The sequence below is a fragment of the Acinetobacter indicus CIP 110367 genome (assembly GCF_000488255.1).
GTDB classification, from domain to species: domain Bacteria; phylum Pseudomonadota; class Gammaproteobacteria; order Pseudomonadales; family Moraxellaceae; genus Acinetobacter; species Acinetobacter indicus.
Genome location: NZ_KI530745.1, coordinates 288,358 through 519,043, shown reverse-complemented (window position 1 = coordinate 519,043; position 230,686 = coordinate 288,358). Strand labels below are relative to the sequence as shown.

Annotated in this window: 209 protein-coding genes, 5 tRNA genes and 3 pseudogenes (2 of these 217 running past the window's edge); 97 read left to right on the top strand and 120 right to left on the bottom strand. The window is 46.2% G+C overall.

The genetic code is table 11. The features are described from left to right. The 4 genes from rpoH to P253_RS02470 all read left to right on the top strand — a co-directional run. A protein-coding gene (rpoH, locus tag P253_RS02485; protein ID WP_016658364.1) for an RNA polymerase sigma factor RpoH crosses the window boundary here: on the top strand, positions 1-631 show its 3' portion. It extends 239 nt beyond the left edge of the window; 631 of the gene's 870 nt are visible here — the last part of the coding sequence; its start codon lies off the left edge, out of view; it ends in the stop codon at positions 629-631. Positions 632-852: 221 nt separating this feature from the next. Continuing rightward, complete coding sequence (locus P253_RS02480; RefSeq protein ID WP_016658365.1) at positions 853-1,218, top strand: DUF423 domain-containing protein; 366 nt, start codon at positions 853-855, stop codon at positions 1,216-1,218. A 32-nt stretch (positions 1,219-1,250) separates the two neighbouring features. Next, a complete protein-coding gene (gene thiS, locus P253_RS02475) occupies positions 1,251-1,448 on the top strand; it encodes a sulfur carrier protein ThiS (RefSeq protein ID WP_005177095.1) in 198 nt (65 codons plus the stop codon). 12 nt (positions 1,449-1,460) lie between these two features. Further along, complete coding sequence (locus P253_RS02470) at positions 1,461-2,246, top strand: thiazole synthase (RefSeq protein ID WP_016658366.1); 786 nt, start codon at positions 1,461-1,463, stop codon at positions 2,244-2,246. Between the two features lie 118 nt (positions 2,247-2,364). Here the strand turns inward: P253_RS02470 and P253_RS02465 are convergent, their stop codons facing one another. Continuing rightward, a complete protein-coding gene (locus tag P253_RS02465) occupies positions 2,365-2,976 on the bottom strand; it encodes a glutathione binding-like protein (RefSeq protein WP_005177091.1) in 612 nt (203 codons plus the stop codon). Positions 2,977-3,194: 218 nt separating this feature from the next. Here P253_RS02465 and P253_RS02460 point away from each other — a divergent pair, with 218 nt between their 5' ends. Further along, complete coding sequence (locus P253_RS02460) at positions 3,195-4,640, top strand: SulP family inorganic anion transporter (protein WP_005177090.1); 1,446 nt, start codon at positions 3,195-3,197, stop codon at positions 4,638-4,640. Positions 4,641-4,709: 69 nt separating this feature from the next. Here P253_RS02460 and P253_RS02455 read toward each other — a convergent pair whose 3' ends face one another. Then, the gene (locus P253_RS02455) at positions 4,710-7,118 is read right to left on the bottom strand and encodes an ExeM/NucH family extracellular endonuclease (RefSeq protein WP_016658367.1); all 2,409 of its coding nucleotides are present in this window, start codon (positions 7,116-7,118) and stop codon (positions 4,710-4,712) included. Between the two features lie 220 nt (positions 7,119-7,338). Here P253_RS02455 and trmB point away from each other — a divergent pair, with 220 nt between their 5' ends. After that, entirely contained in the window at positions 7,339-8,055 is a 717-nt protein-coding gene (trmB, locus tag P253_RS02450; RefSeq protein ID WP_005177088.1) for a tRNA (guanosine(46)-N7)-methyltransferase TrmB, read from the top strand. 157 nt (positions 8,056-8,212) lie between these two features. Here trmB and P253_RS02445 read toward each other — a convergent pair whose 3' ends face one another. From P253_RS02445 to P253_RS02425, 5 genes are all read right to left on the bottom strand, one after another. Continuing rightward, positions 8,213-8,989 (bottom strand): Rossmann-like and DUF2520 domain-containing protein, encoded by a 777-nt coding sequence (locus tag P253_RS02445; protein ID WP_016658368.1) that lies wholly within the window; start codon positions 8,987-8,989, stop codon positions 8,213-8,215. Positions 8,990-9,073: 84 nt separating this feature from the next. Next, complete coding sequence (locus P253_RS02440; RefSeq protein ID WP_016658369.1) at positions 9,074-9,871, bottom strand: thioesterase family protein; 798 nt, start codon at positions 9,869-9,871, stop codon at positions 9,074-9,076. 56 nt (positions 9,872-9,927) lie between these two features. After that, positions 9,928-10,599 (bottom strand): class I SAM-dependent methyltransferase, encoded by a 672-nt coding sequence (locus P253_RS02435; protein ID WP_016658370.1) that lies wholly within the window; start codon positions 10,597-10,599, stop codon positions 9,928-9,930. 291 nt (positions 10,600-10,890) lie between these two features. Next, positions 10,891-12,579 (bottom strand): AMP-binding protein, encoded by a 1,689-nt coding sequence (locus P253_RS02430; protein ID WP_016658371.1) that lies wholly within the window; start codon positions 12,577-12,579, stop codon positions 10,891-10,893. 102 nt (positions 12,580-12,681) lie between these two features. Next, positions 12,682-13,311 carry a TetR/AcrR family transcriptional regulator gene (locus tag P253_RS02425; RefSeq protein WP_005177074.1) on the bottom strand — a complete coding sequence of 210 codons (630 nt, stop codon included), beginning with the start codon at positions 13,309-13,311 and terminating at the stop codon, positions 12,682-12,684. Positions 13,312-13,458: 147 nt separating this feature from the next. On the opposite strand from P253_RS02425, the gene P253_RS02420 reads away from it, so the two are divergent. The 7 genes from P253_RS02420 (at position 13,459) to P253_RS02390 (ending at position 21,431) form a co-directional block, all read left to right on the top strand. Beyond that, the gene (locus P253_RS02420; protein ID WP_005177068.1) at positions 13,459-14,631 is read left to right on the top strand and encodes an isovaleryl-CoA dehydrogenase; all 1,173 of its coding nucleotides are present in this window, start codon (positions 13,459-13,461) and stop codon (positions 14,629-14,631) included. Between the two features lie 34 nt (positions 14,632-14,665). Continuing rightward, a complete protein-coding gene (locus P253_RS02415) occupies positions 14,666-16,267 on the top strand; it encodes a carboxyl transferase domain-containing protein (protein WP_016658372.1) in 1,602 nt (533 codons plus the stop codon). Positions 16,268-16,279: 12 nt separating this feature from the next. Beyond that, a complete protein-coding gene (locus P253_RS02410) occupies positions 16,280-17,074 on the top strand; it encodes an enoyl-CoA hydratase/isomerase family protein (protein WP_005177064.1) in 795 nt (264 codons plus the stop codon). A gap of 20 nt (positions 17,075-17,094) precedes the next feature. After that, positions 17,095-19,089, top strand: a complete 1,995-nt coding sequence (locus P253_RS02405; RefSeq protein ID WP_016658373.1) for an acetyl/propionyl/methylcrotonyl-CoA carboxylase subunit alpha — start codon at positions 17,095-17,097, stop codon at positions 19,087-19,089. Continuing rightward, positions 19,086-19,988 (top strand): hydroxymethylglutaryl-CoA lyase, encoded by a 903-nt coding sequence (locus P253_RS02400; protein WP_016658374.1) that lies wholly within the window; start codon positions 19,086-19,088, stop codon positions 19,986-19,988. Before P253_RS02405 ends, P253_RS02400 begins: the two co-directional genes overlap by 4 nt. A 96-nt stretch (positions 19,989-20,084) precedes the next feature. Further along, a complete protein-coding gene (locus P253_RS02395; RefSeq protein ID WP_016658375.1) occupies positions 20,085-20,789 on the top strand; it encodes a CoA transferase subunit A in 705 nt (234 codons plus the stop codon). Positions 20,790-20,792: 3 nt separating this feature from the next. Continuing rightward, positions 20,793-21,431, top strand: coding sequence for a CoA transferase subunit B (locus P253_RS02390; RefSeq protein WP_016658376.1), 639 nt, complete (start codon positions 20,793-20,795; stop codon positions 21,429-21,431). Between the two features lie 120 nt (positions 21,432-21,551). Here the strand turns inward: P253_RS02390 and P253_RS02385 are convergent, their stop codons facing one another. From P253_RS02385 to P253_RS02370, 4 genes are all read right to left on the bottom strand, one after another. Next, positions 21,552-23,006: an OmpA family protein gene (locus P253_RS02385; protein WP_016658377.1), complete on the bottom strand. Its 1,455-nt coding sequence runs from the start codon at positions 23,004-23,006 to the stop codon at positions 21,552-21,554. A gap of 148 nt (positions 23,007-23,154) precedes the next feature. Beyond that, on the bottom strand, positions 23,155-24,390 hold the full coding sequence (locus P253_RS02380) for a dihydroorotase (RefSeq protein ID WP_016658378.1): 1,236 nt from the start codon (positions 24,388-24,390) through the stop codon (positions 23,155-23,157). Between the two features lie 10 nt (positions 24,391-24,400). After that, on the bottom strand, positions 24,401-25,417 hold the full coding sequence (locus tag P253_RS02375) for an aspartate carbamoyltransferase catalytic subunit (RefSeq protein WP_005177046.1): 1,017 nt from the start codon (positions 25,415-25,417) through the stop codon (positions 24,401-24,403). Between the two features lie 236 nt (positions 25,418-25,653). After that, positions 25,654-25,995 carry a hypothetical protein gene (locus P253_RS02370; protein WP_016658379.1) on the bottom strand — a complete coding sequence of 114 codons (342 nt, stop codon included), beginning with the start codon at positions 25,993-25,995 and terminating at the stop codon, positions 25,654-25,656. A gap of 215 nt (positions 25,996-26,210) precedes the next feature. On the opposite strand from P253_RS02370, the gene rlmKL reads away from it, so the two are divergent. Beyond that, on the top strand, positions 26,211-28,415 hold the full coding sequence (rlmKL, locus tag P253_RS02365; protein WP_016658380.1) for a bifunctional 23S rRNA (guanine(2069)-N(7))-methyltransferase RlmK/23S rRNA (guanine(2445)-N(2))-methyltransferase RlmL: 2,205 nt from the start codon (positions 26,211-26,213) through the stop codon (positions 28,413-28,415). Positions 28,416-28,666: 251 nt separating this feature from the next. Here the strand turns inward: rlmKL and clpB are convergent, their stop codons facing one another. Beyond that, positions 28,667-31,246, bottom strand: coding sequence for an ATP-dependent chaperone ClpB (gene clpB / locus P253_RS02360; RefSeq protein ID WP_016658381.1), 2,580 nt, complete (start codon positions 31,244-31,246; stop codon positions 28,667-28,669). Positions 31,247-31,570: 324 nt separating this feature from the next. Further along, positions 31,571-31,993 carry an OsmC family protein gene (locus P253_RS02355; protein ID WP_005177032.1) on the bottom strand — a complete coding sequence of 141 codons (423 nt, stop codon included), beginning with the start codon at positions 31,991-31,993 and terminating at the stop codon, positions 31,571-31,573. 147 nt (positions 31,994-32,140) lie between these two features. On the opposite strand from P253_RS02355, the gene crp reads away from it, so the two are divergent. Together crp and P253_RS02345 are read left to right on the top strand one after the other, a co-directional pair. Then, positions 32,141-32,845, top strand: coding sequence for a cAMP-activated global transcriptional regulator CRP (crp, locus tag P253_RS02350; protein ID WP_016658382.1), 705 nt, complete (start codon positions 32,141-32,143; stop codon positions 32,843-32,845). Between the two features lie 170 nt (positions 32,846-33,015). Further along, positions 33,016-34,065 carry an NADP(H)-dependent aldo-keto reductase gene (locus P253_RS02345; RefSeq protein WP_016658383.1) on the top strand — a complete coding sequence of 350 codons (1,050 nt, stop codon included), beginning with the start codon at positions 33,016-33,018 and terminating at the stop codon, positions 34,063-34,065. Between the two features lie 82 nt (positions 34,066-34,147). Here P253_RS02345 and P253_RS02340 read toward each other — a convergent pair whose 3' ends face one another. From P253_RS02340 to P253_RS02310, 7 genes are all read right to left on the bottom strand, one after another. Then, positions 34,148-34,930: a M48 family metallopeptidase gene (locus P253_RS02340; RefSeq protein ID WP_016658384.1), complete on the bottom strand. Its 783-nt coding sequence runs from the start codon at positions 34,928-34,930 to the stop codon at positions 34,148-34,150. A gap of 162 nt (positions 34,931-35,092) precedes the next feature. Next, positions 35,093-35,401: a hypothetical protein gene (locus P253_RS02335; protein ID WP_005177024.1), complete on the bottom strand. Its 309-nt coding sequence runs from the start codon at positions 35,399-35,401 to the stop codon at positions 35,093-35,095. Positions 35,402-35,489: 88 nt separating this feature from the next. After that, positions 35,490-36,275, bottom strand: a complete 786-nt coding sequence (locus P253_RS02330; protein WP_016658385.1) for a M48 family metallopeptidase — start codon at positions 36,273-36,275, stop codon at positions 35,490-35,492. 136 nt (positions 36,276-36,411) lie between these two features. Next, on the bottom strand, positions 36,412-37,731 hold the full coding sequence (locus tag P253_RS02325; protein WP_005177019.1) for an adenylosuccinate synthase: 1,320 nt from the start codon (positions 37,729-37,731) through the stop codon (positions 36,412-36,414). A gap of 71 nt (positions 37,732-37,802) precedes the next feature. Next, positions 37,803-38,969 carry an ATP phosphoribosyltransferase regulatory subunit gene (locus P253_RS02320; RefSeq protein ID WP_005177016.1) on the bottom strand — a complete coding sequence of 389 codons (1,167 nt, stop codon included), beginning with the start codon at positions 38,967-38,969 and terminating at the stop codon, positions 37,803-37,805. 295 nt (positions 38,970-39,264) lie between these two features. Next, a complete protein-coding gene (locus P253_RS02315; protein WP_005177014.1) occupies positions 39,265-39,579 on the bottom strand; it encodes a hypothetical protein in 315 nt (104 codons plus the stop codon). Positions 39,580-39,741: 162 nt separating this feature from the next. After that, entirely contained in the window at positions 39,742-40,776 is a 1,035-nt protein-coding gene (locus tag P253_RS02310) for a type I glyceraldehyde-3-phosphate dehydrogenase (protein WP_016658386.1), read from the bottom strand. A gap of 405 nt (positions 40,777-41,181) precedes the next feature. On the opposite strand from P253_RS02310, the gene alaS reads away from it, so the two are divergent. The 3 genes from alaS (at position 41,182) to csrA (ending at position 45,715) form a co-directional block, all read left to right on the top strand. Then, positions 41,182-43,875 carry an alanine--tRNA ligase gene (gene alaS, locus P253_RS02305; protein WP_171066691.1) on the top strand — a complete coding sequence of 898 codons (2,694 nt, stop codon included), beginning with the start codon at positions 41,182-41,184 and terminating at the stop codon, positions 43,873-43,875. A gap of 60 nt (positions 43,876-43,935) precedes the next feature. After that, positions 43,936-45,216, top strand: a complete 1,281-nt coding sequence (locus tag P253_RS02300) for an aspartate kinase (protein ID WP_005177009.1) — start codon at positions 43,936-43,938, stop codon at positions 45,214-45,216. A gap of 244 nt (positions 45,217-45,460) precedes the next feature. Beyond that, positions 45,461-45,715 carry a carbon storage regulator CsrA gene (gene csrA / locus P253_RS02295; RefSeq protein WP_016658388.1) on the top strand — a complete coding sequence of 85 codons (255 nt, stop codon included), beginning with the start codon at positions 45,461-45,463 and terminating at the stop codon, positions 45,713-45,715. 66 nt (positions 45,716-45,781) lie between these two features. Here csrA and rnhB read toward each other — a convergent pair whose 3' ends face one another. The 15 genes from rnhB to efp all read right to left on the bottom strand — a co-directional run bounded on the left by rnhB (position 45,782) and on the right by efp (position 60,080). Next, positions 45,782-46,360 carry a ribonuclease HII gene (gene rnhB, locus P253_RS02290; RefSeq protein ID WP_035363061.1) on the bottom strand — a complete coding sequence of 193 codons (579 nt, stop codon included), beginning with the start codon at positions 46,358-46,360 and terminating at the stop codon, positions 45,782-45,784. Between the two features lie 61 nt (positions 46,361-46,421). Further along, complete coding sequence (locus P253_RS02285; protein ID WP_005177001.1) at positions 46,422-46,799, bottom strand: hypothetical protein; 378 nt, start codon at positions 46,797-46,799, stop codon at positions 46,422-46,424. Between the two features lie 102 nt (positions 46,800-46,901). Next, complete coding sequence (locus P253_RS02280) at positions 46,902-48,113, bottom strand: glycosyltransferase family protein (protein ID WP_016658390.1); 1,212 nt, start codon at positions 48,111-48,113, stop codon at positions 46,902-46,904. 13 nt (positions 48,114-48,126) lie between these two features. Continuing rightward, on the bottom strand, positions 48,127-48,885 hold the full coding sequence (locus tag P253_RS02275; RefSeq protein WP_016658391.1) for an HAD-IIB family hydrolase: 759 nt from the start codon (positions 48,883-48,885) through the stop codon (positions 48,127-48,129). Between the two features lie 145 nt (positions 48,886-49,030). Beyond that, complete coding sequence (locus P253_RS02270; RefSeq protein WP_016658392.1) at positions 49,031-50,029, bottom strand: adenosine deaminase; 999 nt, start codon at positions 50,027-50,029, stop codon at positions 49,031-49,033. Positions 50,030-50,096: 67 nt separating this feature from the next. Then, positions 50,097-51,419 carry an NCS2 family permease gene (locus P253_RS02265; RefSeq protein ID WP_005176982.1) on the bottom strand — a complete coding sequence of 441 codons (1,323 nt, stop codon included), beginning with the start codon at positions 51,417-51,419 and terminating at the stop codon, positions 50,097-50,099. A 344-nt stretch (positions 51,420-51,763) separates the two neighbouring features. Further along, a complete protein-coding gene (locus tag P253_RS02260; protein WP_016658393.1) occupies positions 51,764-51,982 on the bottom strand; it encodes a hypothetical protein in 219 nt (72 codons plus the stop codon). 226 nt (positions 51,983-52,208) lie between these two features. After that, positions 52,209-52,637 (bottom strand): I78 family peptidase inhibitor, encoded by a 429-nt coding sequence (locus tag P253_RS02255; RefSeq protein ID WP_005176977.1) that lies wholly within the window; start codon positions 52,635-52,637, stop codon positions 52,209-52,211. Between the two features lie 208 nt (positions 52,638-52,845). Then, positions 52,846-52,922 (bottom strand) — tRNA-Val (locus tag P253_RS02250). 31 nt (positions 52,923-52,953) lie between these two features. Then, entirely contained in the window at positions 52,954-54,963 is a 2,010-nt protein-coding gene (locus P253_RS02245) for a transglutaminase TgpA family protein (protein ID WP_016658394.1), read from the bottom strand. 2 nt (positions 54,964-54,965) lie between these two features. After that, positions 54,966-55,877, bottom strand: coding sequence for a DUF58 domain-containing protein (locus tag P253_RS02240; protein ID WP_005176842.1), 912 nt, complete (start codon positions 55,875-55,877; stop codon positions 54,966-54,968). Between the two features lie 2 nt (positions 55,878-55,879). Then, positions 55,880-56,830, bottom strand: a complete 951-nt coding sequence (locus P253_RS02235; RefSeq protein WP_016658395.1) for an AAA family ATPase — start codon at positions 56,828-56,830, stop codon at positions 55,880-55,882. 97 nt (positions 56,831-56,927) lie between these two features. Then, positions 56,928-57,227: a YbdD/YjiX family protein gene (locus tag P253_RS02230; protein ID WP_005176838.1), complete on the bottom strand. Its 300-nt coding sequence runs from the start codon at positions 57,225-57,227 to the stop codon at positions 56,928-56,930. An 11-nt stretch (positions 57,228-57,238) separates the two neighbouring features. After that, positions 57,239-59,338 (bottom strand): carbon starvation CstA family protein, encoded by a 2,100-nt coding sequence (locus P253_RS02225; RefSeq protein ID WP_005176837.1) that lies wholly within the window; start codon positions 59,336-59,338, stop codon positions 57,239-57,241. A 172-nt stretch (positions 59,339-59,510) separates the two neighbouring features. Next, entirely contained in the window at positions 59,511-60,080 is a 570-nt protein-coding gene (gene efp, locus P253_RS02220) for an elongation factor P (protein WP_005176835.1), read from the bottom strand. Positions 60,081-60,457: 377 nt separating this feature from the next. On the opposite strand from efp, the gene epmB reads away from it, so the two are divergent. The 3 genes from epmB to P253_RS02205 are packed head-to-tail and all read left to right on the top strand — an operon-like array spanning position 60,458 to position 65,345. Beyond that, positions 60,458-61,474 carry an EF-P beta-lysylation protein EpmB gene (epmB, locus tag P253_RS02215; RefSeq protein WP_016658396.1) on the top strand — a complete coding sequence of 339 codons (1,017 nt, stop codon included), beginning with the start codon at positions 60,458-60,460 and terminating at the stop codon, positions 61,472-61,474. Positions 61,475-61,494: 20 nt separating this feature from the next. Then, positions 61,495-63,240, top strand: a complete 1,746-nt coding sequence (locus P253_RS02210) for a hypothetical protein (RefSeq protein ID WP_035362972.1) — start codon at positions 61,495-61,497, stop codon at positions 63,238-63,240. After that, complete coding sequence (locus P253_RS02205; protein WP_016658398.1) at positions 63,222-65,345, top strand: EAL domain-containing protein; 2,124 nt, start codon at positions 63,222-63,224, stop codon at positions 65,343-65,345. Before P253_RS02210 ends, P253_RS02205 begins: the two co-directional genes overlap by 19 nt. Before the next feature lie 71 nt (positions 65,346-65,416). On the opposite strand, the gene rpmE is transcribed toward P253_RS02205, so the two are convergent. The 4 genes from rpmE to P253_RS02190 all read right to left on the bottom strand — a co-directional run bounded on the left by rpmE (position 65,417) and on the right by P253_RS02190 (position 69,547). Then, on the bottom strand, positions 65,417-65,644 hold the full coding sequence (gene rpmE, locus P253_RS15355; RefSeq protein ID WP_005176824.1) for a 50S ribosomal protein L31: 228 nt from the start codon (positions 65,642-65,644) through the stop codon (positions 65,417-65,419). A 206-nt stretch (positions 65,645-65,850) separates the two neighbouring features. Next, on the bottom strand, positions 65,851-66,831 hold the full coding sequence (locus tag P253_RS02200) for a bile acid:sodium symporter family protein (RefSeq protein ID WP_016658399.1): 981 nt from the start codon (positions 66,829-66,831) through the stop codon (positions 65,851-65,853). Between the two features lie 156 nt (positions 66,832-66,987). Next, positions 66,988-67,389, bottom strand: a complete 402-nt coding sequence (gene gloA / locus P253_RS02195) for a lactoylglutathione lyase (RefSeq protein ID WP_016658400.1) — start codon at positions 67,387-67,389, stop codon at positions 66,988-66,990. Position 67,390: 1 nt separating this feature from the next. After that, positions 67,391-69,547, bottom strand: a complete 2,157-nt coding sequence (locus tag P253_RS02190; protein WP_016658401.1) for an AmpG family muropeptide MFS transporter — start codon at positions 69,545-69,547, stop codon at positions 67,391-67,393. Positions 69,548-69,749: 202 nt separating this feature from the next. On the opposite strand from P253_RS02190, the gene P253_RS02185 reads away from it, so the two are divergent. Continuing rightward, complete coding sequence (locus P253_RS02185; protein WP_016658402.1) at positions 69,750-72,362, top strand: Lon protease family protein; 2,613 nt, start codon at positions 69,750-69,752, stop codon at positions 72,360-72,362. Positions 72,363-72,417: 55 nt separating this feature from the next. On the opposite strand, the gene grxD is transcribed toward P253_RS02185, so the two are convergent. Then, positions 72,418-72,759, bottom strand: coding sequence for a Grx4 family monothiol glutaredoxin (grxD, locus tag P253_RS02180; protein WP_005176812.1), 342 nt, complete (start codon positions 72,757-72,759; stop codon positions 72,418-72,420). 160 nt (positions 72,760-72,919) lie between these two features. On the opposite strand from grxD, the gene P253_RS02175 reads away from it, so the two are divergent. After that, entirely contained in the window at positions 72,920-74,131 is a 1,212-nt protein-coding gene (locus P253_RS02175) for an aspartate aminotransferase family protein (protein WP_016658403.1), read from the top strand. A gap of 82 nt (positions 74,132-74,213) precedes the next feature. Here P253_RS02175 and P253_RS02170 read toward each other — a convergent pair whose 3' ends face one another. The 3 genes from P253_RS02170 to surE all read right to left on the bottom strand — a co-directional run bounded on the left by P253_RS02170 (position 74,214) and on the right by surE (position 76,960). After that, a complete protein-coding gene (locus P253_RS02170) occupies positions 74,214-75,143 on the bottom strand; it encodes a LysR family transcriptional regulator (protein ID WP_005176807.1) in 930 nt (309 codons plus the stop codon). Positions 75,144-75,236: 93 nt separating this feature from the next. Further along, positions 75,237-76,073, bottom strand: coding sequence for a peptidoglycan DD-metalloendopeptidase family protein (locus P253_RS02165; RefSeq protein WP_016658404.1), 837 nt, complete (start codon positions 76,071-76,073; stop codon positions 75,237-75,239). A 110-nt stretch (positions 76,074-76,183) separates the two neighbouring features. Beyond that, positions 76,184-76,960: a 5'/3'-nucleotidase SurE gene (surE, locus tag P253_RS02160; protein WP_016658405.1), complete on the bottom strand. Its 777-nt coding sequence runs from the start codon at positions 76,958-76,960 to the stop codon at positions 76,184-76,186. 110 nt (positions 76,961-77,070) lie between these two features. Here surE and P253_RS02155 point away from each other — a divergent pair, with 110 nt between their 5' ends. From P253_RS02155 to P253_RS02140, 4 genes are all read left to right on the top strand, one after another. Further along, positions 77,071-77,442 carry an MCR_0457 family protein gene (locus P253_RS02155; protein ID WP_016658406.1) on the top strand — a complete coding sequence of 124 codons (372 nt, stop codon included), beginning with the start codon at positions 77,071-77,073 and terminating at the stop codon, positions 77,440-77,442. Between the two features lie 197 nt (positions 77,443-77,639). Next, entirely contained in the window at positions 77,640-78,035 is a 396-nt protein-coding gene (locus P253_RS02150; RefSeq protein ID WP_016658407.1) for an MCR_0457 family protein, read from the top strand. A 117-nt stretch (positions 78,036-78,152) separates the two neighbouring features. Then, positions 78,153-79,301: a D-alanyl-D-alanine carboxypeptidase PBP5/6 gene (dacC, locus tag P253_RS02145; RefSeq protein ID WP_016658408.1), complete on the top strand. Its 1,149-nt coding sequence runs from the start codon at positions 78,153-78,155 to the stop codon at positions 79,299-79,301. A 106-nt stretch (positions 79,302-79,407) separates the two neighbouring features. Continuing rightward, on the top strand, positions 79,408-79,938 hold the full coding sequence (locus P253_RS02140; protein WP_016658409.1) for a gamma carbonic anhydrase family protein: 531 nt from the start codon (positions 79,408-79,410) through the stop codon (positions 79,936-79,938). Between the two features lie 60 nt (positions 79,939-79,998). On the opposite strand, the gene P253_RS02135 is transcribed toward P253_RS02140, so the two are convergent. The 3 genes from P253_RS02135 to P253_RS02125 form a co-directional block, all read right to left on the bottom strand. Further along, positions 79,999-81,333, bottom strand: coding sequence for an ISNCY family transposase (locus tag P253_RS02135; protein ID WP_023274400.1), 1,335 nt, complete (start codon positions 81,331-81,333; stop codon positions 79,999-80,001). A gap of 146 nt (positions 81,334-81,479) precedes the next feature. Further along, the gene (locus tag P253_RS02130; RefSeq protein ID WP_001280601.1) at positions 81,480-82,805 is read right to left on the bottom strand and encodes an ISNCY family transposase; all 1,326 of its coding nucleotides are present in this window, start codon (positions 82,803-82,805) and stop codon (positions 81,480-81,482) included. A gap of 146 nt (positions 82,806-82,951) precedes the next feature. Continuing rightward, positions 82,952-83,506, bottom strand: coding sequence for a helix-turn-helix domain-containing protein (locus tag P253_RS02125; RefSeq protein ID WP_444546156.1), 555 nt, complete (start codon positions 83,504-83,506; stop codon positions 82,952-82,954). Between the two features lie 83 nt (positions 83,507-83,589). On the opposite strand from P253_RS02125, the gene P253_RS02120 reads away from it, so the two are divergent. From P253_RS02120 to P253_RS15345, 7 genes are all read left to right on the top strand, one after another. Next, positions 83,590-84,468 (top strand): DMT family transporter, encoded by an 879-nt coding sequence (locus P253_RS02120; protein WP_174428839.1) that lies wholly within the window; start codon positions 83,590-83,592, stop codon positions 84,466-84,468. 282 nt (positions 84,469-84,750) lie between these two features. Then, complete coding sequence (locus P253_RS02115) at positions 84,751-85,236, top strand: NUDIX hydrolase (RefSeq protein ID WP_016660060.1); 486 nt, start codon at positions 84,751-84,753, stop codon at positions 85,234-85,236. Between the two features lie 4 nt (positions 85,237-85,240). Further along, entirely contained in the window at positions 85,241-86,374 is a 1,134-nt protein-coding gene (mnmA, locus tag P253_RS02110) for a tRNA 2-thiouridine(34) synthase MnmA (RefSeq protein WP_016660059.1), read from the top strand. 14 nt (positions 86,375-86,388) lie between these two features. After that, on the top strand, positions 86,389-87,120 hold the full coding sequence (gene hflD, locus P253_RS02105) for a high frequency lysogenization protein HflD (RefSeq protein WP_016660058.1): 732 nt from the start codon (positions 86,389-86,391) through the stop codon (positions 87,118-87,120). 50 nt (positions 87,121-87,170) lie between these two features. Continuing rightward, complete coding sequence (gene purB, locus P253_RS02100; protein WP_005176761.1) at positions 87,171-88,559, top strand: adenylosuccinate lyase; 1,389 nt, start codon at positions 87,171-87,173, stop codon at positions 88,557-88,559. A 150-nt stretch (positions 88,560-88,709) separates the two neighbouring features. After that, entirely contained in the window at positions 88,710-89,327 is a 618-nt protein-coding gene (locus P253_RS02095; RefSeq protein WP_016660057.1) for a DUF2238 domain-containing protein, read from the top strand. Between the two features lie 49 nt (positions 89,328-89,376). Next, positions 89,377-90,509, top strand: a protein-coding gene (locus tag P253_RS15345; RefSeq protein ID WP_228128881.1) for an IS3 family transposase whose coding sequence is annotated in 2 segments (ribosomal slippage) — positions 89,377-89,629 and positions 89,629-90,509 — 1,134 coding nt in all. Because the reading frame shifts where the segments join, the coding sequence is not laid out codon by codon here. A 156-nt stretch (positions 90,510-90,665) separates the two neighbouring features. On the opposite strand, the gene sohB is transcribed toward P253_RS15345, so the two are convergent. From sohB to P253_RS02050, 7 genes are all read right to left on the bottom strand, one after another. Beyond that, complete coding sequence (gene sohB / locus P253_RS02080) at positions 90,666-91,628, bottom strand: protease SohB (RefSeq protein WP_016660055.1); 963 nt, start codon at positions 91,626-91,628, stop codon at positions 90,666-90,668. Between the two features lie 397 nt (positions 91,629-92,025). Next, positions 92,026-92,955 (bottom strand): phosphate ABC transporter ATP-binding protein PstB, encoded by a 930-nt coding sequence (gene pstB / locus P253_RS02075; RefSeq protein ID WP_005176754.1) that lies wholly within the window; start codon positions 92,953-92,955, stop codon positions 92,026-92,028. 13 nt (positions 92,956-92,968) lie between these two features. Continuing rightward, positions 92,969-94,363 carry a phosphate ABC transporter permease PstA gene (gene pstA, locus P253_RS02070; RefSeq protein ID WP_016660054.1) on the bottom strand — a complete coding sequence of 465 codons (1,395 nt, stop codon included), beginning with the start codon at positions 94,361-94,363 and terminating at the stop codon, positions 92,969-92,971. Further along, entirely contained in the window at positions 94,363-95,742 is a 1,380-nt protein-coding gene (gene pstC, locus P253_RS02065) for a phosphate ABC transporter permease subunit PstC (RefSeq protein ID WP_005176748.1), read from the bottom strand. Before pstC ends, pstA begins: the two co-directional genes overlap by 1 nt. Before the next feature lie 101 nt (positions 95,743-95,843). Next, entirely contained in the window at positions 95,844-96,869 is a 1,026-nt protein-coding gene (locus tag P253_RS02060) for a substrate-binding domain-containing protein (RefSeq protein ID WP_005176746.1), read from the bottom strand. A 597-nt stretch (positions 96,870-97,466) separates the two neighbouring features. After that, positions 97,467-98,999 carry a pyridoxal phosphate-dependent decarboxylase family protein gene (locus P253_RS02055; RefSeq protein ID WP_016660053.1) on the bottom strand — a complete coding sequence of 511 codons (1,533 nt, stop codon included), beginning with the start codon at positions 98,997-98,999 and terminating at the stop codon, positions 97,467-97,469. Positions 99,000-99,002: 3 nt separating this feature from the next. Next, positions 99,003-100,376 carry a diaminobutyrate--2-oxoglutarate transaminase gene (locus P253_RS02050; RefSeq protein WP_005176742.1) on the bottom strand — a complete coding sequence of 458 codons (1,374 nt, stop codon included), beginning with the start codon at positions 100,374-100,376 and terminating at the stop codon, positions 99,003-99,005. A 468-nt stretch (positions 100,377-100,844) separates the two neighbouring features. On the opposite strand from P253_RS02050, the gene P253_RS02045 reads away from it, so the two are divergent. Continuing rightward, a complete protein-coding gene (locus P253_RS02045) occupies positions 100,845-101,549 on the top strand; it encodes an SIMPL domain-containing protein (RefSeq protein WP_016660052.1) in 705 nt (234 codons plus the stop codon). A gap of 83 nt (positions 101,550-101,632) precedes the next feature. Here the strand turns inward: P253_RS02045 and proB are convergent, their stop codons facing one another. Beyond that, positions 101,633-102,766, bottom strand: coding sequence for a glutamate 5-kinase (gene proB / locus P253_RS02040; RefSeq protein WP_005176735.1), 1,134 nt, complete (start codon positions 102,764-102,766; stop codon positions 101,633-101,635). Between the two features lie 29 nt (positions 102,767-102,795). After that, a complete protein-coding gene (cgtA, locus tag P253_RS02035; protein WP_016660051.1) occupies positions 102,796-104,007 on the bottom strand; it encodes an Obg family GTPase CgtA in 1,212 nt (403 codons plus the stop codon). Between the two features lie 266 nt (positions 104,008-104,273). Here cgtA and P253_RS02030 point away from each other — a divergent pair, with 266 nt between their 5' ends. Beyond that, positions 104,274-105,461 (top strand): MFS transporter, encoded by a 1,188-nt coding sequence (locus P253_RS02030; protein WP_016660050.1) that lies wholly within the window; start codon positions 104,274-104,276, stop codon positions 105,459-105,461. Positions 105,462-105,955: 494 nt separating this feature from the next. Here P253_RS02030 and P253_RS02025 read toward each other — a convergent pair whose 3' ends face one another. After that, entirely contained in the window at positions 105,956-106,330 is a 375-nt protein-coding gene (locus P253_RS02025; protein ID WP_016660049.1) for a winged helix-turn-helix transcriptional regulator, read from the bottom strand. Positions 106,331-106,446: 116 nt separating this feature from the next. Between P253_RS02025 and P253_RS02020 the strand changes: the two genes are divergently transcribed. After that, entirely contained in the window at positions 106,447-107,298 is an 852-nt protein-coding gene (locus P253_RS02020) for an SDR family oxidoreductase (RefSeq protein WP_016660048.1), read from the top strand. Positions 107,299-107,311: 13 nt separating this feature from the next. On the opposite strand, the gene P253_RS02015 is transcribed toward P253_RS02020, so the two are convergent. From P253_RS02015 to uvrB, 6 genes are all read right to left on the bottom strand, one after another. Then, positions 107,312-107,986: a hypothetical protein gene (locus P253_RS02015; protein ID WP_016660047.1), complete on the bottom strand. Its 675-nt coding sequence runs from the start codon at positions 107,984-107,986 to the stop codon at positions 107,312-107,314. A 12-nt stretch (positions 107,987-107,998) separates the two neighbouring features. Next, positions 107,999-108,709, bottom strand: a complete 711-nt coding sequence (locus tag P253_RS02010; RefSeq protein WP_035362956.1) for a hypothetical protein — start codon at positions 108,707-108,709, stop codon at positions 107,999-108,001. 172 nt (positions 108,710-108,881) lie between these two features. After that, positions 108,882-110,339: a glyceraldehyde-3-phosphate dehydrogenase gene (locus tag P253_RS02005; protein ID WP_016660045.1), complete on the bottom strand. Its 1,458-nt coding sequence runs from the start codon at positions 110,337-110,339 to the stop codon at positions 108,882-108,884. 269 nt (positions 110,340-110,608) lie between these two features. Further along, positions 110,609-111,538, bottom strand: coding sequence for an EamA family transporter RarD (rarD, locus tag P253_RS02000; protein WP_016660044.1), 930 nt, complete (start codon positions 111,536-111,538; stop codon positions 110,609-110,611). Positions 111,539-111,672: 134 nt separating this feature from the next. Then, positions 111,673-112,260, bottom strand: coding sequence for a lipocalin family protein (locus P253_RS01995; RefSeq protein ID WP_016660043.1), 588 nt, complete (start codon positions 112,258-112,260; stop codon positions 111,673-111,675). A gap of 124 nt (positions 112,261-112,384) precedes the next feature. Further along, positions 112,385-114,406: an excinuclease ABC subunit UvrB gene (gene uvrB, locus P253_RS01990; RefSeq protein WP_035362953.1), complete on the bottom strand. Its 2,022-nt coding sequence runs from the start codon at positions 114,404-114,406 to the stop codon at positions 112,385-112,387. A 309-nt stretch (positions 114,407-114,715) separates the two neighbouring features. On the opposite strand from uvrB, the gene P253_RS01985 reads away from it, so the two are divergent. Continuing rightward, positions 114,716-115,495, top strand: a complete 780-nt coding sequence (locus P253_RS01985) for an A1S_2505 family phage non-structural protein (RefSeq protein WP_016660041.1) — start codon at positions 114,716-114,718, stop codon at positions 115,493-115,495. A gap of 159 nt (positions 115,496-115,654) precedes the next feature. Next, positions 115,655-117,104: pseudogene (locus tag P253_RS01980) on the top strand (diguanylate cyclase domain-containing protein). Positions 117,105-117,150: 46 nt separating this feature from the next. On the opposite strand, the gene P253_RS01975 reads toward P253_RS01980, so the two are convergent. Beyond that, positions 117,151-117,333, bottom strand: coding sequence for a hypothetical protein (locus tag P253_RS01975; protein WP_005176699.1), 183 nt, complete (start codon positions 117,331-117,333; stop codon positions 117,151-117,153). Positions 117,334-117,552: 219 nt separating this feature from the next. Between P253_RS01975 and P253_RS01970 the strand changes: the two genes are divergently transcribed. Then, on the top strand, positions 117,553-118,788 hold the full coding sequence (locus P253_RS01970; RefSeq protein WP_016660038.1) for a pyridoxal phosphate-dependent aminotransferase: 1,236 nt from the start codon (positions 117,553-117,555) through the stop codon (positions 118,786-118,788). Positions 118,789-118,884: 96 nt separating this feature from the next. Here P253_RS01970 and P253_RS01965 read toward each other — a convergent pair whose 3' ends face one another. Further along, positions 118,885-119,343, bottom strand: a complete 459-nt coding sequence (locus tag P253_RS01965) for a hypothetical protein (protein WP_016660037.1) — start codon at positions 119,341-119,343, stop codon at positions 118,885-118,887. Between the two features lie 236 nt (positions 119,344-119,579). On the opposite strand from P253_RS01965, the gene P253_RS01955 reads away from it, so the two are divergent. Next, a tRNA-Asn gene (locus P253_RS01955) sits at positions 119,580-119,655 on the top strand. A gap of 260 nt (positions 119,656-119,915) precedes the next feature. Here P253_RS01955 and miaE read toward each other — a convergent pair. The 11 genes from miaE to P253_RS01900 form a co-directional block, all read right to left on the bottom strand. Continuing rightward, positions 119,916-120,569 (bottom strand): MiaE family protein, encoded by a 654-nt coding sequence (gene miaE, locus P253_RS01950; RefSeq protein ID WP_005176696.1) that lies wholly within the window; start codon positions 120,567-120,569, stop codon positions 119,916-119,918. Between the two features lie 15 nt (positions 120,570-120,584). Beyond that, positions 120,585-121,310 carry a pyridoxine 5'-phosphate synthase gene (pdxJ, locus tag P253_RS01945; protein ID WP_016660036.1) on the bottom strand — a complete coding sequence of 242 codons (726 nt, stop codon included), beginning with the start codon at positions 121,308-121,310 and terminating at the stop codon, positions 120,585-120,587. 13 nt (positions 121,311-121,323) lie between these two features. Then, the gene (gene recO / locus P253_RS01940; protein WP_016660035.1) at positions 121,324-122,034 is read right to left on the bottom strand and encodes a DNA repair protein RecO; all 711 of its coding nucleotides are present in this window, start codon (positions 122,032-122,034) and stop codon (positions 121,324-121,326) included. Positions 122,035-122,051: 17 nt separating this feature from the next. Further along, positions 122,052-122,240, bottom strand: coding sequence for an NF038104 family lipoprotein (locus P253_RS01935; RefSeq protein WP_016660034.1), 189 nt, complete (start codon positions 122,238-122,240; stop codon positions 122,052-122,054). A gap of 21 nt (positions 122,241-122,261) precedes the next feature. After that, on the bottom strand, positions 122,262-123,290 hold the full coding sequence (era, locus tag P253_RS01930; protein ID WP_016660033.1) for a GTPase Era: 1,029 nt from the start codon (positions 123,288-123,290) through the stop codon (positions 122,262-122,264). Beyond that, on the bottom strand, positions 123,287-123,988 hold the full coding sequence (gene rnc / locus P253_RS01925) for a ribonuclease III (RefSeq protein WP_005176685.1): 702 nt from the start codon (positions 123,986-123,988) through the stop codon (positions 123,287-123,289). The genes era and rnc overlap by 4 nt, the downstream gene beginning before the upstream one ends. Beyond that, positions 123,960-124,331, bottom strand: coding sequence for a DUF4845 domain-containing protein (locus tag P253_RS01920; protein WP_016660032.1), 372 nt, complete (start codon positions 124,329-124,331; stop codon positions 123,960-123,962). The genes rnc and P253_RS01920 overlap by 29 nt, the downstream gene beginning before the upstream one ends. Before the next feature lie 25 nt (positions 124,332-124,356). Then, positions 124,357-125,184: a signal peptidase I gene (lepB, locus tag P253_RS01915; RefSeq protein WP_016660031.1), complete on the bottom strand. Its 828-nt coding sequence runs from the start codon at positions 125,182-125,184 to the stop codon at positions 124,357-124,359. 23 nt (positions 125,185-125,207) lie between these two features. Then, the gene (gene lepA, locus P253_RS01910; RefSeq protein ID WP_005176673.1) at positions 125,208-127,025 is read right to left on the bottom strand and encodes a translation elongation factor 4; all 1,818 of its coding nucleotides are present in this window, start codon (positions 127,023-127,025) and stop codon (positions 125,208-125,210) included. Positions 127,026-127,199: 174 nt separating this feature from the next. Further along, complete coding sequence (locus P253_RS01905; RefSeq protein ID WP_016660030.1) at positions 127,200-127,661, bottom strand: acyl-CoA thioesterase; 462 nt, start codon at positions 127,659-127,661, stop codon at positions 127,200-127,202. Positions 127,662-127,778: 117 nt separating this feature from the next. After that, entirely contained in the window at positions 127,779-129,164 is a 1,386-nt protein-coding gene (locus P253_RS01900) for a Do family serine endopeptidase (protein ID WP_016660029.1), read from the bottom strand. Positions 129,165-129,392: 228 nt separating this feature from the next. Between P253_RS01900 and nadB the strand changes: the two genes are divergently transcribed. Further along, positions 129,393-131,039, top strand: a complete 1,647-nt coding sequence (nadB, locus tag P253_RS01895) for an L-aspartate oxidase (RefSeq protein ID WP_005176669.1) — start codon at positions 129,393-129,395, stop codon at positions 131,037-131,039. A gap of 108 nt (positions 131,040-131,147) precedes the next feature. Here the strand turns inward: nadB and mtlD are convergent, their stop codons facing one another. From mtlD to pabC, 5 genes and pseudogenes are all read right to left on the bottom strand, one after another. Continuing rightward, positions 131,148-133,286, bottom strand: coding sequence for a bifunctional mannitol-1-phosphate dehydrogenase/phosphatase (mtlD, locus tag P253_RS01890; RefSeq protein ID WP_016660028.1), 2,139 nt, complete (start codon positions 133,284-133,286; stop codon positions 131,148-131,150). A 368-nt stretch (positions 133,287-133,654) separates the two neighbouring features. Then, positions 133,655-134,074: pseudogene (locus tag P253_RS01885) on the bottom strand (PaaI family thioesterase). A gap of 61 nt (positions 134,075-134,135) precedes the next feature. Then, positions 134,136-134,747, bottom strand: coding sequence for a dTMP kinase (gene tmk / locus P253_RS01880; protein WP_016660025.1), 612 nt, complete (start codon positions 134,745-134,747; stop codon positions 134,136-134,138). A 2-nt stretch (positions 134,748-134,749) separates the two neighbouring features. Continuing rightward, on the bottom strand, positions 134,750-135,808 hold the full coding sequence (gene mltG / locus P253_RS01875; RefSeq protein ID WP_016660024.1) for an endolytic transglycosylase MltG: 1,059 nt from the start codon (positions 135,806-135,808) through the stop codon (positions 134,750-134,752). A 1-nt stretch (position 135,809) separates the two neighbouring features. Further along, positions 135,810-136,622 (bottom strand): aminodeoxychorismate lyase, encoded by an 813-nt coding sequence (gene pabC / locus P253_RS01870; RefSeq protein WP_016660023.1) that lies wholly within the window; start codon positions 136,620-136,622, stop codon positions 135,810-135,812. Positions 136,623-136,783: 161 nt separating this feature from the next. On the opposite strand from pabC, the gene P253_RS01865 reads away from it, so the two are divergent. The 7 genes from P253_RS01865 to P253_RS01835 all read left to right on the top strand — a co-directional run bounded on the left by P253_RS01865 (position 136,784) and on the right by P253_RS01835 (position 143,793). Then, the gene (locus tag P253_RS01865; protein ID WP_016660022.1) at positions 136,784-137,794 is read left to right on the top strand and encodes a sulfate ABC transporter substrate-binding protein; all 1,011 of its coding nucleotides are present in this window, start codon (positions 136,784-136,786) and stop codon (positions 137,792-137,794) included. A 47-nt stretch (positions 137,795-137,841) separates the two neighbouring features. After that, positions 137,842-138,447, top strand: coding sequence for an alpha/beta hydrolase (locus P253_RS01860; RefSeq protein ID WP_016660021.1), 606 nt, complete (start codon positions 137,842-137,844; stop codon positions 138,445-138,447). An 83-nt stretch (positions 138,448-138,530) separates the two neighbouring features. After that, positions 138,531-139,364: a sulfate ABC transporter permease subunit CysT gene (cysT, locus tag P253_RS01855; protein WP_005176654.1), complete on the top strand. Its 834-nt coding sequence runs from the start codon at positions 138,531-138,533 to the stop codon at positions 139,362-139,364. Next, entirely contained in the window at positions 139,361-140,254 is an 894-nt protein-coding gene (cysW, locus tag P253_RS01850; RefSeq protein ID WP_016660020.1) for a sulfate ABC transporter permease subunit CysW, read from the top strand. Before cysT ends, cysW begins: the two co-directional genes overlap by 4 nt. 11 nt (positions 140,255-140,265) lie before the next feature. Further along, the gene (locus P253_RS01845; protein WP_005176652.1) at positions 140,266-141,327 is read left to right on the top strand and encodes a sulfate/molybdate ABC transporter ATP-binding protein; all 1,062 of its coding nucleotides are present in this window, start codon (positions 140,266-140,268) and stop codon (positions 141,325-141,327) included. 54 nt (positions 141,328-141,381) lie between these two features. After that, entirely contained in the window at positions 141,382-142,305 is a 924-nt protein-coding gene (locus P253_RS01840) for a CysB family HTH-type transcriptional regulator (protein ID WP_005176651.1), read from the top strand. Between the two features lie 273 nt (positions 142,306-142,578). Further along, positions 142,579-143,793, top strand: coding sequence for an OmpP1/FadL family transporter (locus P253_RS01835; protein ID WP_016660019.1), 1,215 nt, complete (start codon positions 142,579-142,581; stop codon positions 143,791-143,793). 44 nt (positions 143,794-143,837) lie between these two features. Here P253_RS01835 and carO read toward each other — a convergent pair whose 3' ends face one another. After that, positions 143,838-144,560 (bottom strand): ornithine uptake porin CarO, encoded by a 723-nt coding sequence (gene carO / locus P253_RS01830; RefSeq protein ID WP_016660018.1) that lies wholly within the window; start codon positions 144,558-144,560, stop codon positions 143,838-143,840. A 303-nt stretch (positions 144,561-144,863) separates the two neighbouring features. Between carO and dapD the strand changes: the two genes are divergently transcribed. From dapD to P253_RS01805, 5 genes are all read left to right on the top strand, one after another. Beyond that, positions 144,864-145,685: a 2,3,4,5-tetrahydropyridine-2,6-dicarboxylate N-succinyltransferase gene (dapD, locus tag P253_RS01825; RefSeq protein ID WP_005176646.1), complete on the top strand. Its 822-nt coding sequence runs from the start codon at positions 144,864-144,866 to the stop codon at positions 145,683-145,685. A gap of 95 nt (positions 145,686-145,780) precedes the next feature. Beyond that, positions 145,781-146,491 (top strand): 7-carboxy-7-deazaguanine synthase QueE, encoded by a 711-nt coding sequence (queE, locus tag P253_RS01820; protein WP_005176644.1) that lies wholly within the window; start codon positions 145,781-145,783, stop codon positions 146,489-146,491. A 98-nt stretch (positions 146,492-146,589) separates the two neighbouring features. Beyond that, positions 146,590-147,258, top strand: coding sequence for a 7-cyano-7-deazaguanine synthase QueC (gene queC, locus P253_RS01815; RefSeq protein WP_005176642.1), 669 nt, complete (start codon positions 146,590-146,592; stop codon positions 147,256-147,258). A gap of 16 nt (positions 147,259-147,274) precedes the next feature. Continuing rightward, positions 147,275-147,688 (top strand): hypothetical protein, encoded by a 414-nt coding sequence (locus tag P253_RS01810; protein WP_005176638.1) that lies wholly within the window; start codon positions 147,275-147,277, stop codon positions 147,686-147,688. Positions 147,689-147,844: 156 nt separating this feature from the next. Next, positions 147,845-148,306, top strand: a complete 462-nt coding sequence (locus P253_RS01805) for a peroxiredoxin (protein ID WP_016660017.1) — start codon at positions 147,845-147,847, stop codon at positions 148,304-148,306. A gap of 75 nt (positions 148,307-148,381) precedes the next feature. Here P253_RS01805 and P253_RS01800 read toward each other — a convergent pair whose 3' ends face one another. Then, entirely contained in the window at positions 148,382-148,966 is a 585-nt protein-coding gene (locus tag P253_RS01800; protein ID WP_005176631.1) for a YceI family protein, read from the bottom strand. 63 nt (positions 148,967-149,029) lie between these two features. Beyond that, complete coding sequence (locus P253_RS01795) at positions 149,030-149,599, bottom strand: nicotinate-nicotinamide nucleotide adenylyltransferase (protein ID WP_005176628.1); 570 nt, start codon at positions 149,597-149,599, stop codon at positions 149,030-149,032. A 100-nt stretch (positions 149,600-149,699) separates the two neighbouring features. Between P253_RS01795 and P253_RS01790 the strand changes: the two genes are divergently transcribed. Together P253_RS01790 and P253_RS01785 are read left to right on the top strand one after the other, a co-directional pair. Continuing rightward, positions 149,700-150,500, top strand: coding sequence for an enoyl-CoA hydratase (locus tag P253_RS01790; RefSeq protein WP_016660016.1), 801 nt, complete (start codon positions 149,700-149,702; stop codon positions 150,498-150,500). A 94-nt stretch (positions 150,501-150,594) separates the two neighbouring features. After that, positions 150,595-151,386, top strand: coding sequence for a nitroreductase family protein (locus P253_RS01785; protein WP_005176623.1), 792 nt, complete (start codon positions 150,595-150,597; stop codon positions 151,384-151,386). Between the two features lie 110 nt (positions 151,387-151,496). Here P253_RS01785 and P253_RS01780 read toward each other — a convergent pair whose 3' ends face one another. The 3 genes from P253_RS01780 to purL form a co-directional block, all read right to left on the bottom strand. After that, positions 151,497-151,814: a YqfO family protein gene (locus P253_RS01780; protein ID WP_005176621.1), complete on the bottom strand. Its 318-nt coding sequence runs from the start codon at positions 151,812-151,814 to the stop codon at positions 151,497-151,499. Between the two features lie 275 nt (positions 151,815-152,089). Continuing rightward, the gene (locus P253_RS01775; RefSeq protein WP_016660015.1) at positions 152,090-152,956 is read right to left on the bottom strand and encodes a carboxypeptidase-like regulatory domain-containing protein; all 867 of its coding nucleotides are present in this window, start codon (positions 152,954-152,956) and stop codon (positions 152,090-152,092) included. A gap of 126 nt (positions 152,957-153,082) precedes the next feature. Further along, positions 153,083-156,916: a phosphoribosylformylglycinamidine synthase gene (gene purL, locus P253_RS01770; RefSeq protein WP_016660014.1), complete on the bottom strand. Its 3,834-nt coding sequence runs from the start codon at positions 156,914-156,916 to the stop codon at positions 153,083-153,085. A gap of 1,289 nt (positions 156,917-158,205) precedes the next feature. On the opposite strand from purL, the gene P253_RS01765 reads away from it, so the two are divergent. The 12 genes from P253_RS01765 (at position 158,206) to pal (ending at position 169,508) form a co-directional block, all read left to right on the top strand. Continuing rightward, positions 158,206-159,843: a sodium:solute symporter family protein gene (locus tag P253_RS01765; RefSeq protein ID WP_016660013.1), complete on the top strand. Its 1,638-nt coding sequence runs from the start codon at positions 158,206-158,208 to the stop codon at positions 159,841-159,843. Between the two features lie 11 nt (positions 159,844-159,854). Beyond that, on the top strand, positions 159,855-159,986 hold the full coding sequence (locus tag P253_RS15945; RefSeq protein WP_005176614.1) for a putative transporter small subunit: 132 nt from the start codon (positions 159,855-159,857) through the stop codon (positions 159,984-159,986). Between the two features lie 198 nt (positions 159,987-160,184). After that, complete coding sequence (locus tag P253_RS01760) at positions 160,185-161,525, top strand: deoxyguanosinetriphosphate triphosphohydrolase (protein WP_005176613.1); 1,341 nt, start codon at positions 160,185-160,187, stop codon at positions 161,523-161,525. A gap of 188 nt (positions 161,526-161,713) precedes the next feature. After that, on the top strand, positions 161,714-162,316 hold the full coding sequence (gene ruvA, locus P253_RS01755; RefSeq protein WP_016660012.1) for a Holliday junction branch migration protein RuvA: 603 nt from the start codon (positions 161,714-161,716) through the stop codon (positions 162,314-162,316). Positions 162,317-162,613: 297 nt separating this feature from the next. Further along, positions 162,614-163,615, top strand: coding sequence for a Holliday junction branch migration DNA helicase RuvB (gene ruvB, locus P253_RS01750; protein ID WP_005176611.1), 1,002 nt, complete (start codon positions 162,614-162,616; stop codon positions 163,613-163,615). Between the two features lie 83 nt (positions 163,616-163,698). Then, positions 163,699-164,217 (top strand): hypothetical protein, encoded by a 519-nt coding sequence (locus tag P253_RS01745; protein WP_016660011.1) that lies wholly within the window; start codon positions 163,699-163,701, stop codon positions 164,215-164,217. A 428-nt stretch (positions 164,218-164,645) separates the two neighbouring features. Then, a complete protein-coding gene (gene ybgC / locus P253_RS01740) occupies positions 164,646-165,059 on the top strand; it encodes a tol-pal system-associated acyl-CoA thioesterase (protein ID WP_005176609.1) in 414 nt (137 codons plus the stop codon). A 22-nt stretch (positions 165,060-165,081) separates the two neighbouring features. Beyond that, entirely contained in the window at positions 165,082-165,780 is a 699-nt protein-coding gene (gene tolQ, locus P253_RS01735; protein ID WP_005176608.1) for a protein TolQ, read from the top strand. Continuing rightward, positions 165,780-166,232, top strand: a complete 453-nt coding sequence (gene tolR, locus P253_RS01730) for a protein TolR (RefSeq protein ID WP_005176606.1) — start codon at positions 165,780-165,782, stop codon at positions 166,230-166,232. The genes tolQ and tolR overlap by 1 nt, the downstream gene beginning before the upstream one ends. 3 nt (positions 166,233-166,235) lie before the next feature. Then, positions 166,236-167,420 (top strand): cell envelope integrity protein TolA, encoded by a 1,185-nt coding sequence (gene tolA / locus P253_RS01725; RefSeq protein WP_035363059.1) that lies wholly within the window; start codon positions 166,236-166,238, stop codon positions 167,418-167,420. 199 nt (positions 167,421-167,619) lie between these two features. Then, on the top strand, positions 167,620-168,903 hold the full coding sequence (tolB, locus tag P253_RS01720) for a Tol-Pal system beta propeller repeat protein TolB (protein WP_370670869.1): 1,284 nt from the start codon (positions 167,620-167,622) through the stop codon (positions 168,901-168,903). A gap of 35 nt (positions 168,904-168,938) precedes the next feature. Further along, positions 168,939-169,508 (top strand): peptidoglycan-associated lipoprotein Pal, encoded by a 570-nt coding sequence (gene pal, locus P253_RS01715; RefSeq protein ID WP_005176597.1) that lies wholly within the window; start codon positions 168,939-168,941, stop codon positions 169,506-169,508. Between the two features lie 93 nt (positions 169,509-169,601). On the opposite strand, the gene P253_RS01710 is transcribed toward pal, so the two are convergent. Next, the gene (locus tag P253_RS01710) at positions 169,602-169,799 is read right to left on the bottom strand and encodes an NF038105 family protein (RefSeq protein ID WP_005176594.1); all 198 of its coding nucleotides are present in this window, start codon (positions 169,797-169,799) and stop codon (positions 169,602-169,604) included. A gap of 188 nt (positions 169,800-169,987) precedes the next feature. Between P253_RS01710 and P253_RS01705 the strand changes: the two genes are divergently transcribed. The 5 genes from P253_RS01705 to P253_RS01685 all read left to right on the top strand — a co-directional run bounded on the left by P253_RS01705 (position 169,988) and on the right by P253_RS01685 (position 173,270). Then, a complete protein-coding gene (locus P253_RS01705) occupies positions 169,988-170,962 on the top strand; it encodes a class 1 fructose-bisphosphatase (protein ID WP_005176592.1) in 975 nt (324 codons plus the stop codon). Between the two features lie 52 nt (positions 170,963-171,014). After that, positions 171,015-171,791: a TrmH family RNA methyltransferase gene (locus P253_RS01700; RefSeq protein ID WP_035362944.1), complete on the top strand. Its 777-nt coding sequence runs from the start codon at positions 171,015-171,017 to the stop codon at positions 171,789-171,791. A 159-nt stretch (positions 171,792-171,950) separates the two neighbouring features. Next, on the top strand, positions 171,951-172,565 hold the full coding sequence (locus P253_RS01695; RefSeq protein ID WP_005176588.1) for an RNA polymerase sigma factor: 615 nt from the start codon (positions 171,951-171,953) through the stop codon (positions 172,563-172,565). Continuing rightward, positions 172,562-172,882, top strand: coding sequence for a hypothetical protein (locus tag P253_RS01690; protein ID WP_016660007.1), 321 nt, complete (start codon positions 172,562-172,564; stop codon positions 172,880-172,882). The genes P253_RS01695 and P253_RS01690 overlap by 4 nt, the downstream gene beginning before the upstream one ends. After that, on the top strand, positions 172,872-173,270 hold the full coding sequence (locus tag P253_RS01685) for a DUF3106 domain-containing protein (protein ID WP_005176585.1): 399 nt from the start codon (positions 172,872-172,874) through the stop codon (positions 173,268-173,270). The genes P253_RS01690 and P253_RS01685 overlap by 11 nt, the downstream gene beginning before the upstream one ends. Before the next feature lie 91 nt (positions 173,271-173,361). Here the strand turns inward: P253_RS01685 and P253_RS01680 are convergent, their stop codons facing one another. From P253_RS01680 to cxpE, 4 genes are all read right to left on the bottom strand, one after another. Next, positions 173,362-175,794 carry a CSLREA domain-containing protein gene (locus P253_RS01680; RefSeq protein WP_016660006.1) on the bottom strand — a complete coding sequence of 811 codons (2,433 nt, stop codon included), beginning with the start codon at positions 175,792-175,794 and terminating at the stop codon, positions 173,362-173,364. A 15-nt stretch (positions 175,795-175,809) separates the two neighbouring features. Beyond that, positions 175,810-177,618 carry a rhombotarget A gene (gene rbtA, locus P253_RS01675; protein ID WP_016660005.1) on the bottom strand — a complete coding sequence of 603 codons (1,809 nt, stop codon included), beginning with the start codon at positions 177,616-177,618 and terminating at the stop codon, positions 175,810-175,812. A 120-nt stretch (positions 177,619-177,738) separates the two neighbouring features. After that, entirely contained in the window at positions 177,739-178,443 is a 705-nt protein-coding gene (hda, locus tag P253_RS01670; RefSeq protein WP_016660004.1) for a DnaA regulatory inactivator Hda, read from the bottom strand. Between the two features lie 18 nt (positions 178,444-178,461). Next, positions 178,462-179,685, bottom strand: coding sequence for a chloramphenicol efflux transporter CxpE (gene cxpE / locus P253_RS01665; RefSeq protein WP_005176578.1), 1,224 nt, complete (start codon positions 179,683-179,685; stop codon positions 178,462-178,464). A 136-nt stretch (positions 179,686-179,821) separates the two neighbouring features. Here cxpE and purM point away from each other — a divergent pair, with 136 nt between their 5' ends. Next, the gene (purM, locus tag P253_RS01660) at positions 179,822-180,892 is read left to right on the top strand and encodes a phosphoribosylformylglycinamidine cyclo-ligase (protein ID WP_005176576.1); all 1,071 of its coding nucleotides are present in this window, start codon (positions 179,822-179,824) and stop codon (positions 180,890-180,892) included. 6 nt (positions 180,893-180,898) lie between these two features. Next, positions 180,899-181,528: a phosphoribosylglycinamide formyltransferase gene (purN, locus tag P253_RS01655; protein WP_016660003.1), complete on the top strand. Its 630-nt coding sequence runs from the start codon at positions 180,899-180,901 to the stop codon at positions 181,526-181,528. A 76-nt stretch (positions 181,529-181,604) separates the two neighbouring features. Here the strand turns inward: purN and P253_RS01650 are convergent, their stop codons facing one another. Beyond that, positions 181,605-182,408, bottom strand: a complete 804-nt coding sequence (locus P253_RS01650; RefSeq protein WP_005176572.1) for an alpha/beta fold hydrolase — start codon at positions 182,406-182,408, stop codon at positions 181,605-181,607. Then, on the bottom strand, positions 182,405-183,430 hold the full coding sequence (gene sppA, locus P253_RS01645) for a signal peptide peptidase SppA (RefSeq protein WP_016660002.1): 1,026 nt from the start codon (positions 183,428-183,430) through the stop codon (positions 182,405-182,407). The genes P253_RS01650 and sppA overlap by 4 nt, the downstream gene beginning before the upstream one ends. Before the next feature lie 130 nt (positions 183,431-183,560). On the opposite strand from sppA, the gene P253_RS01640 reads away from it, so the two are divergent. Continuing rightward, the gene (locus P253_RS01640) at positions 183,561-184,505 is read left to right on the top strand and encodes a lysophospholipid acyltransferase family protein (RefSeq protein WP_016660001.1); all 945 of its coding nucleotides are present in this window, start codon (positions 183,561-183,563) and stop codon (positions 184,503-184,505) included. Here P253_RS01640 and P253_RS01635 read toward each other — a convergent pair. From P253_RS01635 to P253_RS01625, 3 genes are all read right to left on the bottom strand, one after another. Beyond that, positions 184,502-186,904, bottom strand: a complete 2,403-nt coding sequence (locus P253_RS01635) for a DNA internalization-related competence protein ComEC/Rec2 (protein ID WP_035362941.1) — start codon at positions 186,902-186,904, stop codon at positions 184,502-184,504. The two genes, P253_RS01640 and P253_RS01635, sit on opposite strands and share 4 nt — an antisense overlap. Before the next feature lie 85 nt (positions 186,905-186,989). Then, positions 186,990-187,673, bottom strand: a complete 684-nt coding sequence (gene lolD / locus P253_RS01630; RefSeq protein ID WP_005176563.1) for a lipoprotein-releasing ABC transporter ATP-binding protein LolD — start codon at positions 187,671-187,673, stop codon at positions 186,990-186,992. Then, positions 187,666-188,901 (bottom strand): lipoprotein-releasing ABC transporter permease subunit, encoded by a 1,236-nt coding sequence (locus P253_RS01625; RefSeq protein WP_016659999.1) that lies wholly within the window; start codon positions 188,899-188,901, stop codon positions 187,666-187,668. Before P253_RS01625 ends, lolD begins: the two co-directional genes overlap by 8 nt. Positions 188,902-188,926: 25 nt before the next feature. Between P253_RS01625 and P253_RS01620 the strand changes: the two genes are divergently transcribed. Next, positions 188,927-189,493 (top strand): PilZ domain-containing protein, encoded by a 567-nt coding sequence (locus P253_RS01620; RefSeq protein WP_016659998.1) that lies wholly within the window; start codon positions 188,927-188,929, stop codon positions 189,491-189,493. Here P253_RS01620 and P253_RS01615 read toward each other — a convergent pair. Next, positions 189,481-190,404 carry a DMT family transporter gene (locus P253_RS01615; RefSeq protein ID WP_016659997.1) on the bottom strand — a complete coding sequence of 308 codons (924 nt, stop codon included), beginning with the start codon at positions 190,402-190,404 and terminating at the stop codon, positions 189,481-189,483. The two genes, P253_RS01620 and P253_RS01615, sit on opposite strands and share 13 nt — an antisense overlap. Before the next feature lie 5 nt (positions 190,405-190,409). Beyond that, positions 190,410-190,877, bottom strand: coding sequence for a YaiI/YqxD family protein (locus tag P253_RS01610; RefSeq protein ID WP_005176559.1), 468 nt, complete (start codon positions 190,875-190,877; stop codon positions 190,410-190,412). 264 nt (positions 190,878-191,141) lie between these two features. On the opposite strand from P253_RS01610, the gene P253_RS01605 reads away from it, so the two are divergent. Both P253_RS01605 and P253_RS15835 read left to right on the top strand, forming a co-directional pair. Next, on the top strand, positions 191,142-192,074 hold the full coding sequence (locus P253_RS01605; RefSeq protein WP_005176558.1) for a hypothetical protein: 933 nt from the start codon (positions 191,142-191,144) through the stop codon (positions 192,072-192,074). A gap of 398 nt (positions 192,075-192,472) precedes the next feature. Next, positions 192,473-192,613 carry a hypothetical protein gene (locus tag P253_RS15835; protein WP_005176552.1) on the top strand — a complete coding sequence of 47 codons (141 nt, stop codon included), beginning with the start codon at positions 192,473-192,475 and terminating at the stop codon, positions 192,611-192,613. A 56-nt stretch (positions 192,614-192,669) separates the two neighbouring features. On the opposite strand, the gene serC is transcribed toward P253_RS15835, so the two are convergent. The 7 genes from serC to P253_RS01570 form a co-directional block, all read right to left on the bottom strand. Next, entirely contained in the window at positions 192,670-193,749 is a 1,080-nt protein-coding gene (serC, locus tag P253_RS01600; protein ID WP_005176549.1) for a 3-phosphoserine/phosphohydroxythreonine transaminase, read from the bottom strand. A gap of 295 nt (positions 193,750-194,044) precedes the next feature. Then, entirely contained in the window at positions 194,045-194,476 is a 432-nt protein-coding gene (locus tag P253_RS01595) for a hypothetical protein (protein ID WP_005176544.1), read from the bottom strand. A gap of 68 nt (positions 194,477-194,544) precedes the next feature. After that, positions 194,545-197,508, bottom strand: coding sequence for a DNA gyrase subunit A (gyrA, locus tag P253_RS01590; RefSeq protein WP_016659996.1), 2,964 nt, complete (start codon positions 197,506-197,508; stop codon positions 194,545-194,547). A gap of 438 nt (positions 197,509-197,946) precedes the next feature. Next, complete coding sequence (locus P253_RS01585; RefSeq protein ID WP_016659995.1) at positions 197,947-198,648, bottom strand: hypothetical protein; 702 nt, start codon at positions 198,646-198,648, stop codon at positions 197,947-197,949. A gap of 175 nt (positions 198,649-198,823) precedes the next feature. Further along, positions 198,824-199,756, bottom strand: a complete 933-nt coding sequence (locus tag P253_RS01580) for an FAD-binding protein (protein ID WP_005176532.1) — start codon at positions 199,754-199,756, stop codon at positions 198,824-198,826. An 18-nt stretch (positions 199,757-199,774) separates the two neighbouring features. Beyond that, positions 199,775-200,524 (bottom strand): electron transfer flavoprotein subunit beta/FixA family protein, encoded by a 750-nt coding sequence (locus P253_RS01575; RefSeq protein ID WP_005176529.1) that lies wholly within the window; start codon positions 200,522-200,524, stop codon positions 199,775-199,777. A 500-nt stretch (positions 200,525-201,024) separates the two neighbouring features. Continuing rightward, positions 201,025-201,630, bottom strand: a complete 606-nt coding sequence (locus tag P253_RS01570) for a LysE family translocator (protein WP_016659994.1) — start codon at positions 201,628-201,630, stop codon at positions 201,025-201,027. A gap of 113 nt (positions 201,631-201,743) precedes the next feature. Between P253_RS01570 and P253_RS01565 the strand changes: the two genes are divergently transcribed. Further along, positions 201,744-202,238 (top strand): Lrp/AsnC family transcriptional regulator, encoded by a 495-nt coding sequence (locus P253_RS01565; protein WP_016659993.1) that lies wholly within the window; start codon positions 201,744-201,746, stop codon positions 202,236-202,238. Between the two features lie 82 nt (positions 202,239-202,320). On the opposite strand, the gene P253_RS01560 is transcribed toward P253_RS01565, so the two are convergent. From P253_RS01560 to P253_RS01530, 7 genes are all read right to left on the bottom strand, one after another. Further along, positions 202,321-202,692, bottom strand: coding sequence for a hypothetical protein (locus P253_RS01560; protein ID WP_034597425.1), 372 nt, complete (start codon positions 202,690-202,692; stop codon positions 202,321-202,323). Between the two features lie 214 nt (positions 202,693-202,906). Further along, positions 202,907-203,833 (bottom strand): tyrosine recombinase XerC, encoded by a 927-nt coding sequence (locus P253_RS01555; protein ID WP_016659992.1) that lies wholly within the window; start codon positions 203,831-203,833, stop codon positions 202,907-202,909. Positions 203,834-203,948: 115 nt separating this feature from the next. Continuing rightward, a complete protein-coding gene (locus P253_RS01550) occupies positions 203,949-204,491 on the bottom strand; it encodes an alpha/beta fold hydrolase (protein WP_042119390.1) in 543 nt (180 codons plus the stop codon). An 89-nt stretch (positions 204,492-204,580) separates the two neighbouring features. Next, entirely contained in the window at positions 204,581-205,426 is an 846-nt protein-coding gene (gene dapF, locus P253_RS01545; protein ID WP_016659990.1) for a diaminopimelate epimerase, read from the bottom strand. A gap of 13 nt (positions 205,427-205,439) precedes the next feature. After that, positions 205,440-206,684: a diaminopimelate decarboxylase gene (lysA, locus tag P253_RS01540; protein ID WP_016659989.1), complete on the bottom strand. Its 1,245-nt coding sequence runs from the start codon at positions 206,682-206,684 to the stop codon at positions 205,440-205,442. 22 nt (positions 206,685-206,706) lie between these two features. After that, positions 206,707-206,937: an LPS translocon maturation chaperone LptM gene (gene lptM, locus P253_RS01535; protein ID WP_016659988.1), complete on the bottom strand. Its 231-nt coding sequence runs from the start codon at positions 206,935-206,937 to the stop codon at positions 206,707-206,709. 133 nt (positions 206,938-207,070) lie between these two features. After that, the gene (locus P253_RS01530) at positions 207,071-208,474 is read right to left on the bottom strand and encodes an amino acid permease (protein ID WP_016659987.1); all 1,404 of its coding nucleotides are present in this window, start codon (positions 208,472-208,474) and stop codon (positions 207,071-207,073) included. A gap of 314 nt (positions 208,475-208,788) precedes the next feature. Here P253_RS01530 and P253_RS01525 point away from each other — a divergent pair, with 314 nt between their 5' ends. From P253_RS01525 to P253_RS01515, 3 genes are all read left to right on the top strand, one after another. Next, complete coding sequence (locus tag P253_RS01525) at positions 208,789-210,138, top strand: alanine/glycine:cation symporter family protein (RefSeq protein WP_034597619.1); 1,350 nt, start codon at positions 208,789-208,791, stop codon at positions 210,136-210,138. 135 nt (positions 210,139-210,273) lie between these two features. Beyond that, the gene (gene radA, locus P253_RS01520) at positions 210,274-211,665 is read left to right on the top strand and encodes a DNA repair protein RadA (RefSeq protein WP_016659986.1); all 1,392 of its coding nucleotides are present in this window, start codon (positions 210,274-210,276) and stop codon (positions 211,663-211,665) included. Between the two features lie 121 nt (positions 211,666-211,786). Further along, on the top strand, positions 211,787-212,785 hold the full coding sequence (locus P253_RS01515; RefSeq protein WP_005176505.1) for a Tim44 domain-containing protein: 999 nt from the start codon (positions 211,787-211,789) through the stop codon (positions 212,783-212,785). 317 nt (positions 212,786-213,102) lie between these two features. Here P253_RS01515 and P253_RS01510 read toward each other — a convergent pair whose 3' ends face one another. After that, entirely contained in the window at positions 213,103-214,281 is a 1,179-nt protein-coding gene (locus P253_RS01510) for a trypsin-like peptidase domain-containing protein (RefSeq protein WP_005176504.1), read from the bottom strand. Between the two features lie 170 nt (positions 214,282-214,451). On the opposite strand from P253_RS01510, the gene P253_RS01505 reads away from it, so the two are divergent. The 6 genes from P253_RS01505 to P253_RS01480 all read left to right on the top strand — a co-directional run bounded on the left by P253_RS01505 (position 214,452) and on the right by P253_RS01480 (position 217,130). Beyond that, positions 214,452-215,210, top strand: coding sequence for a Nif3-like dinuclear metal center hexameric protein (locus P253_RS01505; RefSeq protein WP_016659985.1), 759 nt, complete (start codon positions 214,452-214,454; stop codon positions 215,208-215,210). Positions 215,211-215,361: 151 nt separating this feature from the next. Continuing rightward, positions 215,362-215,988, top strand: a complete 627-nt coding sequence (locus P253_RS01500; protein WP_005176500.1) for a superoxide dismutase — start codon at positions 215,362-215,364, stop codon at positions 215,986-215,988. A 146-nt stretch (positions 215,989-216,134) separates the two neighbouring features. After that, positions 216,135-216,210, top strand: a tRNA-Asn gene (locus P253_RS01495). Positions 216,211-216,215: 5 nt separating this feature from the next. Continuing rightward, a tRNA-Asn gene (locus tag P253_RS01490) sits at positions 216,216-216,291 on the top strand. Between the two features lie 263 nt (positions 216,292-216,554). After that, positions 216,555-216,630, top strand: a tRNA-Asn gene (locus P253_RS01485). Positions 216,631-216,686: 56 nt separating this feature from the next. Beyond that, on the top strand, positions 216,687-217,130 hold the full coding sequence (locus P253_RS01480; RefSeq protein WP_005176498.1) for a DUF2726 domain-containing protein: 444 nt from the start codon (positions 216,687-216,689) through the stop codon (positions 217,128-217,130). Here the strand turns inward: P253_RS01480 and P253_RS01475 are convergent, their stop codons facing one another. Both P253_RS01475 and P253_RS01470 read right to left on the bottom strand, forming a co-directional pair. Further along, positions 217,131-217,409 carry a hypothetical protein gene (locus P253_RS01475; protein WP_016659984.1) on the bottom strand — a complete coding sequence of 93 codons (279 nt, stop codon included), beginning with the start codon at positions 217,407-217,409 and terminating at the stop codon, positions 217,131-217,133. It abuts the gene before it with no gap. 167 nt (positions 217,410-217,576) lie between these two features. Continuing rightward, positions 217,577-219,319 carry an FAD-dependent monooxygenase gene (locus tag P253_RS01470; protein WP_016659983.1) on the bottom strand — a complete coding sequence of 581 codons (1,743 nt, stop codon included), beginning with the start codon at positions 219,317-219,319 and terminating at the stop codon, positions 217,577-217,579. A 213-nt stretch (positions 219,320-219,532) separates the two neighbouring features. Here P253_RS01470 and P253_RS01465 point away from each other — a divergent pair, with 213 nt between their 5' ends. Further along, the gene (locus P253_RS01465; protein WP_016659982.1) at positions 219,533-220,426 is read left to right on the top strand and encodes a LysR family transcriptional regulator; all 894 of its coding nucleotides are present in this window, start codon (positions 219,533-219,535) and stop codon (positions 220,424-220,426) included. Positions 220,427-220,472: 46 nt separating this feature from the next. Here the strand turns inward: P253_RS01465 and P253_RS01460 are convergent. The 4 genes and pseudogenes from P253_RS01460 to glnA all read right to left on the bottom strand — a co-directional run bounded on the left by P253_RS01460 (position 220,473) and on the right by glnA (position 224,825). Next, positions 220,473-221,705, bottom strand: a pseudogene (locus P253_RS01460) (alpha/beta hydrolase family protein). Positions 221,706-221,830: 125 nt separating this feature from the next. Next, positions 221,831-222,709, bottom strand: a complete 879-nt coding sequence (ubiA, locus tag P253_RS01455; RefSeq protein ID WP_016659979.1) for a 4-hydroxybenzoate octaprenyltransferase — start codon at positions 222,707-222,709, stop codon at positions 221,831-221,833. Positions 222,710-222,717: 8 nt separating this feature from the next. Further along, entirely contained in the window at positions 222,718-223,227 is a 510-nt protein-coding gene (locus tag P253_RS01450; RefSeq protein ID WP_016659978.1) for a chorismate--pyruvate lyase family protein, read from the bottom strand. Positions 223,228-223,409: 182 nt separating this feature from the next. Beyond that, positions 223,410-224,825 (bottom strand): type I glutamate--ammonia ligase, encoded by a 1,416-nt coding sequence (gene glnA / locus P253_RS01445; RefSeq protein WP_171065055.1) that lies wholly within the window; start codon positions 224,823-224,825, stop codon positions 223,410-223,412. A gap of 809 nt (positions 224,826-225,634) precedes the next feature. Here glnA and P253_RS01440 point away from each other — a divergent pair. From P253_RS01440 to P253_RS01415, 6 genes are all read left to right on the top strand, one after another. Next, positions 225,635-226,219 (top strand): anthranilate synthase component II, encoded by a 585-nt coding sequence (locus tag P253_RS01440; protein ID WP_005176479.1) that lies wholly within the window; start codon positions 225,635-225,637, stop codon positions 226,217-226,219. A gap of 19 nt (positions 226,220-226,238) precedes the next feature. Continuing rightward, on the top strand, positions 226,239-227,285 hold the full coding sequence (gene trpD, locus P253_RS01435) for an anthranilate phosphoribosyltransferase (protein WP_016659977.1): 1,047 nt from the start codon (positions 226,239-226,241) through the stop codon (positions 227,283-227,285). Between the two features lie 17 nt (positions 227,286-227,302). Next, positions 227,303-228,109, top strand: a complete 807-nt coding sequence (gene trpC / locus P253_RS01430) for an indole-3-glycerol phosphate synthase TrpC (RefSeq protein ID WP_016659976.1) — start codon at positions 227,303-227,305, stop codon at positions 228,107-228,109. 206 nt (positions 228,110-228,315) lie between these two features. Next, positions 228,316-228,999: a Smr/MutS family protein gene (locus tag P253_RS01425; protein ID WP_016659975.1), complete on the top strand. Its 684-nt coding sequence runs from the start codon at positions 228,316-228,318 to the stop codon at positions 228,997-228,999. Between the two features lie 93 nt (positions 229,000-229,092). After that, a complete protein-coding gene (folE, locus tag P253_RS01420) occupies positions 229,093-229,641 on the top strand; it encodes a GTP cyclohydrolase I FolE (protein ID WP_005176473.1) in 549 nt (182 codons plus the stop codon). Positions 229,642-229,737: 96 nt separating this feature from the next. Further along, positions 229,738-230,094: a cupin domain-containing protein gene (locus P253_RS01415; protein WP_016659973.1), complete on the top strand. Its 357-nt coding sequence runs from the start codon at positions 229,738-229,740 to the stop codon at positions 230,092-230,094. Positions 230,095-230,205: 111 nt separating this feature from the next. On the opposite strand, the gene P253_RS01410 is transcribed toward P253_RS01415, so the two are convergent. Beyond that, positions 230,206-230,686, bottom strand: the final stretch of a protein-coding gene (locus P253_RS01410) for a diguanylate cyclase (RefSeq protein ID WP_005176471.1). Its footprint extends 881 nt past the window's final position; 481 of the gene's 1,362 nt are visible here — the last part of the coding sequence; the start codon falls outside the window, past its right edge; its stop codon occupies positions 230,206-230,208.

The following is a 230,686-nucleotide window of genomic DNA, read 5'->3' as shown; positions in this document are numbered from 1 at the left end:
CGACCTGATTCAGGAAGGCAACCTCGGTCTAATGAAGGCCGTGAAACGCTTCGACCCGAATATGGGCGTGCGTCTGGTGTCATTTGCCGTGCACTGGATTAAAGCCGAGATTCACGAATACGTGATCCGTAACTGGCGTATTGTTAAAATTGCCACCACCAAGGCACAGCGTAAACTGTTCTTTAATTTACGCAGCCTGAAAAAATCCAGCAAAAAACTGACGCTGGAAGAAGCCAAATCGATTGCCAACGACCTGAATGTCACTCCGGAACAGGTCCTGGAAATGGAAGGCCGTCTGACCGCTTATGACGCGGCTTTCGAAGCGCAAAATGATGATGAAAGTGAAAACACTACCCATATTGCGCCGGCGCTTTATTTAGAAGATAACCGTTACGATCCGGCCCGTCTGGTCGAAGATGAAGATTATGAGGCACAAAGTACCTCTGCCCTGCATAAAGCCATGGAGCAGCTGGATGACCGTTCACGTAATATCTTGCAGCGTCGCTGGTTAGATGATGATAAATCGACCCTGCATGAACTAGCTGCTGAATATAATGTGTCTGCGGAGCGTATTCGCCAGCTTGAAAAAAATGCCATGGAAAAAATTAAAGTGGCAATGTCATCTAACTAAGTGATGATTCCAGAGTGCTAAAGTTAAAAAAGGGCGATCTGCCCTTTTTTGCTGTCTGTGCTTGCTGAAACCGGGCGATGATCTTAAAGAAATCCATTTTCTTCCCCCCTAAAATCAAAAAGCTGGATTCAATACCACATTTCAGGGTGAAAGTTTTTCACTTTCTCGTTGCCCGGAAAAATGTTAAGGTTGAGCGCAAATTTACTCAGGTCATTCTTGCTATGTGGATTGCAATTTCTGCCCTTAATTTAGCACTTGCGGTGATGTTAGGTGCATTTGGGGCACATGGCTTAAAAGCACGCGCAACAGAAGCTCAACTGGCGTGGTGGCAAACAGCGACTGATTATTTTTTCTATCATGCCCTCGGATTATTGGCACTGGCGATTCTGGCCAAAGTCATGACTCAATTTCCCATTAAAGCCAGCTTCCTGCTGATTCAGGTCGGGATTGTGTTTTTCTGTGGCTCATTGTATGTGATGGCGCTAGGTTTGCCGCGCGGTCTGGGGGTCATTACCCCAATTGGCGGTGCGCTAATGATTGCCGGCTGGCTGGTACTGGCCTGGAATGCCATGAAATATGCCCGATAATTCGGGAACGGAACAGCTAGGAAACTGCAGGTATGCACATTTATTTAAACGGCGAATTACAACAGACACAGTGCCATAATTTACTAGAACTGGTGCAACAACTGGCGTTGGAAGGCAAACGTTTTGCGGTAGAACAAAACGAGATGATTGTGCCGAAAAGCCGACTGGAAAGCACCCCTATTCATGATCAAGACCGCATTGAAATTATTCATGCCGTTGGCGGCGGCTAAGACGGAGCACGTATGGAAGACACTCAACTTAAAATCGGTTCACGCACTTTTAACTCGCGCTTGCTGGTGGGCACGGGAAAATATAAAGATCTACAGGAAACAGATCTGGCCATTCAGGCCAGTGGTGCGGAAATTGTAACCGTTGCTATTCGTCGCGTGAATATTGGTCAGCATCCCGATCAGCCAAATTTGCTATCTGTGATTCCACCAGAAAAATATACCATTTTGCCAAATACAGCCGGCTGTTTTGATGCCAACAGTGCAGTGCGTACCTGTATGCTGGCACGTGAACTGCTCGATGGTCATAATCTGGTAAAACTGGAAGTACTGGGCGATGAAAAAACCCTGTATCCAAACATCACCGAAACCTTAAAGGCAGCGCGTACGCTTATTGATGATGGTTTCGAGATTATGGTCTACACCTCGGATGATCCGATTGTGGCACAAGAACTGGAAAGCATGGGCTGTGTGGCAATTATGCCTTTAGGCAGCTTAATTGGTTCAGGGCTGGGGATTTTAAACCCGCATACCATTTCTATTATTAAAGAAAATGCCAAAGTACCGGTACTGGTCGATGCGGGTGTCGGCACTGCCAGCGATGCAGCAATTGCCATGGAACTGGGCTGTGATGGTGTGTTAATGAATACTGCAATTGCAGCAGCGCAAAATCCGGTCCTGATGGCTTCGGCAATGCGCAAAGCAGTGGAAGCGGGCCGTGAAGCTTATCTGGCAGGCCGGATGCCGCGTAAACGTATGGCCAATGCCAGCTCGCCAGAAACCGGTTATTTCTTTAAATAATCCGGACATTATCTGCGCTGAGAGATAAGTTACTCCTTCAGGTTTTACTTGATTAAAAGCTAAACATGAAAAAAGGACTCTGCTTGAGTCCTTTTTTATTGCGGTTTTTAGACCTGAATCAAGGAATCAAGCCTTCATCACGCATGGCAATCTGCACCGATTGACGCTCGGCCACTTTATTGCGTAGCGCAATAATATGGGTATATGGGGTTAAATCATGATGAATATGGTTCGACCAGTTGGTCAGTACGAATAAATAGGCATCGGCCGGGCCAAAGTTATCATCGACCAGATACTCATTGTCTGATTCACCAATAGTTTTATCAATATAACTTAACAGACGGTCAATTTCAGCATAGGCTTTATTTTTTTCATCATCGGTTAACTGGCCACCAAAGAATACCGCGTAGGCATCATGCAGTTCCGAGTTGAGATAACCTAACCATTCCAGCACTTTGGCACGGCCCATGCCTGATGGCGGAATTAAATCTTGTTTTGGATCGTGCTGGGCCAGAAACGGTAAAATTGCCACGTTTTCGGTCAGAATCAGACCTGGATTAATCTCAAGCGCCGGAACATAGCCTTTTGGATTAATTTCGTAATAATCATGACCTTTTTCGGTTTTATGGGTTTTCAGGTCGACACGTTCTAAATCAAAATCTACATTAATTTCATTTAAAATAATATGGGCCGCTAAAGAACATGCACCCGGTGAATAATAAAGCTTCATATCTGATCCTTGTTATATAACTACTAACTGTTTTAAATGGCTTCTAACAAACTTTCAAGTGATCGAACCTGTAAATTGCAAAAAAGCGTAAATGCGTAAAAAACATTTACCTTTTCAATATTGAGCAAGCGCGGCGCTTTTTCAAGTGGATTGCGGCTGCTTTTTTCACTTCATTTGTTTTACCATAGTCGCCTTTAAAGTTTCATGAAAAGCCGATTGTGATTAGTCTGAAAAAAGAAGAGTGGTTTTCCAATATCCGGACCGATGTGCTGGCCGGTCTGGTGGTGGGGCTGGCCCTGATTCCTGAATCCATTGCCTTTTCTGCAATTGCCGGTGTCGATCCACAAGTTGGCCTATATGCCTCCTTCTGTATTGCCGTGACCATTGCCTTTTTTGGTGGCCGCACGGCAATGATTTCGGCCGCGACAGGTGCCATGGCGCTACTGATGATTACCCTGGTCAAAGAGCACGGGCTGCAATATTTGCTGGCGGCAACGGTACTGACCGGAATCATTCAAGTGGTGGCCGGCTATTTTAAAGTGGCCAAGCTGATGCGTTTTGTGTCGCAATCGGTGGTCTATGGTTTTGTGAATGCGCTGGCGATTTTAATTTTTGTCGCGCAACTTCCAGAGCTGATGCAAATGGATCTGTGGGGCTATGTCTTTGTCGGCCTGGGGCTGGCGGTGGTTTATCTGTTTCCCTATCTGCCTAAAATTGGCAAGGCGGTGCCCTCACCCTTAATCTGCATTATTGTGCTGAGTCTGCTGGCGCTGTTTTTGGGTGCCGATATGCGTACGGTGAGTGATCTGGGACAATTTCCAGACACCTTACCGGTATTTTTAATTCCTGAAATTCCGCTGAATTTTGAAACACTGGCGATTATTTTCCCCTATTCCATCACCCTTGCGACAGTGGGTTTACTGGAAACCATGATGACCACCACCATTGTGAATGAAGTGACGGAAACTGAAGGTGACCGTCATCAGGAATGTCGTGGTCAGGGCTATGCCAATATTGTCAGCGGTTTTATGGGCGGGATGGCCGGCTGTGCCATGATTGGCCAGTCGATTATTAACGTCAGCTCTGGTGCGCGTACCCGTCTTTCTACTTTGGTCGCCGGCGTTTTCCTGCTGTGTCTGGTGGTGTTCTTTAAAGACTGGCTGGCTTATATTCCAATGGCGGCGCTGGTGGCGATTATGATTATGGTGGCCTTTACCACCTTTAACTGGGATTCGGTGCGTAACTTTAGCAAGCATCCAAAGCAAAGTAATATTGTGATGCTGACCGTGGTGGCGATTGTACTGGCCACACACAACCTGGCCTTGGGTGTTTTCGTTGGGGTATTGCTGTCGGCCTTATTCCTGGTGAATAAGCTGGAAAGTGAAGTCAAAGTTCAGTCTGAACGCGTACAGGATACACGCCGTTATCAGATTACCGGACAGATTTTCTTTAGCAGCTCGGACAAGTTTTTCCAGTTCTTTGACTTTAAGGAAAATCTGCAACAGGTAAAGATTGATCTGACTCACGCGCATATTTGGGATTTAACCTCAGTGAATATGCTGAATACCGTGGTGCAAAAATTTGAAGCTCGCGGGATTCAGGTCGAGCTGATTGGCTTGAATGAAGCCAGTGACACCCTGATTGATAAATTAAGTCCGAATTAAGCTTGAGTAAAACCACATAAAAAAACGCCTGATAATCAGGCGTTTTTTTATGGCAGATCAATACCCGCCTTATTTACGGCGACGTAACCAAGCCGCAGCACTCAGACCGAATAATCCCAATAATGACCATAGACCGGTACTCCCCCCATGGGTATCCGCTTTGGAGTCTTCCGATGGCTTTGGCTCTACCGGTGCATCTGCCAAATCCAGATCAATAATAATCGGGTCGTGGTCAGATGAACGGAAAGCATCCGGGCTATAAAAGGCCTGAATCTGCTCGGCAGTTTTATAGTCTTCGTTATAGGCTAGCGCCGTCGGTTCATCGGCATTAATGGCCCATGCAAAAGCACGTTTAACCCGTGGATACAATTGCGCATCGGCAATGGCATGGTCTAAATTACCGGCACCGCCATAGCCCTGGGTATTACTGGCTACACCAAACACATAACTATAAGCCTGTTTGCCCTGTCCGATTTTTTCATCATTAAACAGATTTTTATAGTTGGCCTTTTCCAGCGCCAAAATCGGATCTTCTTTGGCATAACTGTTTAAGTCGCCCAGAATCAGGACATTGGGCTGCGTTACTTTGGTTGGATTGGTCGCCAGCCATTGCATTAATTTCTGTACTGCGGTCACACGGGTGCTATTCCAGCAGCCCTGGCCATCGCTCTGATCTGCATCTAGGCCGGTATCAGGACAGCTACCTTTGGATTTTAGATGCTGAGGCACCACGGTAAAGCTTTCACCACCCGCCACAGGCTTAAAACTTTGCGCTATGGTGACACGGTTCAATTGTGTACCATCATCAAACACGGCAGCAGCATTCACCGGCGTCAGGCGTTTGCTGTTATAAATTATTGCTACGGCAATGGCATCGGTGCCCAAGCGATCTGCATTTGGCGGTGTCACATACTTCCAGTCTGGCCCCAAGCTTTGGGTTAAATAGGCAATGGCGCTGTCTGGGCCATAACCATTGTTGGCAATTTCATTCAGGCCATAGACATCGGCATCAATGGCTTTTAAGGCACTGACAATTTTCTGATGCTGCTTGTCGAACTCTGCTTTGGTTTTTGCACCGCGCTCGGTCGGGAAGCCTTGTGCCGCGCCATTGTCATAGTTCAGGACGTTAAAGGCCGCAGCACGAATCTGGGCAGTATTTTTAGCGCTGACGCTACTGCGCTCATTTTTGTCTGCCACGATATTCGGCAAGGTTCTGCCCTGAACAGGCTGAATACGCCACTGGTTAAAACGATATTCCAAAATCCCTTCTACATTTTGCAGCTCATAGCCGGCTCTTAAGGTATTTTGCGCATTAAAGTTCAGCGGCAACCACGGCGTCCGGTTCTGGTTGTTATAGCCATCATCCAGAATAATTTTCGACAGCAGGTTTTGTTTGGCCAGGCTGAGTGCTTCGTCGGATTTGGCAGGATACAGATTGGTCGGCATATATAAACGCCCAAGGCTTAGGGCCAGCTCGCCATAACGGCCATAATTATAGTTTTCACTGACGGTCAGAGTTTGCGGCAGTTTAACCAGCGCACCCTGATAACGCTGCGGTGCATGCTGCTGCATATCCGTCAGGCTTTCAAACGGTAAATTTACCGTTTTTGGTGCTACCCAGCTTGCCGCTTGCGGATTACAGGTTTGAATATCCTGAGTCAGCTGGTCCAGCTGCAGCTGGTTTTGATAGCTAGTGAGCCGGCCACGTAAAATCACCTCTTCTCCAACCTGCCCGCCTTTAATCTGGCTGCTGGCCGGAATATAAACAAAAATCGCATTATTCAGGTTTGGTTTGGCTTTACTATCTGGCGTTTGCAGATAAAAACCGGAAAAACCATTGCTATAACGATAATCTGCGGTCATCACCCCACGCACGGTATAGATCTGGTTCTTGCTGGCACTGTGCAAATCGGCAATGGCAGTATCAGAACTGCTACAGCTAATCGTTTCCGTCACAGGCGGTGGCTGCTCTCCTTCTGGCAGCAAATACTGACTAAAAGCATTCCGGTCAGACCAGGCCGTCCATTCACTGTTCACATCAAAAGGTGCTGTTGGGTCAACTGAGCTAACACTATGCGTGGTTTTATTGCGGCTTAAACTGGTGCCCTCTGCCCAACTCGTAGTCTGTCCAAGCACACCAAAACGATCGACCGGTGTATTATGCTTATACAGCACAACCGCATCATTACCATTAAAATTCAGACTTGCGATTTTTTTGACCAGATCGCCCAGCACCAGCTCCAATTCACTTCGCCCGACCAGATATTCAGCTTTGGCCGGCAACACTCCCTCTAAAGATACCGTCAGTCCGGCTGTGGTTGAGCCATTGGAAAAAATCTTGATTTGATACTGAGATAAATCGGCCGCTGTCGCATCAGGGTTATAAATCTCCAGTCCCTTACGGTTCGATGTACCATCGACATATTGACTGAACATCAGCTCTGCATGTGCAGAAAAGCCACAACCCATGAGTGCCATGGCCCAGCATAAAGTATGTAATTTCATTGTTTTTTATCAGTTGTTAAAGCTTATTCAGGCTATTTTTTAGACATGACAGATGTATGAACATTTGATGAAACTATTTCTGCATTTTCATGACAGCTGCCGTGAAAAAAATAGCGCAATGCATGAAAAAATTTGACTTCAACTGCTCAGGACTTAAAATACCGCATTTGAATTTTTTACGATTGCCAAAGTTATGTCGAATGATCAATTAGACCAGCAAGTCGTCGAGCTGGACAACTTAAACGAGCACCGTGAAATTGTGACGTTTATGCGTCGTTCCTCACCACTCAACACCTCTCAACGTACTGCGCTTGAACAATATGGTCACCTAATTTTGGAATATCCGGTTGGCGATTTACGTCAGCATTTTGAACATCCAGAACGTCCTTTAACGGTAGAAATCGGTTTTGGAATGGGCCGTTCACTGGTCTTAATGGCGCAGGCCAATCCGGAGCGTAACTTTGTGGGTATTGAAGTGCATGTGCCGGGTATTGCCCAGTGCGTATATGAAGCAGGCACAGCCGGTTTAAGCAACCTGCGCGTACTGGATGCCGATGCAATTCAGGTGCTGCGTGAAATGCCAGACAACAGCATTAACACCGTGCAACTGTACTTCCCGGACCCATGGCAAAAGAAACGCCACTTCAAACGCCGCTTTGTGGTGGATGAGCGTATGGAACTGATTGAACAAAAACTGGAAATGGGCGGTACTTTCCATGCAGCAACTGACTGGGAACCGTATGCAGAATGGATGCTGGACGTGCTGGACAACCGTTCCCGTTTAGAAAACCTGGCAGGCAAAGGCAACAGCTATCCACGTCCGGAATGGCGCCCGCAAACCAAATTTGAACGCCGCGGTATTGAAGCCGGTCACAAGATTAACGACTTTATCTTTAAGAAAATTTCTTAATCGCAAAGTTGAAAAAGCGCTGAAATCTCAGCGCTTTTTTTTATACGTCCCTATCTTGAGATTAGACAAAATAGATGATCTACCAGTCAAAAGTGATTTAAAAGATCAGATCAACGACTCGATTAACCAGTATAAAACCGAAGATAACAACAATGGTTTATGACTGATGACGTTCTAAAATCTGCTGGCTGAATAGTTGATAGACCGCCTGTAAATCAAGTCGCTGCGCATCAGCCAATAACTGCTGATGCATCTGTAAAATATTCTGATCACCACGCATGGCCGGGCCGGTCTGCATGGTTTTAGGATCGGCCTGGGTGGCCTTCTGCGCCGTTTCCAGCATTAACGGATACAGCAGACTAAAATCGACCTGCTGGACATCAACAATTTGCCGGGCTATGTCATAACAATAATTACTGAAATTACAAGCAAACACCGCGGCCAGATGCAGGCTCAGACGCTGCTCGGAGCTATAGGCATAGACCCGCTGACTGAGTTCATTGGCCAGCTGCAATAATACAGCCTGATCGTCTTCATCTGCCGCTTCAATAAATACAGGGGTCTGACTCCAGTCAATCTCACGTTCCAGACTAAAGGTTTGCAGCGGATAAAATACTCCGGCACGTGCATGTACCTGCTGTAACAGCTGCATTGCAGTACTGCCGGAGGTATGGACCATCAGCACTTCAGGCAGATGAGGATGCACCTGCTCAATCACTGCGGCAATGGATTGATCACTCACCGCAATGATCACCAAGTCCAGTGTCGCATCAAACTGTGCCGGGCTGTGAATTGCACTGGCCTGTACCTGCTGTGCCAGCTGCGCTGCCTTATCCAAACTGCGGCTATAAATCTGTACTATCTGGTGCCGTGCACTCAATGCCCGTGCCAGATGATGTGCTACCCGTCCCGCGCCAATAATCCCGATTCGCATCTGTTTCATCTATATTTTGAACTGCCCACAGCATGCCAATAAAAAAAGGACGAATCAATTCGTCCTGATAGATTTGAGCCAGTTTTAGAACTTTCTTAAGGTCAGAATCTGTTCGCTGCGTCCAAATGGCCCGTGAACATCATGCAGAATGCCGCTGGTCAGACCAATACCATCTTCACCATATTGTTGTACCACTTCCAGGCCCAGCCACTGGCCTTGCGGTAAGCGGTGCAGATGAATTTGCAGATCCAGGTTTGGAAAGCCCCAACCGGCATTCGGGTTCTGACGTGGCACCACGCCATTGGCCGTATCTACCATGCCCATCAGGCGGGTAAAATCCGATGTCGGCTGGCCGTCAATCATTTCAAGCTGATTACTGAGCCAGACAATGCCTTTACCCGGACGATGGTCCAGATGGGCACGAGTCTGAATGCTTTGAATATAGCCGCCTGGCCAGCAGCGCATTCCATCCCATTCCGGTAAATAGTCCGGACTTTCTACCGGTAAATCTTCCAGACCGGCAATAGCGCGGGTGTCGGAGGTCAGCATTTTCCAGGCACGTGCCACAATACAGGTTTTACCATTGGCACACATTTCCGCTTCAATCAGTTCAATGGTTTTGCCTGGGCGAATCATGCGGGTAGTAATCGAAAACTCACCAAAGGCAATCAAACCAAAAATATCCAGCCCGACCCGGCCAATGCGCATTTCTGCACGTGGCTGGAACTGTTCCAGCTCTGCACAAAGAATACCGGTGGCAGGTGCCATATGCTGCTCATGCGGATTCCACGCGCCCTGAGCATGAATATTCGATTCATAATAAGCTGTGCTGCTGCCATCTGCATGCTGTTCACGTCTGATAAAACTGTAATATGCTGACATTATTTTCCCTACTTCCTTGCTTTGTGTGCTACCTACCTGTGTAGCCTCTGTTTCGTTTATTTTCGTGCAAAAAAACCATAATAATTCATGATTTGACAATAAACCTTGTAACTTTTAAATCCGACTTTTGTTAATAAGTCTTTGGTCTGTTCAGCAGAAACCAGTTCAAAATCATCATCCAGACGTGCAATCATCTTCTCGCTCTGACTGGCCGTTAAGCCCTGTTGCACCGCCACATGCTGCAGCACTTGGTGTTCAGCAAATGTTTCAGGCTGCATCAGGTCATAACTGAGGAATACACCACCCGGTTTTAAGCGCTGGCAGATGTCCTGAAAAAAATCAGCTTTGGCTGGCTTAGGAATAAAATGCGCCACCAGAATAGCCAGCGCCGCATCAAAAAGCTGGGGGGACTCTAAACTCTGGGTATCGGCCTGAATAAACTGCACCCGCTCGGCACCTGCAATTGAGCGGATCATATTTTGTGCCTGTTCCAGCATGGCACGGGAGGGATCAATGGCGGTAATCTGCCACTGTGGATGATGCACCAATAAATAGGTCAGCTCATATCCTGTCCCGCAACCGACCACCAGAATATGCGCAGTTTCGGGTAGTTCTGCCGTTAAAATGGCATCAATTTGTTGATGTACCAGTTCATAGCCGGGAATCAGTTTACGGATGTGATCATCATAGCCGGCGACAATGACTTCACTGTGAAAGTTTTTGGCCATTGAGTTTCTCTTATACGCTTCATGCGATATTTAAATAAATTCAATATGAATCTTGTTTGATATCTAAACTTTAGATTGATTTAAAAACTGATCGGAATATCTAAAATGAAAGTTAAAAGATGACATCACCTCATATCACGGGATGAATTAGACTTTCATTGCGTAGGTATAACGTTACTTTGACGGGGCAAAGTAACCAAACCCCTTTGTTTCACTGATATGGCATCCCTGCCATACAGTGAAACGGCGACATCCCTGTCGCCCTGTCATGTGATTAGATGCCTGCATGAATCAAGCAATTTCTTTTAGGTTCAACTCTTCACGCATAAATTCACGCAGCTTAAACTTCTGCGCCTTACCCGATGCAGTCATTGGAAACTCGCTAAAGAAACGCACATAACGTGGCACTTTATTGTGTGAAATATGCTCGGCGCAGTACTGGCGAATGGTTTCTTCTGTACATGGATCGTTTTCATGCAGAATAATGCAGGCGCAAAGTTCTTCGCCATATTTATGGTCAGGTACGCCAATTACCTGTACATCGCAAACTGCCGGATGGGTATAGAGGAAATCTTCAATTTCTTTCGGGAACAGGTTTTCACCGCCACGAATCACCACATCTTTAATCCGGCCTTTAATTTTGACAAAGCCTTCATCGTCCATTTCAGCGATATCACCGGTATGCATCCAGCGTGCAGCATCAATCACTTCTGCGGTTTTTTCCTGATCTTCCCAATAGCCGAGCATTACCGAATAACCGCGAACACAGAGTTCACCGAGCTGTCCACGTGGTACCACCTTGCCCTCTTCATCGACAATTTTGACTTCCAGATGTGGATGGACTCGGCCTACGGTACTGACGCGACGTTCCACCGAATCTTCCGTTGAACTTTGCGCACTTACCGGTGCTGTTTCAGTCATGCCATAGCAGATGGTAATTTCCGACATATGCATGCGGTCAATCACGCGCTGCATGATTTCCTGCGGACATGGACTGCCGGCCATAATACCGGTGCGCAAGCTTGACAGGTCAAACTCATCAAACTGTTCATGCTCTAAAATGGCAATGAACATGGTCGGTACGCCATAAGCGGCGGTACATTTTTCCTGCTGAATGGCTTTTAAAGTATCCAGCGGGTTAAATACGGCTGATGGATAGACCATGGTTGAACCATGAGTGATACAGGCCAAGTTCCCCATCACCATCCCGAAACAGTGGAATAATGGCACTGAAATACAGACCCGATCTGCCGGGCTGAGATGAATTGCTTCACCAACAAAATAGCCATTATTTAAAATGTTGTTATGGGTCAGCATGGTGCCTTTCGGATTCCCGGTGGTGCCCGATGTGAACTGGATATTAATGGTTTCATCAAACTGCAATTCACTGGAAATCTGCTGCAGTTTTTGCAGCATTTTTTTGCTTGGCGGGGTCAGTAAATCCTGGAAACGGTGTAATCCGGCATGTTCCTGATCATCAATTTTAATAATATGTTTCAGATGCGGCAGGTGCTCGGCTTTCAGCACTTTGCTTGCTGCCTGGTTCAGCTCCGGGGCAATTTTGGTCAGAATTTCCTGATAATTGGTGGTCTTGAACTGCGAGGCAATCACCAGTCCCTTACACGACACTTTATTCAGTACATATTCCAGCTCATTGCTTTTATAGGCCGGGTTCAGGTTCACCAGAATAATGCCGGCTTTAAAAGCTGCAAACTGGGTAATAGTCCATTCCACGCAGTTCGGCGACCAGATTGCAAGACGGTCACCTTTTTGAAAGCCCAGTTTCAGCAAACTGCAGGCAAAGGCATTCACCTGCTCTTGCAACTGCCGGTAGCTCAAACGCACATTCTGATGCAGGCTGACCACCGCATCCTGTTCGGCGTATTGCGCGCAAGCCTGATCAAATTTTTCACCAATCGTTGTGCCCAGTAAAGGCTGGCTGCTCGTTCCGTAGGCGTAGCTTAACCGTACTTGTGTCATTGAATCGTTCTCCTTGATTCTTTGTAATTCTGATTTTCAACTCTACTAATTGTTTTTGAACCACGACTACCTGTCTGTCTTCCCTGCCGTTTTTATCGTTTTTTACTCACTTCCCTCCTGTCGTCGTACTGCGTTCACACAAAAATCGGCAATCTGTTTGACAAAGTAATCCTTATAGTTTTGATCAAACATCACATTGCGAGATGGGTTTAAAGGTTCAATCACCACAAAAGTCATAGAGCCAACCACGCCCAGTGCGGCGGTGTTCAAATCTTCAAACTCAAACTCACCATTGACTTTTCCTTCAGCCAAAATTTCCTTAATGCTCTGCTTGATCAGCTGTTTACTGCGAAAACGTTCATGTTCCATTTCCGGATCAACCGGTTCAAACATGAGCGCATACGCCAGTTGGGGACTGTTCATGGCACGCTTCACAAAAGTTGTAACAGATTTTTGCAATTTCTGTTTTGGCGATAAATCCGAGCCGGCAATGTGGTTCAAAATTTCAACCTCATGCTGAATCGCATTCGACAACACTTCAATTAAAATCTGGCTTTTGTTTTCGAAATATCGATAGACCAGACCGGTAGATACACCGGCACGTTCCGCAATGGCCTGAATCGACGCCTCTTTAAAGCCCCCTTGAGCAATTAGTTCACGAGCGGACTGCAAAATCGACAGGCGATTCTGTTCCATTCGTTCCTGCATCAATGATGATCTTTTATAACTCATATCTTATTCTCAACCAGATAAAATGAATTGTAAATCATTTTGTGAATTTTAGTTCACTTTTTTAAATTTTCGATGTATGTTAAAAACCAAGCACAACAAAAATGCTTTTTTGGAAACAACAAATATAACCGCAGGATGGATGAAGAAATGAATTTACAAAGCTTGGATTTCGGTTTGGATGAAACACTGATCGCCCTTCGTGATTCAGTTGCTGCATTTTGTGCAAAAGAGATCGCACCAATTGCTCAACAGGTCGACCGTGACAACGAATTCCCTGCTCATCTTTGGAAAAAGTTTGGGGACATGGGTTTACTCGGTCTAACCGTAAGTGAGGAATATGGTGGCACCAACCTCGGTTATCTGGCACATATTATTGCCATGCAGGAAATTTCACGTGCCTCAGCATCCATTGGCCTTTCCTACGGGGCACATTCTAACCTATGTGTGAACCAAATTAAGCGTAATGGTAACGAAGAACAGAAACAGCGCTATTTACCGAAACTGATTTCAGGTGAATATGTCGGCGCATTGGCCATGTCAGAACCGAATGCCGGCTCCGATGTGGTGAGCATGAAACTCAAAGCTGAAGATCAGGGCGATCATTATCTGCTAAACGGTTCAAAAATGTGGATCACCAACGGTGGCGATGCAGATGTGCTGGTAGTGTATGCCAAAACTGATACCCAAGCCGGCGCCAAAGGCATGACCGCTTTCCTGATTGAAAAAACCATGCCGGGCTTTAGCCACGGTACGCACCTGGACAAACTGGGCATGCGCGGCTCGAATACCTATCCACTGTTCTTTGACAACGTGCGCGTACCGAAAGAAAACGTCCTCGGCGGTGTCGGCAATGGTGTAAAAGTGCTGATGAGTGGTCTGGACTATGAACGTGCTGTATTAAGCGCAGGCCCACTGGGCATTATGGATGCCTGCCTAGACACCGTGATTCCGTATATCCACGAGCGTAAACAGTTTGGTCAGGCACTGGGCGAATTCCAGCTGATGCAAGGCAAAATTGCTGATATGTATTCGACCTGGCTGGCCTGTAAAGCACTGGTCTATGCCGTAGGTGCAGAATGTGACAAAGCCGAGCATAGCCGCAGCCTGCGTAAAGATGCTGCCAGCGCAATTTTATATGCAGCCGAAAAAGCCACCTGGATGGCCGGTGAAACCATTCAGACGCTAGGTGGGAACGGTTATATCAATGAATTTTCTGCTGGACGTTTATGGCGTGATGCCAAACTCTATGAAATTGGTGCAGGCACCTCGGAAATTCGCCGTATGCTGATTGGCCGCGAACTGTTTAACGAAACTGCCTAAAAAATAAATCACAAGAATAGACAAGGATGTTGGCATGAATCAATTACAGAGCAAAATCAATATTCGCAGCGAAGAGTTCAAAAACAACCACGCAGCGATGCAAACCCTGGTCGATGACCTGAAACAGAAAGTCCAGAAAATTGCCCTCGGCGGCGGTGAAACTGCACGTCAGAAACATCTGGATCGCGGTAAATTATTACCACGTGAACGGATTGACCACCTGATTGATCCGGGTACGGCTTTTATTGAAATTGGTCAGCTGGCTGCCTATCAGGTGTATCAGGATGATGTGCCTGCTGCCGGTGTGGTGGCCGGTGTCGGTCAGGTCAATGGCGTGACCTGTATGATCATTGCCAATGATGCGACAGTCAAAGGCGGAACGTATTATCCGCTGACTGTGAAAAAGCATTTACGCGCTCAGGAAATTGCCGAGCAGAACCATCTGACCTGTATCTATCTGGTCGATTCTGGCGGTGCCTATTTACCGCTGCAAGATGAAGTATTCCCGGACCGTGATCACTTCGGCCGTATTTTCTACAATCAGGCGCGTATGTCGAGCATGGGCATTGCCCAGATCGCCGTGGTGATGGGCAGCTGTACAGCCGGCGGTGCTTATGTCCCTGCCATGTCCGATGAAACCATTATTGTGCGGAATCAGGGTACGATTTTCCTGGGTGGCCCGCCACTGGTGAAAGCTGCCACCGGTGAAGTGGTCAGCAGTGAAGACCTGGGCGGTGGAGATGTGCACACCCGTTTATCAGGTGTGGCCGATCATCTGGCAGAAAATGACGAACATGCTTTGGCCATTGCCCGCAACATCGTCGCCAATTTAAATAAAAAACCAAATCCACAACCGGAAAATGTCGAAGCACCATTATTCGATGCGTCCGAGCTGTACGGCATTGTCCCGACTGATGCACGTAAACCGTTTGATGTGCGTGAAGTGATTGCCCGTATTGTCGATGGTTCACGTTTTGACGAGTTCAAGGCACGTTTTGGGACCACGCTGGTCACCGGCTTTGCCAAACTGTACGGTATGTCGGTTGGTATTATTGCCAACAACGGGATTCTGTTTTCCGAGTCGGCACAAAAAGGCGCACACTTTATTGAACTGTGCACCCAGCGCAACATTCCCCTACTGTTTATTCAGAACATCACCGGCTTTATGGTTGGCCGTCAGTATGAAAATGAAGGCATTGCCAAAAATGGTGCCAAACTGGTAATGGCAGTCGCGACAGCCAATGTGCCGAAACTGACCCTGGTGATTGGCGGTTCTTTTGGTGCCGGCAACTACGGCATGTGTGGCCGTGCCTATTCGCCACGCTTTATGTGGACCTGGCCAAACTCGCGTATTTCGGTGATGGGCGGTGAGCAGGCTTCGAGTGTACTCTCGACCCTGAAACGCGACCAGATTGAAAGCAAAGGCGGCAGCTGGTCAGCGGAAGAAGAAGATCAGTTTAAACAGCCTATTCGTGACCAGTACGAACGTCAGGGTCATCCATATTATGCTTCTGCGCGTTTATGGGATGATGGTGTTATTGATCCAGCACAATCACGTGAAGTATTGGCGCTCAGTCTGGCGGCAGCATTAAATGCCCCAATCCAGCCAACCAAATTCGGCGTGTTCCGCATGTAAGAGGTGACAAAAATGGATTATCAATTTTTACAACTCGAACAGCAAGATCAGGTGGCTACGGTGTGGATTAACCGTGCCGAACTGCACAATGCCTTTAATACCCAGGTCATTGAGGAATTACACGCCTGCTTTCAGCATCTGAATACTCGTGATGATATACGCGTGGTGATTTTGGCAGGACGCGGCAAAAGCTTCTCTGCCGGCGCCGACCTGAATTGGATGAAACAGGCCGGTCAGGCCTCACAAGCCGACAATGAAGCCGATGCACTCAAGCTAGCCAAAATGCTGCAAAGTCTGGCCACCTTAAAACAGCCAACCATCGCCCGCGTACATGGCATTGCCTTTGGCGGTGGTATGGGTCTGGCCTCGGCCTGTGATATTTGTGTGGCCAGCACCGATGCCAAATTTGCCACCTCTGAGGTACGTTTAGGCCTGGCGCCATCCACCATCAGCCCTTATGTCATTCGTGCCATTGGCGCACGTCAGGCATCACGTTACTTTTTAACTGCTGAACGGATTTCTGCAGCACAGGCACACGCTATTGGTCTGGCACATGAAGTGACCGCACCGGAACAGCTGGACAGCAAAATTGATGAAATTGTGCAGGCCTTATTACTCGGTGGCCCTGAAGCACAGCACGCATCGAAACAGCTCATTCAGATGGTGAACCAGCAAGTCCTGACCGAGGACCTCTTGCTGCAAACCGCACAGCATATTGCCCACGTTCGCCAGGGAGATGAGGCGAAAAACGGCTTAAATGCTTTCCTTAACAAACAAAGCCCGGCCTGGATCAAGACCACGGCATAACAACTAGAAGGATCCTAACGATGTTTGAAAAGATTTTAATTGCCAACCGTGGTGAAATTGCCTGCCGTGTCATTCGTACTGCCAAAAAACTGGGAATTGCAACTGTTGCAGTCTATTCAGATGCAGATGCTCAGGCCCAGCATGTCAAACTGGCCGATGAAGCAGTCTATATTGGTGAATCACCAGCAGCACAAAGCTATTTACAGATTGAACGGATTATCGAAGCCGCAAAAAGCACCGGCGCACAAGCCATTCACCCGGGTTATGGCTTCCTGTCTGAAAATGACCAGTTTGCTTTTGCCTGTCAGGACAACAACATTGTCTTTATTGGCCCGCCAGTTGACGCCATTCTGGCGATGGGTTTAAAAGCCACCTCTAAAGCCTTGATGGAAAAAGCCGGCGTACCACTGACACCGGGTTATCATGGCACCAATCAGGATGCTGCGTTCTTAAAACAGCAAGCCGATGACATTGGCTATCCGGTGCTGATTAAAGCCAGCGCCGGCGGTGGCGGTAAAGGGATGCGTCTGGTTGAGCGCAGTGAAGATTTCCTTAGCGCCCTGGCCTCATGTAAGAGTGAAGCCCGTTCCAGCTTTGGCAATGAAGATGTACTGATTGAACGCTATGTAGTGCAGCCGCGTCATATTGAAGTGCAAGTGTTTGGCGATACCCATGGCAACTATGTGCATCTGTTTGAGCGTGATTGCTCGGTACAGCGCCGCCATCAGAAAGTACTGGAAGAAGCACCAGCACCGAAAATGCCGGAAGATAAACTGGAAGCCATGCGCCAGGCCGCAATTGATGCCGCGCGTGCCGTAAATTATGTCGGTGCCGGCACCGTCGAGTTTATTGTCGAGCAAGACGGGACCGCCTACTTCATGGAAATGAACACCCGTCTGCAGGTTGAGCACCCGGTGACTGAAATGATTACCGGTCAGGATCTGGTCGAGTGGCAATTACGCGTCGCCTTTGGTGAGCCTTTACCAAAACAGCAGCACGAATTGCAGATTCACGGCCATGCTTTAGAAGCACGTGTTTATGCCGAAGAACCTGAAAAAGGCTTTATTCCGGCGATTGGTCAAATCAGCTATCTGCATTATCCAGCACAAAATGAAGCGGTACGTGTCGACAGTGGTATTGTTGAAGGCGATGAAATTAGCACCTACTACGACCCAATGATTGCCAAACTGATTGTCTGGGGCAAAAACCGTGAAGCGGCATTAACGCAAATGCACCATGCTTTAGGTCAGTTCCATGTTGATGGTCTGGGCAACAACATTGCCTTCCTGGATCGTCTGGTGCTGTGCGATTCTTTCAAGAATGCCAATTTGGATACTGGCCTGATTCAGCGCGAAGAAGAATTCCTGCTAAAACCGGCCACAGAGCTGAACAGTACGCTAGTGGTCAGCGCGGCCTTCATCGAATTACTGTCACGTTTGGCACAAAACCCGAGTGCCAGCAATCCGGTGTGGCAGACCAATGCTTTCTGGCGTTTAAATCTGCAATCGGGTCAGACAATCAAATTTCAATGTAATGACAAAACGTTAAATATCCAGTTTGCAGCACAAGAACATGGCTTTGTCGCACAGTATGAGGGTCAGAATTTTGAGCTTGAGGGTCAGTTACTGGATGCGCATACCCTGCAATTCAAGCTGGCCGGCAAACAGCAAAAACTGGCCTTTAGCCAGACTGAACATGGCATTACCCTGTTCCAGAATGGCCAGAGCTATAAATTTACCTATCTGAAACCGGTATTTAACCAGGATGATGAACAAGGTGCTGAAAACAACCTGACTGCGCCAATGCCGGGTGTCATCACTCAGGTACTGGTCGCGGCCAATGACAAAGTCAAAAAAGACGATGTCCTGATGACCCTCGAAGCCATGAAAATCGAATACTCGATTCGTGCACCGCATGATGGCATCGTGGCCAGCTCTTACTTCCAGGCCGGTGATCAGGTCAAAGCTGGCGATGAGCTGGTGGAATTCCAGCCGCTGGCGGAGGAAGTCGCATGAGCGAATTTGTCAAAATTGTTGAAGTCGGGCCACGCGATGGCCTGCAAAATGAAAAAACACCCTTAACCCTGGATGACCGCAGACAGCTGATTCTGGATTTAATGCAAACCGGTTTACAGGCCATTGAAGTTGGTTCCTGTGTATCGGCCAAATGGGTACCGCAAATGGCAGACAGCGATGTGCTGTTTGCCGGCTTGCCCAAAGATCCAAATATTCAGTTCAGCCTGCTCACGCCAAACCTGAAAGGTTTTGAATCTGCGCTGGCAGTGGGTTGCAAAGAAGTGGCGGTCTTTACCGCCGCGTCTGAAAGTTTTACCCGCAAAAACATCAATTGTTCGATTGATGAAAGCTTTGAAAAATTCAGCGATGTAATGCGTGAAGCCAAAGCGCACAACATTCGTGTGCGTGGTTATGTGTCCTGTATGGTCGATTGTCCGTATGAAGGCGCAATTGATCCGCAGCAGGTGGCAAAAGTTTCGCAGCGCCTGCTGGATATGGGCTGCTATGAAGTGTCTTTAGGTGAAACCATTGGCACCGCCACACCCGACCGGGTGAAAAAAGTCTGGGATGCCTGTCTAGCTGAACTGGATACGACGGTGCTGGCCGGTCATTTCCATAATACCTATGGCATGGCCATCGCCAATATTTACCAGTCACTGCTGCAAGGTATTCGCGTTTTTGACTCGTCAATTGCCGGTTTAGGCGGCTGTCCTTATGCCAAAGGCGCATCCGGCAATGTCTCAACCGAAGATCTGTATTACCTGCTGTCCAACATGGGCTATGAAACCGGCATTCAGCTGGATGCCTTGATGCAGGCCAGCCGTAACATCAGCAATGTTTTACAGCGCAATAATCCATCCAATTATGCCAATGCCTACTGGCAAAAAGCCTGCGCTTAATAACCGAATAAAACCCGGCTTGAGCAATGCCCTCAAGCCACTCAAGGATGTAACAGCAGCAATCTGCTGAAAAAAGGATAAAAATAGAGGTGACACATGGCAAATAAAGTCTATGACAGCGCACAAGCCGCCTTAAATGGCGTGGTTCAGGATGGTCAAACCCTGGCCGTGGGTGGTTTTGGCCTGTGCGGGATTCCTGAAGCATTAATTGCCGCGCTAAAAGACACCGGTGCCAAACAGCTGACCTGTATTTCCAACAATGCCGGTGTCGATGGTTTTGGTCTGGGGCTGCTGCTTGAAACCAAACAGATTAAAAAAATGATTTCATCCTATGTCGGTGAAAACAAGGAATTTGAACGCCAGTTCCTGAGTGGTGAACTGGAAGTTGAACTGACCCCGCAAGGTACGCTGGCAGAAAAATTACGTGCCGGCGGTGCAGGTATTCCAGCCTTCTTTACCGCCACCGGTGTCGGTACCGTCATCGCGGAAGGCAAAGAAGTGCGCCAGTTTAAAGGTCAGAATTATATCTTAGAAGAATCTTTAACTGCCGATGTTGCCCTGGTCAAAGCCTATAAAGCCGACAAGGCCGGCAACCTGATTTTCCGTAAAACTGCACAAAACTTTAATCCGGTCTGTGCCATGGCGGGCAAAATCACCATTGCCGAAGTCGAAGAAATTGTAGAGATTGGCGCGCTCGATCCAGATGAAATCCATCTGCCGGGGATTTATGTCAACCGCATTGTGTTAAATGCACATCCTGAAAAACGTATTGAACAAATGACTTTAAAGGCGGAGGCTTAAACCATGGCTTGGACGCGTAATCAAATGGCGCAGCGCGCCGCACAAGAACTGGAAGATGGTTTCTATGTCAATTTAGGGATTGGTTTACCAACTTTAGTCGCTAACTATATTCCAGAAAATATCAACGTCTGGCTACAGTCAGAAAACGGCCTGCTCGGGATTGGGGGATTCCCAACTGAAGCCACGGTCGATGCTGACCTGATTAATGCCGGCAAACAGACGGTCACAGCTCGTCAAGGTGCTTCGTTTTTCTCTAGCGCAGACTCTTTTGCCATGATCCGTGGCGGCCATGTCAATATTGCCATTCTGGGGGCCATGGAAGTCTCTGAACAGGGCGATCTGGCCAACTGGATGATTCCGGGCAAAAAAGTCAAAGGTATGGGCGGTGCCATGGACCTGGTCGCAGGTGTGCAAAAAGTGGTGGTGTTGATGGAACACTGCGCCAAAGATGGGACACCTAAAATCGTTTCACAGTGTAGCCTGCCGCTGACCGGTAAAGCCGTGGTTCATCGCGTAATTACCGATTTGGGCGTTCTGGATATTACCCCAACCGGCGTGCAGCTGGTGGAACTGGCACCGGAGGTCAGTTTTGATGAAATCCAGAAAGTCACCGGGGTGCCTTTAATACGTAATGCAGCTTAATGGCTGGTTTTAAAAACGGGCATCGGATGGTCGTGAATACATCCCCACTTCTACCTCTGCTATTCAACTAAACCCAAAAGGACGACTTCAAGTCGTCCTTTTCTATTCCCTTAACCGAACTTACTCTGCTTTCTTCTCGACAATGCCCTGATCATCAACCGCACGTACCACCCCGGTTTCTGTATTTAATACTTCAAACTCAATACGACGGTTCTGGAACTGCCCTTCTGGGGTTGCATTTGGTTCCATCGGCTGTTGCTGGCCATACCCCACGGCCTGTAACTGTGAAGGATCAACCCCACGCTGCACCAGATAATCACGTACCGCTTCAGCACGGCGTAAGGACAACAGATTATTGGCTTCATTGCTGCCTACTGCATCGGTATGGCCTTTAATGGTCAAATGTACATGCGGCGCACGCTGGATTAAGGCCGCAGCCTGATCCAGAATTGGCTGATTGGCTTCCGGTACAGTCGAAGATGCCGACTCAAAATGAATCGCCTCCAGATTTAAGGCTGTGGCGACATCCAGCGCCTGAATATTATCCGGGTTAATCACGGCCAAGGCTTGTGCTGCGGTCGTGGTCGCTGGTGTGACGGTCTGTACATCGAGATCCTGCTGCACCGTAATGGTCATATTCTTGGCCAAAGGACGCAGCTGATTGGCCACACGCTGCGCATCTGCCGGATTGGTGGACTGAATCGCAATCTGCTCACCCATCCAGGTCATATTGGTATTCGACACATCTTTCAGGATTTTCAATGCCGTTGGAATCACATCCTGATCAATAAATTCACTATGATAATTACTGGCGCTATTCACCCCACAACCTGTCGGATGGTTAAAAATCCGTTTAACTTCTGTTTGCAGAATGTCGGTATAAGCCGGATTGTTCAGATACAACTGACAGGTGACCAGATCGCCATTGGAACCGGTATTGACCTGCAAATAGGCCGGTTCCGTCGCTGCTGCCTGGGTAACAGGCACCTCTTCTTCATTACGGTCAGAACAGGCTTTAAATAAAAAGGCCAGTAACAATGCCAGAATAATAAAAATCAGAATCGGTACCCACGGCGAGCGCTTCTGCTCTGGCACCTCTTCATATAACTCAGGCGCCTGATGAATAGTCTGCCCGGCAGTGGCATTGACGCCCAAACCGGCCAGCAGCGCAGCGGCCCATTCCGGCAAAGCAGCCTGAATGTCCGGCATATGCTGATCAAGCAAATGCACAATCGCCTCAGGATCGGTCGAGCCGGCCTCGCTTTCTAAAAAACCTAAGGTTGGTACGATGGCCCGGTTCAGGATAGATTCAATTTCATCTGCCGGCGCCTGACCGCGGCTAAATTCCAGAAACTGCTGTTTCAGGTTCAGGTTAGTACCAAAAATTTCAGCCAGCCGCGGATTAAGCTGATTTCTCAGGCTGTCAATGAGGGATGGCCGGTGTCTTAACACCGATAAAAATACCGGATAAAAATCATTTAAGGCACGGTTTTTCTCAATGAGGTAATCCGTTTCCCCGTCTAGCACAATGGATGACACGCTATTTTTCAATAATTCTATCAATCTGGTTTGCATGATATGGCCTCATTTTTGTCATTGTTCTACTCGCATTTTTTAGTGTATCTGGTCATTTTTTAGACGTTGTAAATAATTGTATTTTTCTTTATGTACTTAAATTAAAACATAAAAAAGCCAGCAAATGCTGGCTCTTGAACAGGTGAATTTAGGCCAGGAAAGTCTGAATTACCTTGCCTTTCACGGTTTGCTGAATCAGCGGTGTATTCTTGCCTTGGGACAGAATGCTGTCTTTGTCCAGCGTCCACTCCAGTTCAGGATCGACCAGAATCCAGCCAGCTTCCTGCATCCAGCGATCTGCCATTTGCGCAACCGTCGCCGGTGCCAGTGTCACGGTATGCACCCATTCCAATGGACTGAACAGACCTTCCTCAACCAGTTGCACACCCAAGGGCACAAAGGTATCAAAAGCGGTAAAGCCCGGTAAGGTTTCAGCAAACGGTGCCATTTTGGCCGAACTGCTTAAGGGTTCATGATGGGTACAGATCGCATCAATTACGCCATCTTTTAAGCCCTGACGCAGCAATTCTTTGTCTTTTTCAGCACGTAGCGGTGGACGCACATGCGCCAGCGAGTTAAAGCCATCAATCACCTGATCGGTTAAATGCAGCTGATGCATCGCCACATCACAGGTTACTGGCAGGCCTTTTTCTTTGGCAATTTTAATCAGCTCGACCGAAGCGCCACAGGACAGTAAACCGAAATGCGCACGGACTTTGGTCGCTTCAATCATCAACAGGTATTTGGCAATGGCTACGGTTTCGGCCAGCGCCGGAATCATAGGCAAGCCCTGACGTGAAGCAATAAAGCCTTCATGCACACAGCCATCTTTGGCAATTTGCGGTTCTTCAGCATAGAACACCACGGTCAGGTCCAGACCGGCTGCATATTCCAGCGTGCGAATCACGACATCATCATCAGCAAAGGATGCATTGGCATTGGAAACTGCAGTACAGCCGCCCTTTTTCAGACCGGCCATATTGGCAGGCTGTTTGCCTTGCAAGCCTTGGGTTTGTGCGCCAATCACCTGTAAATAAATACCACCATCCAGCATGGCTTTTTCGACCAGACCGTGAATCAAAGCACCATTGTCCTGCACAATCGGCTTGGAATCTGGTGGGGTAAACACGTGCAGAATACCGTTTTCACGTGCCGCCTTGCCTTCAGATTTTAAAGTACCATGCTGCTGCTGACCCGGTTCACGCATCCGCGCGCACAGATCAACCATGGTTGGCATCAGCCATTTGCCTTGTCCATCAATGGTTTCAGTCACATCTGCTGTTTCTGCAACCAGCTTGCCATTTTCCAGATATACCGTTTGCACGCGATCAGTCTTTTGCATTGGATTAAGAACGCGGACATTTTCAATTTTTACAATACGCATGACTGATTCCTTATACCGCAATCGCTTCAATTAAACCTTGTTCCTGCAGTTGACCCTGCATCGCCAGTGCCAGCACAGCCATACGCACCGCAATACCATTGGTCACCTGATTTAAAATCACCGATTGCGGACCATCGGCAATGCTGGAATCAATTTCCACACCCCGGTTCATCGGTCCCGGGTGCATCACGATACAATCCGGTTTGGCCAGCGCCAGACGCTCTTTGTTCAGGCCATACATTTTGTAGAATTCTGCCGGTGAGGACAGCGCCGGTGAATCAATCCGTTCATTCTGGATACGCAAGGTAATAATCACATCACAGTCACGGATGCCATCTTCCATTTTATTAAACAGGCGTACATCGGCCCCGTATTCTTCAAAACCAAATGGCAGCAAGGTATTCGGTGCAATCACGCGAATATCTTTACAGCCTAAAGTTTGTAACGCCGCCACATCAGAACGTGCCACGCGTGAATGTTTAATATCGCCAATAATGGCAATGCTCATGTCGGCAAAGTCTTTTTTGGTTTCACGGCGAATGGTCAGCATATCCAGCATCGCTTGAGTCGGATGCGCATGACGGCCATCTCCGGCATTAATAATCGCGATATTTGGACAGACATCCTTGGCAATAAAATGCGCTGCACCTGAAGAGGAATGACGCACCACAAAAATATCGGCGGCCATGGCTTCTAAATTCCACAGCGTATCGCGCAGGGTTTCGCCTTTAGAGGTACTGGAACGGGCAATGTCAATGTTAAGCACGTTGGCCGAAAGACGTTTGGCTGCAGCTTCAAAGGTGGTACGGGTACGGGTTGAATTCTCAAAAAACAGGTTCATAACCGTACGACCTTCCAGCAGGTTGTTGGTGATCAGCTGATTTTGGTCATTAAAAAAGGACTGCGCGGTGTCCAAAATTTTGGTGAGGGTTTGTTTGGAAAGCCCTTCGATGGTGATGAAATGTTTTAGATTTCCATCTTTATTGAGTTGAATCTGGCTCGGAGTATGCAATGCCGCCAAGTGCATGAGAGATTCCTTATACGTTAAGTCAACGTATTATACAGAGATTCCCCCAAGATGGCGCTGAAGATTTCAACATTTAAAGCCCTTTTCCTGCCAAGGAATCAAGTTTTCTTCAATCATTACCATAAATTCAACAGGATAATTCAACCGGTTTTAGTCAATATTGCTTAGGCTATTTTTGGATGATAGATAAAAAAGCCCCCAGAATCGAGAGCTTGTTGATCTGGATGATGGTGGTTTTAACGCAAGGCACCAATATAATGATGCGACACCTGTGCCCGGTAAATCTCTTCCTCGGTAATTTCGGGTTCAACCTGTTCGTCGATGACCTCATCTAGCGGGTTCAGCAACGGTGCATTTAAATCCAGTAGCCTGGTCAGCCGTTCGGCATAACGGCTTAATTCAGCATCTCCGGTGGCTAAAGCCAGCTCAATCACATCTTTGGCATAGCCCGGATGATCGACCAGATACAAGGCATCAATTACCCTGCCGCTGACCCGGCGTAAACGTGTATACAATAAGGTGGCCACTGAAAAGGCTTCATTATGGGCAATTAACTGATCACTGCTTTCGACTCGCATATTTTCCCCGTTCTCCAATTTTAAAATTAAGGTCATTTTTCGTTATCATTATTTATTGTGCAAAATGTATACCAACCGCTAGGAAGCACAGAAAATGAATCAATTTGAAGGGGTTTTAGTACAAATAAATCTTGTATATCTTCAGCACAACATCCGCCCAAAGCCGTGAAAATACGTTAAAATATCAGATTGCTTTGTTGCTTTTGGAAATTTACATGCATTCGAAACCGCGTCTTTCTACATACTGGGTCACCTGTGCAGATGGACTTGAAACCTTGCTTCAAGAGGAATTAGAAGGTTTAGGGGTTCAAAATATTGAACGTTTACCGGGTCGTTTAATTTTCAAAGGCAGCTTGGAACAGGCGTATCGCATTTGTATGTGGTCACGTTTGGCTTCCCGTGTCTTAATGCCAATTCATACTTATGAGCTGGAACGCCATCACGACGCACGTGATGTGGCTGAAGAGCTTTATGAAGGTGCAATCAGCTTCGACTGGTCACTGATTTTTGCACCACAAAGCACCTTTGCCATTCGCCTGCATGTGGAACGTGAAATCAAGGTCAATACCCAGTTTGCCACCTTACGCGCCAAAGATGGTGTGGTCGATTCCTTTATGGAAGCGGTAGGCCGCCGTCCAAGTATTGACACCAAGCAACCGGAAATTACCCTCTATATTCTGGCCGGCAAAACCGAGCATACCTATTGTCTCGACTTGTCCGGGGATTCGCTACATAAACGTGGCTACCGCCGTTTTATGACCGATGCGCCAATTAAAGAAAACCTGGCCGCGGCAATTTTGCAAAAAGCCAAACTCAAAGAAAAAAATCCGGACATTATTCTGGACCCGATGTGTGGTTCAGGCACCTTTATTATTGAATCCCTGCTGATTTTAACCGACCGTGCGCCGGGGCTGGTGCGTCGTTTCGGCTTTAATGGCTGGAATGGCCATGACCATGAACTGTGGATGTCATTAAAGGCAGAGGCGGCTGAGCGTCATCAACAGGCACTGGAACAACCACTGCCAAAATTTTATGCTTTTGATGCCGACTGGGAAGCAGTCAAAGCCACCAAACAGAATATTATTGCCGCCGGTTTTGAACGTCTGCTCGATCATATCCAGATTGAAGAACGCACCTTGTCAGACTGGCCAGATTTTCAGGCCGAAGGCAAAACTGCCTTTGTGGTGACCAACCCGCCGTATGGTGAGCGTCTGGGTGATAAAGCCTCGAACCGTGCCTTGTATTTAGGTCTGTCTGCCCTGCTACAAAAACATTTCCCGAACCAGTCTGCTGCTGTCATTGCAGCCCAGGTGGAACAGGCCGATGTGCTGGCATTTAATGAGCCGCAAACCTTGCGTTTAATGAATGGTAAGCTGCCAATTTACATTCGTTTTGGTACGGTCAAACCATCGGCAGTAGTAAAACCATTCCTGGCCGACTGGCAGCCACAGCAGTTTGAACCGATTGAAGGTGCCGAAGACTTTACCAACCGTCTGCAAAAAAACATGCAGGCCTTAAAGAAATGGACGGTTAAAGAAAACGTCTATTGTCTGCGTTTATACGATGCAGATTTACCGGACTTTAATGTCGCGGTCGATTTATATGGTGATCGTCTGCATGTGCAGGAATATGCACCACCGAAGAAAATTGATCCTGAAAAAGCAAAAAAACGCTTTAACCTGGCGCTGCAAGCGATTCGTGCCGTGACCGGTTTAGGCCGTGATGCCGTGTTTATTAAAACCCGTGCCCGTCAGGAAGGTAAAAACCAGTACACCAAACAAAGTACCGCATCGAAACGCTTTATTGTGCAGGAGGGTCAGGCCAAGATTCTGGTTAACCTCACCGACTATCTGGATACCGGCCTATTCCTGGACCATCGTCAGATTCGTTTACGCATTGCCAAAGAAGCTAAAGGCAAGCATTTCCTCAATCTGTACAGCTATACATCAACGGCGAGTTTGCATGCCGCTTTAGGCGGCGCGGCCAGTACCACCAGTGTGGACTTGTCCAACACCTATTTAAACTGGTCCAAAGAAAACTTTGTCTTAAACGGCTTAACCGTCGACCATACCGATGAACAACACCAGTTCTTTGCCAGCGACTGTTTTGAGTGGCTAAAAGAAGGTCATGAGCAATATGACCTGATCTTTATTGATCCGCCAACCTTCTCCAATTCGAAAAAATTCTACGGCACCTTTGATGTACAACGTGACCATGTCTCGCTAATTAAACGCGCCATGAACCGTTTAACCACAGAAGGCACCCTGTACTTCTCGAATAACTATCGCGGTTTTGAAATGGATGAAACCTTGCCAGCGCTGTTTGATATCCAGGAGATCAGCCATGAAACCATTGGTCCAGATTTCAAGCGTAACCAGAAGATTCACCGCGCCTGGAAAATCCAGCATCCACAAATCTAAAATGTGAATGGTAAAGGATGATTTAATCCTTTTCTATTCACAGTTCATTCGATTAGCAATAAAAAGCCTGCTACCCCATAGCAGGCTTTTTTTACATCGGAAACTTTACGCTGTCACTCATCATCCAGCGTGGACTTACTTTGCAGAGTGAATCGCTACATCTGCCCGGCTTTTTGCTGCAGATACCTCCATAAAAAAACCCGGCCGAAGCCAGGTCTTTGATTAAACAGTTTAGATGAACCGTGTGCGGATTAGTTCAGTTTCAGCTTCTGGAAATCCAGTTGGCCTGCATCTGCCGTAATCACAATGGTATCTCCCGGCTGGAAGTCACCGGCCAGAATTTTCTGCGCCAGATTATTTTCTACCTGTTGCTGAATCGCACGTTTCAATGGACGCGCACCGTAGACTGGGTCAAAACCGGTTTCAATCAGCTGGTCAAAGGCAGAATCATCTACCGTTAACTTGATATCGCGGTCGGCCAGACGGGCACGTAAACGGTCCAGCTGGATATCGGCAATACCACGAATCTGCGCTTTTTCCAGGGCATGGAACACCACCAGTTCATCAATACGGTTGATAAACTCCGGACGGAAATGCTCAGACACCGCCGCCATCACCACATTGCGTACATCATCACGGCTTGGGTTATCACCCAGTTCACGCACATCGCTTGAACCCAGGTTCGAGGTCATTACAATCACGGTGTTTTTAAAGTCCACCACACGGCCCTGCGAGTCGGTCAAGCGACCATCATCCAGTACCTGCAGCAAGATGTTAAATACATCCGGATGGGCTTTTTCCACCTCATCAAACAGCACCACGCTATATGGTTTACGGCGTACGGCTTCGGTTAATACCCCGCCTTCTTCATAGCCGACATAGCCCGGAGGCGCACCGACCAGACGGCTGACCGAGTGTTTTTCCATAAATTCGGACATATCAATCCGGATCATGGCGTCATCACTGTCAAACAGGAAGTTGGCCAAGGCTTTGGTTAACTCGGTCTTACCAACACCGGTTGGACCCAGGAACAGGAAAGAACCACTTGGACGGTTCGGATCCGACAACCCGGCACGCGAACGTCGCACTGCGTTCGATACCGCAATCACCGCTTCATCCTGCCCTACCACACGCTGATGCAGGAAGCTTTCCATTTGCAGCAGTTTTTCACGCTCGCCTTGCAGCATTTTCGCAACCGGAATACCGGTGGCTGCGCTGACCACTTCCGCAATTTCGTTATCGGTGACTTTATTGCGCAATAACTTCGGTTCTTCTTTCTCTTCCACCAGCTCATCTTGGGCCAGCTGTTTTTCGAGTTCCGGAATCACGCCATATTGCAGACGCGACATCTCGCCCAGATCATTTTCACGCTGTGCTTTTTGCAAGGCAATACGCGCCTGATCCAGCTGTGCCTGAATCTGCTTAGTGCCTTCGACCAGAGTTTTTTCAGACTTCCACACTTCTTCCAGATCATTATAGTCTTTTTGGACGTCTTCAATCTGTTTTTCCAGATGGCTGACTTCTGCTCGGCTGCCGGCATCTTCATCTTTTTTCACGGCTTCAAGTTGCAGCTTTAACTGAATCAGACGGCGTTCCAGCTTATCCAGCGCTTCCGGTTTAGAGTCCAGCTCCATCTTGATGCGCGATGCCGCTTCATCAATCAGGTCAATGGCTTTGTCGGGCAACTGACGGTCAGTGATATAACGATGCGACATTTTCGCTGCAGCAATAATCGCCGAGTCGAGAATTTTCACCCCGTGGTGGACTTCATAACGCTCTTTCAGACCACGTAAAATGGCAATAGTGTCTTCGACACTTGGCTCATCGACTAGCACTTTCTGGAAACGGCGCTCAAGGGCGGCATCTTTTTCAATGTACTGACGATATTCATCGAGCGTGGTTGCCCCCACGCAGCGTAATTCACCACGTGCCAGCGCCGGTTTCAGCATGTTACCGGCATCCATTGCGCCATCGCCTTTACCGGCGCCGACCAGGGTATGCAACTCATCAATAAACAGGATGATTTCGCCTTCGTGTTTGGCCAGATCTTTCAGGACCGCTTTTAAGCGCTCTTCAAACTCGCCGCGATATTTGGCACCGGCTAGCAATGAACCCAAGTCCAGCGATAACACACGTTTGCCTTTTAAGCTCTCTGGCACTTCGCCATTGACAATACGCTGTGCCAGACCTTCCACAATTGCGGTTTTACCGACCCCAGGCTCACCAATCAGCACCGGGTTATTTTTGGTGCGACGTGACAAGACCTGTACGGTACGGCGGATTTCATCATCACGGCCAATCACCGGATCGAGCTTGCCGGCCAGCGCACGTTCGGTTAAATCTACAGTGTATTTATTGAGTGAATCACGTTGATCTTCATGATTATTACTCATCACTTTTTCATCACCTCGAATTTTTAAAATTACCTGACGCAGACTGTCTGCACTGACACCGATACTGTTCAATAAGCTTTTGGTGGCCCCAACTTCGCTCAGGCCCAGTAATACCCAGTCGGTAGACAGGAATTCATCGCCCGCTTTCTGGGCATAGCTATCGGCCAGGTTTAAGGCTTTAACCGCTTCCGGACTTAAATTAATGTCGCCAGTCGGATTGGCTAGCGTTGGCGCATCATTCAGTGCCTGTTGCAATTTGCTCTGCAAATCACGCAACTGAGCGCCGGCCTGCTGTAACAAGCTGACATTGGATGCTTCTTCTAACAGGGTGGCCAAGACATGAATGCCGTCAATAGCGGTATGGTCTTTGCCCATCGCCAGCGATTGCGCATCGGAGAGAGCTTGCTGTAAGCGATTTGTAAATTTTTCAAAACGCATTCTTGTTATTCCTCACAACAATTTTTTCACTTGAAACATATATGGGAGTACTTTTGGCAATTTCAAATGATTTTTCATATATTTTTCAAAGTGTTATTTTAATGCAACAGATATAACTCAATTATAATATTGGTCTGTGACCGGTCAATTTCAAGTTAGCATCAGGATTATTTTTATACAGCAATGATGTTGCGACCTATGTAACAGGAAATGCGCATTTTGAGAGATCTGCCCATTGCGGCCAATTTTTTGCGGGGTCTAAAATCATGGAAAATAAAAAAAGCCGGCAATCAACCGACTTTCTACATGGCTTTACAGTCACGATTATTCTGCTTCGATAATCTCGAAATCGTGGCTAATTTCAACACCACCATCTGACAGCATTTTGCTGGCTGAACAGTATTTTTCTGCGGATAATTCAACTGCCTTGGCGACCTGCTTTTCCTTGACTGCCTTGCCTGTCACCACAAAATGCAGATGAATTTTGGTGAACACCGCCGGAATCGAATCGGCACGTTCTGCTTTCAGCTGACAAACCACACCAGTCACATCCTGACGTGATTTCTTTAAAATGGTCACAATATCAAACGATGCACAACCACCAAGTCCCATTAAAATGAGCTCCATGGGACGTGGTCCACGGTTTTCTCCACCATACTCGGCAGAACCATCCATCACCACGCTATGGCCACTTTCCGATTTTGCTTCAAAAGCAACATTCTCTAGCCAATGAACACTCGTTTGCATTGCAAGTCCTTCAAAAAAACTATAAATTTACAAGGTGCCTGTACACTAACATAATTTGAGTTGATAAGGAATTTCATCTCTACTGTGTGACAAGTTCATACTAGGTCTTGTGCGATCTATTATTTATCCATTTTCGGAACCTTTAGCATGACTTCAAACTTTTCACAATTAAGCACCGATGCCCTGTCTCCTGGTCAATTACCAGATTCAGTCAAGGCATTATTAAAACGTGCATATATCAACCGTTATCCGAAACGGACCACAATTGTTGAGGCGGGGTCTGAATCAAAATCACTTTATTTGATTCTGAAAGGATCTGTTTCCATCATTCTGCGTGAAGATGATGATCGCGAAATTGTTGTGGCTTATTTGAATCCGGGTGACTTCTTTGGGGAAATGGGTCTATTTGAAGCAAATCCACAACGTACTGCAGAAGTACGCACACGTGACGTTTGTGAAATTGCCGAAGTGACTTATGAAAACTTCCACGAGCTCAGCAAGCAATATCCAGATTTAAGCTATGCGGTATTTGCCCAACTGGTGCGCCGTTTAAAAAATACCACGCGTAAAGTGACCGATCTGGCCTTCATTGATGTTTCAGGCCGTATTGCGCGTTGTCTGATTGACCTGTCTGCGCAGCCTGAAGCCATGATTTTGCCAAATGGCCGTCAAATCCGCATTACCCGTCAGGAAATTGGCCGCATTGTTGGCTGTTCACGTGAAATGGTCGGCCGTGTTCTGAAAACCCTGGAAGAACAAGGCATGATCGAAACTGATGGTAAAGCCATTCTGATTTTTGATGCCTCTTTAGAGCAAAATGATGCAGCAGATGAACAGTTTGATGATGAATAAGTCTTAAACTGCTATATGCTTAAGGCAAATCTTCGGATTTGCCTTTTTTATGCCTGTTCGCTATGTGAAAAATATTTACAAACTAACCTAAAATATTGATTTAACAGTCTGCCTGCGATGGTTTAGCCTAGTCCCTATTCGCTTGATGATATTTTGAATAAGGACATCTTATGCAGTTCAATCCCCTTGCTGATACCGGTATTTTATTGCCTGAAATCTGTCTGGGCACCATGACCTTTGGTGAACAAAACACCCAGGATGAAGCCTTCGCCCAGCTGGATTATGCACTGGAACGTGGCCTGTATTTCTGGGATACCGCCGAAATGTATCCGGTGCCCCCTAAACCAGAAACTCAAGGTGCCACCGAAGTCATGATTGGCAACTGGCTCAAGGCGCGCGGTGGACGGGACAAGCTTTTTTTGGCCTCAAAAATTGCCGGACCGGCTCAGGGTGGCAGTCATATTCGTGATGGTCAAACCCGTTACAACGCTACCGATATTCGCACTGCCCTGGATGGCAACCTGAAACGCCTGCAAACCGACTATATTGACTTATACCAACTGCACTGGCCACAGCGCCCGACCAACTTCTTTGGCAAACTGGGTTATGGCAATACCGAAGCCCATGCACAGCAGCATGTCACCGACCTTGAAGAAACCCTGACCGCATTGCAGCAGGAAATCCAGAACGGCCGGATTCGCTATATTGGCCTCTCCAATGAAACCCCATGGGGCACCATGAAGTTTTTGCATCTGGCGGAAAAACTCGGTTTAAGCAAATTTGTCAGCGTACAAAACCCCTATAACCTGCTGAATCGCACCTATGAAATTGGCATGTCGGAAATTGCCAAATATGAAGGCGTCGGCTTACTGGCTTACTCTCCTCTGGCCTTTGGTTATTTAACCGGGAAATTCCGGCATGGTGCCCGTCCGACCAATGCGCGTGTTACCCTGTATTCACGCTTTAGCCGCTACAGCAATCCAGAAAGTGAATGGGCCACTGAACAATATGCGCAACTGGCCGAGCAACATGGCCTCAGCTTAACCCAACTGGCTTTGGCTTTTATTAAGCAGCAGTTCTTTGTCACCAGTACCATTATTGGTGCGACTTCGCTGGAACAGCTAAAAGAAAATATTGATGCCTTTGAAGTCAATCTGTCCGATGACATTTTACAAGGCATTGAAGCGATTCACCGTCAGCAGCCCAACCCGGCACCTTGATGACAGGTATTAACAAAACCTCATGCATAAAAAAATGCCTCATCATATGAGGCATTTTTAAATCTATTTTAAACCCAGAAGCTTAACGACGGTTCTGGTTATAAATGGCCTGAGCAGCCGGCAAGTTCTCACGCATCGCTGCAATACGCTGGCTGTTCGATGGGTGAGTCGACAGGAACGATGCCCCGCCACCACCTTCTAAGCGGTTCATTTTTTCCCATAAGGTAATTGCCGCTTGCGGGTTATAGCCACCACGCGCCATCAGCATTAAACCGCCTTCATCGGCACGACTTTCCAGATTACGTGAATATGGCAAGCCCACACCTACCTGTGCGCCCAATTGTGCCGCTGCAGCACCTAACTGGCCAACGTTACTGCCTGCTGCGCTTAAACCGATATTTAAAGCCAAATTGGTCAGTGCCTGCGCGCCAATCTTACTCTTGGCATGTTCTTCTAGAGCATGCACCATTTCATGGCCCATAATCGCAGCAATTTCGGCATCGGTCAGGTTCAGTTTGTTGACGATACCAGTATAGAACACCACTTTACCGCCGGGCGCGACAAAGGCATTAATCTGGTCAGATTTTAATACTGCCAGCTGCCAGCTAAATGGCTGACCAGTCTGGTTCATCTGGTTGGCAACCGGTGTTAAACGCTGGAACACCGTGTTAATACGTTTATAGGTACTTGAACTGGTGTCCAGCTGCCCCTTGTTACGCGCATCTTGCACCATCTGGTTATAACTTTGCGCCGCGGTTGCATTTAGGGTTGCGGTATCTGCACCGGCCATATCGGCCACGGTGGTACAGCCTGAAAAAGTGATTGCACTTGCGGCACAAAAACTCAATACCAATTTTTTGTTCATTATAATAATCTCCGCCATTCGGCTATACACATACTCATGAATTATATGAAATCATTTCAATGCTTTAAATCTGAAATGGCTTCATAATCATATCATTTATGTAAACAATGGCAGTGCTGTGTAAACTGTAGCTACATCAGCAGCAACGAGCGGAATACGGCCTTAATAGGCAAACTGATAGAAAATCCAGAATACCAGACAGAAAATATTCAGGCCCAGATACATCTGCGAAACCACTTCCATTTTCTCTTCCAGTGCCGGATTTTTACGTTTATAGAATAAATAGGCGTTTTGGATCAGCACTAGCGGCACCAGAATACAGGCAAAAATCACACTCAGGCCAATAAAGGCCTGATACATAATATTCGGATCATGCTTTTGTAACAGAATCAGCAACATCGCAATGGTCGGTGCACCGCCCATGGCAAATAATAACGAATAGAAAATGGTGCTTGAAATATTTTTATGCATCCTGCCTGACCCAATGTTTTTGCTGTGTTTTATTCTAGCAAGCACCATCTGAATAGACAGTGCTGATGTGTGCAACTTTAGTCTTGAATTACTTCGCAACGCGGTAATACTGCATTGCTTCCGGCATCATCTGCTGTAATGCGGCAATACGGTCATTATTACTTGGATGGGTCGACATAAACTTGGCCATGGCGCTATTTCCACGCGCATCGTTGGCATTCATTTTCTGCCAGAGCGTAATGGCTGCATTCGGATCATAACCGGCTTTGGCCATTAACAGTAAACCACCTTTGTCGGCGCGGCTTTCCAGATTACGCGAATAAGGCAACCCTACCCCAAACTGACTGCCTAAATCCAGAAGTAAACCACCATAACCACCCACCGACTGGCCCACATATTGCGAGCCAATACTAACCGCCAGATTGGTCAGGGTCTGGGCACCAATTTTACTTTTGGCATGTTCTTCCAGTGCATGTACCATTTCATGGCCCATGATCGCCGCGACTTCATTGTCGGTCAGTTTCAGGTTTTCAACAATGCCGGTATAGAACACCACTTTGCCACCTGGGGCCACATAGGCATTAATTTCAGGTGACTTAATCACCGCCACTTGCCACTCAAAAGTCTGCCCGGTCTGGTTCATCTGGTCAGCATAGGGCTTCATCTTTAAAAACACGCGATTGACTTTCTTATAGGTAGCAGAACGGGTATCTAGCACCTTTTTCTGCTCGGCTTCCTGCAACATTTGCTGATAGCTCTGACTGGCGTTTAAGTTTAAAGTCGCTGAATCGGCCCCGGCCAGTTCTGCCACAGTGGCGCAGCCCGTCAAATGCGTTGCCAATACAATTCCAATGGCTAAGTCCTTATATTTCATAACATTCTCTAATTGTTCGAAAGTGCCTAGCACTATAAACAAAATCAGGGAATTCTCAAGATGGTGCGCTATTTTTCTCGACCAAAAATAAAAAACCCTGTGCAGGCACAGGGTTTTTTCATTTCAGTTTAAACGATTAAGCTTCAAACGGATGACGCAGAATAATGGTTTCTGCACGGTCTGGACCCGTTGAAATGATATCGATTGGACATTCAATTAACTGCTCAAGACGCTTGATGTAGTTGATTGCATTTTCAGGCAATTGTTCAACACTGGTCGCACCCACAGTTGACTCAGACCAGCCTGGCATGGTTTCGTAAATTGGCTTCAAGTTTTCATAAGCCAGCGCGTCAGAAGAACCGACACAACCTGAATCGGTGTTTTCATAGCCAACACAGATTTTAATTTCTTCTAAACCATCCAATACGTCTAACTTGGTCAGGCAGATTCCAGACAGTGAGTTGACATCCACTGAACGGCGCAGGATTTCTGCATCGAACCACCCACAACGACGTTGACGGCCAGTAGATGCACCAAACTCGTGACCCACTGTACCCAGGTGTTTACCAATTGCATCACCCACATCATTTGCCGCGTCGTAAACCAGTTCAGTTGGGAATGGACCAGCACCCACACGCGTGGTGTAGGCTTTGGTAATACCCAGCACATAGTCAAGATGCAATGGACCCAAACCTGAACCTGAGCTTACGCCGCCCGCGGTGGTGTTTGAAGAAGTCACGTACGGATAAGTACCGTGGTCAACGTCCAGCAATGAACCTTGCGCACCTTCAAACATAATGTTGTCACCGTTTTTACGGTAATTATGAATTTCAGTAGTTACATCCACCACTAATGGTGCAATCACTTCACGCCATTGGTCACATAGCGCAATTACGTCGTCCAGTTTAACTTCTTCAACACCGTAGTATTGAGTTAACTGGAAGTTGTGGTAATCCAGCAATTCAGCCAGTTGCGCACGTAATGCGTCACCGCCACGCACCAGGTCAGCCACACGTACTGCACGGCGCGCCACTTTATCTTCATAGGCAGGACCAATACCACGACCGGTAGTACCAATTTTGGCATTACCACGTTTTTTCTCACGTGCCTGATCCAGCGCAATGTGGTTCGGAAGAATTAATGGACAGTTTGGAGAAATACGTAAACGTTCTTTAACTGGCACGCCTTCCTGTTCAAGAATGGTCATTTCCTTGATCAGCGCTTCAGGTGAAAGCACCACACCGTTACCAATTAAGCACAGTACATTTTCACGTAAAATACCAGATGGAATGAGGTGTAATACAGTTTTCTTACCACCAACCACGAGAGTATGACCTGCGTTGTGTCCGCCTTGATAACGTACTACCGCAGCCGCTTGATCTGTGAGCAGGTCGACGATTTTACCTTTACCTTCGTCGCCCCATTGGGTACCAAGTACCACAACATTCTTGCCCATAATAGCCTCATTACATCATGCTGTTAAAATTGAAAACCAGGCGCATGTGACATGAACACATGCGCTGGCGATTAAATTTTTTCGACCGTCCACTCACCGTTACGATTCACCAGCTGGTGAGTTGCATACGGTACAGAGCTTAAATCATCCTGACCCAATAACTGAATTACACTTAAGCCTTGGGTACGGGTGGCCTGAATTGCAGCCAATAAATCTGCCTGATTGCCCTTTGGTGCAACCACCACCGATTTGGCTTCGAAACGACCGGCGCTGAGCGCATATAAGTCGCAAGAGAAACCGGTTGCCGGACGGGCACGACCAAAATGCTGGCCAATACCATCATAACGGCCGCCTTGAGCCAGTGGTGCTGCACGGTTTGGTGCATAAACGGCATACATTAAACCGGTATGGTAGTGATACGAACGCAGTTCTACCACATCAATCCCGATATGCAGATTTGGCCAGCGTGCCTGAATTTCTGCCTGGGTGGTTTTTACCGCATCAAAGGCATGTTTAAATTCCACATTGGCCAGCACATCGGCGCTTAAATGGGCTTCCAGTGCATCCAGATCACTGGCAAAACGGCCCAGCGCATAGAAATCTGAACCAAAGGCTAAGTCCTGGGTAAAGTCCGCCAGTTCTGGCAAGGCTTTACGCTGATATAAATCAGATAACTGACGCTCAGTGGCTTTGTTCAGACCAGCTTTTTGTACCAGACTGCGGAATAGACCCACATGGCCTAAATCCAGGTGGATACCATCGGCCAGACCGGCTTCCTGAATCAGGCTGATCATCAGGTCAACCATTTCCACATCAGCATCAATGCTGTCGGAACCGAACAGTTCGGCACCCAGCTGCAAAGGCGCACGGGTGGTATTAAAGCCCTGTGGCTTGGTATGCAAAACCGTACCAGCGTAGCAATAACGCGCCACACCATCTACCGGATGCACATGCGCATCAATACGCGCCACCTGTGGTGTCATATCGGCACGCACGCCAAGCAGACGGCCAGACAGCTGGTCAATCACCTTGAACGTGGCCAGGTCTAAATCTTGATTCGATTCTGAAAGAGAAGAGAGAGATTCGATATATTCAATAAATGGCGTGTACACCAACTGATAACCTCGAGATGCGAGGAAATCCAGTGAATTACGGCGCAATGTTTCGATGACTTGCGCTTGTTCTGGTAATACATCAGCTACACCATCAGGTAATAACCATGTCTCTGAAATGGGCATGTTGTAAACCTAAATTCTTGTCTGCGCGGAACAAATCCGCATAAAAAAATCGGGAGCACACCCGATTTCTCCTAGTTTAGCACGATCAAATGGGCTGTGCATCGCAAATTTGATAATTTTCTCTGTCTGATCAATTCCATTGCAATCCTGCCCGGCTGGAGCTGTCATTTCGAGAGTAAAAGCTGTTTTTGCTGAGGAAGATAAAGGAGCTGGACACATCCCAAACTTATCATCTTTTTTCAGCGCAGATGGAAATCATTTTCCCTCTGCCCTGCGTCCATCTGCTTAAAAAGTCTTATTTGACTTTATTCGGATCCAGCACCTGAGTAATTAAATTGACCAGCTCGACGTTCTGGGTTTCCAGCTGGTGAATACGCTGCGCCGATTTATCTAGCGCTTCCTGCTGCACGTGCATTTTCTTGGCCAGATCCTGCATGATCTCTAAAGTCTTTTTCAGATTTTCTTCCAGACTGATGACTTTGTTTTCAAGCTGATGATTATCGCTTTGGCGATTCAAATGATCATGCTGGTTTTTAAACTGCAGCCAGATCAGAAAAATCACCGCCACGGCCAACAGTAAAATAAATCCCCAAAGTAGAATAAACATCATGTGTAGTGCTCGACTTATTTGTTTTGTTTTATCTTAACGAAAAATATAGCAAAAAGGCGAAAAATCGCCTCCGACCTGTCAATGCCCGGCTGTGAGCGTGTTTCACCCGGTTAGACCACCGCCCTGCAGCCCAAGCTTAGGCAAAGATTTGATAGATAGAAATTAATGCGCCTGATGGGCAAAAGATTCACATAAATCCAGTAAACGGTTGGCATAGCCCCATTCATTGTCATACCAGGCAAAGACTTTGGCCTGATGCCCGACCACCATGGTCTGGGTAAGATCGACAATTAAAGAATACGGCGAATGGTTAAAGTCACTCGATACCAGCGGCTCATCGGTGACCTGCATAATTTCGGCATAATCCTGCTGCGCGGCTTTCACCAGCACTTCATTCAGCTTATGTACGGTAATGGGTGACTGGGAAATAAAGCTGACATCAATGGCAGCGACATTAATAGTGGGCACCCGAATTGAATAGCCATCAATACGGTTTTCCATTTTGGGCATCACCTGTTTTAAGGCGCCTAAAGCACTTGAGGTGGTTGGAATAATATTCTGACCCGATGCACGTGCACGGCGTAAATCACGGTGCGCATGATCCAGCACCGACTGGTCGGCCGTCACGGCATGAATTTCGGTCATCAGCGCGGTTTCAATGCCAAAGGCATCATCCACAATTTTGACCAACGGCACCAAGGCCTGAGTGGTACAGGAAACACTGGAAATAATCTGATCTGAGGCTTTAACCTCATGATGATTGACCCCGTAGACAATGGCGGCATCAACCGTGTCAAATGGTGCTGCGCCAATAATCACCCGTTTGGCACCGGCATGAATATGCTGGGTTGCAGCTTCACGCGAACGGAACAGGCCGGTACATTCCAGCACCACATCAATATTTAACTGCTGCCATGGCAACTGTGCCGGTTGTGGCTGGCTCAGCACCTGAACTTTCAGCTTGGCCTGCCCCGAGTGTATGCACAGATAAATTTGTTCCTGTTCCAGCTGGATTTCTACCTGCCCCGGAAAACGGCCATGGGTTGAATCGTATTTAAACAGATGTAGTAGCGTGGCAACATCGGCAACGTCATTAATCGCGACAATATCAAAATGAAATTCTTTAGGATTTTCAAACCAGGCACGCAGTACATTTCGCCCAATTCGCCCAAAGCCATTAATCGCCACTCGTTGCATCCGTATTCCTTCAAACTGCACATCAATCTTGTCTGTGCTTATGTTAAAGGATTTCCGCCAGACACGGCGAATAATTCCTGCCAAACTCAGCAATTAATTTAAACCTGTCCAATATTTAAGCAGTTAGCAGCACTATTTTCTGCTTGATAAAAAGAAGCAGGATGCACGGTAACTGGCTAAACCGCAGCAATGACAACAGCTTGTGATTTCACAGCAGTTTAGATGACTTTAAGGTTTGAGTTTTCGTCGCAGATTTGTCATCAAAACACTTTAAAATCATTGGTGAGTGTGGCTTTTTCCGTTATAATTTGGCGTTTTTAAATTTTAAGCCCGTATAACAGCAGAGAAAACCTTGTCAGACTGTTATGCTTTTAGCCAAATCGAGAATTATGGAGTGACTTGGTTGTGAGTACTCGTTTTATGACATCAGCTGAAATTCGTGAAGCATTTTTGCGTTACTTTGAATCGCAAGGGCATACACGTGTCGCGTCGAGTTCTCTGGTTCCCGCCAACGACCCAACGTTGCTGTTCACCAATGCTGGTATGAACCAGTTTAAAGATTGTTTCTTAGGTCTGGAAAAGCGCGATTATGTCCGTGCCGTATCTTCACAAAAATGTGTACGTGCCGGTGGTAAACATAACGACCTAGACAACGTCGGCTATACCGCGCGTCACCACACCTTCTTTGAAATGTTGGGTAACTTCTCTTTTGGTGATTACTTCAAGCGTGATGCGATCAAGTTTGCCTGGGAATTCCTGACCGGTGATGAATGGTTAGCCCTGCCAAAAGACAAACTGTATGCCACGGTTTACCACACCGATGACGAAGCATTCGACATCTGGAACAAGGAAATCGGTTTAGCACCAGAACGTATTATCCGTATTGGCGACAACAAAGGCGAGAAATACGCATCTGATAACTTCTGGGCTATGGGTGATACCGGTCCATGCGGTCCATGTTCTGAAATTTTCTTTGACCATGGCGATCATATCTGGGGTGGCCTACCTGGCACACCTGAAGAAGATGGCGACCGTTTCATTGAAATCTGGAACAACGTCTTTATGCAGTTCAACCGTACTGCTGATGGCGTATTGCACCCGCTTCCTGCTCCTTCGGTCGATACCGGTATGGGCTTGGAACGTATTTCTGCCGTATTACAGCACGTCAACTCCAACTACGAAATTGACCTGTTCCAGCATCTTTTAAAAGCAGCAGCTGAAATTATTGGTCTAGATACCTCTGCACTTGAAGCGGAAGCCAAAGAAAAAGGCACACCGGTACAATATCCAGCTTCACTTAAAGTGGTGGCTGACCATGCCCGTTCTTGCTGCTTCCTGATTGCAGATGGCGTCAATCCGTCTAACGAAGGACGTGGTTATGTACTGCGCCGTATTATCCGCCGTGCCGTGCGTCATGGTAACAAACTCGGTGCAACCGGTTCATTCTTCCACAAAATGCTGCAACCGCTGATTGAAGTAATGGGTGCGGCGTATCCTGAACTGGAAGCTCAAAAAGCACGTATTGAAGCGCAATTACTGAAAGAAGAAGAACAATTCGCCAAAACACTTGAGCAAGGTTTGAAATTGCTTGAAGGCGAACTGGCGAACTTAAAAGGTTCTGTGATTCCAGGCGAAGTGGTATTTAAACTGTATGACACTTACGGTTTCCCGACCGACCTAACCGCAGATATTGCCCGTGAACGCGACCTAACCATTGATGAAGCTGGCTTTGAAGTTGAAATGGCAGCACAGCGTCAACGTGCACGTGATGCCGGCAAATTTGCCATCGACTATAACAGCGTAGTCAAAGTGGATGGTGAAACCCAGTTTGATGGTTACGATGCCACTGCAGGTCAAGGTCAAATCATTGCCATCTATAAAGATGGCGAACAGGTTGACGAAGTCGCTGAAGGTGATGAAGCACTGATCGTCCTGAACCAGACGCCATTCTATGCAGAAAGCGGTGGTCAGATCGGTGATACCGGTATTTTCAAAAACGACACCGGTATTTTTGAAGTGCAAGACACCAAAAAATCGGGCGGCGCTTTTGTACACCAGGGGATTGTGACCATGGGTAGCCTGAAAGCAGCACAAAACGTGGAAGCAATTGTCAAAGCGGACATTCGTGCTGCAACTGCACGCAACCACTCGGCGACTCACCTGCTGCACGCTGCGCTGCGTCAAATTCTGGGCTCACACGTACAGCAAAAAGGCTCACTGGTTGCATCAGACGTATTACGTTTTGACTTTGCCAACGACCAGCCGGTTTCATTTGAACAGCTGCAAGAAATTGAGCGTCTGGTGAATGCTGAAGTGATTGCCAATACCGAAGTGACCACTGAGCTGTTAGATATCGAATCTGCGAAAGCCAAAGGCGCGATGATGCTGTTCGGTGAAAAATACGGTGATGAAGTTCGCGTACTGTCTATGGGTTCAGTAATTGAAGAGAAAAACTTCTCGATTGAACTGTGTGGCGGTATTCACGTGAAACGCACTGGTGACATCGGTCTGTTCAAAATAACCTCTGAAGGTGGTGTGGCTGCAGGCGTGCGTCGTATTGAAGCGGTGACAGGCACCAAAGCGATTGAAGCTGCGCAAAAAGCTGATCGTGACATCAACACCATTAATGCGCTGTTAAAAGCACAGAAAGAGCAAACCATTGAGAAAGTTGAAGCAATTGTTGAAACAGCCTCTAGCCTGCAAAAACAGATTGAACAGCTGAATCAGAAACTGGCCAGCCTGCAAGCGGGTGAACTTTTAAGCCAAGTTCAGACCATTGCTGGCCGTGCAACACTTATTACCACTGTTCAGGGTATGGATGCCAAAGCACTGCGCAACCTGCATGACGGTGTGAAATCAAAATTAGACAACGCGGTGATTGTACTTGCCGGTGTAGAGGGTGACAAAGTGAGCCTGATTGCATCCGTTGCAAAAGACTTTACTGCGTCTATTAAAGCAGGTGACATCATCAAACACTTAGCCTCTGAGCTTGGTGGTAAAGGTGGTGGTAAACCTGACTTAGCACAAGGTGGCGCGCCACTAAACGAGAAGTTTGCAACCGTGATGGCAGAGTTAACTGCCTGGCTGGAAGCAAAATAACTTCACTTTTGTGTAACTGACCCTGGCGGCAATCAGGGTCATGGCTTATATGGAACAACTATGGCATTAATCGTTCAAAAATATGGCGGTACTTCTATGGGTACGCCCGAGCGCATTTTAAATGTTGCTCGTCGCGTAAAGCGCTGGCATGACCATGGCCACAAGGTGGTCGTTGTTGTATCAGCAATGAGTGGCGAAACCAATCGCCTGCTCGCTCTCGCAAAAGCCATTACCGACACCCCTGACCCACGTGAACTTGACCAGATGGTTTCTACGGGTGAGCAGGTAACGATTTCCATGTTAGCTATGGCGCTCAATTCTATTGGCGTAGAAGCTAAATCTCTAACCGGTCGCCAAGTCGGAATTAAAACTGACAGCGCGTTCACCAAAGCCCGTATTGAAGCGATTGACACCGATGTCATGACCGGTCATTTAGATGCCGGCCGTGTGATTGTGGTTGCAGGCTTCCAGGGTGTAGACGAGCAAGGCAATACCACAACTTTAGGCCGCGGTGGTTCAGATACAACCGGTGTTGCGTTAGCCGCAGCATTAAAAGCAGATGAATGCCAGATCTACACCGATGTTGATGGTGTATACACCACTGACCCGCGTGTTGCGCCAAAAGCAAAAAAAGTGGATCGTATTTCCTTTGAAGAAATGCTGGAAATGGCATCTTTAGGCTCAAAAGTCCTGCAAATCCGTTCTGTAGAATTTGCTGGCAAATATCAGGTGCCTTTACGCGTACTATCTAGCTTCGATAACGACAACGATGGTGCATTTGACGAAGAGTTTAAAAACAACGTCGGAACTCTTATTACTACTGAATTGGAAGACAACATGGAACAGCCAATTATCTCAGGTATCGCGTTTAACCGTGACGAAGCTAAACTGACTATTCTCGGTGTGCCAGATGAGCCAGGTATTGCCTCTAAAATCTTGGCCCCAATTGGCGCTGCCAACATTGAAGTGGATATGATTATCCAGAACGTTGAAGAAGATGGCACCACTGATTTCACCTTTACCGTAAACCGTGGTGAACTGGCCAAAGCCAAAGCGATTCTTGAAGCGACTGCACAGGAAATTGGTGCACGTGAAGTTGCAACCCGTGATGACATCGTAAAAGTGTCAATTGTTGGCGTGGGTATGCGTTCACATGCTGGCGTAGCGAGCAAAATGTTCACCGCACTTGCAGATGAAGGCATCAACATTCTGATGATCTCGACCTCTGAAATCAAAATTTCAGTGATTATTGAAGAAAACTATTTAGAGCTTGCAGTTCGTTCACTGCACACGGCGTTCGGTTTAGACCGCGAGTCAGGTGAATCAAGCGCGCGTGCTTAATCTGTAGTCAGCAATTATTGGAATTGTCAGACAATATTGCGAAAAACTACAAAAAATCAGAGCCACTATAGTATTTTTTATAGTGGCTCTGTTATATTGAAATAATGAGAATTAGAAATCTTAACAGAATTGTATCCGACAAGGTTTTGTCAGGGAGAGTTCTGATAAAATTTCGCTTGAAATATTTTGTGCTTTTCAAAACTTTCAAATCAATGCAGGTTTAGCATTTTGCAAGGAGATAAACATGCTGATTCTGACCCGACGTGTCGGAGAAACATTAATGATTGGGGATCAAGTCAGTGTTACTGTACTTGGTGTCAAAGGCAACCAGGTGCGTATTGGTGTGAATGCGCCAAAAGAAGTGTCTGTTCATCGTGAAGAAATTTATCAACGTATTCAACATGAACGTGCCATGCATGAGCATTTGCAACATCTCGATCAGGATTATCAGCCTTCTTATGAAGATGATAATTACCCACAAAATAACTTTAACCGTTAAGACTTAAAGTTATCTTGTTATAAAGCGGCTCTACGGCCGCTTTAAGTTTTTTTCAGCGCTTCAAAATTATTGTTGCTCCAGCAAAGCCAGCACTTTACGTACAGGTCCAAAACTACGGCGATGCTCTGCGGTTACGCCATGCAAAGCTATTGCTTCAAAATGCGCTTTGGTCGGATAGCCCTTATGCTTGGCAAAACCAAACTGTGGAAACTTCTGGTCCAGTTCCAGCATCTGCCGGTCACGGGTCACTTTAGCCAGAATACTGGCTGCGGAAATTTCGGCGTGCAAGGCATCTCCACCGACCACCGCTTCACATGGCATGCTTAGTCCTTGTGGGATTTTATTGCCATCGACCAGGACCTGATCGGGCTGGAGCTGTAAGGCTTCAACCGCACGGCGCATAGCCAGCAGCGAGGCCTGTAAAATATTCAGCTCATCAATTTCAGCCGGACTGGCTTCAGCAATGGCCCAAGCAAGGGCTTTTTCCTGAATCTCAATGAATAACTTTTCACGTTTCTTTTCACTCAGTTTCTTGGAATCATTCAAGCCCGCAATCGGATTATTCGGATCCAGAATGACCGCCGCAGCCACCACAGTTCCCACCAGAGGCCCGCGCCCTGCTTCATCTACACCAGCAATTTTCATCAACATTATTACCTTCAATAAAATAGGCTGAACCTGTCAGCCTATTTCTTTCATCTTGCGCTTATTGTACTGCTTCTTGCACACAAGCATGAATGGTTTTTGATACGACATTGCTCACAATGGTGGCACGCGCTGCCGGGTCAATCGCTGCTGTCGCTAAATCTACCGCAGTCACATTTTGTGGTGCTTTTTCGCTGACACAACCACAGATTTCAGTCTGGATATTTTGCTTTTGGGTGCTGGTCATGACTTTGGTGGCCGTTTGCCATGCCGGAATGTTGTTCAGCTCGGTCACACATTTGGCATTAATCGCAATTTTCAGTGCTGCGCCGCCCAATTGCTGGGTCGTTGTTGCCGCTGTAGGCTGAGTGGTGCCTGTAGATGCACATGCGCTTAACAGTAATGCCAGCGGTGCTAAAACATAAGCCAACTTTTTCATGTATTTTCCTTCAGTTTTGCGTCATTTTATCGGCCTATTTTAAGGGCTTTAGCGCGGATTCGGTTTATCTTTTTGACCGCAATGCACAAATAAATGGCAAATTTAAGCATTATCCAGGGCAACTGCCTGCTTCATATCCGCAAATACCGTTGGACAGGCCGATTGCACCCGGTTCCAGCTTGGAATAAAAGACTGCTGGTTCGGATAATTCATAAACTGCTCCCCTGCCTCGACAATACTCTGAGCAAATAATTCCACCACATTTTCTTCGCTGTGCCGGTCATAGTTCAGGCCATTGGTGGTGGCATCATAATAATAGTGATCAATCAGATCCAGCGCATTACGATAATAGGCCGCGCGGATAATCCGAATATTGTCCAGACTGACCTGCACCCCCAGCGCCGCCAGCTTACGGAAAAATGCGAGTGCGATATCCCGGCTCATCCGTTTTAGGCCACCATCCCCATTGGCGGTGGTGACTTCCTGATGTTTATGTTCATAATCATCGGCAATATCGACCTGACAGATGCGCTTGGTGGAATAGTTGCGGTAAATTTCTGAGAGCACGCCAATTTCCAGCCCCCAATCGCCTGACACCTTCAGGTCACGCAGTGCTTCGACATGAATTGCCATTTCCCCCGACAAGGGATAACGAAAGGCTGAAAGATAAAGCAAATAATCCAGCGGCCCAAAAACTTTTTTCAGGGCCTGCAATAAAGGTGACACCAGCAGACGTGACACCCGACCATTCATTTTCCGGTCGGCCACCCGCGCATAATAACCTTTGGAAAACTGGAAGCTGAATTGTGGATGTACCATCGGATAAATCAGCCGGGCCAGCATGTCACGCTTATAGGTACGAATATCGCAATCGTGCATGGCCACCACCTGACTCTTGCCTTCGGCCATGGCATAACCGGCACAATACCAGACATTACGACCTTTGCCACGCTGCAAAGGCGCGACATTTAACTGATTTAACTGCTGATGCAGCTGCTGCAAACGTGGCCCATCATTCCATAAAATCATATGGTTCTGCGGCAATACCGAGAAAAATTCCCGCGCATGAGCAAACTGCTCCTCATTGGCCTGATCCAGACCGATAATAATCTGCTGGATATAATCAGCGCCTTTCAACTCTTCGACAATCTGGGTTAAGGCCGGATGTTCAAGCTCGGAATATAAGGAAGGTAAAATTAAGGTGACAGGTTTGGACTTGGTAAATTCGCGAAGTTCCTGTTCATATTCATGTAGATGGCGCTGTTTTAAATCATGTATTGTTGTAATCATGCCTTCTTGTGCAAAATCGACCATCATCCTCTCCAGTTTATTGTTGTAAAAAGTACTGTAATCCTTCTGCCCAACCCGCTGGTGCCTGCTGCCGGGTGAAGTACACAGAATCGTGTTCTAATGCCAATGCTGCTTTATACGGCCGTTTGACCACCACAGCATGCTGACAGGCTTTCAGCATATCGAGATCATTTTCACTATCCCCCAGCCCAATACACACCATTTGCGTCGGATAAAACTGTTTCAGCCAGTTCACCGCCAGCGATTTATCACAGTCACGGCTTAAAATATGGCTAAAGCGTCCACCATGAACCATATGCAAATTGCTGGCCAGATGTTGCGACAATGTCGCTTCATCTTCGGCCCGGCTGTCCGGATTCCAGATAATGACTTCGCTATACGGACGTTCTAAAGCCCGTGCTGCATCGTCCAGCGCCAAACCGGTCAGCGCTGCAATCTGAACGGCATCACAATCACTAAAGCATTGAAAATTTAAGCCATAGTCTGCTTTTAATTGCTGGAGCTGTGCAGCAATGTCAGTACTGGATAAGGGACTTTGATAGTCATGCTGTGCATTAAAATAAATATATGCCCCATTTTCAGCCACAAAAGGCATGCCGCTTAAACCGAGTTGTTGCTGCAAATGGCGGATTTCCGCTGCGGTTTTACTGCTACATAAAATAACCGGAGAATCCGGAATTAAACGCTGGATCAGCTCTATGTTCTGCCCATAGCTGTAATTATCATGATTTAATAAAGTCCCATCTAAATCTGTAAAAATTATAAATTTTGGCATCTGTACTTATATTGGCTTTATCTGTTTAGAATCCTATAAGATTCTCAGCTTAATATTGGTTTAACTTACTTTTTTATAACAATAAAGTAACAGGCCTACATGAAGTAGGCCTATTTTTTTCATCATTTTATGAAGCTAGATGCGCTTATAACGCCTGGATTTTTTCAATCCAGGCCTGTTTCTGCGCTGCTGGCAGGAACGAGGCTTCAAAAGAGTTAATCGCCAGTTGCTTTAACTCATCTGCATTTAAATCTAACGCTTCGGTAATGGCAATAAAGTTGTCATTCATATAGCCGCCGAAATAAGACGGATCATCCGAGTTAACCGTCACCTTCACGCCCTGCTGTAACAAACGGCGGATATTGTGCTGCCGCATATCCTGCACCACGCACAGTTTTAAATTACTGAGCGGGCACACCGTAAGCGGCATTTCATCCTGAATCAGACGCTGCATCAGTGCCTGATCTTCTTCAGAACGCACGCCGTGGTCAATACGATTCACTTTCAGCAAGTCCAGTGCTTCCCAGATATATTCTGGTGGACCTTCTTCACCGGCATGCGCCACCACCAAGAAACCGTATTCACGGGCTTTGGCAAAAACGCGGGCAAATTTAGCAGGCGGATGCCCCACTTCGCTGGAATCCAGACCGACTGCAATAATCTGTTCTTTATACGGCAGTGCCTGTTCCAGCGTTACAAATGCTGCTTCTTCGCTAAGATGACGCAAGAAACACATGATTAAACGGGAACTGATGCCCAGTTTGCTTTGTGCATCATCACAGGCACGTTGCAAACCGTTAATTACTGTCGCAAAGGCAATCCCGCGGTCAGTATGAGTTTGCGGATCGAAGAACATTTCGGTATGTACCACCTGATCTTCTGCACACTTTTCAAAATAGGCCCAGGCCAGATCATAAAAGTCCTGCTCATGTACCAGTACATTGGCACCGGCATAATAGATGTCTAAAAACGACTGCAGGTTATGAAAGTTATAGGCCTCTTTGACTTCCTCGACTGACTGATATGGAATGGCAATGTTGTTACGCTGCGCGATGGCAAACATCAGTTCTGGCTCAAACGTCCCTTCAATATGGACATGCAACTCTGCCTTGGGTAAGGCGCGAATCAGCTCAAGTTGATTCATCTCTCATCCTCATGAAAATAAAAAAGGGTGCAAACCGAGTTTACACCCTCAAAATGGTTGCTGGGGATTAACCGCCAAATAACGCGAATTTTAATGCCCACAATACTGCAATAATCCACACCATATACGGCACAGATGAAGCTTTACCGGTCAACAGCTTGATCAACGCATAGCTGATAAAGCCCATGGCAATACCGTCCGCAATTGAGTAGGTAAATGGCATAAATACGATGGTCAGAAAGGCTGGAACCGCTTCGGTAATATCTTCCCAATCAATATGTACAATGCCCTGAATCATCAGCACACCTACAAATAACAAGGCAGGTGCAGTAGCAAAGCCCGGTACCGATTGGGCCAGTGGCGCGAGGAATAAACACAGTACAAACAGCACCGCCACCACTACCGCAGTCAGACCGGTACGCCCGCCCGCAGCAACACCGGCAGACGATTCAATATACGGTGTGGTTGAAGAGGTACCCAGTGCTGCACCCGCTACAATGGCAGATGAGTCGGCAAATAAGGCTTTTTTCAAACGTGGTAATTTACCATCTTTGAGCAGGCCCGCACGATGTGAAACGCCGACCAGGGTACCGGTGGAGTCAAACAGATCGACCAGGAAGAAGACGAAAATCACCCCGATCAGGCTGGCAGTAAACAGACCTTCAAAGTCCATTTGCATGAACGTTGGCGCGATAGACGGGATTTCACCGACCACACCTTTAAATTCGCTTAAGCCCAAAGCCGTAGAAATAGCCGTTAATACCAGAATACTGATGATAATTGCACCACGCACCTTGAATTGGTGCATCACCACAATCATCAGGAAGCCAAATAAGGCCAACAGCACTGAAGGCTGTTTCAAGTCACCCAGACCCACCAAAGTCGCCGGGTTATCGACAATAATGCCTGCGTTTTTTAGTGCAATTAAGGCCAGGAATAAACCAATCCCGCCGCCAATGGCCAGTTTCAGGGACATTGGAATGGCATTGACAATGGCTTCACGAATTTTGAACATGCTGATGGCAATAAACACCAGACCGGATACAAACACCGCAGCCAGCGCAGTTTGCCAAGGCACACCCATGCCCAGACAAACCGAATAGGTGAAATAGGCATTCAGGCCCATACCCGGTGCCAGCGCAATCGGATAGTTGGCAATCAGTCCCATCACCAGACAGCCAATTGCGGCTGCCAGACAGGTTGCAACAAAGACAGCCCCGTGATCCATCCCGGTTTCGGATAAAATCATTGGATTGACAATAATGATGTAACACATAGTTAAGAATGTGGTTACACCGGCAAGAACCTCAGTACGAAAACTGGTCTTGTTTTCGCTTAACTTAAATAAGCGCTCAAGCACATTTTCTGAAGATGGATTAGGAGTCGTCATGACCTCGCCCTTGTAAATAAACTTAAATACCCAACAGTGATGCGAAAGTACGGAGAAAATTCATCCCTACCCCTAGCATTGCCAAGCAACGGATATGCCAAAAGTTACACGCACAGGATAAGTCTATTTAGCCATTATGCTTTGAGCCCTTAACAGCTCAAATCAGATAAATTCTAAACAAAAAAGCCGCATAACTTTATGCAGCTTTACTTACCATAATTAAATCAACTATTTAAAAAATAAATACGCTAATTTAATTGTCTAATGGGTAAATTATATCACACTGATTTTTCATTGTTTCTAAAATTTATCTTTAATTTTCATTCAGAGCATTTCATGCTGAATTAGAATTTTTGGCCTAAACTTCCAGCCCGCTCAATAGAGGGTTCGATCTTTCGCATGTGATCATCCAGCGATGAACGATGTGAAGCCCGATCTTGTTCAATCAGATGCAGAGAGTCGCGTGCCTCCTGCACAATATTCTGCATTTCTTGTTGTCTGCGGTGTTGTTCCTGCTGAAACACCCAGACCATTAACAGGATAACCATGACAATAAAGGTCACTATCAGGATTTGCCTCATGTTCTTTACTATTATTAAACAAATTTAATTTATACTAACAGAAAAATAAACAATATGTGAACCATGTCACAACTTTCATTTTGTGTATTAATCAAATTTTAACAATTCAAGCATTCAATTGGCCTTTAACTCACTCCTACCCTCACCTATTGAAATTTCAATTTCCTGACACCCATAAAAAAGTCCGCACTGGGCGGACTGTTTAGCCTTAACCGCAGGATGCTTGCACAATTTTATTACTGTTCGGATCAATGGTTACTGTGACTCGGTCAGCGCGATAATCCATGGTGACCGGCTGGCCAGGATGGACGCTGCGAACAATTTTGGCCTGGGTCCGCTGCTTGATTTCGCTCTGTGGCAAACTACCTGATTGACCGATCAGCTTTTTGGCTTCTTCTGCCACACACTGGCCTGGCTGCTGACGGAACAGCGCCCATTCTTCAACGATGCTGCCATCTGGCAAATGGCAATAGCCCACCTGCCCACTGTGTTCATCTTTAATTTCCAGTCGGCCGCCCTGTTCAATACAATACTGACTGGCCGGATTGGCAAGTCCTACCTGTGCAGGAGGCTGTTGTACGGTGCTACAGGCCATAAGCGAGGCTGCAAGCGCAGCAAAAAGAACAATATTTTTCATGGGCAGTATTCTTTTATAAAAAATATTAGCCTAGCAAATTTTACTGCACCTGCTGTGTCTTTTTGCAAAAGAGGGAGAAAGTTTCTTGTGAGTCTTAATAAGGGGCAGCTTTAACTTATATAGAAGAGTCACTGATAAAATGATGGATGGAGAAATTACAGATATGAAAAAAGGCTTATCAGTATTTCACTCATAAGCCTTTAAAATTTGGTAGGCATATCCAGACTCGAACTGGAGACCTCTACGATGTCAACGTAGCGCTCTAACCAACTGAGCTATACGCCTATATGTGACGCATCATATTCACTTTTAAATTTTATGACAAGCCTTTTCTATGATTTTTCAATGCAGATGCACAAGAATTCAGCAATGCTTTGAATTTTTTCAAATCTGCCTCAGAAACCTGCTCAGATGCATACTGCATCTGCTCATATAACTGCACGGTCTGCTTAAACACATGATGCTGCTGTGACTCAGCCTGAGCCGCCAAACGAGACATCCACATGTTAAACGTTTCAGCAGGCTTTTTCTGTAATTCAGGCGGTAACGGCTTCGAAAACGTCTGCAACAGCTGGGCAAGTTTTGGCTGCCGGCGAAGATGCTGATAATACAACCAGGCCATATATAGCCCCAGCAGACCTAAAATGGTCAGTATCAGCATCAGGATATTGGCATAGCTGGAATGTAGCCCCAGTTTGGCCAGCCAGCCCCGCTGCGACTCGGCATTATAGCCCACCACCTTGCTTTGCCATTGATAGCTGGCATAGTCGCTCCAGATACGCAGTTTATTCATTAAATGATAATGCCGATAAGTCCAGCCACTGCCGCGCTCGCCCAATACCGCCTGATCTTCCGCAATCAGGTTTTGCATGCCCTGCTCAACCCGCTGCGGACTAATCATTGCTGTGGGGTCAAAACGCTGCCATTTGCCGTTTAACAGCACTTCGGTCCAGGCATGCGCATCTAACTGGCGTACTTCCCAACTTTTACCATCTGGGGCCAGCTCTCCACCCTGATAACCGGTGACCACCCGCGCCGGAATTCCGACATAACGCATCAGCATCACAAAACTGGAAGCATAATGTTCACAAAAGCCCTGACGTGACTGAAACAGGAACTCATCAACACGATGTTGCCCTAATCGCCCCGGGGTTAAGGTATATACAAAGCCATTTTCCCGATACCAGCGCAGCACCTGCTGTACATAACGCTCAGGATCTTGTCCGCTGTGCAAAAATAAACGCTGGGCCAATTGTTGTGCTTGCAGATCCTGCTGTACCGGAAATTGAGTATTGATGCGTAAATTCAGATGAGCATTACTCACGGTCTGAGCCTGGATATCGCCGATCCAGCGCAACGGAATCGGCTCGACCCGCTGGGTTAAACGCCGCGGTACAATGCCCCAATCCTGCTGGCTATAATAACGGCGCTCCAGCGGTACCGATTTCTCCAGCCCCATCACCCAACGCACGCCCGGGTCAGCCGCCAGATATTGATAATCAAAACTACGCGCCTGCGCCGGCTGCAATACATCGCTACGCATTAACGGCTGCTGGTTAACAAAGCTGCTACGCCAGCGCTGGCCATCATATTCATCCAGCACCATCGCCCGCCAATACAGCTCATGCCGTGGTGGCAGTTGCTGCACATCGCCAATAATCCGAAAGGCCAGCGCGCTAGATTGTGACAGCTCGGCAATATCGCCCGGCGACATGCTGTCACTAATTCCGGTAATACCTTTATTTTCCGGAATCGGAATATGCCACAGTGGCGGTAGCCGCGGGAAAAACATAAACAGCAAGACAAAAAATGGCAGTGCATACAGCACAAAACGCCCCACATGGCGGGCATCGCGTTTTAAGGCCTGTACAGCCGAAGCCTGATATTCAAATTCGCTGGTTTGCAGGCGATACAGCCCGATCAGACAACTGAGCAGGCTTAAAATGACCATAAAGGCCATCCAGATTGACTGGCTAAACAGGAAGGAACTGGCACTGACAAATAGCGCGAAATTGAACAGGATAATCACATCGCGCCGGGTTCGGGTTTCGAGGGCCTTGGCAAATAAAAAGGTTGATAACACCGCCACGCCGGCCTCTACCCCAATAAAGGCGCGGTACTGTAAATAAATACTCAGCAGCGCCAGCGCAATCAGGCTAAAGGTCCAGTATTTGGCAATCGGCTGACGCCCGGGCTGCAGACTGAAATACAGACTAATCAGGATGATGATAAAAATTATACTGAGCAGCACAGGCAGATAGATCAGCTGTGCCAGTAACAGCAGGCCCAGGCTTGAGAGAATCGAAATACGGATACTGGAATTCATCTTTATGCCTGCGCCAACAGTTGTTTGGCGAGCAGCAATTGCTGCTCGCCACAGGCGGCCGGTAATTCTACCTGCGGCAAATACAGGGCATAGGCACATTGCTGCTGTTCACACTGCTCGACTAGGCCCATCATTAGGCTGAGTTTTTCTTCATGCGATGTGCTGGGCATCTGCGCATAGTCAATTTCAAGCTGCTGCTGATTCTGATATTGCTCAAAGACCTTGACGTATAAGCCCTGGCCACGCGCCACCTGTTTCCAGGACACTGCCTGCAAGGAATCTCCGAGCTGATAACTGCGCAGCTCCCGGAATTCATCTAAATCAGGTTCTTCATTGTGCCGGTTGTGTTTATTTTCAGTGGTGTGCTGCGCCGCTTTCGGTGCAATCCAGGCAAAGTCATTGAAATACAGATAGGTCCAGGCACGTACCAGACCAAAGGGATAAACTGAATACAGCTGGATGGCCGGATAATGAAACTTGCCGCGCTGGGCAGTATAAAAAGCTAAGCTATACTGCTGTTTGGCTTCACTCAGCGCCAGTTTATGTAATTGCTGATCAACCTGAATCCACAGATAACGCAGCTGTGGCGTATCCTGCTGAAAAAACAGGTGCAGCTGGACATTTTCCCCGGCCTGCCCGACCTGCTGTGCCACCACCTCAAGCTGCAAGCCATGCAGCTGCTTAAAGGTCAAATAAAAACTGATACATAAAATCGCGCTAATTAAAAAGCAGAAGCCCAGAATCAGGTTATTGGCATAGTTAATACCGGCCACAAAGGTAATCAGGATAAGCACCAGATATAAGTAACCCTGCTGATAAATAAATACCAGTACATCTTTTTGCGTGAGGCGTTTTTTCTGCTGGAATTGAAAGCGTTTCTCCAGCCAGTGCTGCCAAAAATTCTGCCCGAGCATACTTAGCTGACCTGCACCTGTTGCAGCAGCTGCTGGGTTTCACCCTCACTTAAACCAATACGATGTGCCACCACCGCCACAAAAACCGCTTGTACATCATCCGGAGTGACAAAACTGCGCTGTTCAATTAACGCATGTGCCTGGGCGGCTTTTTTCAGGGCCAGTACTCCGCGCGTCGATAGTCCATGCCGGTTTTTACGGCTGGCTTCGGCCAGATCCAGAATATAATCCTGCACGGCGTCACTGACATATAGCCGATGCACTTGCTGTTGTAATTCCAGGATTTCATCTTCACTAAACACATGCTGCAAACTGGCAATCAGGCTCTGCCGGGAAGATTGCTGCAGCAATAGTTTTTCTGCATAACGCGATGGATAGCCCAGTGATAAACGCATTAAAAAGCGATCCAGTTGTGATTCAGGCAATGCATAGGTTCCGCTCTGAAATAGCGGATTCTGGGTAGCAATGACCCAAAATGGTTGCGGCAATTCATAACGTACGCCATCGACCGTGACGTTGCCCTCTTCCATCGCCTCTAACAAGGCACTCTGGGTTTTCGGGCTACAGCGGTTAATTTCATCGGCCAATAAAATCTGGGTAAAAATCGGGCCCTGCTTAAACTCAAACTGATGTTCTTTCTGATTAAACATGTTCACCCCAATTACATCACTGGCCAACATGTCATTGGTAAACTGAATCCGCTGAAATTTTAGTCCGGCCAAATGCGCCAGACTGCTGGATAAGGTGGTTTTGCCCAGGCCGGGTAAATCTTCAAACAGCACATGGCCGCCAGCCAGTAAACAGACCAGTGCCAGTTTGGTTTGCTGCTGTTTATCGAGAACAATCTGGTTGACCTGTTCAAGGAACTGCTGGATTCTGGGTGCATAGCGCTGCAGCTCGCTCTGGAGCTGCGCCTGATCGTGTACTGGTTCCGATTTCTTATCCTGTTTCATGCCCCAAATCACCTTCATTCCCCAAATAAAAACGGTGTATGCCCTAACATACACCGTTTTGTTTTTTTTCTAAAGAAATCAGACGATTTCTAGACTTTTAACACGGACACTTCTTCAGGTTTCCAGAAGATGGATAACGTGAATCGACACAGTGCCGGTAAAAGGTTTTGGCATCCATCGCTTCCAGATCCGGATGATGCTGCCGCATATGCTCCAGATAAGTCTGATAGTCAGGCACCCCGACCATCAGCCGGAAACTTTGCTGCAGACGCTGCCACAGTGTGGCAATCCGCGACCAGTTTTTAGGATTCAGGATTAAATCCTTCTGCGACATCACGGTCATTTTGATGATTTTATAAATCACTGTTTTGCCCGCTCGAGCAAATTTCAGATTCATCTTCTCGCTCCTTAATGGCCTTTGGCCGGCTGAATATCTTCAGGATCGCGGTAAATTGCTTCTGCTTCATGCACGGTTGGTTCCGGATTGGCCAAGGCACGGCGAATCACCCCAATCGCGGCAAACAGCATCACAAACGCCACAATCATAAAGAAGCCACACAATGCCGCATTAATCTGGTTCGACATTGCCACGGTCTGCATTTCTGCAATACTTTTGGCCGGTGCCAGAATTTCATTATTGGCAATCGCGGTATTGAAACGCTCTGCCTGTGCCAGGAAGCCGATCTTCGGATTTTCGTGGAAAATCTTCTGCCAGCCCGCGGTCATCGAGGTGATAAACAGGAACACGGTCGGGATGATGGTCACCCAGACATATTTCTGTTTCTTCATCTTGAACAGGATGACAGTACCAAGAATGAGCGCCATCGCAGCCAGAATCTGGTTACCAATACCAAACAGCGGCCATAAACTGTTAATCCCGCCGAGTGGATCGACCACACCCTGATAGACGAAGAAGCCCCAGCCAGCCACTGCAACTGCCGTGCCCAGCAAGTTACCAAAGAAGTTGTGAGATTTTTTCACCGCAGGAATCACAATACCTACGGTATCCTGAACCATAAAACGGCAGGCACGGGTACCGGCATCCACCGCTGTCAGAATGAATAGCGCTTCAAACAGAATGGCGAAGTGATACCAGAACGCCATCATTTCACGGCTATTGAAAATCTCGGTGATGATATGGGCCATACCAATTGCGAAGGTTGGCGCACCACCGGTACGGGACAGAATCGAGTTTTCACCGACTTCCTGAGCCAGCAAGGTCAAGGCTTCAGGCGTGACCACAAAACCAAGGTTACGCACCGCTTCTGCTGCCGTATCTACCGAGGTACCCAGTAAAGCCGCTGGCGAGTTAATCGCGAAATACACGCCCGGATCAAGCACCGCGGCACAGATCAGCGCCATAATCGCCACGAAAGATTCCATCAACATGCCGCCATAACCAATCATGCGGATATCGCGTTCGTTGTTGACCAGTTTTGGCGTGGTTCCTGAAGACACCAGGGCGTGGAAACCGGAAATCGCACCACAGGCAATGGTAATGAACAGGAACGGGAACAGCGAACCGGCAAATACCGGACCGGTACCGTCCACAAACTTGGTGACTGCTGGCAGTTTCATTTCCGGCATGGCAAATAAAATACCAATCGCCAGACCTGCAATGACACCAATTTTCAAGAAAGTTGACAGATAATCACGCGGTGCCAATAACAGCCACACCGGTAAAACCGACGCAATAAAACCGTAAATGATCAATGCCCAGGTCAGCTCAGTCCCTGACAAGGTAAAGAACGGTCCCCAGTACGGATGCTGCGCAATGTTTTCACCGTAGATGATGCCAAGCATCATCAGCACAAAACCGATAATCGACACTTCTGCAATTTTACCCGGACGGATAAAACGCATGTAAATGCCCATAAAAATGGCAATCGGAATGGTGGCGGCAATACTGAATACACCCCACGGACTGTTGGTCAAGGCTTTCACCACCACCAGCGCCAGTACCGCCAGGATGATAATCATCACCCCAAGTGCACCCAGCATCACGATAATACCGGCAAAGCTGCCCAGTTCCTGCTTGGCCATTTCACCCAGTGAGCGGCCGTCACGACGGGTCGAAATAAACAGCACCAGGAAATCCTGTACCGCACCGGCCAGCACTACCCCGACCAATAGCCAGATGGTGCCCGGTAAATAACCCATTTGCGCTGCCAGAATAGGACCAACCAGCGGTCCGGCACCGGCAATCGCGGCAAAGTGATGGCCGAACAGGACACTTTTATTGGTCGGAACATAATCTAAACCGTCGGCCAGGCGATGCGCGGGAGTTAAACGCCTAGCATTGAGTTCAAAGACTTTATTGGCAATAAATAAACTGTAGAAGCGGTAAGCAATGCTATAGACACAGGCGGCGGCGAGGACCAGCCAGACTGCGTTTACATGCTCACCACGGCTGAGTGCCAGAATCCCGAAAGACACTGCACCCACAATAGCGACGAGCAGCCAGATAATTTTCGAAGTTAGGCTCGACTTCGTTGGTAATGTTTCCATTCAATCCCTCATATTTTCGATGCATTTAAATCAGCTTGATTGTTGTTGTTCGAGGTACTGCTGTTTTCCTTTGCGACTTTACGCCTGTTATTTTTCTATGCCTCTAAGACTTTGGCATAAAAAAAGGGATGATTGATCATCATCCCTTCGATAATAGTATATTTTTACACCATTATGCACGTTCTAAATATTCACCAGTACGGGTATCTACACGAACGCTTTCTTCTTGCTGAACGAATAATGGAACACGTACCACAGCACCTGTTTCAAGTTTCGCTGGCTTACCGCCACCGCCAGAAGTATCACCACGAACACCTGGATCAGTTTCAACAATTTTTAATACCACGAAGTTCGGAGCGCTGACGTTTAAAGGCACGCCGTTGAACAACATAATGGTACATTTTTCATTAGAATCGTCTTTTAACCATTTTGCAGCATCGCCCATAGCTGTTTTATCAGCTGCGATCTGTTCAAATGTTACAGGATCCATGAAGTTCCACAGTTCGCCGTCGTTGTACAAGTAGTCCATTTCTACTTCTACAATGTCAGCAGCTTCTAGTGAATCACCAGATTTGAAAGTTTTTTCTAATACTTTACCTGTTTTAAGGTTACGTAATTTCACACGGTTGAAGGCCTGACCTTTACCTGGTTTTACGTATTCGTTTTCCATGATTGAACATGGGTTACCATCAAGCATAACCTTAAGGCCTGACTTGAATTCATTCGTAGAATAATTGGCCATGACTGGCACACTCCAAACTTACTAACTTTAAGCTATCGATGCTACGGGCTGTTGCGATGTCATTTAGCAAGTCTGACACGAACATTAGTTGCCACATGCACATTCATTTTATGTGACGTATTCTAAATGACCAATATACCTTGCCGCAATGAAAAATTCTTGTTTAACCGGCCGCTGCTGCCTAAGTTACAAGCAGATATCCATCTACCGGCTTTATTCCCAACTGGCAGATGCTTAAAATCAGCGCAGCTCGTTCTGGACTCCGCCTGGCCCGGATGTCCTGATTTTTCGCACACAAAGCACATTCCCAGCGCCTGCAAACTGTTAAACTAGCACGATTAGGCCTTGCCCTCCCACTTCCATGATTCTTTTCCGGCATGACAAACTATTTGTATCAACAGCAAAACTGGCAATCACAGCTCAGTGATTTAATTACCGATCCTCAAGAGTTACTGAGTCTTCTGCAACTGTCGCCTGAACAGTTACTCTCCGGCGCAATTCTGGCATCTGAACAGTTTAAATTACGTGTGCCGCGTGCATTCGTCGGAAAAATGAAAGTCGCCGATCCCTTTGATCCGCTGCTGTTACAGGTCTTGCCACATCATCTGGAACTGGAAGATCATCCTGAATTTGTCACCGATCCCTTAGGTGAAGAACAGGCCAATCAGCAACCGGGTGTCCTGCACAAATATAAGTCGCGTTTTTTACTGACCCTGACCGGGGCTTGTGCGGTACATTGCCGCTACTGTTTCCGCCGCCATTTTCCCTATCAGGACAACCTGCCTAAAAATGAAGATTGGCTAAACATCAAACAATATATTGAATCTCAGCCCGACATTAATGAAGTGATTTTAAGTGGCGGTGATCCATTAACGTTAACCAATCGACGTTTACAGAGCTGGATTGAACGTCTGGAATCGCTGCCGCAGATTAAATTTTTGAGAATTCATTCACGCGTTCCGATTGTAATCCCCAACCGTGTCGATGAAGCGCTGATTTCCATATTAAAAAACAGTAGGCTACGGATTATTCTGGTGGTACACTCAAATCATGCATCAGAATTGGATGACTTCACTTGCCGTACATTAAATACACTGGTGAAACATCAAATTACCGTCCTGAATCAGGCAGTTTTACTTCGTGGGGTGAATGATTCTGCTCAGGTTCTGGTCGATTTAAGTTATCGCCTGTTCGATGCTGGGGTGATGCCGTATTACTTGCATGTATTAGATAAAGTGAAAGGTGCACATCATTTCGATCTGATGCCACAGGACATCGATCTTATTTATAAAGAGGTTTTAGCGAACTTGCCGGGTTATCTGGTTCCTAAACTCGTTAGGGAAATTGCGGGCGAAAAGAATAAAACACCGCTTTTTGGGGTTTCAACTGCTTGAATTTGAGTTAAATAACAACGATGACTATGAATCATTCAGATATTTTTCAGGTTGCCACTGAGCTGAAATTGGAACAGCTCAGTTTTTGCCAGAATTCTGTCAAAAGTATTCAGGAGTGGGCAGCTGACTTATCCATTTTACAGCTTGGGGACTCGTCAAAAGCCTTGTTCAAAGCCTTACTGGAAATTTCTGAACTCAAATGTCAGGAAACCTTGCGCTTTGACCTGATTCAGGCCATTCACCCGACGCTGGAAAATGTCCTGACCAGCCTGGAAAAACACTTTTTTAACCAGGGGCTGATTAGCAGCGACCGCAATGAGCACATTATCGAGCTGGCGCTGTTGTTACGTAGTCATTTTGCCAAAGTCTATATTGAAATCGCGCGCCGCAGTCACCGCCAGCTGGCCCAGCAGAAGTTTTCCATTTTTGCCTTTAACCTGAAAAAGAACCTGCAGACTGCGCGTACCGTCGCCACCTATTATGCGCTGCAACAACTGACCTTATTGCTGTATCAGCAACAGATGCTATATAGCTCGCCATTTTCCGGGCAATGGCTCACTGCGCATCAACTGTTTAACTGCGCGCTGCAGCACAATTTTCATCAGAACAATATTAACCATCTGCAAGGCACCCAGCATCAGCTGCAAAATATCAGTCAGGCCTATGTGCAATTAATCCTGCTGGATATTTTCAATACCCATCAGATTCGTCCGGCCGAAATTCAGGGGCTGTATCTCTGCAGTTTTGACTGGGTCAAGCTGATTCAGATTTTGCCCAAAGAAACCACCCTGTCACGCTATATTGTCGATACCAACAAAGACTATCCGCCAATTTATAACTCGCATCAATCGGGTGATTTTGAGCCGGATATTTTTATTTCGACACAAGCGCTGCTGGATCATATTAGTGAAAATCAGGGCCGCAAGGCAGAACATTTCTCCCGCAATGAAAAGCTGTTTTTAACTCCAGCCCTGCATTTTCATATTCATACCCTGCTCACCCATAATCCTGAGCGTCGCCATGAACGTTATGAATATTCGGCCCGGGTCAAAATCTGCTTTGGCTTAAGCGTGGCACACTTCTATCTGTCTAAAGGCAAGAATTTTCAGGAAACCCTGCAACTGGGTGAAAATTACCAGTTCCAGAGTGAAAGCCAGTTCATCAACCAGATGCACAGTCATGCCACTGCCGACATCAGCAAAATCCAGAGTCTGGACCGTGAAGCCAAACAGATTTACGGCGCGGAAGTGCTGGATATCAGTGTGAATGGTTACCGGATTAAATGGGAAGGTGAAACGCCGAAACATCTTAAAACCGGTGAATTTATTCTGGTGCAGGAAAATCCGCAAAGTCCGTGGCGTGGCGGCGTGATTCGCTGGATTAAACAGTCGACTGACAAAACCCTGGAACTGGGCCTTGAAGTCTTGGCGCAGGACATTATTCCATGTGCCGTCTATGTGAAATCTGACCGGCATAGCGGGCATTATCATCCTGCCCTGCTCATGCAAAGTTCTCAGCTGAATGAAGTCAGCACTCATCTTATTTTACCGGGGATTCAATTATTAAGAGACAAGCAGACCGTACAGCTGCGTTTAGGGGATGAAGACATTAAAGTCTTTTTAATTAAACCGTTACTCATTACTCAAAGCTTTATGCGTTTTGACTTTGAACTGTTAAATGACAAGCAGCAAGCCACAGTCGATACCTTTATTCACAAGCAGATGAATGACGTTAAGAATCAAGATTTATGGGAAGCGTTGAAGTGAGAAATCCTTTACTATCTAAAAAATTTAAACGTACCGAAACACGTTTACTCATTATCGATGATAACCAAATCCGTTTTAATCAGATTTGCGAACAGCTGAATGCACAGGAACATACCGTGCAGGCCACCCTGCTCGATGACCTGCAAAACTTTGAAAAACAGCTGAATTTAACTTGGGATGTGGTGATTTTTGGCCGCGCCTACGACCTGAAAATTGATCAGGCCCTGACCCTGATTCGTGCCTCAAAACAGCCGAATTTACCGCTGGTGTTATTGCAGCCTGAAGACTATGATGCCACACAATATACCAGTTATGTGCGCAAAGGCATCTATGACATTATCAATTTAGATTATCCTGAACGCTTCTATTTTGGCTTAATTCGCGCATTGTCTTTTAGTCGCTTACAACAGTCACAAGAACAACTTATGACTGAACTTGATAATGCGCAATCACAAGCACAGGCGCTAGTTGAAGATAGTAGCAAAGCTGTGGCAATTATTCAGGAAGGAATTCATGCACAAGCCAATGCTGAATATTTACAGCTATTTGGTTTAAAAAGTGAAGATGACATTATTGGCTTGCCATTATTAGATTTATTGCAACCCCAAGATATTACAGATTTTAAATTCCGCTTTAAGAAAGTCAGTCAAGGACAGTTTGAACACGGCCATTTTGATATTCATAGCCAAAACCCGCTTCTGGCACAACAAAACCCACTCAAAATTGAATTTATTGCAGCAGCTGACGACGCCATACAAATCACCATAGATATTGCAAATACTGCGCATAATAAAGCCCCTACTCAAACCACCTCAGACAAAGCGACAGCAAAGCCTAGCGCCTACCAATTGGTGAATCGTACTTTAGCCAAACAGCCTTCTAGTGATAATGCTTTAGTGGTGTTTTCGTTGGCGAACTGCCCAGATTCAATTTTCCAATCCGACTGGCAAACCACAAAAAATTACTTTGCCAACATTAAAAACTTTTTAAAAGAACAGACCAATGTACCTTTATTTAATGTGAGTAATGGTTTAGTCGTTGGTTTGTTCCAAGCAGAATCGCCTACAATTTTAGAATCAAAACTGATTGGCTTAAACTCACTCACGAAACCCCAATTACTCACGGTAGATCAACACAGCTATCCGCTTAATTTGCGTATTGGTTATGTGCCGCTCACTCAAGATATTCAAAATGAAAGCAATTTTGAACAACTGATTAGCCAAGGTTTTGCCAACGCATTACCAAAACCACAAGAACAACATAACTCAGGTTTAGCCTTAGACTTATCATTCGGTGAATCTAATTTAAATGTAATTGAACCTGCCGTTGCTGTACCACAATCCTACAGTGAATCAGCAATTATTGCTGCTATACGTCAAAGCCTAGATCGAGGTGAAATTCATCTGAAATATCAACAACTTTACGACAAGCATGATACTAACTTATATACCTACGAAGTAACCAGCGGCTTTATTTTCAATAACGAATGGCAACCACTGACTGGCTTAATTGACTTGGCAGAAGACCCAGAATTAGCCATTAAACTGGATCGCTGGATTCTGGTCGAAGCCTGCAAACAGCTACATAACTTCATTACCCAATATCCGGAAGCCAAGCTGATTGTTAACCTGAACAAGCATGTGCTGTTACAAGACCGCGCTTTCCCGGAATTTGTGTCCAAACTGATTACCATTGTGGGCAGTCAGCAGGCTTATCCGTTAATTCTGCAATTCTCTGAAGAAGATGTGAGCCAGAACCTGATGGATGCCCAAAAGCAGATGCATTTGCTGCATCAGCATGGTGCGGAGATTTCTATCCGTGAATTCGGCCAGTCGATGTATAGCGAATCCATTCTAAAACAGCTGGATGTGCAATATGTGACCCTGCATCCATCGCTGACCAGCAAACTGATGCAAGATAGTGCCACTCAGGAGCTACAGGAACAGATTCAGCAGTTTAGCGAAATCAAGCCGGTGGAAGTGGTGCTACATGAACTAAATGATATGAACCTGTTTGCCAACGCCTGGAATGTAGATGCCCGTTATATTCAGGGTGATTACTTCCAGAAGAAACTCGATCATCTCATTGATGTACAAGACCAATAAGGTCTTGTACTTTTCGCCTGAAGTGCAGGCACAAAAAAACGGGCAAATGCCCGTTTTTTTCATTCTGGGTATTAACCACGTTTGATAGAACGTGACATACCAGCAAATCGTTGTTTGAACTTGTCGATACGACCGCCAGTGTCAACGTTCTTTTGCTTACCAGTGTAGAATGGGTGGCAAGCTGAACATACGTCTAGGTAAAGAGTGTCTTTACCAACAGCTGAACGAGTTTCGATCACGTTACCACATGAACAAGTAGCAACTAATTTTTCATATTTTGGGTGAATATCGGCGCGCATCGTCGATTACTCCATAAGATTAAAGAAGGTTTTGCTGTCGTCGCAATTGATCACTCTCAAGACTGAGGAAAAAAGCTGTTTATTCAAGATAAACCGCAGACCAACACCACAACAGACCATTCTTTTGGCCCACCGAGACGGATACCGTCAGAGCTAAGCACAACAAGTTGGGGCATATTATACGTGAATCTATGCCAATATGCGAATTATTCTTTGCTCTCAATTTCAGGCTGCTTCGACCAGTAATTGGCAATAATGCCGCAGACCATCAGCTGGATTTGATGGAAAATCATGATTGGCAGCACAATCATGCCCAAAGGCTGGCCAATAAACAGAATCTGCGCCATCGGTACACCACTGGCTAGGGTTTTTTTAGAGCCGCAGAAGAAAATCGCGATCTGGTCTTCACGTTTAAAGCCCAACCATTTCGGGATGTACAGCGCCAGCAGCATGATGATAGTCAGTAGTACCGAACAGGCCACAGTTAAAATCAGTAACGTTGTGCCACTGACTTCATTCCACAGTCCGGCCACCACGGCGCCACTAAAGGCGCCATAGACCACCATTAAAATGGTGCCCTGATCAAAGCCTTTAACCAGACTTGGGAACTTGACCAGAAATGGATAGACCCACGGCCGCAGCAATTGCCCCAGAATAAAAGGCACCAATAACAATAAGGTAATCTGAATAATGGATGAGGTCGGATCATAATCGTGCTGCGACTGGCCAAAAATAAACAGGCTGACCAGAACCGGAGTAATGAACATGCCGGCAATATTGGAAAAAGACGCACTGCAGACTGCACTGGCGACATTGCCGCATGCAACCGAGGTAAAGGCAATAGAAGACTGCACCGTAGAAGGCAGGAAGCACATAAATAAAAAGCCCCAGTACAGCTCCTGCCCCAGCAATGGCAATAATACGGGTTTGGCCATGAGACCCAACACTGGAAATAACAAGAAGGTAAATGTAAACACCAGCGTATGCAGTTGCCAGTGCATGATGCCTTGTACCACCGCCTCTCTGGACAGCTTTGCGCCATGTAAAAAAAACAGCACCGCAATGGCCGCCGTGGTAATAACGCCAAAGACTTCAGCGACCTGTCCAGACACCGGCACGATACTGGCCAGTATCACCATCACAATTAACAATATGGTAAAGCGATCCAATGCAAGTAGTTTTAGCATGTCTACATCCTGTGATTTTATTTTTGCATCGACATAAAAAAGCCCAGTCAGCGGGTTTTACCTCACGGTAAAGTTCCATCTTACTGGGCTGGAACAATAAAGCTAGTCTGCTGGCTTAATGTTCACTATTTTGTGGCGCTATACTACTGCGCCAACTTAGTTATTGCGGGCATTGCCATCCTGCTGGATCAGTTCGATTTTATAACCGTCCGGATCTTCCACAAAGGCAATTACGGTCACGCCGCCTTTCATTGGACCCGCTTCACGCACCACATTGCCGCCGCGCGCCTTGATTTCTTCACAGGCTTTGTAAGCATCTTCCACTGCAATGGCAATATGACCATAGCCATTGCCCAGCTCATAGCTGTCTGTATCCCAGTTATGGGTCAGTTCCAGCACGGTATGGTTGTCTTCATCACCATAGCCGACAAATGCCAGGGTAAAGCGGCCTTCTTCGTAGTCACGTTTACGGAGTAAAGTCATGCCAAGTACTTCAGTATAGAACTGCAATGACCGTTCTAAATTGCCTACACGTAACATGGTATGCAGCATGCGCATATTATTCGTCCTTTTGTTGAATTTGAGCGTGTTCATGAGCACGCAATAATTTTGCCACCCACACCACCAGAATCAGAATCGGAATTCCAAGCAGCGTGGTCATGAGGAAGAAACTCGGATAACCGATATTATTGACTATGGTACCTGAATATCCACCTAAAATTTTAGGGGTGAGGGTCATTAGCGAACTAAAGATCGCATATTGTACAGCGGTAAACGACACACTGGTTAAGCTGGACAGGAAGGCAATAAATGCCGCACCGGCCAGACCGGAGGCCAGGTTATCAATAATAATTGCCAGATAGAGCCATAAACTGCTATACGGTTTAATCACCTTACCGCGAACTTCTACCGCTGCATCAGCGTTGATATCCACCGGTGTCAGGGCCTGAATATCAATATCCAGCACCGGATGCTGCGGTGCCAGCTGATAGCTACGGTTAGCACTGAGTGTACTGCCATCCAGCAATCGGGCCTGGACCTGAATCGTGCTATTTTGTGCTGTCTGTAACTGCTGGCCTTCAATCACTCCACTAAACAGGCCACCCTCTTCCAGCTTGGCCGGATATTCCTTGCCATCCAGAACCAAACTCAGCGGCTGTTCAGGTTGTAGCTGTGCAGCATCAAGACCACTCAACTGACCACGAATCACCAGACTTTGCTCGGCTTCCTGTACAGAAATCCGGTCATCCGAAGTAATCGGTAATAACTGGATTTGGGCTGTGCCGGTCTGCTGCAAATACGGCATGCTTAATTGTGCCTGATCGGACTGATTGGCGTATTGTGCCTGTACCTGAATCTGATTGGCCTGAGCCAGCACGTTGCTCGGTACCTGTACACTCCAGTAACCGGCTTCATCGGCCTGTACCTTATATTGCTGCGCCCCGACATTCACCTGCACATCACTCAGGCTTTGCCCGGATTTGACCAGTCCAATAAAAATCAGGTTGGTCGAGCTGGCCAGCACTGCGCCCAGAAACATCAGTTTCATGATATTCATTTTTTGGGCCAGCAAACCACCCAGGAAGCCACCCACCAACGAGAAAATCACCCCGTAGACTTTGACTGCTTCAGCAATCTGTTCTTTGCTGAAGTTCAGGTCCTGATAAAACACATTGGAAATGACCCCTGCAATAATATCCGAAACCCGATAAAACCCGATCAGCAGCAGTAACACCAAAGCCAGCTTTAAACCATAGCGCTTAAAGAAATCCGCGACCGGATGCACCCAGGTTTCAAAAGCCATCTGCTTATTGACCGCACCTAGTTTCACTAGCACGGTTCCAACCAGTAAAGCCACCGCACCCGAGCCAATAAAACGGATTGCCTCCAGCGTAAACAGCAGGAAGGAATCCTGAATACTGAGCTGGTTTTTCAGTGCATCCAGCGCCTGACCGGAATAGATATAACTCAGCACAAAACTGATCACGGCGACAAAAAACACCGCCACCAGACGATAATAATCGCTGCGTTTATATTCTTTACGGACACGCTCCACCACCGGCTCACGAATCACCAGCGTGGTACACATCCCGATCAGCATCACCGCGGCCATCACCAGATAGGTGTATTTCCAGGCCTCATAAATATAGTTGCCTTTGGCCGTGCCCAGATACGCCGCCAGAAATAAAGCGCCCGCACCAGCTACAATCATCCCGATACGATAACCGGCGTTATAGGTCGAAGCCAGTACAGTTTGCATCTGGGTTTCAGCCAGCTCAATACGATAGGCATCAATCACAATATCTTGCGTGGCCGCAGCAAAACCGAGCAGCACCGCACCCACCGCCATCTGGTAGAGATGCGTCTGCCCTAAGGCCGGATCTGAAAAGGCCATAATACAGATGGCGCATATAATCAGGACCTGGGCAATTAAAAGCCAGGCCCGGCGCCGGCCCAGTTTCTGGGTTAAATACGGTACCGGTAACTCATCAATTAATGGTGCCCAGACAAACTTAAATGAATAACCCAGCGCCGCCCAGCTAAAGAAAGTTACGGCATTACGGCTAATGCCGGCTTCACCTAACCATAACGATAAACTGGAAAAAATAAGAAGAATGGGAATACCGGCCGAGAAGCCAAGAAACAGCATGATCAGCGCACGCCGATCTAAAAATGCGGTAAAGGCAGATTTCCATCCTGTAGATTGTGTTGTCATTACATTATTTTTGTCAAAAAACTGAATGTTGCTATTCAATCGTTTAATGGATTTGGTTTCAACCTGATTTATGCAAACGCCCTGTGATTTTCTGGAGAAATGCAGCGGCCTGGCTTGAAATTTTCTATTAAACCTGTATACCTTAAATCTCTATTGCAATAATTTCGTTTTGGATTTCACAGTGACGCAAAGACACGAGCACATGACCTCTTCTTTATCTGCTTCAATTACCGAACAACAAACATTAGTTTTACAACCAGAACAAACTCTTACCTCAGCCTTCGAACAAGCCGAAATTCAAACGACACTTAATAACACCCGCTTAAGCCCGGAACAGCTGACCCATATTCCGGATCTGGACAAAATTCCGGCCTCCACCAAACGGATTAAACCTTTAAATAATTTTCTGGGTCAGGATCGCGCCCGTGCTTCGGTAGAAGCCGGCATTGCCTTGCCGTATTCCGGCTATAACATTTTTGCGGTCGGTACGGCAGGACTGGGCAAACGCACCATGATCCGGCGTTTACTGCAGCAACATGCCAAAACCATGGCCACGCCAAATGACTGGGTGTATGTCAATAATTTTAAAAACCCGCGCCAGCCCATTGCCCTGCGACTGCCGGCCGGTCAGGCACCGAAATTCCAGACCCAGCTACATCAGAGCTGGCAGACCATTTTAAAGCAGCTGGAACGCCGTTTTAGCGCCGAAACCTATCACAACCGCATTGAACAGATTCGCCAGCAAACCGGTGATGAACAGCAACAGGCCCTCATTGAACTGACCAAAGAAGGTGAAACCCTGGATTTAAAACTGGTCTCGCGCAATGACGAGCACTGCTTTATTCCGGTGCAGTTTAAAGATGACCAGCTGCAGGAAATGACCCAGGAAGATGTCAATGCCTTAAGTAGCAAAGAGCGCGCCGAAATTGCCGCCAATATGCGCTATATGGATAAAAAACTGGAACGTCTGGGTCTGCATCTGGGCGATCTGGAAGATGATGCCCGCGATCGGGTTCAGGTCCTGAATCGTGACATTGCCAAACAGGTGGTGATGCCGCGGATTGATTTATTGCTGAATAAATTTTCAGAGGTTCAAGGGCTTGAAGACTATCTGAAATACTATGCCGAAGACATTATCAACAATGTTGAAATGGTGCTGGAACAGGAAGAAGATGACTTCACTCCGGCAGTGTTTAGCCGGGTGCCAGCGCGTTATCAGGCCAATATTGTTGTCACGCATAAACCGAATTCGGGTGCGCCGGTGATCTTTGAAGATTTCCCGACCCACTACAACCTGCTCGGTCATGTGGAACAGATGACCCAGAACGGCACCATCACCACTGACTTCACCTTAATCCGTTCCGGTGCCTTACATCGTGCCAATGGCGGTTTTTTAATTCTGGAAGCCGAACAGTTACTGGAACAGCCTTATGCCTGGCAAGGGCTGAAACGTGCCTTGAAATCGGGCCAGCTAAAACTGTCCTCACTGGAACATATGCTGACTTTAACCGGCAGTATTTCGATTGAACCGGAATCAATTCCCCTGACCTTAAAGGTCATTCTACTGGCCGAGCCGGAAATCTATTATGAAATTCTGGAAGTCGAACCGGAGCTGGGCAGCGTCTTTAAAATCCGTGCCGACTTCACCGATACATTACAACGTAATGACACCAATGAGCAGGCTTATATGCAGCTGATAGCTGATTATGTTCAGGCCGATAAACTGCTGCCCTTTGACCGCTCTGCCCTGGCCGCGCTGTTAACCGACTCGAGTCGTCTGGCCGAGGACCAAAGCTCGCTGTCCTTACATGCCCTGACGCTGGGTGATCTGATTCGGGAATCACATCATCATGCGGTACAAGCCGACAAAAAGATGGTGTCAGAAGAACATATCAACATGGCGCTGGATCATCGTAAATATCGCTTAGGCTATTTGCGTGAACTGTACTGGCAGGACCTGTCGCGCGGCACCCAGCTGATTGAAACCAAGGGTCATCGTCTGGGTCAGATCAATGCCCTGTCCGTGATTCATTATGCCGATGTCGAGTTTGGCCTGCCTTCGCGCCTGACGGCATCGGTCTATCAGGGCGGCGGCGATATTCTGGATATTGAACGCAGTGTTGAATTGGGCGGCTCGCTGCATGCCAAAGGCGTGCTGTTAATGTCCAGCTTCCTGAAAGCCCATTTTGGCCGCGAACAGATTCTGCACTTCTCTGCCGCACTGGCCTTTGAACAGAGCTATGGTCAGGTCGATGGTGATAGCGCCACCGTTGCGGAACTGTCTGCCCTGATTTCAGCAATCAGCCAGTTACCAATTGATCAGTCCTGGGCCATTACCGGTTCCATGAACCAGCTGGGTCAGGTGCAACCTGTTGGCGGCGTCAATGCCAAAATTGAAGGCTTCTATGATGCCTGTAAATTACAAGGTTTAACCGGCAAGCAAGGCGTGATTATTCCGCGTCAAAACATGCAGCATCTCATGCTGCGTAAAGATGTGATTGAAGCGGTGCAAAAAGGCGAATTCCATATTCATGCCATTGATGTGATTGATCAGGCACTGGAAATTCTGATGGCGCGTCCGGTCGGAAAACTGGACAAAAAAGGCCGTTATAGCAAAGGCTCGATTTATGACATGGTGATGGCGCAGCTGGAATACTGGCAAGCCATTGAAGATGGCGCAGAAATTGAAGAGGAAGAGCCGAAGAAAAAGAAAAAAGCCAAGAAAGAAAAAAAGGCCAAGAAAAAAGATCAGCCTGCTGAAGCAGCAATTGAGGCTATTCCGATAGAAGATGCCCGTAACCAGACTGGCTCATAATGGCCGGTCTAAAAAAGCAAAAAAGCGCCGAAAGGCGCTTTTTTATACGACTGAATTAAGCTTCAGGCGCTGGGCTGTACTGTTCAACCAAAGGCTGTAACTCACCTTTTTGGAACATATCCAGCATAATATCGCTACCGCCAATTAACTCGCCATTGATCCACAATTGCGGGAAAGTTGGCCAGTTGGCAATTTTCGGCAAAGTTGCACGAATATCCTGGTTTTCAAGAATATTCACATAGGCAAATGGACGACCAATTTGACTGAGCGCTTCTACTGCACGAGCTGAGAAACCACATTGTGGGAATTGCGGTGTGCCTTTCATGTAAAGAAGAACTGCATGTTTAGCAATTTGGTCACGAATTAACGCTTCGGTATCGCGTGCTTGTTCAGTCATTGATAAATCCTCAACTAATCTGTTTTGCATTATACCCAAAACAGAGAAAAACAGTACGTCTAAAGTAATAAATCCATTTTTATTTACAATTACCCTTTAAATCTGACCAAGTTTTTGCTTATATAAGTTTTTCTTTCCACCTAACAGTAAAGAGTTAGTCATGAACAATATTACCCTCGCTCCGGTACAAACTGATCAACCGTCTCATTTGATGCCAGTCTTTGGTCGTCAACCGATCAGCTTTGTCCGAGGACGAGGTGCATATCTTTATACCGAAGATGGTACAGAGTATTTAGATGCCTTAACTGGGATCGCCGTTTGCGGTTTGGGTCATGCTCATCCAGTGATTGCTGAAGCAATTGCGGAACAAGCTGCAACCCTGATTCATACCAGCAACCTGTTTGAAGTGCCTTGGCAAACTGCCGCTGCACAAAAACTGGCAGAAGTCGCTGGTATGGAAGAAGTCTTCTTCTCTAACAGTGGTGCAGAATCGAATGAAGGTGCCATTAAAATTGCACGTAAATTTGGTTATTTACAAGGCATTGCCAATCCGAAAATTATTGTCGCCGATCAGTCGTTCCACGGCCGTACCCTGGCAACCCTATCTGCCACCGGCAATAAAAAAGTCCAGGAAGGTTTTGCACCGCTGGTAGAAGGTTTTATCCGTGTACCGTTTGGTGATGTTGAAGCCATTGAAGAAGCCGCCATTCAGTATCCGGACATCGTCGCGATTCTGGTTGAGCCAATTCAGGGCGAAGGCGGTGTTAATACCGCGCCTCAAGGCTTTAGCTACCTAGAAGATATCCGCCGCATCTGTAACCAGCACAACTGGCTGATGATGCTGGATGAAGTGCAAACTGGTAACGGCCGTACCGGTAAATATTTTGCCTATCAGCACACCAATATTGTGCCAGATGTCTTAACCACTGCCAAAGGCCTGGGCAATGGCTTCCCGATTGGTGCAGTGATGACCCAAGGTCGCGGTGTGGGTGTACTCACTGCCGGTAACCATGGTTCAACCTACAGTGGTACTGCCCTGGGGTCACGTGTGGTCTACACCGTGATTGATATTATCCAGAAAGAAAATCTGGTCGAGAATGCCGCAAAAATGGGTAGCTATATTGTTGAGCAGCTACGCAACCAGCTGGCTGACCAAAATGTCAGCGTGCGTGGTTTTGGCCTGATGATCGGGATTGAATTACCTAAAGCCTGCGCAGAACTGGTGGATATTGCCCGTGATGAATACAAACTGATTGTCAATGTGACCGCCGGCTCCGTGGTGCGTTTACTGCCAACCTTGAACATTAGCCAGGAACAGGCCGATCAGCTGGTTGAACGTCTGGTGAAAATGATCAAAACGTTCCTGGCTTAAGCCGCGTGTTGATCTCAACAGATCTCAATCTGCATAAAAAAGCCGCATGATGCGGCTTTTTTAATTTCTGAATTGTTATATTTTATGAGGCTTCCTGGTAAATTCTGCCGCCAGGTAACTGACAAAAATACTGTTTTAAAGCATCCAGACAACGATGCACTTTCATTGGCTGCTGCTCACGTTTTGGCGTAATCGCATACAATGTAAAGGTCGGCAATTTCCATTCAGGTAATACTTCGACCAAAGACCCGTTAATTAAATCTTTTTGTACATCTAGATATAAAAGTCTCGCGATTCCGTGCCCTTGTAAACATAATGATTTGGCAATCAGAACATTATTTGTGGTGAGGCGAGAGCTCATGTCCAGTCCGACCACTTCACCCGTACTGGCGTGATGAAATGAAAAACTGGCATAATTTTTCATCAAATTTACTGGAATCAGGTCATGATTTTTTAAATCTTCAGGACGTGACACCGGTGTGGTCTGGTTCAGATAACTTGGTGATGCCACCAGAACCTGCTCAACGCGCGCCAGTGGCACTACATTCAGCTGACTATCTTCAATTTTTGAACTCATGCGCAAAGCAATATCAATCCGACCTTCAATCAGGTCAATAAACTGATTGTCCGCTTCGACATGTATGGCCAAGCCACGATGGGCTGACATCCAGTGCGACAATGCCGGAATGACATGATTCGCACCCAGTTCCGGGGTGGTTGCGATACGCAAATCACCTACCAGGTCATCGCGTAATTCATTAATGCGTATTTTACCACGCTCCGCAGCGGCGAGCATTTCCTGACAGCTGTGGAAAAAAGCTTGTCCAGCTTCAGTCAAACTCAGTTTTCGGGTGGAACGGTGTAACAGCGTTACTTCCATTTCATTTTCCAAAGAACGAATTTGCTGACTTACAGCACTTGTGGTGATACCGAGTTCACGCGCAGCGCCACTAAACGAGCTTTTTTCAACAACACAAGCAAATACACCCATTGCTCGAAGTTGATCTAACATAAATTTCCCTCTGAACTTATGAGATGCTCCTACCTTTGATAAAAGCAACTCATTGTATTATACGGTGAAATTTACGTTTTGCACTTAAAAAAATTAATTTATTGGTAAAACATTAGTCGGGTTGATCGGCTTGCCATCAAGGCGGACCTGGAATTCCAGCATGGTGCGGGTGGTGCCCGATGAGCCCATTTCGGCAATTTTCTGCCCTGCTGCTACATTTTGTCCACTATTCACGTTAAGTTTACTGTTATGTGCATAAGCCGTAATGTAGCCATTAATATGCTTAATTAACACCAGGTTACCGTATTCTTTCAGGCCATCTGCGGCATACACCACCTGCCCGTCTGCAGCTGCAAAGACCGGATCACCGACATTGCCGCCATAACGAATCCCTTTCACATTCGACGCTAAATTGAAGTTCTCAATTACTGCACCATTAGATGGTTTCACCCAGCGTAAAGAACCTACGGTAGAACTCACTGTCGGCGCCGGAGTAGTGGTTCGTGGTGTGGTTGTGGTCGTCGTGGTTACCGGTGCGGTCGGTGCTGGCGTAGTTTTTGGAATAGCAATGGTCTGACGCTGGATTGGTGCTGGCTGCGTTACCGGACGCGTCGTGGTGGTACGCGGTGCACTGCCACTTTTCAGACGAATCGACTGGCCCACATAAATCCGGTATGGCGCGGCAATATCGTTCATTTCCGCAATACTGAGATAACTTAAACCATAACGTGCTGCAATGCCGCTTAAAGTATCACCTGAGCGTACGGTATAGAAATTTGGCGCAGCCGCATAACGTGCAGAATTATGTACTTGAGGTTTAGACGCACAGCCACTGATGATGAGCGTAGAAATAACGGCTGTAGATACAAATAAAGTTTTCAACAATGTTGTCGGTGCTGCAAATAAACGACCGTGTGACACCAAAGGCATTAATCTTCCTCTCTACATCTTAAATGTAATTATTGAACTGCGCTAAGATTAACAAAAAAGCACCGAAAAAGAGTTTCAGACGGTACTTTTTCACAAAGTTATAACATTCTTTACAGGGCTGGACTCAAGCTGTCATGCAGATGCCCCAGAATATCGTAATTGGTCGCATCCATCTGAATTGGGGTGATGCTGACATAGCCATTGGCCACAGCAAAGAAATCCGACTGGATTTCACCCACATCTTTACGCGGGTCTGCAACGGCTTCTCCGGCCAGTCCAATCCAGTACACCTGGCGACCGCGCGGATCGACATGGCTGGTAATCGGTTTAGATTGACTGCGACGGCCCTGATAGGTAATTTTTGCGCCTTTTAATTCCGCCACATCTGGAATATTAATATTCAAAATGTGGCGTGGCGGCAAGGTTGGCAAGCCGTTGGCAATAAAATCATGCACCCACTGCGCGGCAACTGCATAATCGGCCGGATGCTGATAAGCTCGGACATTAGGGCCAGCCAGTGATACAGCTATGGCCGGCTGCGTCATTAAACGCCCTTCAAAAGCAGCACCAACGGTACCTGAATACAGTACATCATCACCCAGATTGGCGCCGCTGTTAATCCCGCTCACCACCAGATCAAATTCAAAATCAAACAGGCCATTCATAGATAAATAGACACAGTCTGCCGGAGTGCCATTCACCGCCCAGATATCTTGAGCAATCGGAATTGGACGTAAAGGACGATCTAAGGTCAAGGCACTGGAAAACCCGCTACGCTCACTTTCTGGCGCGACAATTACCACACGGCCCAAAGGTTTTAATGCGTGTGCAAGCGCCTGGATCCCTGGCGCAAAAACGCCATCATCATTGGCAATTAAGATATTCACAAATTTACTCTTCAAATTAAATAAATGACCGGTCAGCACATTTCATTGAAATATAATGAGAAGTATATATATTTAGTGTCGAACTTCCATCAATAAAAAGTGTGTATAACATGATTCGTCGCTTATCTGTACGTCGTTTACTGGGGCTTGGTTTTGCGGTAATTCTCTCTCAAGCGGTCAATGCTGAAGGCTTGACGGTAGAAGAAGCCAATACCATTGTGAAAGAAGACATTGCTGCCGCTCAGGTGATGGCTGAGGTTTGTCCGGCCATTATTGGCAAAAACGCCAAACTGGATAGCAATATTCAGGCTTTAATTGAAACTTACCTGGCAGACTTAAAAGGTCAGACTTTAAGCTACAGCGCACTGCAGGCTGATGCTGAATATAAGAATATTCTGATTGAAGCACGTGATGCTGCTAAAGAAACCACGGCAGATGAACAGAAAATTGTTTGTCAGGATGCTGCTGCAATCGAACTTTAGGTTTGTACTGACGCACCATCTTCACATCAAGAGTAATCAGCATAGGTTGATTGCTCTTTTTTATTGCATTTCTGATTTGGCTTTTTAATTTTGGTTGTGTGTCAGCCTGCTCAGATACACTTCTTTTCTTTTCATTCTGTCAAAAATCATTAAGCTTATGGGCATGTGGTATTTTTAAGTTTTAGGTCTATTTTTTTATGTACACTTCCCAATTAAAAACGAAATCTTTGCAACTTCTGGCTGGTATCGCCATTACTTTGGGTTTGGGGCAAACCGCACTGGCACAGAATGAAAATATTGAAGTCACACCACTTCAAAAAGTCACCCAGCAGGAACTGGCAGCCATTTATGTATTATCTGAAGTGTGCCCAGCGTTAATTCAGGACAAAGACCAGACTAAATTTAATCAGGGCTATGCCAAACTGGCCAAAGAATATATGCCGGCAGAAAAAGATCCGGTTGCAGCTTTACAAGCCCTAAGCAAGCAAAAAAGTTTTAAGCCGATGCTGGTTGAAGCACAGGCCGATGCCAAAAAAGCGGGAAGCCAGAAAAATAAGGCCATTTGCCAGGAATTGACCGCGTACAGCAAATAAAACTATTTGGTTACAATACTTTTTCCGATAAGCCGATTTCTCCCATAGAAGTCGGCTTTGCTTTATCCTAAAATGCTAGCCTCTTTTGTGCATATATCAAGTATTGGAACACCTAGAATGACTCGAAAAAACGCCCTTGCTGCCTTACTCCTCCTACCAAGCTTTTCTTATGCAGCAACTGTTTTATCCAATCCACCAGAACTCAATAATAAATCTTATGTTTTAATGGATTATGAAACAGGGCAAATTCTTGCATCGAAAAATGAAAATGAAAAACTTGCCCCGGCGTCAATGACCAAAATGATGACCAGTTTCATCATTGAACAAAAACTATTGAAGGGCGAACTCACGGAAGATGAAAAAGTTCGTATGAACGAATCTGCATGGTGTCGTGGTAGTAGCACAGAATCATGTATGTATGTTCCGCTGAATGGCACTGCAACTGTACTTGAAATGCTGCGTGGAATTATTGTTCAGTCGGGTAATGATGCCTCTAAAGCCATGGCGGAACACATTGCCGGCAATGAAGGCACCTTCGTACACATGATGAACGAAGAAGCCAAAAAAATTGGCATGACCAATACCCAGTTTATTAACTCGACTGGTATGCCAGCAGACGGCCATTATTCAACAGCCAAAGATATGGCAACCTTGGCCCAGCACATCATTAAAGACAGTTCTAAATATTATCCGATTTATTCAGAAAAAGAATTTACCTTTAATGGCATCCGTCAAGGCAACCGTAATGCCCTGCTCTATACAGACCCAAGTGTTGATGGTTTAAAAACCGGTCATACCAATGAAGCCGGCTACTGTTTAACGACTTCTGCAAAACGTGGCCCAACGCGTCTGATTTCTGTGATTTTTGGCGCGCCAACCATGCAGGAACGTGCGACACAAACACGTGAATTGCTGGCTTGGGGTTATGCCAACTTTGAAACCAAAAATGTACAGCCTGCAAATCAGGTCCTGGCCAAATCTAAAGTCTGGTTTGGTCAGTCTGACGAAGTACAAATTGGTCTGGCTGAAAACTTTAATGTGACCATGCCTAAAGGCAAAGCCAATGAAATTAAAACCCAATTGGTGGTTCAGCCGAAATTGACTGCGCCGCTACAAAAAGGCCAGGTCATTGGTAAATATGTCGCAAGCTTAGATGGTAAAGTAATTGCTGAAAAACCACTGGTGGCTTTAAACGCAGTTGAAGAAGCTGGCTTCTTCTCGCGCCTCATTGACCATATCAAGCAGTTCTTTAGCAACCTGTTCTAAGTTTAAAGCACGACTTTAGACTTAAGTGAAGGCACTCATTCAGCGAATGGGTGCTTTTTCTTTTATACTATTGTCTTGATCATTCCACTTTTACGAGCAGATCACCATGAGCCAGAACATTCGTCCTTATTTAGATACCCATCCACAGATTGATGATTCCTGTTATATCGACCCGATGGGTGTGGTCATTGGTGATGTGGTATTAGGCGAAAATGTCTCAGTTTGGCCGTTTGCCGTAATTCGCGGGGATGTTAATTCTATTCGTATTGGCAACAACTCGAATGTACAGGATCATGCCATGCTGCATGTCAGCCATAAAAATGCCGATAAACCGGATGGCTCACCGCTAATTATTGGTGAAGATGTTACCATTGGCCATCATGTGACCTTGCATGGCTGCACAATTGGTAACCGTGTTCTGGTCGGAATTAACACCATTATTCTGGATGATGTGATTGTTGAAGATGATGTGATGATTGGCGCGGGTTCTCTGGTACCACCACGCAAGCGTTTAGAAAGTGGTTATTTATATGTTGGCAGTCCGGTACAAAAAGTACGCCCGCTGACTGATAAAGAAAAAGCCTTTTTGCCCTATTCAGCGCAGAATTATGTGAAGGTTTCGGGGAATTATAAGTAAAATTGATGTTATTCACCAATTAAAATGTCTATGCGAAAAACCATTTAAAATGTCCTGTTTTTAACCACAAGAGTCAAGCACAGGATTTAAATTTCTTTGTTCAATAACAGCTTTCTGAGCTTTACGGCTCGGCATACTTTTCTTGGCACGGGAACGTTTATTCTGTTTCTCCAATTCTTCATGTTGTTGCTGGATATGCGCCAGGACTGAACCTAACCGTTTATTCTCAACAATCTCATTTTGCTGCAGCCCAGCCAATTTATTGAAGATGCTGTAGTTGAGCTTTCGTCCTTCATGCATGAGGGCCACAGTGCCATCCGGATACTCCAGAAATGAAATGTATTGCCCAGCAAGCTTATGATTCAGCTCTGTCGGTTCAAGCAGATAAATACATTTGTCATAGGTAATCGTCAGGTTCTTGGTGACCTTACGCGGTTCCTGCCAGGTAAAAATATCATCCAGTTCAAGATCAGATTCGGTTAATGGTCGATGCAGGTTCTTTGAGTTTCGCGCACATTTGGCGAACTTCTGATTGAACTGCTCAATAAAGCAGGGCAACCAGGCATTAGCTTGCTCAATCGAGCTGATACCTTCCAGACGCATCTCCTTGATCAAACGGTCCTGAAGGGTTCTATTCGCTCGCTCTACGCGACCTTTGGCCTGGGGTGAATTGGCGAAGATGATATCAATGTTTAACTCATTCAGAATCCGCCCAAATTGCGTGATCTGGCTGTCTTGCCTGGATTTCTGGTTGACTCTAAATACCGAGTGTTTATCGCTATAAAATGCCAACGGCTTACCATGCTGCTCAATGTAGGCTCGGGTTGAAATCATATAATCAAAGGTCGTTTCTGCCTCACAGAAGCGTAAATGCAACAGTTTGCCTGTAGCATCATCGATATACACCAATAAACAGCATTTAGCAGCGCGTCCTTCAAACCAGTCATGATATGAGCCATCAATCTGAATCAGTTCACCGAAGCAATCACGGTTATAACGTGGCTGATATGGACGTTTTAGGCGCTTGGATCGAGGAATCCACAGGTCATTGGCCGTCATCCAGCGCCGAAGCGTTTCTACCGGGATATTCAGGTCAAACATGCTGCTGAGCTTCTCATGCGCCAAGGTGGGTCCAAAACCCAGCAAATGTTCAGCAATAATGGAAAGGCACTTTGATTTTAACAAGTCATCATGGCGACGATGGCCAGGTTGACCACGACTGGCATGTGCCATACCTGAGACACCATCTTGATTGAGCTTCTGCAATAACCGGGTAATTTGACGGGTTGAAAGATTGAGGATTTCAGCAGCACGGACTTGGGTAATACGTTGATCTCGAACGTCTTGCAGAACTGCAAGCCGTTGAATTTCTTTGTCAGACATAGTGATCAGCATCTATATTTATATCCAGTCCATGGTGATAAAAACCATCATAAACTAGACATTTTTATTGGTGAGAATATAGACATTTTGAATGGGTTCTAACAAGCGTTGTTATTCCTAAGTAGAAATGTCCTACCTAATAACCAAATAGAAATGTCCTATATGGACAATTCCAAGTCAAGCACAGGATTTAGATTTCGTTCTTTGATTGCTATTTTCTGTGCACGTCTGCTTGGCATCTTTTGAGAACGATTGCGTTTGTTTTGTTGTTCCAGTTCTTCATGCTGTTGTTGGATATGATTCAGAACAGCACCCAACCGTTTATTCTCAACAATCTCTCGCTGATTCAGCTGACTTAATTTATCGAAGAGGCTGTAATTGATCTTTCGGCCATCATGCATGAGGGCTACAGTACCATCCGGGTATTCCAGGAACTCAAGATACTTACCGATCAACCTTTGATTTTCTTCGGTGTTTTCCAGGAGATATACGCATTTATCATAAGTAATCGTCAGGCTATTCGTGACTCTGCGGGGTTCACGCCAAGTAAAAATATCATCTAATTCTTCGGCTGTTTCAGTGATAGGCCGATGTAGATCCTTAGGATTAAAAGCCATCTTGGCGAACTTCTGATTGAACTGCTCAATGAAGCAGGGTAGCCAGGCATTAGCTTGCTCAATCGAGCTGATACCTTCCAGACGCATCTCCTTGATCAGACGGTCCTGAAGGGTTCTGTTGGCACGTTCCACACGGCCTTTGGCCTGTGGTGAATTGGCGAAGATGATATCGATATTCAGGGTACTGAGTACGCGTCCAAACTGGGTAATCTTGGTGTCTTTCTTGCTGCTTTGATTCACCCTGAAGACTGAATGTTTGTCGCTGTAAAATGCCAACGGCTTACCATGCTGCTCAACATACAAGCGTGTTGAAATCATATAATCAAAGGCTGATTCTGATTCACAGAAGCGTAAATGCTGCAATTTGCCTGTAGCATCATCGATAAACACCAGCAGACAGCATTTAGCAGCGCGTCCTTCAAACCAGTCATGATATGAGCCATCAATTTGGATCAGTTCACCAAAGCAATCCCGGTTGTAACGAGGCTGATACGGGCGTTTTAGGCGCTTGGATCGAGGAATCCATAAGTCAGCTGCAATCATCCAGGAACGCAGGGTTTCTACTGAAAGATCGAATCCATGTACGGTGGTGAGCTTTTCATGCGCTAAAGTGGGTCCGAAACCATGGAGTTGATCAGAAACAATATTGAGGCACTTGAGTCTGAGTTCTTCAGGAAGTTTGGAATTGCTGATTTGGCCACGACCGGCATGGGCTAATGCAGCGGGACCTTGAGCTTTGTATTTCTGCAGTAAGCGTCTGATCTGACGTTCTGAAATATGAAGTAGCTGAGCAGCCTGGGATTGAGTTATGCGTTGATCGCAGATTTCCTGCAAGACCGACAATCGTTTAAGTTCTTTATCCGACATAGACACCAACATATCAAACCGTCCGCTAACGAAATTGCAAAAGTGCATATTCTAAAAGCGGACATTTTTACTTTGGAGAAACCGGACATTTCTATTTTGGAGTTACAAGCGTATTGCGTATAACCACCATTATGTTAAATGAGCTGCTAATGAATAACATTTCTCACAAATTTTACCTGTTCATCACTTTTATTATGATATGAGTACAAAGTAGAGCTGGAAAAAATAAATGAATCTTCAGGGCCTAGAATCTTAAATTGACCTTCAATTTCAAGTGTTAACTCTCCATGGATGATATAGAGCATTTCTTTCCAGCCTTCTGGATCAGGTTCAGCTATATAAGAATCGCCAGCTGCTAGTGACCATATCCACATTTCTGTCTGTGTACCGTTATCCACTGTACCCAGTAAATTTGCATAGCTTTCTGTATGATTGCCTTTCCAAGCTAAGATATTTGTACAAGAGTGTTGAATTTTTGAATCTAGCGGACTAACTAAAGTACTAAAACTAATATTTAGGGCATTTGCTATAGCATCTAATTTAGCCAAACTAATATTTATTTGATCTGCTTCTAAAGCAATTATTGTACGTCTGCTTACCCCTGAACGATCAGCAAGCTCTTGTTGAGTCAGTTCTATTTTTTCTCGAAAAAAACGAATATTTTTTCCTAAAAATTCAAGGACAGTGTTCATTCTGATTATTCACAAGTTTAATGTGCAATATATTGCACTATAAACAAGATGGATGCAATAATAGTGCAGTATATTTCACTTTAGATTTTGTAATGTCCTTAATTCATGTCTTAAAAGAAAGATTACCTCCTGAGATCGTACTTGTATTTATAACTATGATTTGGGGAGGAACCTTTTTAGCTGTTCACTATGTCCTTAATTACACGACTCCTATTTTCTTTGTTGGTTGCCGATTTCTGGTTGCTGCTATGATTTTGCTTATTTTTACGTTTAAGTATCTAAAAAAGATAAGTAAAGATGATGTTATTGCGGGTATTTCGATAGGTGCCGTACTAGCACTTTCATACGGACTTCAAACTATAGGTTTAAAGACGATAACAAGTAGTGAGTCTGCATTTTTAACAGCACTATATATTCCTCTTGTACCAATATTAATCTGGATTTTTTATCGGAAGCTTCCAAATATCTTTATTTGGATTGGAATATTTTTTTCCTTTATTGGTTTGATACTTCTAACAGGGAATGATTTTAGGGGCGTTAACTTTAATTTAGGACAAATTTTTACTCTTTTGAGTGCGCTGGGAATAGCCCTTGAAATCATTTTGATCAGTAAGTTTGCAGGTAGAGTCGATTTAAAGAATGTCACTATCATCCAATTAGTAGTAGCGTCTATTTTCTGTTTTTTTATCATGCCTTTCGCAGGAGAAACGGAAATTCCTAATATTTCATGGCAACTCGTAGTAATTACATTAAGTCTGGGATTTGCCAGCACACTCATTCAATTTGCTATGAATTGGGCACAACGTACTGTAGATCCTGCTAGGGCCGCTATTATCTATTCAGGTGAGCCTGTGTGGGCAGCAATATTCGGAAGGCTGGCAGGAGAGCGTTTACCCTTTTTAGCTCTTATTGGTGGGCTTTGTGTCATTTTAGGAATATTAATTAGTGAGATAAAAACTAAAAAGAAATAGTTTTATTATTGAGTTTCTCTAAAATTAACATAATACACCTTATACGAAATTATTTTTACTTCTCTTTTTAAATCAGCATATTATCTTATACTAAGAAGTCAAAATCACCTGATTTGAACTTCTTTATGGATTTCTCATGTTCCACGCTCATTATTAAGTCCTTGTTTCACACAATTTTTTACTCAAACACAAAAAACATCTTCTCCAAAGAAATCCCCTTCCCTCATAGCCACATCCCCCTAAATTTTGTAGAATATGCGTTTTACCCCATGGTGCTTTTTTATGACCGCTTGGACTGCGCATGTGACTGTTGCCACCGTTGTTGAAAAAGACGGTAAATTTCTGTTCGTAGAAGAACAGACTGAAGGCGTTACACATACCGTCTTTAACCAGCCTGCAGGTCATGTAGAAGCCGGTGAAACCATTATTGAAGCAGCGGTCCGCGAAACTCTGGAAGAAACCGGATACGATGTACGTATTCAGGCTTTACTGGGCATTTATACCTATACCCCACCCATGTTTCCAGATCGTACCTATTACCGTTTCTGCTTTCTGGCCGAAGCCATTCACCATCATGCAGATGCACAGCTAGACAGCGGTATTGTCCGTGCTGTCTGGATGAGTCCGGATGAACTGCTTGAATCGGCCCGCGCCCGCAGTCCTTTGGTGATTAAAGCCGTACAGGATGCTCAGGCCGGACAAAAATATTCTTTATCGCTCATTTACGAGCACCAAAATTCTCCCTTAATTCATAGTGTGGATGCCTAATCCTATGCAACAACGTGTCATCGTCGGTATGTCAGGTGGTGTAGATTCTTCTGTTTCTGCAGCACTCCTCCTTCAACAAGGTTATCAGGTTGAAGGACTATTCATGAAAAACTGGGAAGAAGATGACGGCACGGAATACTGCACAGCCATGGAAGATCTGGCCGATGCCCAGGCCGTATGCGATAAAATTGGCATCAAACTGCACACCGCCAACTTTGCCATGGAATACTGGGATCGGGTTTTCGAGCACTTCCTGGCAGAATACGCCGCCGGCCGTACCCCTAACCCGGACATTCTGTGTAATAAAGAAATCAAATTCCGTGCGTTTTTAGATCATGCCATTAACCTTGGCGCTGACTTTATTGCAACAGGTCACTACTGCCGTCGTGGTGAAACCATGACCAACTCTAAAGGTGATCAATATGCACCTTTATTGCGTGGCGTCGACAAAAACAAAGATCAGACTTACTTCCTGCATGCCGTACATGGCCGTGAAATTAACAAGACCCTGTTCCCTGTCGGTGAAATTGAAAAGCCGCAAGTACGTAAAATTGCAGAAGAATTGGGCTTGGTGACTGCAAAGAAAAAAGACTCCACCGGTATCTGTTTTATTGGTGAACGCCGTTTTAATGACTTCTTAAAACAATATTTACCCGCACAACCCGGAAAAATCGTGCTGGAAGATGGCAAAGAGGTTGGTGAACATCACGGCTTAATGTACTATACGCTCGGTCAACGCGGTGGTATTGGTATTGGCGGCATGAAAGGTGCAGCTGAAGGTGCCTGGTTTGTACTGCATAAAGATGTAGCGGGTAATCGTCTGGTGGTTGGTCAAGGGCATGAGCATTCACTGATGCAAAGCACGATTCTTTGGAGCGAATCCATTGATTGGGTCGCAGGTGAACAGGATATTCCTGACACCGGTTTCCGCTGCACGGCAAAAACCCGCTATCGCCAACCTGACCAAGACTGCGTATTATTTAAAGATCCAGAAACACCAAATGGTGTACGTGTTGAATTTGATCAGCCACAACGTGCAGTAACACCAGGTCAAAGCGTGGTGTTCTACGCAGGTGAAGTGTGCTTAGGGGGTGGTGTGATCCATCATACCAATGCCCCTCACCCGGATTTTGCTTAAAGGATTGTTTAGGCATGACAGAGTTACCGTTTCAACAGCCTCGAACTCTGAATGTTCGCCAGAATCGTGCTTTGGCCCTCGCTGCTGTGTTTCAAGCCACGCAGCTGACCCATATGACCGCACTGACTGGCCGACAAAGTATTGGCGATAGCGGTAACTTTTATCTGGAGCGCCTGATTCGGGCCAGCCTGAATATCCGTCCAAGTAATAATCAGAGTGGCCAGACCTTAGACTTTTTTAGTCAGCTGGCCGATATCTCCCTTGGTTTAAAAACCCTCGAAAATAGCATTACCCATCCGTTTACTACATCACCCAAATCCAGATTACCAAAAATGTCCAATGCCAAGTTGCCGATGTCCTATGCCATGGCGCTGCTGCAACTGGAAAAGAAAGTCTATAGTAATCCGCAATTTGTTGAAATTATTGAGCAATCCCAGCAAAAAATCTTAAAACAGCTGTCCTTTTTTGATAATAACTATTTACATCCAAGTATTCTCGCCAATCTTGCCCAAACCTATGTTGATACTGCTGGACAGATTAATCCGCGGATTATGGTGCGTGGCAATGCCGAGGCCTTTAAAGATTCTGCCCATACCAACCGTATTCGTGCCTCGCTATTTACCGGCCTGCAAATGGCGCATTTGTGGCGTCAGCTCGGTGGCAGCTCATGGGCGATGATTTTTAGCAAACGCAAACTGCTTCAAGATATTCAGGATCTTGCCCGTTTACAGTATCAGGTGGTCTGATCTGTACGGACATTTGTTTTAGGTTTAGTTCCAAAGTTTAAGGAATCGTTATGAACGCTTTAACTGCACTTTCTCCATTAGATGGACGTTATGCGAGCAAATGTGATGCTCTTCGTCCTTTCCTTTCTGAGTTTGGTTTAATCCATGCTCGTGTGACTGTTGAAGTGCGTTGGTTACAAGCGCTTGCGAACCGTCCGGAAATTACTGAAGTCCCAGCTTTTTCTGCAGAAACCAATGCTGCCTTAGATGCGATTGTGGCAAATTTCTCTGAAGAAGATGCGAACCGCATTAAAGAGATCGAACGTACCACCAACCACGATGTTAAAGCGGTTGAATATTTCCTGAAAGAAAAAATCGCCAACATCGACGAGCTGAAAAATGCCGGTGAATTCATTCACTTTGCCTGTACTTCTGAAGACATCAACAACCTGTCACACGCGTTAATGCTGAAAAACGGCCGTGATGTACTGGTTGCATCTATGCAGCAAATCATTGACTCAATTGTCGCGTTGGCTGAAAAACATGCTGATCAACCGATGTTATCTCGTACTCATGGTCAAACAGCAAGCCCAACCACTTTGGGTAAAGAAATGGCTAACGTAGCGTACCGTTTAGCGCGTCAAATCAAACAATTCAACAATGTTGAACTGCTGGGTAAAATCAACGGTGCAGTGGGTAACTACAATGCTCACCTGTCTGCCTATCCAGACATCAACTGGCCTGCACATTCACAAGCATTTGTTGAATCTTTAGGTTTAACTTTCAACCCGTACACCACGCAAATTGAACCGCATGACTATATGGCGGAACTGTTTGATGCGCTGCGTCGTTTCAACACCATCTTAATCGACTTTAACCGTGACGTTTGGGGTTATATCTCGCTGGGCTTCTTCAAACAAAAACTGAAAGAAGGCGAAGTCGGTTCTTCAACCATGCCGCACAAAGTCAACCCGATTGACTTCGAAAACTCTGAAGGTAACCTGGGTATTGCCAATGCTGTTCTTGCGCACCTGGGCGAAAAACTTCCAATTTCTCGCTGGCAGCGTGACTTAACCGACTCAACTGTACTTCGTAACATGGGTGTTGGTTTTGCACAGAGCTTGATCGCATTTGAAGCCTGCTTAAAAGGTATTGGTAAACTAGAACTGAATGCTGACCGTATTCTGGAAGACCTGGACAATGCTCAAGAAGTATTGGCTGAACCAATTCAAACGGTTATGCGTCGTTACAACGTTGAAAAACCATACGAAAAATTAAAAGCGCTGACTCGTGGTCAAGCGATGACTCGCGACATGATGGTGAGCTTCGTCAACGGTAACGAACTCGAAGCTGTTCCGGCTGCGGATCGTGCACGTTTAGCTGAAATGACCCCTGCGTCTTACACCGGTAATGCCGCTGAACAGGCAAAACAAATTAAAGATTTGATTGCTAAAATCTAATGAAATGATTTGAGTTTTTCACAACATCTTCTTTCTTCCTCTGGAAGCAACATAAAGAGGGTGTAATTTTGAAAAACTCAGCATCAAAAAGCGAAGCTCCGGTTTCGCTTTTTTATTATGATATTTACAAATCCCAATCCTATAACCAGAATGATCGACTACCAATTACAAGCCAAACATTGGCTGATGCTGGTCCTGTTAGGCCTGACCATGCTGCTTGCCAGTATCAACCCGATGGAATTTTCAGCCTATGTGCTACATCAGGTTGGAACGATCCTCATGCTAATTGTGCTGCTATTGCTCTTCAAAAAAGTCGGTTTAAGCTTTTCGAGTTTTGTTTTCTATCTTATCTTTCTGTTGATTCATATTTTAGGCGCGCATTATCTCTATTCTTATGTGCCCTATAACGACTGGCTGCTGCAATACTTCGGCTTTGATTTAAATCAGTGGCTGGGCTGGGAACGCAATATGTATGATCGCTTTGTGCATTTTGCCTATGGCGTGCTGCTCTACCCGCTGTTTTTCCGCTTACATCGGCTCTGCTATCCAAAAGCCAAAGACTTGGTGATTTTTCTGCTGGTCGTGCAATGGGTCATGAGCAGCAGTTTGATTTACGAATGGCTGGAATGGTTACTCGCGGTAACTCTCTCCCCGGAAGCGGCTGAAAATTATAATGGTCAGCAAGGCGATGTCTGGGATGCACATAAAGATATGCTCCTGGCTACGCTCAGAGATGGCTCCGTAAATTTGAACAACTCCTATAAGTGATATTTTGCTCCCCAAATGATGTTATAAACATCGATATATGGAGTATTTTATGGCACGTAGACCAAGAAGAAATCATTCAAATGACTTTAAAGCTAAGGTAGCGCTTGCTGCGATTAAAGCAGAAAAAACACTTGCTGAATTGAGTGCTGAATTTGATGTTCATCAAAACCAAATTATCGACTGGAAAAATCAATTGCTTTCAGCTTCCTCGCAAGCCTTCGATCAATCAAAAGCTCCAGCAGAACCGCCCATTGATCTAAAAAAACTACATGCAAAAATCGGTGAGCAGGCATTAGAAATTGATTTTTTAGAAGGTGTGTTGAAGAAACTGGGCCGCTTCAACCACAAAAGTTAATCGACGACTCACTTCAGATTTCAGTATCTAAGCAAGCTAAGCTACTGAAAGTCTCCCGTGGTTGTTATTACTATCGCCCAAAACCTGTGAGTGCATCAGATCTGAAGCTGATGCGCTGTATTGATGAATTACATATGCAATACCCTTTTTCAGGTAGCCGTATGATGCGTGATTTATTGAACCGTCAAGGACATCATATAGGACGACGTCATACACGTACTTTAATGAAGAAAATGGGCATTAATGCGTTATATCGTAAACCAAATCTAAGTCAGGCCAATCAAGCTCACCGTAAATATCCATATCTGCTCAAAGGATTGAATATTCAACGGAGTAATCAAGTGTGGGCAACGGATATAACGTATATCCCTATGGCAAAAGGCTTTGTCTACTTATGTGCTGTGATTGATTGGCACAGCCGTAAGGTGCTTGCCCATAGCGTATCGATTAGTATGGAGGTTGCATTTTGTATAGAAACATTAAATGAAGCTATTGAAAAATATGGCCGACCTGAAATCTTTAATACAGACCAAGGCAGTCAATTTACCAGTGATGCATTTATTGAAGTGTTAAAATCATATGACATCCAAATCAGCATGGATGGTAAAGGTCGTTGGGTTGATAATGTGATGATTGAACGATTATGGCGGAGCGTTAAATACGAGGAGGTTTATCTCAAAGCCTACAGCAATGTTTTTGATGCGAAAAAGCAATTAAATGCCTATTTTGAATTTTATAATTTGAAACGACCTCATTCGAGTCTGGACAAAATGACTCCAGATGAGTTTTACTATGACCAGCTACCACAACAAAATAAGGTAGCTTAACTAGAGCAGAATATCACTTATAAATAAGCTTTTAGTTGTTCAAACAAGTGGGACCATCTCTCTCGGCGCGATTCTGGCAGGAAGCTGGAACTTATACAAAGACAGAAAAAAAGCACTCGATTGAGTGCTTTTTCATGTTTCATGAGCAAAATTGGATTAGAGCTTAGGATCGCGCATTTGCACCAGGTTGGCACTGGCTTTGCTTAAAGTATCCACGACTTTATTCATGACCGCAGGTACCAGAGAATCTGCCACCTGTGCGGCTTGTAGGCCGAGTTTTTCACCCAAGGTTGGCTTGCGACGGGTTTCAATGACATAAACATCATGCTGTGGCAATAACCCTAACAGGTATTCATCTGAGGTTTGCAGTTTATCGACCAGGTTCAGATCGGAAGCATCCTGACCATACCAGTGTTCACCTGTGGCGACTTTTTCAACATTGAGCTGCGGACGGTACTTTTCAACAAAGTGCTTGAACAGGCTGTGAGTTTGTTGCAACTCTTCTTCAAACTTGGCCTTGCCTTCTTCGGTATTTTCACCAAACATGGTCACGGTACGTTTGTATTGACCGGCGGTATACAGTTCAAAATCTATATTGTGCTGTTTTAGCAGACGGTTAAAATTTGGCACCTGTGCCACCACGCCAATTGAACCGACAATGGCAAACGGTGCAGAGATAATTTCATTGGCGATACAAGCCATCATATAGCCACCGCTGGCTGCGACTTTATCAACACAGATGGTCAGATGAAAACCGGCATCACGCAGACGTACCAGTTGTGCAGCGGCTAAACCATAACCATGTACCATCCCGCCCGGACTTTCCAAACGTACCACCACGCGGTCACGTCCAGCTTTGGCTGTGGCCAGAATTAAGGTAATTTCTTCACGCAGATTTTCTACCGCAGAGGCGGCCATATCCCCTTTAAAATCGAGTACATAAATTTTCTGGTTATTCTTTTTACGCAGGCGTGCCTCTTTGGACAATTGCTGGCTAAATTGCAACAGCTCCAGTTTGGAGGCCGTAGTCTGCGCTATTTTTTTTCGTTGTTCGTTAATACGCGCATTTAAATGACGGATACGAATTTCGGCAGGTAGTTTTGGGGAATGAAATAACATATAAAAATCTGTTCTCAATTTTATTTTGGCTCAACTTTAGATGAGGGCGGATATTGAGAATTCAATATTAGCGCATTTATTTGCTTAATTTAATCCACTTCCGTGTTAACCGTAGTGTCATTTTTGCAACAACTAAAAAATACAGCCCTGTTGAACAGGACGGGATTTTTAAAAGCTGGGAAAGCTCAACATTAAAACCACCAACTGGATAGCAGATGGAATGATCTGCTCCGGATTCAGCCCTTCAAACTGAAATCTATTTTGAGCTTTGTTTTAAGCGTGTTGATAGATGGATAATCCACCAGATCCGCTATGACCCTCCCCCTACCCCTCAACCAGAGCCATAAAAAAACCGCAAATATTGATTTGCGGTTTTTTGATATACAGCGGTTGGCAATTAACCAAAACGACCTGTAATGTACGCTTCCGTTAATTGATGGTCTGGTTGAGTAAAGACCTTTTCAGTCGAGTTCACTTCAATCAGATCACCCAGGTGGAAGTATGCGGTACGATCCGATACACGCGCTGCCTGTTGCATCGAGTGCGTAACAATCGCAATAGTGTACTGGGTAGACAGCTCAGAAATCAGTTCTTCAACTTTTGCAGTTGCAATCGGGTCCAGTGCGGAACATGGTTCATCCATCAGAATGACTTCTGGTGAAACCGCAATCGTACGCGCGATACATAAACGTTGCTGCTGACCACCTGATAGACCGGTACCTGGCTGGCTTAAACGGTCTTTAACTTCATCCCACAGACCAGCTTTACGCAGGCTGTTTTCAACAATTTCTTCAAGATCGTATTTGTCACGCGCCAAACCGTGCAGTTTCGGGCCGTAAGCCACGTTTTCAAAAATTGATTTCGGGAACGGGTTTGGCTTCTGGAACACCATACCCACCTGAGCACGTAGCAACACCACGTCCAGGTTCGGATCATAAATATCCTGATTATCCAGCATGACTTTACCGGTAACGCGGCATGAATCAATGGTGTCATTCATACGGTTTAAGGTACGAAGGAAAGTCGATTTACCACAACCTGATGGACCAATGAAGGCAATGACTTCATTTTCATAAATGTTCAGGTCAATGCCTTTAATTGCTTCAGATTCACCATAGTACACATGAACATCGGAGGTGCTGAGTTTGACATTGTTCGATTTGGCTTCTTTTTTGCTCGCCGCCTGGGTATCAAACTGAGACACAAACGAAGTTGCAGGCTGTTTGTGTTCTTCGCCTTCAGTTGACGTAAATTGTGTTTGCTCTGGATTCACTGCTTTATCCTGTTCTAAGGAATTCGGTTTGTCTGTGCTTAATACAGTAGTCATATTTTGCCCTCAATTACCAACGTACTTCAAATTTCTTACGTAACCAGATCGCCAGACTGTTCAGGCCGATCATGAGTGCAAGAAGTACGATAATGGCGGCAGCGGTACGTCCTTCAAAGAAGTTACGCAATTCATTGCCCTGCCATAGGAAAATTTGTACCGGTAATGCGGTAGATTGATCAAATGGAGATGCCGGTACGCTCGCAACGAAGGCACTCATACCAATTAATAGAAGTGGTGCGGTTTCACCCAATGCTTGTGCAACACCAATAATCGCACCGGTTAAAATCCCTGGTAATGCCAGTGGCAATACATGATGGAATACGGTTTGTAGACGTGATGCACCCAAGCCCAATGCAGCCTGACGAATAGATGGCGGCACTGCTTTCAGTGAAGCACGTGTGGTAATAATTACGGTCGGTAAAGTCATTAAACTTAGAACCAGACCACCCACCAATGGCGCAGATAACGGTAAATGCATCCAGCCAATGAAGATGGCAGCACCCAACAGACCAAATACAATCGATGGAACTGCGGCCAGGTTGTTAATGTTCACTTCAATAATATCAGTAATGACATTTTTTGGTGCAAATTCTTCCAGATAAATTGCAGATGCCACACCAATTGGAATCGAGATAAAGATCACGATCAGCATCATGAACAATGAACCCATGAAGGCACCAGCCAAACCAGAAGTTGCAGGCGAACTACGCGAGTCCGGGCTGACAAAGATGTTGGTATTGAAAGTATTTTCTATAATACCTTGGGCTTTCAGATCATCTGCCAGCTGACGGATTTCCGGGCTTAGCTGCTGCTGTTCTGCCGGCAGGTCACGGTCAATATTGCCCGCAAGCCATACATCTACATTGGCATCGGCCAGAATTTTCACTTCTTTGGTTTGACCAATCAGCGATGGATCTGCCAGTACCATATCACGTAAGCGATAGGCTTCAGAACTGGTGTACATGTAGCCTAAATCATCACGCTTGGCTTCAAGCGCAGCATCTTTGGCCACAATACCATTAACGATAAGCGCATCCCAATCAACCATACCCATTTCAGTCTGCCAGGCAATCATACGGTCATTAAACTGCGCCGGAGATTCACCTGCCTGCTGTTTTGGCTGTGCACCCACATTAATAATGCTTGGGTCAAAGTAGACTGGCACTGCCATACTGCTTTGCCAGAATGCCGGTAAACCTTTGGCCAGAATACTGCCGAACAGCAACACGACAAAGAATAAACCTGCCAGTACCGAGGCCAGACCAAACATGCGGAAAGTGCTTTCTTTACGATGGCGTTTTGCTAACGAGCTTTCAATTTTCTGTTTACGTTGTGCGCGTAATTCAGCGGCCGCCCGTGGATCAAGCGGTTGTTGATCTATTGAAGTAGTATTTGAAGTACTCATTAGTCGTATTGCTCACGATATTTACGCACGATGTAAAGTGCCACAATGTTCAAACACAAGGTAATAACAAACAGGGTTAAACCTAATGCGAACGCCACCAATGCCTGCGGACTTGCGAAGTCGGTATCACCGGTTAACTGGTTAACAATTGTCATGGTTACGGTTGCAACCGCTTCTAGCGGGTTGGCATGTAACAACGGACTGTTACCTGCGGCCAGAACCACAATCATGGTTTCACCAATTGCACGAGATGCAGCCAGCAAGAAGGCGCCGATAATCCCTGGCAAGGCAGCCGGCATCACGACTTTACGGATGGTTTCCGACTTAGTCGCACCCAGACCCAACGAACCATCACGTAGAGCACGTGGTACCTGGGTAATGATGTCATCAGATAAAGACGATACAAATGGAATGATCATGATGCCCATTACCAGACCGGCAGTTAAAGCACTGGTAGCATTGATATCAATACCCAGCAATGCACCGGCACTTTTCAGGAATGGACCAATAATCATTAAGGCAAATACACCATATACAATGGTCGGAATACCGGCCAACACTTCAATGGTCGGTTTTGCCCATGAACGGAATTTCGGAGATGCATACTCTGCCAGGTAAATGGCAATCATCAGACCAATAGGTACTGCAACCAGCAATGCAATCGCACTGACCAGCAAGGTTCCCCATAACAGCGGTAACAGGCCATATTCACCATCAGCACTACCGGTGGTACTAAAACCTGGGTTCCACTGGGTACCAAAGAAGAAGTCCATTGGGCTGACGAAGCTAAAGAAGCGCATGGCTTCCCCGAACATCGACATCACAATACCAACGGTGGTCAGAATGGCCACACCAGAACAGAGGGCTAAAGAAATGTTAATGATCTTTTCAACCTGGTTACGGGCACGGTACTGTTGAGAGACACGTTTTTTCGCCCATAGCAAACCAATTAACGCTGCACAAATCACAACGGCCAGTTTGATATAAGAACCAATGGTTTCAAATTTTGCTAATTGTTCAGCAGCTGCCAGTTCATAGGCGGCTGGTGTATCAGTGACACCAAAGCCAGAAGCCAGTGCTTGCACACGGTCTACCAGAACGCTGGTGCTGGCTGCATTCAGGTTGGCAGCAACATCTGCCGGTACATGACTCAGTACTACCTGTTCCAAAATGGTTGGCTCAACCAGATTCCAAACAATCAAAATTAAAAAAGCAGGGATCGCACACCACAACGCCACCAACGCACCATAATAACCAGGGCGTGAGTGCAACATTGCAGAATTATTTCCCTTACCTGCTAGGTTACGGCTTTTGCTTAACCCGATTTGATAGGCTATGGCAATAATTGCCAGTAACACACCTATGAGTAGCAGATTCATGTATTCTCCACCGTTTTTTCAATTTTCATTATTTGAAAAAACATTTCTCTTCGCAAAAAGCTGATGGCAGGAAACCCTGCCATCAGCTGTTTTAACCACAATTATTTAACAGCTTTACCTGCTTTGAAGTTCGCCAGGATTTGCGCACGTTCTTTGTCAGATAAAGAGATCAGACCTGCTTTGTCTAACTTAGAACCTTTACCAGATACTTTCTTGCTTAAGAAGAATTCTGTGTACTGTTGTAGGCCTTTGATTGATTTCAGGTGCTCACCTTTCACGTAGAAGAACAATGGACGTGAAACAGGGTAAGAACCGTTCAGAATTGTTTGCTCAGATGGCGCAACGTTGTTTACAGTTGCAACACGTAGCTTGTCACGGTTTTGGTCATAGAAACCTAGACCGAATACACCCACTGCACTTGGAGAAGTTCTTAAACGTGCCAGTGTTTCAGTGTAGTCACCAGCGATTTCAATCACACGGCCATCTTTACGGAAAGTTGTACATGCTTTTTTCTTCGCATCTTTGTCTAATGCTTTGATTGCTGCATAAGCTTCACAACCTGCATCAACCATTTTCTCTTGGAACACTTCACGTGTACCGTGGTTAGATGCTGGAATTACCAGAGTAATTGGTTCGTTTGGAAGTGATTTGTCAATCTGGTTCCAACGTGTATATGGGTTAGCAACCATTTTACCTTTCGATGGAAGCTCAGCAGCCAAAGCAGCAAATACATGGTAAGGTTTTAATTTATAAGCAGCTTTGTTTGAGTTTGACGCGAATACGATACCGTCATAACCAATTTTAACTTCTAAGATCTGGTTCACGCCTGCTTTTTTACATGCAGCGATTTCTGAATCTTTAATTTGACGAGATGAGTTTGCGATATCAATTGTGTTATCGCCCACACCGTTACAGAATTGTTTCAAACCACCTGAAGAACCGCCAGAACCAACAACAGGCGCTTTGAATTGTGGGAATGTGTTACCGAACTCTTCTGCTACAATACTTGCGTATGGCAATACTGTAGAAGAACCAGCGATTTGGATGGTGTCACGAGCTGCGTTCGCAGTTGTTGCTACAGCTGCCCCAGATAGTGCTAATGCAAGTGCGATATTGGTAAAGCGCATTCTGTTCTCTCTCAATTTATGCAAATTCGGAGTACGCCACTTTTTATTAAGTTTTGTACTTATTTCGTTATGTGCATTGTGAGTTTAAAATATGACAATAAAGTTACACCTTTATGACACTTTAATGATGTTTTATTTTGCAGCTTGTTTTTATAGTTTCTAGAAGCCTGATTTATACTAAAATATTAACTTAAGATAATGATTTTAATATAATTTCACTACCTTATTAAAATTTCAAAAGATGTCTAAAAAAATATGAAAGCGCTGTAAAAATATGACAAAATGCCAATCTAACACCGATTCACTTTCTTACAATTGTCATAATTCTCTCTGGTTGATGACCACCACCCAATATTCTATAAAAAGCGAAATTGATTGTTTTTCTTAAACTTAATATATTCATCTGTTGCCTGAAACACACGTTATCAGCCAATTGATCACTTCACTGTACTCAGCCACTTTATTCACTTCTATCCCCTTCTTTTGGCCCGTTTGGCTTGTTAACAGATGCATGAGCACTCATCTTCACTTTTTCAATTCAATGACCCGAGATAAAAAAAGAGGCCCTATAGGCCTCTCTTTCTTTGCAGCATGCGATTAAGCGATTGGTGGTGTGTAAGTACCATCTGCAATTGAAGCTTTAATACGCTCTGCTTCTGCCAGTACAAGTGCCAGCAGGTTTTTCACGTTGTCTAGTGTTGCAACCGGGCTTAACGTGGTCATTTTCAATGATTGCACCTGACCCACTTTGGTTACACCAATATTGGCTTCACCACGCGCAAACAGTTCATCTGCGACGTTCTGGTTTAAGGCATCAACAAATTCAGCCGGATAGTCTTCAGGCACCACACGGAACAATACCGATGCAAATTGCGGCTCTACCAGCAGCTCAAGACCATCTGTTGCTTTAATATAAGCAGCAACATCACGGGTTAAATCCACACCATGATCGATCATTGAACCATAAAGCTCTTCGCCCAAGGCTTCAACTGTCATCCACAATTTCAAGGCATCAAAACGACGCGTGGTTTGCAGTGACTTCGATACCAGGTTTGGTACGCCATGTTCTTCATCATAAGCAGAGTTCAAGTACTCAGCTTCATAATGCATGAAACGGTAGTTGGCTTCGTCTTTTAACAAGAACGCACCACATGAAATGGTCTGGAAATAATGCTTGTGGAAATCAAGCGTCACAGAATCCGACAATTCGATGCCATCGAGCATAGAACGATAGTCATTCGACAAAATCAGTGCACCACCCCACGCCGCGTCAATGTGCATCCACGCGCCATATTTGTTGGTGATTTCACGAATTTCTTTTAATGGATCAATCGCGCCAGCATCGGTTGTACCCGCAGTTGCCACCACACATGCCACGATTTTGCCTTCAGACTGAAGGTGTGCCATGGTTTTATCAAGTGCAACCACATCCATCTGTGCATTGTCATTCACAGGAACGGTCACCACAGACTGGAAGCCCATGCCCATCATCGCCATGTTCTTTTGCACAGAGAAGTGTGCGTTTTCAGAACAGATGACTTTGACATTACGCATTGCCTCTGCCGGTACACCATCACGCTGCACTGACCACGGCTTGCCGTTTTCGTCTTTCCAGTTTTTCGCGATGCAGGCATCACGCGCCAGCAGCACACCCATCAGGTTAGACTGCGTACCACCTGAAGTGAATACACCGGCCTGACCTGAACCGTAACCGACTTTTTGACGTAACCAGTCGATTAACTGCACTTCCATTAATGAACCGGCCGGGCTTTGATCCCATGAGTCCATGGACTGGTTAGTGGCGTTAATTAACACTTCTGCAATCTGGCTGGCCACCATGGTTGGACAGTGCAAATGCGCCAGTGAATGCGGATGGTGAACTTTCAAGCTCTTGTTCAGGAACAGCTCGACCATACGCTCTAAAGATTTCTGTACACCCAGACCTTCTTTCGATGGATTGAATGAAATGGCACTGCGTAGCTCTTTAATGCTACCACCGGTGTACATTTTATCGTTTTGCAACCATGCTGCGACGGCTTTTGTCGCCTGGTCCATTGCTGACTCATAGTCAGCAATAGATTGAGCATCATTGCAGAGTAAGGCTTTACGATGTTCTGCAAAATCTACCATGTATTATGCGCCTCGTACTGCTTTCAGTGCTTCAGCCACAGCTTTCTTGAAGCGGGCAATCACTTCTACACATTCTTCCTGATTAATGATCAGCGGGCAAAGTAAACGGATTACCGTACCACCACGACCGCCTTTTTCTAACAACAGTTTGTTGTCAAAACATGCAGCCTGAATTGCAGCAGCCAGTTGTGAATCTGCAGGATAAGCACCTAAACGGTCTTTTTCCTGACGTTCATCTACAATTTCAACACCAATCATTAAACCGCGGCCACGTACGTTACCGATACATGGGAATTCAACTGCCAGTTTTTTCAGTTCAGCTTGCAGGAAGTCGCCACGCTCTTGCGCATTTTGCGCCAGGTTTTGTTCTTTAATGGTGTTGATTGTCGCCAGACCAGTACCCATTGCCAGCTGGTTACCACGGAAAGTACCGGTATGACCTGCTGGTTGCCAAGCATCAAACTTACGTTTAATCCCTAACACTGCCAGTGGCAAGCTACCACCAACCGCTTTCGACATAACCACTACGTCTGGTTCAATACCTGCATGTTCATAAGCAAACATTTTGCCTGAACGCGCAAAGCCTGCTTGAACTTCGTCAAGAATCAACACGATGTTGTGTTTTTCAGTCACTTCACGGATTTTTTTCAGCCATTTGGTAGGCGCAGTAACCACACCACCTTCACCCTGAATTGCTTCAAGAATTACAGCAGCCGGTTTGGTAACACCGCTTTCCACATCTTCAATGAAGTTTTCGAAATAGTAAGTCAGTGCATCCACACCTGCTTCACCGCCAAGACCCAACGGGCAACGGTATTCATGTGGATATGGCATAAATTGTACGCCCGGCATTAAACCGTTTACGGCATTCTTGGCAGACAGGTTACCTGTCATTGCCAGCGAACCGTGAGTCATACCGTGGTAGCCACCTGAGAAGCTGATTACAGAGCTACGGCCGGTAAATGTTTTTGCAAGCTTGATTGCTGCTTCTGTTGCATCTGCACCAGATGGACCACAGAACTGCAAGCAATACTCTTCTTTGCCACCTGGCAGGTAAGCAAGAAGCGCTTCAGTAAATGCATCTTTTAAAGGTGTAGTTAAATCTAAAGTATGTAAAGGAAGACCACTCGCGATGGTGTCTTGAATACTTTGAATCACCGCAGGATGATTATGGCCCAAAGCCAATGTACCTGCCCCAGCTAAACAATCCAGGTACGTCGTACCCTCAACATCGGTAACCCAGCAACCTTGTGCCTTCGCTATCGCTAACGGTAATTTACGAGGATAACTACGCACATTCGATTCCATCTGACTTTGGCGAGTCAAGTAGTATTCGTTTGTGGAATTGGTGGCAGGGTTTACAGAAGTAACGCTCATATCGAATTACCATCTCTGATATGGGTTGAAGAAATAAGTCGGGTGACTTGTGGTCCTTTGACTCGGTGCTTTATAAAAATCTAGTTAGATGATCTAGATAATATTCAATAACTAGGAGCGCGATGATACCTAATTTTTCGGGAAAATAAACCGCTTTTGGCATTTTATCGAGCTAATTTTATCGAAAAGTTCTATCGGTCTAACCATTAGATTGAATTATCATCTTACAATGTGACAGCAGAAAGAAAACCGCATTCTTGATATTTTTTTTAACCCTATGTAAGTTACACGCAGAATTAAACCCACTATTAAATATAACATACTGTTTTTAAATAAATAATCAAGCCATTCCTAGTCAGCAGATTTTATTATTTTTTTACAATCCCACCACAAACTCTGCAAAAATTAGCCATATTGCTTGGCTAAAATGCTTTGATAGATAAACACCTATAAAAACAGGACAAAATCATGCGTTTTATTACTCTCTCCAGTTGCCTATTGGCTGCTGCAGTTTCAGGTAGTGCCTTGGCGCAGACCACCGAAAAACTGAACTACAATCTGATCAATGTTCAGGCAGAAGCCAGCCGTCAGGTATCCAATGACCAGATGAACGCAGTGCTGTATATCGAGCGCAGTCATAAACAGCCTTCTGAACTGGCCAATCAGATCACCCAAATTATGAATCAGGCGATGGCCACAGCGCGAAAATATCCAACGGTTAAAGTAGAAAGTGGTTCACAGTCGACTTATCCGGTTTATGACAATGACAGTCAGAAACTGAAAGAATGGCGCGGTCGTGCCGAAATTCATCTGGAAAGTACCGATTTTAAAGCCGCCAGCCAGCTCATTGGTGAGCTGCAGCAGAGCCTGCAAACTCAATCGGTACATTTTAGTGTGTCAGATAGTCAGCGTAAGAAAGTCGAAAATGAGCTACTAGTTGAAGCTTCGAAAAACTTCCAGCAACGCGCACAGTTATTGACCCAGGCCTGGAATAAATCAGGCTATCAGCTGGTCAATCTGAACATGAATACCAATAACTATACCCCGCGCCCGATTGCAATGCGCGCCAATACCGCCAAGTTTGCGGTGGCTGAAGCCGCACCTGCACCGGATATGGCTGCCGGTGAATCGAAGATGACGGTGAATGCCAACGGGACGATTCAGTTTAAGTAAATTGCTCGTTACCTCTATTTCCAAAATAAAAAATCCCGCTCGGAAGCGGGATTTTTGTATTTCTTAAGTTGAATCTGTATGGCTTAGTAAATCGCCATATGATTGCGATGGATCATTTCCAGCGAACGTGCTTCACCTAACACCTGATGCACTTTGTCCGAGGCCAGACCTTTAATAATGTCTGCTGAACGCGAGCTAAAGTTCACCCGCCCGACAGCCACCCGATGGCCTTGACGATCTACACATTCCACCACATCACCACGCTCGAAATGCCCTTCCACGGCGCGTACACCCACCGGTAACAGGCTACGATGATTTTCCTTGATGGCTTTTACCGCACCTTCATCCAATACCAGACGGCCTGCGGTTTGCAGATGCGCCGCTAGCCATTGCTGATGTGCGGTGATACGATCATTGTCGGTAATAAACAGCGTACCGAGCATTTCGCCATCCATCAGACGGGCCAGTACATTATCACTTTCACCGCTGGCAATTAAGGTTGGACAACCCGATTTGGCTGCTAAACGCGCTGCACGGACTTTGGTCAGCATACCGCCACGGCCAAACTTGCCACCACCACCGGCCATATCGAACAGGCTTTCATCTAAAGCACGTACGGTATGGAACAGTTTGGCATCCGGATTAGAGCGCGGATCAGAATCAAACATGCCTTGCTGATCGGTCAGGATAATCAACAGATCCGCATGTACCTGTCCGGCCACCATAGCTGCCAGGGTATCGTTATCACCAAAACGGATTTCGTCAGTGGAAACCGTGTCATTTTCATTAATCACCGGAATCACGCGCCAGTCAATCAGGTGCTGCAAGGCATCACATGAATTGAGATAACGGCGACGATCTGCCAGGTCATCATGAGTTAATAACACTTGCGCAGTTTTAATGTCGTGTTTTTCCAGCACGCTGGACCAGGTTTGTACCAGACCCATTTGACCAATGGCCGCACAAGCCTGAAGACTGGGTAGATCAGTGGGTCGATTCTCTAGTTTCATTCGAACCATGCCTTCAGCCACAGCACCGGAGGACACCAGAATAATCTCGTGTCCTGCATTATGCAGATCTGCAATCTGATTCGCCCAATGCGAAATTGCATCCAGATCTAAGCCTTTCCCGTTTGCTGTGAGTAAAGATGATCCGATTTTAACAACGATTCGTTTACAACCCTGGAGCTGACGTTGCCCATCTACCACTTCTATCATCTTGTCCTCAGTTACTCTTCATCAAGAGCTTAACGTACGTAATATACTTCCATTTCGCCATCATCTTCATCGTCATCATCGAAGTCATCGCCCTGACCCGCCAGACGTTGCTGACGACGCATTTCACGATAAGCTTCTTTAGCTGCGATGGTTTGCTCGCGTGTTTCAGCTTCAAGCTGATCACGGAAGGCTTTCATTTCTGCTGCATAGTCTGGATCTTCAACTTCGCGTTCGCGTTGCTGTTCAATCTGATCCATCAGGTAGTACACCACTTCTTTGGTACCTTCAGACATTAGGCCCGAGGTCTGGAATACCGGACCCTCCCATTGCAGTTCTTCCAGAATATGTTTACACCATTCTTCGCGTGAATCTTCCGGTAATTGGTCGAGCTTGTTCAGCACCAAGACTACTGGCAGTTTGGCCAGCGTTGGCGAGAATTTTTCCAGCTCGTTCAAAATGGCACGGGCATTGTGTGCCGGATCTGAACCATCAATTGGCTGTACATCGACAATGTGCAGCAGAATACGGGTACGCGCTAGGTGTTTCAGGAAGCGAATCCCTAAACCAGCCCCTTCTGCCGCACCTTCAATCAGACCTGGAATATCGGCCATCACAAAAGAACGATGACGATCGGCATCGACCACACCCAGGTTTGGCACCATGGTGGTAAACGGATAGTCTGCAACTTTTGGTTTTGCTGCCGATACTGCACGAATAAAGGTTGATTTACCGGCGTTTGGCATACCCAGTAAGCCAACATCTGCCAGCACTTTCAGCTCTAAACGGATTTCGCGGAATTCACCTTTCACACCTGTGGTAAATTTACGCGGGGTACGGTTAGTCGATGATTTGAAGTGAGTATTCCCCAAACCACCATCACCGCCCTGGGCAACCAGTACTTTCTGACCGTCTTCGACCAAGTCAGCAATAATGTCACCAGAATCTGTATCTACAATCGTGGTGCCTACCGGTACTTTCAGCACCACAGATTCACCACCACGGCCAGCACAGTTTGCGCCTGCACCATTTTTACCGCGCTCAGCACGGAATTTACGGGTATAACGATAATCTACGAGTGTACTGGTGTCGTCATCGGCCTGAATATAAATGCTACCGCCACGACCACCATCACCACCATCTGGACCACCAAATGGTACGAATTTTTCACGGCGAAAACTGGCTACGCCATTGCCACCGTCGCCAGCCTCTACGGTAATGACTGCTTCATCAACAAAGCGCATCTTGCCAATCCTCTAAAAACTTTAAAACCGCCTATTCTGCCATATTTTAAAGGATTTCTCGAATAATTTATGCAGCAAATCTATTGTGCTCACAATTCTTTTTACAATTTGTGTGTCGCCATCTAAAAAGCGCAATCTAGCTAAAACCGGACAGCGCTTATTTTTTTCCAAGCATGATATTCAGCAATCAAATGATTGTTTTTTCTTATTTCTATTTTCAGTCCACAACACCTATAGTGTGCTACTCGCTGACTTGAGAAATTGTTATGTCCTCCCCAACCGCCACGCCAGTGCTGTCCCCTCAATTTGTATTACTGATGGCGCTGGCCTGTGGCCTCTGTGCCGGTTCTGCCTATTTTAACCAGCCACTCATTTATTCAATTGAAAAAAGTCTGGGCATTAGCACCAGTCAATCCGGCTTTGCTGTAGTAGTCGCGCAAATTGGTTATGGTTTAGGACTTATGCTATTGGTGCCACTGGGTGATTTACTCAATAAACGCAAGCTAATTGTTAGTCTGATGGTCTTCGCGGCAATTTCACAAATCCTGCTGTCTTTGAGCACCAGCCTGTCTGGACTGTATTTCTTTACCTTATGTGCCACATTTGGTGCGATTTCTGCGCAGGTGTTAATTCCGTTTGCCTCGACCATTAGTCCGCCGGAATCGAGTGCTGCCATTGTGGGTAAACTGATGAGTGGTCTGGTAATGGGGATTATTCTGTCGCGCACCTTTGCCGGTTTTGTATCGACTTACTGGTCATGGGAAGGTGTGTATTTATCTAGCGGAATACTGACCTTGGGCTTTGCCCTGCTGATGTGGCACAAACTGCCGAATACCGAGCCACAATCCGGTTTAACGGTGATGGGAATTTACCGTTCCTTATTTAAACTGGCGCAGCATCATCCGCATTTAATTCGCCGTGCCTGTGCCGGTGCCTTGGGCTTTGGCATTTTGTCGATGGTCTTTACCTCAATGACCTTTGTCTTGGGCAGCGCGCCTTATCATTTTAGTGATTTTGAAATTGGCCTGTTTGGCTTACTTGGCGTGATCGGGATTTATTCGGCCAGCTGGTCGGGGAAAACCGTGGGACAAGGCAAGGAAAATCTGGTTGCAACGCTATGTATTTCCCTGATGCTGTTGTCCTGTATTCCGCTGTTTTTTGCCCAGCAGAATATTGTGGTCTACGCGATTGGGGTACTGATGAGCTATTTTGGCCTGACCGCATTTCACGTATTAAACCAGAACCTGGTCTATCGGATTGATATTAAAGCGCGTTCAAGAATTAATGCGGTATATATGACCATTTACTTTTCAGGGGCAGCCATTGGTTCACTCGGTGCGGTGTATGCCTGGGAACATTTTGAATGGATTGGCTGTGTGGCACTTGGACTAGTCTTTGCGCTTGGTATTTTAGTGATTGACCGTTTTGATTTTAAAAAGATGAAACAGGCTTAAAATATTTTGATTCATCACTGCTCATGACTCATTCATAAGATAAATCCTGCAAGTTCCTTCTCCCTTTGGGAGAAGGCTAGGATGAGGGGCTGTTATGCTGAATGAGAAGTTTAAACTAGCTTATAAAAATATTTATTTTTATTATTGTTGATCAATTGCATAGCGCATTAACTTCTGACCTAACGCGATAAAAGTATGACCCATTTCTTTTCCAAGCCTAGATACTCGATAATCAATAAACTCGATATTTTTCGACGTTAACCTCCGCGAATAGCTTGAATATAATCCTAAGCTTTTATGATTAAATTGCTTAATCCTCTCCTTGAATCTTTGATCTCCAGTCGCCTCTTCCAGAAATAGAAAATGAACCCAATATATTTGCGCTTAAGTTATAAAATTCATCTATGAAATAAAAGTCAAAATAATGACATAGACCACTAAAAGCGACGCGACCAGATGGTTTCATTATTGCTTCCCCACAAGCAACTTAATATCTATTTTGAAACACGCGCTTTATTCTCTAAAATCTCAGGCAAACTACGCTCTACCCATCCAATCAAGTAATTTAACTTTTCAGACGCTTGCGAACCCAAAATCGTCAGCTGATATTCCACCTTAGGCGGCACAACGGGATAAACCGTTCTTAATATAAAACCATCTTGTTCCAGCATTTTTAAAGTCTGCGCTAACATTTTCTCGCTCACCCCTTCAATACGCTGCTTTAACTCACTAAAGCGATGTACACCATCACTTAAACAGCGCAGAACCAATACCGACCATTTATTGGTTAAGTGTTCCAAAATTTCACGCGATGGACAATCTGTGGATAAAACTTGACCAAGCAATTTACTGGTTTCATAAGCTGACATAAAAATCTTTCCTGTGGGTAATAAGCTTACTTTTTGGTATGTACTTACATTTAGTAAGTTAACAGATTAGTATTTAACCATCAAGATTATTTTTTCAAACAATATTGGAGTTAGATATGAATATTGCGATTACAGGTGCAACTGGTCAGTTGGGTCAATTGGTGATCCACCATCTTCTAAATTTAAGTTCAGAACATCACCTTATTGCGTTGGTCCGTAATATTGAAAAAGCCCAGGCACAATTACCGCAAGGCATCGAAATCCGCCACTTCGACTACGACAAAGCTGACAGTTTAAGTACCGCATTATTGGGCGTAGATAAGTTACTTTTAATTTCAGCCAATGAAATTGGTCGTCGTACTGCACAACACCAAGCTGTAATTGAAGCCGCCCAGGCGAGTCAAGTTCCCTATATTGCCTATACCAGTTTGTTAAATGCAGGTCACTCCAGTTTAGGCTTGGCACAGGAACATCGTGAAACTGAAAAATTGATTCAAGAAAGTGGATTGAGCTATACCCTGCTTCGCAACAACTGGTATATCGAGAACTATTTGGGTGCGTTAACCCAAGAGATCCAACATGGCGCAATATATGGTGCAAGTGGGGATGGTCAAATTAGTGCCGCGTCTCGTGACGAATATGCTGAAGCAATTGCACGTGTATTACTCACGGATACCCATCTGAATAAAACCTATGAGTTGGCATCAAGCCAAAGCTTTACCAAGGTTGATCTTGCTCAAGCCATCTCCGAAGTGAGCCAACAACCAGTGCAGTACAATAACTTAAGCCCTGAAGCCTTTGAGCAACTGTTGCTACAGGTGGGCTTAGATGAGGATTTTGCCAGTTTCTTGGCAGATGTCGATGCTCAAACCCAAAATGGCGTCATGTATAGCCAAAGTCAGGATTTGCAAACGTTACTGGGACGTCCAACCGCAAGCATCACAAGTATTTTGCAGAAACTGATCTAAAGTCAGCTTCAGTTTATGGATGGATCTGGCTCAGTTTCAGATCCATTTTCATATCCAGATTGGCATGTGTGCGTCGCTCAACATTACGCATCGTGGCATTAAATCCAGAAACTTTCTGCAAGGTCATTGGATCATTCAGATTTAATTGCGGCGCAAATTGATGCAGCAAGCGAACCTTTAACAGCTCATGAAATTCCAGACCGACCGGGCCATTAAATAAAATCTTGACCGGCAGCCGATAGGTGCGCTGCAAATGAAACGGCACACTCATTTTAATTGGAATATCCAGCTGTAACGGCAGTTTGGGCAATAACGGATTCTGATAGATTAAATCGGTGCTGGTCTGTAATGGCATCAGCTGATCAATTTGAATATGGGTTTTATAGTCCACTTTTACATCAATCGGTGTGGTGACCACAAATTGCAGATTGGCCGGATATTTGCCTTCTAACGGCAATTGCACCTGCTGATCCAGCTGAATTTCAGTATCTAAATGGCCTTGGGTATGGGCCTGCAAGTAATTGCCGACCTCAATATGAGTGGGTAAATCTTCCGGTAACAACAGCCGTGCTTTTTGGGCATTGACATACATCGAGGCCTGAATATTTAAGTACAGCCAGAATAGAAATGCGACCAGCGCAGCCACAATCAAGCCCAACACAAGCTGATGGCGAAGTGAAGAAAACATCTACACGCTCCTCTACTCGACCATTTGTACAGTAGTCTGTGGCTGCGCCGTTTCGGCCGTCGCCAGACGGATACTGTTTAAAGGAATATTCAGCTCACCCTGCTCAATCTTAATTGGTAAGGTATTTTTTACATCCACCGAGGCCTTCAGCGCGGTTTGAATTGGCACATTTAAATGACCTTGTACCGGAATCTGGGTATTCAGTGTGGTTTTTAAAGGAATATTCAGGTTTTCTTTTAATACCGTTTTTACCGGCGCATTAAATTTCAAATGGACTTTTTGTGCCAGCGGCACATCCATATAAATGGGGACATCCAGCACAATGGGAATGGTGCCTTTGAGCGGCAAACTGATGTCTTTACCCATTAACCTGACTTTGACCTGGGTATCAACCGCCAAGGGCTGGTTAATTTTTAGGGTTTCCCGCACCGGAATGGTGGTACGAATTGGGACATGCGTATCAAAATACACCCGTGGATTTAAGGTTTGGGTCAGCGGAATATCCAGATTTTCCTGAATGGGAATAACCGCATTGACCCGGCCACTGACATCGACATCCAGTGCATCATGAATTTTAACTTCGGCTTGGAGTGCTTCCTGCAAATCAATATTGACCTGCTGGTTTTCGAGCGGAATATAAATCTGAAAATGCCGAAAAATCCATAAGGCAATTGCTACACCTACCATGGCTGCCAGCACCATCAAGATTATGCCGCGGAGCATCAATCTGTTTGGCAACGGTTTATCCTATCTGTCATTTTTGTTTTTCTCGACAGAAATTGTGTCCAAAAACCGTGATACGGTTTGCAATTTTTTGTATAGCGTCTTTGCTTATTATTTTAATGAAAGATAAAAAAGAGCCTCAAATGAGGCTCTTTCTGGTCTGCATTACAAATTAAGCATTTGTTTCAGCAGGAACTTTTGGATAGCTTACGCCGCCCATCTGTTCAGCGATACGCAGTACCTGGCAGCTATAGCCCACTTCGTTGTCGTACCATACATAAGCCGTTAAACGGTTACCTGAAGTGATGGTTGCTTGCGCGTCAAATACACCTGCAGTACGTGAACCGATGAAGTCAGAAGATACCACTTCAGTCGAGTTGGTATAACCGATCTGACCTTGCAGGTTCGAGCTGATTGAGATTTGACGGATGTATTCGTTCACTTCGTCACGCTCAACTTCTTTCTCAAGCGTCAGGTTCAGAATCGCCAGTGATACGTTTGGTGTTGGAACACGTACAGAGTTACCGGTTAACTTGCCTTTCAGCGCTGGAAGTGCTTTCGCAACTGCTTTCGCTGCGCCAGTTTCAGTAATTACCATGTTCAATGTAGCAGCACGGCCACGACGGTCAGCTTTGTGATAGTTGTCGATCAGGTTCTGGTCGTTAGTGAACGAGTGAACTGTTTCAACGTGACCGTTAAGCACCTTGTATTTGTCGTCTAACACTTTCAAGGTTGGCGTGATTGCGTTTGTAGTACAGCTTGCTGCAGAGATGATGGCATCTTCATCAAGAATGTCGCCCTGGTTTACACCATAAACAACGTTCTTCATGTCACCTTTACCAGGTGCAGTCAGAATGACACGTGCTGCGCCTGGGCATTGCAGGTGCTGAGCCAGACCGTCAGCATCACGCCATTTACCGGTGTTGTCGATTACCAGTGCATTGTTAATACCGTATGCAGTGTAATCTACTTCAGACGGATTAGAGGCATAGATCACTTTAATGAACTGACCATTCGCAATGATTGCTTCGTTTTCTTCATCAACAGAAATGGTGCCAGAGAATGGACCATGGATCGAGTCACGACGTAATAAAGACGCACGTTTTTCCAGATCACCATCTGCAGATTTACGCACTACGATGGCTTTTAAGTTCAAGCCACGGCCAAGACCAGACTGACCAATCATTAAACGTGCCAGGATACGACCGATACGACCGAAACCGTAAAGTACAACATCACGGCCTTCTACAGAAGTTGGACGACCTTCAACCGCTTTGACTGCAGCTGCTACAAATGCATCTGCATCGCCGCCTTGCTCTTTAAAGGCAATCGCAAGTTTACCTAGGTCAATTTCAGCAGTACCAATGTTTTCAACTTTTGCTAATGCTTCAAGAATCGGGAAAGTGTGTACAACTGAAAGCTCAACGTCCATCATACGCGTGAAACGGTGTGCTTTTAAAATCTGAATCACTGAACGGTTAACTAAAGAACGTCCAAATACTGAAACAACAATATTTTTCTCACGGTACAGCTTACCGATCAAAGCGATCATTTGTTCCGCGATTTCTTCACGGTTTTTCCAGCGACCTTGGTGCTCTGCGTGTAGGGCGATGATAGTCTCTTTGCTCACAGATACGTCCTCTAATTAATTGTATATCTAGGCATAAAATTCAAAACCCGACAATTGTAATGGAATTGGCGGCAAGATTGAATCAAAAGCTGTCTAAGACCGCTCTATTTTGCTATATATTCAGTATAAATTTGCAAAATAGTTGTAATTATTTTTATGATTTCGCTCCTAAATCTTTAAAAACCGCTATTTTTCATATAAAAAAGAGCAAGTTATCTGTTTGTTGCTTTATCAGACAAATTTTACCGACTGATAACAATATTTTTTTGCTATTCCAGCCGGTCCTGATAGTTCTGGACATTTTTTTGCAAGGCCCGTTCCTGCCGTTTCTGTTTCAGTACATGCAGTACACCTTCAATCACCAGCAGCAATACCGCCAGCCAGATTGGAATATAGGTCAGCCATTCATCGGCTTCAACACGCTCGCCCAGCATCATCGAGGCGAAAGCCAGCAACACCGGTTCCAGATAGCTAAGCAAACCAAAAATCACAAAAGGCAAATAACGGCTGGCCAGAATATAACTGCCCAAACCTAAGGCACTTAAAAAGCCCAGTCCCAGCACAGCCCAGATCAGATGCGAGTAATTCAACAGCAATGCCATGCTGTCGCTATAAACAAAGCCCAGATAAAACGCGACTGGTAAAATCAGGAACAGATCCCACCAGAAACCGCCCAGGTTATCGGTTTTAAACTGACGGCGTAAAAAGAAATACAAAGGATAAGCCAGCGCCACATACACAGTTTCCCAGGCCACACTGCCAATGCGCCAGATTTCATGTCCGACGCCCAGTACGGCTAGCGCCACCGCCAGCATTTGCCAGCTGGACAGTTTTTCCTTATACAGCACACAGCCAACCAGCACCATCACCAGCGGCAACAGGAAATAACCGAGCGACACTTCCAGACCACGGCCGTTAATTGGCCCCCATAAAAACAGCCACAGTTGTGTAGTACACAAGAACGAACTGATCAGCAGCCACAGCAATAAAAGCGGCTGTTGTAGCACCCGCCTGAAAATCTCGGCCACATGCTTTAAATCACCACTCCACCACATAAACAGGGTGATAAAAGGCAAGGTGGACAGCATACGCCAGGCAAAAATTTCTTCACTGTCTAAAGGTTGCAGAAACTGGGTATAGAAATACAGCACACCAAAAGTGACGGATGCCAATACAGACAAAGCAACGCCTTTATACATCTTTCACTCCTGATCTTTGCCGAGCGCTGATTATACTCAGTTCATCTCCGGAAAACTCTGTTCGTGCATGAATTATTGACCGAAAAATAAAAAAACCATGCCGGAGCATGGTGTATTTTTAGTAGGAGATTGCTTTAACGGGCTGTCTGTTTGGTGTGAATAATATCATCCAGGTTATAGCCTAAAGATTTGGCATATTCGAGATATTCATTGATCACTTCGGGATTGGCCTGCGGGGTACGCGACAACACCCACATATATTTGCGATGTGGCTCACCGACCAGCACGGTCTGATAATCTTCATCCAGTTTTAGCACCCAGTAATCACCGCGACCAATTGGCATCCAGCGGATAAATTCTGGCAGGAAGCTGACTTTCAGTTTGGTATTAAACGGCACATTTTGTACAAAGGCTTCACCAATAGAGACGGTTTGTTCGCCATTTTTGGTGATACAGCGGTTATCGACCTTGATATTGCCATTTTCATTTAAGGTATAGGTCGCCGTGACATCCCTATCACATTTATTCTGGAAGGACATCGGTTTACGTGCCACCTCATACCAGACCCCTAGGTAACGATCCAATTCCACTTTTTCAACGGTGGGTAGTGGCTCTTTCTGGGCATAAGCCATGGTGGCCAGCCCTAAACCGACCAGCACTGCCCCGCCTACGGCAATTTTTGCCAATTTATAACTCGCTTTAGGGAGATTATTCGTTTTCATCAGGTCACCTTATAGCTTCAATATTGTTCTGGAGTTCTCAGCATACTTGGCTAAATTAACGGTAAATTCAGGTATTTACTGTTGTGTTATGTAAGGAGTTTTTTAACAGTTCCCACACTTTTCTTTACTGCAGCATTTGTGCCTTTAAACGAATAATTTCATCACGCAGACGTGCGGCCTGCTCAAACTGCAATTCTTTTGAGGCTTTGAGCATCTCTTTTTCCAGCTTGGCCACATGCTTGGCAAACAGTTTCGGGTCCGACACGATATGCCGCTCATCCGCGGTTAAGGCCAAGGTTTGGGCTGCCATCTGCTCATCAATTACATCTTCTTCCAGCACCTCGCCGGTATCAATTTCTTTAATGACCTGACGCACAGCACTGCGCGGAGTAATCCCATGCAACTGGTTAAATTCAATTTGCTTGGCTCGGCGACGTTCAGTTTCATCAATGGCTTTTTGCATGGAATCGGTTATCCGGTCAGCATATAAAATCGCCTTACCGGCAATATTCCGCGCAGCACGACCAATGGTCTGAATCAGCGAACGTTCGGAACGCAGGAAGCCTTCCTTGTCAGCATCCAGAATCGCCACCAGCGAGACTTCTGGCATATCCAGACCTTCACGCAGCAGGTTAATCCCCACCAGCACATCATAAATTCCGGTACGCAGCTCATGAATAATCTTGACCCGCTCGACCGTATCAATATCGGAGTGCAGATAGGCCACTTTAATGCCGTATTCTTTTAAATAGGAACTTAAATCTTCGGCCATGCGCTTGGTTAAGGTCGTGACCAGAACCCGTTCGTTTTTATCTTTACGCAGGTTAATTTCCGACAGGACATCATCGACCTGGGTCAGCACTGGGCGGATTTCAATTTCCGGGTCAATCAGACCGGTTGGACGCACCACCTGCTCGACAATCTGTTCAGCTTTTTCCAGTTCATACTGCGCCGGTGTGGCACTGACATAAATAGTGCTTGGAATAATCCGTTCCCATTCTTCAAATTTCATTGGCCGGTTATCCAGCGCACTTGGCAAACGGAAACCATAATTGACCAGGTTTTCCTTACGCGAACGGTCACCTTTATACATGGCGCCAATTTGTGGCACGGTAACATGCGACTCATCAATAATCAGCAAGGCATCATCCGGCACATAGTCAAACAGGGTCGGTGGCGCTTCACCGGCCGGACGACCGGATAAATGACGGGAATAGTTTTCAATGCCATTGGTATAGCCGAGCTGCTGCATCATTTCCAGATCATAACGGGTACGCTGCTCAATACGCTGTGCTTCCAGCAGCTTGTCATGTGCACGGAAAAAGCCTAAACGCTCTTTCAGTTCTTCACGAATGGTTTCAATGGCGCGCTGCAGATGGTCTTTAGGCGTGACATAGTGGCTTTTCGGGTAGATGGTGACGCGTGGCACTTTGCGGATCATTTTGCCGGTCAGCGGATCAAACCAGCGGATCGAATCAACCTCATCATCAAACAGTTCAATCCGGATGGCATTCTGCTCTGATTCTGCCGGGAAAATATCAATAATTTCACCGCGAATCCGGTAGGTCCCGCGCAAAAACTCTAGTTCATTGCGGCTATATTGCATTTCTACCAGCCGGCGGATGATGTCTTCACGTTGAATCCGGTCGCCCTGCACCACATGCAGCAACATGCTCATATAGGCATTCGGATCACCCAGACCGTAAATAGCCGATACCGATGCCACAATAATCGAGTCACGACGTTCCAGTAATGCCCGCGTCGCCGACAGTCGCATCTGGTCAATGTGATCATTAATGGCAGCATCTTTTTCAATAAAGGTATCGGAAGATGGCACATAGGCTTCCGGCTGATAGTAGTCATAATAACTGACAAAATATTCAACCGAGTTATGCGGGAAAAAGGCTTTAAATTCGCCGTAGAGCTGGGCCGCCAGAGTCTTGTTATGCGCCATCACAATAGTTGGCCGCTGTAACTGGGCAATCACGTTGGCCATGGTATAGGTCTTGCCGGAACCGGTTACCCCCAGCAGCAACTGATCATGCATGCCCTTTTGAATTCCCTGCACCAGCTTTTCAATGGCCTGCGGCTGATCTCCAGCAGGTTGATAATGGGTAACCAATTCAAAAGGTTGATGATCACTCACGGATAGCGTACTCATACAGATCGAAAAAAATAGTCTAACAGATTCAGCCTATTATCTGGCTTCAGATTGTAATTTTTGTACACTTTCTTGTCACCGGCAGCATCGGCAAGGTTCTGTTTTTAGTCCGCAGTGCAACTGAAATAAAGACCTTCACCCGCTGCTGTTTGGCACACTCTCACCAGACATACCCAGATCAAAGCAAAATCTTCATGTGAAACAGAAAAACACCCTCGTCTTGTGCTTTTTCACTTGATTCTGCCCCGCTTCACGGGCAACATGAACACAAGGGATCACATAGATTTAATCACAATGACTTACCGATATCATGATGAAAGTATTATTAAAAGCTTGCCTGAAGATACGATTTTTGTCTTTGGCAGTAATCTGGCGGGTGATCATGCCGGCGGTGCAGCGCGCACTGCCCTGCAACACTTTGGCGCCGTGCGCGGCGTAGGGCGTGGCTGGGCCGGACAAAGCTTTGCCATTCCAACCATGAACGAGCATTTGCAGCAAATGCCGCTGTCGCAAATTCAGCACTATATAGATGACTTTAAAACCTATACCAAAAATCATCCGAAAATGAAGTATTTTCTGACTTCAATTGGCTGTGGTATTGCCGGTTATAAAGTCGAGGAAATCGCCCCGATGTTTAAAGGCATTTCCCACAATGTGATTTTCCCGGCCTCCTTCCGGCCTTTTGTCGAGAAATCTTTACCGAAACTGAACCAGCATTTTCTGCATACCATTTTTCGTGATCCGGTGATTTTTGCCAGCAATCCGGATGAACTGATTGAAGTACTGGCTTTAAATGACAATGAAAAAAGTCTGGCTAAAATTTTGCTGAATACCCAGATGTACCCGACCGACAGCAATGGCCGTGACCGGATTTTTGAAATTGAAGATATTTTATATGGCCTGAAAGGCAAGGTCTTCGAATGGCAAAGCAACTCTGAAGGTTCCATGCTGTTTGGCGGGGTGATTCTAGCCTTACTGGAACTGTATAGTATTAATGAACAGGATTTTGCCGAAGTCTGGCATGGTCAACGTGAAATTACCCCACCGCGTCCGGCGCATCGGGCCAAAAAATAATCCCTCTTTTTAATACCAGAGCAGCCGGCCACTGAGCCGGCTGCTTTTTAATTCAGTGATGAAAATCACATTTATAAAAATAAACACAATTCTTATCACATAATAAAAACTTGATTATAATTCTATTTTTCATTCACTAGAATAATCGAGCTTCAGACTATGACAATACTGGACACGCCTGTTTTTACCCTTGCGCCGATTGCCCTGTGGCTGGAAGACTTTAGTGAAATTAAAAAACAGTTTGAGCTGTGGCGCGCACAAGGCATTCAGGATTTACGTGGCTATTTACTGGAAGATCCAAGCCGTGTCATTGAATGTGCCCGTAAAATTAAAATTCTGAGCGTAAACCAGAAAACCCTGGAACTGTATGAAGCCCAAGATCTGCAGCATTTAATTAGCAACCTGGAGCAGATTTTTAAAGGTGATATGACCAGTACCCATATTGATGAACTGATCAGCTTGTGGGAAGGTCAAACCGAATTTTCCAGTCAGGCGGTCAATTACAGCCTGAACGGTAAACGGCTGGATATCCAGTTACGCGGCACCGTAGTCCCTTCACATGAGCAAGACCTGTCTTTGGTGCTGGTCAGTACCGAAAACATTACCCCTTATACCGCAGCGCGCCGGCAGGCAGATCAGCAGCGTTTACTGGCTGAATCGCGCTTTGTCTATTCTCCCACCTCCTTGTGGGTGGAAGATTTTAGCCGGATTAAAAGCCGGCTCGATCAGCTGCGCCATTTGGGCATAGATGATTTCAATACCTTTTTAGATGTGCATCCGGATTTTATCCAGCAATGTATCCGCGATGTACTGATTATTGATGTCAATCAGGCCACGCTGGATTTATTTGGCGCCCCGGACAAAAACACCCTGCTGCAAAATATTCATAAAATTTTTGCCGGTGAAATGCAGCATACGTTCAGGGAACAGCTGATCGAGCTCTGGAACGGCAATATTCACCATCAGCGTGAAGCCATCAATTATGCGCTGGATGGCAGCATCCGCCATGTATTGCTGCAATTTACCGTATTTCCCGGCTATGAAGAGGACTGGAGCACGGTTCAGGTGGCCTTGACCGATATTACCGCGCGTAAAAAAAGCCGAAAATTATCTGGAATATCTGGGAAAGCATGATGTGCTGACCAAGCTGCTGAATCGCTCGCATTATAGCGAAGAAGTGAATCGCTTAGAGCGCAGCAGTCTACGGCCTGTATCCAGTATCTATATTGATATGAATGGCTTAAAAGTTGTGAATGATGCCTTTGGCCATGATAGCGGTGATGATCTGCTCAGACGCACCGGTGAACTGCTGAATCAGCTTGTCCAGAATACCCAGTACAGTGCCTGCCGCATTGGTGGTGATGAATTTGTGATTTTGCTGCCGGGTGCTGATGAGATTGCCATGCACAACTGTTTGGCAGGCTTGCAGGAACTGCTGTTAATTGACAGTCAGTTTCATGGTAATCAGATGCTGAATCTGTCGATTGGGTCTGCGACCACACTACCACAGGAAAGTATTGAAGAGATGCTAAAACGCGCCGATCAGGCCATGTACACCCAAAAACGCGCCTATTATGTCCAGTTTGACCGGCGTGAAACCCAGGATTAAACCCATCAAGCGCCCATAAAAAATGCCACAGAACGTGGCATTTTTCTTAGCGTTTACCCATAGATTTACGGGTCCCACGTGGTGGTGGAAACAGCTTGTCGGCATAACCTTCATCTTTAGGACGAACCTGATTATGCAAGGCATCCATCTGGGCTTTTTCTTCCGCAGATGGCATTGGGAATGGGAGTTTTACCACAGGTTTTTTTGAAGTAGGCTGCTGCTTACTCATGACGATAACTCAAATCAAATTAGCGCTATTTTAAGGTTTTTTGCAGTCAGAAGCGAGCCTCCGGCTTTTTATTCTCAAAAATGCCTTATTTTGAGGCGCAGAAGCACAAATTTCGTGATTTTTTATTAATTTGTTGAGATTTTAAACGACGAAGTGACTATTTTTGAGCTAAGATAGTGTGCTTTTTATTTTTTAATCCCTATAAGAAGGAATACTGCCGTGGACGTACGTCTCTCTGATCGTGTAAATGCCATCAAACCGTCCCCAACGCTTGCTGTGACAAACAAAGCTGCTGAATTGAAAGCTGCTGGTCATAACGTAATTGGCTTGGGTGCAGGCGAACCGGATTTCGATACACCACAACACATCAAAGATGCAGCAATTGCAGCGATTAACAACGGTTTTACCAAATATACCGCTGTTGACGGTACGCCAGGCCTGAAAAAAGCCATTATTGCGAAACTAAAACGTGACAATAACCTTGACTACCAAGCCAACCAGATTCTGGTGTCTTGCGGTGGTAAACAATCATTCTTTAACTTGGCACTTGCACTGTTAAACAAAGGTGATGAAGTGATCATCCCTGCACCATTCTGGGTAAGCTATCCAGATATGGTGATCATCGCTGAAGGCGTGCCAGTGATTGTAAAATGTGGCGAAGAACAACGCTTCAAAATCACTCCTACTCAGTTAGAAGCAGCCATCACAGACAAAACCCGTTTAGTGGTACTGAACAGCCCGTCTAACCCGACAGGCATGATCTACACCAAAGCTGAACTGGAAGCTCTGGCTGAAGTACTGCGTAAATACCCAGAAGTGTATATCGCATCTGACGACATGTACGAACCAATCCGCTGGGATGACGAGTTCTACAACATCGCTACTGTTGCACCAGACCTGTATGACCGCACTATCGTGTTAAACGGTGTGTCTAAAGCCTATGCCATGACTGGCTGGCGTATCGGCTATGCAGCGGGCCCTGCTAAATTGATCGGCGCGATGAAAAAAATCCAGTCTCAGTCAACCTCTAACCCGACGTCTATTTCACAAGTAGCTGCAGAAGCTGCATTAAACGGTCCTCAAGACGTTCTACAACCAATGATTGAAGCGTTTAAACGCCGTCATGACCTGGTGGTAAACGGCCTGAACGACATCAAAGGTATTTCTTGCTTACCTGCAGATGGTGCGTTCTATGCTTACGCCAACATCAAACCACTGATTCGTGCTAAAGGCTTAAAATCTTGCACAGAATTCTCTGCATGGTTACTGGAAGAAACGGGCGTGGCCGTGGTTCCAGGTGATGCATTCGGTTTAGGCGGTTTCATGCGTATCTCTTATGCAACGGCTGATGAAGTGCTGGTAGATGCGTTAGCGCGTATCAAGAAAGCGGCGGATTCAATCGAAGGCATTGATGAAGCGATTGCGTCGATCGAAGCTGAAAAAGCTGCTCAATAATCTCTTCTGAGCAATAAAAAAACCGCGACCTGTTCGCGGTTTTTTTATGGCCTGATTTAACTCTAAACGCTCAATTCAGCGGACCATAGATAACGGTTAGATGGCCTTTTTCAGCGCCTGAATGAGCTGACTGCGTGAGATGTCAGGACGGTCTGTACCCTTATAAATACAGTAATATTTAAAGGCACTATCCAGACTCACCCGCAGTTCTTTTTGTTCAGAAGCCGACCAGACCCGGCAGCGGTTACTACCCGACAAGGCACTGCCGGCAAGCTGATACAGGTATAAATCCTGGCTGCGCTGTAATGGTGTGCGGGTTGCATGATCCGGATGCTCTGAAAGCTGGAAACATGGCTCATTGATCAGCCATTTTTCACTAAACCACAGCTGCAGCAAATCGCCCAGATACAGATCGACATGCCCGACTGGCCATATGTTGATATAGGCCGAAGCAACAGGCGTATAATAATCTGCTGGATTGCTGATAAGAGAAAGGTAGTTGTCTTTGTAAAAATTGAGATTTGCAAAAATTTCAGGGATGCTGAGCGTATTCATTCGCTGTCTCCGATTTAGCCATTTTTGTGCTGGCAAGTTGGTTTAAATCCACACTGTTTAACCATTTGGTCAAACGACTTTCTGGATTTAATCTAACAACAGATTTTTTGCTTTGCAAGATTTTTTCGTGTTTTATTTTATTTTGCACAAATAAAAAGCATATAAACTTTAAATGTAAAAAAGATGACAGTTTTCGCTTGACCCCTGCTGAAATCCCTCTATAATCGCATTCAGATTCTCCCATAGCTCAGTCGGTAGAGCGACGGACTGTTAATCCGCAGGTCCCTGGTTCGAGCCCAGGTGGGAGAGCCAAATTCAAGAAAGCCCAAGCATTTAAGACTTGGGCTTTTTATTGCCAAAATTTATAGCTTCCAATCTTTTTAATTCCCACAGCGATTCACATCTGAAGGCTGCCAAAAGAGGATGACATCTTCCCGAGCGATCTAATAGCAAGACGTCCATCAGCAGATCAGTTCTATCTTCAAACAGGCAGATCAATCCTGATTCCCCTTCTCGCAGCCATAAAAAAACGGAACCGAAGTCCCGTTTTCTCTCAAAAAATATTGACTGTTTCAAGCTGCCTGCGCCGGCACACCGCTATGGAAACGGAAAGTATCATCCGGGCTTAAAATCAGATTTTTTTCCACTTCACGAATATGCTGAATCCGGCCCTGAATATCTTCTTCCGGATTTTTTAGCTTGGCAGTTTTGGCAACGTCCAATGCCAGTGCCAGATAATCTTCATAATGACGCGATTCAGATTTCAGCAAATAGCGGTAGTAACGCCCCAGCTCTTCATCAACATGCGGTGCCAAGGCATAAAAACGCTCACAGGAACGCGCTTCTACAAAGGCGCCAATCACCAGTACATCAATTAACGCTTCTGGTTCATAGGTACGGATTTCTTTGCGTAAGCCGCCAGCATAACGACCTGCGCTTAAGCCTTTCCACTCCTGTCCGCGTTTGTTCATGAATTCCAGCACCTGTTCATAGTGCAGCATTTCTTCACGAACCAGTTGCGCCAGCTTGACCTGCAAATCGGTAAAGAAGCTGTAGCGGAACATCAGGTTCATGGCTGTACCGGCGGCTTTTTTTTCGCAGTTGGCATGATCCTGCATCAGGATTTCCAGATTATTCAGTGCTTCGTCCAGCCAGGCTTGCGGGGTTTCACAGCCCAGGAAGCCGATCACCGGCTTCATGAGCTCATCATAATTGATTGTCGACATACAAAAACTTCAAGATTATCGTGCAGCTTTAATCGCTGCTTTCATTTGCTGTACAGCTTGGGCCAGACCCACAAACACCGCATCGGCAATGAGCGAGTGACCAATATTCAGTTCATGAATTTGCGGGATTGCGGCAATCGGCGTCACGTTATCTAAATTCAGGCCATGGCCGGCATTCACCACCAGACCTTTGGCCGCGGCATATTCGGCACCTTTCACAATACGTTCCAGCTCAGCCTGCTGCGCCTCTGCGGTTTCAGCATCGGCGTAAGCACCGGTATGAATTTCAATGGTTGGTGCACCACAAGCAACTGCGGCATCAATCTGGGCAAAGTCAGCATCAATAAACAGGGATACATCACAACCCAGAACAGAGAGAGCCTGCGTTGCCGCTTTTACCGCCGCAAAATTACCGACCACATCCAGTCCACCTTCAGTGGTGACTTCCTGGCGTTTTTCCGGGACAAAGCAAACATGATGCGGTTTGATTTCTTTGGCGAACTCGACCATTTCATCAGTCACCGCCATTTCCAGATTCATGCGGGTTTTCAGCAATGGACGCATACGACGCACATCATCATCCTGAATATGACGACGATCTTCACGCAGATGCAAGGTAATACCCTCTGCACCAGCCTGTTCACAAATCAGTGCGGCATTGACCGGATCTGGGTAAGTGGTGCCACGTGCTTGTCGCAATGTTGCAACATGGTCAATATTTACACCAAGTAATGCAGCCATACTCTTTTCCTAATTACGATTGTGTTTGGGAGTTCTGTATCCACAATTGACGACTTTTTAACGGCCGATCTCCCAGCAGGGAGCTGATCATCTGCCGATATAATTTAGACAGTAATTGTAACTGTTCTGGATTAAAATCCCTACCCTTTTCATGGTCACGCATACTCAAAATCTGCGCGCCACTTAAACCAGAACGGGAAGCCTGCGCCGTTGGCATAAAGCCTTCATTTAATAAAAACTGGTACTGCTGCGTTGCACCAATCGGCTGCTGGTTGGCATCCACTTCAAAGTCGATGGCATAACCCAGTTCTTGCAGCAACACATGCTCAAACTGGCGCAGAATCTGTCTTAAAAAGCTGTTCGGCTGCGGATGGCTCGACAGCTGCTGCAATTGCTGCAAAGTCGTGGCATATTGCAGAAAAGTCTCGGGCATCTCGACTTCGAGCGGACACAGACGCAGCAAAATTTCATTCAGATAAAAACCGGAGAAAAAGGCATCGCCAAAGAAAAATACGGGCTGGTTGATAATTTCCAGTTTGGTAAAATTTTTCAGTTCAGATTTACCCGAGGCCTGCAGGCTAATCGGTTGATATTGTGGTGGCGGGGTTTGTCTTAAAATACCATCAATCCGCCCATATTCCTGGGTAAACAGATGCACAATATGACTACGCTCACGGTATTTACGATGATGGATCAGGTAGCCATGCAAGACTTCATTTCGCATGCGGGCAGGACATCAGCCTAATCATCTTGCTTTTTGTTTTCATCTTCTTCATCCCCATCGGGAATGACTGCACCGACCACAGCGGCAGTGCCTTTGACCACGCCTTTGGTAGTTTTATAGGCCACTTTAACCGGAACTGTAACCACCTTATGAATACAGCCCTGCAGCATGAACATGCAGGCTAAAATCACAGCAATTTTGGTCATTACAGTTCCTCGTTTCATGGCTTAGATATCGCTGTATCCCAAGCTTTTTAATGCACGTTCATCATCTGACCAGCCACCTTTGACTTTCACCCAAAGCGTGAGCATGATTTTCTGTTCGAACATTTTTTCCATATCGACACGGGCATCCATCCCGATTTTTTTCAGCTTAGCACCTTTTTCACCAATCACAATGGCTTTTTGCCCCGGACGGTCTACGAAAATGGTGGCATCAATATAGGTACAGGCCGGTTTCATACGACCGGTTTTTTCATTTAAAGCCGGCTCTTCGGTTTTAAATGATTCAATCTGTACGGTTAAATCGTATGGCAACTCTTCACCAAGCTGACGCATGATTTTTTCACGAATAATTTCAGAGGCCAGGAAGCGCTCGGAACGGTCGGTAACCTGATCAAATGAATACAGCGGTGGCTGGAATGGCAGATATTGCTCAATGGTGTCACGCAGATGTTCCAGATTGGCACCACGCAGCGCAGATACCGGCACAATTTCTGCAAAGTTCATCAGCTTGGCGCGCTCCTGAATCAGCGGCAGCGCCTGATTTTTATTCTCGAAGGTATCCAGTTTATTGATCACCAGAATGACTGGCATGTCTGCATTTTTCAATTTCTCCAGTACGAGTTCATCGTTCTGGGTCCATTTTTGTGCATCGACAACGAATAATACCAGGTTCACATCACGCAGCGCCGAGTGCGCGGCACGGTTCATCATTTTGTTGATGGCACGCACTTCTTTTTTGTGCATCCCCGGGGTATCGACATAGACCGCCTGAGATTTTTCACGCGAATCAATCCCGACAATTTTATGGCGGGTGGTTTGCGGCTTACGCGAGGTAATAGACAGTTTTTGACCCAACAGGTGGTTCATCAAGGTAGATTTACCCACGTTTGGCCGGCCCACAATGGCCACAAATCCGCTACGGTAATCCGATGGAATTTCCTGACCTTGTGAACTGAAGAATTGATTGATTAAATCGTGGCTGTCGCTTTGCGACTCGTGATCAGCATCGTTGTGATCGGAATGGATTGTCATTGAGACGTTTGCTCCAAGAGTTTTAAAATTTCCGCGGCAACTGCCTGCTCGGCAAAGCGGCGACTAGAACCTTCACCTTTCATTACCGGTAAAGCATCGACCCGGCATTCCACCTTGAAATGCTGGTTCGGGGCATCACCCTGAATATCTACAACCTCGTAAACTGGGAGAGGTTTTTTACGTGCTTGTAAATACTCTTGTAGGCGTGATTTCGGATCTTTGAGCTGATCGGTTGGCTCAATATGATCCAGATAAGGCACGTACCATTTTAACACAATCGTCTGTAGCAGGTTTAAATCCCCACAGTCGATATAAATCGCACCAATAATCGCCTCGACTGCATCTGCAAGTATAGACTCGCGATGATGACCGCCTGATTTCAATTCACCGGTACTGAGAATTAAATTTTGACTGAGTTTTAAATCATTGGCGATTTTACCCAGCGCTTCCTGACGCACCAGCGTTGCGCGCATACGGGTCAGCCGCCCTTCGTTTTCCTGCGGATAGGCGGTGTAGAGATAATTGGCAATAATCATCCCTAAAAGTGAATCGCCTAGAAATTCTAGGCGTTCATAGTTGTGTTTGTGACTGACCGAACGATGCGTCAGCGCCAGCTTGAGCAGATCCGGCTGTTTAAACTGGTATCCGATGCGGCTGGCCAAACGCGTTTCATTGAGCTTGGACTGAGCTTTGATCAAAACTTTTCTCGAATTTCATGACAATATCAATATTCAATAAGAACGGTTTTCTTATCTCATAGTCTTTCTTCACCTGTAGACCATCTACATTGGTGACCTGGGCAACATCCGCAAATTTAATATCACGAATGTTGTTCATACTTAAACGCTTATCCATTTCCCCAATGAATTTTTGCGGACTCAGGTTTTTGGGTCCATGAATCAACTGCTCTTTAATCTGGTTATCCAGCATTCGATCATCGAAATACGGTCCCCAAACCGCAACTGCAATTTTTACCATAAAAGCAAAACCAATAATTGCAACCAGAATTGCAATATACGATGCCCCTTGTTGATGACGCATTTTGTTATTTTCCTAATGGATGATTTTAATCTATGCTGCCGTTTCGGCTAAAAGACGGCAATTTAAAACCAGGCTCTTTGTGCATCCAGATATAGACGGCACGGCCGGTCAGGTTTTCTTCAGGTACAAAACCCCAGAAACGGCTGTCAGCACTCTGATCGCGGTTATCCCCTAACGCGAAGTAATGACCTTCTGGAACTTTGACTTCCCAATATAAACCATTTGTAGAAGCATATTTACCATTTTCGACATAATTAATAAAAGGTGCCTGACGCGCCACGTTTACGCCTTCCAGTTCACGCATGGTAAAAGTATGCTTGCCTAAAGTTTCCTGATGGTAAATCGAGTTGGGTGTATCGAGGCTGTCTTTTTCACGGCTAAAGTCCAGCGCAACTTTCTGCACCTTTTCACCGTTAATGGTGAATTGACCATGATCATAAACAATATGATCGCCCGGCAAACCCACAATACGCTTAATGTAGCTAATGCTTGGTTGTGGCGGATAACGGAACACCGCCACATCACCGCGTTCTGGCGAACCGGTATCAATAATTTTGCTGTTGACGATTGGCAAACGCACGCCATAGTCAAATTTATTTACCAGAATAAAATCCCCGGTCTCCAGGGTTGGAACCATTGAATCTGACGGGATATTAAACGGCTCATATAAAAACGAACGCAGCACCAGCACAACGGCCAGTACCGGCCAGAAGTCATACGCCCATGTGATAATGAAATTTTCATTGCCCCGTCCTTTGGTCTGTCTTTGCTTGAAGACAAATTTATCCAGCAACCACACAGCAATAAAAAACAGCGTGGCAGGAACGAGGATCAAATTAAAATCAAAATCCATGGGCGTTTATCCTTCTAATCTTATTAGCGTTCGACTTTTAATACAGCTAAGAACGCTTCTTGTGGGATTTCAACGCTACCCACTTGCTTCATACGTTTCTTACCTTCTTTCTGCTTGGCCAGCAGTTTCTTCTTACGCGACACGTCACCGCCATAACATTTGGCCAATACGTTCTTACGCATGGCTTTTACCGTTGAACGGGCAATGATTTGCGCACCAATGGCCGCCTGAATTGCGACATCAAACATCTGACGTGGAATCAGGTCTTTCATTTTTTCAACCAGTGCAATACCACGATGACGGGCATCCTGACGGTGACAGATCATTGCCAGCGCATCGACTTTTTCACCGTTAATCAAGACATCGACTTTCACCAGCGATGAACTTTCAAAACGCACGAAGTTGTAATCTAGTGATGCAAAACCACGTGAGCAGGATTTCAATTTATCAAAGAAATCCATCACCACTTCGGCCATTGGAATTTCAAAGGTAATGGATACCTGATTACTCATGAATTTCATGTCTTTTTGCACACCACGACGCTCGATACACAAGGTCATGACGTTACCCAAGTATTCTTGCGGCACCAGAATATGACATTCGGCAATCGGTTCACGTAAGTCTTCAACGGTGGAACCGTCTGGCATTTTCGATGGACTGTCGATGTACACGGTCTGGCCATTTTTCATTACGGCTTCATAAATAACCGTAGGCGCAGAAGAAATCAGGTCCAGATCGTATTCACGTTCTAAACGTTCCTGAACGATTTCCATGTGCAGCATACCAAGGAAGCCACAGCGGAAACCAAAACCGAGCGCATCCGAACTTTCTGGTTCAAAGAACAGCGCCGAGTCATTGATTTGCAGCTTTTGCAGTGCTTCACGGAACGGTTCAAAATCGCTGGCATCAATCGGGAACAAACCGGCATAGACCTGCGGTTTTACTTTCTTGAAGCCCGGTAACACTTCCACTTCTGGCGTGGTTGCCAAAGTGATGGTATCGCCGACTGGTGCACCAAAAATGTCTTTAATGCCGGCAATCACGAAGCCGACTTCGCCCGCTTCCAGAATATCGGTTTCAGTATGTTTCGGATTGAAAATACCCACCGAGGTAATGATGTGCGTTTGACCGGTTGATTTCATCAACATCTTGTCGCCTTTACGCACACGTCCCTGCTTCACACGCACCAGAGACACAACGCCCAGATAGTTATCAAACCATGAGTCGACGATTAAAGCTTGCAATGGCGCATCACGATCACCGGTTGGTGCTGGAATGACATCGACCAGACGCTCTAACACACCCGCAATCCCCAGACCGGTTTTGGCTGAACAGGTCGGCGCATCGGTTGCTTCAATACCAATAATATCTTCAATTTCCTGAATCACACGTTCAGGCTCTGCTTGCGGCAGGTCAATCTTGTTCAGAATTGGTAAAACTTCCAGCCCTTGCTCAATCGCGGTATAGCAGTTGGCAACCGATTGTGCTTCTACGCCCTGGGCAGCATCAACCACCAGTAGTGCGCCTTCACACGCTGCCAGTGAACGTGAAACTTCATAAGAAAAGTCAACGTGTCCCGGGGTGTCAATGAAATTTAACTGGTATTCCTGACCATTCGGATGGGTATAGTACAAGGTCACCGAAGTCGCTTTAATGGTAATCCCACGTTCACGCTCAAGTTCCATTGAGTCCAGTACTTGCGCCTGCATTTCGCGATCCTGCAAACCGCCACAGGTCTGAATGAAACGATCCGCAAGGGTCGACTTGCCATGATCGATATGTGCAATGATCGAGAAGTTACGAATGTTTTTAATATCAACAGATTTTTTAGCTTGCGCCATGGGCTACCTTAAAAAATAACGCGCTATGCAAACCAGATTCAGTGCACAGCAAAAGCCGAATAGAAATTGCGAAGGATTATAGCAGATGGATTTTTTAAAGTATCCAAAATAATGCAAAGCTTTTCGGCCCGGCCGGTTTTAGATCATCCGATACAAACCGGCCAGTGACGATGCTTATGCCGGCTGTGGCGGATACTGGTTAAAATCCATCGGATTCAGATCGGCTGGAATAGGCTGATACGCCTGGGAAAAACTTGGCGACATGCGTTTTGGACGGCCGCTGTCTATTTCCACACAGGCCCATTTGGTCTGCGCGACAAACAGCACGCTCTGGTCCTGCGGACGATAAAACACATACTGGCGAAACAGGTACAGCGCATTAATTTCACTGAGCCAGGTTCTTAAAGTCAGCTCTTCACCGGCAAATGCAGCCTTGCGATACTGCACATGATGCTCTACCGCCACCATGGCATGTTTCATTTCCAGAAACTGCGCCATGCCCAGGCCTAAGGTTTCAATATGGGCGCTGGCCACATCCTGCATCCACTGCACATAAACCACGTTGTTGACATGGCCCAGACTGTCAATATGCTCGGGTTGAACCTGAAGTTTTAAATCAAAAAATGTACTGCTCATGCTCTGTTACTGTACTGTGGTATCGGGTATCGAGGCCCCTAGTCTACTGAAAATTGGCCCCAGATAAATTGAAAAATAAAAAAACCACAGCAGGCTGTGGTTTTTAACTGGCTCAGATCAGGAAATTCGCATACCGACAATGGCACGTTGTCCCTGACGGATTAAGGTCACACGCGCCACGCTGCCCTTTTTCAGCTGCGAAACCGCCTGAACAAAACTGTTGTTGTCGGTGACTGGGCTATTGTTCAGCTGTACGATGACATCACCCGGTAAAATTCGCGACTGCGCTGCAATACTGCCCGGACGGACTTCCTGAATCAGCACACCGCCTTTAATTTCCAGCTGACGCATTTCTGCTGCTGACAGGTTCCGGATTGCGACCCCAAGTACCGGGCCTTTATTCTGGCTTGGCGTAACATTGCTCTTGGCCGGGGTGTCATCCGGTGCGGTGCTTAAAGTGGCCGAGATATTCCGGCGACGGTCATCGCGTAAAACTTCCAGCTGGATGGTCTGTTTAGGTGCAGTACGGTTCAGATAATTGAGTAATTCGCTGGTACGTGAAATTGGCGTGCCATTGTATTTTAAGATCACATCACCGGCACGCAAGCCGGCTTTGGCAGCTGGAGAATCCGGTGCCACCTGGGTAATTAATGACCCTTCCGGTTTATCCAGTCGATACGATTCTGCCAGCGTCCGGTCAATATCCTGCAGGCTCACACCTAAATAGGAACGAGTGACTTTACCATGCTGTTTTAACTGGTCTGCCACTTCCATGGCGACATCAATTGGAATCGAGAAAGACAGACCCATATAACCGCCCGTTCCACTAAAGATGCGCGAGTTGACTCCGACCACTTCACCGCGCTGGTTAAATAGCGGTCCACCCGAGTTCCCCGGGTTTAAGGCAACGTCAGTCTGAATAAACGGTACCGAGGTTTCCCCCATCATGTTACGCATTTTGGCACTGACAATACCAGCAGAGGCGGAATAGTCAAAACCAAATGGTGAACCAATTGCCAGCACCGGCTCACCGACTTTCAGGCGATCAACATTACCGGTACGCAGTTCAGGGAAGTTGCTGCCAGATACTTTCAGCAGGGCCACATCAGTCCGTTCATCACTGCCGACCACGGTGGCATCAATTTCACGGCGATCATTCAGAACAATGGTGACTTTGGAGGCATTTTCAATCACATGGTGGTTAGTGAGCAGGTAGCCATCTTTGCTAATAAAGAAGGCACTGCCATAACCGGTTTTTTCCTGTGGCGCCTGACGCTGCGGAATCACCACCCCATCGCCAAAGAAACGGCGTAACAGTTCCGGAACCTGTTGTTGTAACAGCTCTTCCTGGCTTAAACGTTTGACCACATTGACACTGACAACACCGGGGCTGACCTGTTCAACCAGGTTGGAAAAATCTACTGAAGTAGAGGCCTGTGCTTGAACAGATGCCATAGTGAACACAGCTGCATAGAGACCCTTCTGTAAGTAGCGATTATTCATATATAGCATTCACTCAATTTGTTTATAAAAATGTGATGTTCTGTTTTTAACATAACGCTTTTTAAGATTTCGTAATAATATGTTCAATTCCTCAACAGGATACAAGTGCTTGCGCCATTTTTTATAAAATGGAGTTTTATTGCTTTTTCTCATCATTAATAAGCATCTTGACCCTTGCCTTTTGTTTTAAAAAGCGTTGTCATTACCAGACTTTTTTCAAATTAGCTGATGGACATGTCTAATTTACATGCAACTCATCATTTTGATGTGATCATTGTGGGTAGTGGCGGCGCAGGTTTAAGTCTGGCACTGTCATTACCAGCTCATTTTAAAATTGCCGTGCTGGCCAAGTCGGCCCTGACTGATGCCAGCACCTTTTATGCCCAAGGTGGGGTCGCAGCCGTACTGGATGAAACCGACTCTATTCAACAGCATATAGATGACACAATGATTGCAGGCGCGCATTTATGTGAACTGAATGCCGTGCAGCAAACTGTAGAGGGCGGTAAACCTTCGGTCGATTTCCTGCTTGAACATGGCGTTCAATTTACCCTCGATGAACAGGAACAACTACATTTAACCCGTGAAGGCGGCCACTCCCAGCGCCGGATCATTCACGCGGCAGATGCCACGGGACGTGCCATTTCAACGACACTGGTCCAGCGGGCCAGAGAAAAACAGAATATCCAGATTTTTGAAAACTTTGTTGCCATTGACCTGATTACCACACAGAAACTCGGTCAAACCGGTGACAATCGTGCATTGGGCCTGTATGCCCTGGATGAAAACACCGACCAGATTGATACCTTCCTGGCGCCCTTTACCGCCCTAGCCTGCGGCGGTGCCATGAAAGCCTATCTGTACACCTCTAACCCGGATATTGCCACCGGTGACGGGATTGCCATGGCCTACCGCGCCGGTTGCCGCGTCGCCAATATGGAATTTAACCAGTTCCATCCGACCTGCTTATACCATCCGCAAGCCCGTTCCTTCTTGATTACCGAAGCCATGCGTGGCGAAGGCGCCTATTTACGCCTGCCAGATGGGGAACGCTTTATGCTACGTTTCGATGAGCGTGCCGAACTGGCACCACGTGATATTGTGGCACGTGCGATTGACTTTGAAATCAAGCGTCTGGGGATTCGTCATGTCTGGCTAGACATCACCCATAAACCGGCCGAGTTTGTTAAAGAACACTTCCCGACCCTGTATGCGCGTTTACTGGAATTGGGCATCGACATCACCAAAGATATGATTCCGGTGGTCCCGGCAGCGCATTATACCTGTGGCGGTGTAGTGGTTGATGAACACAGCCAGACCGATATTGCCGGCCTGTATGCCATTGGTGAAACGTCTTATACCGGCCTGCATGGTGCTAACCGTATGGCCAGTAACTCACTTTTAGAATGTTTTGTATATGGCATGAGTGCTGCTGAACATATTCAGGCTGAATTCAAGCCCGATTATCAATCACCAAATGTGCCAGCCTGGGATGATTCTCAAGTGACCCATCCCGATGAAGATGTGGTAATTCTACAAAACTGGGATGAACTGCGCGCCACCATGTGGAACTATGTCGGGATTGTCCGCACCACCAAGCGTTTACAACGTGCCCTGCACCGTATTGAAATGCTGAAACGTGAAATTACCGAGTATTATCAGGACTACAAAGTCAGTAAAAACCTGATTGAACTGCGTAATCTGGTGCTGGTTTCAGAAATGATTGTGCGCTGTGCCATGCAGCGTAAAGAATCGCGTGGCCTGCATTACACCCTGGATTATCCAGAACTGGCAGATGAGCTGCGTAAAACCGTTCTTACGCCGCCAAACTTCCAGGTAGAAACGCCATTGGTCAATGAGGATGTGCCGGCTTAAAATGCTTTTACATCTTCAGTTCTGAAAGATAAAAAACCGAATCGTATCATGTGATTCGGTTTTTGTTGGTCGTAACCAAAATGGTTTCAGCCGGATGGTTCCTCAAGTTTAAGCATATTGCGCTGCACTCGAGGTTGGCTTTAACAAGGGCAACTGCTCAGGTTCTAGCGCTCCGGACAGCAATTGCGGCAGATAGGTCTGCACATAATTACGTAAAGTCAGTGCTACCTGTGCCGAGAAATGTGGCTGCTGCAATTGTGTCTGCAGATGTGCCAAAGCCTGCGTCTCGGTCAGCTGATGAGTTTGCACCGCATAGACATAGCCCAATAAAGCACCTTGTGCCAAAAACTGATATGGCAACCCGCCCTGAGCATTGCTGGCAATTGAACCTAACACCCGTTCGGACGCACTGAGCTTGCGCAGCGGATCACGCGCCACCCGTGCACATGGGTCTTTATAGGCATGGACACAGGAGTTTGCAAAACTTTGTGCCAGTGCATGTAAATCTTTCTGTCGGTGTGGTAACACCACCGCCAGTCCCTGCTGAACCTGCTGTAACAACTGCTGCATGAACTGTTCAATCTGCGGGTCGGCCAGAGCCACACCAATGGTTTGATGACCACGCAGGCTGGCATACCAGGCAAGCATGGCATGCACCCCGTTCCAGAGCCGGTTTTTAATCAGCTGGATTTCACTGATGTCTTCGACCAGAATCATCTGCCGCATTTTTTGTAGTAACGGGCTGGCATTTTCTACATAAATTGGCATGTCGATTTCTGCATTAAACAGGATTAAATCCATCGTTTGCAGAATATGGCTTGGCTGGAAATTACGGCGCAAATCTTCCACATACAGACTGGCCTGACGTTCCTGCTCCGGCTGCAAACGGGTGTTATCCTCAATTTCAACCGGCTCGGCTTCATCTTCTGTCTGCGACTGCTTGAAGATGTTGTATTTAATCCGTAGCTGGCGGTACAGGTTCTGGTCAGTCAGTTTGGATACCATACGGTTGACCACGGTATCGCAGAAATAATGCTGCGCTAAAATGGCTTGTGCGGTCTGCACATCACTTAAGGCCACCAGGGCTTTACGGATATGCTCCAGCAATAACTGCTTGGCACCGACTTTATTTAAAATAATCAGCACGGTTAAAGGCGCAGCCGGCTGGTCCTGATGGGCCAGATAACGTGCATACAGGCCTTGCGCAATCACCTCAGCTTCGCTGCTCAGCGCTTTTTCTGGCAGACATAAGGCAATCAAGCTGGATTCGATATACATCTCCTGCATGTGCTGCAGGTTATCTGCATCAATAATGCTCATGTTTTCAATACGTTCATCATAGGACATTTGCCCATAACGAATGCAATAGGTGCCAAAAGCATTCACCGCAGAGCGATACAGCTGGTTACGGGTAGAAGCGTAAATCCGTTTCGGACGGGTATAACCATCCCAATGCGATAATACCTGCGCCAGATAACCGCCACCAATCGCACCAAAACCATGGATTCCGACAGTTAGCTGGTTCAAGGTTTGTGGAAAGGCTTCCTGCAGGCTGGGCATGCCCAAGGCCGGAATATACAGGTTTAAATCTTCCAGATAATCTTCCATGCTTTCATAGTAGTAATGCGCCTTAGACAGCATCTGTTCATTTGGTGCTTTAATGTCCCGCAGCAGCACGGTAATGCCCTGCGCTGCATAGGCCGAGGTCACACCATTGTCTGAATCTTCAAACATGAAACAGTCACTGGCGGAGAGATTCAGCTTTTGCGCAGCGGTCAGGAAAATTTCCGGATGCGGTTTGCCACGTTGGACTTCATCTCCGCACACCAGTACATCAAAAAATTTATAGACATTGGCATTAATTAAATATTCTTCGGCAATGGCACGGCGACTGGACGTCGCCACTGCCAAGCGCAGCCCGGATTTACGCAAGCGCTCCAGCACCTGTAGCAAACCGGTTTTAATCGGCACACCAAACTGACGCACACTTTCCAGTTCCAGCTCATCGGCACGCTGGCGAATTTCGGTATAGGGAATATCTTCACCATATTCAGCCTGTGCCAGCTGTTTGGCACTCCGCGCACTCAAGCCCAGACAACCCATTAAATAGTCATCGCTGAACTCGACTCCAATCAATTCCCGAGATGCCTGTTTCAAGGTTTGAAACCGTAAACGCTCCGTATCAAACATTGTGCCATCCATATCGAAAATTGCGCCCTGGATCATTTTATTTTTAAATTTAAGCATTTCCCCCCTCATTTGATCATTTTTCAACAGGCCTAGAGCCTAGAGCAATTTTTGAGGGAACAACACCTTAGACAAAGAATGAAATATTTAAAGTTAAAAATTAACCACTTGATTGGAGTAAGATTTAAGATATGTAACTTTGAGTAATTAATCAGTAACATCATGTAAATCAATAAAGCGATTTTGCTGAAATATAAGGATAAGTTTTAAATAATTCGGAGGGTGCTTTTCGGCGAATTAAATAGGCTTCAAAAAATAAAAAGCTGGAAGCATCAGATTGGCGAAGAAACTGAAGCAAGCAAAATTAAGACGAGTAAGAAAAGGATAAAATCAAGCGAGCCAGATCAAAAGAACAAGTGACCTGAGAATCAAGCCACTTGGGGTGGAATTGAATAGGTTCCGGTCACATGCGCCACCGGTTCCTCCTGCCCGACTGAATAAATCCAGACTTCACCCACGGCCAGACTTTTACCCAGTTTCATGAGCCGGCATTCCGCCCGCAGGTTTTTTCCACCAGCGGGTTTGCGTAAAAAATTGATATTCAGGTTGGTGGTGACCGCCAACCCGACAATCCCAATCTAGCCCAGAATGGCTACATATAAAGCCAGATCTGCAGCCGTCATCATGGTCGGACCAGAGATCGTGCCGCCCGGACGTAATTCACTTTCCCCAACCCGATAGGTCAAGCAGGCACCCATGGGCGTGACCGCATCAATCTCGCATTTTTCCAGGCTCTGTGGAAATTCTTGTTGTAAAAATTCAATAATTTCAGCACGGTTACTTTTCATTGTGATCAAAAAATCCTCTATCATCACGCTACTATAGAAGATTTTTAGTCTTGACCCAAATTTAAGCAGCGACTGTCTGTAAATATTTGAGCGCCTCGGCAAAGACCAGATCCGGACTTTGGGTGGCATCTAAACGTTTAATCCGTTCTGGTTCTGCCTGCCACAACTCCTGATAACCAGCACGCACCTTTTCAAAAAAGGTGACTTTTTCCTGTTCAAAACGGTCCAGCGCACCACGTTCACGCGCACGGGACATGCCCAGTTCAATCGGTGCATCCAGCCAGAAAGTCAGAGCCGGCATGTGCGAAACAAAATTCTGGTTCAGCAATTGCAACTTTTCCCGGCTTAGGCCACGCCCAGCACACTGATAGGCAAAGCTGGCATCAGTAAAGCGGTCACAGAGTACCGTTTTGCCAGCTGCCAGTGCAGGCAGAATCACCTGCGCCAGATGCTGGGCGCGCGCTGCGTACATCAGCAGTAATTCAGTATCATTACACATCTGCTCGTCATGATTGACTGAAAGCAGCAGACTGCGAATCTGCTCGGCCATCGGGGTGCCACCCGGTTCACGGGTTAGCACTACTTCACTGCCTTGGGCCTGAAAATGTTCATAAATACGACGGATGAGCGTGGTTTTACCTACCCCTTCGGTGCCTTCAAAGCTAATAAACATGCTCACTCCTTGTTCTTCGCACGAATGACCGCCAGATATTCCTGAACTGCGCGGTTATGATCTTGCAGATTGGTACTGAATTTATGTCCGCCATCACCGGTGGCGACAAAATAGAGATTGTCGGAATCATCCGGATGCATTGCTGCTTCAATCGCGCGTTTGCTTGGCAGTGCAATTGGTGTTGGCGGCAAACCATAGATGGTATAGGTATTGTACGGCGTTGGGGTACGTAAATCCTTACGGGTAATATTGCCCTGATATTTGTCGCCCATCCCGTAAATGACGGTCGGGTCAGTTTGTAAACGCATGCCTATCTTTAAACGGCGCACAAATACGCCAGAGACCTGACGCAGTTCGCTATCGACATGGGTTTCTTTTTCAATAATCGACGCCATCACCAGCGCTTCATATTTATTCTTGTACGGTAAATCTGGTGCACGGTTGGCCCAGGCTTCATCCAGTGCTTTCATCTGACGCTGATATAAATCGGTCAGAATTTTACGATCCGATTCGCCCTTGGCAAAGAAATAGGTATCTGGCGCAAACAGGCCTTCCGGATGCTCAAACGGAATATTCAGTGCTTTTAATAATTGATCGGTCGGAAGATGGCTGACTTCTTTAGTCACCAGCTCATCCTTTTGCAGATGCTGCACCAATTGTTTAAAGGTGGTGCCTTCAATGACCAGAATCCGGTTCATCTGCGCATTTTCTGCATTGGAGATCATTTCCATGACTTCACGGATGCTCATGCCCTGCTGGATTTCATAAACCCCGGCTTTCATCGAATCATGAATCATGATTTTCTGATACAGCTTCAGAATAATCGGAAAACTGACCTGATCATTTTTTTCCAGACGATCAATAAAACCGGAATAGGTATCGCCATCGCCAATGGCCAGTAATTCTTTCTGGCCTTTTACCGGATAGTCTTTAAACAGGCTGGACCAGAGGATGACTACGACAATGAGGAGTACGCCCAGTAACAGGGTTAAAATACCTTTAATCGGCAATGGGGAACGAGGCTTGTTTTTCTTTTTCGTTTTAGAGCGGGATGAAGACATATTAATGCATCTGATTCAATTGAAGACGATTAAACAGTTCAATACAGGCTTGAACATCTAAAAGGCGTGCATCGAGCTGGATCACGATTTTCATCGGACTGAGCGCATTACAGAAAAACAGACTCTGGAACTGCGCAATTTCTTCCATATCGACATAACGCTGGCGACAGGAAATGCCGTGCTGCTGCATACGGGCCAGAATTTCAGCCCGCATCACGCCGTGGACGCCATTATAGCGAAGTTCCGGCGTAATCCATTCATTGTTTATAAGAATGAAACAATTACTGCTCACCCCTTCAACAACCGAGCCTTGCACATCAGTCACCAAGGCTTCCGGCCAGCCCTGCGCATCGGCTTCTTTTTTCAGTATCACCTGTTCTAAACGGTTCAGGCTTTTGATGCCGACCAGATGTGGCATACTCAGCCCCATCGCTTGTTTCAACACACCACTGGCGATTTTTTCATAGTGAAAATCATCCACTGCTTTAGGATAAAAAAAGACCCAGACATCAGCATCTTGTGCGGGCAGGCTATAACCGCGCTGTCCATCTCCCCGACTGATGATGATTTTTAAGGTGCCATTAACCTGCGGATAATGCTGCTGCAGCTGTTGAATCGACTGCTGGATAAACGCCAGATTGGCATTTAAATACAAACGCTCACAGCCGCGTTGTAACCGGAGCAGATGTAAGGCCTCCAGTTCAATCTGGCCATTGCGGATGCGCGCGGTACTAAAGCAGCCATCGCCATAATGAAAGGCACGGTCCAGCACTGAAACGGCCGATATTTCCTCAGCATTCTTAAAACATTGCATACAACAAGTATCCATTTGAGCTGGCTTTAGTGTAAGAATGGAAGATCTATTTATATTTCTTTTTTATTCATATAAAATTCATTTTTTATTATTTTTTTAGGAATAAGACTAGCGCTATTCTTGCCTCATGTTACAAAACAGCGAAAAATTTGAGGTTAGTCATGAGTTTTACAAAATTAAAAATTGGGGTACTGGCCGCATTAATTTCGGCATCCTCCTTTGGTGTTGCTGCAAAAGATTTTCTGAACGTGTCGTATGACCCGACCCGTGAATTATATGATGATGTGAATAAACAGTTCGGCAAATACTGGGAAAGCCGGACCGGACAAAAAATTAATTTTAAACAGTCGCATGGCGGTTCAGGCAAGCAGGCCCGTGCCGTAATTGATGGCCTGAGTGCCGATGTGGTGACACTGGCTTTGGCCGCCGATATTGATGTAATTGCGGAAAAAGCCAAACTGTTTCCGGCAGACTGGCAAAAGAAATTACCACATAACTCGACACCTTATACCTCGACCATTGTATTTTTAGTGCGTAAAGGCAACCCGAAAGGCATTCAGGACTGGGGCGATCTGGTCAAGCCGGGTGTGGGCATTATTACCCCGAACCCGAAAACCTCAGGCGGTGCACGCTGGAACTATCTGGCCGCCTGGGCTTGGGCTAAACATCAGCCGGGTGGCAATGATCAAAGCGCACAGGAATTTGTACGTAAAATTTATAAAAACACCAAAGTTCTGGATTCGGGCGCCCGTGGTTCAACCACCACGTTTGCCGAGCGTGGCATTGGTGATGTGCTGCTGGCCTGGGAAAATGAAGCGCATCTCGCCATTCGTGAGCAGCCGGGTAAATTTGAAATTATTACCCCAAGCCTGTCGGTACTGGCAGAACCGCCGGTGGCCATTGTTGAGAAAAATGCGGAAAAACACGGCAACAAATATTTGGCCCAAGGCTATTTAAACTTCCTGTATTCCCCACTCGGACAGGATTTAGCCGGCAAACATTATTATCGTCCTCGTAGCGAAGCAGCATTAAAGAAATACAGCCAGGTCTTTAAGCCGTTAAAGCTGGTCACGGTAGATCAGGAATTTGGGGGTTGGGCCAAAGTCCAGTCTGCACATTTTGAAAATGGCGGCATTTTCGACCAGATCGTAAAAGCCAATAGCGCTAAATAATTCAGCTGTAGCATCAGCAACTGTAAGGTAAGCAAAGGAGCATCGACATGATTCATACCGTAATTGTTCCGGGCGTAGGTGGCAGTGAATATAGCCACTGGCAATCCTGGTTACAACGACAGCTCATGTCCTGCTCCCGCGTCGAGCAGCAGGACTGGAATGCCCCGGTACTCGAAACCTGGGTAGAACAGTTCCGAAGCACCGTGGCGGCTATTGATGCACCGCTGCAAATTGTGGCGCATAGCTTTGGCTGCCTGACTACCGTAGCCGCTCTGGCGCAATACCCGGCGCTGCAACGCAAGGTCAAGAATCTGGTACTGGTGGCACCGGCCAACCCGGGCCATTTTGGTGAAGCCGGTTTTGCCCGTGACAGCCAGCATGACTATCAGGACTATTTTCATCAGCTGCAAGTGCAGGTTCCCGCCAGCATGCTGATCAGTGAAAATGATCCCTGGTTAAATGCCGAACATGCACTGGAACTGGCGCAGTCCTGGCAATTAGAACCGGTAAGCTTGGGCCATGTCGGGCATATTAATGTCGCCTCTGGTTTTGGTCCTTTTCCTGAACTCTGGAATTACCTGATTTCAGAAAAGGCTATGCAGCATATCAGTATTACTGATGACAGCAAGTATTTATTTAAATTTGCAATTTAACCCTCGCAAATTATGCTTGTGCCGAAATTTATTTATTTTTCGCTGGCTGATTTCAGCCCGCATTCTCTCTTTGAGGAGTAATCATGTCGCAGCGGTCCCGAGTGCTGCCAGGATTTGGTCTTTCTCTAGGCTTTACCCTAGCGTATTTATCATTAATCGTTCTGATTCCTTTGTCTGCCGTATTTTTAAAATCGCTGGACATTGGCTGGGAAGGTTTATGGGAAATTTTAAGTTCTGAACGTATCTTAAAATCTTTGCAGTTAAGTTTTAGTGCTGCGCTGATTGCAGCGCTGGTGAACGTCGTTTTTGGTTTATTGCTAGCCTGGTGTCTGGTGCGTTACCGCTTCCCGGGCAAACGCCTGATTGATGCGCTGGTCGATTTACCTTTTGCCTTACCGACCGCCGTGGCCGGTATTGCCCTGACCTCTTTATATGCACCGACCGGCTGGATTGGTCAGTATCTGGAACCTTTAGGCATTCAGGTGGCCTATACCCCAATCGGGATTACCTTGGCCCTGATCTTCATTGGTATTCCATTTGTGGTGCGTACCGTACAACCGGTACTCAGCGATTTGGAAACCGAGCTGGAAGAAGCGGCATCTGCTCTGGGCGCAAACCGTCTGCAGATTGTTACCAAAGTGATTTTCCCGATTTTACTGCCGGCATTAATTACTGGTTTTGCCCTGGCCTTTGCCCGTGGCGTGGGTGAATATGGTTCGGTAATCTTCATTGCCGGGAACCAGCCTTTTGAAACTGAAATTGCCCCGCTGATGATTATCTCCCGTTTAGAAGAATATGATTATGCCGGTGCAACCACTATTGCGGTGGTGATGCTGCTGATTTCATTCGTGATGCTGTTCCTCATTAACTTGTTACAAGCATGGGCCAGCCGTCGTACAGGGAGAACAGCCCGATGAGTTTAAATACCAATAGCAATGCTTTGGCCGACAAGCTGCAATCGCGTGATGCCACCCGTGAACCGACCTGGGTACGCTACACCTTACTGGCCATTGCCCTGATTTTCTTCCTGAGCTGCCTGATTCTGCCATTAATTCTGGTATTCGTTGAAGCCTTTAAACAAGGTATGGGCGTGTATACCCAGGCACTGGTACATCCAGATACCTTATCTGCGGTCAAACTGACCTTACTCACTGCAGCCATTGCCGTTCCACTCAACGTGGTGTTTGGTGTAGCCGCAGCCTGGTCGGTGGCCAAGTTTAACTTCCCGGGTAAATCGATTCTGACCACCATCATTGATTTGCCGTTCTCGGTCTCTCCGGTCATTGCCGGGATGATGCTGGTACTGATTTTTGGTACCCAGGGCTGGATGGGCAACTGGTTAATGGACAACGACATCAAGATTTTGTATGCCGTGCCAGCGATTGTCATTGCCACCATCTTTATTACTGTACCGTTTGTGGCGCGTGAACTGATTCCGCTCATGGAAGCGCAAGGCACCGAAGAAGAAGAAGCGGCCATTGTACTGGGTGCCTCTGGCTGGCAAACTTTCTGGAAAGTTACCTTACCAAATATTAAATGGGGCCTGATTTACGGTGTCATTCTGTGTAATGCCCGGGCGATGGGTGAGTTTGGTGCGGTATCAGTCGTGTCTGGACACATTCGCGGTGAAACCAATACCTTGCCCTTACACGTTGAGATTCTCTATAACGAATATACCTTCAGTGCTGCGTTTGCGGTGTCATCCCTGCTGGCCCTGCTGGCGATTGTGACCTTGATCCTGAAAACCTGGGTCGAAATCCGTCAGGAAAAGCAGGACAAACGTAATGAAGATTCAACAGTTTCTTAAGGAATGACCTCATGAGTATTCAAGTTAAAAATATTGAAAAACACTTTGGTGCATTCCATGCACTGAACAACATCTCCCTCGATTTTCCAGACGGCCAGCTGGTGGCCCTGTTAGGTCCATCGGGCTGTGGTAAAACCACCCTGCTGCGGATTATTGCCGGTTTGGAATCTGCCGATGGTGGTCAGGTGATTCTGGAAGGTCAGGATGCCACCGATGTTCACGTGCGTGAGCGTCAGGTCGGTTTCGTCTTCCAGCATTATGCGCTGTTCCGTCACATGACTGTTTTTGACAACATTGCCTTTGGTTTACGTGTACGTCCGCGTGCCACCCGTCCATCGGAAGCTGAAATAAAAAAACGCGTGACCCGTTTGCTTGATCTGGTACAACTCGGCTTTCTGGCCGACCGTTATCCGGCGCAATTGTCTGGCGGTCAGCGTCAGCGTATTGCCCTGGCGCGTGCCTTAGCCGTTGAACCACGTGTTTTGCTGCTAGATGAACCGTTTGGTGCGCTAGATGCTAAAGTGCGTAAAGAACTGCGCCGCTGGTTACGTACCCTGCATGATGAATTGCATATCACTTCAATTTTTGTGACACACGATCAGGAAGAAGCTTTAGAAGTGGCGGACCAGATCGTAGTGATGAACAAAGGTAACATCGAGCAGATTGGCTCACCGCGTGAAGTCTATGAAAAACCGGCAACGCCGTTTGTGTTTGACTTCCTGGGTCAGGCCAACCGCTTTGAAGGCCAGAACAGCAATGGCCTGATTCAGCTGGGTGAAGACCGTATTCAGCTGGCCAGCGCACAACAAGGTCCTCAGGGCGAGATTATTGCCTTTGCCCGTCCGGATGAGCTGACCATTCATGCCCAGCCACAGGACAATGCCATTCAAGCCACCTTCTTACGTGAAGTCTGGATTGCCGGAAAAGTACTGGCAGAACTGAACGACCGTCAAGGGAACTTAATTGAAATTTCCCTCACCCCAGAAGAAGCACGCTTGCATCAGTTCCGTCCAAACCAGACCGTCTGGCTTACAGCAAGTCAATTACATTTATTTGAAAATCAAGTCGCTTAACCGCGCACCGATGGGGCATTTCAGGCCCCATCCTTTTTTGAGGGAAAAAAGGACATGAACTTCCAACAGCTCAGAATTATTCGAGAAACTGTGCGCCAGAACTTCAATTTAACCGAAGCCTCTGCGGCGCTGTACACTTCCCAGTCGGGGGTGAGCAAGCATATTAAAGACCTGGAAGATGAACTGGGTGTGCAGCTGTTTATCCGTAAAGGCAAACGCCTGCTCGGTTTGACTGAACCTGGTCAGGCCCTACTCGGTATTGTTGAGCGCATGTTGGTGGATGCCGATAATATTAAACGTCTGGCCGATGATTTTAATAAAGTGGATGAAGGCACCCTAACCATTGCGACTACACATACCCAAGCGCGTTATGTACTCCCGCCCATTGTGAATTTGTTTAAAAAAGAATTTCCTAAAGTACATTTGATTTTACAACAAGCCAGCCCTGTAGAAATTGCTGAAATGCTGCTACAAGGTGAAGCCGATATTGGTATTGCAACAGAATCCTTAACCACAGAAAGCAATCTGGCAAGTGTGCCTTACTATACCTGGCAGCACAGTATTATTACCCCGCAAAACCACCCGCTGGCACATAAAGCCGAGATCAGCATTCAGGATTTGGCGGAATATCCGATTATTACCTACCACGGCGGTTTTACTGGCCGTTCTAAAATTGATAAAGCCTTTGAAGATGCCGGCATTGATGTTGATATCGTGATGTCTGCGCTGGACGCCGACGTCATTAAAACCTATGTCGAATTAGGCATGGGCGTGGGTGTGGTCAACAATGTGGCTTATGACCAGGAACGGGATTATCGTTTAAAGCAGATTGAAACCGATATTTTTGGCCTGAATACCACCTGGCTGGCGGTGCGTAAAGGACATTTACTGCGTGGTTATGGCTATGAGTTTATTTCCCTGTGCTCACCTGAAGCTGATATTAAAGCCCTGAAAAAAGTCGCGTATCCAGAAGATTAAACACCCACAAAAAATGGAAATGAAGAGGATGGCATCAGCATCCTCTTTTTTATATCACTCCAGTTGATCTACTAAGCAGATGAACCCAATCCGCACTTATTAAATTTTATGCTAACGCTCATTTTGCACTACATCACAGCATCCCTAAAAAATGGGATAAAGATCACCTAAACCTGTTTATTTTTTCAGCAAATTCGGTTTTAATAGCTAGATAATTTTTTAATATCAATACTTTATAAATTTATAATTTAACCAAAAATTAAAGGACGGCCAATGAAGGTCTATTTTTTCTGGGTGTCGATGAGCCTGCTTTTACCAGTGCAAGCTGTCTCTGCAGCAGCGCTGGAGCAGTCCGGACAATCCATGCATATTTTTTTCCAGCCCGATCATTATGCCGAAATCTCCCTGGTGCATTTAGAGGCCGATGTCGCAGGACAAGTCGAAAATCAGGCTGCACTAGCCGAGTTAGGAATTTATGACTATTCCACCGGCAACCTGGCACCCGAGCAGCGTTTTGTTCTCGGTGGTTTTAAACTGCAGCTGAATCCAGAGTTTTCCTTTGCCCTGCTTTATGATCAGCCCTTTGGTGTTAAGGTCAACTATAACTACAACCCGGATTTTTATGGTCAACCATTAGACGTCGAAGCTGCCGACATTCGCTTTAAAACAGAAAATATTAGCGCGCTTGTCGGGTATCATCCGGATACGCACTGGACTTTTTATGCAGGACTCAGTCATCAGTCTTTTCAGGGAAACCTAGAGCTTTGGGGACAAAACTATTATATTTTTCATGGCTATCAGGCCTATTTCCCTGAAGATGATGCCTGGGGTTGGCTGGCCGGGGTACGCTACCAGATTCCTGAATATGCCATGAGTGCGGCGTTCACTTATCGTTCGGCCATTCATCATCAGCTAGCGGTACAGGAACAGTCCCCACAAGGCCAATTGCAGATCGTGGCGGACCAGAATACCGCGGTTCGCACACCCGAATCGCTGAATCTGGATTTGCACACCGGCATCAGTGCCAATAACCTGCTCTATGCGGGTATACGCTGGGTTAACTGGAAAGATTTTTATATACAACCGACTCAATTTGGCGCCGTGATTGATGCTTACGCAACATTCGTTCCTGAAATTAAAGACTTTAAATTAATTCATTATCAGAAAGATCAATGGTCGGCCAAACTGGGCGGGTTACATCGCTGGAATGCACGCTGGATCAGTCAGTTAGAACTGGGCTGGGACTCCGGGATTGGCAATCCGGCCTCGACCCTAAATCCGGCAGATGGGCACTATAGCCTCGGCTTAGGCCAGCTCTTTTATTTTCGACCTGACAGTTTTATTGCTGCAGGGGCCTATTATTTAAAGTTTAAACAACCACATATTCAACCCAGTAATTTTGCCGGTACTCAAATTTCCAGTCTAGCCTCGGTCAATCGGGACAATCATGCCTGGGTATATGGACTAAGATTTGGCCATCATTTCTAAACGCATAAAAAAACGAGCCGAAGCTCGTTTTTTATAGAAATGGCTTAGAAGCGGAAGCTGACGCCCAGTTTCGCTACTGGTAACCATTCGTATTCGTTGTCATTACGAATATCATTAGCTTCTTGATCGACCTGATTTTGTAAGTCAGCATTATTATTTGCTGTAGTACCAGTTGCTGTTAATTGCACAGTTGGATTACCAGTATAATAAGCACCTAATTCACCAAATACGCCCCAACGGTCAGTAATTGATGGTGAAAAACCAATCCCTACATAAGGTGCGATATCATTTTTATAAGACATTTGTCCATTAATATGAACACCATTTGCACCTGCGACAAAATCTGTTCCGTTAACCGAAAAACCTTCGTTCGGACGAACACGACGGTCTAATTCATAATCATTATCTAAATATGCTACACCTGCTGCCATATAGAACCAGTTCGCCCAAGGACGAATTTCAGCATTTAGATAAACATTATTATTATCCATATCCAAGTCATAGTCAGAACCATTAATAGAAATATCATCTGACCAAGAAATATCGCCACCGTTATAACCTAAAGTTACACCTACGTATGGGTTTGCACTCCAAGAAATCGCACCACCATAACCTGTTGTACCAACTTCAGCACGGACTGCAGCGGGTTTAAAGAAAGAGAAAGTTGAAACACCTTCATCTGTCACGACTGTCTGATCTGCCGCCATTGCTGAACCTGCTGCTGTAGCAAGTACGGAAATGGCTAAAATTTTATGTAAAGATTTCATGTAATGTGCTCCTCAAAATAAAAACTTATTTTTCATGTTTAGTACTATTGTTGATAAGCACAATATAAAGAAGTTCTCGCACAGTTTTTATGCACATTTTGCTCATTTTTTGTTATTTTTTGATACAAATCTATGTTTCTTTTTGAAAGATAACTCTTTTTTGAGGCGAAAGTTTAAGCAGATGTTTCTTATATTAAGTGAAAACATTTTTCTTTATTATTAATTTCGATCTTAGTGCCAATTTTCATCTAACCCGTGTTCAATTTAGTGTAAAATCTTGAAAATTTTTTTGGAAGGAAGATCATGTCTCAGCTTTCAACGATTATTGAACAAGCGTTTGAAGATCGTGCTAATTTCACCGCGGCAGACTGCCCGGCTGAAATCCGTCAGGCAGTAGAGGAAGCTATTGCTGGCTTAGATAACGGTACACTGCGTGTAGCGGAAAAAATTGACGGTGAATGGGTTGTACACCAATGGTTGAAAAAAGCCGTTTTGTTATCTTTTAAACTGAACGACAACAAACCAATTGAGTCATGTGATCTTCGTTTCTATGACAAAGTCGACACCAAATTCAAAGGCTGGACTGAAGAACAGTTTAAAGCGGCTGGCGTACGCGTAGTACCCCCTGCAGTTGCACGTAAAGGTTCGTTCCAGGCAAAAAATGTGGTGCTGATGCCATCTTATGTCAACATTGGTGCATATGTAGATGAAGGCACTATGGTAGACACTTGGGCCACTGTCGGTTCATGTGCACAAATTGGTAAAAATGTACACTTGTCTGGTGGTGTCGGTATTGGTGGTGTACTTGAGCCACTCCAAGCCAATCCGACCATTATTGAAGATAACTGCTTCATCGGCGCACGCTCTGAAATCGTGGAAGGCGTGATTGTTGAAGAAGGTTCTGTGATTTCAATGGGCGTTTACATTGGTCAATCTACCAAGATTTATGACCGTGAAACTGGCGAAATCCACTACGGCCGTGTTCCTGCCGGTTCTGTAGTTGTTTCTGGCAGCCTGCCATCTAAATGCGGCACATACAGCTTATATGCTGCCATTATCGTGAAAAAAGTTGACGCGCAAACACGTGCGAAAACCAGCCTGAACGATTTATTACGCGAAGACTAATTTTTCTTTAGTTTAAGCGGAGCTATCGCTCCTCATCTCTACGGTTAGCAATGATCGTAGAGATTTTTGTTTTTCTACCCGGTGGTTAATTTGTTATGAGTACGCTTCGATCTTCCGCTATTCCTGTTTCTGATCCGTCTGCGGGTTTACGCATCACGGAGATCTTCTATTCATTACAAGGCGAAGCCAATACCTCAGGGCTGCCTACCGTATTTATCCGTTTAACCGGTTGTCCGCTGCGCTGTACTTATTGCGATACCACCTATTCTTTTGAAGGCGGCGAACGTCAGTCACTTGAAGCGATTATTCAGACCACGCTGGACTTTAACACACCGTATGTCTGCGTGACGGGCGGTGAACCGCTGGCACAGCCGAATGCCCTGCCTTTAATGCAGCGATTAGCAGATTTAGGCTGTGAAGTGTCTCTGGAAACCAGCGGTGCTTTAGATGTATCTAAGGTAGACCCGCGTGTTTCCAAAGTTTTAGATTTAAAAACCCCAACCTCGGGGGAAGTTGCACGGAATTTGCTTTCGAATCTGGACTATTTGACTGCGCACGATCAAATCAAGTTTGTGATTTGTAACCGTGAAGATTATGAATGGTCGAAGCAGCAGCTGGAGTTGTATCAACTGCATAAAAAAGTCAGCACCGTCTGGTTTTCCCCTGCCTTTGAAGTTGAAAATGGTGCCGCACGCATGCCGCAACTGGCCCGTGATTTGGCCCAATGGATTTTAGAAGACCATCTCCCTGTTCGTTTTCAGCTACAGTTACACAAACTGCTGTGGAATGATGAAACTGGTCGTTAATCAGGCTGCTGTATAATTGCTCTGTTTGCAAAATTAAGCTGCGAAACGCAAAGCTTTATACACAGCTCAAATTGCTTTTTATTATTTTGGAGATTCTGATGCGCCCTCGTGCCATTGTATTGTTATCTGGTGGTTTAGACTCAACAACCTGTTTAGCGTGGGCGCAAGCGCGTTATGAATGTATCGCCCTCAGTTTTCGTTATGGCCAGCGTTCAACCACTGAACTGGACGCTGCCAAAGCCTTAACCCAGCGTGCAGGTGTAGAACATCGTGTCATTAATATTGATTTAGGTAACTTAGGTGGCTCTGCCCTGACCGATCATAATATTGAGGTACCCGAGCAGGAACAGGATGGTATTCCGGTGACTTATGTGCCAGCACGTAACACCATCTTCCTGTCTTATGCACTGGCAGCAGCGGAAGTATTTGATGCAGAAGCCATTGTTATTGGTATTAACGCGGTGGATTATTCGGGTTATCCGGACTGTCGTCCTGAGTTTATTGAGGCTTTTGCCAATATGGCGCGTCTGGCCACCAAAGTGGGCGTAGAAGGAAAACCACTCAAATTTGAAACACCTTTGTTACATTTATCCAAAGCAAATATCATTCGCTTAGGTCTTGATCATGGCGTAGACTATAGTCAAACGGTGTCTTGCTACCAGGCAGATGACCAAGGACGTGCTTGTGGAAAATGCGATAGCTGTCGTTTACGTAAACAGGGTTTCCTAGACGCAGGTGTGGCTGATCCGACACGTTATATACCGTAATGACAAGGTAGAATCTATGAAGAATTTAAAATCAAACATTATCCTTTCTGCGATTGTGTCTACTGTAGCCGTATTCGCAACATCTGCTCAGGCCAACACAGACAAATTGCAACAGGCATATAAAAGCACCAATGTAAAATCGGCGCTGATTAATGTTTGTAAAGAAGAAACTGCAAAAGGTAAAAAGTTAAGCGCTGCTGAAGTCAGCAAATACTGTACCTGTGCGGTTGAAGCCGATGGCAAGCTGACCAATGCACAAAAATGGGAAATCCAAAGTACCATTAACCAGAAGAAAAGCCCAAGTACCCTTGCTTTTGTCCAAAAACAAAACAAAGACTTACAGGCATGTTTTGGTCCTCAGTTAACCGGTAAATTAAAAACCTTAACTGAAGAAGCCATGAAAGCCGCGCAAGCGCAGCAAAAGAAATAATCATATAGTTCCTCCAGAGGCCTGCATCCATTGCAGGCTTTTTTTTGCCCGGTTTGCTGCGTTCACTTTTCTCTACCGGTAATTTGTGAGAAAACGCAGGAAATTCGGTATGATAGAGGCAATTTAAAAACTGACACAATGTAAAAGGACGATGTCATGAGCGACTTGAACTTACCAAATCAGACCTTTCCGACCACCACGGCGGAAATCAATCTGGCTGAACTACAGGCTGAGTGGTTAATTGTGTATTTTTATCCAAAGGATTCCACTCCAGGCTGTACCACGCAGGCGGTAGATTTTTCTGGCCTGAAAGATCAGTTTGAGGCATTGGGTGCGACCATTCTTGGCGTGTCGCGTGATTCGGTGAAAGCGCATCAGAACTTTACCGCCAAACAGAACCTGACGATTGATCTGATCAGTGATAAGGAGGAAGTGCTGTGCCAGCATTTTGATGTGATTAAAGAAAAAAATATGTATGGCAAAAAAGTCATGGGGATTGAGCGCTCTACCTTTATTTTCCATAATGGCCAGCTGGTCAGGGAATACCGTAAAGTCAAGGCTGCAGGACATGCCGAGCAGGTACTGGAAGATTTAAAAACCTTACAAGCCAACAGTTAAACAATTGCTGGATCGGAAAAAAGCCTGATACAAGCTCAGGCTTTTAATTCACTCATCACGTCTATTGTTATCTCATTATTGAACACGCCACTGACCTTTAAGCTGAATATTGACCTTTTCTCCAACACCACCCATCGCCTTTTTCATACCGAAATCACTACGCTGAATTTGGGTTGATGATTGCACATCCAGCAATTTCGGGTTTCCTGTATTCGGTTTTAAACTGGTATGAAAAACAACCGGACGCGTCACGCCGCGTAGGGTTAAATTACCGGCAATACGATATTGATCAGGACCTAAAGCAGTAAAACGCGTGCTTTTAAAACTGACGGTTTTATATTTTTGGGCATGGAATAAGTCCTCGCCCAGAATCATATGTCTTAAAGACGGTTTACTCAGCTGCAGACTGTCCACATTTAGCACAAATTGGGTTGAGGCCTGCTGCGGTGCTTTTGGATCAAAATGCATGACTGACTGCACCTCTTTAAACTGCCCTCCGACCAGTTGCACGCCCATGGACTTAATCTCAAAACCAACTTCACTTTTTGGGGTCAAGGTCCAGCGCTCGGCATAGGCCGGGCTGATACCCAACAGCATAATAGCCGCACCCAGTAAGCATTTGGTCTTTGACCTTGCTACATGTGACGGGTTCAAGTTCATCGCTTATCTCCTTGCTACACAGCTGGCTTGCTTTATCTCGTTAACAAGATGGAGCCGGCGAGCTTAGGTGAGATTACTACGGTCTTGCGCATGATATTTGTCTTGTAATTGTTGATAAACCGGCGTGTGCTGAAAATTCTGTAAAAATTTGATTGTGCCCGGCGGGAAGGCATCGGTCCAGATTTCTCCACGAAAATAGGCTTCACGTACCGGCGTGGCAGACATGGCACCTTCCAGACTGTCAAGCTCGACCATCTCCCACTCCGGGAAAAATTGCAGATAATAGGAAGACTCATCTTTAAAATGGCCAATTAAACCGACTTTGGCTTCTGGTCCGGCCACCGTGGCCACCAGCATTTTCACCAGTTTCTGCCATTTTTCATCGTTATATACATCGACCACATGCACAAATTTGACCCGCTGCTGCTGCTCTGGGCTAAAGTTGGACAGAATCATCTGCTGGCGTTCAGCGGCAGTAAACGGATTTTTGATATTGCGTTCATCTTGTGCAGAGCCCAGTGCCAAAATCACGTTTTCACTTTGCTCCAGCGCGATTAAAATGGTCTGCATATGTGCCAGATGAAAAGGCTGGAAGCGGCCAATAAACACAAGATAATCAAATTTATAATTCATAGCACATCAACTTTTATGAACTCACCAGTTGTGGCGTCAACAATAATTTTCGCCATAATAAGCCCATAAATTCAAATTAATTGAAAGCAAGGATAGTACGATGACACTGAGCTGTATTCAACAACCCCATCCACATTTGAATGCGAATTTAGACAATGGCGTACTGACCTTAGCCATTCAGCGCCCGGAAGCCAAAAATGCCCTGTATGGTGAACTGTATCTCTGGATTGCGCAGGCACTGGACGAAGCCGATCAGAATAAAGACGTCCGCGTAGTAATTTTACGCGGAGCCGATGCTGATTTCAGTGCCGGTAACGACATGCAGGACTTCATGAAGTTTATTCAAACACCATTGCAAGGCAAAGCTGGAGATACGCCACCCTTTGTATTGCTAAAAGCTGCTGCACGTTTTTCCAAACCGCTAATTGCTGCGGTGCGTGGTGTAGCCATTGGCATTGGGGTCACGCTGTTATTACATGCAGATTTAGTCTATAGCGACAACACTGCCCTGTTCCAGATTCCATTTGTGAGCCTCGGCCTGTCCCCAGAAGGTGCGTCCAGCAAACTGCTGGTACAGCAGGCCGGTTTCCATAAAGCCGCAGAGCTGCTGCTAACTGCTCAGAAGTTTAACAGCGACAAAGCGCTAAACGCCGGTCTGGTCAATAGTATTGAAGAGGATGTATATGCCACTGCCCAGCAACAGGCGCACATTTTGGCAGCCTTGCCACTGGCCTCTCTCAAACATACCAAAGCGCTAATGAAACACAATTTGGATGAAATTATTGACTGTATTGATCATGAAGCGGAAATCTTTATGAAACGGGTCGGCTCACCGGAAATGATGGAAGCTGTACAGGCTTTTATGCAAAAACGTAAACCTGACTTTACCCAGTTTCATTAAGTATTATGCTCATCAACGTAGGTGCAGTCACTGTACCTACGTTTTTATGGTTTAGCTGTTTTCTCTTTCTTTTATTTCTTTTGTGATGGTTCCCATGTCAAATTCGTCAGATCCCTCATCTTTAAACTCTGCATCATCTTCAACCGAGAAAAAACGCTATTACGAACCGGCACCACAAGATATTGATGTCGAAAACTTTCGTAAAGTCATCACCAGTCGCCGTTCAGTACGTAAATTTACAGACAAGCCCATTCCAGCGGATATTTTAGATGCCTGCCTGGATTTAGCCTTACTGGCACCGAACTCCTCCAATTTACAGCCGTGGACCTTTTATGTGGTCCAGAATCCGGCCAAGAAAAAGCAGCTGGTCAAAGCCTGTCTGAGTCAGCTAGCAGCCAGAACTGCGGCCGAGCTGATTGTTTGTGTAGCACGCACCGACCGCATTGATGAAATGGCCAAACTCAATATTTCCGAGTTCCCGTTTCCTGAAGCGCCAGCCCCGGTAAAAAAATACTATAAATTTATTCCCTATAATTATAAAACTGGCTATTTCAATGCCTTCGGTCATTTCAAAAAAGTGGCCTTTAAAGTGGCACGTAGCTTGGACAAGCAATTGCCAGTGTCGGCATTTCATCCGGCCGATGCCAAACTGTGGGCCTCGAAAACTACCGCTTTGGCCTGTGAAAATCTGGTGCTGGCCTTACGCGCTTATGGCTTTGACAGCTGTATGATGGAAGGTTTTGATGAGCCAATGGTGCGTAAAATCTTAAAGCTGAATGAACAGCAATATGTGGTGATGGTAATTGCTGCCGGTGAACGTGCGAAAGATGGCGTGTTCTTCCCGCAATACCGGTTTGACCGGGAGTTGTTTATTCAGAAAGTTTAAACAAGATGTAAAAAGTCCCACTTTTCTTTAAGAGAGAAGCGGGACTGCTGCACAAGGGAGAGCTGATTAAAAGGCTCTCCCTCTCTGTCAGATATTCCAATATTCAATAATTAAAACTGCACATCTATCATCTGAATAAACTCGAATGCCGGTTCTTCATAAGGATGGCTATCTTTTAAGGCACGGGCTACATTTGCTGCGTTATCTTCCGGTACAATAATTTCCACCCGCCATTCCTCTACTTTTTCAAGCGTGCCGACTTCCCCAATATACGGGTCTGCGCCACGTAAGGGTTTAAATTGCCCGGTGCCCAGCACCTGCCAGGCACAGTGTTCATAATCGCCGATTCCCCCACCACCGGCTTTAAATACAGCAGCTTTGGTGGCTTCCAGATGCGATTCAGGCACATAAAAAATCAGTTTTAGCATAGTCACTCCCGGTATTGATCTATCTTTCATACCGTATTGACTGGCCTGTTGTCATCTGCTGTTTGCAAGAAATGACCTAAATCCTGAATAGCGCTACATCTGTTTTGAATAGATACAGTACTGATTCCAAACAATTGTCCAGCTTTAGCTATGGCTTTGGATGAAACATAGCGATGGATTAGCGAGAATTATTGAATCTTCGAAATCGATCAGATCCTTTATTTGCTTAGGCTATTCCATTGAGCTCATTATTTATCTCAGCAAGGTAATCTACTTTAAATTTTTCTTAAGACGCCTACAATATTCAGCATCTCGAAATTATCCTGATCGGTGTCCAGGGTATGTGACTTAATTTGCACCTGAATATGATCATTCACCTGAAAATGCCTTAACGGAAAACAGTGCTCATTGGCACTATAGGCGCCCGAACTCGGACTGTCCGACAGCAATTGGGTAATACTTAAACGCAGGTCATTTTTTCTGGAGATGGAAATTTTATCCTGATTGGCATACTGGCTCTGAATACCCTTGCCATACAACTGGATACAGAGCTGGTTATACTGTTTTTGCAGTGCCTGCGTATACTGAAAACCATCACTCCAGACCAGTCCTTGTGGCGCGGTCTGAATTCGGGTTTCCGGGTTTTTCACCAGTGAATCATCACCCAGATGAATTAAATGTAGCCCCTGCTGAAACACCACATGCGCTTCGGTTAAAGGCTTGAGCTGAACCAGATGACTATGCTGATCAATATATAAATGCTGGTTCTGATAGGACAGCAACAGGATTTCCGGTTGATAGCCCTCCATCCAGACCGTGCCGGCAATATGATCGGGATAATCATATTCACGAGGCAGATATAAGGTATAGCGGCCATCAGCCTGAGAATGGGCATAATAGTTGTGTTCGCCCAGCTGCACATAGATTTTGGCTTGAGCAACAGGCTGCCCGCTGGCATCAAATACCTGACCTGAAACTGACCACTTTTCGCCTTGTGGCTGCGTACCAGACTGGGACTGGGTTAAACTGGAATGCAGCGGCTGAGCATACGTGACAGACTCCTGAATCTTGGCACTCTCACCACCACAACCGTTCAGCATAATCAAGCTGGTAAAAATAGGAATGACCGTTCGCATCTGCATTTTTGTTATCCACTTTTATAATTATGCTGTTTATTGTACGGTGCCGGGCAAAATCAGCTATCCCCATTTTGGGATGAAACGCCGATAAAAAAGCCACCCGTAGGTGGCTTTTCAAAATAAGGTCAATTAACCAATGAATTTACGTGCGTTACGGAACATACGTAACCATGCACCATCTTCAGTCCATTCTTCAGGTTTCCAGGAATGTTGTACGGCACGGAAGTTACGCTCCGGGTGCGGCATCATAATCGTGGCACGACCATCTTTAGAGGTCACACCGGTAATCCCTTCTGGAGAACCGTTCGGGTTCAGTGGATAGTGCTGGGTCACATTGCCCTGACTGTCGACATAACGCAGGCTGATCTGGTTACCCGCATTTAATGCGGCAAAGTCTTCAGCGCTAGCCACAGCACGGCCTTCACCATGCGCAACCGCGATTGGCAGAATTGAACCTTCCATGCCATCAAACAGAATCGAGTTTGATTTTTCTACACGCACGTTCACAGTACGCGCTTCAAACACTTCAGAGGTATTGCGATGGAAACGTGGCCAATGCTCTGCACCCGGAATCAGTGGTGCTAGTTGTGACAGCATTTGACAGCCGTTACAGATACCCACACTGAAAGTTTCTTGACGGTTAAAGAATTTCTCGAACTGATCACGCAGTTTGGCATTAAACAGCACCGATTTTGCCCAGCCACCGCCGGCACCTAAAACGTCACCGTAAGAGAAGCCACCACAAGTCACTAGACCTTCAAAGTCATCCAGGCTGATACGACCCGCCAGCAAGTCACTCATGTGTACGTCAACGGTGTTGAAACCGACTTTATCAAACGCAGCCGCCATTTCGACATGACCGTTAACACCCTGCTCACGCAGAATCGCCATATTTGGACGACGGGTGTTGATGTACGGTGCTTCAACTGGCTCGTTCAGGTCATAAGTTGGCTGCGCGATAATCCCTTGATGGGCTTTATCGGCAATTAAGGCAAATTCCTGATCGGCATTTTCAACGTTGTCACGTAAACGCTGGATCTGATAAGACACTTCTGCCCATGCCTGTTGCAGGTCAGTACGTTCCAGCACCAAACCGTTTACGGCCAACTGGTCAGAGTTGTTGACTGTACCGACAACCGTAATTGCATCTTTCAATGTCGACGCTGCAACTTCAGCTTGTAATGCTTCCCAATCTGCTTTGGCGATTTGCAGCACCGCACCAATTTCTTCAGCAAATAGACCTGCAACTGATTGCTCTTCCAGTGCCACACCCAAGCGTGACGCAAACATCATCTCTGCAACAGTCGCTAATAAACCACCATCACCGATGTCGTGGTAGGCTTTAATCAGGCCGCGGTTGTTCCAGTCTTGTACCAATGCGAAGAAGGCTTTGAAGTCATCGAAGCTGTCGACATCTGGTGTCACTGAACCAATCGCTTTGTACACTTGCGCCAGGATCGAACCACCCAGACGGAATTGGCCTTTAGACAGGTCGATACGTACCAGTACAGATTCAAAATTTTTCAGTTCTGGTGTTAATGTCTTACGCACATCAGTCACAGGTGCAAATGCAGTGATCACGCCTGACATTGGCGAAGTGACAGATTTGTCTTCACCTTCGTCATTCCAGGTGGTACGCATAGACAGTGAGTCTTTACCAACTGGAATGGCAATGCCCAGTGCTGGACACATTTCCATACCAATCGCTTTTACGCCTTCGAACAGTGCCTGATCTTCACCTTTTTGTCCTGCTGCTGCCATCCAGTTCGCAGACAGTTTAATATCGCCAATCTGGTCAATTTTTGCAGACATCAGGTTGCTGATCGCTTCAGCTACCGCTAAACGTGCAGACGCTGCCGGGTTCAATAATGCCACTGGTGGACGTTCACCCATGGCCATCGCTTCACCGGTATAACCCACCAGGCTTGTGGTTGTTACTGCAGCATCCGCTACAGGCACTTGCCATGGGCCAACCATCTGATCACGTGCCACCATACCGGTAATCGAACGGTCACCAATGGTGATCAGGAACGATTTAGAGGCAACGGTCGGGTTTTTCAGGACACGGTAAATCGCATCTTTCAGATCTGTCACTTGAGCTGCATCAAAATCATCGCCTTTACGCTCGATGCTTTCATATGAACGGCTCATACGTGGTGTACCGCCCAGCATCACCTGCATTGGCATATCCACTGGCTTGTTGCCAAAAAGTGGATCTTCAACGGTTAAATGACGCGCTTCAGTCGCTTCACCCAGTACCGCAAACGGACAACGTTCACGCGCACAGATCGATTCAAACAACGCTAGAGATTCTGGACGGATTGCCAGTACATAACGCTCTTGTGCTTCGTTAGACCAGATTTCCATTGGCGACATGCCTGGCTCAAGCGATGGAATCTTACGTAAATCCAGTACCGCACCGAGCTCATGATCGTTGACCAGTTCTGGCATTGCGTTTGAAATACCGCCCGCACCAACGTCATGCACCGATACGATTGGGTTTTCATCTTCCATGCGCCAGCAGGTATCAATTACTTCCTGGCAACGGCGTTCCATTTCCGGGTTTTCACGTTGTACAGAAGCGAAGTCCAGGCTCTCACCCATGGTACCGCTGTCTACAGAAGACGCTGCACCACCACCTAAACCGATCAGCATGGCTGGACCACCAAGCACGATCAGAAGATCGCCCGGTTGAATTGCATCTTTTTCGACATGATCCGGACGGATGTTACCGTAACCACCGGCAATCATAATTGGCTTATGGAAGCCTTTGACTTCGCCATTGACGTTTTGTTCAAAGGTACGGAAGTAACCATTTAAGGCAGGACGACCGAATTCGTTGTTAAACGCCGCACCACCGAGTGGACCTTCAATCATGATTTGCAGCGGAGAGGCCATACGTGATGGTTTGCCGTAGTTATCTTCCCATGGCTGTTCAAAGCCTGGAATGTTCAGGTTCGATGTGGTGAAACCAGTTAAACCTGCTTTAGGCTTACCACCACGACCGGTTGCGCCTTCATCACGGATTTCACCACCTGAACCGGTTGCCGCACCAGCAAATGGAGCAATTGCGGTTGGGTGGTTATGGGTTTCCACCTTCATCAGGATGTGAGCCGCCTGGCTCTTGTATTTATAAACGTATTGACCGTTTTCTTCTTGCGTTGGGTAGAAACGCTGGGTATCAAAACCTACAATCACCGATGCGTTGTCTTTATATGCTGACAATACATCGGTTGGTGATTCTTTATAGGTGTTTTTGATCATCTGGAACAAAGATAACGGCTGAACTTCACCATCAATGGTCCATTCTGAACCGAAGATTTTATGACGGCAATGCTCAGAGTTGGCTTGCGCAAACATCATCAGTTCGATGTCGTTCGGGTTACGGCCCAGTTTGGTGAAAGCTTCAGTCAGATAATCAATTTCATCTTCAGACAGTGCAAAACCAAATTCATTGTTGGCTTTAACCAGTGCTTCTTTGCCCTGACCCAGAATATCAATCGAGTTTAACGGTTTTGGCGCGGTTTCCACGAACAGTGCGGCTGCATCTGCAATGTCAGTAAACACGCTTTCGGTCATGCGGTCATGCAAGATCTGTAATGCTTCTTTAGAAAGCGCTTTTACACCTTTTAGGATAAACAGCAATCCGCGCTCCATACGGTGCACTGGAATATTACAGTTGGCAAAAATATCCGTCGCTTTGGATGACCACGGCGAAATGGTACCGACACGTGGGGTCACTAAAATTTGGACTTCGTCACTGGCAGGCTGACGTAATTCAAAAGATGCGCCATCATTTAACAGCTCTAAAGCTGATTGTTGCTGCTGCTCGTTGAGCGCTTGGTCAAACAGATAGATCCATTGGCTATCGAAAGATTGAACAGAACTAATTGACGATAAACGTGATAATAGTTGAGTTTTCTTAAAAGAAGAATGTGCAGGTGCACCGGCCACGATAAACATGCTGATTTTGGCTCCACGGGCAGATCTTTTGGACCTCGCCACAATGTGACTTGAAGAGAGCGCATATTCTACTGTGAAATGAGCCAATCAGCTATAGAGGAAACAAGAAAACTCGTACTAAAATATTTGATATTTTTAAAATAATACTTTTATTATCAGGCAAAAGAATTGAATTTAGCCGAAAATCTTAACATAAATTGTAATAGAAAAATTAATTTTTTTTTAAGAATAGTTCTACTCAGGAAAATTGTCTTATTTTTCAACAGTTCTATAAGCATGATGAAAGCTAGTCCTAGATTGTCTGAATAGCCTGCTGCAGAACCAGAAATTAAATTTTTTGTACGAATTAATCATCCTGAAAGCTGAGTACCCATATCCACCCGAAGAGAGCGTTGCTGTCATCCGCTCAGGATCTCTTTGGTCTTTGCCTTTGTGAACCTTGAACCCTGAGACTTCACCCCTCTTAGATGGGATTTTTACGTTCAATATTTCTAATATTTTTCGTCCTGTATTCTCTTGAGTTCAACTTAAGTTATTCACCTAAAAGAAAGAATAAAAATAAGGAAATCCAACCCTTATAATCTCATACCCCGAATATGTCACAAGAGTTTTTTCCATTATGTATTTCACTCCCTAATATCAGGGATAATTTAGTAGTTAATATATAGCCATTCTCAAGAAAAAAGCCATATATAAATATCCATCCTAAAATTATTTTTGCATCTATTTGATAAATGATTACTTATCTTTCATAAAAAACACTTATCAATAATATGAAGAAATAACATTTAAAATAAATTTTATCCAATTCATTCTACAAAAATTGGTTTAAAATATAAGCTTTGAGTAGCAAGTAAAAATCGAAAAAATATGTATTTTTTAAGTTTTGTTACTTTTTTTAACATTTTAAATTAATGCAAACTTCAATAAGTTTTAATCCAATCTATAAATTACTGTAATTCCTAAAAAATATTCATATATTTGACCCTGCAAAATCATAGTTTTTTATTTAAAAACCACCCCTATATCAGTAAAAAACCTTACTTCCCACTGACTTCATCAGTGAATTTGATGGTTTTATGTTAAGCTCTAGCTCAATTGCTGAGGCAAGGTCCATTTTTGGACTCACCTACGTACATCTTTTTATGCTGTGGATCAAATATCGGCTAGATATTTAAACACCAGATTTCTCATTTTCTGCAGCTTTATGCTCTGCCTGTTTTAGAGCCTTAGTCCGTCACCAAAAGATTTGTTTTTTAAAATAAAGGTGCCTCGCTTAAGGAGTAATTATGTTTCAATTCACTAGTACAACCACTGTACTATTGATGGTGCTTTTTTACGGCATTACCTTTCTACTGTCGTTACGTATTAAACAAAAAAATGAAAATGTCGATGGCTATATGGTCTCGAATGGTTCTATTGGCTTTGGTATGTCTGCGGCCAGCATGACCGCAACTTGGATTTGGGCAGCGTCATTCTATGCAGCTGCCTCTTCAGGTTATAAATACGGCGTTTCCGGTGCCTTGCACTACGGCCTCTGGGGCGCGCTGATGATTTTGTTTATTTATCCTTTTGGTAAGCGCTTTCGTGAGTTGGCACCCAATGCACATACGCTGGCAGAAATTATGCATGCCCGCCATGGCAACCAGAGCCAGATGATTTTGGCAGGTTCCAATATTGTGGGAAGTGTCATCAGTTTGATGGTGAATTTTACTGCAGCAGGTGCCTTGGTCGAAATTTTATCTCCCCTAAGCTTTGTACATGGCGTCTTGATCACCGGGATTGGTGTGCTGTCTTATACCCTCTGGTCTGGCTTCCGTTCCTCTGTATTTACCGATTTTGGCCAGCTGGTGGCGATGATCGTGGCGGCGGTGATCATTATCCCAACGCTGTTCTTCACTTTGGGCGGACCGTCCCTGTTTCAAACGGGTATTCACAACCTGCAGCCTGAACAGCTCGATTTCTTCTCTAAAACTGCATTTCTAGAACAAGGTGCGCCTTTCTTCGTCGCAGTCCTGGCGTATGCCATCGGTAACCAGACCATTGCCCAGCGTTTATTTGCGGTACGGGAAGACTTGATTAAACCCAGTTTTATTACGGCGACGATTGGTTATGCCGCGATTGTGATCGGGTTGGGGATGCTCGGCTTACTGGCCTTGTTTGCCGGAATTCAACCGATTGATGGCAACTTGAATAACCTGATTCCACAAATGGCAGCGACGTATCTCTCTCCATTTATGGTGGCCCTGTTATTTATCATGGTGATCGGTGCGCTGTCTTCAACGGCTGACTCGGATCTGTCTGCGTTATCTGCGATTGTGATGACTGACATTTATGGAAAACAGATTGCCAAAAACCAACCTAATCCCAAGAAAATGCTGTTTATTGGTCGTATAACCATGATTGTCGCCACCATGCTTGGGATCATTATCGCCACTTTAAAATTTGACATTTTATCAATGCTGATTTTTGTGGGTGCACTTTGGGGGTCTATTGTATTTCCGGTAATTGTCAGCCTGTATTGGGACAAAGTGAATTCTCGTGCGTTTAACTGGTCGGTCGGGCTCGCCTTCGTCAGCTTCCTGATTGTCCGTTTTGAATGGATTCCAATCCAGGGCTTGATTGCGCTTGGCTTTGAGCTACTTGCAACCCTGGGTATTGGTGTGGTGCTGGGTCTGATGACCTTTGGTTTCTTCGGCAAAAAAGTCGGTTTGGTGGTGGGTATCTTGGCCAGTATTGGCTTCATGCCATGGACCATCGGCTTCTTGCGTGAATACGGCACCTTATTAAGTTCACTGACTGCTTATGGCAGTAGTGCTCTGGTCTGTACTGTTCTGACCTTGGTCTACAGTAAAGAACGATTTGATTTTAAACAAATCAACAAGATGGTGATTGAATTTCACCAGCTATCTGAGAAAAGTAAATAAGGAGATTTCAGATGACTAGTCAATTATTGACCCTATATGTACTTTTTTGGCCGTTGATCGCAAGCCTGGTCTTGTTCACAATTTGCTTGAATGTCTATAAAGATGCACAACAAGCCAAGGAAACTGGTGAAGGGCTGGTGTAATTTTAACTCTTCATGAAAAAGCAGGCTCATTTGGCCTGTTTTTTTATGGCCGTTTCATATTGTTTGAATCACTTGTCTATATTGAGGAGCAAGATTTTTTCTGCTTTTCATTCCCATGACAATTCATGTCGCCTCACTCTAGTACTGGGCTTGGTTTTTTGGCATGATGCAAAGCAGTAAATAATTGAATAATGATAAATGACACAGATGCGTTGGTTAGAACTGCTTTCGACAGTTCGGATTGGTAGTAAAAAGCAAAGTACTGAACAGGCGCGTAGCCCGTTTCATAAAGATTATGACCGTATTATTTTCTCGCAGAGTTTCCGGCAGCTGAACCGCAAAACCCAGGTCCATCCGCTTACCCAACATGATGGTATTCATACCCGCCTGACCCATTCGCTGGAAGTGTCCTGTATTGGCCGTTCACTGGGGATGCTGGCAGCAGAAAAAATCAAGGATCAACTGCCTCCGTGGATTACCCCGGCCGATGTCGGCGCGATTATTCAGGCTGCCTGTCTGGCGCATGATATTGGCAATCCGCCTTTTGGTCATGCCGGTGAATATGCCATTCGTGAATGGTTTGATGATGCCTCGCATACCGACTTTTTAAAGGACCTAAGTCCGGAACAGGAAGCCGATGTACGCCAGTTTGAAGGTAATGCCCAAGGCCTGCGCCTGCTGACCAAAATTGACTATCATCCGCATGATGGTGGTATGCGTCTGACCTATGCCACCTTGGGTGCCTATTTAAAATATCCGTGGCTGTCGAAAACCATGGCCTCGCAGGGCAATCGTCCAGCCAGTCAGCGCGCCAAATTCGGCTGCTATCAGGCAGAAAAAGACATTCTGAAACAGATTGCCGAACAGCTCGGCCTGATTGAAATCGGACCTTATCGTTATTGCCGCCATCCGCTGACCTATTTACTCGAAGCCGCAGATGACATCTGCTATGCGCTGATTGATCTGGAAGATGGCATCATCCTGAACATGCTCAGCTATGATGAAGTCGAGCCGATTTTCCTGAACCTGATTGGCGATTATGGCATGCCGGAAGAACTGTCTTTGGACAGCACCACCTGGCAGCAGAAAATTGCCGCGCTACGTGGCCGGGTCATGAAACGTCTGGTCGATGAAGTCACCAGTGCCTTTGCCAAGCAGCATGACCAGATTCTTTCGGGCCAGCTGAAAGGGACCTTACTGCAATATTGCTCGGCCGATATTGAAATTGGCATTAACCGGGCCAAAGAACTGGCGCGTGATAAAATTTTTGAACATCCGCAAAAAGCCGGTCTGGAAATTATTGCCCATCAGAGCCTGCAAAGTATTCTGGATGCCTTTATTCCGCTGACCACACCGCATAAAACCTTAAGCTTTAAAGAGCAGCGGCTGATGGCGATTTTGCAGCGTTCCGGTGCCCATTTTGGTCCAGATCACTATGACAATATCATGCAGGTGCTGGATATTATCTCAAAATTCTCGGATCATCAGGCGTATAACCTGGCGCAGGAATTACAAGGCAATAAAGCCGGATTCTTTTAAGTACAGCCTGCCGTTTTGGGAGAACCTCCAAAACTGCTTTATACTTTTGTGCGTGCTGACATTGCTTGTGCAACACCCCGGCCCATCGGCTGCATATCGCAGAGCATCACAACAATGTAGATGACTTCAAGATGCAGACGACAGGCTCGGAACTGAAAAATTTAACCGAATAGAAGTGAATAAACTGAATGATTGGATGTCTGATTGGTGAGGTGTTTGCCCTCGAAGCCCCTACGGTCTTATTAAATGTCAATGGTGTGGGCTATGAAGTCGATACGCCACTGTCTACATTTTGCCAATTACAAAAAGGCCAGAAAGTCACCTTATGGACCCATTTAGCAGTCCGTGAAGATGCTCAATTGCTATATGGTTTTCTGGATGCGCAGGAAAAAACCATTTTCCGTACTTTATTAAAGGTCAACGGTGTTGGTCCGAAAATGGCTCTCGGCATTCTGTCAACCTTAAGCGTCGATATGCTGATTCACACGGTTGAACATGAAGATATTAACACCTTGGTCAAAGTACCGGGTGTCGGCAAAAAAACCGCTGAACGACTGATGATTGAATTGCGTGACCGTTTTAAAGCGATGGCTGCCGGCAATGCACCAAGCAACACCAGCAGCGCACAAATCCAGTTTATGGGCAACTCTGCCGTGGCCGAAGCCGAAGCTGCGTTACAATCCTTAGGCTACAAACCACAGGAAGCACAAAAACTGGTTAGCGCAGCCAAAGGTGACTTTACTGAAGCCAGCGACATTATCCGGGCAGCGTTAAAATCGATGAACAAATAGATAGCTCTATTTCATCTCAAGGCCAGCATGAGATACGCGAAAATGTCATTCGCAACTGTTTCAGGCAGGAAGCATTTGCATAAAAATGTTTCTGCGATATAGTCGAGACGAATCATCTTTTGACGAGTTTTGCGAATGACGATGGTTTTGCTTACTTTTGCCGAATGAGAAATATATTTCGCAAGGTAAGGCCAACCGCAGGTTATTCCCGAAATTTAATTTTCTTGGAACATCCGTCAAAAAGCGCTTTTGACGTCTGCCCCATTAAACTGTATTTACCTGAAGTTTACATAATATATGCAAGACCGTCTTATCAGTGGTTCTGAAAAACCCGAAGATCAAATTGATCGCGCCATCCGCCCCACCTCCCTCGATGACTACATCGGTCAACCGGTGGTGCGTGAACAAATGGAAATCTTTATTGGTGCAGCGCGCGGCCGCGGCGAAGCCCTCGATCATACCCTGATTTTCGGCCCACCGGGCTTAGGTAAAACCACCCTAGCCAATATCATTGCCCGTGAAATGGGCGGCAACCTGAAATCGACTTCGGGGCCTGTGCTTGAACGTGCCGGTGACTTGGCAGCCATGCTGACCAACCTTGAAGAAGGCGATGTACTGTTTATTGATGAAATTCATCGCCTGTCACCAGTGATTGAAGAAATCCTCTATCCGGCGATGGAAGATTACCAGCTGGACATCATGATTGGTGAAGGCCCGGCAGCGCGTTCGATCAAACTGGACTTGCCGGCATTTACTCTGGTCGCCGCCACCACGCGGGCCGGTCTGCTCACTTCGCCGCTGCGTGACCGTTTCGGGATTGTGCAGCGTTTAGAATTCTACTCGGTGGAAGATCTGACCCATATCGTAAAACGTTCTGCCAGTTTAATGGATGTCCCGATGACCGAAGAAGGCGCGGCAGAAATTGCCCGCCGTTCCCGCGGCACACCGCGTATTGCCAACCGCTTGTTGCGCCGGGTACGTGACTATGCCCAGGTCAAAGGCACCGGCGAAGTCACCCATGCAATGGCCCAGCGCGCTCTGGATATGCTCAATGTCGATAAAGATGGCCTGGACACCTTAGACCGTCGCTATCTGTCAATGTTACTGGAACGTTTTGATGGCGGACCTGCCGGTGTCGAAGCACTGGCCGCAGCCATGGCAGAAGATTCAGGCACCTTGGAAGATGTGATTGAGCCTTATCTGATTCAGCAAGGTTATGTGATGCGTACTGCACGTGGCCGGATTGCCACCAATATGGCTTATTTGCAGTTTGGCATGACCCCGCCGGAACCGAAATAACAGCAATGCCTGACCTTCATTGCTTATGAGATGATGAAGGTCTTTGATAAATAACAACTTGAATACATACTCGAACAACAATAATGATGACCGAACAACAACTAATTCAACACCTTCAGCGGCATTTTGATGAGCTGATAGAGCAATTGCAGCCAATCCGGCCCCTACCTTATAGCAAACCATTACAGTTTTTCAGTGAATCTGAACTGAACTATCTGAACCAGCTTTTGCAAGGCAATCTCAGTCCCTGGCTGAGCTTCGACTTTAAAAATGAACGCGGCAAAATCATTGATGCAGATCGAGCCGGCATTGAACAGATCGATCTGCATCGGCATGGGCACTGGTCCATTGATGCCATCCCTTTTGATCAGCTATGTGTCATCCACTGGATTAGCCTGTATTTTTCTGAAGAACTTAACCCCTTTATTGAAACCTATACCCAACCACCCACTTCAGTAAAACCGAAACAGAAGCTTGCCCTGATTCTGACATTAGTGGCTGTGCTGGGCGGAATTGGCTGTTATCTGCTGCAAGACGCTGTAGGGATTGTCTTATCTGTGGCTGCGTTCTTTCTTAGTCTGATCTGGTATGGCTTACTTTAGCTACGGCAATATTTTGCCAATAAGCAGCCTCAGCAGTTTGAGCGAACTTTCGTGATCAGCAGCTATTTCGCCTTGCATCTACGCGATTATGCGGTGGAGCGGCTGTACCTCAGTCATCCGGACAGTGCCTAAAACCGCGCTATCAAAATTGCCAATAGTCAAGCACAGGCGGTATGGCAAAAAAAAGCATAAATCACGTGCCAATTCACCTAATTCAACCTGTACCGAACGATAAATATCCAATCTTGGCTCTACATTCTTTATACCTTTGCCACTGGATTTGACACCTTGTGCCATAGGAGCAAAAAGTCATTATGCTAAACTGCAAAGCCAACCCAGTCGGGCATTTGACAGAACCTCAGACAACTTCAATCCAGTTCTGTACGGCCCTTCCAGACCAAAACTGAAAATTGTAATGGAACAGTATCATGGCGAATAAGTTTGAATTTCAAATTCGTATCTATATGGAAGACACCGATGCAGGCGGGATTGTATACCATGCCAATCATATTCGTTTCATGGAGCGCACCCGGACCGAATGGCTGCGTGCTTCCGGCGTCGATCATTATTGGCATCAAAACGACTATAACTTTGTCGTGCATAAAATTAATGTCAAATATATGCGTCCAATCTTAATGGATGATCTGATTACTGTTACAGCAAGTGTTGTTTCGTGTAAAGCAACGTCATTTGTATTGCAACAAAATATTTATCGTGGTGAAATCATGCTTGCTTCTGGTGAGGTGGAATTGGCATGTTTAAGTTCTGAAATGCGTCCACGTCGCCTTCCGGATGAAATTCGTGGCCTGATTCTAAAAGAGCTAGGACAGGACCAAGACTAAAAACTTATGGCACTACGTAACTATGGCAACACAATTAGAATCATCTCTACAAGTCTCTGATCTTATTTTGCAGGCAAGCCCTGTGGTACAACTGGTCATGTTGGTGCTGTTACTGGCCTCCTTGTATAGTTGGTATCTGATCGCCAAGTTACATCTCAGTTATAAAAAAGCCCAGGCTGATGATGATCATTTCCAGAAAATCTTCTGGTCTGGTGCTGAATTAAATACGCTATATAACAACGCCCAACTCAATTCCAAACGCACCGGCCTGGAAGATATTTTCTATCAGGGTCTGGGTGAATTTCTCAAATTGAAAAAACGTCATGCCCCGACTGCACAAAGTCTAGAAGGTACCGAACGTATTTTACGTGTCGGTTTAAGCCGTGACCAAGGCCAACTGGAACAAGGCTTAGGCGCGCTGGCCAGCATTGGCTCTGTGGCACCGTATATTGGTTTATTTGGAACCGTGTGGGGCATTATGAATGCCTTTATTGGCCTGGCCGATGTCGATCAGGTAACACTGGCTACAGTTGCACCGGGGATTGCCGAAGCGCTGATTGCCACCGCAATTGGTTTATTTGCCGCAATTCCAGCAGTCCTGGCCTTTAACCATTACACCGCCAAAGGTGAAAGCCTCTATTCAGACCGTGCCTTGTTTGCTGAAGAAATGGTGGCCTTATTACAACGTCAGTCTTTGGGTTCAGCACGGGAACATGACTAATGGCCATTCAACGTTCCGGACGCTTCGAGCGTATTAAAAAGCCCTTAAAAAGTGATATGAACGTAGTGCCTTACATCGACGTGATGTTGGTGCTGCTGGTCATTTTTATGGTCACTGCCCCAATGATTACCAGCGGTATCAATGTCGATTTGCCGCAGGCCAATGGCAATCCGATTGAATCCAAAGATGCGCCAGCTGTGGTCAGTCTGGACAAAGACGGCCAGTATTTTCTGAAATACAAAGCCCAAAACTCCAGTCAGCCGCTAACACTCAGTGAACTGACTGCCGTATTAAGTGAAGCACAGCAACAGGCGCAAGCAGAAAATAAAGAACTGCATGTGGTGATTGAAGGTGAAAAATCTCGTGCGTATGGCGAAGTCATGGCCCTGATGAGCAGCCTTCAGGACGCCGGTTTAACTCAAGTTGGCTTACTGACTGAGCCATTAAAGTAAATGATGAAAAGATTGCAAAAACCACCGTTTCAGCAAAAAGCACTGGCCATTGGCTTCACGCTCGGCGTGCATGTCATTGCCGTGGTGGGTTTACTTTATCTGGGCATGAGCCAGCCACCGGAACCACCCAAACAGATTCGGACCGTGCTGATTAAACCGGAAGATTTACCCCCTGTTACCCGTGAAGAAACCGAGTTTGCTGAAACTGCACATGAAAATGTGGAAGCCGAGATTCAGCAAACCGCGACTCCGGTTGAAGATGCCCCGGTAATTCCGGTCGCACCGCCACCTCTGCCGCAACCAGAACCAGCCAAAGCTCAGGCCAGCAATACCGCAGCACAGCAACAGGCCGAACAGCAAAAACGCCTGGAAGCACGTGCACAAGCGGAAGCAGAAAAATTACAGGCACAACAGGCCCAGCGCGCCAAGGCTGAAGCTGAACGTAAAGCCCAAGCCGCTGAAAAAGCCAAGGCCACTGCACAGGCCAAAGCCGAGGCAGAAGCCAAACGCCGTAGCGAAGCTGAAGCCCTGCGTAAGGCAGAAGCCGCAGAAAAAGCCAAACTTGATGCACGTCGTAAGGCGGAAGCGGAAGCCAAACGTAAAGCCGAAGCGGCAGATAAGGCCAAGGCGGATGCGGCAGCCAAGGCGAAGGCAGATGCAGAGGCGAAACGCAAAGCCGATGCTGAAGCCAAACGCAAAGCCGAGGCTGCGAATAAGGCCAAAGCAGAAGCAGCAGCCAAAGCCAAGGCTGAAGCGGAGGCCAAACGCAAAGCCGAAGCAGCTGAAAAAGCCAAAGCCGATGCAGCTGCGAAAGCAAAAGCGGATGCAGAGGCCAAAGCCCGTGCTGAAGCAGAAGCCAAAGCTTCGGCGGCCAAACAGGCGGCCGAAGAAGCGGCACAAAAGAAAGCTGAAGCCAAACGGATTGCCTCTACAGCCAAACGCGATTTTGAAAACAAGATCCGTCGGGCCTGGGATATTCCGGTCGGCTCTTCTGGCAAAACTGCCACGGCACGGGTTACGCTGACCGACAGCGGTTCGGTAGCCTCGGTGATTGTGAACTCCAGTGATCCGGACATGAAAGCCAGTGTCGAGGCCGCGGTACGTGCTGCTGCACCATATCCAATGCCTTCGGACCCGGATGCACGCCGTGAAGCACGCAGTTTCACCTCAAGCTTTACTGCCAAATAAGCTGACTCACCATCCTGTCAAAAGCCGGGATGGCCTGTTATTTTTCAGTTACACTGCACAACAAGCGACAAAATTTTATTCACTTTTCACAGTGTTATAACAGTTTGGTCATAATTCTCTGCTTTAAATCTCAAATAAGCATGGCATTATGTAGAACAATCACATCAACAAGAATTATGTTTTGAGTAAATAGCGAATGATGGAAATGAAGCCTAAACATCTACTTTGCTTGGCAATTTTTACCGCCTTGGGTCCAATAATGGTCTCTCAAACTCATGCCCAGCTGCATCTGGAAATTGCCAAAGCGCCTGCAGAAGCCCCAAAAATTGCCATCATTCCGTTTAGTAATGATCAAAGCATTTACCCGATTGTTGAAAATGACCTGAACCGTTCCGGTAAATTCACCAGCTCATCGAAAAACTTGCCGGCAAGTGCAGCAAATAATAGTCCAAATGCCGCTGCCTGGCAGGCCGCCGGTGTACCTTATGTAGTGACTGGTACCAGCAAGCCAACTGCAGATGGTGGCTTTGAAATTCACTATCAGCTGTATGATGTGCAAAAGCAGCAGTATTTATTAAACGAATTACTGACTGTACCGGCTTCACGTACCCGTCAGGCTGCACATATGATCAGTGACACCATCTATGAAGCACTGACCGGTATTAAAGGCGATTTCAGTGGTCGTATTGCCTATGTCTTGCGAAATCCGGCCACTCCGGAGCAGCGCTATACCCTGCAAATTGCCGACACCGATGGTGAACAGCCAAGAACCATTCTGACTTCACGCGATCCAATCTTGTCGCCGGCCTGGACGCCAGATGCCAAGAAAATTGCCTACGTGTCCTTTGAAACCAAACGCCCTGCGATTTATGTTCAGGATTTATCTACCGGTTCACGTGAAAAACTGGCCAGCTTCCGTGGCTTAAATGGCGCACCAAGCTTCTCTCCAGATGGTTCACGCATGCTGTTTACTGCTTCAATGCACGGCAATCCGGAAATTTACGAGATGGATCTGGGCACGCGTCAACTCAAGCGCATGACCAATGACAGCGCCATTGATACAGAAGCACGCTACGCACCCGATGGTAAATCGTTTATTTTTACTTCAGATCGTGGCGGCTCAGCGCAAATCTATCGCTATGACCTAAATACCGGCAGCAGCAAACGTCTGACCTTCCGCGGCGCATTTAATGCGCGTGGTACTTTAAGTGCCGATGGTAAAAAACTGGCGCTGGTTCATCGTCCAAGTGGCAGCAATTATAAAGTTGCGATTCAGGACATTAATACCGGCATTACCAATATTCTCACCCCAACCAGCCTGGATGAATCTCCAAGCTTCTCACCGAATGGACAGATGGTGGTCTATGCAACCCGTGAAGGTGCGCGTGGCCTGCTGTCTATTATGTCTTTAGATGGTCGTTTCCGTATGAATTTGCCAAGTGAACAAGGTGAAGTGCGTGAACCGGCTTGGGCACCAAAATAAGAGCAACTGAACAACCAAGTTTCATGGAGATGAAAATGAACGCAGTAAAATTATTTGTATTGCCTGTACTGGCCTCAGCGCTGGTGATGACTGGCTGTGCCAACCGTAAGCCTGCAACCGATGTTCAAGCAGGACAAACACCGACCTCTTCAACCACGGTCAATACACAAGGCTTAAGTGATGATGCAGCCTTGAATGCACAAAACCTGGCCGGTGCATCTGCCAAAGGTGTAACTGAAGCCAATAAAGCATTCTTGGCAAAACGTGTGGTGCACTTTGACTATGACAGCAGCGAACTGTCGAATGAAGACCTACAAACCCTACAGGCACATGCACAATTCCTGATGGCCAATGCCAACTCGAAAGTCGCGCTTACAGGTCATACCGATGAACGTGGTACCCGTGAATACAACATGGCCCTTGGTGAGCGTCGTGCCAAAGCGGTTGAAAGCTTCCTGGTCACCACGGGCGTGAATCCGGGTCAATTAGAACCGGTCAGCTATGGTAAAGAAATGCCGGTTAACCCAGGTCATGATGAAAGTGCCTGGAAAGAAAACCGCCGTGTTGAAATCAACTACGAAGCGGTACCACCTTTACTGCGTTAAGATTGCACCATTGAGCAGAGTTGCTCAATATAAAAAAGCGCTCCATCGGGCGCTTTTTTAATACTCAAACACAAGAGCTGAGTCAAATTCTATTTAAGGTGCATCTGCCTGTGCATCTTCTTCATCTTTGGCGGGTTGCATCGACTCAATCATGTCGTGCTTGTTAAATTTCTTGTACTCTGGTTTTGCTTCATACCCCTTCCAGGCCTCTTTAACCTTGTCGGCGCTAATTTCATCTAAACTAATGCCTTCGCTTGGGGTTGGAGTCGCATCAAACTTTAACGTTGTCATATGTGTGCTCCTATATACTGGTTGATTCTGTTCCTTCACATCAACATAGCACTTTCTAGCAGACTTGCAAGGGCAAAATCACGTCAAATAGTTGAGTTTAATTTTTCTTTTAAGCTGTTCTCATCTAAAATATCGGACAAAGCTTTTTTGATCATGCCCGATCGATTCTTATTCGGAGTTTTCCTATTATGTCTTATCGCACCCTGTCCCAATTTCTACAACAACAAAGCGGAAATTTAACCCCTGAACTTGCACAGGTGATTGAGACAATTGCCAATACCTGCAAAACCATTGATCAGGCTTTACAAAAAGGCGCCTTGGCTGGGGTTCTGGGCAGTGCACAAAATGAGAACGTGCAAGGCGAAGAGCAAAAGAAACTCGATGTCATTTCCAATGATTACCTGATTGATGCCTTACAGAAACATCCCAATGTGGGCGGTTTAGCCTCAGAAGAACTGGATGAATTCACTCCGGCACAGGAAAATGGCCAATATTTAGTGCTGTTCGATCCGCTAGATGGTTCAAGCAACATCGACATCAATATGTGTGTCGGCACCATTTTCTCGATTCTTCCGGCAAAAAATGCAGTGACCCAAGCAGCTGATTTCATGCAGGCCGGTGTTCACCAAGTTGCTGCCGGTTATGTACTGTATGGCCCATCAACCATGATGGCCTTAACCGTCGGTGCAGGTGTAGTATTCTTTACCTTCGACCCGGAAGCTCAGGAATTCCTGCTGACTTCGGAAAATATCCAGGTGGCAGCGGATACCAAAGAATATGCAATTAATGCCTCTAACCAGCGTCATTGGGAAGCACCCGTTCAACGTTATATTGATGAACTGCTAGCCGGTAAAACCGGTCCGCGTGAAAAAGATTTTAACATGCGCTGGGTGGCCTGTATGGTAGGTGATATTCACCGTATTCTGTGCCGTAGCGGGATTTTCATGTATCCATATGACCTGAAAGACCCGAAAAAAGCTGGCCGTTTACGTTTAATGTATGAAGCCAACCCGATGAGTATGCTCATGGAACAAGCCGGTGGTGCGTCGACAACAGGTCGTGTACGTATTCTGGAAATTGAACCGACCGATCTGCATCAACGTGTACCAGTGATCATTGGTTCTAAAAACGAAGTTGATCTTGTTACTGGCTACCACGCTTAATTTTTTCTGATTAACACCTGTGGGTCTGTGCTCACAGGTGTGGATGTTCTCCATGCCTACCTTATTTCTCGAATCGAAAGATAATCCTAAAATTAAGCACCTACGTGGCTTGATTGAACAAAACAGCTACCGTAAAAAACAAGGTCAGACTGTGCTTGAAGGTTCGCACCTTTGTCTGGCATGGTTAGAACAAAACCGGAAAATTAACGCGATTTTCACCACCGAAAATGCCCTGAAACATCCTGATCTGAACGATATTCTGGACCAGTATCAGGGTACGGTGTTTGTAATTGGCGAGTCTTTATATAAAGATTTAAGTACCTTGGGCACCACCCTTGCCTGTCTGGCTATTGTCGATTTGCCAAGTTCCAGTCAGGCGCTTGACTATCAGGCCGATACCTTAATCTTGGAAAATGTCCAGGACCCGGGCAATGTCGGCACCCTGCTACGCTCGGCTGCTGCAGCCGGCATCCAGCAAATTGTCTGCACCAAAGGCTCCGCCTCGTTATGGTCACCACGGGTATTACGTGCCGGGATGGGTGCGCATTTTTCTTTGCAGACCTTTGAAAATATCCAGCTCGATGAGATTCTGGAACAGTTTAAAATTCCGGTCTATGTCACCAGCTCACACCGTTCCACCAGCCTGTATGCCAAAGACTTAAGCCAGCCATGCGTATGGATTCTCGGTAATGAAGGTCAAGGTGTATCGGATTATGCATTGGCACATGCCGAAGCCGTTACCATTCCACAACCGGGCGGACAGGAATCCTTAAATGTCGCGATTGCCGGTTCAGTCTGTTTTTTTGAAATGGTACGTCAACGACTCTAATACGTTAATTTATATTAAATAGGCTGGCCCTATTAAAAAAATAGATTACACTAGAAAAATAATAACTTGTAATGTCAACCGAACCATTATTTTTAACGTTAATAGTGCCATGAAGTTAAAAATAATGGTGGGTATCCAATGACAGGATTTTCCATCTCTATGGATTTAGCACCCAAAAAGTCTCAACCTGAAAGTTTGAGTACTCTGAAGAGTACGGCTGAACAACGCCTGAAAACTTTTATGCACGAGGTCACCGGGCGCGCCTTAGTGATGATGGAAAGTGCCACTCAGGGACAGCATGGCATCGCGATGGATCTGGTTCAGGAAGCCTTTATTTCCCTGCACAAATCCTATGCCGATAAAAGCACAGATGAGTGGTATCCGCTGTTCTACACCATTTTAAATAACAAATTACAGGACTGGCGACGTAAAGAAGCCCGTCGTGCACAACCCTTTTCATTTTTCCGCAAAGTCAGCCTGGATGACGATGATGTCGAACAAAATGATCTGGTCGATGAACGTGCACTCAATCCTGCTGAGTTTTTGGACCAAGCCATGACTGCTGAAGAAATTCAGGAGGCAATCGCCAAACTTCCGGTGCGTCAGCAACAAGCGTTTATGCTGCGGGCCTGGGAAGGGTTCGATACTCAGACCACTGCCCAGATTATGAATTGTTCTGAAGGCAGTGTAAAAACCCATTATCATCGTGCTATTCAGGCTTTACGCCAGACTCTGGCACATATGAATCCATATCTGGGAGGATCATCAGAATGAAACAAGATGATTTCTTAAAACAAGTGACTTCCAAACTTGATGGACTCGCCCACCACCACAAAGACAAAGCTGTGGTGATGAATCATGTTCTGGATCAGATTCAGGACCAGCAGACATCACGCTATGGCCTGTGGAAAATGTCCGGTTTTGCACTTGCGGCTGCCATTGCAGGGTTCGTCATTTTACCAAATTCGGTAGAAATGACCGCACAACCGCAAAATCAGGTGGTGGCTACGCCAAAACTTTCACCACAAATGATGGAAGATCTAGAAATGTTATTGGTGCTGGGTGAGGATAAAGTTCAACATGGCAGCTAAACGTTTAGCATTCGCCTTCTGTGCGCTGGGCTTTTTGCAAACCAGCTTTGCAGGCTTTGAGCGTTTCTGGATTTTCTCCAAAGATGCAGACACAAAAATTGTTGAAAGCTGGGAAACCCTCTCAGATGAAGAACAATTGGCCTTAATCAAACGTTATCAGAATTTAAAAGAACTGCCGTCCGATAAAAGTGCTTCTTTGCAACAGCGTATGGACTGGTTTATTCAGCTACCCGATGCAGAAAAGCAGAAAATGCGTGAAACCTGGCAAAAAATGAGTACCCAGGAACGCAAGGAACTCGGCCAAAGAATGCAGAAGGCCACGCCTGAAGAACGCGTGCTGATTCGTGAAGAATATATCAATAAATATATCACGCCGACAGAATACTAAGCGATTAAGCCACACATCAACCCAGTGCTGGTCCATAAAAAAGCCTCTTATCAGAGGCTTTTTTACATTCACTGGATTTATGATTTATGATTTATGATTTAAACTGACGGCGTACACGATATACCGCCATGCCCAATAAACCAAATAATCCAGCAAGCCCTAGACTTCCACCACCGCTTCCTTCAGTATTGCTGTTTTTCGCGGTATTGATCAGGCTGATGGTCGCCTCATTAGACAGCTCCTGTTCAGCATCAAATACTGTGTATTTCAGCTCATAATCAAACGGGCTATAGCTGTTACGCACCTGAATCTGCAGGTTTCCGCCATAACAAGTTTCACGCACATAATCCCCTGGACATGGACCACTCCGGTCTGCCGTGACCAGTACACTTGAAGGTACATTGGTTAAACGGATTGGCAATTCAAGTCCATTGCTATCGGTATAAAAGGCCGGTTTATTTTGTCCAGACAGCAGTGTATTGACAGGTCCATCACCATCATCACTGTCATTTTCCAGCGGATTGACATTAATTTTCAAATCCGAACCGTATTCAATGGTGTAGCGGTCGGCTTTGGCAATCGGTTTGATGTTCATGAATTTTGCCTCAAGCAAACCACTCGACTGAACACTTGGATCCGTCACCGAAGTAATGGTGTAGGCACAATAGGCAGAATCAATATTCTGAGTCACCTGATCATCGACACGATAGAATAGAATCCGTTTCACATCGGCATCCCATTCGCATTTCAGGTTTGGATCATGCAGCAGTTTACTGCGGTCAAAGGCCGCATCTTCTAAACCACCGCCAATGCCATAGACTTCTATACTGATATTAAAGTGTTCCGGTTTTAGTTCCAGCAACTGTGCCACGCTACCATCGGCATTTGGTTCATCATGCTTGAGGGCTAATGCAAATGGATCGATATAAATAGTCCGATATTTCTGTTTTTCCTTGGAAAATTTAAGCAAATTTTCATAGTTTTGCAGATCTGCCTGATGTTGGGCCAACAGCTCTTTATTTTTCTCTGGTGCCTGAACCAGCGCTTTTAAACGGTCAATCTCCTGCTGATAGCTGTCAAACAAGGTCACATGCGACACGTTTTTCAGATTGACAATATCTGCTGCGGTCATACGCATGAGTTCAACCGAACCAATTTCACAGCTGTTTTTCTGTTCTGGATCTAAAATCAGGGTGCCATCAGTCACACGCTGTAAACCACGCTGATCTGACACTTCACAGCCAAATCCTTCGACATTGACCAGGTCCGCATCATTGTCCAGATTTTTTGGATAATATAACGGCAGGAATAAGTTGTAGGCTGAAGCCGGCTGCATTGGATAGAGCACATCACTTAACTGCTTGCCACTCAGATTCACCGAGCTCATTGAGTTTTCTTCTGTGCTCGCGAGCGTTTCCGGCAGGTCACATACCCCCTGCTCTACACTTTGTGCATTCGGGAAAATTAGCGCATTGCGTGATGAGCTGATATTCGGTTGCCGCTCGGTTAAATTGCCATTATTCAACGCATAACGGCATGATTTTCCCGTATTAAATGCCAGGACATTAAATCTTAACACTTTGATGCCTGAATCATCATAATAGAAGGTGCTGACGGCCTCATTTTCGACAATGGTATTGTTATTTAAACTGAAGACCGATTGCGTACTGAGGCGGTGCTCCGGGCCATTGGCCAGGTTAAAAATATGCCCCTGCGTTAAGTTCGCTTTATTTTTAGCCACTGTGGTATTGGTTAAAGTCAGACGCGGCTTGCCACAAAAATCAAAGCTACTCAGGCTGTTGCTGTTGCCATTTTGAATGACACTGCTTTGCTGAATGGTGATATTGGCCTGGGTATCTGCTAGATTTGCCGTACAGTCCATCGCCAGCACACTGCCGACACTGGCGCTGTTCCCCTGAATCAGGCTATTCACCACCGTAATTGGCTGTTCCTGATTATGGGCAGCAATATACAGTGCACCACCCCGCGCTGCCTGCGAATCCAGAATTGCGGTATTGGTCAAGGTCAACGGTCCGGCAACCAGTAAAGCCCCGCCCAGCCCATCGCTATAGCCATTTTTAAGGGTCAGATCGTCAAACATGACATTGGCCTGACTGTCGAGCGTATTAACAATACGATGCAGCCCCTGGCCGTTAATAATGGTCTGATGCGATATCAGCGCCGGATAACGGTGGGTAATAGGATCTTTCTTGCTGTAATCAAGCGGTGTTGCGCCCATAATCCGCACATTGGACTGCGGGCGTAATTCAGCATTTAACTTGTATTCACCCGCTTGCAGACGGATATAATCCACTGCAATATAGTTGGTATTGCCGACACTACAGCCCCCAAAGGCTTTGTTCTGTTTGGCCGCCACCAAGGCTTCACGTAGCGAACATTTATCCGGGTTTTCACCATTTTCATCGGCAAATGTGGTGACATAAATAGTACGGTCTTCTGCGGCCATTAATGACATGGCACTGACAATCATGACTCCCAAGAGTGCTTTTTTATAATTTTTCATTCCCTTTCCCTGTTTTTATTTTTTACGGCGCCAAGCTGCCAATAACATCAACATGAGCACGCCATAGCCAGCCACTGCTCCGCCAGATGTTTTAATTTTGTCACTATCCATGTGGTTTTCAGGTGCCTGAATCACTTGTACACGAATTTCTACATACGGTTTGGTGGTATTAAAACGTGTACTGCTGGTCACCAGTTTAATTTTAAAAACATCTGCGCCATGCCAAGCAGAATCCGGGGTATAAATAATCTTGCCCTGCTCATCAATTGTCAGTTGGCCTTTGGAACTGGTCTGGGTCTGCTCAATCTGCACACAGCCGGCTTGCCAGGCTTTCCCGGTCGGATTGCTGCTAAACAGGCTATCACAGAACTCGGCTGGTACCAGATCACTATCACCAATTAAATCGCTGACCGACATTTCGGCAATTTCACCGGCTAGAATATCCCGACCAATGAGACCTGAGGCATCAGGTACGGTAATTTCAATTGCACCACGGTCACACAAGGTATTATCCGAAGCTCGGTTCACCCCGCGCTGATCTGCCGAGGCACAAGTAACCTGCTCAGTGGTGCCCACTTGTGCATAGCCTTTGTTGACGATTGGAGAGTCAGCCAGAGCTTGGTAATTCAGTAAAATACGTGGGCGAATATAGCCCAGGAACTGCTCTTCTTTGACCTGATACGGGCAGAATAAGGCATCCTCATCTTCGCTCAGCACTTTACAGGCACCTTCCAGGATATTCCCGCTAAAAATATGGCTACCCTGCCAGATCTGGTTCGGGTAATTGGCATCGCCCGTTCCACATTCTTCAGAGACCAGATTGTTTTGCAGCACGCTTTGATCGGCTGCCTCTTTGCTACAGTTAGCAGACTGCGCCGTCACAGGATGTGGATTGGCCAGCAGAATACTGTTGGCAATATAGCCTTTTCCTGCCGGGGCTTCTAAACGTACCCCTGCGCTATTGCCCATTAAAGTGACGTTATTGACCCCGATATTGTCTCTCAGGTTCAGCACATAGCCTTCATTGCGGTTAAAGGTCGTACTGCTGATGGTATTGGCAGCGGCCAGCAGCTTGAGATTTTCGACATCTTCTGTAGGTAACTGGGTGTAGAGGTTGGCAGATGCCAGATCGCTGGTTTTGTTGTCGCTAAACACCGCTGCATAAATCCGGAAGCTTGGCAGTCGGCTATAGATGGCGCCACCTTCGGTGGCATGGTTGTGCTGGATTAAACTGTTTTTAATTTCAATAAAGGCTGGCGCGATATTCTCTCCCACTTCAGCCAGATTATAGATGGCGCCGCCCTGGTTGGCTCGACCCTGACTCAGCTTGACATAATCCAGCACCAGGTATTCATGGTTCAGAATCAGGCCGCCCTGATTGGGACGGCAACTGTCGTTGCCACAGCCTTGCAGACTGACTTCGCTCAGGTTGACCTGAATACGTTTATCATCACTACTTTCAATATGAAAAATACGTTCATTACCGGCCATTTCGATAATGGCATTGTTCAGGCCTTTGATATTGTTTTCTTTCAGGCCGGTGTCATAGGTGGTTTTAATGCTTAAGGGTTGGGTGATTTTTAACTGCTGATTAAGTTTATAAACGGCGTATTTTTCTAACAGAATGACATTGGAGGAATTTTCGCCACCGCAGCCATTATGGCCTTCTTCCGGCAACCCCAAATTAATATACTCGACTGCTTCGCGCAGTGAACATTCTTTATCATTGGCTTGAATATCTTCAGTGATGGTGACAACAATATTGCTACTATAAGCATGTCCCGCAATAAACAGCATACCAATGCCGATGCTCCGCTTGAGCATAAGCTTACTCCTTAACCTATTTATTCATTTTTATTTTTAAGTTGCAGCTTCCTTGCAACTAAGACTTATTTTGAGTGTAATTTGTCATAGCTAGAGTAATTACTCAAGTTTTTTTGTATTTTACCGATATTCGTCAATTAATGCGTAGATCTGACGCAAATTCGCACCGCTCAGTTTGGTTTTTTCGCCTTTTAGCAGCTGAATCAGTTGTTGCAGGCTTTGTAACAACATTGAAGTCTGCTGCGGACCATGTAACAGCAAGTAGTCAATAATCTGCTGATCAATCTGAATACCTTTACGTTGCAGCACCGAAGTTACCAAAGCCTGACGGTCGGCAAACAGGCTGCCAGTCGGCACTTTCACACTCACAGCCTGAGTTAAACGGGACTGTAAATCGGGCAATTCCAGTTTCAGTTCAATCGGGGCAAAACGTGATGAAAACACCAATTGCCCGCCCATTTCATTGCTGTAATTGATTAAATGAAATACCGCGCGCTGCCAATGCGGCACGCCGCTAATCGCTTCAATATCATCCAGACAGACCAGATCAAAATGATCTAAAGAGGTAATGGCTTCGGTCGGGGCATCCAGAAGTTCCAGCAAAGAGACTTTAATCGCGGATTTGCCAATTTCCTGATAAGAATCGCAAATCGCCGAAAGCAGATGGCTCTTGCCGGTACCGGCACCGCCATAAACATAAAAACGGTTGACCAGACCCGCATGCAACTGTCGCACTGCGTCAATTACATGGCCCCAGCCCGGACCAGAAAAATCACTGATTCGGGCATCGAGTTGAGGTTCTATATCAAGCTGCAGTTGACGCATATACAGAATAGGCCTTCGTTAAACATCTTTAGGATCAAGAGGATTCATCTTACTCGATTTTTCAGTCTGTTGCAGTGGCTTTGTCTGATCTTTCTCAAGATCAATATCGACATCCACCTGATCAGTTTCTATGCTGATACTGCCCGTTTGCTGGTCATGATGAATGATGGCCGTCGACTGTCCATACCACTGACTGCGTTCATAACAATCCCGGGCATGACGTAGCAAGACCACAATTACCGCGGCAACCGGCAAGGCAATTAGCATCCCGAGGAAACCGGCCAGTTGCGCACCGGCCAGTACGGCAAACACCACAGCTACCGGTGACAGTCCGATTTTATCGCCCAGTAAAAATGGTTGCAGTACATAGCCTTCTACCGCCTGACCAATCATAAACACCACCAGCACCAAGAACAGTTGCATCCAGTCGATACCAAACTGCAATAAGGTGGCAATGACCGCAGCAATAATCCCGACCGCAAAACCTAAATATGGGATGATACTTGCCAGACCTGCCACCATCCCGATAATCAGGCCAACGTCCAGACCAATCAGTTGCAGACCGGTGGCATAGACCACACCTAGGAGGATCATCACCAGGAACTGACCTTTGACAAACGCGCCTAATACGTTATGGCATTCATTCACAATATGCAGGGTGCTGCGCTCATACGGACGTGGAATTAAACGGCGCAGACTGTCCAGCATACGGTCCCAGTCGAGCAGAAAATAGAAGGCAATAATTGGAATTAAAACAATGGTCCCGCCAATCTGGATAAAGTTCAGACCGGACTGCGCCACCCGTAAAATCATGGCCTGAATGCTGTCGGCGCTGTAATTGGTCTGCACATAGTCCATGATAATGGTTGACATATGCGTGGTATCAATTTCCATCTCATCGACATTAAAGGTTTCAGAAATCCAAGGCAAAAAGGTGGTATTGATCCAGTTAATTCCGACCGGAATACTGTCGCGGGCAATCATCAGCTGTTTCCAGACCAGCGGAATGATGTACCAGACTGCCACGGTCAGTAGAATCCCGATTCCGACAAAAACGATGCTGATGGATAACCAGCGCGGCACCCCAACCCGATATAAAGTATCAACCAGTGGACTGAACAGATAAGCCACAAGAAAGGCGACAATAAATGGAATAACGACCGGCTTGAGTAAATATAAAATCCAAAAAATTAAAGCTATCCCGGCAAGGATAAAAATGCGACGTAAAGTACGATCTGCCATAGAATCTCGCCTTTTTGCAGTGTAATCGTTATATAAAGTAAAATATTTTAATAAAGATATCATTTTAGCGCATAAATAACATAAGAGTTTCGTATATTCGGGTTATAATCCCCCGCGCGAATGCGGAGACTTCATTATGAGCAACTCAACTTCTAACCCTACCCCTGGTTTAAGCTATAAAGATGCTGGTGTCGACATCGAAGCCGGTGACGCGTTAGTCGATCGAATTAAATCTGTTGCGAAACGCACCACTCGTCCTGAAGTGATGGGCGGATTAGGCGGCTTTGGCGCACTTTGTAAAATTCCTAAAGGTTATGAAGAACCTGTTCTCGTATCAGGCACAGACGGTGTTGGTACAAAATTACGTTTAGCCCTTAATTTAAACCGTCATGACACTATTGGTCAGGATCTGGTGGCCATGTGTGTGAACGACCTGCTGGTTTGTGGCGCAGAACCACTGTTCTTCCTCGACTACTATGCAACGGGTCACTTAAACGTTGATGTTGCAGCCAATGTAGTTACCGGGATCGGTCAAGGTTGTGAGCTTGCGGGCTGTGCACTGGTTGGCGGTGAAACTGCTGAAATGCCAGGCATGTATGAAGGCGAAGATTATGACCTTGCAGGTTTCTGCGTAGGCGTGGTTGAGCAAAGCAAAATTATTGATGGCTCTAAAGTCAAAGCGGGTGATGTTCTGATTGGTGTTGCGTCTTCAGGTGCACACTCAAACGGCTATTCTCTGCTTCGTAAAATTCTGGACGTGAAAAACGTTGACCTGACTCAAATCGTAGATGGCCGTCCGCTGGCAGATGCAGCGATGGAGCCAACCCGTATTTATGTCAAACCTATTCTTGAATTACTTAAATCTGTTGATGTTCACGCAATGGCGCACATCACCGGTGGCGGTTTACCTGGTAACTTACCACGCGTTCTGCCAAATGGTGCGCAAGCGGTAATTAACGAATCCTCTTGGGAATGGCCAGAACTGTTCAAACTGCTGCAAAAAGAAGGCGGTGTTGAACAATTCGAAATGTACCGTACCTTTAACTGTGGCGTTGGTATGGTATTGGCAGTGGATGCAGCGGATGCTGACAAAACTGTTGAATTGCTGAACCAGTTGGGCGAAAAAGCTTGGGCAATGGGTCACATTGTTGACAATGCAGAATCTGTTGAAGGTGCTGACGAAAAAATCCGTGTGATTTTTGCGTAATTGTCTATGTTGAAAATTGCTGTACTTGTTTCAGGCAGTGGATCGAACTTACAGGCCCTGATTGATGCCCGTCTTTCGGGACAAATTGTCGGGGTCATTTCCAACAAACCTGGAGCCTATGCGCTGGAACGTGCCCAAAAAGCCGGTATTGCCACTGCGGTAATTGAACACAAGCAATACCCAGACCGTGAAAGTTTTGATGATGTGATGCATCAACAGCTTTTAGACTGGGAGGTTGATCTGGTGGTGCTGGCAGGCTTTATGCGCATTTTAAGCGCCAAGTTTGTTAAAGCCTGGGAAGGGAAAATGCTGAACATTCACCCTTCTCTGCTGCCGCATTACAAAGGCATGCATACTCATCAACGGGTGTTAAACACGGGTGATGTCTATCATGGCTGTACGGTACATTATGTGACTGCCGAGCTGGATGCCGGTCAGGCGCTGGCCCAAGGGGTACTTACTGTATCGCATCAGGACAGCGTGGAAAGCTTGGCCAATCGTGTGCATGTGCTGGAACATCTGATTTATCCGCAAGTGGTGGAATGGATTTGTAGTGGTACGCTGCAGCACACACCAAACGCGGTGCTGTATCGTGGTCAGGTGTTAGCGCAACCGCTACAGTTCTGTCAGCGCTAAAATAAAAAGTAATATCTATAAAAAAACGCATCCTCGGATGCGTTTTTTTATGACCTGATTTTTCCCAAAAGTAATCTTAAGGTGCCTGATCCTGTAATAAGGATTTAATCATCTGTGCCACTTGCTCAGGCTGTTCCAGTGGGAACATATGACCGCCCGGCGCAACATGAAAAGGAATCCCGAATTTCTTCTCAATTTGCTGTGGAAACTTGCGGGCCAGAAACGGACCTTTCTCGGCCACCACCAGTTGTGCCGGCACCTTCAGCTTGGCCTGTGGCAACCACCATAAAGATGGATTGGTACGGAAAATCTGTACTTCATCCATTTTAGGAATGGTAAGCGTCACCCCACCACGTACAGGATCTTCTGTCAGTGCATGGTCGATATAAGCCTGAAAACAGTCCGGATCAAAATCTTGATAAAAGCCTTTGGGTCTGAGCAGCTCGGCCGCCTGCTGACGTGACTCCCAATGATCACGGCGGCGTTTAGACAATCCCGCCGGTGACATTTTATCGAGGGCTTTCAGCTTCAACAGTTTCGCTACATGCATCACTAAGGCTTCTTTACCCATGATCATTGGCGGATCCAGCATGATCAGCTGGGAAAACAGTTCCGGGCGTTGCTGCGCGGCCTGAAAGCTCAGCACCGAACCAAGTGAATGACCCAGTGCAATCACCTTGCGGCCTTGTGCCTGCCGCACAATACTGTCAATCACCTGCTGGGTCAGACTGTTCCAGTGATTATCGATTGGATAACGTTTATCTGGCCCGAGCAAAGGCACATCAATCACGTCATAATCATCTTGCAGATGCTGAAACAGTTTTTGATAGACCCGTGACGGTACGCCATTGGCGTGAGCAAAATGGATTAATGGTTTCATTGTAATTTGGTACTTTGTTCAGATTGAATCTGCTGCGATACAGCGCTGGCCATCCCCTGACCCACCGCAGTGCCCATACGACCCAGCATCGAATCCAGCGGATTATATTCAATGGTATAGTTGACGGTTTTGTCGACTTTTAATTCACGTTTTAACGTATTCATACTGCCCAGACGGTCAATAATACCCAGTTTCAACGCCTGATCACCGGTCCAGAATAAACCGGAAAACAAGGTTGGATCATTGGCTTTTAACTTGTTGCCACGGCCCTGTTTGACTGCAGTAATGAAATGCGCATGCACATTATCCAGCACACCCTGAACATGGGCTTTTTGTGCCGGATCCACCGGTTGTGTCATCGACAGCAGCGCCTTATTTTCACCGGAGGTCATGGTGCGATCTTCAACACCCAGCTTTTGCATTAAGCCACTAACGCCATAATTCGGCATAATCACCCCAATCGAGCCAACCAGACTGGATGGATTGGCAATAATTTCATCGGCAGCTGAAGCAATATAATAAGCGCCTGAAGCGCCGGTATCGCCAATCACCGCATACAGTTTTTTATCCTGATGCTGCTGTTTTAAATACTGGATTTCCTGCCAGATTTCATCGGACTGAACCGGTGATCCGCCCGGTGAATTAATATTTAGCACCACCGCCTTACTGCCGCTTGCTTCATAGGCTTTACGCAGTGATTTAATGGTATTTTCACTATTGACGCTCTGTTTATCCGCTGCGATGGTGCCCACAATATCGACCACGGCAATATGCGAACTGCTGGTCACGGCCGTAGCAGAATTATTGCTACAGCTTTTACCCATAATCACCAGCAGAATAAAAATATAGGCAAAGGTCAGGAACTTAAAGAAAATTCCCCAGCGTCTGGCGCGGCGCTGTTCTTCAACAGAGGCTAAAACCGCTTTTTCCAGTAACTTCCATTCGTTTCCTGTCGGTTGTTGTGCTGTGGGTGGATGGCTATTCTTGATTTCATTTTCTGGTTTAGGCGGCCAATCGGACATAAAAACAATCCAAAACTCGAGTTAATTTTCCTCCATTATATACGCCGAAAAACTGATTGCTGTCTAAATTGAATGTTTTCCCCTATAATATTTTCATTTTTAACCTTTTCTTTAGATTTCACTATACTGAATGACTGATAAACTCGCCCCAACGACTATCTCTCGTTTACTTCATTTTGTCAGTCGACAACCCCTCAGCCTTTCACGTTGGGCGGCCCGCGTGTTGGCGGCATTTTTGAATGTCTTTCAGCTCAGCAAGACCTCTCAGGTCATTCGCCTCAATTTAAATATTGCCCTGCCGCATTTAGATACGACCCAGCGTGAACAGCTGGCGCGTCAGGCCATTCGCAATGAACTCACCTCTTATTTTGAGTTTTTTAATATCTGGGGCGCAGAAAACCACAAGAATATTTCCCGCATTCATCAGGTGCATGGCGAACAGCTGTTACATGAGGCACTGGCTGCGCAAAAAGGCGTGGTACTGATTGTGCCGCATTTTGGCACCTGGGAAATCATGAATGCCTGGGTGGCGCAGCACACCGAAATGACCATCATGTATAAACCGGTGAAAAATCCATCGGCTGATGAGTTTGTCCGTAACGCTCGCAGCCGTGAACAGGCCAATCTGGTGCCGACCAATGACAGCGGTATTCGTCAGATTTTTAAGGCACTGAAACAAGGCGGAACCACGGTAATTCTGCCGGACCACACCCCGCATTTGGGGGGTGTAATGATTCACTATTTTGGTCTGCCACTTGAATCCAGCAACCTGAGCGCCAAGCTGATTCAAAAAACTAAAGCCGCTGCCCTGTTTCTGTATGCACTGCGCAATGAACAGCAAGGTTTTGATATTTTCATTGAAGCCATGGACGCACGGCTCTACGACTGTTCTGCCAATGAAGGCACCGCAATGATTCACCAGAAGATTGAACAGCTAGTTGCCCAGCATCCGGAACATTATCACTGGAGTTATAAACGCTTTAAGGCACATCCAGCCTTAAGACGAATTTATGATATTCCTACGGATGAAGCCTTGGCGTTAATTCAAAATACCAAACAGGTCAATTCCGCTTAATCGCGCCGCAGCCAGACCCGCGTATGCCGGTACGGTAGCACCTCATTCTCAGTGGGATAAAACTGGATGCTACCCTGCTGCGCGGTCTGCCATAAGGGAATTTTTAAGGCGTTCAGTCGCGCTTTTACTTGCGTGCTCGGATGGCCATAACGGTTATTCAGCCCCGCCGATGCAATTGCCAGTTTAGGCTCCAGCTGTTTTAAAAACTGGTAAGATGAACTGTGCCGGCTACCATGATGGCCAAGCACCAGCACATCCACTTTTAAATCCGGATAATCCTGTAATAACTGATATTCAGTCGGCCAGCCTGCATCACCCATCAATAAAAAGCGAGAATAAGGCTGAGCCTGTGCAAACTCGACCAGCAGCACACAGGAACTTTCATTTTTCTGCTGTTCTACAGGATTTAACTGCTCCGGTTTCGGAGAGAGTACCTGTATCTGGATGCCCGGCTGCCACTGCCATTGCTGTCCTTGCTGGCAATAGTCAAAATGGCTATGAGGATTTACTTCAAGCTGAGCATTGGCATAGACCTGTTGCACCTGTAACTGTGGCTTTAAGGTCTGATAAGCGCCGCTATGATCCTGATCCAGATGGGTCAACCATAAATAATCTAACTGCTGCACGCCTTTGACACTTAAAAAGGGCTGGATAATCTGCCGGCCGATACTCCATTTCTGTTCATCATAATGACCGCCCATATCAATCATCATGCTGTGTTCACGATAGCGTAAAAAGATTGCCTGCCCCTGCCCAACATCCAGCACAGTAAGTTCCACCTGCCGAGAAAACTGATCCTGAAACAGCAAAGGCAACAAGCACAGCGCTGACCAGGCTTTAGGCACTAGACCTGCGGGAAGAAATAAAATCATCAGTCCCAGCACCAGACTCAGCAGCATCGGTGGGCTCAGCGCAACCGGAATCAGTTGCGGCACAAACAGCAAATCCAGCAACTGCAAACAACCCAATAACAGACTTAGCGCCAAGTCATTGAGCTGAAACAGCAACTGGCTCAGCGGTTCCGCCAGATAAAAACTTAAACCGGCCAGAATATCCAGCGGTACAGTCACCAGACCGATCCAGGGAATGGCCAATAGATTACTCAGCGGCGCAATCCAGGCAATCTGCTTGAAGAAGATGATCATCAGCGGAAACAGCGCAATAAAAATTTTCCATTGCGATTCAAATAACAGCCGGAAGCCCTGCCACAATTTCTGCATCAACGTCTGCTGCGGATGCACCGGTTGTTGCCGGAGGGTCTGGTAAATCCTTAACAGCACAAAGCAGGCGCCATAAGACAGCCAGAATGCCGCCGACAGCACACTTAACGGATCAAGCAGCAGCAATAACGAAGCACTACCAATCAGCAAAGACAGCGGCTGTATCGGCTGCTTTAGCAACAGGCAGGCGCCTGCCACCAGACAAATCAGTAAAGTCCTGAGCGCAGGAATTTCAAACCCAACATAGGCACAATATACAAATACACAGCCCATAAACGGCAGCAACAGCAGATAACTTCGGGGCAATTGCGCATATAATTCGGGCCAATAGCGAGTGACCAGGCGCTGCAGCACAAAACACAGCATGGCGGCAAAAATCAGCACATGCGGCCCGGAAATCGCCAGCAAATGACTCATCCCGAAACGCTGAAACTGCTGCTCGGTGGCTTCATCGAGTAAACTTTTATCGCCAGTCAGCAGTGCCAGTATTAAGCCGGGATGCTGCAATGCCTGCTGCTGGATAAAGTCACGAATCTGTAAACGCTGTGTTTCGATCCACAATTTAAATTGCGGCCAGAGTTGCTGATGCTGTCTTAAATGTGCCCCAAATCCCAGCCGATACAGTTCCGATTCAGTCAGTTCCACAATCGACTGGACCTGAAAGCCGCTCATGATATTTTGCTGGAGATACCACTGCTCTACATCAAACGCACCCGGAACGGCAAAACTGTGCGCCGGCAAGGTCTGCCCCTGTAAACGATAATAACGCCCCAGCTGTAGTTCCTGTTCAGCCGGCAGCAAGGCCAGCCATTGCACCGGCTGGCTATGCCGGTTCAGCACCTGAACCGGTTGCCGGAGCTGGCTGCTACCCAGCTGATTGATTTGCTGGACATAGACCACCACCTCTGCCGGCTGGCGGGTCAGTTCACGAAATATCAACCGCTCTTGCAACTGGTTTTGGGCAAAATTCAGCCCCAACAAAAATGTAATGACAAATGCCACACAGGTATTAATCAATTGGATGCCCAGATGGGACCAATGTAAAGCAGCTATTTGCTGTAAAAGCAGGATAATCAGTAACAGGCCTGACAACCAGAGTGGGAAATCCAGCATCGGCCATAGCGTTTTGCCCATACAGGCAATACCTACAATCCAGCCGGCACCCATGATTTTGAACATGTCGTTTTCTGTCTTATTTTTATTTTGAGCAAGCATAAAGCCCACCGGAGTGGGCTTCAAGGGTCATTGATCTGATAATCGGGTTTTAGTCGGGTACCCAGATGCCATCCTGCATATGCAAAATGGTATCGGCCGATTTGGCCAGCTCTTCATCATGGGTCACAATTAGCATGGCCATATTAAACTCACGGCGCAGCTCGCGTAACAGCTCAAAAATCTTGATGGCGGTTTTACGGTCCAGGTTCCCGGTCGGTTCATCAGCCAGCATGACTGCCGGCTTGGTGACAATGGCACGCGCCAAGGCCACACGCTGACGTTCACCACCCGACAGTTCACCCGGTTTATGGGTCAATCGATGCGATAAGCCCACCCGATCCAGCAGATATTCGGCCTGCTGTTTGACTTCTTTAAAGTTGCTTTCCTTACGCAGCATCAAGGGCATTGCCACATTTTCCAGCGCACTAAATTCAGGTAGCAAATGGTGGAACTGATAAACAAAGCCCAGATATTGGTTACGCAAATAACCACGCTCAGCTTCGCCTAAATTGTCAAAGCGCTGGCCATTTAAATAAACCTCGCCCTGACTTGGACGATCAAGCCCGCCAAGGACGTGCAGCAAGGTACTTTTACCTGAACCACTGGCGCCGACAATCGACACAAATTGTCCCTGTTCGATTTTTAAATCGAGGCCGCGCAGCACATCTACTGTGGTTTTGCCATCAGTAAAATGTTTAGTGACCTGTTTGGCTTCTAGTACAGTTTTATTCATAACGAAGCGCCTCTGCAGGTTGAATTTTCGCCGCGCGTAACGCCGGATAAATTGTGGCCAGGAAACTTAAAATTAAAGACAGACTGACAATAACCACGACATCTTGCCATCTTAAATGCGATGGTAAGTAGTTAATGAAATAGGCATCAAACAGATTTAAGCCTAACACATTGTTCAGCCAGGCAATAAAACCACTAATGCTGGAGGCAAAAATAATCCCGAGAATCGCACCGGAGACTGTCCCGATCACGCCAATCACAGTACCTTGCACCATAAAGATTCGGGTAATTGTGCCCGGAGATGCACCTAAGGTCCGTAAAATTGCGATATCAGCTTTTTTGTCAGTCACTACCATCACCAGAGAAGAGACAATATTAAAGGCTGCGACCAGTACGATTAGGAACAGTAACAGGCTGACCATGGCCTTTTCCATCTGAATCGCACTAAACAGGTTGCCATGGGTATAGGTCCAGTCCGAAGCATAGAAATTGGCTGGCAGTTCACTCACAATGTCGTTGGCAACGATAGGTGCGGCAAAAATATCGTCCAGCTTCATGCGTACGCCTTGTGCGCCATCCGGCAGACGTAACAAGGTCGAAGCATCATTCAGGGCGATATAGCCCATCATCGAATCAACTTCAGCACCAATGCTGAAAATCCCCACAATGGTAAAACGTTTAAAACGTGGCACCACACCGGCCGGCGACGGCGTTGCTTCAGGCAAGACCAAAGTAATACTGTCATTTAAACTGAGGCCCAAGGCATCGGTCATTTGCTTGCCCAGCACAATCCCAAACTCGCCTTTTTTCAGGTTATCAATGCTGCCTTCCACCATATGCTGATGAATAATCGAAACTTTCTTCTCATATTCCGGCTCGATACCGGTCACCATAATGCCGGAAACCTGACCGTGTGCGGTCAACATCCCCTGTAATTGGGTAAACGGTGCAGCACCTGTAACGTGCTCATGTTGCTCAACTTTTTTTGCAAGTTCAGGCCAATCTGTTAAAATCTGGGTAGATGAAACAGTCGCTTGCGGAATCATCCCCAAGACCCGGTTCTTCAATTCACGGTCAAATCCGTTCATCACAGATAACACTGTAATCAGAACAGCAACACCTAAAGTGAGACCGATCATTGAAACCAGAGCAATAAAAGAAATAAAGTGATTACTGCGCCGAGCGCGCGTATATCTCAACCCTATATATAGCGAGATTGGTTTAAACATACCATCTAGTCCGAGGTAATACATTATGGAAAATTTACAGCATCAAAACGCTCAAAATGAACGTCGCGTGATGTCACGTATCGATGCTGCGTTGAGAATCAACTATCAGCTTATTTCTGATCAAGTTGCTCTTAATGATCCTTACGATCCTAATTTTATGTTGCCGCGTTATTTTCTACTACTCGCTGAATTAGATCAATTTGATCATGCGCTTAACTACGAATTAGAACAATTATCTGAAAAAGATCAACAAATTGCTCGAATCTTATCCTTATTCAACCAAAAATTAAACCTGATTACCGGTTCTTTATACGATGCAATTGTACAAAGCATGTTACCTGTACCAGAACAGGTCAACTTTTCCGAAAGCGGTTTAAGCTTCTACAGCGAGCGTGAAATTGCCGATGGCCGCTATATTCACGTGACCTTAAGTCATCCGGAAAACTTCTTTCATATTGCTGCAACCGCCCAGGTGGTCTATAGCAATGCCGAAGATAATGGCCGCTATCGTACCGGCGCCTATTTTATTACTTTACACCCGCAAGACCGCAGCAAACTGACCGAAGTCATCCAGCAGTGTCAATCTAAATAAGTTTCAGGATGTGCCTGTTTACGTGCCAACGTGCGGCTAGCACGTAAATCATGGAAAAAATATAAGAACAAGCCAAACAATAAGACCAAGGCTCCCATCAGCACCGTCAAGCTCAAAGCCTCCTGATTCAGGAATGCGCCAATTAATAAGGCCAGCATTGGGGTCATGACAGTGGTCAGTGACAATGTGGTCGCCTGAATATTCTGTACCAGCTTAAAATAACAGAACATGGCAATCAGTGAGGCCATCACCACGGTATACAGTAAAGAGAATAAAGCCTTGGTTTCCGGAATTTCAGTCGGTGCATAAGGCCAGATCAACGGCAACATCAAAATTGCCATCAAGGTTGAAACCAGGATTGATCCGGTGGCCTGTGCCACAGGTTCCACCTTGGCATTCACTTTTTTGACCCAGAAAATGGACATGGCATAAATCAGCACGCTCAGCAGCATCAGGCCAATCCCGACCGGCTGTACATGCTGGTTTTCTCCGCCCAAACAGATAATGCCCAGTCCCAGCACCGCAACCAGCATCCCGAACCATTGCAGTTTTTTCAGACGCTGCTGAAAGGCAAAACGCCCGATCAGGCCGGCAATAATCGGCGCCAGACCAAACATCAGTGCAATCATGCCCGAACTTAAATAGCTGGTGGCCAGATAGGTAAAAATCTGGGAACCAAACAGGCTGCAGGAACCCGCCACATAACTGTGCAATGCCGTCTGATCAACCGGAAAACGCACTTTGAGCAGCAACAAAAAGATAAAGGCCAGCGGCAAGGCAATAAAAAAACGTAAAGCCAGCGCCCACAGCATATGTAGATCCGACACACTCCAGACAATCGCCAGCGGTGTCGAGGCCCAGATAAACACCAGCAGCATATAAGTCAGGGCAATATTATTTTTTGAGGGCATGTAATTCAGCCGGTTTTACGTTTTTGTTTTTGAATGGTCTGATCCAGACTGCTGGAAAATTCACGTTTATCGCGTTCGGAAATTGGCGGTGGCCCACCGGTCTGCACGCCAGCGCCGCGCAAGGTATCCATAAAATCACGTAAATGCAGCCGCGCTTTAACATTGGCGGTGGTATAGATTTCACCACGTGGATGAATCGCAATACCGCCCTTTTCAATCACCTGCGCTGCCAGTGGAATATCCTGAGTCACCACAATATCATTGGCCTGCATTCGCTCAACAATTTCCTGATCGGCCGCATCCGCCCCGCTCATGACCTGCAAGGATTTAATCCGCACCGATGGGGTAATACCCACATTCTGATTGGCCACAAAAATTACTTCGAGCTGATAACGGTCTGAAGCCCGGATAATCACATCTTTTAAAATTCTTGGTAAGGCATCGGCATCCACCCACAGCTTAAATGGCAGCACTTTCAATTCCGGCAATTTTGATGCCCCTAGTGTAGCAAAATTCACTCAACGCCGCGGTGGGAAATACAGGCTTTTTCTCGAAGATGCTGCTGGAGTAATAACTCGCTGGATCAGCTGATTTTGCTTGAACTGCCTGAGCACATCTTTTGACTTTTCTCATCATTTCGGGCATTTTCAAAGGAGAAATCGGCGCCCAGACTTGAAAAATTTAAAACACCCTCGATTAAATAGATTAAGGCCACTCGACATTCTCTTAACGTGCTTATGAAAAATCAGAACAGACCAGACATTATTACCATTGAAGATCAAAGTTTTGGCAGCCATGTAGAGCATTGGACGCTGCTCACCGATCAGCCGAATGTTGATGTTCCCAAATGGTTAGGTCAGGCACTGGATGCACCCATCATGCCAATGGGGCTATGCACACAAGAATGTGATATGGATGACAGCACCTGGCTGATTCAGGGCCCGGTCAAACAGCCGATTCAACTGGCGCAGGTCATTGCCGTAGAGGCCAATCAGCCGAAAGCGGTTAAAACAGCCTTTCCATGCTTTGAAAGCCCGTATAAAACCCCGGTGACCATTGAACGGATCATTAGCTGCCCTTCCAATACCCAGGCAGTTTTGGGATTGAATCTGGGTGAAAACACCACGGTCTATGCCTTTGACAGTCTGTATAGCGTCAATCATCACCAGTACCAAAAAGACCAGACTTATATCGCGCATCTGAATGGTTGGGCTTACGAGCTAGAAGCCGTGGCAGAAGATGAGCAGCTGATTGTTGATGATCCGGCCTCGATTAAACATCACCGTGCCTTAAATGATATTCTGGCGGCCAATAATGGCGTTGCCCCAGCCAATTTACAGGAACAGATTGACGCCTGGGAGCCAAAATCTGAAGAAGATAAAGCCCCGGTGACCGTGAATTTCTCCAAAATGGTGGCCTATTTATATGGCGAAGTCTTAGGACAGGAAGATGAAGCCTGGTTCCAAGGCAATGTGGTCGGTAAAACCCAAGCACAGTTTATGAATCAGGATTACACCCTGTATGATGTCTGCCTGATTCATGAAGACAACCAGCCAGCCACTTTAATCCGTATTGCGACCAAAGAACCCAAGTTTGCTGATTTTGAAATTGGCCAGTTCATTCGCGGCAATATCTGGATTCAGGTCAGTATTTACGCGAAAAAACAATAATTTATATTTAAAGAAAGACCTGCTTCAATATGAGCTTTCAGCTTGAAGCAGGTCTTTTTTGTATCTTTTGAATTTATTTGATTATATTTTATCCACAGTTTTATTCTAAATATCACTATTTTAAATTCAAAAATCACTTATTTATCCACAGTTTTAAATTTTAAAGCTTATTATTTAATCTCTATTGATTTTCATAGACTTAGATTAAATCTGTTTAAAAATTGAATATTGAATAAATCCGGTCAACAGAATGAAGAGATGATGTTCTGATTTTAAATCGGCTGAAAAGTTTATTAAGGAAAATGTATTTAGTACTTTATTTAACCAATTTTTTATGTTAATAATATGTGACAAATCGAAAGTATCAACGATAAATAGATCACTGGAATATAATATCTATGAAAATCGTGCAAGAAGAAAACTTACAATCTGTTGAACATCAAATGGGTCAGCGTTATCGTCTGGATAAAATGTCCTGCCTGTTTTTTGTTCTGGGCATGATGATTTCTGCCTACCTGCTGCATCAATTTATTTTTTAATCCGTATTCCATAAAAAAAGCCCATCCTGATGATGGGCTTTTTCGTATACGCTGGATTAGCCGTTGCGTTTGGCAAAGTCATCCATAAAGTTAACCAGTGCCTGAACACCTTCAAGTGGCACGGCATTATAAATGCTGGCACGCATACCACCAACTGAACGGTGACCAGCCAGATTCAACAGATGATTGGCTTCCGCTTCTTGCAGGAACTGTTTTTCCAGATCGGCATTGGCCAGCGTAAATGGTACGTTCATGATCGAACGGTTGGCTTCAACAATCGGGTTGGCGTAGAAATCGCTTGAATCGATATAACCATACAGCAGTTTGGCTTTTTCAAGGTTGGTCTGATGCATGGCATCAACCCCACCATTTTCCAGTAACCATTCAAAAACCAGACCGGATAAATACCAGGCATAGGTCGATGGCGTATTCACCATTGAACCATTTTTCGCCTGATCTGAATATTTCAGGATGCTTGGAATTTCCGGCTTGGCCTGATCCAGTAAATCTTCACGGATAATCACCAGGGTTAAACCTGCCGGGCCAATATTTTTCTGTGCACCCGCATAAATTAAACCAAACTTGCTAACATCTAGCGGTGCAGACAGAATGCTAGATGAATAGTCACACACCAACGGCTTGTCGGTTTCAGGAATGCTGGCAAATTGCAGACCACCAATGGTTTCATTGTCGGCATAATGCACATAAGCTGCATCTGCAGATAAATCCCACTCGCTTTGCGCGCTAATCGCATGTTTACCATCAATCTGAATACCTGCGTTCACGACATGAATATCGCCATAACGCTGTGCTTCTTTTAATGCTTTTTCAGACCAGATACCGGTATGGATATAATCGGCCTTGTCATTTTTACCGAGCAGGTTTAATGGAATTGCCGAGAATTGTAAGGATGCCCCACCCTGCAAGAACAGTACTTTATAGTTCTCAGGAATGTTCATGAGTTTGCGTAAATCGGCTTCTGCTTTTTCTGCAACCGCAACATAATCTTTGCTACGATGGCTCATTTCCATGATCGAAAGGCCTTTGCCGTGCCAGTCCAGCATTTCTGCTTGAGCTTTTTCTAATACGGCAGTGGGTAATGCAGCAGGGCCAGCACAGAAGTTGTACGCGCGCATGATTTTTCCTTGTCAAGGTGAAACACAATAAAATAGGCATTTAACCACATCTTGCTCGGGCTTGCACAAAATTATTTCAATCTTGGCACGCAGATACAGTCGAAAAATCAATATAGATTCACAAGATAATTTTAACTTTTCCAGCAGATTGGAAGCCTATTCATCTCTATATCTGGCCCAATGTGGATGACCTTTTTCTCTTGATTAAATGTAATTTGCGCTGATCTTAAGCATATATGCAGTAATAGGCAGTGATCTGGTCAAGCGCAGTAAAATGTAGCGATTAAGAGTGCACTCACTCACCAAATACCTGAATATTCAAGTTGCGGATTTTACTGCTACCGCCCGGCTGGTCAAAGCTGACGTCATATTGCACCAGATTTTTTGGATACGCATATTCATAGCTAATCTTGTACTGCCCCGGCTGATTGCTACCGGTTTCAATACTTTTGGTCATCAGGGTACGCGACTTATACTCGTCTTTTGGAATCACCTTGGCAAAGCGTTTCATGACTTTCTGATTGTCCTGAAAATGGCTTTTGAGTTCTGGCTCGAGATGATTCAGAAACTGCTCGAACTCGCCATCACGTAAATTGTCATAGGCCGCCTGTGCCACCTGTTCCTGCTGCGGACTCGGATTTGGAATGGCGTCCATGGCTTTTTGACCCAGCTGATCACATCCGGCCAAAGCCAGAACACTCAAGCCCATCCATAATTTAAGCTGCATATCGGGTTATTCCTGTACGGTACTGTGTAAAAAAGGACGCCGAAGCGTCCTTTTCATGAGAAGAAAAATTATTCTTCAGCCGGTTTTTCATCCTGCTCAGCAGCTACTGCATCGGTCTCTACCGTATCTAAAGCTGTATTTTCATCAGCTAAATCTTCAGAAAATTCATCTTCTTCCACGGCTTCAATCGCTTCTACACCCACCAAGGTTTCATTTTCACCTAAACGGATTAAACGTACACCTTGCGCATTACGACCAGTTTCTGCCACTTCCGAAGCACGGGTACGTACCAGCGTACCGCCATCCGAAATCAGCATCAATTCTTTCGAGGCATCAATGGCCACCGCACCGACCAGTTCACCGTTACGTTCAGAGGTCTTGATCGCAATTACACCCTTACCGCCCCGTTTTTTGGTCGGGAAGTCATCGACCGGAGTACGTTTACCATAACCATTGGCGGATGCACACAGCACTTCACCGGTTTCTGGCACCACGACCAGCGACACAATCCGGCTAACAAAATTGCTATCGGTTGCATCATCTTCGCTATCGGCTGTATCGTCTTCGGCCTCTTCCGCTTGAGCTGCACCAATGGTGACACGCATACCACGCACACCTTTGGCTGAACGGCCCATGGCACGAACATCAGTTTCAGCAAAACGGATTGCCTTACCTTCATTCGAGAACAGCATGATCTGCTGCTCGCCATCGGTAATCGCCACGCCAATCAGGGTGTCTTCTTCGTTCAGTTCAATGGCACGTAAACCGTTAGAACGCACATTGCTGAACTGCTCCAGCTCGACACGTTTAACCGTACCAGACGCTGTTGCCATAAACACATAGAAGTTTTTGCGCAGATTTTCAGCCTGCTCGGCAAATTCTGCAACAATTTCATCATCCAGGTCTGTGGCTGACAGCTCTAGGCCCAGCTGCTTTAACTGAACACGCAAGGCATCCGACAGATCATCACCATCTGCCAGTTCTGCAAATGCGGCTTCAAGTTCGACATAATGGCTAGCAATTACTTGATTTTGCTGTAATTGTACTGAGTTGGCTTTCACAAAACTACGGAAATCGGCCAGACGCTCTTTGAATTTCTTCGGTGCATCAATTACTGGCAGAATCGCGGTAATGGTTTCATTGGCATCTAATGGCAACAGGTTGACCATTGGACGGCCTTTCGAACCACGTGAAGCTTGTGGCACTTCAAATACTTTCAGGCGATAGACCTTACCGACATCGGTAAAGCACAGTACGGTCGCGTGGTTCGAGGTGACAATCAGATGCTGGATATAATCATCTTCTTTCATGCTTGTGGCAGACTTACCACGACCACCACGGCGCTGAGCCTGATAATCGGACAATGGCTGAGTCTTGGCATAACCGGATTGTGAAACGGTTAACACCACCTGCTCTTCAGGAATTAAATCTTCACGCGAGAAGTCGATGCGGGATTCAACAATTTCAGTGCGACGTGCATCGCCATATTGCTGCAATAACAGCGCCAGCTCTTCACGAATCACCGCCATCAATAAATTAAAGTCATTTAAAATAGCAGTGTATTCAGCGATTTGCGCCAGAATTTCAGAATATTCTGCATGTAACTTGTCTTGTTCCAGACCGGTTAAGCGGTGTAAACGCAGTTCCAGAATCGCACCGACCTGCGCTGGAGAAAGACGATAAACATCTCCATCCAAACCAAATGGACGGCTTAAATCTTCACCTTCAATTTCATCCGGGCGAATAGACACGGAACCGGCTTTTTCCAGCAATGCCACCACACCACCAGCGGCCCATTCGCCAGCCTGTAAACGCTCACGCGCTTCGGCCGGGTTGGCAGAAGTTTTAATGGTTTCGATGATGGCATCAATATTCGCCAAAGCAACGGTCAGACCTTCCAAGATATGACCGCGTTCACGTGCTTTGCGCAGTTCATACATGGTACGGCGAGTCACCACTTCCTGGCGGTGACGGATAAACGCAGCAATGATGTCTTTCAGGTTCATCAGTTTTGGCTGGCCGTTGTCGAGGCAGACCATGTTGATACTGAACGAGTTTTCCAGCTGCGTGTTCAGGAACAGGTTATTGACGATGACTTCGGCGTTCTCACCACGTTTCAAGTCAATCGCAATGCGCATACCGTCTTTATCGGACTCGTCACGTAACTCCGAGATTCCTTCCAGTTTTTTCTCTTTAACCAGTTCAGCAATACGCTCAATGGTTTTGGCTTTGTTAACCTGATACGGAATTTCAGTAAAGACAATGGTGGTACGACCAGATTTCTGGTCTTCTTCAAAATGATATTTACCACGGATATGCAAACGGCCTTTACCGGTACGGTAAGCATCGACAATGCCCGATTTACCGTAAATGATGCCGCCTGTCGGGAAGTCTGGACCACTGATGTGTTCCATCAGGCCTTCAATGCTGATATTCGGATTATCGGCATAGGCCAGGCAGGCATTAATCACTTCGGTAAGGTTATGCGGTGCCATATTGGTCGCCATACCGACGGCAATACCGGCAGAACCATTCACCAGCAGGTTTGGAATACGGGTTGGCAGAACGTCAGGAATACGCTCCGAGCCATCGTAGTTATCGACCCAATCTACGGTATCTTTTTCCAGATCGGCCAGGAGTTCATGGGCCAGCTTGGTCATACGTACTTCGGTATAACGCATTGCGGCCGCACTATCGCCATCAATCGAACCGAAGTTACCCTGACCATCCACCAGTTGATAACGCAGACTGAAGTCTTGCGCCATACGAACGATGGTTTCATAGACTGCGGAATCGCCGTGTGGATGGTATTTACCGATCACATCACCCACAACACGGGCAGACTTTTTGTAGGCTTTGTTGTAGTCATTGCCCAATTCGTGCATTGCATAAAGCACACGACGATGAACAGGTTTTAAACCATCTCGTACATCTGGCAATGCCCGTGACACAATCACGCTCATTGCATAATCGAGATATGAATGCTTGAGTTCATCCTCAATGGCAATCGGTCTAATTTCCGATACGCTCATGCATACTCCTTGTTATACAAGCAGATTTCTGCCCGCATTTTATATCGTAAATTTGGCAAAAAATTTAACTCAAAACTTGAGTTAAAAAACGAAAATTTAGCTGGGAATTATAGCATAAATAGTCCTATTTTTGTGTCATCCTGTTCATCTTAATCTTGTTAATTTTCTAATGTTTAAAGATGAGTTTTTGGTACATTTTTAAGCTATTTTTGCCAATCGGTCTTGCAGCTACTTTTATCAGCATATCCAGCTGTGAAATCCATCGCGCCACATGGCATTTCTGCTCATTTGATCAATATTGCGCTATGCATAAAATATACGCTTTGCGACAAAATTGGCCTTGGATCAAGCAATCTTCTTTTTTGAAATAAAAGACATAAAAAAATCATGCCTCGGACAAGGCATGATTTATATTTGAGAGCATGATGTGAAACCGACTTAGTTCTTGGCCACCGCTTCGTGATCATCCAGCTCCAGATATACTGGCTCGGCCACCACTGGCGGTTTATCCTGCTTCATAATATGCAGAGTCATCATGAATAAGCCCAGGATTAACGGGAATTCATACATTTCTTCCATAAAATCTTTATAAGCCACATCGTGCAGGAAAATAAAGCTGATGGCACGGCCATGTTCGATAGAATCTGCGGCAATTAGACCGACTACACTCAAAATTAAAACCCAGAGCGGCAAGGATACCGACTTAAATTTACGCACAATTTCGGCACGCAAATGACGAGAGAACAGCATAAACACCACAGGCGCAATCAGCACAATTGAAATCGCTCTGAAATACACTTTCGGCACTTCCGGAAAATAATCTCGCCCCCAGCTGATACTGCGGCCAAACAACAATAGCCACCAGCAAATTGCCCATAACCAGAACTGCTTTTGTCCATCCGCCAAATCAAAAGGACGGATATAAAAATAACTGAATATTGCACAGAACAATAATAAGAAAGCCTGAACATTTTCAACGCCACGCACGAGCTGACCATCTAAAAGTGGCAGATGCAAATCGACCAGGAATGGCAAACCTAGACACAGCAGAAATAAGATAAAGACTTGATTGGACAATCGGGTATCAAAACTCAATGGGAGACTCCGGCTGACGAAATCAAAGATTTCAAAAACCGGCATACTAGCATAATTTTTAGACTCTTCTGCTGTTTATTGAATTTAACAATACTAAAAATGTTAAATTTTGATGAATTCCGATAAAAAATTACAGAATAAAAAACGCCCCTGAACAAAACAGCAAAGTAAAAACTTTTACTGCTTGCGCAAGAGCGTCTTTTTAACCGAAGTTCAGGAATTAGATTTTAGAAACCAATTCTGGAACTACAGTGTTCAAGTCACCTACTAACCAGTAGTCAGCTACTGCATTAATTGGTGCTTCTTCATCTTTGTTGATCGCAACGATCACTTTAGAATCTTTCATACCGGCCAAGTGCTGGATCGCACCTGAGATACCCACAGCGATGTACAGATCAGGGGCAACGATTTTACCTGTTTGACCAACCTGCATATCGTTTGGAACGAAGCCCGCATCAACCGCTGCACGAGATGCACCTTGTGCTGCACCTAGCTTGTCTGCCAGTGGATCAAGTACTTTGTGATAGTTCTCACCTGAACCTACACCACGACCACCTGATACTACAATACGTGCAGCTGTTAATTCAGGACGTTCAGATTTCACGATTTCTTCGTTCACAAACTTAGAAATACCTGCATCGCCTGTAGATGCCGCAGCTTCAACCGCAGCTGAACCACCTTCCGCAGCAACCGCATCAAATGCTGTACCACGTACAGTACCGACAACAATTGCTTCTGAAGATTCAACAGTTGCAATCGCGTTACCGGCATAAATTGGACGCTTGAATGTATTTGGACTATCTACTGCAATAATGTCAGTAATCATGCTGACATCCAGCAATGCTGCAGCGCGAGGTAAAATGTTTTTACCTGTTGTTGTAGATGCTGCAAGGATATGGCTATAGCCTTTACCCAATTCAGCAACCAGTTTTGCGACATTTTCAGCCAGCTGATTTGCATAGGCAGCATCATCAGCCAGTAATACTTTGCTCACGCCCGCAACTTTAGCTGCCTGATCAGCAACTGCTTGCGCGCCAGAACCAGCAACCAATACAGTGATATCACCACCGATTTTTTGAGCTGCAGCCACAACGTTTAACGTTGCACCATTTAGTGCTTTGTTGTCGTGCTCAGCGATAACTAAAATACTCATGATTTATATCCTTCTGTATTAGATCACTTTCGCTTCATTTTTTAATTTTTCAACAAGCTCATCTACAGACTTCACTTGTACGCCCGCTTTACGTTCAGCTGGTGACTCAACTTTTACAGTTTTCAGTTTAGTCCCGGCTGATACACCGTAATCTGCAGGAGACTTGGTATCCAGCGGTTTTTTACGCGCTTTCATAATGTTTGGAAGTGCCGCATAACGTGGCTCATTCAAACGCAAGTCAGTCGTGATGATTGCTGGCAGTGATAATTCAACAGTTTGTAAACCGCCATCGATTTCACGTGTCACTTGTACTTTGTCGCCGTCTACTTTCACTTCAGAAGCGAATGTACCTTGACCTGCGCCCAGTAAAGCACCCAACATCTGACCCACCTGGTTTGAGTCATCATCGATTGCCTGTTTACCTAAAAGGATCAGTTGTGGCTGCTCTTGCTCAACAACACCTTTTAAAATTTTAGCCACTTCAAGTGCGCCAATTTCATCTGCAGTTTCAACTAAAATACCGCGGTCAGCACCAAGCGCCATAGCAGAACGGATTTGTTCCTGCGCTTCTTTAGGACCGATAGAAACAACAACGATTTCTGAAACTGTTCCTTTTTCTTTTAGACGAACCGCTTCTTCCACGGCGATTTCACAGAATGGGTTAATTGACATTTTAACGTTAGTAAGGTCAACCCCACTATTGTCCGGTTTAACGCGAACTTTAACGTTGGCATCAACCACACGTTTTACAGCAACAAGAGCCTTCATGTAATCCTCGGCTGTTTTAGTAAATGTAAAAGATGAGAAAAGTTAAGATAACTCTTCACTTAAATTTTTGTAGGTGTCTTATCTTGCAATGGGTTTGGCATTTCGGTCAAGTCACAATTGCCCAAGAAGCTGTAAAAATGCGTAAAAATAGCTGAACGTTGCGTTCATACTTTTTTCATCCAGCTTAACCCAGCTATATTTCAGCCAGATTAAGCCATATTTTAACCATTGATTTATATTATCTTTTTATCTTATGTATCACATCAGTTGTTCTGATTAACCAGCCAGCACAATAAAATGAATTATTATTCATTTTTTACCATAGCAGACCGAAACCTGGCTATTTTGATGTCATTTAGGATAGCAGTTTGTATCCCATGTGAGACTTTGGTCTAAGATGACCATCGGTTCATTTCTGTTTTTGTAACAATTCTCTTTTTCACGCTCTCCATATAAAAAAGCATGTCGACCTAGGACATGCTTTTTCTAAATTTCACAGCTTAATTGACCATTAACCAGCTGGCCGCCAGCGCCAGTAAACCACCAGATGTACCATCAATCCACTTCTGTTTACGTTCATCCAGCTGGGTTTTCTGGGTGATTTTGGCAAAGATCAGACTTAACGCGCAGTACACAATAAAAATTAGCCCAATAAAAATGCAGGACAATAACAAGCCTTGAGTAACGGTATTTCCAGTTTTATCAATAAACTGCGGCAAAATCGCAAAGTAAATCAGCATGCCTTTCGGATTCAACAGTGCCGTAAAAAATCCTTTGCGCACCGGATGACTGCTGCTGCGACTTTCAATCGCCAGCTTTTTCTTGCTCAATACCGACTTGAATAAACCCACCGCCAAATACAGCAAATATGCGATACCTAACCAGCGAATCGCTTCAAATAATAGCGGAAAGGACACAATAATCGCGGCAATTCCCAACGCCACCAGAATCGAATGCACCAGATAACCACTACACACGCCGACTGTGGCCATCATGCCTGCTTTTGCATCTTTACCCATCACTTGCGACAAAATGAATAACATATCCGGCCCCGGCGTAAAAATCAGCGGCAACACAGTCAATGCAAAAAGTACCCATACAGACATTTCCTTTTTCCCGTCGTACTTGAGAAAGTGAAAATTAGTATCTGCGAAACGCTATAAAATAGGATTTCAAATATTCTATAATTTAAATAATTTTTCAAATTATCTTCTAATTTATGAAGCAATATCCAAAGTCTGTTCGAATAAATCTGGATCGCATCGACAAAAATATCATTCGAGCTTTACAGAACAATGGCCGCATTCAGAATAACGATTTGGCCCGTGAAATTGGCCTGTCGCCGTCCTCCTGCTTAAGACGGGTGAAAATTTTAGAAGAAGCCGGAGTAATCCAGAATTACACTACGGTGGTGGACCCGCATAAGATTGGGTTTCAACTGATTTTATTTTCCCGGATCTGGCTGGTCGGGCAGGATGCCGAAACTATTGATACCTTCATTGAGGCGATGAAAGAATTACCGCAGGTGATGGAGTGCTATATTATTTTGGGGGAATGCGATGCCATGCTGAAAGTGGTGGTGCCCGATTTAGAAAGTTATCGTAAATTTCAGTCCACCCATTTAACCAAAAAAAATGGCATCACCAGTGTCAAAACCGATTTGCCAAGTCAAATTATTAAACAGAGTTTTCAGCTGCCGCTGGAAGATTTATAAGCCTAGCCGGCGATTTTGAAGATTGTTAAGTTGCAGCACGCAAGATAACCTTCTCTTGCTATGCTGCACGTAGTGCTTATGTTTAAGCCTGCTGACCATCCAAAAAGTCGCGGTGCACGTGGCTTAAATCAATCAGGTCATATTCAGCCAGATTAAACACTTTCCAGACCTGCATAAAATCTTCAGTTGCATCGACGGTTTGGGTCAATTGCTGGCTTTCCTGCCACTGACGATCGGAAATCCATAAATAGCCTTGACCTGTTTCCGTATGAACCGCCTGCACCTTACCTTGTGCGTTAATGCCTTGAATCACGGCCTGTTCAGGTAAAATAGCCTGCATGGCTGGCAGGTTAATTTCCACAAAGTGTTTCACCTGTCTTAAACCATAACCGGCAAAAATTTCTTTTTGCGCCGGACTCAGCTGTTCATATTTTTGTTGAATATCCGAAATCATATCTATGCCTTTACATTTTTCCCAAATCATCAATCAGGTTGGGTCCTTGGAATTTTTGTGCTCGTTCTGAATATTACTCGAGTCAAAAATTAACCCTCTTTATACGCCATCTCCACCTTTATTTTTATTCTACAATGGTGGCACATGCTCATGCCTGACACCTCTATTCTAGTCTTTCACCCGTGAATTGAAAGTCCTTTTCACCCACCTCAATTCAGCCCTGCTCTTTGCGCTGCGCCCTTGGATGAGCCTGATCATAAACCTGCGCCAAATGATCAAAATCGACATGGGTATAAATTTGTGTGGTGGTCAAATTACTGTGCCCCAACATCTCCTGCACCGCACGCAAATCGCGGCTATTGGATAACATGTGACTGGCAAAACAATGTCGCAATAAGTGCGGATGCAAATCGACATTGACACCAGCACGCTGGGCCTGCAATTTGACCCGGTTTTCAATTTGCCGCGCACCGAGTGGTTGTCCTTTTTCCGTAATAAACAGCTGCGCATCCGGGACAAAATCACCCTGCCACAGCGGATAAATCTGTAGCCAGCGCATCACACTGCCTTTGGCTTTAGAACCAAACGGTACCACCCGGGTTTTATTGCCCTTACCGGTAATCCGCAATAACTGCCGGTTAAAATCCAGATCTTTAATTCTTAAGCCCTGCACTTCCGCCAGACGCAATCCACTGGAATACAGCAGCTCCAAAATCGCTTTATCACGAATCCAGAGCTGTTTTTGCCGCTCTGACTCCGGCTCTGGCTGATCTAAAATCTGCTGTACCGTTTCAATATCGACCATGCCCGGCAAAGGACGTGGCTGACGTTTTAACTGAAAATCATCAGCCGGATTAAACGCCAAATACCCCCCCTGTTCAGCCCATTTCATAAACTGGCGAATAGAAGACAACATGCGCTGCAAACTGCTGGAACTCAACTGCTGCGCTTCGACCTTATGCGCCAAAAACTCACGCAAGTCAGCGGTTTCCACATCGGCCAGCGGCATGTTTTTCTGCTGACAAAAATGAAGGAAATCACCAACATCACGTGCATAAGCATGCAAAGTATGTGCCGACTGATGCTGGATTTCGCGTTGTTTCAGCCACATCTCCAGTAACTGTTCAGCACTTAACTTCATCACACCATCCTATGTTCTGGTAAAAAATTGTCTTTTAAAAAGTAGCTTTGCAAAAATAGTCGTGTAAAAAACGGTTGATCTCCCCGGCGACACGTTCAGCCTGCGAGGATGCAAATCAGTGATCAGCATCGGGCATAATCACCAATCGGGCATTCGGCAACTGCCGGGCCAGAAACTCACCAACGGCAACCGGACTCAATTCATCCTGATCGGCCCAAAGCAATAACACCGGCAGATCAATACTGGCCAATTGTTCCGGATGATAATAGGTCTGATCTTCCACAAACCACTGCGGCAGCTTGGCCCATTGCAGGGGTTCAATCTCACGCCAGTCTTTGGCCTGAAACGGAGTTAAATCCAGTCCGCCCGAAGTAGCCATTAACACCAAGGCCCGAAGTCTATTCGGCTGCTGCAATGCAGCGGCTATGGCCAACACTCCGCCCATCGACTGGGCAATCAGAATGCTGTCCTCTTCAATCTGACTGATCACCCGCGTTTTCAGATCGGCCAGACTCTGAATGCTGGCATCGGCTTCTACCCCATCAAAACCGGGATAAGCAATCACGGTTTTCCGGGCCGATGCTGGCAACCGGGCCATTAACGGCTGCCAGAATTGCTGACTACCTGAGGCACCCGGCAGAAAAACAAGTTTATGCATCATCATGGCTCTGCAGGCAAAACTCAAATCATCCTAACATAAAAAAGCACCGTGAATAGAACGGTGCTTTTGTATAGGAAATGGTCAGATTAGCCCTGGAAATAACGTAAATCCAGACGGCCTTCATAGACATTGGCAGTTGGACCGGTCATCCAGACCACATCGCCTTCTTTCCATTCGATCTGTAACTTGCCACCCGCCAGTTCAATTTCAACTTTGCTGGCCAGTAAGCCACGGCGCATGCCTGAAACTGCTGCTGCACACGCGCCCGTACCGCAGGCCAGCGTTTCACCGACACCACGTTCAAACACACGTAAACGGGCATGCTGTTCATCCAGAATTTGCATAAAACCGGCGTTCACGCGCTGCGGGAAACGCTCATGCGATTCAATTTGTGGACCTAAACGTGCGACATCAGCCGTCAGAATATCCTGCACAATGGTCACAGCATGTGGATTACCCATATTGACCACATCAATGCTCAGCTTCTCTTCATTGGCCAGCATCAGGTCATATAAGTTATCCGGTTCATCGGCAATAAACGGAATTTCTTGCGGCAGGAATTTCGGCTGCCCCATATTTACCCGCACCCAGCCATTTTGACCCAGTTCCGGCTCAACAATCCCGGCTTTGGTTTGCACCTTGATTTTGGTTTTGCTGGTCAGCTGGCGCTCATGCACAAAACGCGCAAAACAGCGTACGCCATTACCACACTGCTCGACTTCTGAGCCATCGGCATTAAAAATACGGTATTTAAAATCGGCATTCGGAACATCAGGTGGCTCAACCACCAGCAACTGGTCAAACCCGACACCAAAGTGACGGTCGGCCAGACGCTGAATGGTCAGACTATCGAAATAGGCGCGCTGGCTGATTAAATCAACCACCATAAAGTCATTGCCCAGACCATGCATCTTGGTAAATTCTAAAAACATCCTGATTTACTCCTTAAGGCAATAAACGCTCACGTTCCCAGAGTGATTCAATAGTTTCACGTTCACGAATCAGATGTGCCTGATCACCATCGACCATCACTTCTGCAGCACGGCCACGGCTGTTGTAGTTGGAGCTCATCACAAAACCATAAGCGCCGGCACCCAGCACTGCCAGTACATCGTTTTCCTGAATGGCAAGATCACGCTCTTTACCAAGGAAATCACCTGTTTCACAGATGGCACCGACTACATCCCACTGTTGGGTTTCGACATCGGTACGTGGCGTCACCGGCTGAATGTCCATCCACGCTTCATATAAAGCAGGACGAATCAGGTCATTCATTGCCGCATCAATAATTGCGAAATTACGGTGATTGGTCGGTTTGAGTAAATCGACTTTGGTCAGCAGCACACCGGCATTGGCGGAAATACTCCGGCCCGGTTCCATATACACTTTCAGGCCCAGTTTTTCTAAAGCCGGGCGCAGTGCATTGGCATATTCTTCAACCGATGGCGGAGTTTCATCTTTATAGGTCACGCCCAAGCCACCACCAATATCAATGTGTTTGAGTGTGATGCCCATCTGTTTCAGCTGCTCGATCATCAGCATGACCCGATCCAGCGCATCAACAAAAGGCTGGGTTTCGGTCAGTTGTGAACCGATATGACAGTCAATCCCGACAATGTCCAGATTAGGTAACGATGCTGCATATTGATAGGTATCAAATACACTATCTGATGGAATACCGAATTTGTTTTCTTTTAAACCGGTTGAAATATAAGGATGGGTTTTGGCATCGACATCCGGATTCACACGTAAAGAAATTGGCGCTTTAACCTTCAGTTCAGCCGCCACTTTCTGAATCCGATCCAGCTCTGCATAGGATTCAACGTTAAAGCAGGCAATGCCCACTTCCAGTGCTTTTTTAATGTCAGCTTCGGTTTTGCCTAAACCTGAGAATACAATTTTCGAAGCATCGCCACCGGCTTTCAACACGCGCGCCAGCTCGCCGCCGGTCACGATATCAAAACCCGCACCGAGCTTGGCCAATACATTCAGCACCGCAATATTGGAGTTTGACTTGACCGCAAAACAGATTTGATGGTCGATAAAGCCAAAAGCACGATCCATATCTAAATAATGCTTTTCAAAGGTTGCTTTTGAATAAACATAAAGTGGTGTGCCAAATTGCTGCGCCAGCTGTTGTAAAGAACATTGTTCGGCGTGCAAAACCCCATTGATGCGGGTGAAACTCATGAATGTATCCTTTCTATGAACGTTAAGGTGTCGTCGTGGAATTCGAAGCTACAGGTGCAGCAAACTGTTGCTGTACCGGTGCAGGTGTCGGCTCTTCAGGATGTTGCTCTGAATCGACATTGGGATATAACAGATATTTGGCACGTTTGTCGTAATTTGGATCACTCGGCAACTGTAAAGCTCCCGATTGACCACAACCGACCAGTACAAAACTGGCTGTCAATAAACTGATGCAGCAAATGACAGAACGCATCTGACCACCTATTTAAAATTTTCCATGAAGTATAACGCGATCACTGCTGTGACCAAAGTGTTAAACGCTAGAGATTAGCCTGTGCCATAAAAAAACGCCAGTTGGACACTGACGTTTTTTGTTGTGCAATGGCTTATTTCTGTTTTGGCTTATAGAAACCGAAATAGCCAATCAGCAGAATCACAAACCAGATCGGACTGATCATTAAGGCTTGCAAGGTATCTGACTCCAGAGACAGCACATAGATCATACTAATAAAGAAGATGATCACCATCCAGCAGGTAAACAGGCCACCCGGCAATTTAAAAGTCGACTGGGCATGCAGTTCCGGACGGGTTTTGTAATAGACAATATAGCTCCAGATAATAATCAGCCAGACGCAAATAAACAGAATGGTCGAAAGCGTGGTCGCCAACGTAAAGGCTTTCACGGTATCGGGTACAAAGTATTGTAACGCCGCACCCAACAGCAGACACACCGCCGAGAAATACAACGCATTGGCTGGTACTGCACGTTTATTTAAACGGCCAAAAGCTTTAGGACCCTGCTGCTCACGTGACAGACCAAACAGCATCCGGCTGGTCGAGAATACGCCACTGTTCATCGACGACATCACCGAAGACAGCACCACCAGGTTCATGATAATCGCCGCGGCCGCAATACCCGCCTGACTGAACAAGTTGACAAACGGCGAGATATTCGGATCAATCTGGTTCCATGGCGTTACCGACATCACAATTAATAAGGCCAATACATAGAAAATGATGATACGTACCGGAATCGAGTTCACCGCTTTCGGCAGGTTTTTCTCCGGATCTTTGGTTTCAGCCGCTGTGGTACCGACCAGTTCTACCCCAACAAAGGCGAAAATCGCAATCTGGAAACCGGCCAGGAAGCCCATAGTACCTGTCGGGAACAAGCCGCCATGACTCCAGATATGCGTAAAGGATGCGACTGCGCCGGCATCTGAGGTAAAGCCGGTAAAAATCATCCATAAACCGACTGCAATCAGCACAATAATGGCAATAATTTTAATCAGTGCAAACCAGAACTCCATTTCACCAAACAGCTTCACCGTCACCAGGTTCAAGCCCATAATGAAGACAATAGCTGCAATACTGATCATCACCCCTTCTTCAGGCGTAAACGGCATCCCGCCATTAAAGAATTGCAGGTAATAAATAATCGCCGACAGGTCTGCAATGCCGATGGTGATCCAGCACAGCCAGTAGGTCCAGCCGACGAAATAGCCGGCCCACGGGCCAATCAGGTCGGTGCTGAAATCAATAAAGGATTTATATTGCAGATTGGACAGCAACAGTTCGCCCAGCGCCCGCATCACGCAGAACACCATAAAACCAATAATCATATAAATAATCAGGATCGATGGCCCGGCCAGGCTGATGGTTTTGCCTGAGCCCATGAACAATCCTGTTCCAATGGCGCCACCAATGGCAATCAGCTGTAAATGCCGGTTAGATAAGCTTCGCTGCAGATCGCCTTTTTCTTGTGACGAATTTGTATTTTGATACGACATTATTGAATTCAACTTCAGTGTTAACCACGACAAACTAACGTAAAAGAAATCAGAAAACAAAAAGAAATGCCGCTTCATCTATATTTTCTGCGGAATAATTAAATTTAATTTATTTTTCTTATAACAAAAAGTTATCAATTTATCCAAAGGGAGGATTGACAAGGTTTATATCAATTTTCTTGTCAAAACATAAATTCTGTGTAACAAATAAAAATGCAGCACGCAACTATATCTCTTGCTCAGGATGAGCATGGCATATCAATTGCTTATATAGAAAACAAAATATCTATTTTGAGACATAAGAAGAAACAATGATGCAAGATTTACAAACACTCATGGAAACCCTTAGTGGCTGGGTCTGGGGCCCATATATGCTGGTGCTGATTGTCGGTACCGGGATATTCCTGACCTTCCGCCTGCTGTTCTGGCAATTCCGGATGCTGCCGTTGGCCTTTAAACAGGTTTTTGGCAAACACCCGGACAAACATTCCGGCGATATTTCCCAATTCGCCTCCCTCATGACCGCACTTTCTGCCACCATTGGTACCGGTAATATTGCCGGTGTGGCCACAGCCTGCGTACTCGGTGGTCCGGGCGCCGTATTCTGGATGTGGATGACCGCCCTGTTCGGGATGGCGACCAAATATGGCGAAGGTGTTTTGGCGGTCAAATACCGGGTAAAAAACGAGAAAGGTGAAATGTCCGGTGGTCCAATGTATTACATTGAACGTGGCCTGAAATGGAAATGGCTGGCGCTGATTTTCGCCTTTTTCGGTGCAGTGGCCTCCTTCGGGATTGGTAGCTCGGTGCAATCCAACACGGTAGCACTGGCCGTTGAAAATGGGTTTGGCCTGGAAACCTGGATTACCGGCATCATCATTACCGTATTTTCAGCCCTGGTAATTCTGGGCGGGATTAAATCCATCGCCAAAGCCTCTTCGGTTATTGTGCCGATTATGGCGGTTGGTTATATGGCCGGTGGTTTGGTCATCATCCTGAATAACCTTGAACTGGTGGTGCCAGCACTCAAAATGATTGTCACCTATGCCTTTACCGGTGAAGCTGCCGCAGGTGGTGCGATTGGTGCCGCGATCCGTTATGGTGTTGCGCGCGGGGTCTTCTCCAATGAAGCCGGTATGGGTTCTGCGCCAATTGCTGCCGCTGCGGCCAAAACCGACCATCCGGCACGTCAGGGTCTGGTTTCAATGACTGGTACCTTTATTGACACCATTATTGTCTGTTCAATTACCGGTATTGTGCTGGTCATGGGCTTTATTATGGCCGGTCAGTCTTTTGGTGATCAGAACGGTGCAGTACTGACCATTAGCGTATTCGACAAACTGCTGCCGGGAATCGGGGGCTGGGTGGTGACTTTCGGGGTGATCTTCTTTGCCTATTCGACTATTTTAGGCTGGAGCTATTACGGTGAAAAATGTGCGACCTATCTGCTTGGTGAGAAATTTGTACTGCCGTATCGCCTGATTTACATTGCGTCGGTGTTTATTGGCTGTGTCGCAACTCTAGATCTGGTCTGGCTGTTTGCCGATACCTTTAATGGTTTAATGGCAGTACCGAACTTGATTGCCTTATTGCTGCTGTCGGGTGTAATTGCCAAAGAATCGAAAGATTTTATTGCACGACGCAAATCCGGCGAACTTTACTAAAGCGTTTAGACAAAACTACAAGATTAACCACCTGCGGGTGGTTTTTCTTTGCCGCTGTATCAACAATTTGAAAATCGGCATTTCCTCTGTATGCTGTGGGGCAAGATTTAAAAAACACATTCCAGACGTTTATTTATGGCAAAAGCAAAAAGTGTCTATCGCTGTGAACAATGCGGCGCAGATCATCCTAAATGGGCCGGTCAATGTTCAGACTGTGGTGAATGGAACTGTTTAACCGAAGTCAGTATTGCCCCTGCGGTGACCCATCGAGCCCAGCCGCGTATGGGCGGCGGCTATGCCGGTCAGGCTTCAACTGTGACCACTTTAAACCAGATTTCAGTCTCTACCGAAACCCGCCTTGCCACCGGTATTGGCGAATTTGACCGGGTACTTGGTGGTGGTCTGGTCACTGGTTCAGTGGTGCTGATTGGTGGTGATCCCGGGATTGGGAAATCGACCATTTTGCTGCAAACCGCGACCCATATGGCCGCCAGCAACAGCGCTGCCTTATATGTCACTGGTGAAGAATCCTTATCACAGGTGGCCTTACGCGCGCAGCGTCTGGATTTACCGACCGATCAGCTCAAGGTGATGGCTGAAACCTGTGTGGAACGGATTTGTGAGGTACTGGCCCAGCAACGTCCTGCAGTGGCGATTCTGGACTCCATCCAGACCTTATATACTGAAACCTTGCAGTCTGCACCGGGCGGCGTATCGCAAATCCGTGAATCGGCGGCGCTCCTGACCCGTTTTGCCAAAAATAGTGGCACAGCCTTGTTTATTGTCGGTCATGTGACCAAAGAAGGTGCATTGGCCGGGCCACGTGTGCTGGAACATATGGTGGACTGTGTGCTGTATTTTGAAGGTCAGTCCGATTCCCGCTACCGGATGATTCGTGCGGTCAAAAACCGTTTTGGCGCGGTCAATGAACTGGGCGTGTTTGGCATGACCGATAAAGGCTTGCGTGAAGTGGCCAATCCGTCAGCGATTTTCCTGAGCCGTTATGATGAAGCCATTCCCGGCTCAATTGTGATGATTAGCCGCGAAGGTACACGACCGCTGTTGGTGGAAGTACAGGCACTGGTCGATGATGCACATGGTCAGCCGCGCCGGGTCGCACTTGGCTTAGAACAAAACCGGCTGAATATGCTACTGGCGGTGATGCATCGCCATGGCGGCGTGCAGACGTCCGGTCAGGATGTCTATGTCAATATTGTCGGCGGGCTGAAAATTACCGAAACCGGCTCCGATCTGGCGGTGCTGCTGGCCTGTGCTTCCAGTATTCGCGGCAAAGCCCTGCCCCAGCAACTGGCGGTGTTTGGTGAAGTCGGTTTATCCGGTGAAATCCGTCCGGTGCCGAATGGTCAGGAACGTCTAAAAGAAGCGATTAAACATGGCTTTAAATATATTATTTTGCCACGTGCCAATGCACCGCAAAAAGCGATTCCAGGGGTGCAGGTGATTGCGGTGGCCCGTTTGCATGAAGCCCTGAGCGAGGCCATGAGTTTAAGTGAAGAACTGCACTAGAGCCTTTGCCCTATTTTTTGAGCTTTTCATGTGAAAAAAGCTGAATTCTGTATTGAAATTCGGGACAAATGCCTGCATAAATACAGGGCGATAAATTTCTTTTTTTAAATAGGAAAAATTGATGGAAGTTCGACAGCGTGGTTTGATGGCTGGTATTTTAACAGCTGCCCTCTTGGTTGCCCCTTTAGCAGCCGAAGCAAAACGTGCCGGTGGTGGTAAAAGCCATGGCATGAGCCGTTCAGCAACACCAACTCAATCTTACCAACAGCCTCGTCAAGCTACTCCTGCACAACAGCCCGCTCCAGCTACTGCGCCTGCGCAGCAAAAATCTGGTCCGGGTGTCGGTGGTATGGTCGCTGCGGGTGTTGCAGGTGCTGCGATTGGTGCAGTGGCTGCCAATGCCTTAGCAGATGATCAGCCAGCCAGCCAGGCACAGGCTCAACAGGAGGAAGAAGGTGGAATCCCAGGCTGGATCTGGATTCTCCTCGCTGCAGCAGTCGCCTTCTTCATTTTCCGCAAGATGGGCGCAAAAAAAAAATTAGCAGCCAATAACCCGTATGCGCCAAATAACGGTGCCAATAACGCACCGTTTGGTCAATCTGCTGCTGCACCACGTGCCGGTGGCGATAACACCAATATCTTTGGCCAGAACGTCGGTGGTTCAGCCCCAACCAACAATGCGCCATTTGGTGCAGCACCAGTGAATAACGCTGCCTTTGGTACCGCGTACACCAACAGTGGTAACCAGTTACCAGATGGTACGGAGCCAGCAGCCTTTCTGCGTGTTGCACGTCAGCGTTTTAACCATATTCAGTCTATGAATACGGCCAGCAATATTGCTGAAATTCAGCGTTATTTAACCCCTGATCTGTACCAGTCAATGTATCAGGACATCATGGCCAATCAGGATCAGGATGTGGCTGAGTTTTCTAACCTGAATGCGATGGTGGTCGATTCTGCTACTGAAAATGGTCAGTATGTAGTGAGTGTGCGCTTTACCGGTACGGTGAGTGAAGATTTAAACAGCTTGCCACAGCCATTCACTGAAATCTGGCATTTTGTTAAGCCAGCAGGTTCTAGCCAGGACTGGTTGGTTGCGGGTATCCAGCAAGAACACTAATTAAACCTAAGATCAAAAACAGCGGCTTCGGCCGCTGTTTTTGTTTTTGCACCGCCTGCGGAATGTTATTCATTTAGTTGCTTTATTTTGTCCCCAACCGATTATCTCGAGGGATGGAAAGACCTAGAGATGTGATACAGCGATCATCTCTATAAGACGGTATGTCTGCTCTGCGCCATTCAGTACGTTCCTACGTATTTTCGCTTGAGCTTACAATATCGCTCTTCACTAACAGACTGCTGATAAAATTCACCCATTAAAAAAAGCCCCGACCTGCGGAGCTTTTTCATGTTTAATTTACAGCGCGTACTGCGAGCTTATTCTGGTAATGGAATAAACTGTTTATCACTGTTTTGCACTTTACGCTCACCAACCACCACTTGCAGCTCTAAAGACTGTTCTTCACGTTCAATCAGGATATTCACCGGCTGGTTCGGTTGCTGCAGCGCCACATAATTAATCAGGTGTGATGTTGAGCTAATCTCTTCATCATTCACTTTCAGGATTTTATCGCCACGGCGAATACCGGCTTTGGCCGCAGGACCATTCGCCAAGACATCTGCCACCACCACGCCACTTTGTTTTGGCTCCAGAATATTCTGTTGCTGTACCGGCAATAAGCTAATACCTAACCAGCCACGTACCACGCGACCATCTTTTAAAATCGAGTTCAGTACCTGCTGACAGACCTGTGCCGGAATAGCAAAGCCAATGCCCAAAGAACCGCCCGATTGCGAGAAAATTGCGGTATTAACCCCAATTAAGTTCCCGGCCACATCAATTAGCGCACCGCCGGAATTCCCCGGGTTAATGGCAGCATCAGTCTGAATAAAGTCTTCATAGGTATTAATGCCTAAATCCGAACGACCGGTCGCGGAAATAATCCCCTGAGTGACGGTTTGGCCTACCCCAAACGGGTTACCAATCGCCAGCACCACATCACCGACTTCATTGCCACTGAGTTTAAATGGTAAAACCGGTAACTGATCCAGCTCAATTTTAATTACCGCCAAGTCGGTATCCGGATCGGTGCCGACCACTTTTGCCTCGGCACGACGGCCATCATGCAAGGCCACCACAATCTGATCGGCCTGGGCAATCACATGGTTATTCGTCAAAATGTAACCATCGGCACGTACAATCACCCCGGAACCGAGGCTGTTTTCATTGGGTCCTTGGCGATATTGTTCCGGCAACTGATCACCAAAAAATTCACGGAACGCCGGATCATTAAACAAAGGATGATTAGGCTGCTTGATTTTCTGGGTGGTAAAAATATTGACCACGGCCGGTGCCGCCACTTTTACGGCAGCACTATAAGACACCACCCCGCCAGTACGGGTGGTATCAATCAGCGGTTCTACTTTTTCAGCAGGCATTTTTACCCCATCCGGGGCAACGGGAGCTTTCGGTTTTTGAAACTGTTGCCAGCCCAAAAAGCCAATAATCACGATAATAAGTAACACCCAAGGTAACCATGTAAAGGTCCGGCGCACAGCTCTATCCTCTAAAATTTTTTAATTCATTGATGACTAAGTAATTTATGACCTATTGTAAAGCGAAATACATAAGGAAACATAAAAATCACTAAAGAGTTTTGTGCTGCTTTAGTTACAATTCAAAATATGTTTTGATGATAACAATATTAAAGGCTTTTGAGAGATTTATGGTTAAGCTGCATGACCTGATCCGCTGGTGTGATCAAACCTTAAAATCAGCCGAGTTTAAAGACTATGCCCCAAACGGCTTGCAAATTGAAGGCAAACCGGAAGTCAAAAAAATTCTGTGTGCGGTAACTGCATCACAAGATGCAATTGAAGCCGCCATTGCCGAGCAAGCCGATGTGCTGCTGGTGCATCATGGCTATTTCTGGAAAGGTGAACCCTACCCGATTACCGGAATGCGCGGTAAACGCATTAAAAGCCTAATCCAGCATGATATTTCACTGGTAGGTTATCATTTACCGCTCGATTCACATCCTGAACTGGGCAATAATGCGGCCATTGCTGATATTTTGGGACTGGAGCAACTGGAAGCACTGGACCCGAGTGAACGTCATCCGATTGGCAATATTGGCTATTTAAAACAGGCCATGTCACCAGAAGCGTTTAAAGCCCTGTTAAGTGAAAAACTGGGGTTTGATACCATTCATTTACCGGCCAATCCAACCGAAATCCGCAAAGTCGGTTTCTGTACCGGCGGCGCGCAGGATTATATTCATAAAGCCGCAGCGCAAGACTGTGATGCCTATATTTCTGGCGAAGTGTCAGAACGTACCTTTTATGAAGCCAAAGAACTGGGCGTCCATTATTATGCCTGTGGCCATCACGCGACTGAACGCTACGGTGTACAGCGTTTGGGACAGGCGCTGGCACGCGAATTTAATCTCGAATATGTCTATTTCGAATTGAATAATCCGATTTAAAACTTGGGAGATGAATTGAGGCTGGCTTATACGTATAAATTAAGGATTTATTGTGTAATGTTATTTATAAGCAATGCGCAATTTTGTTGAATAATCTATTACAATAAGCCGACTTAAACTCAAAACCCAGCATAAGCAAGGAATTGAAAACATGACAACGATTACTTTACCAGCATTACCATATGGTTACGAAGATCTTGCGCCGCACATCAGCAAAGAGACTTTAGAATTTCACCATGACAAGCACCACAACACCTATGTTGTGAACCTGAACAACCTGATCGCAGGTACTGAGCTTGAAGGTAAAACTTTAGAAGAAATCATCAAGGCAAGTGCTGGCGATGCTTCTAAAGCAGGTATTTTCAACAATGCTGCACAAGTATGGAACCACACGTTCTACTGGAACTGTATGGCGAAAAACGGTGGCGGTAAACCTACTGGCGCAATTGCAGCAAAAATTGATGAAGCTTTCGGTTCATACGAAAAATTTGCTGAAGAATTTGCAACTGCTGCTGCAACTCAATTCGGTTCAGGTTGGGCATGGTTAGTGGCTGACGACGTAAACGGCAAACTGTCAATCATGAAAACTTCAAATGCAGATACGCCAATGGCGCACGGCAAAATTGCAGTATTAACCATTGACGTTTGGGAACACGCTTACTACATCGACTTCCGTAACGCACGTCCTAAGTACATCTCGACTTTCCTTGAAAGCCTGGTGAACTGGGATTATGCCAACGCGAAACTTGCAGGCCAACCAGCTGGCGTAGAAAAATAATTTTATTTTTCTGTGTAAAAAATCACCCTTTAAGGGTGATTTTTTTATTTTTAGGGAATAACTGCATAAATCTAAGGCAAATGATTCATTTGTTTAAATAATCTGGTTGACGACCGGCGCATTCCTCCCTAAAATGCGCATCAGATTCTCCAATAGCTCAGTCGGTAGAGCGACGGACTGTTAATCCGCAGGTCCCTGGTTCGAGCCCAGGTTGGAGAGCCATCTAATCTCCCATAGCTCAGTCGGTAGAGCGACGGACTGTTAATCCGCAGGTCCCTGGTTCGAGCCCAGGTGGGAGAGCCAAGATTCTAAAAACCCACTCCAGTTGAGTGGGTTTTTTTATGGCGTTTAGATTGGGGGATTCAATGAGAATCATCATCCTAAAATAGCCCCTACCTGTACCACGGCACCCTGCCCGTCATAGACCAGTAAAAGCCACACACCAAGCTTTCTGCTTCCAAACGCCTTCATTCGTTTATTTTTAATTCAGTTAAACTGAAAAACTACATTTTTTCAGGCCGCGGACTTGACCACCTGCCCTTTGCCGCCTAGAATGCGTTTCAGATTCTCCCATAGCTCAGTCGGTAGAGCGACGGACTGTTAATCCGCAGGTCCCTGGTTCGAGCCCAGGTGGGAGAGCCAAGATTCTAAAAACCCACTCCATTTGAGTGGGTTTTTTCTTTATACAAGTATGTGTTGTGTTCAATAGCGCTCAGTCGACTTTCTTCTTTATTGGCTGCCTGGCCACACTGGTGCTGATGCTGCTGGTGGCGGCCTCCTATTTGCGCCCCAAACAGAAATATTTTCCGAAAAAAGTCATTACCCCGTTTGAAGCCAAGATGTTTGCCCGCTTAAAGCAGGCTTTTCCCGAACATCATATTCTGGCTCAAGTTGCTTTTAGTGCGTTAATTACCAATAGTAACTACAAGATCCGTTCCCGCTTTAATCGCAAGGTCACCGATTTTGTTTTGCTGGATCAGCAGATGAATGTGGTGATTATTATTGAACTGGATGATCCCACTCATATTGGCAAAGAAAGCGAAGATGCCGAGCGGGATGCCATGTTGCTTGAGGCGGGCTATCAGGTGATCCGATACACGGAGATTCCGAGTATCAGACAATTGCAGCAGGATATTCTTTAATTAAGGCGCTACAGCTTCAGAAGCTGCTGGTTTCGCATTGGCCTGTTGTTGAGCTTGTTGCTGCGCCTGCTGCTGTTCAGCCGCTTCACGCGCTTTAATCCGCGCAATCACCTCTGCCTGCTGCTGTTTGTATTTTTCCTGATTTTTCGCATCGCTGTTGACAGCCAGAAACGCCATACTGACCAGAAAAACAGGAATCAGCAGACCTAAACTGGCCAACAGAATAATCTTTTTGGTATTGGGTGGCTGATTCGGTCGTTGCTGTTCAGGCGCGGTCATGAGAGAGTCCTCTGTCAGATGCATCAAAATGACGCTCAATATAACAAAATCATTTTCGAGGACAAAGCCTCTGTTGATGTTTGCTTGAACCTGAAGATACAACACAGCCGCCTGTACGGCTACAGACGGCTGCGTTACAGATCACGTCAGACTGCTCATCTACCCGATTAGAGGTTCAGCTGAATCTCGCCAAAAACCTGAGTTAAACAGGCCAGATGATCAAAGCCTTGTTCTGGTGTATCCTGCATCCGCCAAGCCACATAGCCATCCGGACGTACCAACACGGCACCGGCATCGGCAATTTCCGATTTTTGCTGCCAGGTGGCATAGACATCGCGATGTTCACGTGAACCAATCTGAATCACATCCAGATAGTCCAGCTTTAACCGGGCCGCTGCCGCTTTCCATGCTGCACCCGATAAACCGGTCAGTAGCGTAAAGCGCCCTTTACCGACAATATCCAGGGTGGAATGTTTATAGCCCTGCGCATCAATCAGCCAGGTATGCGGTAGTTTGGCACCCGGACGTGTGGTGGCTTGCAAATACAGCTGCGGGTCCTGTACAAAGATTTCTTTATCTGTTTCTGCCAGCACGGCATTGGACAGATAACGCTGGTTTAGCTCCACCCCTTGAGCATTAAACTCATAATGTTTAATCGCCAGCGCCTGATACAGCTTTTCCCGAATCTCGGCCGCTTCCGGTGTTTCCGCAAAAATCCGCTGCAACATCTCGGCCTGGGTCTGCACGCCCTGATCAAAACCAAATACTGCTTTTAAGTGCTTATAGTCAAAACGGGACTGGTTGGCACGCGCCACAATCTGCTTGCCCACCGGCGCCCGTTCATCACTATAAGAGTCCAGTAGCGCTGGCTTGGCCCAGCCTTTAAGCACATAAGCCAGCTTCCAGCCCAGGTTAAACGCATCCTGCATACAGGTGTTGGAACCTAAACCACTCGATGGCGGATGACGATGTACCGCATCGCCACCACAGAACACACGCCCCACCGAATACTGGGTGGCCCAGGTCTGATTGACATACCAGTAAGATACTTTTTCAATTTCGACCTGCTGCACCTCTTCACCCACAAAGGTGTTCAGTCGCGCCCGAACCTGGGCTTCGGTGACTTGCGGCTCGCCTTTGCTGATATCAAAGCCCCAGCCCATAATCCATTCATTCCAGGGCTGAATGGCACGTAGCAATCCCATGCCCAAGTCACCAAAACTGGCTTCCGGATTCACAATCCATTGTAAAATGGCCGGACGATGCGCCACGTATTTGGACAGGTCGGCTTTAAAAGTGACGTACACGGTTCCGGCACGCGCCATCACTCCTTCTAAGGGCAGCTTCAACTCTTCGACAATTTTCGAACGCGCCCCATCCATACCAATTAAATATTTGGCTCGCAGGCTAAATTCAGTTTGGGTCACCCGATTCAGGAAGGTCGCGGTTACGCCGTGCTCATCCTGAGTATGTGATAAATATTCAGTATTGAAGTTATAAATCGCACCGCGTTCGGCCGCATTCTTGACCAGCAGTGCTTCCATTTTCGGCTGGATCAGATCGACAAAGGGACATGGACTGCCTTTGATGTAATCGCCATGACGTTCATCGCCCGTGCCCCAGCAGCTCATCCGGGCAATTTCTTCCCCGACCAGACTGGTGGTGAGTAAACTTTCGCCCATCTGCTGCCACGGCGTGGCAATGGCTTTGACCTGCTCTTCAATGCCCAAGTCACGCAGAACTTCCATCGCACGCTGATTGGTAATATGCGCACGCGGACTGTTGGCCAGCCAGTTAAACTGGGTAAACAGCTGTACCCCGATGCCATAACTGACCAAGGCCAGTCCCAAAGTAGAACCCGCCGGCCCCGTACCAATTACCAGCACATCAGTATCATAGTGTGTAGACATTCCGGACTCCTTTCCCCGCTGTATCTGTTGCAGAATATTTGTATGCAGTGTAATCCGCCCCATCCAGACCGCCTATTTCTATGCGTATAAACGATAGTGCTATTGGTTTTAGCTCTAGTCAGCTGCTGGATAAAACACATCGGCTGATGTGAAATGCAGTTCAGACTGTGTTGGGTTACACTAGGACGATGATCTGCACGGTGGATGAAAGTCATGGAATTAAGGCATTTACGCTATTTTGCAGCGGTGGCAGAAGAACAGAGTTTTACCAAAGCAGCCGATAAACTCTTTACTGCCCAGCCCTCTTTAAGCCAGCAGATTAAGGATTTAGAAGAAGAGGTCGGGGTGCGTTTGCTGGATCGCTCCGCGCGGCAGATTCAACTGACCGATGAAGGCCGGGCCTTTTTACCTTATGCCCTGCAGGCCATAGAAAATGCCAAACTTGCAATTGCCGCAGCGCGTCAGGTGGCGCATCAGAAAAACAACCAGATTCATATTGGCTTATTGAACGTGGCCGAGCTGAAAGTGCTACCGCTGATGCTGGAACGCTTAAAACAGGCTATTCCCAACCTGCAGATTCATATCCAGAGTCTGACCTGTCTGGAACAGATTCAGCGCCTTAAAAATGCCGAGCTGGATTTAAGCCTGACCCGCTATGCCATTCAGCAGGATGATTTTGTCGATCTTCCCATTTTGTCAGAGAAAATCTATCTGGTGTCAGGGCAAAAATCTGCACCGACCAAGTCGCGGATGAGTGCTGAAGCCTTGCTGCAACAGCGGCTGATTATGTGCGAGCAAACCGCTTCTCCGGTGTTTTATGAACAGGTCACCCGGCAGGTGCCGATTGAACAGATGCCGGCCGAGCAGTTACTCTGGGTCACCAATGTATTGCAGCATATTAATCTAATTAATCTGGGGATGGGCTACAGTTTTGTGCCGGAATATCTGCTGCGCTTTCTGAATGAGCATGTGGCGATCATTGAAACCGATTTTGAAGTTCAGCCGCTCCATCTATATGCCAATTACCGTAAAAATAACCATAATCTGGCACTGCAGCTCATTACTCAGGAACTGGCCAAACTCGAAATCTCGGTCACTGAGAGCTGATCAGCCCCGATCTTCCGGACTGATCAGCGAGTTTTTCAGGAGGACATTATTGCGCAGGCATGCGGGTTTGAATAAAGCGCACCAGCTCGGCATTTCTCTGCACAATGGCCTGGGTATGCGAGGCACCCGGGACCAATTCATATTCAACCGTCGTCCCCATTTCTCTTAAGTTATCTACCAGTGCCGTGGTGACAGCTGCCGGTACAGCAGTATCTGCCTCACCCTGAATCACCATAATCGGTTTATCCAGCTTTTTGGTGGCCGGCTGGTTAAGGGCCAGGAACTGCTTAATGGTTGCATTGTCCTGGAAATTTGCCGTCAGCCCCGGATAATCAGCCACAGCAAGACCACTATTTTCAGTAAAGGCATCTATATCTTCTCTAAAGGACTGCATCAGCTCGTCCAGACATTGGCCATTTTCACCATTGTTGCCTTCGGCTTCTGGCACAATATCCTGCGATTCCGGCTGGAAGATGCTGAGGTAATTAAAGTCCGGTTCATAGGCTTTAATGCCGACCGCGACATAGGCAGCATAGGCCATCAGTTCTGCATAGACATTACGGGCCGTTCCAACCGGATACAGACCAACACTCTCTGCCAGCTCCAGATCATGAATGGCCGCCGGCGCGACTTCCGCAATGATGTAACCCAGACTCGAAGCCGGTGCTGCTGCCACTGCACCTTTATAATTGGCATCCTGATTGGCAAATTCCGCAGTACCTAAAGAGGCATGACCACCCTGTGACTGCCCCACCGACATCCAGGCACCATGCATGTGTGCACCCAGATCTTCTTTTAAGGCGCGTACTGAATAAATAGCAGACTGGGCCGCACTTTCTAAATGTAAATACGGATGAATGCCCGGCGTGCCCAGCCCTTCATAATCTGGCGCGACAATCACATAGCCTGCGGCCAGTAAACTTTCCGCCATGGCCTTAAAACGCGGATTTAAACTGTTGCGACTCGGTGCACAATGATCAGCAATGCCCACTGTTCCATGTTCCCAGACCACCACACGCCAGCCATCTACCGGACGAGGTGCGGACGGATAAAATACCATGGCGGTAGCTTCTGTTTTCTGGTCACGTACATTTGGCATTTTATAGGTCATGACCCGGATGATCGCACCTTCAATACCATCTTAGGTATAGGCAGCATCAGATACAAAAGTTTTGTCACGGATAAAGTTAAAGTCATTATCATCGCCACCACATGCTGTAAATAACAGCGCCGAGGAGCAGGTTACCGCCAATAACAGTTTTTTAAATGTCGTTGTCATCTTGAATTCCTCTTTATCTTCTTGTTGTTAAGTACTCAGCCTGAGTTCTTTGAATTAAGCATAAAAAAAGCATCCTGCTCGGATGCTTTGTTGGCTTTTTGTAAGATCAGACCAAATGCATAAACCTAGAGAAGTGCAAGAAAAATTCCGGCAAAAATCATCAGCCCAACCCAACGGTTATGCCGAAAAGCCCAGAAACATTGCTGCGGATTGCGGTCTTTGGTTTTGTGCCATTGATAGATAAAATCCAGTGCCACCACAGCCAGTGCCACCAGACCAAATGGCATGAACAGATTTTCGATCCACAACGCCGCGCCAATCAGGAGCAGACTGATCAGCTGCAAGGCAGAAATAATCTCAATATCATAACGGCCAAATAAAATGGCGGTCGATTTCACCCCAATTTTGAGATCATATTCGCGGTCAGTAATCGCATATTGAGTGTCATAGGCCACAGTCCAGGCCAGGTTGCCAAAGTACAATAACCAGCAGGTTAAATCCGGGGTTGCACCCACCGCGGTATAGGCCATAGGAATAGACCATGAAAATGCGGCGCCCAGAAATACCTGCGGTAAATGAGTATAGCGTTTCATAAAGGGGTAGATAAAAGCCAGAAATAACGCCCCAAACGACCAGTAAAAGGTTTCAAGCGGCAAGAACAACAACAGGCAGGCACTGGCAGCAACCAGCACCAGAAACACCATCACCGCTTCTTTGGCCCTAATGATGCCGGTGGCCAAAGGACGGGTTTTGGTGCGCTCAACATGGGCATCGACTTTACGGTCGGCAAAGTCATTAATGGCACAGCCTGCCGCACGCATAAAGATCACACCCAGAATTATTGGAATCAGCACACCTATGGTCGGTGTTCCCTGAGCAGCAATCCATAAGGCCCACATGGTTGGCCAGAACACCAGTTCGGTGCCAATCGGCTTATCAAAACGGCATAAATAGTAATAGGCTTCCAAGCGCTCACGCCAGGTAATTGAATGTGCAGTTGCCATGACTGTCCTTAACCACGTTGCTGTTGAAAAGAAGAATGTAGAAATTGCTCAAAGCTGGGCAAGAAACTTTCTTGCACAATAAATTTACAGCCATGCCAAGTATAGCAGCTCTGTCTGGTCCAGCCTTCGGGCAATAAAATCACCCGGCGCTCACAGGCCGGATTGGTACGTTGAAACAAAAACCGACCAATCGGCTTTTTACCAATATGCTTGAACAGGCGTGCTTTTTTTTGCAGGCTTAAAATCGGAAAAATACTTTTGGCTTGAACCCAGGGCTGCTCTTCACAGCCATATAAATAGCTTTCCCGCACCCAGGAGGTATGCTGATGCGGCATGCCCAGCCATTTGGCATCTTCAAAGCTCAGGCGCTGGAAACTTTCGCGCAGTGGCTGTACCTGAAACTGGCCACCGGCCAGATCGGTTAATTGTTGTGTCAGAGAGCCCGGTGCATACAGCCATGTCTTCAATCCTGCAGGAATGGTCTGATCCTGAAATTGACAGGTCTGTTGGCCGCGCATCACTTATTCCCCTTTTATCGCTTGGCCTAGTGTAACTGAAATCTGTTACTAAACCATGGGCTTTTCAGCCAAAAAGCGCAAATGTCATATTCACTATCAATCTACCTCACCTAAATGAATATGAAGGCCATAAAAAAATCCGCGACAAGCGCGGATTTTCTGAGCATGAATCTGAGGTCAAATTACAGGCTGTAGTACATGTCTAATTCAACTGGGTGAGTAGTCGTGTTCAGACGACGAACTTCTTCAGTTTTCAGCTCGATATAAGCATCGAGCATTTCTTTTGTAAACACGCCACCTTTTAACAGGTAGTCATGGTCAGCGGCCAGTGCTTCCAGCGCCATTTCAAGGCTGTGAGCAACGGTTGGAATTTTTGCTTCTTCTTCCGGTGGAAGATCGTACAGGTTCTTGTCCGCAGCTTCACCTGGGTGAATCTTGTTCTGGATACCGTCAATACCCGCCATTAACAGTGCCGCGAAACCTAAGTACGGGTTCATCATTGGATCTGGGAAACGTGCTTCAATACGTTTGCCTTTCGGGCTAGACACGTAAGGAATACGGATAGAAGCAGAACGGTTACGCGCTGAGTAAGCCAGCATAATCGGTGCTTCGAAGTGCGGAACCAGACGCTTGTACGAGTTAGTCGAAGGGTTAGTAATCGCATTCAATGAACGGGCATGCTTGATGATACCGCCAATGAAGTACAGTGCCATTTCAGACAGACCAGCGTATTCATCACCCGCGAACAGGTTTTTGCCGTCTTTAGAGATCGACATATGCACGTGCATACCTGAACCGTTATCGCCTACCATTGGTTTAGGCATAAACGTCGCAGTTTTCGCGTATTGGTGCGCTACGTTCCACACCGCATATTTGAACTGTTGCACTTCGTCAGCTTTACGCACCATGGTGTTGAAGCTCACACCAATCTCTAACTGGCAAGATGCAACTTCGTGGTGATGTACTTCTACACGACCTGGGCCCATGATCTCTTCGATTTTTGCACACATATCTGCACGCATATCGTGGTGAGAATCAACTGGAGGAACCGGGAAGTAACCGCCTTTAACGCGTGGACGGTGGCCAGAGTTACCAGACTCGTAGTCTTTACCTGTAGACCAAGCCGCTTCTTCAGCAATTAAAGTGTGGCGTGCGCCAGACATATCGATGTCCCATTTCACTTCGTCAAATACGAAGAATTCTGGTTCTGGGCCAAAGAATGCAGTATCACCAATACCGGTAGACTTTAAGTAATCTTCTGCACGGCGAGCAATCGAGCGTGGGTCACGTTCATAACCCTGACCTGTAGATGGTTCGATGACATCACAAGTCACGACAACTGTTGGTTCCGCAAAGAATGGGTCGATGAAACCAGTTTCAGCGTCTGGACGTAAAATCATGTCAGATGCTTCAATGCCTTTCCAACCAGCAATTGAAGAACCATCAAACATTTTACCGTCTTCGAAGGTATCTTCATCGATACTGTCTGCAGGGTAAGTTACGTGCTGCTCTTTACCCTTAGTATCAGTAAAGCGGAAATCGACCCATTTTGCACCACTTTCTTGTATGAGTTGAAGGACCTTGTTCGCCATGCTCATTTTGCTCCAATGATATTTTGTTGCACACCCAAGTGCGTGTTAGTAGTTGGCAGTTATTAAGCAATTACCGTACCAACTTTTAAAAGCAAAGTTAAAATATTGAATTTCTTATGAGAAATTAAGATTTAGGGATTTTGCTTTGTGCCTATTATACTAGGGCTATACTGAAATGCACCATATTCAAGCACTCTTTGCGATTTTTCCTGCAAAAGATTTCTCGTGTGTATCAAAATAGTGCAAATAATCAGGTTTCATTTTAACACAGCTTAATAATACTGCTGTTTATTTCGCCAATTTCGCGCTTCATGCGATTTTTCTAATGAATTTCAGACTGGATTAATTGAGTGATTTATAGATAAAAACTCTTTTTTCCAGTAAAAATCAGATTTTCATTTATTTCTGCTTATTTTTTCTTCAAGTGCTTTTCTGTGCGCTTTTCGCAAGTCGTGCTCAGCTAAATTTTTATGCCCATTTTAAAATGCGCCATTTTGGTGAATCTGCGTCATTATGCATCATTTTAGGGGTTTGGCAGCAAGAGGGGTCAACATCACAGCGGATACGTAAAAGCCACAAGCTGAATGCAGCTCAGCCATAAACTTAAAAGATTTCATCTGTATAAAAGCTATTCTGCTTGAAAATGTTCCGCCGCACATGTTTATTTTTTGCTATGATGATTTGCACTGCGTTTTCCCCGCATTTTTTCGCTCGAAAAATAGCCGTGTTGTGACCTCCCTCCACTTTGGAAAACCAGGCATTTCAGGGAATTCTTCAAGCACAGTCAGGTGCATAAATTTTGACAGGTTAAGCTCATGCTTTTGATGATCGATAATTACGACAGCTTTACTTACAACATCGTCCAGTATTTTGGCGAGTTAAATCAAGAAGTTAAAGTCGTTCGCAATGACAGCGTCACATTAGAAGATATTGAGCGATGGCAACCGAAGTATTTGGTGATTGGTCCCGGTCCGTGCTCGCCATCTGAAGCCGGCATTTCCATTCCAGCAATTCAGCATTTTGCCGGCAAAATCCCGTTATTGGGCGTATGTCTGGGCCATCAGAGTATTGGTCAGGCCTTTGGCGGCAACATTGTACGGGCCAAAAAAGTGATGCACGGCCGTTTATCGGATATGTATCACAGCGATCAGGGAATTTTCAGCAATTTGCCCTGCCCGTTTTCTGCGACCCGTTACCACTCGCTGGTGATTGATCAGGCGACTTTACCGGAATGCCTGGAAGTCACCTGCTGGACCAATGAAGCCGATGGTTCTATGGAAGAAATTATGGGCGTGAAACATAAGACATTGCCGGTTGAAGGCGTGCAGTTCCACCCGGAATCCATTTTGAGCCAGCATGGCCACAAAATCTTCCAGAACTTTTTAGAAATTTATGCCTAATTTGAACAAAGTGAACACCATGAATATTCAACAAGCTTTAAATCATATTACAAAACAGATTCACCTGACTCAGCCACAAATGGAAGATGTGATGCGTGCCATCATGTCGGGCGAAGCCACCGATGCACAAATTGGTGCCCTGATGATGGGCCTGCGCCTGAAAGGTGAAAGCATTGATGAAATTACCGCAGCCGCGCGCGTGATGCGTGAGTTCGCGATTAAAATTGACGTTAGCGATATTCCGTATCTGGTCGATATTGTCGGTACCGGCGGTGATGGCCAGAACCTGTTTAACGTATCGACGGCGTCCAGCTTTGTGATTGCAGCCGCTGGCGCCACCATTGCCAAACATGGTAACCGCGGCGTATCGACCAAATCAGGTTCCTCTGACCTGCTGGAACAGGCCGGAATTAACCTTGACCTGAACATGCAGCAAACTGAACGCTGTATCCGCGATATGGGCGTAGGTTTCCTGTTTGCGCCGAACCATCATAAAGCCATGAAATATGCAGTTGGCCCACGTAAAGAACTGGGTATTCGCAGTATTTTTAACCTGCTCGGCCCGCTTACGAATCCGGCCGGAGTTAAACGTTTTGTGATTGGCGTATTCTCCAGCGAACTCTGCCGCCCGATTGCTGAAGTGATGAACCAGCTGGGTGCTGAACACGTGCTGGTGGTGCATTCACGTGATGGTCTGGATGAAATCAGTCTGGCATCTGCCACGACCGTAGCAGAACTGAAAGATGGGGAAATCACCGAATGGACCATTACTCCAGAAGAAGTGGGCATTGAATCGCAAACCCTCACCGGTCTGGTGGTGGAAAACTCGGCAGAAAGTCTGGCCCTGATTAAAGATGCACTTGGCAAAAATAAATCTGAACGCGGTGAAAAAGCGGCCAACATGATTGCCCTGAATGCCGGCGCCGGGATTTATGTGTCTGGTCTGACCAAAACCTATCAACAGGGTGTGGCACTGGCGCATGACATTATTTATGGCGGTCAGGCACTGGAAAAAATGGGCGTACTGGCCGAATTTACCAAAACCTTAAAACAGTACGAAGCTTAAGACGGCAGGATAAAATCATGGTGGATATCGCAAATACCATTTTAGGTAAAATTGTTGATCGCAAACAGGAAGAGTTTGCTGCACGTCTGAAACAGCGCAGTCTGAATGATCTGGAACAACTGGCCCAGGCCGCCACACCGGTGCGCGGTTTTGCCCAAAGCTTGAAAAGCAAACGTCCGGGCGTGATTGCAGAAATAAAAAAGGCCTCGCCATCTAAAGGGATTATTCGTGAAAACTTTAATCCGGCTGAAATTGCCCAGCAATATGAAGCTGCCGGTGCTGCCTGTCTGTCTGTACTGACCGATATCGATTTTTTCCAGGGCGCTGATGAAAATATCGCGCTGGCCCGCAACCATTGCAGCCTGCCTGCACTGCGGAAAGACTTCCTGATTGATCCTTATGGTGTGGTTGAAGCTCGTGCACTACATGCCGACTGTATCTTGCTGATTGTAGCCTGCCTGTCAGACCAGCAACTGGAAGAAATGTCGAAAACCGCATTTGAACACAATCTGGATGTACTGGTTGAGGTGCATGACGAAGAAGAGCTGGAACGCGCTTTGCGTTTAAGTGATCGCTGTCTGCTTGGCGTGAACAACCGTAATTTAAAAACCTTTGATGTGGATTTAAACACCTCATTGCGTCTGAAAAAATTACTCGATCCAGCACGTTTACTGGTAACCGAAAGCGGTATTGCCACCCCGGCAGATGTCAAGATGATGCAGGAGCATGACATTCATGCCTTCCTGGTCGGTGAAAGCTTTATGAAACAACCGTGTCCGGATCAGGCCTTTAGCGAGCTGTTTGGTACGCCGCAAAAGGTCTAAGTCTTGGTGCAGTTCAGGAGGCAGGTTTATCCTGAACTGTGCAATTGCACTGCCCTACTTTCATAGGGCGGTCATCTTCCTATATCGCCCCATCTTAACATCTCTCATTTCAAGCCAGATGCAGCGCCAAGCTGAATCCGTTTCAGTTCAAATCAGGCGTAATTCAGACTATACTGGATTGAAATTTTATCCTCCTATTTTCGATTATGAGCAAACACGATTCTTCGCTATCGAAAGAACAGTTTAAATTACTCAAAGACTTTAAAAAGCAGATCAGTAATCCGCATCCGCGCGTAGAGCCGGCAGCGCCGGCCATCAAAACTGCCGAACAGGAACAGGCCGAAGATTTTGAGCTGTTTCAAAAAGAAATGCGTGGGGTCCAGAAAATGGATCATGGCAATATCGCGCAGGTGAACCAACCGACCAAGAAAAAGCTGGATGCCCAGACCCTGGCTAAACGCGCAGCCGCCGAAGGCCCCATGCAAACTGATGAGACCATTTTGTCGGACACGCAAGCCATGCTCAATCCGGTGGGCAGTCAGGCCAGTTTAAGCTACCGCATTGCCACCTTGCAGCATAAGGTGTTTGAAGATTTAAAAGCTGGCAATTTGCGCTGGTTTGAAGCGGTCGACCTGCATGGCTGTACCGTGGAAGAAGCCCGGGTGGCCGTGCTGCAAATTATTCAGATGGCCAAAGATGAAAATCAGAACGTGATTAAAATTGTGCATGGGAAAGGCCCGGAAGCCATTTTAAAAACCTATGTCAATGGCTGGTTACGTCAGCATCGCGATGTTCTGGCCTTTGTCAGTGCGCCGGAAAAACAGGGCGGCACCGGTGCGGTGCTGGTTCTGCTAAAACGTGCAGAAAAGAATCCAAAGTTTAAACAATAAGCGGATTTTTCCTCAAAAGCAGGCATTGTTGCGGTTTTCTGCTACAATGCCGTCCTTGTTCAATATCAGTGTAAGTGAACACGTCTTATGTCTATGCAGCAATCCTACGCAAACATTCTTACTGCCGTTGGTGAAGATTTAAATCGCCCTGGTCTCAAAGATACGCCTATGCGTGCTGCTAAAGCATTTTCGTATTTAACCTCGGGTTATAGCCAGACGTTGGCTGAAGTGACCAACAACGCCGTGTTCCCGTCTGATAACCGTGAAATGGTGCTGGTCAAAAATATCGAATTCTATTCGCTATGCGAGCATCACCTGCTGCCATTTTATGGCCGTGTGCATATTGCCTATTTACCGGAAGGCAATGTTTTGGGACTGTCTAAATTTGCCCGTATTACTGAAATGTTTGCGCGCCGTTTACAGATTCAGGAAAACCTGACCCAGCAGATTGCAGAAGCCGTGGCTGAAGTGACCAAAGCCCGCGGTGTTGCGGTGGTGATTGACTCTGCACACATGTGCATGATGATGCGTGGTGTTGGCAAGCAGGAATCGACCACACGTACCGTGTCATTTATTGGTGACTTTAAAACCGATAAAGATGCACGCCGTGAATTTTTAAGTGCTGTGCCTGAAAGTTACTAAGCTAAAATCATGCTGAAGCCTCGACATCTGTTGGGGCTTTTTTATGCCTTATTTTTTATACTACTGTTGGTTTCCCTGTTATTTTAAGGAATGCAAATGTCTTCAATTTATTTAGCCGGTCAGGGCCTGACCCAAAGTGAATGCAGTGTCGACTTCCCGCGTCCGGATCGTTTAGTCAAAGGCAATCCCAAACGTGATACATATAGTGCCTATGAACATCCCAATATGAGCTGTGGCATCTGGCAGTGCGAAGTCGGCGCCTGGAATATTGTCTTTGCTGACAATAAACAGGAATTCTTTAATGTGATTGAAGGCATGGTGCGTATTCATGACCAGCACGGACAATATATTGAAGTTACCGCCGGTCAGGCCGGAATTATTCCACCGGGTTTTGTCGGTACCTTTGAAGTGGTTGCAGCAGTGAAAAAATATTATGTGGTGGTTGAGGCCTAAAATACCGCTTGAGCTTTTTGATGTTTTGGCTGGTTTTATCTTGCTGCTTTGATATAAAAAACGCCCGACAGTTTTGGGCGTTTTTTCATGCCGGGATGAGACTTAAAAGGCTTATTTGGCCAGATAGACCTGATTACGTCCGGCATTTTTGGCGCTATATAAGGCTGCATCTGCGGCATCCAGAAAACGCTGATAATCCGGATGGCCATCATACTGCACTGCGCCAATACTCACGGTAAATTTAAAACTCTCACCTTCAGCAGAACGGATTGGGGTATCTTCAACCCGGCGACGGATGGTTTCGGCAATCATCTGAGCCCGGTTCCAGTCACTATCGACCAGCAGCAATAAAAACTCTTCCCCACCAACCCGGAAAGCATAATCACTGCCCTTGCTCGATTCCAGCAGCACTTCGGCCATAAACTGCAAGGCCAGATCACCGGCGGCATGGCCATAGCGGTCATTAATCTCTTTAAAGAAATCGGCATCAATCGCCAGTAGACTTAAAGGTGAGCGGTTTTTGCGCGAGAACTGGATTTCACGAATCAGGATGGTATTTAAATAACGCCGGTTTAACAGCTGGGTCAGCGAA

What these genes read in the sequence shown, in the direction of transcription:
- P253_RS02480 (WP_016658365.1), top strand. Translation starts at nt 853, where the DNA reads ATGTGGATTGCAATTTCTGCCCTTAATTTAGCACTTGCGGTGATGTTA.
- thiS (WP_005177095.1), top strand. Translation starts at nt 1,251, where the DNA reads ATGCACATTTATTTAAACGGCGAATTACAACAGACACAGTGCCATAAT.
- P253_RS02470 (WP_016658366.1), top strand. Translation starts at nt 1,461, where the DNA reads ATGGAAGACACTCAACTTAAAATCGGTTCACGCACTTTTAACTCGCGC.
- P253_RS02465 (WP_005177091.1), bottom strand. Translation starts at nt 2,976, where the DNA reads ATGAAGCTTTATTATTCACCGGGTGCATGTTCTTTAGCGGCCCATATT.
- P253_RS02455 (WP_016658367.1), bottom strand. Translation starts at nt 7,118, where the DNA reads ATGGCACTCATGGGTTGTGGCTTTTCTGCACATGCAGAGCTGATGTTC.
- trmB (WP_005177088.1), top strand. Translation starts at nt 7,339, where the DNA reads ATGTCGAATGATCAATTAGACCAGCAAGTCGTCGAGCTGGACAACTTA.
- P253_RS02445 (WP_016658368.1), bottom strand. Translation starts at nt 8,989, where the DNA reads ATGCGAATCGGGATTATTGGCGCGGGACGGGTAGCACATCATCTGGCA.
- P253_RS02440 (WP_016658369.1), bottom strand. Translation starts at nt 9,871, where the DNA reads ATGTCAGCATATTACAGTTTTATCAGACGTGAACAGCATGCAGATGGC.
- P253_RS02435 (WP_016658370.1), bottom strand. Translation starts at nt 10,599, where the DNA reads ATGGCCAAAAACTTTCACAGTGAAGTCATTGTCGCCGGCTATGATGAT.
- P253_RS02430 (WP_016658371.1), bottom strand. Translation starts at nt 12,579, where the DNA reads ATGACACAAGTACGGTTAAGCTACGCCTACGGAACGAGCAGCCAGCCT.
- P253_RS02425 (WP_005177074.1), bottom strand. Translation starts at nt 13,311, where the DNA reads ATGAGTTATAAAAGATCATCATTGATGCAGGAACGAATGGAACAGAAT.
- P253_RS02420 (WP_005177068.1), top strand. Translation starts at nt 13,459, where the DNA reads ATGAATTTACAAAGCTTGGATTTCGGTTTGGATGAAACACTGATCGCC.
- P253_RS02415 (WP_016658372.1), top strand. Translation starts at nt 14,666, where the DNA reads ATGAATCAATTACAGAGCAAAATCAATATTCGCAGCGAAGAGTTCAAA.
- P253_RS02410 (WP_005177064.1), top strand. Translation starts at nt 16,280, where the DNA reads ATGGATTATCAATTTTTACAACTCGAACAGCAAGATCAGGTGGCTACG.
- P253_RS02405 (WP_016658373.1), top strand. Translation starts at nt 17,095, where the DNA reads ATGTTTGAAAAGATTTTAATTGCCAACCGTGGTGAAATTGCCTGCCGT.
- P253_RS02400 (WP_016658374.1), top strand. Translation starts at nt 19,086, where the DNA reads ATGAGCGAATTTGTCAAAATTGTTGAAGTCGGGCCACGCGATGGCCTG.
- P253_RS02395 (WP_016658375.1), top strand. Translation starts at nt 20,085, where the DNA reads ATGGCAAATAAAGTCTATGACAGCGCACAAGCCGCCTTAAATGGCGTG.
- P253_RS02390 (WP_016658376.1), top strand. Translation starts at nt 20,793, where the DNA reads ATGGCTTGGACGCGTAATCAAATGGCGCAGCGCGCCGCACAAGAACTG.
- P253_RS02385 (WP_016658377.1), bottom strand. Translation starts at nt 23,006, where the DNA reads ATGCAAACCAGATTGATAGAATTATTGAAAAATAGCGTGTCATCCATT.
- P253_RS02380 (WP_016658378.1), bottom strand. Translation starts at nt 24,390, where the DNA reads ATGCGTATTGTAAAAATTGAAAATGTCCGCGTTCTTAATCCAATGCAA.
- P253_RS02375 (WP_005177046.1), bottom strand. Translation starts at nt 25,417, where the DNA reads ATGCACTTGGCGGCATTGCATACTCCGAGCCAGATTCAACTCAATAAA.
- P253_RS02370 (WP_016658379.1), bottom strand. Translation starts at nt 25,995, where the DNA reads ATGCGAGTCGAAAGCAGTGATCAGTTAATTGCCCATAATGAAGCCTTT.
- rlmKL (WP_016658380.1), top strand. Translation starts at nt 26,211, where the DNA reads ATGCATTCGAAACCGCGTCTTTCTACATACTGGGTCACCTGTGCAGAT.
- clpB (WP_016658381.1), bottom strand. Translation starts at nt 31,246, where the DNA reads ATGCGTTTTGAAAAATTTACAAATCGCTTACAGCAAGCTCTCTCCGAT.
- P253_RS02355 (WP_005177032.1), bottom strand. Translation starts at nt 31,993, where the DNA reads ATGCAAACGAGTGTTCATTGGCTAGAGAATGTTGCTTTTGAAGCAAAA.
- crp (WP_016658382.1), top strand. Translation starts at nt 32,141, where the DNA reads ATGACTTCAAACTTTTCACAATTAAGCACCGATGCCCTGTCTCCTGGT.
- P253_RS02345 (WP_016658383.1), top strand. Translation starts at nt 33,016, where the DNA reads ATGCAGTTCAATCCCCTTGCTGATACCGGTATTTTATTGCCTGAAATC.
- P253_RS02340 (WP_016658384.1), bottom strand. Translation starts at nt 34,930, where the DNA reads ATGAACAAAAAATTGGTATTGAGTTTTTGTGCCGCAAGTGCAATCACT.
- P253_RS02335 (WP_005177024.1), bottom strand. Translation starts at nt 35,401, where the DNA reads ATGCATAAAAATATTTCAAGCACCATTTTCTATTCGTTATTATTTGCC.
- P253_RS02330 (WP_016658385.1), bottom strand. Translation starts at nt 36,275, where the DNA reads ATGAAATATAAGGACTTAGCCATTGGAATTGTATTGGCAACGCATTTG.
- P253_RS02325 (WP_005177019.1), bottom strand. Translation starts at nt 37,731, where the DNA reads ATGGGCAAGAATGTTGTGGTACTTGGTACCCAATGGGGCGACGAAGGT.
- P253_RS02320 (WP_005177016.1), bottom strand. Translation starts at nt 38,969, where the DNA reads ATGCCCATTTCAGAGACATGGTTATTACCTGATGGTGTAGCTGATGTA.
- P253_RS02315 (WP_005177014.1), bottom strand. Translation starts at nt 39,579, where the DNA reads ATGATGTTTATTCTACTTTGGGGATTTATTTTACTGTTGGCCGTGGCG.
- P253_RS02310 (WP_016658386.1), bottom strand. Translation starts at nt 40,776, where the DNA reads ATGCAACGAGTGGCGATTAATGGCTTTGGGCGAATTGGGCGAAATGTA.
- P253_RS02300 (WP_005177009.1), top strand. Translation starts at nt 43,936, where the DNA reads ATGGCATTAATCGTTCAAAAATATGGCGGTACTTCTATGGGTACGCCC.
- csrA (WP_016658388.1), top strand. Translation starts at nt 45,461, where the DNA reads ATGCTGATTCTGACCCGACGTGTCGGAGAAACATTAATGATTGGGGAT.
- rnhB (WP_035363061.1), bottom strand. Translation starts at nt 46,360, where the DNA reads ATGAAAATTGCTGGTGTAGATGAAGCAGGGCGCGGGCCTCTGGTGGGA.
- P253_RS02285 (WP_005177001.1), bottom strand. Translation starts at nt 46,799, where the DNA reads ATGAAAAAGTTGGCTTATGTTTTAGCACCGCTGGCATTACTGTTAAGC.
- P253_RS02280 (WP_016658390.1), bottom strand. Translation starts at nt 48,113, where the DNA reads ATGGTCGATTTTGCACAAGAAGGCATGATTACAACAATACATGATTTA.
- P253_RS02275 (WP_016658391.1), bottom strand. Translation starts at nt 48,885, where the DNA reads ATGCCAAAATTTATAATTTTTACAGATTTAGATGGGACTTTATTAAAT.
- P253_RS02270 (WP_016658392.1), bottom strand. Translation starts at nt 50,029, where the DNA reads ATGAATCAACTTGAGCTGATTCGCGCCTTACCCAAGGCAGAGTTGCAT.
- P253_RS02265 (WP_005176982.1), bottom strand. Translation starts at nt 51,419, where the DNA reads ATGACGACTCCTAATCCATCTTCAGAAAATGTGCTTGAGCGCTTATTT.
- P253_RS02255 (WP_005176977.1), bottom strand. Translation starts at nt 52,637, where the DNA reads ATGAAAAATATTGTTCTTTTTGCTGCGCTTGCAGCCTCGCTTATGGCC.
- P253_RS02245 (WP_016658394.1), bottom strand. Translation starts at nt 54,963, where the DNA reads ATGAATTCCAGTATCCGTATTTCGATTCTCTCAAGCCTGGGCCTGCTG.
- P253_RS02240 (WP_005176842.1), bottom strand. Translation starts at nt 55,877, where the DNA reads ATGCTCGGGCAGAATTTTTGGCAGCACTGGCTGGAGAAACGCTTTCAA.
- P253_RS02235 (WP_016658395.1), bottom strand. Translation starts at nt 56,830, where the DNA reads ATGAAACAGGATAAGAAATCGGAACCAGTACACGATCAGGCGCAGCTC.
- P253_RS02230 (WP_005176838.1), bottom strand. Translation starts at nt 57,227, where the DNA reads ATGAATCTGAAATTTGCTCGAGCGGGCAAAACAGTGATTTATAAAATC.
- P253_RS02225 (WP_005176837.1), bottom strand. Translation starts at nt 59,338, where the DNA reads ATGGAAACATTACCAACGAAGTCGAGCCTAACTTCGAAAATTATCTGG.
- efp (WP_005176835.1), bottom strand. Translation starts at nt 60,080, where the DNA reads ATGGCCAATTATTCTACGAATGAATTCAAGTCAGGCCTTAAGGTTATG.
- epmB (WP_016658396.1), top strand. Translation starts at nt 60,458, where the DNA reads ATGACAAACTATTTGTATCAACAGCAAAACTGGCAATCACAGCTCAGT.
- P253_RS02210 (WP_035362972.1), top strand. Translation starts at nt 61,495, where the DNA reads ATGACTATGAATCATTCAGATATTTTTCAGGTTGCCACTGAGCTGAAA.
- P253_RS02205 (WP_016658398.1), top strand. Translation starts at nt 63,222, where the DNA reads ATGGGAAGCGTTGAAGTGAGAAATCCTTTACTATCTAAAAAATTTAAA.
- rpmE (WP_005176824.1), bottom strand. Translation starts at nt 65,644, where the DNA reads ATGCGCGCCGATATTCACCCAAAATATGAAAAATTAGTTGCTACTTGT.
- P253_RS02200 (WP_016658399.1), bottom strand. Translation starts at nt 66,831, where the DNA reads ATGCTAAAACTACTTGCATTGGATCGCTTTACCATATTGTTAATTGTG.
- gloA (WP_016658400.1), bottom strand. Translation starts at nt 67,389, where the DNA reads ATGCGCATGCTGCATACCATGTTACGTGTAGGCAATTTAGAACGGTCA.
- P253_RS02190 (WP_016658401.1), bottom strand. Translation starts at nt 69,547, where the DNA reads ATGACAACACAATCTACAGGATGGAAATCTGCCTTTACCGCATTTTTA.
- P253_RS02185 (WP_016658402.1), top strand. Translation starts at nt 69,750, where the DNA reads ATGACCTCTTCTTTATCTGCTTCAATTACCGAACAACAAACATTAGTT.
- grxD (WP_005176812.1), bottom strand. Translation starts at nt 72,759, where the DNA reads ATGACTGAACAAGCACGCGATACCGAAGCGTTAATTCGTGACCAAATT.
- P253_RS02175 (WP_016658403.1), top strand. Translation starts at nt 72,920, where the DNA reads ATGAACAATATTACCCTCGCTCCGGTACAAACTGATCAACCGTCTCAT.
- P253_RS02170 (WP_005176807.1), bottom strand. Translation starts at nt 75,143, where the DNA reads ATGTTAGATCAACTTCGAGCAATGGGTGTATTTGCTTGTGTTGTTGAA.
- P253_RS02165 (WP_016658404.1), bottom strand. Translation starts at nt 76,073, where the DNA reads ATGCCTTTGGTGTCACACGGTCGTTTATTTGCAGCACCGACAACATTG.
- P253_RS02155 (WP_016658406.1), top strand. Translation starts at nt 77,071, where the DNA reads ATGATTCGTCGCTTATCTGTACGTCGTTTACTGGGGCTTGGTTTTGCG.
- P253_RS02150 (WP_016658407.1), top strand. Translation starts at nt 77,640, where the DNA reads ATGTACACTTCCCAATTAAAAACGAAATCTTTGCAACTTCTGGCTGGT.
- dacC (WP_016658408.1), top strand. Translation starts at nt 78,153, where the DNA reads ATGACTCGAAAAAACGCCCTTGCTGCCTTACTCCTCCTACCAAGCTTT.
- P253_RS02140 (WP_016658409.1), top strand. Translation starts at nt 79,408, where the DNA reads ATGAGCCAGAACATTCGTCCTTATTTAGATACCCATCCACAGATTGAT.
- P253_RS02135 (WP_023274400.1), bottom strand. Translation starts at nt 81,333, where the DNA reads ATGCTGATCACTATGTCTGACAAAGAAATTCAACGGCTTGCAGTTCTG.
- P253_RS02130 (WP_001280601.1), bottom strand. Translation starts at nt 82,805, where the DNA reads ATGTCGGATAAAGAACTTAAACGATTGTCGGTCTTGCAGGAAATCTGC.
- P253_RS02120 (WP_174428839.1), top strand. Translation starts at nt 83,590, where the DNA reads ATGTCCTTAATTCATGTCTTAAAAGAAAGATTACCTCCTGAGATCGTA.
- P253_RS02115 (WP_016660060.1), top strand. Translation starts at nt 84,751, where the DNA reads ATGACCGCTTGGACTGCGCATGTGACTGTTGCCACCGTTGTTGAAAAA.
- mnmA (WP_016660059.1), top strand. Translation starts at nt 85,241, where the DNA reads ATGCAACAACGTGTCATCGTCGGTATGTCAGGTGGTGTAGATTCTTCT.
- hflD (WP_016660058.1), top strand. Translation starts at nt 86,389, where the DNA reads ATGACAGAGTTACCGTTTCAACAGCCTCGAACTCTGAATGTTCGCCAG.
- purB (WP_005176761.1), top strand. Translation starts at nt 87,171, where the DNA reads ATGAACGCTTTAACTGCACTTTCTCCATTAGATGGACGTTATGCGAGC.
- P253_RS02095 (WP_016660057.1), top strand. Translation starts at nt 88,710, where the DNA reads ATGATCGACTACCAATTACAAGCCAAACATTGGCTGATGCTGGTCCTG.
- sohB (WP_016660055.1), bottom strand. Translation starts at nt 91,628, where the DNA reads ATGTTATTTCATTCCCCAAAACTACCTGCCGAAATTCGTATCCGTCAT.
- pstB (WP_005176754.1), bottom strand. Translation starts at nt 92,955, where the DNA reads ATGACTACTGTATTAAGCACAGACAAACCGAATTCCTTAGAACAGGAT.
- pstA (WP_016660054.1), bottom strand. Translation starts at nt 94,363, where the DNA reads ATGAGTACTTCAAATACTACTTCAATAGATCAACAACCGCTTGATCCA.
- pstC (WP_005176748.1), bottom strand. Translation starts at nt 95,742, where the DNA reads ATGAATCTGCTACTCATAGGTGTGTTACTGGCAATTATTGCCATAGCC.
- P253_RS02060 (WP_005176746.1), bottom strand. Translation starts at nt 96,869, where the DNA reads ATGCGCTTTACCAATATCGCACTTGCATTAGCACTATCTGGGGCAGCT.
- P253_RS02055 (WP_016660053.1), bottom strand. Translation starts at nt 98,999, where the DNA reads ATGGTAGATTTTGCAGAACATCGTAAAGCCTTACTCTGCAATGATGCT.
- P253_RS02050 (WP_005176742.1), bottom strand. Translation starts at nt 100,376, where the DNA reads ATGAGCGTTACTTCTGTAAACCCTGCCACCAATTCCACAAACGAATAC.
- P253_RS02045 (WP_016660052.1), top strand. Translation starts at nt 100,845, where the DNA reads ATGCGTTTTATTACTCTCTCCAGTTGCCTATTGGCTGCTGCAGTTTCA.
- proB (WP_005176735.1), bottom strand. Translation starts at nt 102,766, where the DNA reads ATGATAGAAGTGGTAGATGGGCAACGTCAGCTCCAGGGTTGTAAACGA.
- cgtA (WP_016660051.1), bottom strand. Translation starts at nt 104,007, where the DNA reads ATGCGCTTTGTTGATGAAGCAGTCATTACCGTAGAGGCTGGCGACGGT.
- P253_RS02030 (WP_016660050.1), top strand. Translation starts at nt 104,274, where the DNA reads ATGTCCTCCCCAACCGCCACGCCAGTGCTGTCCCCTCAATTTGTATTA.
- P253_RS02025 (WP_016660049.1), bottom strand. Translation starts at nt 106,330, where the DNA reads ATGTCAGCTTATGAAACCAGTAAATTGCTTGGTCAAGTTTTATCCACA.
- P253_RS02020 (WP_016660048.1), top strand. Translation starts at nt 106,447, where the DNA reads ATGAATATTGCGATTACAGGTGCAACTGGTCAGTTGGGTCAATTGGTG.
- P253_RS02015 (WP_016660047.1), bottom strand. Translation starts at nt 107,986, where the DNA reads ATGTTTTCTTCACTTCGCCATCAGCTTGTGTTGGGCTTGATTGTGGCT.
- P253_RS02010 (WP_035362956.1), bottom strand. Translation starts at nt 108,709, where the DNA reads ATGCTCCGCGGCATAATCTTGATGGTGCTGGCAGCCATGGTAGGTGTA.
- rarD (WP_016660044.1), bottom strand. Translation starts at nt 111,538, where the DNA reads ATGTATAAAGGCGTTGCTTTGTCTGTATTGGCATCCGTCACTTTTGGT.
- P253_RS01995 (WP_016660043.1), bottom strand. Translation starts at nt 112,260, where the DNA reads ATGAAAACGAATAATCTCCCTAAAGCGAGTTATAAATTGGCAAAAATT.
- P253_RS01985 (WP_016660041.1), top strand. Translation starts at nt 114,716, where the DNA reads ATGACTTACCGATATCATGATGAAAGTATTATTAAAAGCTTGCCTGAA.
- P253_RS01975 (WP_005176699.1), bottom strand. Translation starts at nt 117,333, where the DNA reads ATGAGTAAGCAGCAGCCTACTTCAAAAAAACCTGTGGTAAAACTCCCA.
- P253_RS01965 (WP_016660037.1), bottom strand. Translation starts at nt 119,343, where the DNA reads ATGAATACGCTCAGCATCCCTGAAATTTTTGCAAATCTCAATTTTTAC.
- miaE (WP_005176696.1), bottom strand. Translation starts at nt 120,569, where the DNA reads ATGTCGACAATCAATTATGATGAGCTCATGAAGCCGGTGATCGGCTTC.
- pdxJ (WP_016660036.1), bottom strand. Translation starts at nt 121,310, where the DNA reads ATGGCTGCATTACTTGGTGTAAATATTGACCATGTTGCAACATTGCGA.
- recO (WP_016660035.1), bottom strand. Translation starts at nt 122,034, where the DNA reads ATGCGAAATGAAGTCTTGCATGGCTACCTGATCCATCATCGTAAATAC.
- P253_RS01935 (WP_016660034.1), bottom strand. Translation starts at nt 122,240, where the DNA reads ATGACCAAAATTGCTGTGATTTTAGCCTGCATGTTCATGCTGCAGGGC.
- era (WP_016660033.1), bottom strand. Translation starts at nt 123,290, where the DNA reads ATGACAATCCATTCCGATCACAACGATGCTGATCACGAGTCGCAAAGC.
- P253_RS01920 (WP_016660032.1), bottom strand. Translation starts at nt 124,331, where the DNA reads ATGCGTCATCAACAAGGGGCATCGTATATTGCAATTCTGGTTGCAATT.
- lepB (WP_016660031.1), bottom strand. Translation starts at nt 125,184, where the DNA reads ATGGATTTTGATTTTAATTTGATCCTCGTTCCTGCCACGCTGTTTTTT.
- lepA (WP_005176673.1), bottom strand. Translation starts at nt 127,025, where the DNA reads ATGGCGCAAGCTAAAAAATCTGTTGATATTAAAAACATTCGTAACTTC.
- P253_RS01905 (WP_016660030.1), bottom strand. Translation starts at nt 127,661, where the DNA reads ATGAGCAGTACATTTTTTGATTTAAAACTTCAGGTTCAACCCGAGCAT.
- P253_RS01900 (WP_016660029.1), bottom strand. Translation starts at nt 129,164, where the DNA reads ATGAATAATCGCTACTTACAGAAGGGTCTCTATGCAGCTGTGTTCACT.
- nadB (WP_005176669.1), top strand. Translation starts at nt 129,393, where the DNA reads ATGGACATGTCTAATTTACATGCAACTCATCATTTTGATGTGATCATT.
- mtlD (WP_016660028.1), bottom strand. Translation starts at nt 133,286, where the DNA reads ATGCTTAAATTTAAAAATAAAATGATCCAGGGCGCAATTTTCGATATG.
- tmk (WP_016660025.1), bottom strand. Translation starts at nt 134,747, where the DNA reads ATGTTTATTAGCTTTGAAGGCACCGAAGGGGTAGGTAAAACCACGCTC.
- mltG (WP_016660024.1), bottom strand. Translation starts at nt 135,808, where the DNA reads ATGTCTTCATCCCGCTCTAAAACGAAAAAGAAAAACAAGCCTCGTTCC.
- pabC (WP_016660023.1), bottom strand. Translation starts at nt 136,622, where the DNA reads ATGCAATGTTTTAAGAATGCTGAGGAAATATCGGCCGTTTCAGTGCTG.
- P253_RS01865 (WP_016660022.1), top strand. Translation starts at nt 136,784, where the DNA reads ATGAGTTTTACAAAATTAAAAATTGGGGTACTGGCCGCATTAATTTCG.
- P253_RS01860 (WP_016660021.1), top strand. Translation starts at nt 137,842, where the DNA reads ATGATTCATACCGTAATTGTTCCGGGCGTAGGTGGCAGTGAATATAGC.
- cysT (WP_005176654.1), top strand. Translation starts at nt 138,531, where the DNA reads ATGTCGCAGCGGTCCCGAGTGCTGCCAGGATTTGGTCTTTCTCTAGGC.
- cysW (WP_016660020.1), top strand. Translation starts at nt 139,361, where the DNA reads ATGAGTTTAAATACCAATAGCAATGCTTTGGCCGACAAGCTGCAATCG.
- P253_RS01845 (WP_005176652.1), top strand. Translation starts at nt 140,266, where the DNA reads ATGAGTATTCAAGTTAAAAATATTGAAAAACACTTTGGTGCATTCCAT.
- P253_RS01840 (WP_005176651.1), top strand. Translation starts at nt 141,382, where the DNA reads ATGAACTTCCAACAGCTCAGAATTATTCGAGAAACTGTGCGCCAGAAC.
- P253_RS01835 (WP_016660019.1), top strand. Translation starts at nt 142,579, where the DNA reads ATGAAGGTCTATTTTTTCTGGGTGTCGATGAGCCTGCTTTTACCAGTG.
- carO (WP_016660018.1), bottom strand. Translation starts at nt 144,560, where the DNA reads ATGAAATCTTTACATAAAATTTTAGCCATTTCCGTACTTGCTACAGCA.
- dapD (WP_005176646.1), top strand. Translation starts at nt 144,864, where the DNA reads ATGTCTCAGCTTTCAACGATTATTGAACAAGCGTTTGAAGATCGTGCT.
- queE (WP_005176644.1), top strand. Translation starts at nt 145,781, where the DNA reads ATGAGTACGCTTCGATCTTCCGCTATTCCTGTTTCTGATCCGTCTGCG.
- queC (WP_005176642.1), top strand. Translation starts at nt 146,590, where the DNA reads ATGCGCCCTCGTGCCATTGTATTGTTATCTGGTGGTTTAGACTCAACA.
- P253_RS01810 (WP_005176638.1), top strand. Translation starts at nt 147,275, where the DNA reads ATGAAGAATTTAAAATCAAACATTATCCTTTCTGCGATTGTGTCTACT.
- P253_RS01805 (WP_016660017.1), top strand. Translation starts at nt 147,845, where the DNA reads ATGAGCGACTTGAACTTACCAAATCAGACCTTTCCGACCACCACGGCG.
- P253_RS01800 (WP_005176631.1), bottom strand. Translation starts at nt 148,966, where the DNA reads ATGAACTTGAACCCGTCACATGTAGCAAGGTCAAAGACCAAATGCTTA.
- P253_RS01795 (WP_005176628.1), bottom strand. Translation starts at nt 149,599, where the DNA reads ATGAATTATAAATTTGATTATCTTGTGTTTATTGGCCGCTTCCAGCCT.
- P253_RS01790 (WP_016660016.1), top strand. Translation starts at nt 149,700, where the DNA reads ATGACACTGAGCTGTATTCAACAACCCCATCCACATTTGAATGCGAAT.
- P253_RS01785 (WP_005176623.1), top strand. Translation starts at nt 150,595, where the DNA reads ATGTCAAATTCGTCAGATCCCTCATCTTTAAACTCTGCATCATCTTCA.
- P253_RS01780 (WP_005176621.1), bottom strand. Translation starts at nt 151,814, where the DNA reads ATGCTAAAACTGATTTTTTATGTGCCTGAATCGCATCTGGAAGCCACC.
- P253_RS01775 (WP_016660015.1), bottom strand. Translation starts at nt 152,956, where the DNA reads ATGCAGATGCGAACGGTCATTCCTATTTTTACCAGCTTGATTATGCTG.
- purL (WP_016660014.1), bottom strand. Translation starts at nt 156,916, where the DNA reads ATGTTTATCGTGGCCGGTGCACCTGCACATTCTTCTTTTAAGAAAACT.
- P253_RS01765 (WP_016660013.1), top strand. Translation starts at nt 158,206, where the DNA reads ATGTTTCAATTCACTAGTACAACCACTGTACTATTGATGGTGCTTTTT.
- P253_RS15945 (WP_005176614.1), top strand. Translation starts at nt 159,855, where the DNA reads ATGACTAGTCAATTATTGACCCTATATGTACTTTTTTGGCCGTTGATC.
- P253_RS01760 (WP_005176613.1), top strand. Translation starts at nt 160,185, where the DNA reads ATGACACAGATGCGTTGGTTAGAACTGCTTTCGACAGTTCGGATTGGT.
- ruvA (WP_016660012.1), top strand. Translation starts at nt 161,714, where the DNA reads ATGATTGGATGTCTGATTGGTGAGGTGTTTGCCCTCGAAGCCCCTACG.
- ruvB (WP_005176611.1), top strand. Translation starts at nt 162,614, where the DNA reads ATGCAAGACCGTCTTATCAGTGGTTCTGAAAAACCCGAAGATCAAATT.
- P253_RS01745 (WP_016660011.1), top strand. Translation starts at nt 163,699, where the DNA reads ATGATGACCGAACAACAACTAATTCAACACCTTCAGCGGCATTTTGAT.
- ybgC (WP_005176609.1), top strand. Translation starts at nt 164,646, where the DNA reads ATGGCGAATAAGTTTGAATTTCAAATTCGTATCTATATGGAAGACACC.
- tolQ (WP_005176608.1), top strand. Translation starts at nt 165,082, where the DNA reads ATGGCAACACAATTAGAATCATCTCTACAAGTCTCTGATCTTATTTTG.
- tolR (WP_005176606.1), top strand. Translation starts at nt 165,780, where the DNA reads ATGGCCATTCAACGTTCCGGACGCTTCGAGCGTATTAAAAAGCCCTTA.
- tolA (WP_035363059.1), top strand. Translation starts at nt 166,236, where the DNA reads ATGAAAAGATTGCAAAAACCACCGTTTCAGCAAAAAGCACTGGCCATT.
- tolB (WP_370670869.1), top strand. Translation starts at nt 167,620, where the DNA reads ATGGAAATGAAGCCTAAACATCTACTTTGCTTGGCAATTTTTACCGCC.
- pal (WP_005176597.1), top strand. Translation starts at nt 168,939, where the DNA reads ATGAACGCAGTAAAATTATTTGTATTGCCTGTACTGGCCTCAGCGCTG.
- P253_RS01710 (WP_005176594.1), bottom strand. Translation starts at nt 169,799, where the DNA reads ATGACAACGTTAAAGTTTGATGCGACTCCAACCCCAAGCGAAGGCATT.
- P253_RS01705 (WP_005176592.1), top strand. Translation starts at nt 169,988, where the DNA reads ATGTCTTATCGCACCCTGTCCCAATTTCTACAACAACAAAGCGGAAAT.
- P253_RS01700 (WP_035362944.1), top strand. Translation starts at nt 171,015, where the DNA reads ATGCCTACCTTATTTCTCGAATCGAAAGATAATCCTAAAATTAAGCAC.
- P253_RS01695 (WP_005176588.1), top strand. Translation starts at nt 171,951, where the DNA reads ATGGATTTAGCACCCAAAAAGTCTCAACCTGAAAGTTTGAGTACTCTG.
- P253_RS01690 (WP_016660007.1), top strand. Translation starts at nt 172,562, where the DNA reads ATGAAACAAGATGATTTCTTAAAACAAGTGACTTCCAAACTTGATGGA.
- P253_RS01685 (WP_005176585.1), top strand. Translation starts at nt 172,872, where the DNA reads ATGGCAGCTAAACGTTTAGCATTCGCCTTCTGTGCGCTGGGCTTTTTG.
- P253_RS01680 (WP_016660006.1), bottom strand. Translation starts at nt 175,794, where the DNA reads ATGAAAAATTATAAAAAAGCACTCTTGGGAGTCATGATTGTCAGTGCC.
- rbtA (WP_016660005.1), bottom strand. Translation starts at nt 177,618, where the DNA reads ATGCTCAAGCGGAGCATCGGCATTGGTATGCTGTTTATTGCGGGACAT.
- hda (WP_016660004.1), bottom strand. Translation starts at nt 178,443, where the DNA reads ATGCGTCAACTGCAGCTTGATATAGAACCTCAACTCGATGCCCGAATC.
- cxpE (WP_005176578.1), bottom strand. Translation starts at nt 179,685, where the DNA reads ATGGCAGATCGTACTTTACGTCGCATTTTTATCCTTGCCGGGATAGCT.
- purM (WP_005176576.1), top strand. Translation starts at nt 179,822, where the DNA reads ATGAGCAACTCAACTTCTAACCCTACCCCTGGTTTAAGCTATAAAGAT.
- purN (WP_016660003.1), top strand. Translation starts at nt 180,899, where the DNA reads ATGTTGAAAATTGCTGTACTTGTTTCAGGCAGTGGATCGAACTTACAG.
- P253_RS01650 (WP_005176572.1), bottom strand. Translation starts at nt 182,408, where the DNA reads ATGAAACCATTAATCCATTTTGCTCACGCCAATGGCGTACCGTCACGG.
- sppA (WP_016660002.1), bottom strand. Translation starts at nt 183,430, where the DNA reads ATGTCCGATTGGCCGCCTAAACCAGAAAATGAAATCAAGAATAGCCAT.
- P253_RS01640 (WP_016660001.1), top strand. Translation starts at nt 183,561, where the DNA reads ATGACTGATAAACTCGCCCCAACGACTATCTCTCGTTTACTTCATTTT.
- P253_RS01635 (WP_035362941.1), bottom strand. Translation starts at nt 186,904, where the DNA reads ATGTTCAAAATCATGGGTGCCGGCTGGATTGTAGGTATTGCCTGTATG.
- lolD (WP_005176563.1), bottom strand. Translation starts at nt 187,673, where the DNA reads ATGAATAAAACTGTACTAGAAGCCAAACAGGTCACTAAACATTTTACT.
- P253_RS01625 (WP_016659999.1), bottom strand. Translation starts at nt 188,901, where the DNA reads ATGTTTAAACCAATCTCGCTATATATAGGGTTGAGATATACGCGCGCT.
- P253_RS01620 (WP_016659998.1), top strand. Translation starts at nt 188,927, where the DNA reads ATGGAAAATTTACAGCATCAAAACGCTCAAAATGAACGTCGCGTGATG.
- P253_RS01615 (WP_016659997.1), bottom strand. Translation starts at nt 190,404, where the DNA reads ATGCCCTCAAAAAATAATATTGCCCTGACTTATATGCTGCTGGTGTTT.
- P253_RS01605 (WP_005176558.1), top strand. Translation starts at nt 191,142, where the DNA reads ATGAAAAATCAGAACAGACCAGACATTATTACCATTGAAGATCAAAGT.
- P253_RS15835 (WP_005176552.1), top strand. Translation starts at nt 192,473, where the DNA reads ATGAAAATCGTGCAAGAAGAAAACTTACAATCTGTTGAACATCAAATG.
- serC (WP_005176549.1), bottom strand. Translation starts at nt 193,749, where the DNA reads ATGCGCGCGTACAACTTCTGTGCTGGCCCTGCTGCATTACCCACTGCC.
- P253_RS01595 (WP_005176544.1), bottom strand. Translation starts at nt 194,476, where the DNA reads ATGCAGCTTAAATTATGGATGGGCTTGAGTGTTCTGGCTTTGGCCGGA.
- gyrA (WP_016659996.1), bottom strand. Translation starts at nt 197,508, where the DNA reads ATGAGCGTATCGGAAATTAGACCGATTGCCATTGAGGATGAACTCAAG.
- P253_RS01585 (WP_016659995.1), bottom strand. Translation starts at nt 198,648, where the DNA reads ATGCCGGTTTTTGAAATCTTTGATTTCGTCAGCCGGAGTCTCCCATTG.
- P253_RS01580 (WP_005176532.1), bottom strand. Translation starts at nt 199,756, where the DNA reads ATGAGTATTTTAGTTATCGCTGAGCACGACAACAAAGCACTAAATGGT.
- P253_RS01575 (WP_005176529.1), bottom strand. Translation starts at nt 200,524, where the DNA reads ATGAAGGCTCTTGTTGCTGTAAAACGTGTGGTTGATGCCAACGTTAAA.
- P253_RS01570 (WP_016659994.1), bottom strand. Translation starts at nt 201,630, where the DNA reads ATGTCTGTATGGGTACTTTTTGCATTGACTGTGTTGCCGCTGATTTTT.
- P253_RS01565 (WP_016659993.1), top strand. Translation starts at nt 201,744, where the DNA reads ATGAAGCAATATCCAAAGTCTGTTCGAATAAATCTGGATCGCATCGAC.
- P253_RS01560 (WP_034597425.1), bottom strand. Translation starts at nt 202,692, where the DNA reads ATGATTTCGGATATTCAACAAAAATATGAACAGCTGAGTCCGGCGCAA.
- P253_RS01555 (WP_016659992.1), bottom strand. Translation starts at nt 203,833, where the DNA reads ATGAAGTTAAGTGCTGAACAGTTACTGGAGATGTGGCTGAAACAACGC.
- P253_RS01550 (WP_042119390.1), bottom strand. Translation starts at nt 204,491, where the DNA reads ATGCATAAACTTGTTTTTCTGCCGGGTGCCTCAGGTAGTCAGCAATTC.
- dapF (WP_016659990.1), bottom strand. Translation starts at nt 205,426, where the DNA reads ATGTTTTTAGAATTTACCAAGATGCATGGTCTGGGCAATGACTTTATG.
- lysA (WP_016659989.1), bottom strand. Translation starts at nt 206,684, where the DNA reads ATGAGTTTCACCCGCATCAATGGGGTTTTGCACGCCGAACAATGTTCT.
- lptM (WP_016659988.1), bottom strand. Translation starts at nt 206,937, where the DNA reads ATGCGTTCTGTCATTTGCTGCATCAGTTTATTGACAGCCAGTTTTGTA.
- P253_RS01530 (WP_016659987.1), bottom strand. Translation starts at nt 208,474, where the DNA reads ATGTCGTATCAAAATACAAATTCGTCACAAGAAAAAGGCGATCTGCAG.
- P253_RS01525 (WP_034597619.1), top strand. Translation starts at nt 208,789, where the DNA reads ATGCAAGATTTACAAACACTCATGGAAACCCTTAGTGGCTGGGTCTGG.
- radA (WP_016659986.1), top strand. Translation starts at nt 210,274, where the DNA reads ATGGCAAAAGCAAAAAGTGTCTATCGCTGTGAACAATGCGGCGCAGAT.
- P253_RS01515 (WP_005176505.1), top strand. Translation starts at nt 211,787, where the DNA reads ATGGAAGTTCGACAGCGTGGTTTGATGGCTGGTATTTTAACAGCTGCC.
- P253_RS01505 (WP_016659985.1), top strand. Translation starts at nt 214,452, where the DNA reads ATGGTTAAGCTGCATGACCTGATCCGCTGGTGTGATCAAACCTTAAAA.
- P253_RS01500 (WP_005176500.1), top strand. Translation starts at nt 215,362, where the DNA reads ATGACAACGATTACTTTACCAGCATTACCATATGGTTACGAAGATCTT.
- P253_RS01475 (WP_016659984.1), bottom strand. Translation starts at nt 217,409, where the DNA reads ATGACCGCGCCTGAACAGCAACGACCGAATCAGCCACCCAATACCAAA.
- P253_RS01470 (WP_016659983.1), bottom strand. Translation starts at nt 219,319, where the DNA reads ATGTCTACACACTATGATACTGATGTGCTGGTAATTGGTACGGGGCCG.
- P253_RS01465 (WP_016659982.1), top strand. Translation starts at nt 219,533, where the DNA reads ATGGAATTAAGGCATTTACGCTATTTTGCAGCGGTGGCAGAAGAACAG.
- ubiA (WP_016659979.1), bottom strand. Translation starts at nt 222,709, where the DNA reads ATGGCAACTGCACATTCAATTACCTGGCGTGAGCGCTTGGAAGCCTAT.
- P253_RS01450 (WP_016659978.1), bottom strand. Translation starts at nt 223,227, where the DNA reads ATGCGCGGCCAACAGACCTGTCAATTTCAGGATCAGACCATTCCTGCA.
- glnA (WP_171065055.1), bottom strand. Translation starts at nt 224,825, where the DNA reads ATGAGCATGGCGAACAAGGTCCTTCAACTCATACAAGAAAGTGGTGCA.
- P253_RS01440 (WP_005176479.1), top strand. Translation starts at nt 225,635, where the DNA reads ATGCTTTTGATGATCGATAATTACGACAGCTTTACTTACAACATCGTC.
- trpD (WP_016659977.1), top strand. Translation starts at nt 226,239, where the DNA reads ATGAATATTCAACAAGCTTTAAATCATATTACAAAACAGATTCACCTG.
- trpC (WP_016659976.1), top strand. Translation starts at nt 227,303, where the DNA reads ATGGTGGATATCGCAAATACCATTTTAGGTAAAATTGTTGATCGCAAA.
- P253_RS01425 (WP_016659975.1), top strand. Translation starts at nt 228,316, where the DNA reads ATGAGCAAACACGATTCTTCGCTATCGAAAGAACAGTTTAAATTACTC.
- folE (WP_005176473.1), top strand. Translation starts at nt 229,093, where the DNA reads ATGCAGCAATCCTACGCAAACATTCTTACTGCCGTTGGTGAAGATTTA.
- P253_RS01415 (WP_016659973.1), top strand. Translation starts at nt 229,738, where the DNA reads ATGTCTTCAATTTATTTAGCCGGTCAGGGCCTGACCCAAAGTGAATGC.